Raw genomic sequence first — 227,484 nt, 5'->3', positions numbered from 1 at the left:
CGACGTGTCGACCAAGCATCAGGCCGTGCTGAAAGCCATGGAGCTGGGACTGCTCTGACGGTGCTCGACCCCTACCAGGGTTTGTAGTTCTCTGTTTTCCAGTGCTTGGACACACTGGATGCCATCTCAACACCGCTGATGGATGGCACAAATGGCAAATTATTCTTTCTGGGAAGTTGTCGCAGAACTGCTGGGCTTCCCGATCACGGGCAACTGATTTCGATCCCTAGGAGATCCTCAGAAAAGCGACACCTCCATCGCTTTCGTTCGGCGCCCCCCGAACGTCTTCTACCCGCGACCGCCCTAGGGCCCTCGCGGGTTTTTTTGCGCTGGGCTCTCAGGGCTTGGCGCCGCCCTTGAGCAGCGCCATCGCCGTGCCGATCAGGCCGGCGACCTCCGTCATGTTGCCCGGCACGATCATCGTGTTGTTCTTCTGCGCAAGCTGGGCGTAGGCGTCGACGGCCTTCTCGGCGACCTTCAACTGCACGGCCTGTCCACCACCGGGCTGCTCGATGGCTGCGGCGATCTTGCGGATCGCGTCCGACGTCGCATCGGCAACTGCCGTGATGGCCGCCGCCTCGCCCTGCGCCTTGTTGATTTCGGCCTGCTTCTGGCCCTCGGACTTGGCGATGGCTGCCTCGCGCTCGCCGGTGGCGATGTTGATCTGCTCCTGACGCCGGCCTTCAGACGCCGCGATCAGTGCGCGCTTCTCGCGCTCTGCCGTGATCTGGGCCTGCATGGAGTGCAGGATGGCCGGCGGCGGGGTCAGGTCCTTGATCTCGTAGCGCAGCACCTTGACGCCCCAATTCAGCGCGGCCTCGTCCAGCGCCTGAACGACCGAGCTGTTGATGACGTCGCGTTCCTCGAAGGTCCGGTCCAGCTCCATGCGGCCGATGACGGAGCGCAGCGTGGTCTGCGCCAGCTGCGTGATCGCCACCACATAGTTGCTCGCGCCATAGCTGGCCCGCATCGGGTCGGTCACCTGGAAGTAGAGGATGCCGTCGACGGTCAGCTGCGTGTTGTCCTTGGTGATGCAGACCTGGCTGGGCACGTCCAGCGGGATCTCCTTCAGCGAGTGCCGGTAGGCCAGCCGGTCGACGAAGGGCACGAGGAAGTTCAGGCCCGGCGTCAGCGTGGCGTGATAACGCCCCAGGCGCTCGACCACCCAGGCATGCTGCTGGGGAACGACCTTGATCGAGCGGACCACGAAGATGGCGGCAATGACGAGGATGACGAGTGCGATTTCCATGGGGCTTCTCAAGCTGGGTTGACGGGTATGACGGTCAGCGGTCCAGCAGCAGGCTGCTGCCTTCGATGGCGCGGATCACATGCCGGCCGCCCGCGGCCGGTGCCTGGCCGATGTAGCGGGCGGCCCAGGCCGCACCACGGTACTGCACCTGGGTAGTGCCTTCGTCCGACCAGGCCTCGACGTGCACGGTCTGGCCGATGTCCAGGTTCACGTCGGGATTGCTGGCCGCCGGCGTGGGCTCCCCCCGGCTGCGCCGGCGCAGATACCAGGCGATCGTGGCAGCCCCGCCCACGACGGCAGCGACCAGCATCTGGCCAGGAACGCCCAGCCCGAGATGGGCCGCCAGCGCGCCGGCCGCGGCGCCCAGTGCCAGCATCAGCAGGTAGAAGGTGCCCGTGGCCAGCTCCGCGGCGACCAGCACGCCCGCGGCTATCCACCAGTAGGTGCTCCAGCTCCAGTCCATCCTGTCTCCCCGGTCCTTGTTGAAAGGGCAGTGTAGGGCGGCACGGAGGCCATGAAGACATGGTCGGGACACGCTGCGGCCCTACACTTCGCCGCTTCGTTTTTTGATGCCCGCCCGCTGGAGGCCGCCGATGATCCGTTTTCACTTTCCCATCGTCATCATCGATGAGGACTATCGCTCCGAGAACACCTCGGGCCTGGGCATCCGCGCGCTGGCCGAGGCCATCCAGAAAGAGGGCATGGAAGTCCTGGGCGTGACGAGCTACGGCGACCTGTCGCAGTTCGCCCAGCAGCAAAGCCGTGCCTCGGCCTTCATCCTGTCCATCGACGACGAGGAGTTCACGAACACCGGGCCCGACCTCGACCCGGCCGTGCTGAACCTGCGCAAGTTCATCGGCGAGATCCGCTTCCGCAACCCGGACATCCCCATCTACGTGTACGGCGAGACACGTACCAGCCAGCACCTGCCCAACGATGTGCTGCGTGAGCTCCATGGCTTCATCCACATGTTCGAGGACACGCCGGAGTTCGTGGCCCGCCACATCATCCGCGAGGCCAAGAGCTACCTGGACGGCCTGGCGCCGCCCTTCTTCAAGGCGCTGATGGACTATGCGGCCGACGGCTCCTACTCCTGGCACTGCCCGGGCCACTCCGGCGGCGTGGCCTTCCTGAAGAGCCCTGTGGGCCAGATGTTCCACCAGTTCTTCGGCGAGAACATGTTGCGTGCCGACGTCTGCAACGCCGTGGAGGAGCTGGGCCAGTTGCTGGACCACACCGGCCCGGTCGCGGCCAGCGAGAAGAACGCGGCACGCATCTTCAATGCCGACCACTGCTTCTTCGTCACCAACGGCACGTCCACGTCCAACAAGATGGTGTGGCACCACACGGTGGCGCCGGGCGACGTGGTCGTCATCGACCGCAACTGCCACAAGAGCAACCTGCACGCCATCATCATGTGCGGTGCCATTCCCGTGTTCCTGACGCCCACGCGCAATCACTACGGCATCATCGGCCCCATCCCCGAGAGCGAGTTCAGCCCGGAGACCATCCGCGCCAAGATTGCTGCCAACCCGTTGTTGGCGCATGTCGATCCGGCCACGGTCAAGCCCGCCATCGTCACGCTGACGCAGAGCACCTACGACGGTGTCCTCTACAACACCGAGACCATCAAGAAGAAGCTCGACGGCTACATCCCGACGCTGCACTTTGACGAGGCCTGGCTGCCGCATGCGGCCTTCCACGACTTTTACGGCCAGTTCCACGCCATGGGCAAGAACCGTCCGCGCCCCAAGGAGGCGATGGTCTACGCAACGCAATCCACGCACAAGCTGCTGGCCGGCATCTCGCAGGCCTCGCAGGTGCTGGTGCAGGACTCGCAGAGCGTCAAGCTCGACAAGCACCTCTTCAACGAGGCCTACCTGATGCACACCAGCACCAGTCCGCAGTACTCCATCATCGCGAGCTGCGACGTGGCCGCGGCCATGATGGAGCCGCCTGGCGGCACCGCGCTGGTGGAAGAGAGCATCCGTGAGTCGCTGGATTTCCGCCGTGCAATGCGCAAGGTGGAGGGCGATTACGGCGATGACTGGTGGTTCAAGGTCTGGGGGCCGGACTTCCTGCGCGAGCAGGAGGGGGGCGAGCCGGTGTCGGCCGACTGGATGCTGCATGCCGACGAAGACTGGCATGGCTTCGGCGCACTGGCCGAAGGCTTCAACATGCTGGACCCGATCAAGTCCACCATCATCACGCCCGGGCTGGACATGGAAGGCCGTTTCGCCGCGACGGGCATCCCTGCCTCGGTTGTCACGAAGTTCCTCGTCGAGCACGGCGTTGTGGTGGAGAAGACGGGGCTGTATTCGTTCTTCATCATGTTCACCATCGGCATCACCAAGGGCCGCTGGAACACGCTGCTGACTGCGCTGCAGCAGTTCAAGGACGACTACGACAAGAACGCGCCGCTGTGGCGCATCCTGCCGGAGTTCTGTGCCCAGTTCCCGAAGTACGAGCGCATGGGCCTGCGCGACCTGTGCCAGAGCATCCACCAAGCCTATGCCGAGGGCGACATCGCGCGGCTGACGACGGACATGTATTTGTCCAACCTGCAGCCGGCCATGACACCCACCGACGCCTACGCCCACATCGCGCAGCGCAAGACCGAGCGTGTGGGCATCGACGAGCTGGAAGGGCGCATCACGACCTCACTGTTGACGCCGTACCCGCCCGGCATCCCGCTGCTGGTTCCGGGCGAGCGCTTCAACAAGAAGATCGTCGACTACTTGAAGTTCACCCGCAGCTTCAATGCCAAGTTCCCCGGCTTCGCCACCGACGTTCACGGTCTCGTCCACGAGGTGGATGAGGAGACCGGCCGCGGTCACTACTACGTGGACTGCGTGAAGCAGTGAAGCAGGGGCTGCGCGTCGAGCCGTGTCGCAACGGCTGACGCGGACTCCTGAACAAGATGTGAAGCGCCCTGGGGCAAATCCAGGGCGCTTCGTGCTTTTGCCGGGGCGGGCCGGCGGGCCATGCGCAGAGTCGGTCGGCTCGTATGGCGAGGCGGAGGCGGCGTCACCTGCTCTCGATGCCTCCTGCCCGTGCGCCCACAAGTGCAAATGCCCCGCAACTGGCGTTGCGGGGCATTCCGCGCAGGCGCCCGGCGGCGCGTGTGCTGGAGTGTCGGAGCGGACGCTCGAGGCGCCTTGTTGTCCTGTTGAGGCGAGGGGGGGGGCTGGGGCCCGCTTACTCGCTCGCCAGCGCGACGTGGCTGAAGCCGCCGTCTACGTAGAGGATCTCGGCGCTGACGCCGCCGGCCAGGTCCGACAGCAGGAAGGCCGCTGCATTGCCCACGTCCTCGATGGTCACGTTGCGGCGGATGGGTGCGGCAGCGGCGAACTGGCTCAGCAGCTTGCCGAAATCCTTGATGCCCGAGGCTGCGAGCGTCTTGATCGGGCCTGCCGAAATGCCGTTGACGCGTACGCCCTTCTCGCCCAGGGCGTGTGCGAGGTAGCGCACGCTGGCCTCCAGGCTGGCCTTGGCCAGGCCCATGGTGTTGTAGTTGGGCACGAAGCGTTCGGCGCCCAGGTAGCTCAGGGTCAGCAGCGAGGCGCCTTGACGCAGGCGCGGCGCAGCCAGCTTTGCCATGGCGGGGAAGCTGTAGGACGAGATGTCGTGCGCGATGCGGAAGTTCTCGCGCGTCATGCCATCGAGGAAGTTGCCGGCGATGGCGTCGCGTGGCGCAAAACCGATGGAGTGGACCAAGCCGTCGAATTCCGGCCAGACCTCGCCCAACTGGTCGAACAGGGCCTGCATCTGCTCATCGCTGGTGACGTCGCAGTCATAGACCAGGCTGGAGCCGAATTCGGCGGCGAATTCGCTGATGCGCTCCTTGAAGCGCTCTCCCTGGTAGCTGAAGGCCAGCTCGGCCCCTTCGCGATGGCAGGCGCGGGCAATGCCGTAGGCGATGGAGCGGTTGGACAGCACGCCCGTGATCAGCAGCCGCTTGCCGGCGAGAAAGCCCATTCTGGTCTCCTGTGAGGTCTGAAAGAGCCCGCGATTCTGGCATGTCTAGGGGACGGTGGCTTGCCGGCACGGGACTTGCACAGTACAATCCGAGCTTCACCAGAAATGAGAGATCCCGACAGGGGTTTCCCAACGGGCACCGGACGACATCCCCCGGTGCGCGATATCCGGTGAACGAGTGGGCGGATTCATCCAGCCCATTTTTTTTGCTTTTTCGATTTCTTTTCGACGCTAAGACCGCAATACCGAATGAGTTGGCAAACCGCTGTGGAAACGACCGTGACCGGCCTCGGTTACGAACTCGTGGACTGCGAACGCAGTGCCGGCGGATTGCTGCGCGTCACGATTGACAAGCTGGCGTCCGAGGCGGCCGCTGGCGAGCTGATCACGGTGGACGACTGCGAGAAAGTCACGCGCCAGTTGCAGTATGTGCTGGAAGTCGAGGCCTTCGACTATGCGCGGCTGGAAGTTTCCTCGCCGGGGTTGGACCGACCGTTGAAAAATGCCGCGCATTACGTCCGTTTTGCCGGTCAGGAAATCGACATCACGTTGAAGCTGCCCTTCCAGGGGCGCAAGAAATACCGCGGCGTCGTCGGCGCCCAGCCGGAATCGACGAGCGACCAGGCCTGGCGCCTGGTGTTCGATGACGGCACGGCCGAGCAGGCGCTGGACTTCACGCTGGACGAGGTGCGCGAGGCGCGCTTGGTGCCGGCTTTCAGTTTCAAGGGGCGCGGCGGCGAGCCGGCGCCCGATCGCAAGCCCGGCCAGCGGGGCGTCATCAAGCCGAAGAAAGTACCGGCGAAGAAACAAGCGGGCGAGCCCACCGAGGTGGCGCCCGGCCAAGACAAGGTTGACGGAGGTCTCAAGCAATGAACCGCGAAATGTTGATGCTGGTGGACGCGATCTCGCGCGAGAAGAGCGTGGAGCGCGATGTCGTGTTCGGTGCGGTTGAGGCCGCACTGGCCTCGGCCACCAAGAAGATTTACGGCGGTGAGGCCGACATCCGCGTCAGCGTGGACCGCGACTCCGGCGAATACGAGACCTTCCGCCGCTGGCATGTCGTGCCCAATGAGGCCGGCCTGCAGAACCCCGACGCCGAGATCCTGCTGTTCGAGGCCCAGGAGCAGATTGCCGACATCGAGGTTGACGACCACATCGAGGAGCCTGTCGAGTCGCTGCCCATCGGCCGCATCGGCGCGCAGGCTGCCAAGCAGGTCATCCTGCAGAAGATCCGCGACGCCGAGCGCGAACAGCTGCTGAACGACTTCATGTCGCGTGGCGAGAAGATCTTCGTCGGCACCGTCAAGCGCCTGGACAAGGGCGACATCATTGTCGAGAGCGGCCGTGTGGAAGGCCGCCTCAAGCGCAGCGAGATGATCTCCAAGGAGAACCTGCGCACCGGTGACCGTGTTCGCGCCGTCATCCTCGGCGTGGACCCGACGCAGCGTGGTCCGCAGATCATGCTGTCGCGTTCCAGCCCCGAGTTCATGAAGGAACTCTTCGCCCAGGAGGTGCCGGAAATCGAGCAAGGCCTGCTGGAGATCAAGAGCTGCGCGCGCGACAGTGGCTCGCGCGCCAAGATCGCCGTCATCAGCCATGATCGCCGCGTCGACCCCATCGGTACCTGCGTCGGCGTGCGTGGTTCGCGCGTCAACGGCGTGACGACCGAGCTGGCCGGCGAGCGTGTGGACATCGTGCTGTGGAGCGAAGACCCTGCCCAGTTCGTCATCGGCGCGCTGGCCCCGGCCAACGTGCAGTCCATCGTCGTCGATGAAGAGCGCCACGCCATGGACGTCGTCGTGGACGAGGAGAACCTCGCCATCGCCATCGGCCGTGGCGGCCAGAACGTGCGCCTCGCGTCCGAGCTGACCGGCTGGCGTATCAACATCATGTCGGCCGAGGAATCCGCCGCCAAGCATGAGCAGGAGACCGAGAGCGTCCGCAAGCTCTTCGTCGAGAAGCTCGACGTCGATGCGGAGGTCGCCGACATCCTGATCGCCGAGGGCTTCACCAGCCTGGAAGAAGTCGCCTACGTGCCGATGCAGGAAATGCTCGAGATCGAGGCCTTCGACGAGGACACCGTCACCGAACTGCGTACCCGTGCCAAGGACGCGCTGCTGACGATGGAGATCGCCAAGGAAGAGAAGGTCGAGGAAGTGTCGCAAGACCTGCGCGACCTGGAAGGCGTGACGCCCGAGCTGCTGAGCAAGCTCGCCGAGGGCGGCATTAACACCCGCGACGACCTGGCCGACCTGGCCGTGGACGAGTTGGTCGAACTGTCCGGCATGGACGAGGCGGCTGCGCGCGCTCTGATCATGAAGGCCCGTGAACACTGGTTCAACGCCTGATCAGTAACCAACGCCGCGCCGCACCGAAAGCAATTTGAAGGATCCCCACATGGCCGTGACTACCGTCGCCCAATTTGCCGCCGAGCTGAGCAAGCCGGCGGGCACGCTGCTGGAGCAGCTGCAAGCCGCGGGCGTCAAGAAGTCTTCCGTCGACGACTCGCTGAGCGAGACCGACAAGGAACGCCTGCTCGACCACCTGCGCTCCGCCCACGGCACCGCCGGCACCGAGCGCAAGAAGATCACCCTCGTCAAGAAGTCGACCACCGAGATCAAGCAGGCCGACGCCTCTGGCAAGGCCCGCACCATCCAGGTCGAAGTGCGCAAGAAGCGCACCTTCGTCAAGCGTGACGACGCCGCCGACGAGGTCGGCACCGGCTCGGACGAAGCCGAGCTGCTGCGCCGCGAGGAAGAAGCCCAGGCCCAGGCCGCTGCGCTGCGTGCCCAGGAAGAGGAGCTGGCCGCCAAGGTGAAGGCCCGCGAAGAGGCCGAGCGCGCTGCACGCGAAGCCGCCGCTGCCAAGGCCGCGGCCGAAGCCGCTGCAGCCGAAGCCGCCGCCAAGGCCGCGGCCGAAGCCGCTGCAGCCGAAGCCGCCGCCAAGGCCGCGGAAAAGGCCGATGACCAGGCCGAGGCTCGTGCCCGCAGTGCCGCCGCCGCCGCCGCCGAGGCCGCCGCCATCAACAAGGCTGCTGCTGCCAAGCGCGCCGCCAAGTCCGCACCGGCTCCGGAAGCCACCGAAGTCGTCGCCCCGCCGCCACCGGCCCCCGCGCCTGATGTCGTTGCCCCGCCGCCGCCCGCGCCCGCCGAGGCCGCCAAGCCGGCGCTGCGCGTCGTCAAGGCCGTGGATGCCGCGGCCGAGGAGAAGCAGAAGCAGGACGACCTCGCCCGCCGCCGCAAGGCCGCAGAGGAAGAGGCCGCCAAGATCCGCGCGATGATGAATGCGCCCAAGAAGGTGCTGGTCGCGAAGAAGCCCGAGGAGCCCAAGCCCGCCGAAGGCGCTGGCATCAAGGGCACCATCCACAAGAAGGCTGGCGCTCCGGCGCCGGCTGGTGCACCCGCGGGTGCAGGCACCGGCAAGCCGGGCGACAAGAAGTCGGTCAAGTCCGAGAAGCTGTCTTCCAGCTGGGCCGATGACGCCGCCAAGAAGCGTGGTCTCAAGACCATCGGTGCCGGCCCCGCCGGCGCGGGCCGTCCGGGTGGCGGTGGTAACTGGCGTGCTCCTGCACGTGGTGCCGCAGGCCGCCGCGGCGACCGTGGTGGCAACGGAATGTCCAGCTTCCAGGCGCCGGTCGAGCAGCAGATCCAGGAAGTGCACATTCCCGAGACCATCTCGGTGGCCGATCTCGCGCACAAGATGTCGGTCAAGGCCGCTGAGGTCATCAAGCAGCTGATGAAGCTGGGTCAGATGGTCACCATCAACCAGCAGCTGGACCAGGAAACGGCCATGATCTTGGTCGAGGAAATGGGCCACAAGGCCTTCGCCGCCAAGCTGGACGATCCGGACGCCTTCCTGGAAGAGGAGGGCACGTCGGCCGAGCAGCAGCACGAGTCGCTGCCGCGCGCGCCAGTCGTTACCGTCATGGGTCACGTCGACCACGGCAAGACCTCGCTGCTGGACTACATCCGTCGCTCGCGTGTTGCGGCTGGCGAAGCTGGCGGCATCACGCAGCACATCGGCGCGTACCACGTGGAAACGCCGCGCGGCATGATCACCTTCCTGGACACCCCGGGTCACGCGGCCTTCACGGCCATGCGGGCTCGCGGCGCGAAGGCGACGGACATCGTCATCCTGGTTTGCGCGGCCGACGACGGCGTCATGCCGCAGACCAAGGAAGCCATCCACCACGCCAAGGCGGCCGGCGTGCCCATCGTGGTCGCAATGACCAAGATCGACAAGCCTGATGCGAACGCAGAGCGCGTGAAGAGCGAGCTGGTGGCCGAAGAGGTCGTGCCGGAAGAATTTGGTGGCGATTCGCCGTTCATCGGCGTGTCGTCCAAGACCGGTCAAGGCATCGACGAGTTGCTGGAGCAGGTGCTGCTGCAGGCCGAAGTGCTGGAGCTGAAGGCCCCGGTCGAGTCCATGGCCAAGGGCCTGGTCATCGAAGCCAAGCTGGACAAGGGCCGCGGCCCGGTCGCGACGGTGCTGGTGCAGAGCGGCACGCTCAAGCGCGGCGACGTCGTGCTGGCTGGCTCCACCTATGGCCGCGTGCGCGCCATGCTGGACGAGGACGGCAAGGCCACCAACGAGGCTGGTCCGTCCATCCCGGTGGAGATCCAGGGCCTGACCGAGGTGCCGCAGGCCGGCGACGAGTTCATGGTGCTGTCCGACGAACGCCGCGCACGCGAAGTCGCGACCTTCCGCCAGGGCAAGTACCGCGACGTCAAGCTGGCCAAGCAGCAGGCCGCCAAGCTGGAGAACATGTTCAGCGAGATGGGCGCCGGCGACGTGCAGACCCTGCCGCTGATCATCAAGGCCGACGTGCAGGGTTCGCAGGAAGCGCTGGCCGCCTCGCTGCTCAAGCTCAGCAACGCCGAGGTCAAGGTGCAGATCGTCCACGCGGCGGTTGGCGGCATCAGCGAGAGCGACATCAACCTCGCCATCGCGTCCAAGGCCGTCATCATCGGCTTCAACGTGCGTGCCGATGCCGGTGCGCGCAAGCTGGCCGAAGGCAACGCGGTCGACCTGCGCTACTACAGCATCATCTATGACGCCGTGGACGATGTGACCAAGGCGATGTCCGGCATGCTGGCGCCCGAGCAGCGCGAAGAAGCGCTGGGTACGGCCGAGATCCGCGTCGTGTTCGTCGCCTCCAAGATTGGCACCGTGGCTGGCTCCATGGTCACCAGCGGCTTGGTCCGTCGTGGCGCGCGCTTCCGCCTGCTGCGCGAGAACACCGTGGTCTACACGGGCGAGGTCGAGTCGGTGCGCCGCGAGAAGGACGACGTGCGCGAGGTCAAGGAAGGCTTCGAGTGCGGTATCAAGCTCAAGAACTACAGCGACATCAAGGAAGGTGACCAGCTCGAGTTCTTCGAAATCAAGGAAGTGGCCCGCACGCTCTGATCTTCCAGGTCAAGGGTTAACCCCGCCCCTCGGGGCGGGGTTTGTTCTTTCAGGAAACCGCCATGAGACACAAACGCGCCATCCCCAACCGAGCCTTTCGAGTCGCCGACCAGATCCAGCGTGATCTGGCCGAGCTGATCCGCGAGCTGAAGGATCCGCGCATCGGCATGGCAACCATCAGCGCGGTCGAGGTCACGCCTGACTACGCCCATGCCAAGGTGTTCTTCTCGGTCCTCATCGGCGACGCCGCCGAGACACAGGCTGCGCTGAACGAGGCCGCCGGCTACCTGCGCAATGGGCTGTTCAAGCGCCTGCAGATCCACACGGTGCCGACGCTACATTTCCAGTTCGACCGCACCACCGAGCGGGCCGCTGAGATGACGGCGCTGATCAACAAGGCCAACGCGACACGGGCTATCGAAGGCGAGGAGCCCAATGACTGAGGCGACGGTCACGGCGCGTCCCGCCCGAGTCCGCATCCAGCGCCGTCCGCTGCACGGCGTGTTGTTGCTCGACAAGCCGCTGGGACTGTCGAGCAACGATGCGCTGCAGAAGGCCAAGTGGCTGCTGCGCGCCGAGAAGGCCGGCCACACCGGCACGCTGGACCCGCTGGCCACCGGACTGCTGCCGCTGTGCTTTGGCGCGGCAACCAAGTTCAGCCAGCTCAGCCTGGATGCCGACAAGCGCTACCTCGCCACGCTTGCCCTGGGCGTGCGCACGACCACTGGTGATGCCGAAGGCGAGGTGCTTGAGCGCCACGACGCCGACCACATCACCCGCGAGCAGATCGAGACTGTCTGCCGCGGCTTCATCGGCACCATCGACCAGATGCCGCCGATGTACTCGGCGCTGAAGCACGAGGGCAAGGCACTGTACGAATACGCCCGCGCCGGCGTCGAGATCGAACGCAAGAGCCGTAGCGTGACGATTCACGCCATCGACATCGTCTCGATGCAGGCTGGCACCGTGACTCTCGACGTCCGTTGCAGCAAAGGCACCTACATCCGCACGCTGGCCGAAGACATCGGCGCCAAGCTGGGCGTGGGTGCGTCGCTGGCTGCGCTGCGCCGCACCGGCTCCGGCGGACTGACGCTGGACGGCGCGGTCACGCTGGCAGAGATCGAGGCCCTGGCCGACGAGCAGCGGGCCGCGCTGCTGAACTCGCCCGACCGGCTGTTGTCCGATGCGCCCGAGCTGCGCCTGGACATGGCCGATGCGAGTCGCTTCCTGTCCGGCCTGCGCCGCCGTGTCGACGCACCGGATGCCGAACGCGTTCGTGTCTACGGCCCGGAAGCCAAGGCTTTCCTGGGCAGCGCCCACATCACTTCTGGCGAGCTGATCGCCGACCGTCTGTTGACCCCGCCGGAGGTCCAGGCGCTGCTCTCCGCCTGAACCGGTTTTTTTAGAAGCAAGCTGTCATGACCACCCCGATCCGCAACATCGCCATCATTGCCCACGTCGACCATGGCAAGACCACCATGGTCGACCAACTGCTGCGCCAGAGCGGCACGTTCGCCGACCACGAAAAGGTCGTCGACACCGTCATGGACAGTAACGCCATCGAGCGCGAGCGCGGCATCACCATCCTGGCCAAGAACTGCGCGGTCAGCTGGGGCGGCACGCACATCAACATCGTCGACACGCCCGGACACGCGGACTTCGGTGGTGAAGTGGAACGGGCGCTGTCCATGGTCGATGGCGTGGTGCTGCTGATCGACGCCCAGGAGGGCCCGATGCCGCAGACCCGTTTCGTCACGAAGAAGGCGCTGGCTCTGGGCCTCAAGCCCATCGTCGTCGTCAACAAGGTGGACAAGCCGGGCGCCAAGTGCGACGCCGTCATCAACGCCGCCTTCGACCTCTTCGCCAACCTCGGTGCAACCGACGAGCAACTGGACTTCCCCGTCGTCTATGCCTCTGGCATCAACGGCTGGACTTCGCTGACTGAAGGTACTCCGGGCGAGAAGTGGGGCCCTGACATGTCGGCCCTGTTCGAAACCATCCTCAAGCATGTGCCGCCCCAGTCGGGTGACGCTAGCAAGCCGCTGCAGCTGCAGATCTCGGCGTTGGACTTCTCCACCTTCGTCGGCCGCATCGGCGTGGGCCGAATCAGCCAAGGCACCATCAAGCCCGGCCAGCAGGTCACCGTCATGGAAGGCCCGGACGGCAAGGCCGTCAACGGTCGGATCAACCAGGTGCTGACCTTCCACGGCCTGGACCGCGTCCAGGTCACGGAGGCCGGTCCTGGCAACATCGTCCTGATCAACGGCATCGAGGACATCGGCATCGGCGTGACGGTGACCGACCCGGCCAATCCCCAGCCCCTGCCCATGCTGAAGGTGGATGAGCCGACGCTGACGATGAACTTCTGCGTCAACACCAGCCCGCTGGCCGGCCGCGAAGGCAAGTACGTCACCAGCCGCCAGATCTGGGATCGCCTGCAGAAGGAGCTGCAGCACAACGTCGCTCTGCGCGTTTCCGAGACCGATGAAGACGGCATCTTCGAGGTCTGCGGCCGCGGTGAACTGCACCTGACCATCCTGCTGGAGAACATGCGGCGCGAAGGCTACGAGCTGGCCGTCTCCAAGCCGCGCGTGATGTTCAAGGACATCGACGGCGTGAAGAGCGAGCCGATGGAAATGGTCACCGCCGACGTCGAGGAAACCCACCAGGGCGGCGTCATGCAGGCGCTGGGCCTTCGCAAGGGCGAGATGATCAACATGGAGCCGGACGGCAACGGCCGCGTTCGCCTTGAGTACCGCATCCCCGCGCGTGGCCTGATCGGCTTCGCCAACGAGTTCATGAACCTGACCCGTGGCTCGGGCCTGATCTCGTCCATCTTCGACGGCTACGAGGCGCACAAGGGCGAGATCGGCGGACGCAAGAACGGCGTGCTGATCTCCATGGACGACGGCGAGATCTTCACCTACGCGCTGGGCAAGCTGGACGACCGTGGCCGCATGTTCGTCAAGCCCAACGACCCGGTCTACGAAGGCATGATCGTCGGCATCCACAGCCGCGACAACGATCTGGTCGTCAACGCGACGCGTACCAAGCAGCTGACCAACTTCCGCGTGTCCGGCAAGGAAGACGCGATCAAGATCACTCCGCCCATCGACCTGACGCTGGAGTACGGCGTGGACTTCATCGATGACGACGAGCTGGTCGAGATCACGCCCAAGAGCGTGCGCCTGCGCAAGCGCCACCTTTCGGAAAACGACCGCAAGCGCGCGGCCCGGGCCTGAGGCGCAGGCCACGCGCTGGCGCGGCACCTTGTGCTTCCCCAGTCCCCTCCAGGCGGGGGGACTCCAGCTAGAGAATTGCCCGCGCCCCTTTTCAGGGGCGCTCTTCGTTGATGACGCATAGATCCGCCGTCTTGCTGATGCTGCTGGTCACGCTGATGTGGAGTTCGGCGGGCGTCGTCACGCGGCACCTGGACGCTGCGCGGGGCTTCGAGATCACCTTCTGGCGCAGCGCCTTCAACGCACTGGCCCTGGTCGCGATCCTCGGTGTGATGCAGGGCAGGGCGCTGTGGGGGGCGATGCGCGGTGCTGCGGTCTGGGCTTCGGGTGTCTGCTGGGCAGTCATGTTCACGGCCTTCATGGTGGCGCTGTCGCTGACGACGGTGGCCAACGTGCTGGTCACGATGTCGCTGTCGCCGCTGTTCACGGCGATATTCGCGCGCGTCTTCCTGAGGCAGCCAGTCCCAGCCCGCACCTGGTGGGCCATCGTCGTGGCCGGTGCAGGCATAGCCTGGATGTTCGGCGGCCAGCTCGGCGGGCCGCTGGCGGGCGTCGTCGTCGCGCTCGGCGTGCCGCTGGCCGCGGCGAGCAACTGGTGTCTGCTGCAGAAAGTGGGGCAGGGGGGGCGCGGGCACGCCGCAGCCGGCCCTTCGAGCGCTCCGGACATGCTGCCGGCCGTGCTGATCGGTGCGCTGCTGTCCATGGCTGCCATGCTGCCGCTGGCCTGGCCGCTGCAGGCCGGCGCCCATGACCTTGGCCTGCTGGGCTTTCTGGGCGTCTTCCAGCTCGCCGTGCCCTGCCTGCTGGCGGTGCGCCTGGCGCGCGAGCTGCCCAGTCACGAGATTGCGCTGCTGGGACAGGCTGAAACCCTGCTGGGCGTGCTGTGGGCCTGGGCGTTTGCGGGCGAACACCCAGGCAGCGCTGCACTGATCGGCGGTAGCCTAGTGCTCGCTGCATTGATCGCCAACGAGGCGCTGGCGCCTCCCTCCGTCAAACCCGTCCCCTTGAAGAACGCATGACCGACCTGATTCCGTCCCTGGTGTCCGATGGCCAGATCCTGGCCGAGGTCAATGGCTGTCTCGGCCTGATCACGCTGAACCGCCCGCAGGCGCTGAACGCGCTGTCGCTGGCCATGATCCGGGACATGACCACGCTGCTGCGCCACTGGGCTGCGCGTCCCGAGATCCAGGCCGTGGCTGTGCTCGGCGCGGGCCGCGAGGGCAAGGCGCCAGCCTTCTGCGCGGGTGGCGACATCCGCTTTTTCCACCAGGCCGCCCATGCGGGCGACCCGGCGCTGGAAGACTTCTTCACCGAGGAATACCGCCTCAACCACCTGGTCCACCACTACCCGAAGCCCTATGTCGCGCTGATGGACGGCATCGTCATGGGTGGCGGCATGGGCATCAGTCAGGGCGCCAAGCTGCGAGTACTGTCCGAGCGCTCCAAGCTGGCCATGCCGGAGACCGGCATCGGCCTCTTCCCTGACGTGGGGGGGGCTACTTCCTCGCCCAGTGCCCCGGCCACGTGGGCGAATGGCTGGCGCTGACGGGCCAGGCCATCGCGGCCGGTGATGCCATCGAATGGGGACTGGGCGACGTCTACGTGCCCGCCGCCCAGTGGAGCGACCTGGTCGAGGCGCTGCGCGCCAGCGCCCAGCCCAGCGCCGAACATGTCGTCGCCACCGTCATGGAGCGCGCCGACCTCGCGCCCGCCGCCGACCCCAAGGCTGCGGCGGAGCGCATCGACCGCCATTTCGGAGAGCCGACACTGGCCGGCATCCTGGATTCCCTGGCCAGGGCCGGCGACGACTGGGCCCGCCAGACCCACGAGTTGCTGCTGACGCGCTCGCCCACCATGATGGCGGTGACGCTGGAGTTGGTGCGTCGCGGCCGCAAGCTCAGCCTGGCCGACGACCTGCGCCTGGAGCGCGACCTGGTGCATCACAGCTTCCACATGCGCGGCGCCGCACGCAGCGAGACCGTCGAGGGCATACGCGCGCTGGCGGTCGACAAGGACCATGCGCCGCGCTGGTCGCCTGCCAGCGTGGACGGTATTGACGCTGCCGAGGTGGCAGCCTTCTTCGCCAGTCCATGGGCGAAGGACCAACATCCGTTGCGAGACCTCGCATGAAATCTCCCTGGCACCTGCTTGTAGCGTGCCAGAAGCTTCCTGGCATGGGATCTCTTCCGCGGCGCTCAAGCTAATTGCCGGCCGCCAGTCTCCGGAGCGTGGGCAGCAGCCTGCAAACGCCTTGGGAATCAGCGAGCCTTGAGCCGCCCTGCTGATTGCTGGAGGGCTTCGCTTGGTCGCGCGGCGTCGCGTCCCGCTGGCAGCTGTGCGACTTCCAGCTTCGCTTGGTCGAGCGTGTCCTGATTTACGGGCTGCACATCATTAGCGATTCACTCCGGAAGCCGGTCACGCACGGCTTTCTTCCACTCCCTGATCTGGCTGCGGTCGGACGGCAAGAACTCCTCGCCCCCGGTCAGGTCGGCGATCAGTTTGCGGATTTCGTAAGTCAGGTCGAGGTCTTCCGAGAACCTGTCGATGATCCGGTAGGCCTTGGAGAGCGATGCGCCGCCCTTGAACGTCAGGTCCGTACTGACTGGCGACCCGAACAGCGTTCCGAGCGTCCAGACGACCCAGATGTCCTTCTCCAGCAGATGGGCAGGGCGGCCGGTCCGTTCCCGGCCCACTTCGAGGACTTCGGCCCGGTCCGTGTCGCTTAGGGAGAAGTAGGACTCAGCCACGGATCGCTTCTTCGCCGATTGCCCTGGCCATCCATGACGGCAGGCCGGCACGACCTGCCGTCAGCGCCTGCCATTCCGTGGACGGGAGCGCTTCCCGCAAGGCGGCCAACGACTCGCGCATATGTGACGGGCCCATCCAGGCCTGCGCCCTGGCGGTCTACGTTGAGCTGAAGACGGCGAAGGCGGCCAGCTCGCCGGGCTAGGGGGGCGGCGAGCGCACCCAAGTCGTGGCGCCAAATAGGAAAGCCCCGGCACTAGGTCGGGGCTTTCGGACGCTGCGGGCGGATCTCTACTCCACCTGCGCCTCGATGGCGGCTTTGTACGCCAGTCGCTCCAAGGCATTCAAGTCTCTCTGCAGCTGCGAACGCCTGTCGGCGGCTCCGTCACGTTCAAAGGTTTCCGCGAGCGACAGGAGCTTGGGAATGTCGAGGCCAACCGCCTTGGCGATGGCGTCGGCCTCGACGAGTTCTAGGGCACGGAGGCCGTTTTCCGTGCGGCTTAAGCTGCTCGCGGTGATTCCGGCCATCTTGGCCAGATCAGCGGCAGTGAGTTTGGCTGCCTCGCGCGCGGCGAGGACGGCCAAACCCATGGACATGCGAGAAATAGGCATTGAATAAGAAGATTTACGGGTCAAACTTCTCCCACAAATCGTTGAAGAATCTGGCAATGGCTGCGACCTTAAAGGTGATATCCATGTATGCAGTCTTCGATTTTTTTCCTTTGAACTCAACGGCTTGTGCGCGAAGCTCAAGCAGATTTTTCAACAATTCAGGGTTTTGAATCCCATGGTTGATAATAATCTGATCGATTAATTCGACCAGCTCCGAATGAAATTGTGGCATATTTTTACTCCGCGGGAGAAGGGCCGGCCCGTACCGGTTTGAGAAAGAAGCTTTTGTTTCATTGAAATTTCCTCGATCAACAGGGAACGTTTAACTTTGACACCAGAACCCAGGCGACCGTTGGTTGATGCCGCCGAGGCCCCCAGCTGTTAGGTCAGCCGGTAAAGCCATGGTAACTGCATACTTGCGGTTTTGCAAGCATGCAGACAAGCCGGAATGGAGTGCGATCAGACTGCCGAGCCTGTCGGCTTGCTCTAATGTTCTGGCGGCTGGTCGTACTCGCCTTCACCCCAGGCGCGCCGTCGCTCCGCGGCGGCCTCCGCGTGCTTCGCCCGCCCCGGGGTGGGCGGGAACCTGGCTTTGGCAGCCCCTCTGCCTCGTCGCCAGGCTCGTGCAAAGGGTCGCACCACCACACCTGCGGCACGGGCCGCGGGCTCCTAGCGTTGAACCCGTGGTCTTCGTACCCAAGCATCATGATCTGCCCGTTGCGGATCTTCACGCGCGCTCGGCCGGGCTGCTTCCAGAAGCAGCCCTGGTCACCTTTGCTTTGCGGGCCGAGCAGAGTCGCGGTCAGTGCGCGGTACTCGCCCTCGGAGTAGGTGCGCATCGTGGTGACCCACAGCCGCGCCTGCACCGGGCGATCACCTGAACCAACATTTGTATGTTCATACAGTGCTTGGAGCTTGGCGACACCAAGGCGCGAGACGCGCTCACTATCCCGAAGGGCTAGATAGCGGCGTCGAGATCGTTTGCCGCAGGTCGTGGAAGTGCAGATCGTCGATCTCCAGGATCTTGCAGGCTCGCGTGAACGACGTGCTGACCGACTTGTGGTTGTGCGGCCAGATGCGCCCTTTGCCGGCGTGCTGTATGTCGATCAGCTGTAGGGCCTCGGGCGTCAGCTTGGTCTTGACGTCGTTGCCGACCTCCTCGCCGGGGTTCTTCATGTCGCGCACCACTAGCTTGAGCTGGTCTCGGTCCAGGTCGGCGCCCAGCACGGTGCAGATCTCCTCCTGTCGTCTGGTCGAGAAGACCGCAAACAGGATCAGCCGGCGCATGGACGGGCTGTCGGTTCGCTTCAGCTCGGCCACCTCGTAGTGGGCCAGTAGCTTCTCCAGCTCCACCAACGTCGGCCGGCGGGTGCACTCATTGGACCTGGCGACCAGGCTCTGCTTCTTCAGCATCACGGCGGCGTCGGCCATCGCCTGCTGGTCCAGCGCATAGCCCCAGGCCGGCCGAGCCACCGAGAAGACCGCACCGAGGTGCGACATGCAATTGCAGCGTGTCGACGGCTGCACATCCAGCCGCTGGGCGAACGCCACCAGCTCGGGGCTGCCGATCTGCGAGCAGCGCAGTTGGGCGATCTCGTCCGCCTTGATGGTGTTGAGCACCTGGGTCTTGGTCTTCCCGTGCTTCTTCTGCCGCTCGCGGTTGTGCTGGTCGATGACCTCAGTCCGCCGCGGGTCCGGGCGCCTCTGGCTGGGCCAGCTCGGCCTCGCGCTTGCCCAGCCAGATCTTGGCGGCCTGCTCGTGGTCGAAGGTTTCGACCTCGGAGTGCACGACCTTGCCGGCGCGCTTGACGCGGATGACGGCGGTATACCCAGTCGAGCCGTCTTTCCTCTTGCGCGGGATAATCGTGCCTATGGGGTCTGTGCAACAAATCAGTTTTGTTGCACTTCATGTTACCCCGGCACCCCAAAATCATCGCAAAACGCCCGGAATGAGCGAGAACAGACAGCCCGAGAAGGCGCCATTTCCTCTATGAAAGCCGTTCCTCCCAGTAGATGGAGGCTCAGCGTGGCGCCGATGATGGACTGGACGGACAGGCATTGCCGCTACCTGCACCGCCTGATCACCCGCCATACGCTGCTCTACACCGAGATGGTGACGACCGGCGCGCTGCTGCACGGTGACCAGCCGCGCCACCTCGACTTCAACACCGAGGAGCATCCCGTTGCCCTGCAACTGGGGGGCAGCGAGCCTGCGGACCTGGCTGCCTGCGCGGTGCTGGCCGAGCGCTGGGGCTATGACGAGGTCAACCTGAACTGCGGCTGCCCCAGCGAGCGTGTGCAGAAGGGGGCCTTCGGCGCCTGCCTGATGGCGGAACCCCAACTGGTGGCCGACTGCGTGAAGGCCATGCGCGACGCGACGGCGCTGCCCGTCACGGTCAAGCACCGCATCGGCATCGACAAGATCGAGAGCTACGACTTCGTGCGCGACTTCGTCGCCACCGTGGCGGAGGCCGGCTGCGAGGTCTTCATCGTGCACGCCCGCAATGCCTGGCTGCAGGGCCTGTCGCCCAAGGAGAACCGCGAGATCCCCCCGCTGCGCTACGAGCTGGTGGCGCGGCTCAAGCGCGAGTTCCCGCAGCTCACCATCGCCATCAATGGCGGCCTCAAAACGCCTGACCAGATCGCCGAGCAGCTCGAGGTGCTGGACGGCGTCATGGTCGGCCGCGAGGCCTACCACGAGCCCTGGAGCATGGCGCAGTGGGACTCGCGCTTCTTTGGCCAACCGGACCCGGCGGCCTCGCGCGAACAGGTTGAGGAGCAATGGCTGGCCTATCTGGAGCGCCTGCATGCCGCCGGCCGCTCGTGGCCACATGCCATGCGCCATGCGCTGGGCCTGTGGAATGGCACGCCAGGTGCACGCCGCTGGCGCCAGGTCTGGAGTGACCACCGCCTCAAGGCCCTGGCACCGCGCGAGGTGGCCCGCCAGGCCACGGCGGCGCGGCTGTCGGGCCTGGCCGTCGCGGCCTGAACCCATGACGACCGGCCGTCGCGCCGGCGCCCGCGAGGATCGGGGAATGCGAACCCTGCTCCTCGCCGTGGTCCTGCTGTGCGGGGCCGCGGCCCACGCCCAACAGCCGCTGGCGCCCGGCGTCGTCGTCGTGCCTGGCGGCTTCGAGGCGGACCGCCAGCCCGATGGCAACAGCCTGCTGCTCGAGGGCAGCGAAGGCTGGCTGCTCATCGACAGCGGCCGGCACCGCGCCCATGCGCAGGCTGCACTGGCCGCGGCCGGCGGGCCTGTGAGGGCGGTGCTGAACACTCACTGGCATCTGGACCACCTGGGCGGTAATGCCTGGCTGCGCTCGCAGCTGCCCGGCCTCGAAGCCTGGGGTTCGCCAGCCATCACCCGGGCGCTTGCGCCCGACGGCTGGCTGGACCGCTACCGCCGCCAGCTTGTCGAAGCCTTGCCGTCGGCGCCGGCGGCGCAGGGCGCCGTCATGCGCATCGACCTCGAGCTGCTGGACCAGGCCGACGCGTTGCGTCCCGAGCATGAGATCCGGCGTGCCTCGGCGGTGACCATCGCCGGCCGCAGCCTGCGGGTCGGCGTCGAGACGGCCGTCAGCGGCGGTGACCTCTGGGTGCTGGACACGGCCTCGGGCACGCTGGCGACAGGCGACCTCGTCACGCTGCCCGTGCCGTTCCTGGATACCGCCTGCCCGCCGGCCTGGCGGGAGGCGCTGGAACGGCTATCGGCCCAGCCCTTCAGGCGACTCGTGCCCGGCCATGGTCCTGTCATGAGCCGCGCCGACTTCGAGCGCTGGCGCGGCGGCTTCGACGCCTTGCTGGACTGCGCGGGCCAGGGCCTGCACCCGGCGGCCTGCGCCGCCGTCTGGCGTTCGCGCGTCGACCGCTGGCTGGACGATGCGGGCCGTGCCCGCGTCAATGGCATGCTTGGCTACTATTTCAAGACCCTGCTGCAGGCCCCGCCTGAGCAACGTGAGAGATTCTGTCTGCGATCCAGATGAATGACTCCCCACACTCGCTGCATGCACCGCTCCCCGAGGGCTCGGGGCGGCCGAGCGCCGCCGACATCGGTACGGCGCTGCAGTCTCACGAGCCGTTGTGGGCGCACTGCTTCGACACGGCGCTGGGCCGCTGCGGCGTCGTCTGGAGCGGTCGGGGCATCGTGGCGTCGCTGCTGCCCGATGCCAGCCCCGCCCACCTGAGGCACCGCCATCCCACGGCAGAGCTGACGGCGGAGCTGCCGCCCTCCATCGCTCAGGCCGTCGATGGCATCCGTGCCTTGCTGGCCGGCGAGATGAGGGACCTCTGCGACATCGTCCTCGACGAGCGCGGCATCCCGGAGTTCCGTCGCCAGGTCCATGCGCTGACCCGCGCCATCCCGCCCGGACAGACCCGCACCTATGGCGAGATCGCTGTGGCGCTGGGCCAGCCTGGCGCCGCGCGCGCTGTGGGGCGTGCCGAGGGTGACAACCCCTTCCCGCCAATCGTGCCCTGTCATCGCGTGATGGGCGCTGGCGGCGAGCCCACCGGCTTCTCCGCGCCCGGCGGCGTCGAGACCAAGCGGCGCATGCTGCTCATCGAGGCCCGTGCAGCCGGCCAGCTTGCTGGCGACCAGCAGCCGCTGTTCTGACCCCGCGCCGCGAGACAATCGCGGCATGTCCTTCGCTTCCCTGGGCCTGTCGCCCGCCCTGTTGCGCGCCGTGCGCGACCAGGGCTATCACGCGCCCACCGCCGTGCAGGCCGCCGCGCTGCCTCCCATCCTTGCCGGTGCCGATGTGCTGGCCCTGGCCCAGACCGGCTCGGGCAAGACCGCCGCCTTCGCACTGCCGCTGCTGCAGAGGCTGGTCGCGTCGCCGCCGCGGCTGGGGCCGCGCGCGCTGGTGCTGGCGCCCACCCGGGAGCTGGCTGCGCAGACGGCCGAGCTGCTGCGCGAGCTGGCGGCCCTGCTGCTGCATCGTCCCAGGGTCGCTCTCGCCTTTGGCGGCGTGTCCATCAATCCCCAGCTGATGGCGCTGCGCGGGGGCTGCGACGTGATGGTGGCCACGCCCGGCCGACTGCTGGATTTGCTGGACCACAACGGCTTGACGCTCGCCAGCGTCGATTGCCTGGTGCTGGACGAGGCCGACCGCCTGATGGGCCAGGGCTTCGCCGACGAACTGGAACGGGTGCTGGCCCTGCTGCCGACGCGGCGCCAGTCGCTGCTGTTCTCCGCCACGTTCCCGCCCGCCGTGCAGGCGCTGGCCGGGCAGTTGCTGCGCGACCCCGTGCATATCCACATCGAGGAGGCGCCGCCACAGATCACGCAGCGTGCCATCCAGCTTGACCGCGCCCAGCGCCTGCCGGCGCTGCGCCAGTTGCTGCGCGACGAGGGCTGGCGGCGGGTGCTGGTCTTTGTCGCCAGCCGCTACACGGCCGAACTGGTGTCAGACAAGCTGTTCGCCCACGGCTTCAAGGCCGGCGTGCTGCACGGCGAGCTGAGCCAGGGGGCGCGTCGCGACGTGCTGGCAGCGCTGAAGGCTGGCAGCTTGGAGGTACTGGTGGCCACTGACGTCGCCGCGCGCGGGCTGCACGTCGAGCAGCTGGACGCCGTCGTCAACTACGAGCTGCCGCGCTCCGCGGCCGACTACACCCACCGCATCGGCCGTACCGGCCGTGCTGGCGCGCACGGCGCGGCTGTCAGCTTCATCTGCGCGGACAGTGCGGAGAACGCCGAGAGCCATTTCCGCCTCATCGAGAAGCGCCAGGGGCAGCGCGTGCCGCGCGAACGCCTGGCCGGTTTTGATCCGCAGGCCGTGGCCACCGAGGCCCAGGCCAGCGGCGGCATCAAGAGCACGACGCGCAAGAGCAAGAAGGACAAGTTGCGCGAGGCCGCTGCCCGTGCCGGAGGCCACGATGGGCATTGAGATCGAACGCAAGTTTCTGGTGGCCGACGATGGCTGGCGCCGAGCCGCAACCCGCCAGACCCGCTTCAGCCAGGGTTACCTCAGCCGCGACCCGGCTCGTACCGTGCGCGTTCGCATCGCCGGCGCCCGGGCCTTCCTGACCATCAAGGGCGCGACGACCGGTGCGACGCGGGCCGAGTTCGAGTACGAAGTGCCGGTGGCGGACGCGCAGCAACTGCTGGCGATGTGCGACGGGCCGCTCGTAGAGAAGGTCCGCCACCTGTGCGGGCACGAAGGCATGACCTGGGAGGTGGACGAGTTCCTGGGCGCCAACACCGGCCTCGTGGTGGCCGAGATCGAGCTGCAGTCTGAAGACCAGTCCTTCGAGCGTCCGGCATGGCTGGGCAAGGAGGTCACGGGCGATGCGCGCTACGTCAACGCCAACCTCGCCGTGAGGCCGTTCTCCAGCTGGTGATCCTGCGGCCCCAGGCGGACGCTTGCCTTCCGCAGTCTGCAATGGACTGGACAGCGGGCTTCCGGCAGTCACGGGACAGGTGACCATCTGAAAGGGGACTGCTGCGGGCACGGTTCTTGTAGGCGCCATGCCGTCCGTGTCATACGCCGGCAATCCTGGCCGCCGACGATGCGGCACGGTTTTGCCCGTGCGGCGCCAGCAGGGCGCTGCGGCCAGCCCTCGACCCATGCTTCTGCCGTCCAGCCTGTCCTCGTTGCTGAACCGTTCCCGCGCCGGCCTGCTCGTGTTGCTGGTCTTCGTGCTGCCGCTGCAGAGCGTGGTGCAGCTCATGGCCGGGCTGCAGGGGCACCGCCATGTACACATTGGCGCGCAGCAGGCGCAGGCCCCCTGGCAGGAGGCGGCGCTGTCGCTGCTGGGCCAGCCGTTGCGCGCCGCACTGGAGCACCTGCACTCCGGCCATGATCCGAGGCTGGACGGGCCGATGTTCAGCCGGGCGGCAAGTCACGGGCCGTCCACTGCGATGCATGAGCATGATGGCGTCTTCCACGTCCACTCAGTCGAGACGGACGACGCGGTCGACATCGGCGACGCGGCAGACGACAGCCGGCAGGGCGGCGTCACGGCCTTCCTGGCGTGGCTGCCGGGCGCGCTCGCGGTGATGACGCGGCAGGGCAGCGAGCCTCCCGCCGCCTTTGCCTTCGACTGGCGCGACCGCGTCGTCGCGCCGCCGCTGACGCCGCCCCGCGGCTGATCACGCCCCTGGCGCAGCTGCGTGCGCCACTTCACCATCCCTTTCAGAAATCCGCCTCTCATCACATGACGGGCGGTGGCTGCGCCTGCGCGGCAGGCCGGTTCCAGAACAACTCAAATCCGATGACAAAAATCCGTTCGCCGCTGTGCCGGCAACCGTGGGGCCTCGTCCCCGCATCCCCACGATCCGACATCGCGTTCAAGCCAGCGCTGGTGGCTGCAGCCAGCCTGCTGGCGCTGACCTCCGCACAGGGGGCCCAGCCCGAGCCGTCCGCCAGTGCGGTGGCGGAACTCGAGCGCGTGGAGGTCAGCGGCCGCCACTATGACAACGCGGTCGGCAGCTCCGATGCTGCATCCCAGGGAGCGGTCCGCGCCGAGCTGCTGAAGAGCCGGCCCGCGCTGCGGCCCGGCGAGGTGCTGGAGTTCGTGCCGGGCGTCATCGTCACGCAGCACTCGGGCGACGGCAAGGCCAACCAGTACTTCCTGCGCGGCTTCAACCTCGACCATGGCACCGACTTCGCCACCACCGTCAACGGCCTGCCGGTCAACATGCCGACGCACGGTCACGGCCAGGGCTACTCGGACCTGAACTTCCTCATCCCTGAACTGGTCGACCGCATCGAGTACCGCAAGGGACCGTACTTTGCGAAGGGCGGTGACTTCTCCGCTGCCGGCTCCGCCGACATTGCCTACAGAAACACGCTCGACGGGAACTTCGCTGCCCTGACGCTGGGCCAGCGCCAGTTCCAGCGCTTCGTCGGTGCCGGCTCCACGGCACTCGGCGGCGGCGTGAACCTGCTGGGCGCCGTCGAGGTGCAGCACAACGACGGCCCTTGGAAGCTGCCCGAACACCTGCGCAAGAGCAACGGCGTGCTGACGCTGTCTGGCGGTACGCGTGCCCAGGGGTGGAGCGCCAGCCTGATGGGCTACGACGCGAAGTGGGACTCGACTGACCAGGTGCCAGAACGCCTCATCGACGCCGGCTACTACGACGGCCGGCCCTTCGGACGCTTCGATGCCATCGACACCAGCGACGGTGGCCAGACGCGACGCACCAGCCTGTCCGGGGAGTGGCACCGCGCGGCCGACGGTGAGGCCTCGCACATCGCGGCGTACGCGATGAACTACCGGCTCCAGCTCTACTCCAACTTCACCTATGCGCTGGAGCGGCCGATCGAGGGCGACCAGTTCTCGCAGCAGGACAAGCGCAGCGTCTACGGCGCCAGTGCCCGCCATGCCGTTGATCACCGCCTGGGTGGACTGTCGGCGAGGAGCGAGGTCGGCATGCAGCTGCGCCACGATCGCATCCGTGTGGGCCTCTTTGACACGGTGGCTCGCCGCATCACCGGCACCACGCGCGACGACGACGTGCGCGAGACCCAGCTTGGCGTCTACGGCCAGACCTCTGTCGAGCTGGCGCCCTGGCTGCGAGGCGTCCTCGGCCTGCGTGCGGACCAGGCGCACTTCAAGGTCGACAGCCTCGGTGATGCCGCCAACTCCGGCAGCGCCTCGGCCCACCAGTTCTCGCCCAAGCTGTCGCTGGTCGCCGGGCCGTGGGCGAAGACGGAGTTCTTCTTCAACGCCGGCCGCGGCTTCCACAGCAATGACGCGCGTGGCACCACCGCCACCGTCGACCCCAAGACCGGTGATGCCGTCGACAAAGTCCCCGGCCTCGTCGCCGCACGCGGCCTGGAGCTGGGTGTGCGCACGGAGTGGCTGCCTGGCCTGCAGAGCTCGGTCGCGTTGTGGAAGCTGGACTTCGATTCCGAGCTGGTCTACGTTGGCGATGCCGGCGCCACCGAAGCCAACCGGCCCAGCAAGCGCTTCGGACTCGAGTGGAACAACCGCTACGTGCCGGTGCCATGGCTGTTGATCGACGCCGACCTGGCCTGGACGCATGCGCGCTTCAAGGACTTCGACCCCGCTGGCGACCGTATTCCCAACGCGGTCGACAAGGTCGGCTCCATCGCCGTCACGCTGCGCGAGCTGGGCCCCTGGTCAGCCAGCCTGCAATGGCGCTACCTGGGGCCGGGGGCGCTGATCGAGGACAACAGCGTGCGCTCGCGCTCGTCGCTGACGACCAACCTGCGTGTCAGCCGCAAACTCTGGCGCCATAGCGAAGTGAGCATCGACGTGTTCAATGTCTTGGACCGCAAGGTCAACGACATCGAGTACTTCTACGAATCGCAGCTGCCCGGCGAAGCGGCGCCCGTGGCTGACCGCCATGTCCACCCCGCCGAACCGCGCACGCTGCGCGTGACGCTCAAGTTCGGGTTCTGACAAGGGCGCCATGAGGGCGCTGCTGCTGTGGCTGCTGGTGCTGGCGCTGCCGGTCTACGGTGCGTCCAGTACCAGCCTGCGCGTTCTCGGGCCGGCGCACTGGCACGCTGCGCCGGCGCCCCTGGCGCAGGCCGAGTGGCTGCAGCCTGCGCTGCAGTTGGTGCAGCGCGTGGCCGAGCACGTGCAGGCCCTGCGCGCCCAGGCCCACGTGCGCGCCCATGCGCTGGGCGCGCGCCACGAGCACCATGGCTTGCAGCGCCACTGGCATGACGCGGCGGACGGCAGTGTGCACAGCGTCGGCAGCGCTCACCCCGGCTTGGCCGACCTGGTCGCCAGCGCCGCCGTCGGCGGCGCGGCGCTGACGCTTGGGGCGCCTGTGCTGCCGCTGCCGATCCCCGTCACGGCCGCCAACGGCCGCTGGCCCGCAGGGCCGACACTGGACTGGCTGGACGTCGACCATCGCCCAACGCCGCCGCCGCCGCGGCATTGATCCCCGCCCACGCCGACCCGGCCCATGCCGGAGTGCATTCGCCTGCCGGGACGACGCCGTCGCCCGCGCGGGCTTCGGGGATTCAGATGACCGTGATGGAAACCATAGACCCGGTCGAGGCAGGGCGCCGCCTCGGCCACGATCTGCATCGGCTCAGCCGTATCGCGCTGCAGCCCGGCTGGCCGTCCGCCGTCCGCGAGGGATTCGAGGCCGCCATCCGTCAGGGTGTGCGTCCGCGACGGGACGACCGCTTCGTGCGCAAGTGGCTGCAGCTGCGCCTGGGCGCGCTGTGGCGCGGCCGCGCCGTGGCGTCCGACGTCACCGTGCAGCTGCTGCGCGAATTGGACGTCACCCATTGCCCGGTCACGCGCGAGCCACTGACCCACGCCACGCGGCTGGGCAGCGACGCCTCGGTGGACCGGCTCAACAACGACGGCGCCTATGCGGCGGCCAATCTCGCGATGCTGTCGGCCCGCGTGAACCGTGCCAAGGGCCGGCGTGGCTTCGACGAGGTCTGGGCGCTGTCCCGGCGCAGCGAGCCCACGGCCAGCCTCGCGCCCGTTGAATGGCTGCGCCTGGCCGTACTGATGCTGGGGCCGGCGCATGCGCAGCAGCCGCTGGAGGTGCCGGCCCTGCCGCTATGCGCGCCACTGCCAGCCACGTCGGCGCGCACGGCGCTGCAGCAGGTGCAGCGACTGCTGACCCTGAATGCCGGCGTTGCGGCGTCGCGCAACCGCCTGCTGCGCGGCCTGCTGCCGGCCTGCGGCAATGCGTCGGCCGAGGCGAGGCTGAGGCTGCTGAGCGATGCGGTGCATGCCGGCCTGAAGCAGCTCGGCGCCGAGGCGCAATGCTGGGACGTGTGGCTGCAGCCGGGGGTGATGGAAGCGTTGGCGTCCTGGCGCGGGGCGTTGAGCGAGCGGGCCTGGGCCCACACTTCGTGGGCGGCTGGCCAGCTGGCGGGCGGGCGGCCGGTCAGCCGGCGCGAGCTGGCGCCGTGGGCGCTGGCAACGCGGGGCTACCTGCCACCGGTCGCCGGGAGCGCAGTCACCAGGGCGGTGATTCGCTGAGGGCCTCTTCCGGCACGTTGGCGGGCAGGGCGGCCGGTGCGGGCGCAGCGCCCGTGGCGGCGAAGTCGTGCTCGCCGCCCAGGCCCGCGATAAGGGCCGGGATCAGCCGGCCCAGCTCTCCGGTGGCCAGCGCCAGGTCGGCATCGAAGGCCTCATCGCCGCTGGCCTCGGGCCGGCCCTCGAAGGCCAGGTCCAGGAAGCTGATCTTCTTGATCGCAAACCCCTCGGTCAGCGTGAAGGCGACGCGCTCGTTCCAGCTCAGCGCCAGGCGCGTAGGCATCTTGCCGCTGGTCAGGTGGGCTCGCACCTCGTCGATGTCCAGCGGATGGCGGGCGTAGCGTACGACCGGCTTTTGCTCGTCGCTGCCCTTGAGCTCGCACTCGCGCTCGATGTTGAAGCCCTCGGGGGTCACGCCGTCCAGCAGCCAGGCAGCCATGCAGGCGGCGGGGCTCTCGGCCGTCTGCACCAGTTGCAGGGAGAGGCCGGCGCTCGCCTGGATCAGCAGCGTGATGACTTCGTCGGCGCGGCTGCTGGAGCCGGCGTCGACGAACAGCAGGCGCTGTTCGGGTGCGATCCACACCTGGGTGGCCGAGGTCTTGGTGAAGGCGCGCGGCAGCAGCTCGTGCGTGGCCTGTTCTTTCAGGTCCTTCTTGGCCTTCTTGCCGGGCTTGCGGCCGGTGGTGGTTTCGATGTGCTCGGCAAGCTCCTCGATGCGCTCTTGCACGACGGAGGAGGGCAGCAGGCGCTGTTCGCGCTTTAGCTTGATGAGCCAGTGGCCATCGACGACCTCGACGAGCGGTGCATGCTCGATGCCGCGCGGCGGCGCCCAGCCCACGGCCAGGGGCTGGGTGGGGGCGCAGGCGAGGAAAGGCTCCTTGGCGAGCTGTTCGGCGAGCTGGGCAGCGTCGGTCTGCCAGCCTTCGCCGATGCGGTAGGTGATCAGGTTCTTGAACATGGGCTCTGAAGAAACAAGAAGCCCGCCAGCGGCGGGCTTCGGGGAACGGACACCGATTGTCTCAGGCCTCGGCCATGATCTGTCGCAGCGCCTGCTCGAAGACTTCCACAGGCTGGCCGCCCTGGATCAGGTGGCGTTGGTTGACGATGACGGCCGGCACGCTGCTGATGCCCTGGGCCTGCACCTGCCGCTCGGCGGCGCGCACCTCGGCAGCGTAGCGGTCACTGGCCAGCAGCTCGCGCGCTTGCGCCGCCGGCAGGCCGGCGGCCGTGGAGAGCTCCAGCAGCACGGCGGGGTCGGACACATTGCGGCCGTCGCTGAAGTAGGCCTTCAGCAGCGCCAGCTTCAGCGTACGCTGCACGTCGGCGCCGACCTCGCCGGCCCAGTGCAGCAGGCGGTGGGCGTCCAGCGTGTTGTAGATGCGGCTGCGCGCCTCCATGCTGAACGTGAAACCGAGCGCCGCACCGCGCTCGCGGATGGCCTGGCGCGAGCCGGCGAGCTGGGCCGGGCTGGCACCGTACTTCTGCGCCAGGTGTTCCTCGATGTCCTGGCCCTCTGGCCCCATGTCGGGATTGAGCTCGAAGGGATGGAAGTGCAGCTCCAGCACCAGGCCCGGGATCCGGGCCGCGGCGGCTTCGAGCGAATGCAGGCCGATGGCGCACCAGGGGCAGACGACGTCGGAGATGAAATCGATACGCATGGCGTGGATTGTCCGCGCAAGCGCCAAGGCCCCGGTGCGGCATGCCCATGCCGTCTACGGGTACAAGCTGGGGCCTGAATGGAGATGCCTGAATGACCGATGCCGCCGCCTACACCCCACCCGAGGTCTGGACCTGGAACCGAGCCAACGGCGGCCAGTTCGCCAGCATCAACCGTCCGGTTGCCGGACCGACTCACGACAAGGTGCTGCCGGTAGGTCGCCATCCGCTGCAGCTCTACTCGCTGGGCACGCCCAACGGCGTCAAGGTCACCGTGATGCTGGAGGAGTTGCTGGCCATGGGCCACGCGGGCGCCGAGTACGACGCCTGGCTGGTCCGCATCAACGAGGGCGAGCAGTTCGGCAGCGGCTTCGTCGCGGCCAATCCGAACTCCAAGATCCCGGCAATGGTGGACCACAGCGGTCCGCAGCCCGTGCGGGTTTTCGAGTCGGGCGCCATCCTGGTCTACCTGTCCGAGAAGTTCGGCGGCGCCTTTCTGCCCGATCCCGCGCTGAACGGGGGCGCGGCGCGCGCCGAGGCCTTGAGCTGGCTGTTCTGGCAGATGGGCAGCGCACCCTTCCTGGGCGGTGGCTTCGGGCATTTCTACGCCTATGCGCCAACGAAGCAGGAATACCCCATCGACCGCTACGCGATGGAGGTCAAGCGCCAGCTCGACGTGCTGAACCGCCTGCTGGCCGAGCGCCGGTTCCTGGCCGGAGAGCAGTACACGATAGCCGACATGGCCACCTGGCCCTGGTACGGCGCGTTGGCCAAGGGGCAGCTCTACGGCGCTGGCGAGTTCCTGTCGGTGCATGAGTACCCCCACGTCATCCGTTGGGCCGACGAGATTGCCCAGCGTCCGGCCGTGAAGCGCGGGCGCAAGGTCAACCGGACCTGGGGCGAGCCTGGCAGCCAACTGCACGAGCGCCACGAGGCCAGCGATTTCGACACCAGGACCCAGGACAAGCTTGCACCATGATCACGCTCTACGACTGCGCCACTGCCCCCAGCCCGCGCCGTGCCCGCATCCTGTTGGCCGAGAAGGGTGTGCCGCACGAAACGGTGCAGGTGGACCTGCGCAGCGGCGAGCAGATGGGCGAGGCGTTCCGACGTGTCAACCCGCAGTGCACGGTGCCGGCGCTGGTGACGGACGAGGGCGTCGTGCTGACCGACAACGCGGCCATCGCGGCCTACCTGGAGGCGCGCTTTCCCGAGCCGCCGCTGCTAGGCCGCACGGCGCTGGATAAGGCCGAGATCGCGAGCTGGCAGTGGCGCGTGGAGTTCGAGGGACTGCTGCCGGTGGCGGATGCCTTGCGCAACAGCAGTCCGGCCATGGTCAACCGTGCGCTGCCGGGGCCGGTGGACTTCGCGCAGATTCCCGAGCTGGCCCAGCGAGGACTGGCTCGCGTGCAGGGCTTCTTCACCCTCCTGGACGAGCGGTTGGCGGACCGCGAGTTCATCGCCGCCGGCCAGTTCAGCATCGCCGACATCACGGCCGTCGTCGTGGTGGACTTCGCGCGGGTGGTGAAGCTCAGGCCGGGGGGCGAGCATCCGAACCTGCTGCGCTGGCGGGCGGCCATGCAGGCGCGTGGGAGCATGGGCTGAGGGGCGCGGCTGCTTCAGAATCTCGCCATGCCGTTCTTCGTCTACGTCAAGGTTCCCCTCGGCCCGGGGCAGGCCGCGCGGCTGCCGGCGCTGCACGAGGACATCGAGCGCGTGCTGTCCACCGAGGCGATGGGAACACTCATCGGCTGGGGAAGCTCGCTGTCTGACGCGCCCGATGGCCGGGGCGTCGGCGCGGCCAGCCACCACCGGCTGGACATCGAGGTCGTCGACCAGACCGGCGGGCTTGCGCTGCTGGAAGACGCGCTGGCCCGCCTCGCCGCCCCGGACGGCACCGAGCTGCACTACACGCACGACGGCAAGGCCTTGCAGAAGGTCTACGCCGGTGCCCGCTGGGGCGCCACGACGCCCAGCACTGCGACCAGCCGCCACGGGCGCGGTTCGCGCCGGTGAGAGGGACTCAGCCCAGCTTGCGGTCGCTGGGGCGCGCCAGGTAGAACCACTCCGTTCCTGGCTGGGACTTCGTGCTCGGGAACACGATGCGTCCCTCGCTCGGTGCCAGCACGGCCTGGCCGCTGGCGCGCGTGCCGATGCGCTGGCCGTTCTCGATGGCGTCGAAGCTGGACCAGTCGCGCTCGAACGTGTCGCCCATGTCCTCGCGGTCGATGACGTCGTAGAGCTGCAGCAGCTCCGGCGGCTGCGCGGGGCGGTGGGGCTCGACGGCGGACTCGTGGAGCATGCCGAGGAAGACCAGCGAGCGCAGGATCGCCAGCCGGGCGACCTCGGGGCCGTTGGGGTCCAGGTGCTGGCCGCACTCCAGCGTGATGGCCCAGCCGCCGGTGGAGCGCATGTACTCCGTCGTGCCGACGCCGTAGTGCGGGTCTGAGATCAGCGTGGCGCGGCGCGAGCCGTCATGGGCACGCTGCTGCCGGCGCTCCAGGCCCAGCGCATAGGTGGACAGCCAGCCCTCGACGATGCGGCTCACGCCCAGGCGCGCGGCCAGTGCCGACTCGGTGGCTTCCTGCGAGAAGGGCTCGAGGTCGCCATGGTTGTTGCGTGGGCCGATCATCGCGAAGGCCGGGCCGTTGCCCTGGAAGCTGTGCAGGTCCAGCAGGCCATCGTGCTGGGCGAGGAGCGGACACAGCACGCGAGCGATGCGATCCTCGAAGTCGTGCACGACGGCGGGTGGACGCAGGTTGCGGTTGAGGTTGCGGTCGCCTTCGCGGCGGTTCAGCTGGTGCGCCAGCGGGTTGACGATGGGCACGAAGGTCAGCGTGCCGCACAGCAGCGTCAGCTCGCCGGCATCGAGCTGGCGGATGATCTCGGCCATCGCCTTGGTGCCGTGCACCTCGTTGCCGTGCACGGCACCCGTCACGAGGAAGCGCGGACCGGGCTGCAGGCCGGCGAACTGGTGGACGCGGATGTGGGTCGGTTGGGTCATGGCTTGAGCAGGGCGGAAGTCAGGGGCCTGTCGGCGGGATGGACACGGCACGGCAGGTCGGCCGCCAGCAGGCCGGCGCGGCATTCGACGAGGCGGTAGAGGGTGGCAAAGGCGAAGTCGGGCGGAGCCTCACCGGCGCCCAGCACCAGCTCGCCACCACGGCGCACGCTGTCGGCGAGAAAGGCCGGCAGGCGCAGGTGGTACGGGTTGCGGGCGATCTCGCCGGTATGGCGCTCCAGCGCGGCGATCAGGCGGGCGGTGTCGGCGATGCCAGTCTGCACGAGGGCGTTGGGCGCGGCCTGCGTGGACCAGAACTCTGTCAGCGCCAGCACGGTGTCGCTGTGCGCGGCGGCCAGCGCGTCGACGACGAGGCGGTACACCCCACGGTGGCTGGGGTTGTCGTCCAGCGCGTGCGGGGCGAGAACCAGGGCAGGACGGTGCTTGGTCAGCAGCGCGGCGATGGCGGCGACGTGGCTCGCCCAAAGTGCCGGGGCGCGCTCTGCGGTGTCGGGACGCACGTCGGACAGGCCTTCGGCGCCGACGGTGATGCAGTCGAAGCCCAGCACGCCGCAGGCGTCGAGCAACTCAGCACGGCGCGCCTCGCGGCGCTCCGTGCTGCTGCCCAGCGTGACGGCGACGTTGCTGACGCGCCAGCCGGCCTCCTGCTGCAGCCGCAGCGGCAGTGCTCCGACGATGCATTCATCGTCGGGATGGGGCGCGAAGATCAGGCAGTGGCCAGCGCCTGGGTCGGCGACGGGCGTGGCTTGGCGGTCGGGCGGATTGCCCAGCAGGGCGGCGATACGGTGGAGGTGCTCGCGCCAGCGCGCGAGATCTGCTTGCAGGGACGACATGGCGTCATCCTACCGAGACGGTGATTTCGCGGGCCATGTCGCGAGCAGCACACCCAATAAGGCCAGGCCATAGGCCAGCGCCTGGGCAGCCGACATCGATTCCCCCAGCAGCAGCCCGATCAGTGCGGTGCTGATGGGCAGGAAGACCATGAAGACACCAGCCTTGGCCGCCGGCAGGCCCTGCAGGCCGGCCATCCAGAGCCACACCGTGATGACGCTGGCCGTGGCAGCGTAGTAGGCCAGCAGGCCCCAGTCCAGCGGGCGCGGCGTACCGAAGTCAAAGCTCGCGGCCTGCCAGAGCGCCAGCGGCGCGACCAGCACCAGGCCCCAGAGGTTGATCAGCGCGCTGATGCGCTTGGGCCCGAGCCCGGCAGTCAGTTTCTTGCCGATGACGACATAGCAGGCCTCGCAGAACACCGCAGCCAGCAGCAGCAGTGCACCCAGCGGCGTGGTTTCGGCGCCGCCGTGCCTGCCCGTGGCGACCAGCGCGATGCCGCCTACGGCGCAGCCGATGCCGGCAAGCACGCGGTGGCTGAGCTGCTCGCGCAGGAAGGCCCAGCTCAGCAGTGCCACGGCCGCCGGGATGCCGGCCATGATGACGCCGGCCACGACGGCCGAACTCTGCCGCAGGCCGAACAGCATGCAGATGGAGAACAGGAAGTTGCCGAGGAAGGATTCGAGGAACAGCAGCCAGCGAGAGCGGGCATCCAGCGGCGCCTCGTGCACCGGCTTCTTCAGCCAGGGCAGCATCAGCATGGCGGCCAGCCCGAAGCGCATGCCCGCGAGCAGGAAGACGGGGAAGGCCGCCACCAGCAGCTTGGACAGGCCCACATAGCTGCCGACCAGGCTGGTGCTGGCCGCAAGCAGCGCGTAGGCGCGCCAGGGAACGGGGTACATCGCGACCGTCAGGGCAGCGTGCCGTCGATGCTCAGCGCGATGAACTGCGTGAACTGGGCCGGATTGAAGTTGTTGTCCGACGCCAGGATCAGCGTACGCTTGCCTTCGAACATGGGGCCGAAAGTGATGCCCTCGATGTTGTCCACCGCGAGCACGCTGCCGTCGTCGTTCTTCAGCGAGGACAGGTCCAGCAGCATGGTGCGCTTCACCGGCACCACGTCGCGGCCCTTGATGCTGGTCCAGCCGGACACGTCCGTCGCGCCGCGGGTGTCGATGAGGTAGAGCTTGATGGTGTTGCTGGTCGGCTGCTTGGTCAGCGCGGCGATGCCTGGCGTGATGGCGCCGACCGCATAGGCGCGCTCGATGACGATGAACTCATGCGAGGACAGCGCCAGCATGTCGGGGACACCGTTGGTGGCGAAGTCGCCCGGCCGCGCCGGGGGAAAGGGCACGGGGCCGACCTCGTAGACGTACTCGGCAGCGGCCTTGCCGCTGTCGAGGTCGAAGGACAGCATGCGCGCGCGGCTGCCGCGGCCCACGGCCGTAGGCAGGCTGTCCTGGGCCAGGCCGTTTTCGCTCATGGTCCACAGCGTCTTGCCGTCGGGCGTGATGGCGATGCTCTCGAAGGCCAGGTTGTTGTAGACGCCCATGTCTCCAGCGGCGAGGCCGCCGGCGCTGCCGCTGGGCATGTAGTAGCCGGGCACCGGGAACTCGCCGGCCGGCTTGCCGTCCAGCGTCATGCGGCGCACGGTGGGGTTCTGGAAGCCTGCGGAGCTGCGCTGGCCCTCGTTGCTCCAGTAGATCAGGTTGCGCCGGCTGTCCAGACGCAGGCTCTCGGGGTCAACCTTGTTGCGCCCGAAGGGCTGGCCGTCGAGGTCCAGCATGGTGGTCATGTTGACCCAGCTGACGCCTGCGTCGCCTGGACTGGCGCTGCGGCGGAACTTGGCCAAGTCCAGGGCCAGCTCGTAGAAGCGCGCCGGGCCGCGGTCGCTGCGGTCATCGCTGATGGCCAGGTAGCGGCCGGTCGCGGGCACGTAGTCGATGCTGGACAGGCCACCCACAGGCAGGCCGCGGAAGCTCGCGCTGGTCGGCACGATCTGCTGGCCGATGTAGTTCAGGGTCTGTGCGTGCGCGGACCCTGCAAGCAGCAGGGCGAGAAGCCATTTCATGTCGGGGGAACTCCAGGGGCGGCCACGGCGGAAGACTGCGGCCGCCGCCAGCGGCGCGGATTATGCGGCGCGACGCAGGGCGCCTCTGAGCGTGTCGATGATGCGCTCGATGTGGCTGCTCTCGATGATGAGCGGCGGCGAGAGGGCGATGGTGTCGCCCGTCGTGCGGATGAGCAGGCCCTTGTCCCAGCAGTCCAGGAAGACGTTGAAGGCGCGCTTGGCCGGCTCGCCGGGCAGGGGTTTGAGCTCGATGCCGCCCACCAGGCCGATGTTTCGCACATCGATGACGTTGGGTTCGTCGCGCAGGGAGTGCAGTGCCTGGGCGAATTCGGTCTCCAGCCGGCCGGCGCGGGTCAGCAGGTCGTCGTCGGCATAGGTGTCCAGCGTCGCGATGCCGGCCGCGCAGGCCAGCGGATGAGCCGAATAGGTGTAGCCGTGGAAGAACTCGATCAGGTGCTCGGGCCCGGTCATGAAGGCATCGTGGATCTTCTGCTGGGCGAAGACGGCGCCCATGGGCACGCAGCCGTTGGTGATGCCCTTGGCCACAGTCATCAGGTCCGGTGTGACGCCGAAGGTCTGCGCGGCGAAGGGCTGGCCGGTGCGGCCGAAGCCGGTGATGACCTCGTCGAAGATCAGCAGGATGCCGTGCTTGTCGCAGATCTCGCGAAGCCGTTGCAGATAGCCCTGGGGCGGCAGCAGCACGCCGGTGGATCCGGCCACGGGCTCGACGATGACGGCGGCTATGGTGCTGGCATCGTGCAGCGCGACCAGGCGCTCCAGGTCATCCGCGAACTCGGCGCCATGTTGGGGTACGCCGACGGAGAACGCATTGCGCGCGGGGTCGTGGGTGTGGCGGATGTGGTCTACGCCGGCCAGCAGGCTGCCGAACATCTTGCGGTTGGCCACCATGCCGCCCACCGAGATGCCGCCAAAGTTGACGCCGTGGTAGCCGCGCTCGCGGCCGATCAGGCGGGTGCGCGCGCCTTCGCCGCGCACGCGGTGGTAGGCGATGGCCATCTTCAGCGCCGTCTCGACGGATTCGGAGCCGGAGTTGGTGAAGAAGATGCGGTTCAGCCCCTGCGGCGTGATCTGCGCCAGGCGTTCGGCCAGCTCGAAGGCCTTGGGGTGGCCCATCTGGAAGGGCGGCGCGAAGTCCAGCTCTGCGGCCTGGTCCTGAATGGCCTGGACGATCCTGGGGCGGTTGTGGCCCGCGTTCACGCACCACAGGCCGGCGATGCCGTCCAGCACCTCGCGACCCTTGTCGTCGCGGAAGTACATGCCGTCGGCCCCCGTCAGCAGGCGCGGGGCCTGCTTGAACTGCCGGTTGGCGGTGAAGGGCATCCAGTAGGCGTCTAGCCTGGAAACGTCTGCGCTCATGGCGGGCTCCGATGAAGGACATCGGAGTCTAGAGGTGATTTTGACGGGGTTGTCAGAATTTGGCGTTTTCTCAGGGTTCCTCTCAGGGTGCCCGCGAGCGGCATCAGCTGCACGAGCAGGATGCAGGCCAGCATCAGGCTGCAGCCGAGCAGGCCTGCGGTGTCTAGGCGCTCACCCAGCAGCAGGTAGCCGAAGGCGGCGGCGAACAGCGTCTCGGAGGAAAGGATGATGGCCGCGTCAGCCGCGTGGGCGTAGCGCTGCGCGACGACCTGGGCCGTGAAGGCGACGCCTACCGACAGCACGCCGGTGTAGACGATGGGCCAAGCCGCAGCCTGGATGCCGGCCCAGCGCACCGGCTCCATGACGAAGGCCGCGGCGAGCGACAGCAGGCCGCAGACGATGAACTGGCCGCAGGCGACGAGGAAGGGCGCCCCCATGCGGTCGGCCCAGCGGCCCACCATCAGCACGTGCAAGGCCCATGGAATGGCCGAGCCCAGCACCCAGAGGTCGCCCAGACCGATGTTCAGCTCGTGCGCGCCGGACAGCAAGAAGGCGCCGACCAGGCAGCCCGCCGCTGCCGGCCAGACCGACCAGTGCGCGACATGTCGCAGCAGCAGCCAGGCCAGCACGGGCACCAGCGGCACGTAGACGGCGGTCAGGAAACCGGCGTTCGTCACGCTGGTGAACTGGATGCCGATCTGCTGCATGACCGCGCCCAGCGTCATCAGCCCGCCCAGGGCGGCGATGTGCGAGCCGTCCGGGCGCGTCAGCGGCCGGCCCTCGCGGGCGAGGCGGCGCCACTCCAGCACGGCCAGCGGCAGCACGACGGCCGCGCCGATCAGGAAGCGCACGCCGGTGAAGATCAACGGCCCGACGTCGGCCATGCCCTTGTTCTGCGCGACGAAGGCGGAGCCCCAGATCAGCGCGACGAAGGTGAGGAGGAGATTGGCCTGAAGGCGGGTCATGGGTGGGCAAGGGCGGCCAGTTCGGCCTCGTCGAAGCCGGCGGCGCGGCGAGCCTCGAGGTTGAAGGGCGCGCGCAGCTTGGGGGCTTGGTGACGCGCGGCCAGCTCGGCATAGGTCGCGATGGGATCCAGTCCGCGCTGCTCGCACAGGAAGCGGTACCAGCGATTGCCAGCGGCCACATGGCCGATCTCGTCGCTCAGGATGATGTCGAGGATCTCGCCGGCCCGGTGGTCACCGGCGCCGACGAGCTTGCGCTTGACGCCGGGCGAAGCGTCCAGGCCGCGCGCCTCCAGCGTGCGCGGCACCAGCGCGATGCGGGCCAGCAGGTCGTGCCGGGTTCGCTCGGCCATGTCCCACAGCGCGTTGTGGGCGTCGAAGTCGCCGTAGTCGAAGCCAAGCGTCAGCAGGTGTTCGCGCAGCAGCGAGAAGTGCTTGGCCTCCTCCTGGGCGATGCGCAGCCAGTCGCGGTAGAAGGCCTCGGGCATGCCGGCAAAGCGCCAGCAGATGTCCAGTGCCAGGTCGATGGCATTGAGCTCGATGTGGGCAATGGCATGCACCAGGGCCGCGATGCCCGCCGGCGTGCGCATGGACGGTGGCTTGAGCGTGATGTGCTCAACCAGACGAGGGCGCGCGGGGCGGCCCGGGATGCCGGCGGGCTCGGCAAGGATGGCGGCGGTGTCCACCGGCAGCCCGGCGTCCAGCGCCAGCGTGGCGGCAGCCTTGGCGGGCGCGTCGGCGATCAGCAGGGGGGCCAACGTGGCCAGGCGGAGTTCGGACATCCGCGCAATTTTAGAATCGGGGGTTTTGACGGGAGGGCCGCGATGGCGATCTACCAGCTCGACGAGCACATCCCCGACGTGGCCGAGACGGCCTGGGTGGCCGACAGCGCCGAGGTCATCGGCCGCGTGACGCTGGCGGATGACGTCAGCGTCTGGTTCAACGCCGTGCTGCGCGGTGATAGCGACACGCTGACCGTCGGCGCCGGCAGCAACATCCAGGACGGTTCGGTGCTGCACGCCGATCATGGATTCCCTCTCGTCATCGGCCAGAACGTGACCGTGGGGCACAAGGTCATGCTGCACGGCTGCACGGTCGGTGACGAAAGCCTCATCGGCATCGGGGCCGTGGTCTTGAATGGTGCCCGTATCGGCCGCAACTGCGTCGTCGGCGCCAGCGCGCTGGTGACCGAGGGCAAGGAATTCCCCGACGGCACGCTGATCGTCGGCGCGCCTGCCAAGGTCGCGCGCGAGCTGACCGAGGCCCAGATCGCCGGGCTGAAGGCCAGCGCGGCCCACTACGTCAACAACGGCCGCCGTTACGCGGCCGGCCTGAAGAAGATTCGATGAGCGAACTCCACAAATTCCTGTTCGATGGCCTGCCCGTGCGCGGCATGCTGGTGCGGCTGACCGACGCCTGGCGCGAGGTGCTGGCGCGGCGCGAGCCCGGCCAGGAGTACCCGCCGGAGCTGCGTGACCTGCTGGGACAGATGAGTGCTGCGGCGGTGCTGATGCAGGCCAATATCAAGTTCAACGGCGCGCTGGTGCTACAGGTTTTCGGCGACGGACCGGTCAAGCTTGCGGTGGCGGAAGTGCAGCCGGACCTGTCCTTCCGTGCCACGGCCAAGTGCGTCGGCCCCGTCGAGCCGGGGGCGACGCTGGAGGCCATGGTCAACCTGCGCGGCCAGGGCCGCTGCGCCATCACGCTGGATCCCAAGGACAAGCTTCCTGGCCAGCAGCCCTACCAGGGCGTCGTGCCGCTGCATGGCGATCAGCGCGAGCCGCTGCAGAAGGTCAGCGAGGTACTGGAGCACTACATGCTGCAGTCCGAACAGCTGGACACCCGGCTCGTGCTGGCGGCCAACGGTGACATGGCCGCCGGGCTGCTGATCCAGCGCCTGCCTGTGGAGGGTGAGGGCAACCTCGAGGGGCGGCGCAACGAGGATGACATCGGACTGTCCGACGCCTTCAACCGCATTGCCATCCTCGCCGGCACGCTGACCGCCGAGGAGCTGCTGACGCTGGATGCCGACACCGTGCTGCGCCGCCTGTTCTGGGAGGAGACGGTGACCCGCTTCGAGCCGCAGAAGCCGCGCTTCGCCTGCACGTGTTCGCGCGAGCGCGTCGGTCACATGCTGCGCGGCCTGGGCCGGGACGAGGTCGACAGCGTGCTGGCCGAGCGTGGCGAGGTCGAGATCGGCTGCGACTTCTGCGGCCGGCACTATCGTTTCGATGCCGTGGACGTGGGCGCGCTGTTCACGCCGCCGGGCCATCAGCCCGAGGGGGGCGGTGCGACGACGCTGCAGTAGCTGCGGCGCAACGTCGCCTCATGCCTTCTGAGGATGCGGCCGTCCCTAGTGATTGACGCCGTCGCGTCCAGCTGAGACGTTCGTCACTCGGCCTGGTTGGCAAGGGCCGGGAGGCGGCTGTGGCGGACTCCAAGGGCGGATTCGGCAGTTTCCCGTGGGCGAGCGCGGCGGTACTGGTGGCTTTCGTGGCCAGCACCCAGCTCGTGCCGCACGCCTTCGAGCCACTGCGGCCGGCCGAGAAGGCGCGGGCCCAGGCGCCGCTCGATCCCGATCTCGACGTCAATGCCCGTCTCTGGGAAGACCCGTTCACGGCGCTGCGCCGCTACGAGATCGAGCGCGCCGAGCGCTGTGAGCGTGTGCGCAAGCAGACCTCGCAGACGCTGGACATCGATTGCCGCGACCGTGTCGCCGAGGTGCGCGACCCACAGCGCATGCTGGCCAAGCTGGACCGAGACCATGACCAGCGCCTGGACGACACCCTCGTCGTCATGGGCCTGCTGCCTGGTGCGGACTTCGTCGGCGCCGAGGAGGCCCGGCGGCGGCTGCGCTACGCGACCCTGGCCGGCCTGTTGGCGCAGGACTACGTGCCCGACAACGCCGAACGGCTGAGCCTGTTGGAGTTCGGCTTGCTGGAGGCCATGCCCGCCGCCGACGCGGCGTCCGCCGCGAACAAGGCAGCGGACCCCGACAAGCAGGCCCGCGCGGGCCGCGCCAAGGACAGCTATGTGGTCCCCTACGAGTTGCTGTCGGCCCGCGCCGAGCATCGCCGCAAGCCGGACGGCGATGGCGACGGCAAGGCCGACAAGCCGCGCCGCTACAGCCAGATCGCGCTGCTGTGGGTGGACGAGAACTCGCTGCCCAACCGCAAGCTGGACGCACTGGCGCGATTGACCCAGCAGCTGATGGGCCGTGCGGCGCGTGCTGCAGCGGCGCCCGGGGGGAGCGATGGCCAGCGCCTGCCCAACCTGGCCATCATCGGGCCGTCGTCGACGGACACGCTGCGCGCTGCGCTGATGGACCTGCGTTGCGCGGCCGACCGCAAGCACGCTGGCGTGGTGGCACTGAGCCCGGCGGCGAGCGCGGCCGCGGCGCGCTGCAGTTCGGGCGTGGCCGGCCCGGCCGGCGGGCTGCCGCCCGATCTGCAGGAGGGCTATGAGCTGCTAGCGCGCGCCGAGTTCTACAACTCGGCCTCCACGGCGCCCAACAGCATGATCAGCGAGCTCAGCGACCAGAAGCTGGAGTCCTTCGTCACCGACCAGTTCAACCGGATCACCGGCGTGAACCCCGTGCGTCCGGTGCAGATGGTGCGCACCATAGGCACGGACGCCGAGCTCATCAAGCGTCTCGTGGGCGAGCTTGGCTTGCGCTTGCCGCACGAGGGGCGGCGCATCATCATCGTCGCCGAGCGCGACTCGCTGTATGCGCAATCGCTGGTCAGCGAGCTGCGCTACCGCCTGCCCGAAGGGCAGGGGCAGAGCCAGCCGTTCAGGATCGAGGTCATCTACTTCTTCCGCGGCATCGATGGCGTGACGACGCGGGAGACCACCGGGGCCGCGGCGGCCAGCCCGCAGCCCAAGAGCGCACCCCTGGAGTGGCCCGAGAGCCGCGACCAGCTCGACTACCTGCGTCGCCTTGGTGCCGAGCTCAAGCGCAGCGAGGTCGACGCCAGCCGCCTGCCCATAGGCGCCATCGGCATCTTCGCCAACGACGTGCACGACAAGCTTCTCGTATTGCAGGCCCTGCACGAGGACTTCTCAGACCGCATGTTCTTCACAACGGACATGGATGCGCGCTACTTGCACCCGCGCACCCAGGCCTTCACGCGCAACCTGGTCGTTGCCAGCAGCCTGCCGCTGGCCTTCTATCCGCCGGCGGCGGGCGCTTCGGGCGTGGACCTGCAGGCCGGCACGCCGCCCTTGCGCGACATCTACCAGACCAGCACCTATGCGGCCGCCCGGAGGGCCGGCTGCCGCAGCGACGCCTGCAAGCGCGACGAGCGGCAGGCGCTGGAGCCGGCCCTGCAGAAACCGTCGGTCTACGAGGTGGGCCGCTCCAGCGCCGTGCCGCTGTCGGGCTACGCGCTGGAGGCCCGCCCCATGCCGCCAGCCAGCGGACGCAACGGCTTGGCGCTGCTGATGGTCGTCGTCATGGGCGGCGTTCTGCTGGCGTGGCCGTCGACGCCTGCGATACGCCAGGCGCGCCGCGTCTTCCTGCGCGAGCCGACGCTGGACAACCAGCCGCAGATGGACATGACGGCCATCGTCCTGGTGGCCCTGCATGCCGGCCTGTTCGCCTACGTGCTGGCCAGCCTGATCGAGTTCTTGCTGCCCAGCCAGCTCGGCTTCGTGCATGCGCTGCTGCTTGCCAGCCTGGCGTCTTTCGGGGCTCTGCTGGCCGTGCTGCCGGCCCTGCTGCAGGCGCGGCGCGAGCAGCCACCGCCTCCTGACCAGCCTGCCGGCGTCGACCGCCTGCACCTCGTCATCGTGCTGCTGGTGGTGGCCGCGTGGATCTGGCTGGCCTGGCCCACCGGTGGCTGGGGGCGCAGTGTCGTCTGCGACAGCTGCGAGCCAGTGGCCTGGCTGGAGGGCGTCAGTGCCTGGCCCTCGCACCTCATCCACCTGCTGGCGCTGTTCGCCATCCTGTGGACGCTGGACTGGGCCTGGGCCGACACGCTGAGCCAGCAGCGGCATGACTCGGACTGGCTGCGCCTGCCGCTGCCTGTGGCCAGACCTGTCGTTCGCAGCGATCTGCGCCAGTTGGTGAAGGGATGGTTCGAGCATGTCAGCGTGCTGTTCTGGAAACCCGGCGTGGGCTATAGCTGCGATTTCGACCAGCTCTGGCAGGAGTACGGCGAACGCGGTGGAGCTCGCCCGCGCGCGGCGCGCACGCTGGTCTGGTACGTGCTCACGATCTGCTGCGTGGGCTTGCTGTTTCTGTGCCTGTCCGAGGGGCAGATCCCCGAAGTGCCGGTGCGCGGCGACGAGCACCGCCAGATGGTGACGGCCACGCTCTACGCCATCTTGCTGCTGCTGCCCCTGCTCGTCGTCGCGGTGGCGGACTCGACGGTGCTGCTGGTGCGCTTCGTGCGGCACCTGAACGCCGGTCGCAGCTTCTATCCCGAGGCCACCATCGAGATGTTCGCCAAGGCCTTGGGCGAAGAGCAGAAGGCACTTTGGGCGCAGCGCTTCAGCGCGCTGCCCGAGGATCGCAGCAAGGACGGCGGCGGCTTCGCCGTGCATACGCTGCTGGACGACTGGATCGACGTGCAGGTGGTCGCCCGCCGCAGCGCCCCGGTGGCACGACTGGTCATCGGCCCCTTCGTCGTGCTGGCGCTGCTGGTCGTCGCGCGCAGCCGGCTGTTCGACAACTGGTCGCTGACGCCGGCCATCGCCGTCGGTGTGTGCTTCTACGTCGCCGTGCTGATCGGCCTGACCCTGCTGCTCAAGCGCTCCGCCGAAACCACGCGCCGCCGCGCCATTGCGTCCATGCAGGCCGACCTGCGCTGGCTGGCCGGCAGCGGCAAGCCTCTGTCCGACCTGGTCGAGCCCTTCAAGCGGCTGATCGCCTCGGTGGAAGGTGAGCAGCGCGGTGCTTTCGCGTCGTTCTTCGATCAGCCGCTGCTGAAGGCCATGCTCGTCCCGCTGGGTGGGGCGGGCGGCACCCAACTGTTCGACTACCTGCTGCTGGGACGCTGAAGCGCCGCGATGGCCACCGCCAGGCGCGTGTCGTTGTCGCCGGCGATGTCAACCCAGCCCAGGCCATGGCTCTCCAGGGTCTTGCGCAGACGCGCGTCGAAGGCCGACCGCACCGCTGGACCGTCGCGCAGGAAGCCGTCCGCCTCCCACGGCAGGTCGGGCGCGCACAGCAGGGTCAGCTCGCAGCGCTGCTGAAAGGCCAGTGCTCCGGTCGTCAGCGAGTAGTCCCCAAAGTAGTGCTCGCTGCACAGGGCCGTGATCAGCGGCGTCGTGTCACAGATCACCAGTTCGTGCGCGCGTGCGGCAGCCTCGATGCGGGCCTCCTGCTCAGCCGCGATCGCGGCCTGCTCATGCTGCTGCGGCGTGCGGCCATGCGAGGCGCACCACTCGCGCAGGTACTCAGTCACAAGGCCGGCGTTGAAGTGCACGGCCAGAGCCTCGGCCAGCGTGGACTTGCCCGTGCACTCGGCTCCGAGCAACGCAACGAAACGTGCGCTCATGCCTGCCGCCAGGCGCGCCAGCCCAGGATGCTCATGGGAATGAAGCCGGCGTAGAGGAGCACCGTCAGCCAGTAGCCCTTGAGGCCGAACAGCATGACGCTGACTGCGTTGACGACGATCCAGGTCGGCCAGTTCTCCTCGTACTTGCGCGCCAGCAGCCATTGACCCAGCAGGCTGGCGACGGTGGGGAAGGCGTCCCAGTAGGGCAGGGGACTGTCGGTGGCCTTGGCGAGGAACAGTCCCAGCAGCGGCCAGGCTGCCAGCGTCAGAAGCACGGGGCGTGCGAGGCCGGAGAAGCCCAGACGCCGGACCTTCAGCACCTCGCCCTCACGGGTGCGGCCGAACCGCCATTGCCACCAGCCCCAGACAGCCAGTGCTGCGAACACGAGCTGCAGCGCGGCCTCGCCGTAGAGCCTGCCATCCCAGAAGAGGGCGAAGTACATCAGCGAGCTGACCAGGGCCAGCGGCCAGGCCAGCAGGTTCACCCGCATGTTGCAGATGACCATCCAGACGGCCAGCACGAAGGCGACGAGTTCCAGCCAGGAGATGGGACTGCCGAAGGCGGTGAAGGCCGGCGCCAGAAGCGCCGCCCAGGCGGAGGCCAGCATCAGCGCGAGCCGGCTGAGGATGCCGGCTGGGCGACGGGGACGAAGACCTCGTCGGACTTGATCATGCCCAGCTCGAAGCGGGCTTTCTCTTCCACCATCTCCAGGCCTTCACGCAGGTCACGAAGCTCAGCCTGGAGCTGCGCATTTCGGGCGCGGGCTTCGTCGTTGTCGGCTTGCGCCGCGGCCACCTCCTCCCGGAGGTGAGCCACATAGGGGATGCTGCCCCGGCCCACCCAGAGCTGGGCTTGGATGGCGATCAGGAAGACCGCCAGGACCAGGGCAAGCACCTTCAATGCTTAGCGCAGGTTGTAGAACGCAGCACGGCCGGGATAGACGGCGACGTCGCCCAGGTCTTCCTCGATGCGCAGAAGCTGGTTGTACTTGGCCATGCGATCCGAGCGCGACAGCGAACCCGTCTTGATCTGGCCAGCGTTCAGGCCCACCGCGATGTCAGAGATGGTGCTGTCCTCGGTCTCGCCCGAGCGGTGCGACACCACGGCCGTGTAGCCGGCGCGCTTGGCCATCTCGATGGCGGCGAAGGTCTCGGTCAGCGTGCCGATCTGGTTGATCTTGATCAGGATGGAGTTGGCAATGCCGCGCTCGATGCCCTGCTGCAGGATCTTGGTGTTGGTGACGAAGAGGTCGTCGCCGACGATCTGCACGTTCTTGCCCAGTCGATCGGTCAGCAGCTTCCAGCCGTCCCAGTCACCCTCGGCCATGCCGTCCTCGATGGAGATGATGGGGTACTTGTCGACCCAGGTAGCCAGCATGTCGGTCCACTCGGCCGCGGTCAGCTGGATGCCGCCTTCGCCTTCGAGCACGTACTTGCCGTCCTTGTAGAACTCGCTGGCGGCGCAATCCAGGCCGATGGCGATCTGCTCGCCGGCGGTGTAGCCGGCCTTGTCGATGGCTTGCAGGATCAGTTGGATGGCAGCCTCATGGCTCTCGACGCTGGGGGCGAAGCCGCCCTCGTCACCGACGGCCGTGGAGATGCCCTTGTCGTGCAGGATCTTCTTCAGCGCGTGAAAGACCTCGGCACCCCAGCGCAGGGCCTCGCGGAACGACGGTGCGCCCACGGGGATGATCATCAGCTCCTGCAGGTCCAGCGAGTTGTTGGCATGGGCACCGCCGTTGATGACGTTCATCATCGGCACGGGCAACTGGCAGCCGTTCATGCCACCGAAGTAGCGGTACAGCGGCAGGCCGGACTCCTCGGCGGCGGCGCGGGCCACGGCCATGGAGACGGCCAGCATCGCGTTGGCGCCCAGGCGGCTCTTGTTCTCGGTGCCGTCCAGGTCGATCAGCGTCTTGTCCAGGAAGGCCTGCTCGGAGGCGTCCAGGCCGAGTACGGCCTCGCTGATCTCGGTGTTGATGTGTTCGACGGCCTTCAGCACGCCCTTGCCCAGGTAGCGACCCTTGTCGCCGTCGCGCAGTTCGATGGCTTCGCGCGAACCAGTGGAGGCGCCCGAGGGCACGGCCGCACGGCCCATGACGCCGGACTCCAGCAGCACGTCGCATTCGACGGTGGGGTTGCCGCGGCTGTCGAGGATCTCTCGGCCGACGATGTCAACGATGGCGCTCATTCAATGTCTCCAGGAAGTGAAAAATTCGGGCGGGCGCAAGTGTGCCAAGCGGGCGTTACCGCGTCACAACATCTACAGGCGCTACACGCCTTCAATCAAAACCATGCGCATCACGGCCGCGCCCTCGCGTGCCTGGCGGGCACGGGTGTACTCGGCCGAGTCGTAGAAGGCCTGAGCGGCCTCGCGCGATGGGAACTTCAGCAGCACGACGCGCTCGGGTGTCCAGTCGCCCTCCAGTACGCTGATCGCGCCGCCACGCACGCAGACCTCGGCGTTGTGCACCTGCATCGCGATGGAGGAGAACTTGCGGTAGTCCTCGTACTGGGTCGGGTTGGTGACGGTGACGTTGGCGAGGATGTAGGCGCTGGACATGGTCTGGATCAGCAGCTGAAGTCGTTCTCGAGAAGAGGCTGCTGTTTGACGACGCGATCCAGCGCCACCAGTTGTTCCAGCAGGGTCTTCATGTGCTTGAGCGGCACGGCGTTGGGGCCGTCGCTGAAGGCTTCGGCCGGATTGGGGTGGGTCTCCATGAAGAGGCCCGCCACGCCAACGCCCACGCCGGCGCGTGCCAGCACGGGCACCATCTCGCGGGCGCCGCCGCTGGAGCCGCCCAGGCCCCCGGGCTTTTGCACCGAGTGGGTGACGTCGAACACCACCGGCGCGCCGGTGTTGCGCATCTCGGCAAGGCTGGTCATGTCGGCGACCAAGTTGTTGTAGCCGAAGCTGACGCCGCGCTCACAAGCGAGGAAGCGGTCTTGCGACAGGCCCACCTCGGCGGCTGCGGCTCGGGCCTTGTCGATGACGTTCTTCATGTCCCAGGGGGCGAGGAACTGGCCCTTCTTGATGTTGACGGGCTTGCCCGACTGCGCCACGGCACGGATGAAGTCCGTCTGGCGGCACAGGAAGGCCGGCGTCTGCAGCACGTCCACGACGCTGGCGACCTCGGCCACCTGCGAGGCGTCGTGCACGTCGGTCAGGACGGCCAGGCCGGTCTGGCGGCGCACTTCGTCAAGGATCTTCAGGCCTGCCTCCATGCCGACGCCGCGCTTGGACGTACCGGAGGAGCGATTGGCCTTGTCGAACGAGCCCTTGTAGATCAGCGGGATGCCGAGCGCCGTGCAGGCTTCCTTCAGCAGGCCGGCCACGTCGAGGGACATTTGCAGTCCCTCGATCGAGCAGGTACCCGCGATCAGGAAGAACGGGCGGTCGATGCCGGCCTGGAAGCCGCAGAGTTCCATGTCAGTGACCTTCGTGCTTGTGGTTCAGGGCGGCCTTGATGAAGGCCGTGAACAGCGGGTGCCCGCCCCAGGGCGTGGACTTGAACTCGGGGTGGAACTGCACGCCGACGAACCAGGGGTGAACATCCTGCGGCAGCTCGACCATTTCGGTCAGCTTCTCGCGCTGGGTGATGGCGGAGATGACGAGGCCGGCCTTTTGCAGGCGGTCCAGGTAGTGCTCGTTGGCCTCGTAGCGGTGGCGATGGCGTTCGTTGACGACCGGACCGTAGATGTCCGCGGCCAGCGTGCCTGGCTTGACGTCGGAGCTCTGCGCACCCAGTCGCATGGTGCCGCCGAGGTCGGAGTTGGCATCGCGCTTTTGGATACTGCCGTCGGCGTCCTGCCACTCGTCGATAAGCGCGATGACGGGGTGGGGCGTCCCGGGGTCGAATTCGGTGGAGTTGGCGTTCTCCAGGCCCGCCATGTGGCGGGCGTACTCGATGGTGGCAACCTGCATGCCCAGGCAGATGCCCAGATAGGGCAGCTTGTGCTCGCGGGCGTACTGGGCGGCCAGGATCTTGCCTTCCACGCCGCGCTTGCCGAAACCGCCGGGCACGAGGATGGCGTCGAACTTGCCGAGCTCGCCGACCGTCTCGGGCGTCAGCGTCTCGCTGTCGACGTACTCGATCTTCACGCCGGCATGGTTATGGATGCCGGCGTGGCGCAGCGCTTCGTTGAGCGACTTGTACGAGTCCGACAAGTCGGTGTACTTGCCGCACATGGCGATGGTGACCTGCTCCTTGGGGTTCTCGACCTCGAACACGAGGTTGTCCCAGCGCTTCAGGTCGGCGCTCTTGGTGTTGAGCTGCAGCTTGGTGCAGATGAGCTGGTCCAGGCCCTGCTCGTGCAGCACGCGCGGCACCTTGTAGATGGTGTTCACGTCCCACATCGAGATCACGCCGTACTCGGGCACGTTCGTGAAGAGGGAGATCTTCTCGCGCTCATCGTCGGGGATGCGGCGGTCGGCGCGGCACAGCAGCGCGTCGGGCTGGATGCCGATCTCGCGCAGCTTCTGCACCGTGTGCTGGGTGGGCTTGGTCTTCAGCTCGCCGGCGGCGGCGATCCACGGCACGTAGGTCAGGTGCACGAAGGCGACGTTGTTCGGGCCGGCCTTCAGGCTCATCTGGCGCGCAGCTTCGAGGAAGGGCAGGGACTCGATGTCGCCCACCGTGCCACCGATCTCAACAATGGCCACGTCTACGGCTTCGGGCGTGCCCTGACCGGCACCGCGGCGGATGAACTCCTGCATCTCGTTGGTGATGTGCGGGATCACCTGCACAGTCTTGCCGAGGTAGTCGCCACGGCGCTCCTTCTCCAGCACCGACATGTAGATCTGGCCGGTGGTGAAGTTGTTGGCCTTCTTCATCCGCGTCGTGATGAAGCGCTCGTAGTGGCCCAGGTCCAGGTCGGTCTCGGCGCCATCGTCGGTGACGAAGACTTCGCCATGCTGGAACGGCGACATCGTGCCAGGGTCGACGTTGATGTACGGGTCCAGCTTGATGAGGGTGACTTTGAGACCGCGCGATTCGAGGATGGCAGCCAGGGAGGCCGACGCGATGCCCTTGCCCAAGGAGGACACCACACCGCCAGTGACGAAGACGTATTTGGTCATGTCTTGCAGCACGCCAGAACAGCATGCTGTGGTGGGAAATTGCGATTGTACGAGACCGTCAGGCCGCCTCCAGCAGCGCCAGCACCAAGTCCGCCGTCTCGTCAGGCTTCTCGAAGGGGAAGAGGTGGCTGCCTTCCATCCAGCGCCAGTGCTCGCCAGCCAGTTTCATGGACGCAGCCGAGCCGGCTTGGCGCAGCTCGGACGACCGCGTGCCGCCGACGAAGGCGACCGGGCACTGCGGCGGTCGCAGGCGCAGCAGCAATGGCAGGTGGTGGGGTAGCGTTCGGTAGATGTGGGCCTCGACCTCGCGCCGGAAGCGCAGGCGCACCTGGCCGTCGTCCGCGGTCTCGAAGCCGGCCGAGATGTAGTCGGCCAGCACGCGCGGATCCCAGCGGGCGAACATCTTCTTGGCCGAGAAATGCTGGCGGACGGCTTCGCGGTCCGGCCAGGCGTGGCGGCGCTCGCGGGCAATCCTCGACGGGCCGTATCGATGGATGAGACCGGTCGTCTTGGCCATCGCGACGGCGGCGGCCTTCCAGCCGGTGACGACGGGCGAGTCCAGCATGACCAGCTTTGAAACCAGTTCCGGGCGGCGGCAGGTCGCCAGCAGGCTGACCATGCCGCCCAGCGAGTGACCGACCAGGGCGACCTGGCCCTCGGGCTTCACTTCGGTATCGATGAAATGCAGCAGCTGGTCGCGCAGCTTGCGCCAGTCGCCCGTGACGGGGAAGCGCGGGTCGTGGCCGAAGCGGTCCAGCGCCTCGACGCGCCAGCCGGCCGCGCGCCAGCGCTCGAACAGCACGTTGTAGCAGCCGGCGGGGTAGCTGTTGGCGTGGGAAAAGACGAGGGTACGTTGGTGTTTGACGGGCATGTCGGCATCTTCGCAGCCCGCGCTTCGTCCCCAACCCTGGGGGTGCAGGTCGCGTCTGTACGGCCTAGCCTTTGCTGCAGGAATGGCCTCTGGAGCCTCATCAATGGCATGGAGTGACTGCCCCACTGGCGCCCTCGAGGTGACACCCGAGCTGGCCGCCGGGATCTGGTTCGTGTTCCTGGCCGTGCTGGTGGTGGTCGCCATCGGGTTTCAGCGGGTGAACGAGCACTTCGACACCAAGCTGCGCAGGCAGAGCGGCGGCCTGGAGTCCCTGCCTCAAGCCGTGCTTCCCATGTTCGTGGCGGCCGGCTTTGTCGGCATCGCGGTTGTCGTGATGGTGTTGCTGGTGCTCACGCTGGCCTGTTCAGACGCTTTGAAGACGTTCGATGCCTTCTGGAAGCTGGGTACGCCGATCCTGGCGCTTGGCTACTTCCTGTATCGGCTGGTGGCCGGCGCCATGTTCGCGACGACCTCCGTGGGCCTGTCCGCCGAACGGGATCCTGCCGATCCCGCCCGTCTGCTGGTCAGGCTGACCGTTGAGCGCGGCCCGCACTGGATGGCGGACATCGCCAGCGACGTCGTCATCTTGCATGAAGTCGAAGATCTCTGGCGGGCGCCGCTGGCGCGCTGGGAGCGCGCCCGGCTGCCGCGCCGCGAGGATGGCTCGCTGCGCCTTGCAGCGGGTGAGAAGACGGCGACCGAGTTCAGCCTGGACGGCGTCTCGCTGCGCGCCTTCCATCTGACTGCGCGCGTTGTTTCCTACGCGTCCTATTGGCCCGTGCCGAGCGAAAGCTATGCGCGGGTGCGCATCGACCGCTCCAGGAAATAGCTACTTGCGGCTTGCCGCGGCCAGCTGCTTGAGCCTGTACAGCGCCTCCAGCGCCTCGCGTGGTGACAGCGCATCGGGGTCCACCTGCTCCAGCGCCTGCACCAGCTCGCTGGGCTCCGGAAGCGGCGGTGGCGCGGGCGGGGCGGCAAAGAGGTCGAACTGGTCGTCGGCCGCGTTGGAGCGCGCTTCCAGCGCCTCCAGCGTCGCCCGCGCCTGGCGCACCAGGCTGGCGGGCATGCCGGCCAGCCGGGCGACCTGCACGCCGTAGCTGCGACTGGCCGGGCCGGCCTGCAGCTCGTGCAGGAAGACGATGTCTTCGCCGCTCTCCACGGCCGAGACGTGCCAGTTCTGCGCCATTGGATGCTTGGCGGGGAACTCGGTCAGCTCGAAGTAGTGCGTCGCGAACAGCGTGAAGGCGCGGGTCCTGTCGTGCAGGTGGCTGGCGATGGCGCTCGCCAGGGCCAGTCCGTCGAAGGTGGAGGTGCCCCGGCCGATCTCGTCCATCAGCACCAGGGACTGGTCGGTGGCCGAATGCAGGATGGCCGCGCCTTCGGTCATCTCCAACATGAAGGTGGACTGCGCGTTGGCCAGGTCGTCGGCCGCGCCGATGCGGGTGTGGATGGCGTCCATCGGCCCGAGCCGGCAACTGGTGGCGGGCACGTAGGAGCCGATGGCTGCCAGCAGCGCGATCAGCGCCACCTGGCGCATGAAGGTGCTCTTGCCGCCCATGTTGGGGCCGGTGATGACCAGCATGCGCGTGCGCGCGTCCAGCCGGCAGTCGTTGGGCATGAACTCGGCACCGCCGGTCTCGGCAAGGCGGGCCTGCACGACGGGGTGGCGGCCCGCCTCGATCTCCAAGCAGGGCTGGCCGATGAACTCCGGACGGCACCAGTTCAGCGTGATGGCGCGCTCGGCGAGGGCCGCCAGCGTATCCAGGCCGGCGAGCGTGCGGCCCAGCGCCGTCAGCGGCTCCAGGCGGCTGATCAGCGCATCGATGACCTGCTCGTACAGCAGCTTCTCGCGCGCCAGCGCGCGCTCCTGGGCCGACAGCGCCTTGTCTTCGAAGGCCTTGAGCTCCGGCGTGATGTAGCGCTCGGCGTTCTTCAGCGTCTGCCGGCGCTGGTAGTCCATCGGCACCTTGTCGACCTGGCCCTGCGTGACCTCGATGTAGAAGCCGTGCACCCGGTTGAACTGCACGCGCAGGTTGGCGATGCCGGTGCGAGCGCGCTCGCGGGTCTCCAGATCGAGCAGGAACCCGTCGCAGTTCTGCTGGATGCCGCGCAGCTCGTCCAGGTCGGCGTCGAAGCCGTCGGCGATGACGCCGCCATCGCGTGGCAGCAGGGCTGGCTCGGCAGCGATGGCGCGCTCCAGCAGCTCCAGGATGTCGGCCGGCGGAGTCATGGCTGCGTCGCGCAATGCGGCCGGGGTGGTCGTGCGCAGTGCGGGCAGGGCCTGCAGCGTGGCGCGCAGACCGGTCAGCTCGCGCGGGCGCACCTGGCGCAACGCAATGCGGGCGGCAATGCGCTCGACGTCGCTGACCGACTTCAGCGCCTCGCGCAGCGGCTCGAAGCCTTCTGCATGCAGGGCCGCGATGGCTTCATGGCGTGCAACGGCCTCGCCACGGTCGCGCTTGGGGTGCAGCAGCCACTGGCGCAGCATGCGGCTGCCCATGCCGCTCTTGCACGTGTCCAGCAGCGAGAACAGCGTCGGCGACGACTCGCCACGCAGCGTCTGCACCAGCTCCAGATTGCGCTGCGTGGCCGGCGGCAGGTCCATCAGCTCGCTGGCGCGCTGCACGCGCAAGGAGCGCACGTGGGCCAGAGCGCGGCCCTGGGTGTGCTCCGCAAATGCCAGCAAGGCGCTGGCGGCGGCGTGGGCCAGTGGCAGCTCATGTGCGTTAAAGCCTTGCAGGTTGGCCACGCCCAACTGCTCGCACAGCTTGCGCTGACCCAGGGCGGCGTCGAACTGCCATCCCGGGCGGTTCGTGACCGGGAAGCGCGCGCGCATGACACTCGCCGGCTGCTGTTCCCGGTTGACCAGGATCTCGGCCGGCACCAGCCGAGCCAGCCAGGCCGGCAGCTCGACGTCGCTGCATTCGGCCAGGCCGATCTCGCCCTGCGTGAGCGACACCCAGGCCAGCCCGTGCCGGCGGCCTTGACTGCTGACGCTGAGCAGCACGGCGTCCTGCTTGTCGGCCAGGAGCTCGGTGTCGGTGATGGTGCCGGGCGTGACGACGCGCACGACCTTGCGCTCCACCGGCCCCTTGCCGGCGCCGACCTCGCCCACCTGCTCTGCAATGGCCACCGCCTCGCCCAGCTTGATGAGCTTGGCGAGATAGCTCTCCAGCGCATGCACCGGCACGCCGGCCATGACGACCGGCTGGCCGGCGCTCTGGCCACGCTGCGTCAGCGTGATGTCCAAGAGCGCATTGCATTTGCGCGCATCGTCATAGAAGACCTCATAGAAGTCGCCCATCCGGTACAGCAGCAGCGTGTCCGGGAAATCGGCCTTGAGGCCCAGGTACTGGGCCATCATCGGCGTGTGCGCGCTGAAGTCGGCGGGCTGGCTCATCGAGATCTTTTTTAGGAATAGCAAAGCCCTCGGCGGAGGGCTTTAATCGGCGGGGCAGTTTAAGCGGGCGGCACGGGGTCGCCTGCATGGAGGACACGGACATGACACGTTCCCTGGTGCCGCGCGCTGCGCGGCTGGCCTGCGCGATGGTCGCGCTAGCCTGCATGGCGGCGCAGGCCGGGCCGTCGGTCTGTGCCGATGTGGCCGCCCAGGCGCGCAAGCTGCCGGACTCGGCGTGGCATGGGCCTGAGCCTCTGGCGCCCTGGTTGCGGCGCCAGGAGCCGCGTCACCCGCGGGCCGCCTTGTCAGCGGTCGAGGAGGAGTTGCTGGAGAACCCGCGCTGGCGCCAGGTCCTGGGTGCCGGCCCGGAGCAGTCGCTGTCCATTGAACGCCTGCAGGGCACCTCGGTCCATCGTGTGGACCAGGTGGCGGGCACCGCCAACTGCCAGAGCTACGTGCTGGTGGAAGCCCGGCCCGGCTTGCCCGCGCGGGTGCTGGAGACGCCAATCAGGGGTGAGCAGGCCATGGGTTTGTGCGTCACGCAGTCGGCATTCTTCGCCACGGTGCAGGGGCAGCCGGCGCTGGTTGTGGGCGGGCCGGATTCGATGCTCGGCCTGGATCAGCACTACCGCGTCTCGACCTGGGACGGCAAGGGCTGGACCCAGGCCTGTTCGCTGGCGCTGAAGTTGCGGGAACGGTTGCGCCAGACCGAGCGGCGCTGCCAGGGCGAGACAGACTGGTGCGATGCCGCTGCGGCGCTGGCGCGCGACCTGGCCCAGGCGTACGACGACGACCGTCGGGGTGGTGCCAGCCTGGAGCCGCAGGCCTTCGCCGATGGGCGCGATCCAGACCGTTTCATGCGCGCATCGCTGCGCCTGCCCGATGCCGGCCCCGGCGCTGCGGGTGATCCGGCGCTGCAGTTGCCGGTACTGGGCGGCGAGAGCCGTGACTCCCACCTCTTTTTGTCGAGCTATTCGAACGTGGACTTGCGCCGCCTGGCCGTGTGGCTGGACGGCCGCTGGTGGATGGCCGTGGTCGGCCGGGCAGGCGTGGGCTGGCGCGAGTCCACCAGCACGCTGGTGACGCTTTATGCACCGCTGGGCCGGGCCGTCGACGTGCGGGCGGGATTCCGCTTCACGCTGGAGGCTGCAGGGCTTGCTGCGGCGACGGCGTCAGACTAGGGCAGTGTGCCCAATGACAAATGTCCAATGACAAAGAACAAGGCCCGCTGTCGCGGGCCTTGGTTGTCTTTCACGTCAAGCGGCCCGCAGGCCGCTTGACGTTCGCGAGGTGCCTGACAAGCCGCGGGGCCGGTCTTCGGCACCTGCTCAGTCTTCCGACTTGAAGACCAGCTTGACTTCGTGCGTCTGAGCAGCGCCCGTGCCCTCGAACTTCCACTGGCTCAGCGCGTCGATGGCGGCGCGGTCGAAGACGCGCTTGGGTTCGGCTTCGACGATGTCGACGCCCGAGACCTTGCCGTCGCCAGCGATGGTCATCTTGGCGCGCACGCTGCCGGCGTTGATGTTCTTCTTGATGGCCTCGCCGGGGTACTCAGGGGCCACCTTCTTCAGAATCTTGGCATCTGCGTGAGCCATGGAGGCGGCGGCGGCGAGGGCGAGGGCGACAGCGGTACGGGCAAACATCAGAGGGCTTCTTTCGGCGATTTGGATTGATGGAATAGACGGCTTTTGGCCGTGTTGCAAAACGTATTCTGGCGAGGCCTCCCCCCACGGGTAAGGGGGGTGGCCGTGCATAAGTCACGCCGCGATGCTCGGGTTTGCCCGTAGTTGCCGCCCCCGCCAACTTCGTCACGGCGCGGGCGCAAAATCTATGGTCACCCCCGTTTTTGCAAGGGCTGAATGCAGGTTGAGGTGAAGATGGTTTGCGTAAATCTATCCGGCGTCTGGATAGGGATCGTTGATCCCTGCGCCACGATGAGAGTCGCACCTGGCAGTCCTTAAAAAAGCCTCGGCGTTGGTCGCCGTTTTTACGATCTGGATGCCTGCCAGGCCGAATGGGCCGTTCACGTCATCACTGCTACAGCGGTCGCAAAACCTGTTGGGTGCCCCGGTTGGGGTTGAAGAGCAGAAGGGAGCTGGAGTTCAGGCGGCTGCCGGTTCTGGTCGCAACTTGCCCGGCTCATAGACCGAGTGCCCGCGCGCCAGCGCCCAGGCCATGCGCGCGAGCTTGTTAGCCAGCGCGCAGGCAACGACGTTGGAGTGACGGCGCGTGAGCAGCGCGTGCACCCAGTCGGCCAGCGGGCTCGGGTGTTTATGCATGCACAGCATGAAGACCCGGGCGCACTGCACGAGCAGCCGTCGCATGTTCTTGTCGCCGCGTTTGCTGATGCCCAGCAGCGTGGCCTTGCCGCCGGTGCTGTACTGGCGCGGCACCAGCCCGAGCGAGGCCGCGAAGTCGCGACTGCTGGCGAACTGATGCCCGTCGCCCATCTTGGCGGCCAGCACGCTGGCGGTGATGGGCCCCACGCCCGGCAGCGTCATGAGCCGCTGGCCCAGGTCGTCCTCGTGAACTTGCTGGCTCAGTTGCTTCTCGACTTCGGCGATCCGCCCGTCGAGGTACTTGAAGTGCTCGTGAAGACGCTCCAACACTGACACGAACTGTGGCGGGAGATCCTCATGCTCGGCCAACAGCGCCGGCAGCCGCTTGATAACGGCGAAGCCGACAGGCAGACCAATGCCGAACTCCAGCAGGAAGCCGTGCATCTGGTTGGCGGTCTTGGTGCGATCGTGAACCAGTGACTCACGCACACGGTGCAGCATGGACAGCGTCTGCTGTGCCTCGGTCTTGGGGACGACAAAGCGCATGGTGGGCCGCGAGGCGGCCTCGCAGATCGCCTCGGCGTCGATGAAGTCGTTCTTGTTGCCCTTCACGAACGGACGCACGTACTGGGGCGAGATCAGCTTGACCTCGTGACCCATCGCGATGAACTTGCGCGCCAGGTAGTGCGCGCCGGCGCAGGCCTCCATCACGGCCGTGCAGGGATGGAACTTGGCGAAGAACTCGACCAACTGCTTGCGGTTGAGCTTCCTGCGGAACACGGCCAGGCCCTTGCGGTCCTGGCCGTGCAGGTGAAACGAATGCTTGCCCAGGTCGATGCCGACCAGCGTCACAGAGTCCATGATGACCTCCGCCACATAGAAGAACACCCCGGCAACTTATGTCACCGGGGTGTTCGGGGCAAACACGGAGATGGGGGTGACCATCTCATTAAAGCCCTCGCGAGGAGGGCTGGTGTTAGGGGGCGTGCCGGGCTCAGACCGGAGCGTCGCCGCCGACTTCGTCCTTCTTGATTCGCACGGGGCCGCGCTTGCGTGGGGCGGCCGGCGCGGGCGCCGGCGCAGCCGCAGCCTCCGCGGCAGACGGTGCCGGAGCGGCGGCGTCTTCTTCCTTGATGACGCGGGTGTAGGGGGCCAGCATCGTCACGAGCTGCGCGTAGATCTTGGGGTTGCCGGCCACGACCTCACGCTGATGCAGGAAGTCGGCCTCGCCGGTGAAGTTGCCGATCAGGCCGCCGGCCTCGCTGACGATCAGCGAGCCCGCCGCCAGGTCCCAGGGCTGCAGGCCGGTCTCGAAGAAGGCGTCGTAGTAGCCGGCGGCGACGTAGCAGAGGTCCAGTGCGGCGGCCCCCGGGCGGCGCAGGCCGGCGCAATGCTGCATGACCTCCTCGAACATCTTCACGTAGCGCTTGAAGTTGTCACCGCGTCGGAAGGGGAAGCCGGTGCCGATCAGCGCGTCGCTCATGCGGGTGCGCTTGGACACGCGCAGGCGTCGGTCGTTCAGGAAGGCACCGCGGCCCTTGGTGGCGTAGAAAAGGTCGTTGCGGGTCGGGTCGTAGACCACGGCCTGCTGCACGACGCCGCGGTGCGCCAGCGCGATGGATACGCAGTACACCGGCAAGCCGTGGATGAAATTGGTGGTGCCGTCCAGCGGATCGATGATCCAGACGAACTCGGAATGCTTGGCGCCGTGGGTGCGGCCGGACTCTTCGGCCAGGATGCCGTGGTCGGGGTACGCGCCCAGCAGTGTCTCGATGATCACCCCTTCACAGGCATGGTCGACCTCGGTGACGAAGTCGTTCGGGCTCTTGGTGTTGATGCGCAGAGCTTCGAGGTCCAGCGAGGCTCGGTTGATGATGGCGCCGGCCGCGCGCGCCGCCTTGATGGCGACATTGAGCATGGGATGGAGAGACGTCTGCTGCATGCGGTGCACTCGCTGGGAAGAAGGGGCTGACAGGAGGAAAGAGCGGCGGGGCCAAGCCCCGGATAATTGCGCGATTCTAGCCGCTAGCCCCGTACAAACCCGTGGAATCCACACGCTTCGTTCTCATCAACACCAGCCATGCAGGCAACGTCGGTGCGACGGCGCGGGCGATGAAGGTGATGGGTTTTCGTGACCTGGTGCTGGTGGCGCCGCGCTTTGCCGACGTGCTGTGCCACGAGGAAGCGGTGGCCATGGCCAGCGGGGCGGCCGACATCTTGGCCCGTGCCCGCGTGGTGCCCACGCTGGCCGAGGCGCTGGACGGCGTGGACTTTGCCTGCGCCACGGCCATGACACCTCGAGACTTTGGCCCGCCCACCCGCGAGCCGCGAGCCTTGTTCGCCGAACTGGCTGCGCGCGAGGCGGCGCCGCGACTGGCCCTCGTGTTCGGCTCGGAGCGCTACGGCATGAGCAACGAGGACGTCTACCGCTGCCACGCGGTGCTCAGCATCCCGACGCATCCCGACTACGGCTCGTTGAATCTTGCCCAGGCCGTGCAGCTGCTGGCCTACGACTTGCGCCAGGCCGTAGGCGGTTTCGGCGTGCAGCCACGCACGCCCGATCCCGAGCTGGCCGATGCCCGCGCCGTGCAGGGCCTGCTGGAGCACCTGCAGGCGGCGCTGACCGACATCGGCTACCTCGACCCCGCCGCGCCCAAGAAGCTGATGCCTCGACTCAACCAGCTTTTCAACCGGGCCGGCCTCACGAACGAGGAGGTTCACATCCTGCGCGGCATCGCCCGACAGATGCAGAAGACCGCAGCGCCAGCAGGCCCAAGGTAGGCGCGCCTACACTGGCTGGCCTCTCCCCACCGGCAGCACCATGTTCCAGCGCCTGCGCGAAGACATCGCCCTCATCCTCGAACGCGATCCGGCCGCTCGGTCGGCGTGGGAGGTGCTGACCTGCTATCCGGGTCTGCATGCGCTGATGCTGCACCGCCGCGCCCACTGGTTCTGGCAGCGCGGCTTCAAGTGGCTGGGCCGCTGGATCTCGCACTGGAGCCGCTGGCTGACCGGCATCGAGATCCATCCCGGCGCCCGCATCGGCCGCAAGGTCTTCATCGATCACGGCATGGGCATCGTCATCGGTGAGATGGCCGAGATCGGCGAGGGCTGCACTATCTACCAGGGCGTCACGCTGGGCGGCACCTCGCTGGTCAAGGGCGCCAAGCGGCATCCGACGCTGGGCCCCGGCGTCATCGTCGGCGCAAATGCCAGCGTCCTGGGCGGCTTCACCGTGGGCGCGGGCGCCCGCATCGGCTCTGGAGCCGTCGTGACCAAGCCCGTGCCCGCGGGCGCGACGGCGGTGGGCAACCCGGCCCGCATCATCGAGGCCGCCAGCGAGCAGGCCCGTGAGGAGGCCGCCGCCAGGATGGGCTTCTCCGCCTATGGCGTGACCCAGGGCGACGATCCGGTCGCGCTGGCCATGCGAGGCCTCATCGACAGCGCCTCCGGCCACGAGCACCAGATCGCGCTGTTGTGGAACGCGGTGTGCAAGCTCTCGACCCAGGCCGGCCGGCCCGTCGGCGACTGCGTACCCGATGACGCTCAGCGCGACGAGGCTTTTGACGCAGCGGAGATGAATCGTCTCGTCAAGTGAGGCGCCTCGTTCGCGGCGGGCGCGAGCTGGATGAGAATCGCGGGTCCGGGCCTTGACGGCCAGCCCCTCCCTGCGACGACCTGTTGTGCTTCTGAGCGAGTTACGACTGCGGCTTTCCTCTGGCTGGCGATGGCTGCTCGGTCTGGCGATGGCCACAGCCGTCGCCACGGCCGGCGCGGCGCCGGGAGGCAAGCGCTGGTCGAGCCTGGCGGATATCACTTTCCAGCATCTCACCCAGGAGCAGGGCCTGCCCAACGCCATCGCCACTGCGGTGGCGGAGGACGGTCAGGGTTTCCTGTGGGTGGGCACGCTGGGCGGCTTGGCGCGCTGGGACGGCTACCGCTTCAAGGTCTACAAGGGTGGCCTCCAGCAGCCCGGCGCGCTGCCGGACAATTACGTGCAGTCCCTTCATGGCGACGCGGCCGGCCGGCTCTGGGTTGGCACCAGCGCGGCAGGACTGCTCCGGCATGACCCTGCGACAGACCGTTTCGTGGCCGTCCCGGTGGGCGGGCCGCAGGGCCTGAGCCATGTCAGCGTGCGCCAGATCGCCGACGACGGCGCCGGCGGGCTGTGGGTCGTCACCGACGGTGGGCTGGATCATCTGGACCCGGCCAGCGGCCGCGTCGAGCATGCCAGCGCGCCGGGCGCTTGGGCCGAAGCGGCGGGGGCGCGCGTCTGGACCGTGCTGCTCGACCACCGTGGTCAACTCTGGATCGGCAGTGCGGCAGGGCTGTTCCGTCGCCCCACCGCGGGCGCACCCCTGGAGGCCGTTGCGCTGGCGCCCGGCCGCGTCGTGCAGCCCCAGGCGCTGGCCCAGGACGGCACCGGGCAGATCTGGGTTGGCAGCCTGCATGAGGGTGTCTTCTTGCTTGGCCGCGAGGGTGACGCACCGGCCATAGAGGTGCGTGAGACCGGGATGGGCGGGAAGGGCGACCTCTTCACCAACAACCAGATCACCCGCCTGCTGGAAGTGCAGCCGGGCGAGATGTGGGTGGCGACGCTGGGCCAGGGCGCCGTGGCCGTGGACATCCAGAGCCACGAGACCCGCCGCATCCGCCACGTGCCGGCCTGGCCTGTCAGCCTGGCGGACAACGCGCTGCGTACCCTCTACCGCGACCGCTCCGGGCTTGTCTGGGTGGCCTCCAATCGCGGCCTGAGCCGTTACGACCCGCGCCAGGACGGCGTACTCACCAGGCTGGGTGCGAGCGCCGATGTCGGGGACGCGCTGGACTCGCGCTTCATCAGCACCGAGATCAGCTGGATCCTGCCCATGCCGGACGGCAGGTTGTGGCTGGCCACGCACAAGAGCGGCGTCGACATCCTCGACGCCGACGGCGCTCGAGTGTCGGGGCTGCTGCCGGACGCCAGCCGCCCCGAGAGCGCGCTGCCTTCGGACATCGTGCTGGGCATGGTTCGAGCGGCTGACGGCAGCGTCTTCATCGCTACCAAGCGAGGCCTCTACCGGGCCGACGCCGACGGCCGGCGCGTGAAGCGCATACGCCTGGCGGGGCGCGACCCGGCGGCGTCGACCTGGGCCTTGCTGGCCGACGGCAACACTTTGTGGATAGGCGGCCAGTTCGACGGTCTTTGGCGGCTGGACCTGACCAGCGGCCGAAGCGCGGCGGTGGTGCCGGCGGCGCCGGGCCTGACCGACCAGCGGATCATGGTGCTGGCCCGCGGGGCTGCGGGTGAACTCTGGGTTGGCACGCGCAATGGTCTGAACCGCGTTGACCCCATCGGCAACGGCGTCGTGCGCTACCCGGCTGGGCCGACGCAGCCACGCGGCCTGTCGGCCGGCTTCGTGACCGCGCTGATGCTGGATGCCGAGGGGCGGCTGTGGGTGGGCAGCTATGGCGGTGGCATCGACGTGCTGCCGGCGCATGGCCATGCAGACGCGACGCGGCGCCTGGGTCTGGCCCAAGGCCTGCCCGACGGTACGGTCAATGCGCTGCTGCAGGACTTGCAGGGCCGCGTCTGGGCCAGCACCGATGACGGCCTGGCGCGCATCGACACCGGGACGATGACGGTGCATGCGCTGCGCCGTGCGGAGGGTGTCGTCTTCCCGACCTACTGGACCGGCGCCGCGGCGCGCACCGAACGCGGTGAGTTGTTGTTCGGCGGTGCCGGCGGCATGACGGTGGTGCTGCCCGAGAAGCTGCAGGCCTGGGATTACCGGCCCCAGGTGCTCGTGGCGGACGTGCAGGTCGGCGGCCATTCGGTGGCGCTGGCGCCGAGCGACTCTGCGATGCTGGCGGTGCCAGCCGACGGCAACAGCCTGGCGGTGGAGTTCTCGTCCAGCGACTTCTCGGCGCCGGAGCGCAACCGCTATGCCTACCGGCTCGAAGGCTTCGACGCCGGCTGGATGGCCGCCGATTCCTCGCGGCGGCTGGCGGCTTATACCAATCTGCCCCCCGGCGACTACATGCTGCGCCTGCGTGCCTCCAACCGCGATGGACAGTGGGGTGAGCGCGAGTTGGCCCTGCCGGTGCGGGTGGGTGCGGCCTGGCACCAGACCTGGTGGTTCCGCGCGGTCCTTGCCCTGGGGCTGGTGCTGCTGCTGATGGCGGCGGTGGCTGCGCGCACGCGGCTGCTCCGCCACCGCCAGCTGGAGCTGGAGCACAAGGTGCGAGAGCGCACCGCCGAGCTGCGTGCTTTGCACCAGGCGTTGGAGGAGAAGTCGGCGCAGCTGGAGCTGAGCAGCGTGACCGACCCGCTGACCGGGCTGCACAACCGTCGATTCCTGAGCGATCACATCGACCAGGATCTGGCCGCCAGCCTGCGCCGTTCGCAGGAAACGCTGGCGGCGGGCGGACAGCCGCTGGATACCGACAACGTATTCCTGCTGCTGGACATCGACGCCTTCAAGCGCATCAACGACCGCCATGGCCATGCGGCAGGCGACGCCGTGCTCGTGCAGTTCGGCGCGCGGCTGCGTTCTGTGCTGCGCGAGTCCGACTACCTGGTGCGCTGGGGTGGCGAGGAATTCCTGGCCGTGGCGCGTGACACCGACCGCGCACGTGCCGAGGAGCTCGCCGAGCGCATGCGGGCCGTGGTCGCCGCCACGCCCTTCCGGTTGGACGACGGCAGCGAGATCCTCGTCAGTTGCTCTGTCGGCTTCGCCTGCATGCCCTTCGAACCGGAGCGCCCGCAGGCGCGCAGCTGGCAGCAGGTCGTCAACCTGGCGGACCTTGGCCTGTACGCCGCCAAGCATTCCGGCCGAAACGCCTGGGTTGGCGTGCACACGGCTGTCGGGCGTGGTGCCAACGGCCGGCGTGTCGTTGGGGATTTCGGCATCAGTAGCAGCCGGGCACTGGAGGAAGTGGCTGTCGCGATACGTTCGTCCTCCACGCCCGATGCCCTCGTCGATTGAGCGCGGCCTTCAGGGCAGCGCCATTGCGGCCACGTCAGGGCGCTGCGAGCGGACGTTCTTCATCTTCGCTGGAAGGTTGGCCTGACCAGGCACTTCCTCTCCTGGTTGCACGTGATCCGCGCGACCAGCGTCATGGAAGGTGTGAATGCATGGCAGCGCAAGGTCACAAGACGCGCGAGCACTTCCCCAGCGATGAATCAGCCACCAAGCGCATCCGGCTGGCCCTGCGCAACATCACCGACGACCAGGGCCGCGCCGCGCACAACTGGAAGGCCGCGATGAACCAGTTCGCCATCCTCTGCGAGGACCGGTTCATCAGACCCATCACGTAGGATCCCAAATCGCCATCGCGACGTCCGTGAAGGTTCAACGAGCCTCACATACAACAATCGGACAGGCCCGGGAGGGGCGGCTTGCCTGCATCTTTCTCCGCTGACCAGCGACGAGGCCATGGTGGCGGGAGGCGAAGCCTCCCATCCTGGGAACTCCCCTAACTAGACACGCTCGGCAAGGCTTGATGCAATGCAACATCATTTCTCGCCTTGTGCATGAAACTCATTGGCTTTTGGTTGCTGGTTTTGCTCGCCGTGCTGGTGCCGGCGACAGCGTCCATTGCCACGTCGATGATCTGCCCGACGGTGTCGGTCGCCAAGGCGCACGCCCGCGGGCAGTACGTTCAGGCCGAGAGCGGCGTCAAGCATGCCGCAGCATCGGGATCCCATGCGAGAGTGGCGCTGCCAAAGGCCAAGTCGTCCAAAGCAGCTGACACGGCGGATCAGCAGGGTGGTCACTGCTGTGACGCGACGCCTTGCAGCCAGTGCGCTGGCTGCGGCACCTGTGCCTCCTTGGTGGCAGCAGATTTCGGCGCACAGGTTCCGCCGCTCGCCATTGCGCCGCTGCTTGAGAGTCGCGGACCGCGCGCGGAGTTCCTGCTCTCCGGTCAGGAGCGCCCGCCTCGAAGCAGCTGACTCAGCGTGACCGCCGGCTGGCGGCAGGCACGGATGTGCTTGCCGGCCGCGCTGGCCAGGATTGGCTGAGTTGCATGCGTCGATCGACGGGCCCGGTCTTCTGACTCCCCAGCCTTCAGAGAAGGCCGTTCTTCCTCGTCCATCGCATGTGCTCGCCATCGAACAATTGGTTCGAAGGTGCTCTGAGTTCGTGTTCGGCCTCCATGAGGTCGACAGCGTGCGGCACCCAAATGGATGTACATGATGTCTACGAAACTTTCGCAAACTGCGGTCGCCGCGGCCGTTCTCCTCTTCTTCAACAGCGCCGACGCGCAGCAGGCTCCTGAAGTCGGGGCGGGGCAGACCGCCTCGCTCGACAAGGTCCAGATCACCGGCAGCCGCATCAATTTCAAGCAGGCCCAGATCTCGGGCGTTGGCCCGGTCACCGTGATCGATGCCGAGACCATCCAGCGTACCGGCGCGATTTCCGCCGAGACGCTGCTGCAGCGGCTGCCCGCCTCGGCGGGTGGCGCGGGCAATCAAACCAACGCCTACTGGACCGGCAATGGCTATGGCACCACCCAGGTCAATCTGCGCGGCCTGGGCATCAACCGCACCCTGGTCCTGCTGAACGGCCGGCGTGTCGTCAACGGCGGCACCGGCGCCAACAGCGCGGTCGACCTCAACATGATCCCGGTCGCCATGATCGAACGGGTCGAGGTGCTCAAGGACGGGGCCTCCGCCATCTACGGTGCGGACGCCGTGGCCGGTGTGGTCAACATCATCACCAAGACCGGCCTCAAGGGGGGCGAGGCCTCGGTGCGCTATGGCCAGACGTCGCGCGGTGACGGCGACGAGACTGCCGTCGACCTGGCCTGGGGCCTGCAGTCCTCGAGCGGTTCCTTGGTTGCCGGGATCAACTACTCCGAGAGCGGCGCCATCAACATGGCCACACGCGCGCCCTGCGGCCTCGGCGAGGTCAGTGGCAAGCTCGAATGCGTGGGCAGCTCGGCCACCATCGGCGGCCGTGCCCGCCTGGCGGATGGCCAGCGCATCAACTTCAACCAGACGCCGGGCGGCAACGCAAGCGCCTACGAGACCTACTCGGCCACCAAGCACAACTACAACAGCAACCCGGCGCTGAACGCGGTCAACCCGATCAAGCGCCTGGGCATGAGCGCCTTCGGCACGCTGAACCTGAGCGAGAACGCCCAGCTCTTCACCGAGATGCTGTTCTCGCACCGCGAGTCGAATCAGCTGGCCACGGCCGGCTCGCTGGGCGTCTATCGGACGATCAACATCGCCGCCAACCACCCGACCAATCCCACCGGGCAGAGCCTGGTGCTGGAGCGTCGCCGCCTGGAGGAGGGCGGTACGCGTACCTTCTCGCAGGAGTCCAACATCTTCCGCGTCGTGGCCGGCGTGAAGGGCAGCCTCGGTGACAGCTGGGACTGGTCCGCCGCCGCGAACTGGGGGCGCAACACCGGCTCGGACGGCACGACCAATGTCGCCAACCTGGATCGCGTGGACCTCACGCTGGATCGCAGCAAGTGCAGTACCACCCCTGGCGCAGCGATTCCCTGCGGCAACTACCTCGGCTACGGCAACCTGACGCCCGAGGTGCTGCGCTACATCATGGCGACGACCCGTGACACCGGCGGCAACGACCAGAAGGGCATCAGCGCCAACATCAGCGGCGAACTGTTCTCGCTGCCCGCCGGCCCGGTCGGATTCGCGGCGGGGGCGGAGGCGCGCAAGGAGAGCGGCTGGCGCAACCCCGACAACCTGACTGTGCTGGGCATCGCCAACACCAACCGGCAGGACCCCATCGCGGGCTCCTACAACGCCCGCGAGGTCTATGCCGAGCTGGCCGTGCCGCTGCTGCGCAAGCTGCCCTTCGTCGAGTCATTGCAGTTCAACACAGCCGCGCGCTACTCCGACTACAGCCTGTTCGGCTCAAAGAGTACCTACAAGGCCGGCCTGGACTGGCAGGTGGTGCCCAGCCTCAAGCTGCGCGGCAACGTGTCTTCAGCCTTCCGCGTGCCCAACATCCCGGAGCTGTACGGCGGCGTGTCTGAAGGCAACCTGACGACCACCGATCCCTGCAGCAACTGGAGCGCGCTGCCCACCTCGTCGGTGGTGTCGCAGAACTGCAAGGCCGCCGGTGTGCCGGCCGGTTTCAAGCAGTTGGGCAACACCATCCTGACCACCGTGGGCGGCAACCCCAAGCTGGAGCCCGAGGACGCCAAGACCATCACGGCCGGCGCGGTCTGGTCGCCGGTGAAGACGCTGACCCTGACGCTGGATTACTACAGCATCAAGATCAGCAATGCCATCCAGAGCGTGGCCGGCTCGACCAAGCTGGCCACCTGCTACAACACGCCGGGCCTGGCCCACATCTTCTGCAGCCCGGCCAGCTTCACCCGCAACAAGACCACCGGCGAGATCGACTTTTTGTCCTCTCAGCCCGTCAATGCGGCGGACGAGAAGATCTCGGGCATCGACGTCGGGGCCTTGTACGAGTTCAACCTGGCGGGCATCACCACCACGCTCAACGCCGAGCTGTCGCACCTGAGGAACTACCAGGTCCGTCCGTTCCCGGGCGCTGCGGCCATCGATTACACGGGCAAGATCACCGGCGGCCGCGGCAGCTACACGCAATGGCGCTCGCTGGGCTCGCTGACGATGGCCAAGGGGGCATGGTCGGGGGCATACACGCTCCAGTACATCGGCGCGGCAGATGACATCAACGCTGCTCCGGCGGACCTCGGCGCCAGGGCGCCTGCGGTGACCTACCACTCGGCCCAGTTGAAGTACGCGTTCAGCAAGCAACTGGACTTCGCCGTCGGCATCGACAACCTGTTCGACAAGAAGGCGCCGTTCATCAAGTCCTACACGGATGCGAACACCGACACGATGACCTACGACCTGCAAGGCCGTCGCTGGCACGTTCGCGCCGGCTATCGCTGGTAAGCCCCGGCGGTACCGCGGGCTTCGGCCCGCGGTACCGCATGCTCAACCGCTGTGAGACAAAGCTAATGAATCTACCCTTCTGGGTGCGCCGAGCCCATAAATGGATCGGCCTCGTCATCGGCGTCCAGGCCTTGCTCTGGATGCTCAGTGGCGTCTATATGACCGCCATCTCCCTGGACGTCATTCATGGAGACCATCTCGCCCATGTTTTCAACGAGCCGCTGGATGCCCGTCACGACCGGCTGGACGTGGAACAACTGGCCCGGCTGCAGCCCGGGTTCGAATCCCTCAAGCTGAAGAAGTTCCTGGGCCGAGAGGTCTACGAACTCCGTGCCGCGGGCAAGGCCAGCCTCGTGGACGCACGCTCCGGGGAACTGCTGAGCCCCCTGCAGCGCGAGCAGATCGTCAGCCGTGCGCGGGACATCTACCAGGGCGAGGCCGAGATCCGGGAAGTGACCTGGATCACCCAGGCACCGCAGGAGGTGGCCAGGCGGCCGGTGCCGATGTGGGCCGTCCGCTTCGACGACCGGGCCAACTCGACGCTGTACTTCTCGCCGGATACCGGCGACCTGCTGGCGCGACGCCACGACCTCTGGCGCTGGTTCGACTTCCTGTGGATGTTCCACATCATGGACTACGACACCCGCAGCGACGTCAACAACGGCCTGCTGCGGGTGGCGGCTGGCGTGGGCCTGCTGTTCGCGCTGAGCGGCGCCTGGCTGGTGTTCTACAGCTTCCGTCGGAGGGCCCTGGCATGACGCCCTGGATGCGCAAGATTCACAAGTGGATAGGCCTGGCTGTCGGACTGCAGCTGGTGCTGTGGATGTGCAGTGGCTTCGTCATGAGCCTGCTGGATGCCGACAAGGTGCGCGGGCGCGAATTCCGGGCGCCGTCGGCGGCCCGGCAAGCCTGGCCTGCCGACGCTCAGCCCGTGAACCGGTTGCTGGCCGCCGCGCGCGAGCCGGTACAGCTCGTCTCGACAGGCTGGCTGGTCGACCAACCCGTCTACCGGCTGGTCCGCGACAAGGCCACGCAGCTCATCGACGCCCGCAGCGGCCAGCCCGTCGTGCTCGACGCTGCTCTGGCGCAACACATCGCCGAAGCCTCCTACCGCGGGCCTGGCAAGGCGCTGAAGGCCGAACTGGTCGAGCGCTCGCTGGAGACGCGGGCCCATGAGGGGCAGGTCTGGCGGGTGGGCTTTGACGACGCCGAGGACACGACGGTCTACCTGTCGCAGCAGGGCGACGTGCTGGAGCATCGCAACAAGACCTGGCGCCTGTTCGACGTGTTCTGGATGCTGCACATCATGGACTACAGCGGCCGCCAGGACTTCAACAACCCGCTGGTCGTCAGCGCGGCGGTGGGTGGCTTCTGGCTGGCGCTCAGCGGTATCTGGCTGCTGTTCACCAGCTTCAGCCTTGCCGAGTTCATCCCCAAGCGCTGGCGCGGCACTCGCGCGCTGATGGTCCACGCAGAGGACGGCAGCAAGCTGCGCAGCCTGCGCGGCCACGCAGGCGACACCGTCTTCGTGGCGCTGGCGCAGCAAGGCCTGCAGTTGCCGTCCAATTGCGGCGGTGGTCAGAGCTGCGGCCTGTGCGAGGTGCGTGTGCGCGGCGCGGCGCCCCAAGCCACCAGCGCCGACCGTGCACTGCTTTCTGCGGAGCGCATCGAGGCAGGTTGCCGCTTGGCTTGCAACCTGCCTCTGGACCGCAATCTCGACATCGAGGTGCGCGGCGGCGCCGAGCTCGGTATGGTCCACGATGCCGAGGTCGAGAGCGTCCGAGCGCTGTCGCCCTTCTTGCGAGAGGTCGTGCTGAGACCCGGGGCCGTGCCCGGCCCCGAACACCGCCCGGGGGCGTTCATCCAGGTCCATGTGCCGGCCTACAAGATGGACAGGCACCAGCTTGATGCCCCCGACGAGCATCGCGCGGCCTGGGCCGGCCTGCATCTGCCCGCGCAATGGCGCAGCGGTGTGCCGCTGCGTCGCTCGTACTCGCTGTCCGCGCCGGTGCAGCAGACCGACGGACGCCTGACGCTGCTGGTGCGCTTCTGCCATGGCAAGCATGGCGGCAAGAACCATCCGCCGGGCAAGGGGTCGGCTTACGTCTTCGGCCTCAAGGCGGGCGACAGGCTGAAGTACAGCGGCCCCTTCGGAGACTTCGCGATCCGGCCTGGGGGGCGCGAGAAGGTTTTCATCGGTGGCGGCGCCGGCATGGCGCCGCTGCGCGCGATGGTCCGCGAACTGCTGGCATCGGGAGCTGCCGAGCCCGTCCACTTCTGGTACGGCGCCAGAACAGCCCTGGATGCGCCCTATGTCGAGGAGATGGAGGCGCTTGCCGCGCGCTACCGCAACTTCAGCTGGCAACTGGTGCTGTCCGAGCAGCGCGAGGCGGGCGCGCCTGCGGGGCTGGTCCACGAGGCCGTGCGCGAGGGGTTGCTCAAGCGCCACCCCGACCTGCTGGCCTGCGACTTCTACCTCTGCGGGCCGCCACCCATGCTGGCTGCAACCCGCGCGATGCTGAAGCTGCTGGGCGTGCCGGACGACAGGGTGGCCTTCGACGACTTCAAGATCTGAGCCAGACGGGGAGGGCTTTCAAGAAAGCGCTTGACCCTCCCACGATGGCAAGGATGACAGTGGAGTCCCGATCAGGACAACCAACGGAGACGTCAGATGATCAGCTTCGAAGTGAACGACATGACCTGCGGCCATTGCGTCAGCACCCTCACCAAGGCCTTGAAGGCCGTGGATGCAGGCGCCCGCGTGCACATCGACCTCGCGTCGCATCGCATCCAGATCGAACCGGCGCAGGCCGATGCCGACGAGCTGGCAGACGCCATCCGGGAGGCCGGCTATACGCCTGCGCCGGTGGCCGGCGTCATGGCAGCCATGCCTGCTTCGTCCACCGGCACGTGCTGCTGCCGCTGAACCGGCGGCGGACTTTGGAACGGACCTGCCAGCCCCTTACACTTTGAGCATGAGCAAGTTCTGGCGGATCGCACTGGCATGGCTGCTGGCCGTGGCGTTGCCCATTCAAGGGTACGCCGCCCAGACCATGATGCTCTGCGGCCCGGCCAGCCACCAAAGCGTGATCGAGGATCATGCGGCGCACGATCATGACCATGCCGGCATGGTCGATCATGAAGCCCATGCCATGGCTGACGCGGGCGTGGCTGCGCAGGATGCCGACGACGCGCAACCCGCGCAGGCCCAGCATGCGGGCAAGTGCAGCGTGTGCTCGTCCTGCTGCAATGTCGTCGGCCTCACTGCCGCCGTCGTGAGCCTGGCCGTGGCGCCGCCCGACCTGCCCGAAGTCCCGACCCTCCAGGCCGCCCACGACCGCGTGATGGTCGGTGGGCTGGACCGACCTCCCCGAAGCGCTCTCGCCTGACGGACCGGGGCCGCGCCTAGCCGCGCCCGCCCCGACTCCAGCCTGCACCGTGCGTGTCGTGACGACACGTGCTGGCGGCAGCCTTTCAGTTCACCTGCGAGAGACGCATGAAATCCATTGCATCCGGCGTGGCGCTGGCCATGGTCGCCACGACCCTTGGGCTGGCGCCTGGCGCGTTGGCGCAGTCGGCACGGCCCGACCCCCTGAATTCCAAGGCCCAGGTTCCGGCCGCGGCCTACCGATCCGCCTTCCAGGGCTACCGCCCGAATGCCGAGACGGGCGTGGGCTCCTGGGCCGACGCCAACAAGACCGTGCACGAGGCCGGTGGCTGGCGGGCCTACGCCAAGGAGGCCCGCCAGGCCGACTCGGCCACGCTGCCTGCCGCGGCAGCGTCGGCGCCAAGGCCCAAGGGCCATGAGCATCACTGAGGTACCGACATGAAGACTTCCTCCCAACTGCCGCTGCGCCTGGCGCTACTTGCGGCGCCTGTGCTGCTGGCCGGCTGCGCCAGCCTCAGCGGCAACGGTGGCATCGCACCCGTCCAGGACGCCGCCAGGACGCACCTTGGCGCGACGCTGCTGCCCGCCGCATCCGAGCAGGATCTGGACCGCATCGACCAGCGCGTGGCCGAATTGCTCGGCCAGCCGCTGAGCGCCGATTCAGCGGTGCAGATCGCGCTGCTGAACAACCGCGGCCTGCAGGCCAGCCTCCAGGAGCTTGGCATTGCCGAGGCGGAGATGGTGCAGGCCAGCCGTCTGCCCAACCCGGGCTTCAGCATTGCCAAGATGCGCCGCGCAGACGAGCGTGAGATCGAGCGCGGTTTCTCCTTCGACCTCGCCCATCTGGTGGCGTTGCCGCTGGCGCGCCAGGTCGAGGGCCGCCGCTTCGCTGCCGTGCAGCGCAGCGTGGCCATGGAAATGCTGGCGCTCGCCGACCAGACCCGCAAGGCCTTCTACGCTGCCGTGGCGGCCGAGCAGACCGCGGGCTACATGCGCGACGTGCGGGCCACGGCCGATGCCGGCGCCGAGCTGGCGAAGCGGCTTGCGCAGGCCGGCAACTGGACCAAGCTGCAACAGGCCCGTGAGCACGGCTTCTTTTCCGAGGCGGTCCTGAACCTGGCGCGCGCCGAGGCCGGCCGTGTCGCCGCACGCGAGCGCCTCACCCGGCTGCTGGGCTTGTGGGGCGCGCAGACCGCGTTCGCGTTGCCGGCGCGGCTGCCGGAACTGCCGGCCGAGCCACAGGATCAGCCGGGTATCGAGCAGGCGGCGATGGCCTCGCGCCTTGACGTGCAGGCCGCCAAGGTCCTGGTGGAGGCGACCGCCAAGAACCTGGGGCTGAGCAAGGCGACCCGCTTCATCAACGTGCTGGAGCTGGGCTATCAGCGCAACGGCTCCAACGAAGCGCCGCGCCAGACCGGCTATGAAATCGGCGTCGAGATCCCGCTGTTCGACTGGGGCGATGCGCGCATCGCGCGGGCCGAAGGGGTCTACATGCAGAGCGTGCACCGGGCAGCCAAGACGGCCGTGGACGCGCGCTCTGAGGTGCGCGAGGCCTATCAGGGCTACCGCTCGGCCTACGACATTGCCCGGCACTATCGCGACGACGTCGTGCCCACGGCCAAGCGCATCTCCGACGAGAACGTGCTTCGCTACAACGGCATGTTCATCAGCGTGTTCGAGTTGCTGGCTGACGCGCGCGCCCAGGTCGCGGCCGTCAACGCCTCCATCGAGGCGCTGCGGGACTTCTGGGTCGCCCGCGCAGATCTCGACATGGCCCTCGTCGGCAAGCCGGCCCTGGGCGGTGGTGGCACGGCGGCGTCCGTGGCCGGTACCGCAGCCGCTGCCCATTGATTCAGGAGTTCACTATGTTTTCCCGACGCAATTTCTTCCGCGGCGCCGGAGCGCTGACCGCGGCCGTGTCCGCCGGTGCCGTCAGCCGCGTAGCCATGGCGGCTCTTCCCGAGCCGGTGCTGCAGACCCGGCCCGACACCATGCCACCACTGCTTCCCGACACCGGCCGGCCCTACAACCCCGTCGTGACACTGAACGGCTGGACGCTGCCTTGGCGAATGAACCAGGGCGTCAAGGAGTTCCACCTGGTTGCCGAGCCCGTCGTGCGCGAGCTGGCGCCGGGCATGAAGGCGCATCTGTGGGGCTACAACGGCCAGTCGCCGGGGCCCACGATCGAGGTGGTGGAGGGCGACCGCGTGCGCATCTTCGTCACCAACAGGCTGCCCGAGCACACCAGCATCCACTGGCACGGTCAGCGCCTGCCCAACGGGATGGACGGGGTGACCGGGCTGACGCAAAAGGCCATACAGCCCGGCCAGACCTACGTCTACGAGTTCGTCGCGCGCCGGCCCGGTACGTTCATGTACCACCCGCATGCCGACGAGATGACGCAGATGGCCATGGGCATGATGGGTTTCTGGGTCACGCATCCGAAGGTCAAGAACCCGCTGATCGATGCAGTGGACCGCGACTTCTGCTTCCTGCTGAATGCCTTCGACATCGATCCGGGCGCCGCGACGCCCAAGATCATGACGATGACGGACTTCAACCTCTGGTGCTGGAACAGCCGCGTCTTCCCGGGCATCGACACGCTGAATGTGCGCAAGAACGACAAGGTGCGCATCCGCGTTGGCAACCTGACGATGACCAACCATCCCATCCACGTGCACGGCCATGAGTTCACGGTCACGGGCACCGATGGCGGCCCCACGCCCAAGGCAGGCCGCTGGCCAGAGGTCACGACAGACGTCGCCGTGGGCCAGATGCGCCAGATCGAGTTCATCGCCGACGAAGAGGGCGACTGGGCTTTCCACTGCCACAAGAGCCATCACACGATGAATGCGATGGGGCACGACGTGCCGACCATGATTGGCGTGGATCACCGCGGCCTGGCCGGCAAGATCGGCAAGCTGGTGCCCGACTACATGGTGATGGGTGAGCGCGGCATGGCCGACATGGGGGAGATGGAGATGCCCCTGCCTGACAACACCTTGCCCATGATGACGGGGCAGGGGCCTTTCGGCGGTGTCGAGATGGGCGGCATGTTCTCCGTGCTCAAGGTCCGCAAGGACCAGAAGCGCGGCGACTACAGCGATCCCGGCTGGTACCAACACCCCAAGGGCGAGGTCGCTTTCGAGTGGACCGGCGCGCTGCCCGAGCCCGCGCGCTTTGCCGCAGAGGGAGGCCAGTCTATGCCGCGCAAGAAACCGGCACCGGCTGCCGAGGTCAACGTCCGCAAGCCCACAGGCCATTCCGGCCACTGAACAACCACTCAAGGAACAAGCCATGACATCGAAGACCTTCCACACCCTGGCCGCACTGGTGCTGGCCGTCGCCGCCGGCACGAGCTTTGCCAGCGGCCAGCATGCCGGTGGCCATGGCGGCGACGCCATCGGCAAGCCCGGCGTCGCCGCCAAGGCCACGCGCACTGTGCGTATCGACATGACTGATGCGATGCGCTTCACGCCGGCCAGCATCGCCGTCAAGCAGGGCGAGACCGTGCGATTCATCGTCAAGAACTCGGGCCAGCTCAAGCACGAGATGGTGCTGGGCACCGTGCAGGAGCTCAAGGAGCACTACGAGGTGATGAAGAAGCACCCCGAGATGGAGCATGCCGACGAGAACATGGTCAGCGTTGCGCCGGGCCAGACCGGCGAGATCGTGTGGCAGTTCACGCGCGCCGGCAAGGTCGACTTCGCCTGCCTGCAGCCTGGTCACTACGACGCAGGCATGAAGGGCGCCGTCCAGGTCGCAGCCAAGGACAGCCATGCCGGCCACAAGCACTGAACGCCGGCCCGAGCTCGTGCGGCGCGGCCTGCTGGCCGGTGCCGCCGCCTGGGCGCTGTCTGCGGCGGCCCCGGCTGCGCCCGCCGTGGGAATCCAGGTCTGGAAGGACCCGAGCTGTGGCTGCTGCAAGGACTGGATCCAGCACCTGGAGGCTCACGGCTTCCGGGTGTCGGTCAGCGACAGCGGCAACATCGGCGCGCGCCGGCGCCTGGGCATCGCCGAGAAGTACGGCTCCTGCCACACCGCGCGCGTGGGCGGCTATGCCATCGAGGGCCACGTGCCCGCGCGCGAGATCCTGCGCCTGCTGAAGGAGCGACCGCAGGCACTTGGGCTGGCCGTGCCGGGCATGCCGGTCGGATCGCCGGGCATGGATGGCCCCGTCTACGGCGATCGCAAGGACCCCTACGACGTACTGCTGCTGAGCAAGGACGGCAGTGCCAGCGTCTATCAAACCTACCGTTGAAGAAACACCTCATGAATACCATCAAGACCCTGACCCTGGCCGCCGTCGCGGCCATCACCACCACCTTCGCCGGCACGGCGCTTGCCCAGGCCATGGACCACGGCAAGATGCACGGCGCAGGCACGTCTGCGTCCGCAGCTGCCGAGATGACCGACGGCGAGATCCGCAAGGTCGACAAGGACAACAAGAAGCTCACCATCAAGCACGGTGACATCAGGAGCCTGGACATGCCTGGCATGACCATGGTGTTTCAGGTCAAGGACCCGGCGATGGTCGAGCGGGTCAAGGTCGGCGACAAGATCCGCTTCAAGGTCGAGAAAGGCGCCAGCGGTTTTGTCGTGACGGAACTGCAGCCGGCCGCGCAGTGATGCCGCCCGTCGGCCCGGTGTTGCCGGGCCGACGGGACTTGACCTTGCCACCGTGGCAAGGCCGAGACTGAGTCCGCCTTGCCAGCGGTGGCGGCTGGGATCTATCGGGGACACTCTATGAAGCACGAACACGAGGCGCAGCCAGCGCAGGCCGGGCATGCGCAGCACGCGCACCATCACCCCACCGGCGCAGCGCCGGAGCCGGCTACGGGCGCGGCGGTGATCTACACCTGCCCCATGCATCCGGAGATCCGCCAGGATCACCCGGGCAACTGCCCCAGGTGCGGCATGACGCTGGAACCGCTGCTGCCCGAGCTGCAGGTGCAGGACGACCCGGAGCTGGTCGACTTCCAGCGCCGCTTCTGGTGGACGTTGCCGCTGACGGTGGGCGTCGCCGTGCTGGCGATGGCCGGCCACCGGCTGCGGTGGTTCGAGATGGCCACGCAGAGCTGGATCGAGCTGGTGCTGACGCTGCCGGTGGTGCTGTGGGCCGGCTGGCCCTTCTTCCGCCGCGGCCTGGAGTCTCTGGTGAACCGCAGCCCCAACATGTGGACGCTGATCTCGCTGGGCACCGGTGCCGCCTTCGTTTACAGCGTCGTCGCGACGCTCGCGCCCCAGGCCTTTCCGGCCTCCTTCCAGGCCATGGGCCGGGTGGCGGTGTATTTCGAGGCCGCGGCAGTCATCGTCTCCCTGACGCTGCTGGGCCAGCTGCTCGAGCTGAAGGCGCGCTCGCAGACCTCGGCTGCCATCAAGTCGCTGCTGGGCCTGGCGCCCAAGACCGCGCGGCGCATCGACGTGCTGGGCGTGGAGAGCGACGTTCCGCTGGCTCAGGTGCATGTGGGTGACCTGCTGCGCGTGCGGCCCGGCGAGAAGGTCCCGGTGGACGGCGTCGTCGTTGAAGGCCGCAGCGCGGTGGACGAGGCCATGCTGACCGGCGAGCCCGTTCCCGTCGTCAAGTCGCCGGGCGACGCGCTGATCGGTGCGACGCTGAACACCAGCGGCGCGCTGGTCATGCGCTCCGAGCGCGTGGGCGCGGCGACCATGCTGGCCCAGATCATCCAGATGGTGGCCCAGGCCCAGCGCTCGCGCGCCCCCCTGCAGCGCATGGCCGACCGCGTGGCTGGCTGGTTCGTCATCGCCGTCGTCGGCGTTGCCGTGCTGACGTTGCTAGCCTGGGGCTGGCTAGGCCCCGAACCCAGCTGGGTCTATGGCATGGTCAACGCCGTCGCCGTGCTCATCATTGCCTGCCCCTGCGCACTGGGGCTGGCCACGCCCATGTCGATCATGGTGGCCACTGGCCTTGGCGCGACCCGAGGCGTGTTGTTCCGCGACGCGGCGGCCATCGAGAACCTGCGCAAGGTGGACACGCTGATCATCGACAAGACGGGTACCCTGACCGAGGGCCGGCCGGTGTTTGACCGGCTGGTCCCGGCGTCCGGTGTCGACGAATCCGAACTGTTGCGCCTGGCCGCCAGCCTGGACCAGGGGAGCGAGCATCCGCTGGCGGAAGCGATCGTCAAGGCGGCGCGCGAGCGCGGCCTGGTGCTGGACAGGCCGGAGGGCTTCGAGTCCGGCAGCGGCATCGGCGTGCGGGGCAGCGTCGGCGGCCGCAGCCTGGCGCTGGGAAACACCGCGCTGATGGAGCAGTTGGGCGTCGCGGTCGAGGCGCTGCTGCCGCAGGCCGAGGCGCTGCGGACCGAGGGGGCCAGCGTGATGCACCTGGCCGCCGACGGCCGTCTGCTGGGCCTGCTTGCCGTGTCCGACCCGGTCAAGGCAAGCACGCCAGAGGCGCTGGCGGCACTGCGTGCTGCCGGCGTGCGCATCGTCATGGCTACTGGCGATGGCCTGACCACCGCCCGCGCGGTGGGCGCGCGGCTCGGCATCGACGACGTGCATGGTGAGGTGAAGCCGGCCGACAAGCTGGCGCTGGTGGAGAGGTTGCAGGCCGAGGGGCGCGTTGTCGCGATGGCCGGCGACGGCATCAACGACGCGCCGGCGTTGGCAAAGGCCGATGTCGGCATCGCGATGGGTACCGGCACCGACGTGGCTATGAACAGCGCCCAGCTCACGCTGGTCAAGGGCGACCTGCGCGGCATATCGGTGGCGCGCACGCTGTCCGAGGCCACGGTCGGCAACATGAGGCAGAACCTGGTGTTCGCCTTCGTCTACAACGCGCTGGGCATCCCGGTGGCGGCTGGCCTGCTGTACCCCTTCACCGGCTGGCTGCTGTCTCCCATGATCGCTGCGCTGGCGATGAGCCTCAGCTCGGCCTCGGTCATCGCCAACGCGTTGCGCCTGCGGCGTACGGACTGATGAGCCTGCGCTTGCCCCCACCCGCCGCCGCGCCGCATGATGATGGCTGTCGCCCGGTGCCTGCCGGGCCTTGATGGAGTGAAGATGATGGAAAAACCGTTTCATGGCTTCTCCGAGCTGTTCAAGCAGCTGGGACTGCCCGCAGGCGATGCCGAGATCGCCCAGTTCCTGCGCCGGCATGCGCCGCTGCCAGCCGACGTCGCGCTGGCCGATGCGCCGTTCTGGAGCACTGCCCAGGCCAGCTTGCTGAGGGAGGAGCTGGCCGAGGATGCCGACTGGGCAGAGGTCGTCGACCAACTCGACGCGGCGCTGCGCGAGCCTGGGGCCGGGTCTTCGACGCGGGCTTGACCTGACGCAACACCACCAGCCGTCCCCCCCGCCTATCCTTGCCGTCATGCTGCTGACCCGACGCTTGCGCCGCTGGATTGCCTGCGGCCTGATGCTGGCCCTGCTGTCCATGCAGCTGGCCGTGGCGGCCTATGCCTGTCCGCAGCTGGCGCGGGAGTTGCAGCCGGTCGCGATGGCCGTGGCGATGCCGGGCTGTGACGGTATGCCCGGGTCCATGGACCTGGAGCAGCCGCAGCTCTGCCAGGCTCATTGCGTCAAGGACGCCCAGGGCACCGCGGCGCCGCCAGCGCCCGACCTGCAGCCCAACCCCGCCGCGCTGACGCTGCTTTTGGGCGTCGTCGAGCCGCTGCTGCCGGCCCTGCCTGCGGCGTTCGCGGCAGGGCACGCGCGCACGCTGGCGCGTCCGCCGGGCGCGCCGCCCCTCTACCTCTCGCTGCTGATCCTCAGGAATTGAGCCGGACGTTGGTCGGTCGCGCATCCGGCGCGGCTGATCGTCGTTCGAGTCTTGATACCGAGGATCACCATGAGCACTCCTTTTTGCGGCCGCGCAGTGCCTGCGCTGCTGTTTACCCTCGCGGCATGTGCCGCTACACCAACGCTTGCGTTGAGCTACGCCGAAGCCCTGGCGCTCGCCGAACAGCAGGCTCCTGGCCTGCGGGCTCAGCGCGCCAGCGTCGATGGCGCACAGGCCGCCCAGGCAGGTGCCGGCGCGCTGCCCGACCCGCGGCTGTCGCTTGGGGTCGAGAACCTGCCCACCAGCGGTATGGACCGCTGGAGCCTGACGCGCGATTTCATGACCATGCAGCGCGTCGCGCTGATGCAGGAGGTGCCTAACGCTGCCAAGCGCGCCGCCCAGGCCGAGACGGCCCAAGCACGCGCAGCGCGCGAGCGCGCGCTGCTGACCGTGCAGCGCCTGCAGCTGCGCCAGGCGCTTGGGACGGCCTGGACAGGCGTGCGCAGCGTCGAGCAGCGACGTGCGGTGCTGCACCAACTGCTGGTGGAGAACGGGCGCCTGCAGCAGACGCTGCCTGCCCGCATCGCCGGCGGTGCTCCGGCGGCTGAGCTGCTGATGGCGCGCCAGGAGGCGCTCGCTTTGGCCGACCGCATGGACGAGCTGCAGCGCGACGCCGACAAGTCGCGCGCCGCGCTGCGTCGCCTGATCGGGGTGTCGGCCGATGCAGCGCTCGATGATGATGTGCCACTGCCGCTCCTGCAGGCAGACGAGCTGCGCGCCCGGGTGCATGGCCACGCCGAGCTGGCAGCCTATCCCGCCCAGCAAGCCATGGCGCGTGCCGAGCTGCGCGAAGCCCAAGCCGAGTCACGTGGCGACTGGAGCTGGGAGGTGGCCTACAGCCGGCGCGGCCGGCAATGGGGCGACATGGTGTCGTTGCAGATCAGCTTCGAGCTGCCGTGGCAGAAGGAGCGGCGCCAGCAGCCCGCGCAAGCCGCCAGGCTGCGTGAGGCCGAGCGCGTCGATGCCGAACGCGAAGATGCCGAGCGGCGGCACCGCCAGGAGCTCGACGACGACCTCGCGGAGCTGCAGTCCCTGGCAGGGCAGATAGGCCGCGCGCAAGCCGACGGCCTGGCCCTGGCCCAGGAGCGGCTGGCCCTGGCGATGGTGAGCTACGAGGCCGGCAGGGGCGAGCTGGGCGCCGTGCTGGCGGCGCGCGGCCAGTTGCTGGAGCTGCGCCTGCGCCTGATCGAGCTGAGGGCGCAGCAGACGCTGCTGTGCGTACGCCTGAATTCGCTGTCGCAGGAGTAGGCCATGAAGACCACGACTTTCGTGCAGGCACTGGGCCTGCTGGCCCTCGGGGCGGGACTTGGCGTCGCGCTGTCGCGCTGGCTGCCGACGGCGGCGGTTCAACCCCTGGCGGTGGCCGAGCGCAAGGTGCTGTACTGGTACGACCCCATGGTGCCGGGACAGAAGTTCGACAAGCCGGGCAAATCGCCCTACATGGACATGCAGCTGCAACCCATGTATGCCGACGAGGCGCCTGCCGAAGCCCCATCGGTGCGCGTTGCGCCAGGCATGGTTCAGGCGCTGGGCCAGCGCACGGCCACCGTGGAGCGGCGCGAGCTCGCCGTCCATGTGCAGGCACCGGGCTCCGTGCAGCTCAACGAGCGAGACGTGAGCATCGTCCAGTCGCGCAGTGCCGGCTTCGTCGAGAAGGTCTTTGCCCGTGCTCCCGGCGACGTGATCGCCGCCGGTGCACCGTTGGTGGAGCTGCTGCTGCCGGACTGGGTGGCGGCGCAGCGCGAGCACCTGGCGGTACGCGCGCTAGGCGATGCGACGCTCAGCGCGGCCTCGCGTCAACGCCTGTTGCTGCTGGGCATGCCGGAGGCGCTGGTGGCGGCGGTTGAGCGTAGCGGCCAGGTTCAGGCCCGCCATACCGTCGTTGCGCCTCAGGGCGGGCTGATTGCGGAACTGATGGTGCGCCAGGGCATGGCGGTGTCGGCCGGCATGAGCCTGGTGCGTATCAACGGGCTGGCCTCGGTCTGGTTCGAGGTGGCCGTGCCGGAGGCCCTGGCCGGCGCCGTCGTCCTTGGCCAGGCCGTCGAGCTGCGCCTGGCGGCTTTTGGCGGCGAGGTCTTCAAGGCGCGCGTGGCGGCCGTGCTCCCCGAGGCCAGCGGTGAGACACGCACGCTGAAGGTGAGGCTGGAGCTACCCAACCCCGGGCTGCGTCTGAAGGCCGGCATGTCCGGCCAGGCCAGCCTGCAAGGCCCGGCACGCGTCGAACTGCTGTTGCCCAGCGAGGCGGTGATACGCACGGGCCGTCGCGCGCTGGTCTATGTGGTGGATGCTCCGGGCCGCTTCCGGCCTGTGGCTGTGCAGGCGGGCCGCGAGGTGGACGACTGGCTGGTCATAGATGCCGGCCTGCAGGCGGGGCAGCAGGTCGTCGCGTCGGCGCAGTTCCTGATCGACTCCGAGGCCAGTCTGCGCGGTGTGCTGCCGCAGGCGTCGGCGTCGGCGGTGCAGCCCGAGGTCTACAGCACCCAAGGCCGCATCGACGCGTTGGGCCGCAGCGAGCTGACGCTGTCGCACGAGGCGGTCCCGGCGCTGCGTTGGCCGGCCATGACCATGGACTTCAAACTGGCCGACGCCGGGCTTGCGGCGGGCCTGAAGCCGGGGCAGGCGGTGAGCTTCAGTTTCAGCAAGCAGGGCGAGGACTATGTGGTGGTGGACATCCGGCCGCAGACGGCGTCCAAGGCAGGCCGGCCATGATCGCGCGGCTGATCCGCTGGTCGGTCGGCAACCGACTGCTGGTGCTGCTGGCGACGCTGCTGCTGCTGGCCTGGGGCATCTGGGCCGTGCGAAGCACGCCCATCGATGCCTTGCCCGACCTGTCAGACGTGCAGGTCATCATCCGCACCGGCTATGCAGGCCAGGCGCCGCAGATCGTCGAGAACCAGGTGACCTACCCGTTGGCGACGACGCTGCTGTCGGTGCCGGGCGCACGATCGGTGCGCGGCTTCTCGTTTTTCGGCGACTCCTTCGTCTACGTGCTGTTCGAGGACGGGACCGACCTGTACTGGGCACGCTCGCGAGTGCTTGAGTCCCTGAACCAGGTGCAGGGGCGCTTGCCGGCCAGCGCCAAGCCGGCATTGGGGCCGGATGCCACCGGCGTGGGCTGGATCTTTCAGTATGCGTTGGTGGATCGCAGCGGCAGGACCGATCTTGCCCAGCTGCGCTCCTTGCAGGACTGGTTCCTGAAGTTCGAGCTGAAGAGTCTGCCCAACGTGGCCGAGGTGGCCAGCGTGGGCGGCATGGTCAGGCAGTATCAGGTGGTGTTGGACCCGACCCGGCTTGCGTCGCTGGGCGTGACCCAGGCCCAGGTGCGAGACGCACTGCAGGCCGCCAACCAGGAAGCCGGAGGCTCGGTGCTGGAGCTGGCGGGCGCCGAGTACATGGTGCGTGCCAGTGGCTACCTGAAGACACTGGCCGACTTCCGCGCCATCCCGCTGGCGGCGCGTGCTGGCGTGCCGGTGCTGCTGGGTGACGTGGCGAGGGTGCAGCTCGGGCCGGAGATGCGGCGCGGTATCGCCGAGCTGGACGGGGAGGGCGAGGTGGCCGGCGGCGTGGTCATCCTGCGTTCGGGCAAGAACGCTCAACAGACCATTGCCGCCGTGAAGAACAAGCTGGCGGAACTGCAGGCCGGCCTTCCAGCAGGCGTGGAGATCGTCACCACCTACGACCGCAGCGCGCTGATCGAGCGCGCCGTGGACAACCTGACCTACAAGCTGGCCGAAGAGTTCCTGGTCGTCGCGCTGGTCTGCGTGGTATTCCTGTGGCATCTGCGCTCGGCGCTGGTCGCCATCATCTCGCTGCCCCTGGGCGTGCTTGCGGCCTTCGTCGTCATGCGCTACCAGGGTATCAACGCCAACATGATGTCGCTGGGCGGCATTGCCATCGCGGTCGGTGCCATGGTCGATGCGGCGGTCGTCATGATCGAGAACGCGCACAAGAAGCTGGAGGCCTGGCAGCATGCTCATCCAGGGCTGGAGTTGGTCGGTGCGCAACGCTGGCGGGTCATCACCGAGGCGGCCGAGGAGGTCGGGCCTGCACTGTTCTTCTCGCTGCTGATCATCACGCTGTCCTTCATCCCCGTGTTCACGCTGGAGGCGCAGGAAGGGCGACTATTCGGTCCGCTGGCCTTCACCAAGACCTATGCGATGGCGGCAGCGGCGGGGCTGTCTGTCACGCTGATCCCGGTGCTGATGGGCTACTGGATCCGCGGCCGCATACCCGAGGAGCAGAAGAACCCGATCACGCGCGCGCTGATCGCCGCCTACCGACCTGCGCTGGAATGGGTGCTGCACAGGCCAAGGGCCACGCTGGTCATCGCAGTGGCGGTGCTGGCGACGACGGCCTGGCCGCTGGCGCGGCTTGGCGGTGAGTTCCTGCCCAGCATCGACGAGGGGGACCTGCTGTACATGCCCTCGGCGCTCCCAGGGCTCTCGGCCCAGCGCGCCGCCGAGCTGCTGCAGCTGAGCAACCGCATGATCAGGAGCGTTCCAGAGGTCGAGCGCGTGTTCGGCAAGGCGGGCCGTGCCGAGACGGCCACCGACCCGGCGCCGCTGGAGATGTTCGAGACCACGGTCAAGTTGAAACCCCGCGAGCAGTGGCGTCCCGGCATGACGCCGGACAAGCTGATCGAGGAGCTGGACCGCGCTGTGCGCATCCCGGGCCTGGCCAACATCTGGATCCCGCCCATACGCAACCGGGTGGACATGCTGGCGACCGGCATCAAGAGCCCCATAGGCGTGAAGGTCAGTGGCACGGACCTGGCGGCGATCGACCGCATCGCCGCCGCCATCGAGCAAGTGGCCAGGACCGTGCCGGGCGTGTCGTCCGCGCTGGCCGAGCGGCTGACCGGCGGGCGCTATGTCGACGTGCGTATCGATCGCGGGGCCGCCGGGCGATACGGCCTCAGCGTGGCTGACGTGCAGGCCATCGTCGCCGGTGCCATCGGCGGCGAGAACGTGGGCGAGACGGTGGAGGGGCTGGCGCGCTATCCGATCAACCTGCGCTACCCCCGAGAGTGGCGGGACTCGCCGCAGCGGCTGGTCCAGCTGCCGCTGCTGACGCCAACCGGCCAGCAGATCACGCTGGGCACCGTCGCCGAGGTGGTCCTGACGGACGGTCCGCCCATGCTGAAGAGCGAGAACGCCCGGCCCTCGGGCTGGGTCTACGTCGATGTGCGCGGCCGCGACCTGGCTGCCGTGGCGAACGACCTGCGCGAGGCGGTCGCCCGGTCCGTCCGGCTGGAGCCGGGTGCCAGCATTGCCTACTCGGGCCAGTTCGAGTATCTCGAGCGTGCCAACGCCCGGCTGAAGGTGGTGGTGCCGGCCACGTTGCTCATCATCTTCGTGCTGCTCTATCTGACTTTCAGGCGCGTGGACGAAGCCGTGCTCATCATGGCCACCTTGCCTTTCGCACTGATTGGTGGCATCTGGTTCCTGTACCTGATGGGCATGAACCTGTCGATCGCAACCGGCGTGGGCTTCATCGCACTGGCCGGTGTCTCGGCCGAGTTCGGTGTCGTGATGCTGGTCTATCTGCGCCAGGCACTAGAGGCCCGACTCGGCGCGGGGCAGCCCATGTCGCGCGAACTGCTGCTGGACGCCATCCGAGAGGGTGCGGTGCTGCGCATCCGCCCCAAGGCCATGACGGTGGCTGTGATCCTGGCCGGCCTGGTCCCCATCGTCTGGGGCAGCGGCACGGGCATCGAGGTGATGAGCCGGATCGCCGCGCCCATGCTGGGGGGCATGCTCACCGCACCGATGCTGTCGTTGTTCCTGATCCCGGCGGCGTTCCTGTTGAGGCGAGGGGCGCCGGGCTGAGCAGCATGGGCTGTTTCAGGAAAATCCGAACCGGTCCGCCGCGGCCAGCGAGGCCAGCGGCAGCCGGGTGCTCGGCTGCTCGCGCGCTTGCAGCGCCTCTGGCAGCAAAGACCTGTCCCCGCGGCGTCCCAGGGCCACGACCACCTGAACGACGAAATCCTCGGGGACGGCCAAGTTCCTGCCGAGCGCCTCTCGGTCGAAGCCGCCAACGGTGTGCGCATGCCAGCCGGACAGCGATGCCTGGAGCTTCATGTAGGCGCTGGCGGCGCCGGTATCGAAGGCATGCATGCCATTCAGCTTGGGCGTGTCTTGACCCGGCGGCGTCCAGCGCTGCTGGGAGATCACCGTCACCAGCGCCGCGGCGCGCTGGGCCCAGCTCTGGTTGGTGGGGCTGAGCGTTGCCAGGATGTTGGCGAAGCCCGGCGTTCCCCGCAGGGCATAGACGAAGCGCCACGGCTGGGCGTTGAATCCCGACGGCGCCCAGCGCGCAGCTTCCAGAAAGGTCAGCAGCGTGGCTTCGTCCAGTCGTTCGTCGGTGAAGGCGCGCGGCGACCAGCGCTGCAGGAACTGGGGATCGATGGGATGGTGGGATTCGCGTTCGGACATGGGGCGTGTTCGGTGAAGGGAGGGAGGGTCAGAGGGCCTGCGCCAGCAGCTCGCTGCTGAGCCGGCGGGCCTCCCGCAGCGGCGTTGGGGCTATCCACTGCTGGACGTCGAAATCATGCTGGATGAAGCCCCATTTCAGCAGGAAGGCCTTCTGGACCTCCAGGGCGTGGATGGCAGTGTCGGTCAGCTCCGTGCCCTGTCTGCGATGCACGTCGCTGCCATAGGCCAGCCGCACCCAGGGCACCTCCCCGCCGGTCTCGCGGCTGATGTAGGCCAGCGTCTCGTCGGGGTGATGGGCGGCCCAGTCCTCCACGGCGACGATGCGTGCCAGGAAGCGTGCAGCGAGGTGCGGGTGCTCATCCAGCAGAGACTGGTGCACGGTGATGGGCCGCGGCGCGCCGTTGTGGATGCGCACCAGCGGGTCGGGGTGGCGACTGATGTCGAACAGCAGGCGCGCGCCGGTGAGGTGGGCGAGTTGCAGCCCGCGATCGCCCTTGAGGTAGATGGCGTCCACGTCGCCGCGCTGCAGCGCGCGCATCAGCAGCTCGTACTCGGCCTGGGCGTGCTGGTAGGTGTGTGCGTTGCCGGGCAGGGCGGTGGCTGGCTCCACGGCCAGGTCGACGAATTCCACCTGTGACGGTGCCAGACCCGCCACGTCCAGCGCAACCAGGAAACCGTGCAGGGCCTCGGAACGCCGGCTTTCGATGCGGCTGCTGTACAGCGGCAGCCCGATGCGCCGGCCGCGCAGGTCGTTCACGCTGCGCAGACCGCTGCCGGGGCGGCAGACGATGCCCTGGTACTCGTCCAGCCAGTTCATGCCCACGACGCGGCTGGCGGCACCCTGCGAGCGCGCCCAGATTGCCGGGACGTTGCCGCCCTGGCGAAAGGAGTTGGGCAGGTGGTGGTCCAGGCGGGAGGTCCGCAGCGCAGGATCCGGGGTTTCCTCAAGCGTGAAGATCTTGATGCCTTCACTGCGGAACTCGTCGTGGAACCAACCCAGCTGCGAGGCCAGCCCCAGCGGCGTGGGATTGGGCGTGCGGGTGTACCAGAGGATGTCGGGCACAGGGCTCATGGGTTGCGTCTTGTCGGTGTTGAAGGGCTCGCGGGACAGCAAGCCCATGGGCCGTGTCGCCGCGTGTCAGGCCTCCGCTGCCTGATCCAGCTGGGTTGCGTCCGTGTCCGTGTCGTCACTGCCCGGTCCGTCGCCGATCAGGCCGTGCCGCTTCAGCAGCGTGCGCATCACGTTGCGCGACACGCCGAGAACTGCGCCCGCCCGCACCTGGTTGCGGCCACTGTGACGGTAGCTTTCCTCGACGAGCAGCCGCTCGATGTTGTTGAGCAGGCCCTCGGGCGGCGCTTCGAGGAAGCCGTGCACCGCACGGCGCAGCAGTTGCTGCGGGTCTTCGTGGGAGGGCGGGGGCGGCGCGCTTGCGAAGGGCGCGGGTGGCAGGGCGGTGGGCAACTGCCGGCGGACTGGCTGGCCGGCCAGCTTGAGGTGCTCGGGTCGGATTTCCTGCCCGGACGCGACCAGCAGCGCGAAGTGGATGACGTTCTCCAGCTCGCGGATGTTGCCCGGCCAGTCGTAGGCAAGCAGTGCTTCCAGCGCGGCCTCGCCCAGCCGCGGCTCCGGCAGGCCAAGGCGCTTGCTGTATAGCGCCAGGAAGTGCTTGGCCAGCGGCTCGATGTCGGCCAGGCGCTCGCGCAGTGGCGGCAACCGCAGTTGCACGATGTTGAGCCGGTAGAACAAGTCCAGCCGGAAGTGGCCGGCCGAGACCGCCTCGCCGAGGTCCACGTTGGTGGCGGTGACCAGGCGTACGTCCACCGGCACCGCCTTGCGCGATCCCAGTCGCACGACTTCGCGCTCCTGCAGCACCCGCAGCAGCTTGACCTGCAGCGACAGCGGCAGGTCGCCGATCTCGTCGAGGAACAGCGTGCCGTGGTTGGCCGCCTCGAACCAGCCCTCGCGCCGGCCCTGGGCTCCCGTGAAGGCGCCTGCCTCGTGGCCGAACAGCTCGCTCTCCGCCAGGTGTTCCGTGATCGCGCCGCAGTTGATCGCCAGGAATGGTCCTGTGCGCCGGCTGAGAGTGTGGATGTGGCGTGCGATCAGCTCCTTGCCGGTGCCGGAGTCGCCGCCGATCATCACCGGCGCAGTGCTCGGCGCGACGCGCTCGATCAGTTGCAGCACGGCTTGCGAGGCTGGGTCGACGAAGGCTAGCGAGCGGGCGCGGATCGACAGCGGGCCGGCCGATGCGCCATCCAGGGTCAGCAGTGCGGTATGGGGTGCCCCTTGGTCTTGCATGGTCCGACTTCCTCCTGTCATGCTGATCCGCCGTCGCCCGGGAAACGGCAAAGCGACATGCTATGGAGGCGGTCTGCAGGCGCGAACGAAGCTTAGGCAGCATGCTTATGCGATGTTTTCCCTAAGGCACCGCAGCCGGGTCAGAGATCGGTGGCTGGCAGCAGGTGCAGTTCGCGGGCGCGCTCGTAGAGCTGTCCCATCTTCCATTGCTGGGCCAGTACGCCCGGGCCCAGGTCGCGCGAGCCGCCGATGGACTCGGCCAGCAGCTGGATGCGCGCGCCTTCTTCCAGCAGCAGGATGAACTCGGCCGTGTTGCGCAGGCCACCGGTGCCCCACACGGTGGAGCCGCCGTTGGCTTCCAGAATGGCGGAGGTGTGGCGGTTCTCGCGCAAGCGGTCGAGGATGAACTCCACCTCGGGCTGGCGGCGGTCGATGTAGACCGGCAGTTCGCGGAACAGCTTGTAGCGCTGCACCGGCACGTAGCGGATCGGTAGCGTGCGGTGCGTCTGTGCCCAGGCGCCCAGATAGGGCGAGTGCACGTGCGAGACCGTGGTGATCTCCGGGTGCTCGACAAACAACTTGGTGTAACGCGCCTGGCCGCGGCCTGCATAGACGGTTCCGTCCAGGCCGGTGACGCTTGCCGTCAGCGGCTTGTGCTTGTCAAACGGACCGGGGTAGTTCACGGAGACGAGCTTGTCCTCGCCGGGAATGCGCTCGATGAAACCGACGGTGCCGTTGGCGGTGATGGTGCCGGTCTCGCGGTACGCGTCGAAGATGACGGCGGCCTGCTGCGTGACCTGCTGGACGAACTCCTGGGCGGAAGGGCTGAGCGTGGGGGCGGACATGATGATCCTTTGAGAGGCGGATTGGGGGGCGGGGTGGGTTGCTCAGGCTGCCAGCGCGATCGGCGCCTCAGCCGCGGGCTGCGTCGGCCAGCCCAGTAGGGTGCGGGCCTGTGCGGCGGCCAAGGCGATGCGCTCGTGGCTGGCCGTGCGGTCGGCGCCGAGCTGGTAGTTCTCGAACTCGCTATCGCGCACGAACACGCCTGCCGGCACGGTGTGCAGCTCCAGGAAGCTAGCCAGCGGCCGCCACTGATGCTCGAGTACCAATGCATGCCTGTCGCTGCCGCCGGTGGCGGCCAGCACGGCCACCTTGCCGCGCAGCCATGCCGGGTCCAGCAGGTCGATGAAGTGCTTGAAAAGGCCGCTGTACGAGCCCTTGTAGACGGGCGAGCCGAGCACGATGACGTCGGCGCGAGCGAGCAGCTCCTGCGCGTCGCGGACGACGTCAGGGATGTTGTCGAAGCCGGTGACGGCGGCCAGCGCGGGGGCGATCTCGGCGATGTCGATAAGGTCCACCTGCGCGTTGCGCGGCGCGTGGCCCTGGGCGAGGGCGTCTGCGATGGCATGGACAAGGGCGCGGGTTCGGGACGGGCGGCTCAGGGAGCCGCTGAGGGCGACGATGCGGTGCATGGCGGGTTCTTTCTCGGGTGAGCTTGGAATCGGGTGTGGCGCGGGCTCAGGCCAGCCAGAGCTTGTCGAAGCGCCACGTCGGAAAATGGGTGTGCTCCGGCTCGAGGCCGCCCACGCGGCTGGAGGCTGCATCCAGCGTGTTGGCGAAACCCCAGATCAGCAGGCTGCCGCGCTCCCACTGGATGCGCTGGGCCTCGTGCACCAGCGGCGCACGCTTGGCAGCGTCGGGCTGCTGCATCGCCGCCGTCACCAGCTCGACGAAGCGTGGGTCGCGGAAGCGCGTCTTGTTGACGACGGCATGCGGCCCGTCGGCGTGCAGCGCCGAGGTCAGCCAGCCGTGTCCTAGCGAGCCGCCCGTGCTGATGGGCCAGCTGCCGCGCAGCGGTCCCGCGAACGTGGCGGCGTCGACCTGCTTGACGTTGATACGCACACCGGCCTGCTTGGCCTGTTCCGCGAACACCAGCGCGGGGCGCGCGCCGGCAGCGGTGGTCACCAGTTCCACCTGCAGGTTCTCGTGGCCGGCAGCCTTCAGCAGCGCGCGTGCCTGGACCAGGTCTTGTTGCCGCTGCGGGATGCCGTGGTCGAAGGTAGGGTCCTGAGGCGCGTAGAGATCGTTGGCGATGCGCCCCTGGCCGTTGAGCGCCCGGTCCACCAGCTCCTGGCGGTTGGCGATCAGCCGGAAGGCCTGGCGCACGCGCACATCGTCAAAAGGAGCGAGCTCGACGTTCATGTCGAAGGACTGCCAGTAGTTGGTCTCGGAGACCACCACGCGCAGCCCGGTGGCCTGTTGCAACAGCGGAAGCTGCTCGGGCGAGATGGCATTCACCACGTCCACCTGGCCGTTCTGCAGAGCCTGCAGCCGCGAGGTCTGGTCCTTGAAGTCGATGATCTCCAGCTCGTCAGGGTAGGGGCGGCCGGGCTTGAAGTAGTTCTCAAAGCGAGTGAACAGCGAGCGCTGGCCGGGCACGAACTCCTTGAGCTTGAACGGGCCGGCACCCACGGGGTTCGTGATCGGGTCGTAGTCGGTGGGCACGATGCCGCCGAAGTTGACCCAGGTGTCCGCCAGTGGCACGTAGCCGCGCCCGTCGCGGAAGGTGACGCGCACCGTGCGTTCGTCGAGCTTCTTCAGCCCGTCACGGTCGACGACGGCCACCAGACCGGCGTAGGGGGAGGCAAGCTGCGGGTCGGTCAGGCGACGGATCGAGAAGATCACGTCGTCAGCGCTGATGGTCTTGCCGTGGTGGAACTCAAGGCCGGGACGCAGGCGGATCGTCCAGCTCGTCGCGTCGGGGCTGACTTCTGCGGACTCGGCCAGTGCCAGGTCCGGGGCCATGTCTGAGCTCCATTCCCACAGCTTGCTGTAGAGGGCGAAGCCGCGCAGCGTGGAGGCGCCAGCAGCCGGCTTGTGCGCATCGAGGTTGCCGGCCTGGCTGCCGTCGACCACGCCCAGGCGCAGCCGGCCGCCGCGCCGCGGCGACTGCGCCAGTGGCGCGCTGGCGGCGGTGGAGCTACCGGAAGCCGTTTCGTGCGGGCTGCAGCCGGCCAGCCCCAGCGCACCGATGCCGGACCAGCCGCCCATCGCGATGGTCTGTGCCAGCCAGCGGCGTCGCGAGAGGTCGTGTTCGTTCATGGCGGGCGTCATCAGAAGTGGTAGGCGAAGCCGAGCTGCGCGCTGCGCGCCGGGCTGGGCACGAGGAACTCGTTGGTCGTGCCGGTGAGGCCCGCGCTGTAGTTGCGCTCGTTGGTCAGGTTGCGCACCGTCAGCGACAGCTCCCAGCCGGGCTGGCGGTAGTACAGGGTCCAGTCGAAGGCGTGTTCGGCGGGGACCCTGGCCGTCTGGGTGATGCTGGTGAACCAGCTGCTGGTCCACCAGCCGGCCAGCTGTGTTCCCCAGCCGCCGTCGAACTGGTAGTCCACGAAACCGCTGGCTGAATACTTGGGAATGCCGGGGGCCGTGACTGCGCCGGGCGCGGGGCGCTTGTTCAGCACGTTGCCGTCGCCGAAGACCGTGGCGTTGTCGGCTACGAAGCCCCAGGGCGAGAAGAATCCGCCGGAGCCGAAGGAGACATAGTCGTAGCGGGCGCGAATCACGCTCGCGTTGGCGCCGGCCGACCACTGGTTGGACAACTGCGCACGCAGCGAAGCTTCGCTCCCCTGCACGCGCAGTCGCGCAATGGAGCCGTCTGGCGCCGGCGAGAGGTCGCGCTCGGCCTTGTACCAGGCCAGTGAAGCGAACAGCCTGCCCGGAATCAGCTCGGACTTGGCGCCCACTTCGCGCAGGTTGGACAGGCTGCGGAACGCCAGCGGGTTGAGCTTGTTGTTGCTGCCCCAGGTCAGCACGTCGGCGAAGCCGCCGGTGTTGAGTGCGTAGGAGCGATCCACGGTGGCGTAGACGGTGCTCTGCTCAGTGGGTTTCCACAGCAGGTTGACCTGCGCGGCAGGCAGCCAGGCGGCGTAGTCGTCGCTGGCGACCTGCGCGGTCGTGACGGCCAACGGGTTCTCGATGTGGGCGTTGACGCGCGTGGCGCTCAGACCCAGGTTGATGCCGTATCGACCGTCCAGCAGCGTGTTGATCTGGGTGAAGACGGTGCGGCTGGTCCAGTCGCCGCGGGAGGTGTAGGTGGCGCCGCCGACGGTGGCAGAGCCACCAGGTTCAGCGTACAGGCCGCCGTCCACCGCATACATCTTGGGCAGGTTCAGGTAGCCGAACGCGGTCAGCTGCGGGACGCCTGCCGTGCCAATCCAGGAGCCCGAGCCGGCCGGCGTGGCCAGTCCGTAGATGGTGGCCGGCGTCTTCAGCGCGCCGCTCACGGTGAGGTCGTACGGCGAGGTGAAGAAGCTGTTGTTGGCTGCCAGCGTCTGGTAGCTCTCGCGGCGGTAGGTGCCGCCGGTGTTGCTCTGCACGTCCACGCCCACGCCGCCGAGGTTGAAACGGTGATGTCCGCGCAGCTCCAGCCGGTTGTCGGCGAGGTGGTCGCTGAACTGCGAGAAGAAGCTGCCCACGGAGTCGCCGGTGTCCTTCGAGTACTGGAACAGCGTGCTGTTGGCAAGGCTCCACTCGGGCGCCAGCTCGACGACGGCGCGCAACTGCGAGGTGATGCGTCGGGCGGTGTTCTTGTCGTCAGGCCGTGAGAAATCGGAGCGCGACAGCGAAACCAGGCCGTTCCCCGGCGTGCTTGGGTCGTAGACCCAGCCGCGCACAGTGCCGGGGCTGGTGTTGCCGCTCAGGAAGGAGGGCAACTCAGCGCCGCTCAGCAGCGGCCCGGCGATGTACTGGTTGCTTGCGTTGGGCGTGCGCTTCACCCAGCCGGTGATGGCGCTGTTGTAGGCGCCGGAGGCATAGACGGGCGAGTAGTAGCTGGTGGTGCTGCCCACCGTCTGCGCAATGATGGGCGTGGCGCGGCCGCCCCAGTACTGACCCGAGTCGACGAGCTGCTGCGTCGCGCGGTTCCAGCCGTGGATGACGTTGAAGTCGTAGTAGTCGTCCAGCGCCGCGTTCCAGTCGATGCGCACCCGCTCGCTGGGCTTCCAGGCCAGTGCGCCGTAGGCGGCGTTGTAGTTGTTGCGCACGCCGTCGTAGTAGTCGTCGGCGCGCTGCGGAGTGAGGCTCACGCGATAGGCCAGGGTGTCACCCAGCGGGCCGGTGCTGTCCAGCGTCAGGCGTCTCGAGTCCCAGCTGCCCACGCTGCCACTGATCGTCGTGCGCTGCTGCGCGAAGTCCGGTTTCTTGGCCAGGTAGTTGGCGTAGCCGCCGCTGCGACTGCTTGCACCGAACACCTGCGACGGCGGACCGGCCACGATGTCCACGCCTTCGAAAGCATTGGTGTTGAACGGGTGACGGACGTTGTAGGTGCGCTGGCCGTCCTGGAACAGCTCCGAGGCCTGGCCGCGGATCAGCGGTGCGATGGAGACGTTCTGTCCGCCGTTGCGCGTGATGCCGGGCGCATAGCGCACCAGATCGTCCGCGTTGCGGATGGGCTCGCGCTGCAACTGCTCCTCGCTGATCTGCGACACCGCGCGCGGCGTGTCGACGACGGCGGCGGCGAGGCCATCCACCGAACCGCTCGGGCGGCCTGGCAGCGTGGAGCTCTTGCGCCGGCCGCTGACGCTGACGGCCTCGATGCGCTGTACGCCACCGCCGACGGCCGCGTCCGCAGCAGCGTCGTCGGTCTGGGTGGTGGCGGTCGCCGTGTCCGCCGACTGGGCCAGGGCCGCGCCCGCGCACAGCATCCCGCAGGCGATGCCCACGGCGGCCAGGCGAGGGGAGGTGGAGCGGATGCGGCGATGTGCGGACTGCATGGGGGCGGTGGAAGTGAATGGGGTGGCCCCTGTCTTTGCAGCATTCATGCCAGCAGTTGCGGCCGCACAAACGGCCTCTGCGGGCCACTTCGATGACTGTCGTGCTGGCTTCTGCGCACCCCGCTGCTGGCCTGTGGCCAGCGCTGCGCAGGCTTGCGCGCCGCTGTGGCGAAGTCGCTCGGTAACCCCGATGAATAAAGGGTCTTGGCCCCGGCATGTGTCTTGCACCGGTGCTGGGGTTGTTACTCCTATCGAGAAGGAACCCCATGGGAATCAAGATTCTTTGGTACATCAGCAGCCCCGACGGCCCCGTGCCGTGGGAGGCGCAGCACGCCTGGCTGAACGACCTCGGCCAGTTGCAGGCTCAGGCCCGCAACATCGACCGCCTGGGCTTCTGGGGCGCACTGCTGGCTACCGATCAGCACGAGTCGCTGACGCTGACCGCGACGCTTGCGCCCATCACCGAGCGCATGCGATTCCTGACGGCCCAGCATCCGGGCCTGATCACACCTGCCAAGCTCGCGCAGATGGCACTCACCGTGGACCGCTTCAGCAACGGGCGACTGGTCTTCAACGTCGTCAATGGCAACGACGCGGGGCTCAAGAGCATGGGCATGCCCATCCCGCACGATGAGCGCTACGACTACAGCTATGAGTTCTGGGACGCCTTCCAGCAGCTGTACGCCGGCTCCAACGACGGCTACCAGGGCAAGTACATCCAGATCGCGCCACGTGCGGTGGTGCCGCTGCGCGGCCCGTTGCCACCCACGCAGACGCCCACCATGCCACTGTGGGGCGCTGGCACCTCGGCGCCGGGCGTCGAGCATTCCGCCAAGCTGCTGGACTGGTACCTGAGCTTTGCCGATGCACCGCCACGGCTGGGCGAGAAGTTCCGCAAGGTCGGCGAGCGCGCCGCCGCGCACGGCCGCAAGCTGCGTTTCGGCACCCGGTTGCAGATCATCGTGCGCGACACCGAGGAGGAGGCCTGGGCGCATGCGCAATGGATCCTCGACCAGACATCGCACGCCACCGCCGTGCGCCTGGCCTCACGCCAGCTCGGCCCCAAGGGGCTTGACGAGGAGGTGCACAGCGACGACCCACTGGTGCACAAGCGCCTTGCAGCGCTGCGTGCTGGAAAGCTGCCCGACTTGCGCGACCTGGAGGTCTACCCCAACGTGTGGGTGGGCCCCAGCCCGTTCGGCTTCGACATCCTGCATCCCTGGGCCGGTACATGGATCGTCGGCAGCACCGAGCAGGTGGCCGAGCGCATCCGGGAGTTCCACGACCAGGGCACGGAGGCTTTCATCCTGTCGGGCTGGCCGCTGGTGCCGGAGGCCCAGCGCATCGCGCGGACGTTGCTGCCGCTGCTGAAGGACGACCTGGAGCACGGCTTCGAGCTGCCGGCCTTCGACGAGGCCGATCCGGTGCACGCCGAGCTGGCTGCCACGTTGCCGGGCTACGCCGCACCCTGACCCCGCAAGGCAGCAGCCCCGGCACTGCGCAAGTGCCGGGGCTCATCGTTGCTGGCGTGTCAGAACGTGGTGCTTGCCGATACGCCGTACGTGCGCGGGTTGCCGTAGGTGACGACGTAGTTGCCAACGCCCGTGCCGTTGGGACGCCCATGCACCTGGTAGAGCTTGTCGGTGGCGTTGTTCACATAGCCTGTGACGCGTACGCGCTGGCTGGGCGCAACGTAGACCAGTCGCAGGTTGACCAGCGTGAAGGCCTCGTTGGCCAGCGGCTTGTCCGCGTCAGTCTGGCGGTCGACGGTGAAGTACTCCTTGCCGCGGTAGTTCACGTCTGCGCCGGCGATGAGCCGGCCACCGCCACCCAGCCGGAATGTATGGTCGAGGCCCAGCGCCGTCGTGACCCGGGGCGAGCGCACCAGGCGGTTGCCGGTCGAGTCGCTGGACACCACCTGAGTCAGCGGGTTGCGGTTGACGAAGTCGGTGTAGCGGCCGTTCAGCAGCGCCAGCGAGTAGTGCAGCCGCCAGTCGGGCGCAGGCCGTGCATCCAGCTCCAGCTCGGCCCCGTCCACCTTGGCCTTGGGGCCGTTGGCTAGCGCGCTGACCACGCCCCCACCAGCCACCGGTGTCAGCAGGTTGGTCTGGATGTCGGTGTAGTTGTAGTGGAAGACGTTGGCGTTGACGACCAGGCGCCCACCCAGCCATTCGGACTTCAGGCCGGCCTCGACGCTGTCCACGTACTCGGGCTTCACGGAGGTCGCCGTGTCCAGGTTGCTGCCGATGCCTACGTTGAAGGCGCCTGAGCGGAAGCCACGGGCCAGCCGCAGGTAGCTGCGCAGCGTGCTGCTGAACTGGTACTCGGGCGTGAGGTCCCAGGTCCAGTTCTTCCACGTCGAGGCGAGCTGGCGCGAGCCCGAGTTCGTGGCCGGCGTACCCGGGTTCACCAGCGAGGTGAGTTCCCAGAAGTTGCCGGTATTGAAGTTCGCCAGGTTGTACTGCAGCAGCCGGATGTCCAGGTCCTTCTTCTCCTGTGTCCAGCGCAGGCCGCCGGTGATGCTGAGGTCGTCGCTGACGTCGTAGCTGACGCTGCCGAACACGGCGTGGCTGGTGTTGTTGTGGACGTAGTTGGTGCTGCGGTAGGCCGGGTTCGCCGCCGACTGCGCGGCCGGTGCACCGGTCGGCAGGTTGACCAACGCTGCCTGGTAGCGCGCCGCTACGGCATCGCTGCCGAGGTGCTCGCGGAAATAGTGATAGCCGGCGATCCAGCGCAGGCGCTCATCCTTGGGCGATGTCAGGCGGAACTCCTGCGTTGTCTGCCGCCAGGCGTTGTCGGTCTTGGAGCGGATCTCGGTCTCGTAGGGTGCCGTGCCCCCGCCGCCCAGAGCGTTGCTGTCCGTGACGTCATGGGCCGTGATGGACGTCAGGACATGCTGTCCGATTTTCTGGTTCAGCGTCAGCGAGGCGCCCTCGGTCTTGATGACTTGTGTGTTGGCGATGCGGCCCTCGGTGATGCGGCCGTCGGGTCGTGTGTACTGCGCGGGCGTGCCTGGGTAGTAGGTCCCGAGAACCAGCGAGCCGTTGCTACCGATGTCGCCCAGCTTGCGCGTATGCAGCTTCAGCAGTGCATCGAAGCTGTCAGACGGGCGGGCCAGCAGTTGCACGCGATAGCCGGTGTTGTCGACGCCGCCTTCCTGCTTGCCTGTCCAGGTGTTGGTGTTGAAGCCATCGCGCTGGTCGGAGTTGAAGGCCACGCGCGCAGCCAGCCAGTCGCCGGCGACGACACCGCCCCAGGCGCCCTGGAAAGTGCGCTGCCCGTTGCTGCCGAAGCCCACGGTGGCCTCTGCGCTGGCGGGCTTGAACTCCGGCTTGCGTGAGATGAAGTTGATGGCGCCGGCAGTGGTGTTCTTGCCGTACAGCGTGCCCTGCGGGCCGCGGAGCACCTCGACGCGCTCAAGGTCGAATAGCCCGCCGCCGTAGGCGGTGGGCGAGTTCAGGTAGACGCCGTCGGCATAGACGCCCACTGGCAGCACGGTGGACGCGCTGACGTCGCCGGTGCCGATGCCGCGGATGTAGATGCGTGGGCGGGCTTCGTTGTCGGGGTTCTGGGCCGCGGCGTTGGGCACGAACTTGAACAGGTCGTGCAGGCGCAGGCCCTGGTCGGCGGCCGACTTGGTGTCGATGGCCGTGACGGCGATTGGCACCAGCTGGATGTCTTGTACGCGGAACTGCGAGGTGACCGTCACGCGCTCCAGCGCGTTCGGGGCGGTCGGCTCGGCCCGCTCGGCCAGCGCGCCGCCCTCCTGGGCGAAGGCATGGGGGGTGCCCAGCAGGCCGCCGGATGCGATGGCCAGTGCGGCAGCACGGGCGATGGGAGTGTCTTTGAACATGAGGGGTCGCTTTCTGTTCAGGCGGCCTGGCGCTGCTGCTCGCGGCGGCGAACCTCTTCGCGCACGGCGGGGATGATTTGGTAGCCGTAGTCGATGGCGTCGTAGAGCGGGTCGTAGCCGCGGCTCAGGAAAGTCGTCACGCCGATGTCGTGGTAGGCCAGCAGCGCTTCGACGATGGTGTCGGGGGTGCCCACCAGCGAGGTACTGTCGGTTCCCCCGCCTATGGCCGTGGAGGTACCCAGAAACAGTGCCTTGTCGTGCACCTCGCCCTTGGCGGCCAGCGCCAACTGACGCTCGGCACCGCCGCTGAGTCCCTGCTGCTCGATGCGGCCTCGCGTGGCCGTTCCGGCCTTCAGCGCGGCCTCGATATCGCGGGCCTTCTTCCACGCCAGTTCCTCGGTGGCGCCGATGATGAGGCGCACAGACAGGCTCACGCGCGGCGCGGGCTTGCCCGCAGCTGCGGCCACCTCGTGCAGCTTGCGGATGCGCGCTGACGTGTCCTCCAGGCTCTCGGCCCACAGCGCATAAAGGTCGGTGTGCTGCACGGCCACCTGGTAGGCGCCGTCGGATGATCCGCCCAGCGAGATCGGTACGTGCGGCTGCTGCAGCGGCTTGACCGGCGAGAACCCGCCTTCGATGCGGTAGAAGCGCCCCTCGTAGTCGAAGGGCTGGTCCGAGGTCCAGGTGCGCCTGACGATTTCCAGGTACTCGCCGGCCCGGGCGTAGCGTTCGGCTTTGTCGAGCAGGAACTCTCCGTGGCCAGGCTCCGGGGCGTGGCCGGTGATGGTGTGCAGCCGGATGCGGCCGCCGGTGGTCTGGTCCAGTGTGGCGAATGCCCGGGCCGCCACGGTGGGAGGTACCAGGCCGGGCCGGTGCGCGATCATGAAGCCCAGCCGCTCGGTATGCGCGGCGGCGTGGGCAGCCAGGAACAGCGGGTCGCCACCGCCGTTAGCGATCAGCACGCGGTCGAAGCCTGCATGTTCGTGGGCGCGGGCGAGGTCGCGCAGGTAGTCCAGGTCCAGCCGCGGCGACGCATTGGCAGCACGCTGGGCGAGCTGGTTGCGCGGAAACAGTCCGCCGACGAATTCGATAGGCATGTGAATCTCCTTGCGTTGAGGGGGCGTCAGGCGGCGGTGCGTGCGCGGCGCTGCGCTTCGGCGCGCACGGCGGGGATGACCCATCGGCCGTAGTCCACGGTGTCGTAGAGCGGGTCGTAGCCACGGTTGAGGAAAGTGCTCACGCCCAGGTCCACGTAGTCCAGCAGTGCCTGGGCCACGGTGTCGGGTGTGCCCACCAGCGCCGTGGTGTCGCCGTAGGCGCCTACGGCCGTGGCGGTTGGCATCCACAGCGCACGGTCATGGCGGTCGCCGCGGGCCGCGGCGGCCAGCAGCCGTTCGGAGGCCACGGCCTTTTGCCGGCCGTGGCGAGGACCGCCGGGCTGGAACTGCGGGTTCTGCTGGATCTTGGCGAGGATGCCGTGCGCGCGTTCCCAGGCTTGCTCCTCGGTGGCGCCCAGGATCAGCCGCACCGACAGGCTGATGCGGGGGGCAGCCACGCCGGCCTCGGCGGCCGAGGCGCGGATGCGCGCGATCTGCTGCCTGGCGTCTGCCAGTGGTTCGCCCCAGATCGCGTACAGGTCGGCGTGGCGTACGCCCACGCCATAGGCCGCGTCCGACGCGCCGCCGAATGAGATCTCGATGGAGCCGGGGCGCACCGGCTTGATCGGCGAAACAGAGTCCTTCACGCTGAAGTAGCGGCCCTCGAAGCTGAAGGGTTCGGTGGCCGTCCAGGTCTGGCGCACGATCTGCAGGTACTCGGCGGTGCGGGCGTAGCGCTCGGACTTGTCGACCAGCGTGTCGCCCTCCTGCGGCTCGGCCGTGATGCCGGTAATGGCATGCAGCCGCAGCCGGCCACCGCCGCTGAGATGGTCCAGCGTTGCGAAGCTGCGTGCCGCCAGCGTGGGGGCTACCAATCCGGGACGGTGCGCCACCATGAAACCCAGCCGCTCGGTGTGCTGGGCCAGGTAGGCGGCGATGTGCAGGCTGTCAGGGCTGCCCGGCCCGCTGGCGATCAGCACGCGGTCAAAGCCGGCCTGCTCGTGGGCGCGGGCGTGGAAGCGCAGGAAGTCGAGGTCGAAACCGGGTCGGCGCTCGCCGCCCTGTGTCTCGGACCAGGCACGCGGGAACACCATCCCGACGAATTCGATGGACATGGGAGGTCTCCTTTACTGCAGGCTGGGTGCGCACACGGGCGCCACGGGTTGGTCGTTGATGACCTTCTTGGCGAAGGGCACCGAGTCGCGCAGCGAGGCGTTCACCGTCGCGCTGTGGCCCAGGCCCGCGTAGAGGTGCCCCTCCACGGTGGTGCCGGCCGCGCAGGCGTCGCGCATCAACGCGAGCTGGCTGATGGCCGAAGGCGTCACGTCGTTGGCGCCGGTGCCGATGAAGACCGGGTGGGGAATTGCCAGCGTCGGGTACTGGCTGTAGCGCGCACTGCGCTCGGCCGCTCCGGCCTGGTAGCGCTTGTAGCCGGGTCCGGGCTCAGCCAGGCGGCTGTTGGCGATGGTGAGGCCGTTGCCCACCACATCGGAGGCCAGTGTCGACAGGCAGGCCACGCGAGCCTGGTTCAGCAGCGCGAGGCCCTGCTCGGTGAACACCTCCTCGGGTTTGAGCGACGGATCGTGCTGCTGGTCGACGAGGAAGCCGTAGAAGCCGTAGGCCAGCGATTCGTCCACCCTGTTCGGGTCGGATTGCAGCGGGATGGGCGTGGCCTTGGGATCGCGGTAGATGACACCGGTGGCGACCGTGCCTTTCACACCCAGATCAGGGGCGTAGCGGGTTTGGTAGGCCGCCGCGGCGAACACGCCGATGCCGCCTTGGGACTGGCCCACCAGCAGCACCTTGTTGGCCAGGCCAGGCACGCTGCGGATCGCGGCGCGCGCACTGTCCAGGATGCCGAAGGCCAGCATGGGTACGTTGATGAGCGGGTGCGGTCCGGCCACGCCCAGGCCCTCGTAATCGCTGGCGACGATGGCGAAGCCTTCCTTCAGCCAGCGGTTCAGGTAGCGCACGTCGCGCAGAGATCGGCCGGCCCATGATGGGGCGCAGATGTCGGCCAGGCCCACCGTGCCGTGGCCCCAGGCCAGGACCGGCCAGCCCCCGGCCGGTGGGGTGCCCTTGGGGATGAACACGGCGCCGGAGACGATGATGGGCGTCTTGCTGTCAAAGCCGCTGGTGGAGCTGTAGAGGATGCGCGTCTGCCGTGCGGCCTCGGACAGGCCCAACTGTGCGGGCAGCGGCTCGCTGCGTAGCAGTTGGCCAGGTGTGGCGGGCACGGCTTCGGCCCAGCGGTAGAAGTCCGACAGGCGGCCGTCGCCCTGGGCCGGGTCAGGTTGGGGGGCTCTTGTCTGGGCGGTGACTGCCAGCGCGGCGCTGGCCAGGGCGGCGCTCAGCAGCGCGTGCAGGAATGAGGAGAGTCGCATGGGAGGTCCGGTCAGAAGCTGTAGGAGACACGGGCATAGACCTGGGTGCCCAGGCCGCCCTCGGGGGCGTTGAAGCTGTACTTGGTGATCGCACCGCTGCCGGTGGCAGCCTTGCCCGTGCTGGCGACGATCGTTGGGTTCTCGTCGGGGTAGCTGTCGAGCAGATTGATGGCGCCGGCGGCGACCGTCAGGCCGCGCAGCGCGCCGCCGAAGGCATAGGCCAGCTCGGCATCCAGCACCCATTGCGGGCTGTATGTCTTGTCATCCAGCGCGCTGGTGGCGCGGTTGGTCCAGCTGCCGTAGCGGCGCGCTCCGCCGTTGACCGTCCAGCCGCCGGCCTGCCAGGTGGCGCCCAGCACCAGCTTGCTCTTGGGCGTGATCTCCTCGATGAGGCCGCGCGTGTTGCGGCCGATGATCTGGATCGCGGGGATCACCGTGCCGGTGGATGTGGCCACGTCGCGGGCGTGGGTGATGCGCGTCTGGTTCCAGGCGTAGCCGAGGTTCAGGTCCAGCTGCGAGCCGGCGAGCGCGAGACGCACCTTGCTGGTCAGCTCGGCGCCGCGGGTGCGGGTGTCCAGAACGTTGGTGAAGAAGGCGGCGCTGTTGATGCCGAAGGGCGCAAGGATCGGCGCCAGCGCCGGCAGCGTGGTGGTGGTGAGGTTCTCCGACAGCGCGATGCGGTCGCTGATGTCGATCTGGTACACGTCAAGCGTGGCGCTGGCCTGCGTGCCAAGGCGCCACACCAGGCCTAGCGACGCGTTCTTGGACTTCTCCGGCCGCAGCGCAGTGCCGCCGATCAGGCTGGCCACCGGGCTGCCGGGTAGCAGTGTGCGCTGCTGCACGTCGACGGGCTGGCCATTGATGGTGGCCGTCTGCACGCTGTAGGCCGAGTAGCCCAGCTGCACGATAGAGGGCGCGCGATAGCCGTTGCTGACCGTGGAGCGCAATGCGATGCCGGGCGTGAACTCGTAGCGCAGCGAGGCCTTGCCGTTGGTGGTGCTGCCGAAGTCGGAGTAGTGCTCGCTGCGCAGGGCCAGGCCTACGTTGAGCTGCTCGGTGAGCTTGGCCTCGGCGCTGACGTAGGCGCCGGCCACCTTGCGCGAGATGCTGCGCGCGTCCTGGTCGGTGATGCCGGAGTACAGCCCCGGCACGCCCACGCCGGGAACCTGGCTCGGGTTGTAGAAGGGGCCGCGTGTGTAGGCGATGGGGTCGCCGGCCGCAAGGACATAGCGCTCCCAGCGGGCCGTGACGCCGGCCGCGATGGTCAGCGGGGAGGCCAGTGCGGCGACGTCCAGGTCGCGGCTGTAGTCCAGCGCGGCGTTGGCCTGGGTGTTCTCGCGACTGCCGGTGTAGAAGGTGGACGGCGAGTCCGGCCCGTAGCTGGGGTTGATGCCGTTGCGGTCGGTGGACTTGACGGTGTTGCGGCCCAGGTTGGCTGACAGGTCCCACTGGCCCGTGCGGGCGTTGCCATGGCGGACGCCGGCGTTGAAGGCGGCGTCGCTGAGGTCATACACGTTGACGGGGATGCGGCCCTTGGGGTAGCGCTGCTGGAAGTAGACCGACTGCGCCAGCACCGACGACGCGGTGTTGGACTCGTAGAAGTTTTCTCCGAGGGTCTGGCGCTGCGCCCAGGTGCCGAAGGCATAGAGCGTGGTGTCCGCGGTCAGCTGCAGCTCGGCGTTGGCGACGAGGTTGACCTGATCCTTGACTTGTGGCGAACCGAAGGCCCAGTTGCGGAAAGGATGGTCCTCGGGCAGCGACGGGTCGGGGCGGGTGTTGTTGGCCTTGGCGCGCTGGCCGGCGTCAAAGGCCAGGGTCAGGAAGCCGTCGCTGCCCAGCGGCAGGCCTTTCCAGCCGTTGATGGTGTGCTGTTCGCCGCCGCGCCCTTCATGCGTGAGGCCGCCCCAGCGGTAGCTGGCGCCACCACCGTCCTCGCGTGACTTCAGCACGATGTTGATGACGCCGGCTATGGCGTCGGAGCCGTACTGGGCCGCTGCGCCGTCGCGCAGGATCTCCACGCGCTCGATGGCGCTGACGGGGATCAGGCTCAGGTCCACCGCTGCCGCGCCGCGGCCACCTGCCAGCGTTTGGCGCGTGAAGTTGGCGCCGACGTGACGGCGCTTGCCGTTGATGAGTACCAGCACTTCGTCGGCCGACAAACCGCGCAGCGCCGCGCCGGCCGGGATGGATGAAGCGAAGCCGCCGTTGGGCGTGGACGGCGCGCTGAACGAGGGCGACAGGCTGATGAGGGCGCGTGACAGGTCGGCTGCACCGGTGCTTTGCAGCGTCTCGGCGCTGAGCACGTCCACCGGGGCGGGGGCGTCCAGGCTGGTGGTCCCGAGCCGCCGCGTGCCGGTCACGACGACGGCGTCCAGGCTGTTGGCTGTTGTCGCTGTCGCTGTCGCTGCTGCGGTGGCAACGGGTGTCTGGGCGAAGGCGGGAGTGCAGGCGGCGGCCAGCAGCGCGAGCAGGGTGTGGCGGGGCAGGGGGGTGGGAGAGCGTTGTGGCATGGCTGGAGTGAGCAGGCGTGACGGGGCGCAACGCAGCGGCGCTGCGCCGTGAGGCAGACGGAGAAGGGGGGAAGGGGGGAAGGAGCGCTGCGGGCGTCAACAACGCCGGCGGCCTGGCGCCTTGGGCGCGGCGCTCATGGCGCGCCGGCGGCGTTGATGCCGGCGTTCTGGCGACGCTCGCGCAGCGCGGCGCCGTACTCGGCCGGATCCACGCCGTTGAGGTAGTAGTTGCCGACGTGGTGGACGCGCCAGCGGATCGGGTCGTGCGTGGTGTGCACGCGGGCATTGCGCCAGAAGCGGTCCAGGTTCCACTTCGTCAGCGACGAGTTGGCGCCCAGAAGCGAGAACATGTCGCTGGAGATGCGCAGCGACGCTTCGTCCGAGGCGGAGCGCGCCGTGGCCACGGCCAGGATGAGTTCGTCCTGCAGCGCCTTGTCGTCGGGGGCCGCCTTGTGCTCATCGAACAGCTCGGCCGCATAGCGCAGCAACGCCTCGGCGCTGCGCACCAGCACCGCGTAGTCGCCGACGGCCTTGATGATGTGGGGTTCCTGCACAGCGTGCTCCACCTCGGCGTCCACCCAGGGGCGGGTGTTGACGCGCAGGTGTTGCACGGCGGCGTCCAGCGCGCCGCGGGCGATGCCCGTGTCGATGGCGGCGTGCAGGATCTGCGGCCAGGTCAGCCCGGTGCGTGGCATGCCGCCGGCAGCAGCCGGGCGCCGCGGCACGAAGCGTTCGTCGACGACGATGTTGTTGAATCGCACGGTGCCGCTGACCGAGTGCTGCTGGCCGAAGGCGTGCCAGTCGTCCAGCAGCTCCAGTCCTGGGGTGTCGCGGTGCAGCAGTACGTTGATCGGCCCTTCGGTGGATCCGGCGCTCAGCGAGATCCACTCGGCCAGCAAGCAGCCGGTCGAATAGAACTTGCTGCCGTTCAGAACGAGGCGGCCGTCGGGCTGACGTTCGGCGAAGGTCTTGTGGTCGAACTTGTTCTTGCCGCCCACCTCGGCCAGCGCATTGCCGAATCGCTTGCCGGCAAGGATGTCGGCCACCAGTTGGTCGCGCACTTCGGGTTCGAAGCCGCTGGCGACGCCGCGGATCATCACGTTGTGGATCTGCAGCAACTGGCCCACGCCGCCGTCGGCAGCCGAGATCAGGCGCACGGTCTCGACGACGGTGGGCACGGACGCACCCAGGCCGCCCAGCTCGCGGGGCAGCGAGATCGCGGTGACGCCGGACTGCGACAGGATCTCGGCCTGGCGCACGGGCACGCGATCGTTCTGGTCAGGATCGGCGGAGATTTCGCCGATGGCGGCTGCAGCCTGGCGCGCGGCGTCCAGGGCTTCGGCCTCGGAGGCCAGGCGACGGGCAGGCACGAAGGCGGCCGCAGGGGGAGTGAGGAGAGAGGCGAGAGTCATCGTGTGCAGGCGGTTCGGAAAAGGTCAGGTCGCGAAGCGGTAGCGCAGTGGTGGCGCGAGGCGGCGTGTGTCGGCGTTGAGCGTGGGTGCCTCGATGACGAGGCGGCGGGTATAGGGCTGCGTGGGCGCGTCCAGCACCTCGTCCACCGTGCCCTGCTCGACCAGCACGCCCTGGCGCAGTACTGCCACACGCTGGGCCACCGCGCGCACGACACCCAGGTCGTGCGTGACGAACAGCAGTGCCAGGCCACCGCGTTGCAGTCGGGCAAGTAGGTCGAGGATGGTCGACTGAACCGACACGTCCAATGCTGATGTGATCTCGTCGCAGATCAGCAGCCGTGGCTCGCAGATCAGCGCGCGAGCGATGGCCACGCGCTGGCGCTCGCCACCCGACAGCTCGCGTGGGTAGGCTGCAGCCGCCGAGGCTGGCAGTGCCACCTGTGCCAGTGCCTGTTCGACGCGCCGGGCGGCCTCGTCGGCACGGATGCCGAAGAAATGGCGTGCGGCGGTGGCCAGCGTCTCTCCGACGGTGAGGCGCGGGTTCAGCGATCGGTAGGGGTTCTGGAAGATGTACTGGATCTGGCGGCGCTGGTCAGCCGGCCGCTCGCGGGAGCGCAGCGCAAGCGTGGCACCGGCGTAGCGCAGTGAGCCGCGCGCCTGCTCCCCCAGGCCCGCCAGAGCCCGGGCCAACGTGGTCTTGCCTGAGCCGGACTCGCCCACCAGCGCCAGGCACTCGCCCGGCGCCAACGCCAGCGAGGCCTCGAACAGCACCTGCCGGTCGCCGTACCAGGCGTTGACGCGTTCGGCCTGGAGCAGCGGCCGGCCGTTGGCGGCGACGGTGGCCTCGGGTTGCGCCGCGCCGCGGCTGAACGCAGGGCCGGCATCGGCCCGATGGCAGGCCAGCAGCCGCCCGGGTGAGGACTGCAGCAGCGCCGGGGCGGTGGCGCGGCAGGCGTCGCCTGCCAGTGTGCAGCGTGCGGCGAAGGCACAGCCGCCCGGACGGTGGCCAGGAGCCGGCGCGTGACCTGGGATGGGCTGGGGCGGGCGCCGCTCGGCCACGTCCGGTATGGCCGCGAGCAGTCCTTGCGTGTAGGGGTGGCGTGGCGACTCGAACAACGGGTGAAGCGCGGCCTGCTCAACGATGCGACCGGCGTACAGCACCACGACTTGGTCGGCGAGGTTGCGCACCACGGTGAGGTCGTGCGAGACGTAGACCGCTGCCACGCCGTGGCGCCGGCACAGGCTGCGAACGGTCGCCAGCACCTTGGCTTGGGTGGTCACGTCCAGCGCGGTGGTGGGCTCGTCGAGCACGATGAGCTGGGGTCGCGTGACGAAGGCCAGCGCCAGCAGCACGCGCTGCTGCTGTCCACCCGAGAGTTGATGTGGAAAGCGGCGCAGGAACTCGGCTTCGGCCGGTAGATCCACATCGGCGAGCACCTGCAGTACGCGCTGGTGGCGCGCATCGGCGGCCAGGTCGGGCTCGTGGATCTCCAGCACCTCGGCGAGCTGTGTGCCGATGCGGCGCAGCGGGTTCAGCGCGGCGGCCGGGTCTTGCGCGACGTGGGCGACGAGCTTGCCGCGCAGGCGGCGCAGCGCGTCGGGCGCCAGGCCCAGCAGCTCATGCCCGCCCACGCGCACGCGGCCGGCGGTGATACGGGCGCCGTCACGGGCGTGGCCCAGCAGCGCCAGCGCGATGGTGCTCTTGCCGGAGCCGGATTCGCCCACCAGCCCGAGCACCTGGCCGGGTGCGATGCACAGCGCGATGTCGGCCACGATATCGGCGCCGGAGGGCAGCTCGACGCGCAGGCCTTCCACTTCGAGCAGCGGTGCGGCCTCGACAGGGAGCGGCACAGCGATGTGTTCGGGGAACTCGGCGAGTGCCAGCATGTTCATCGTTCCTCGATGCGGGCCGCCGCGCGGCCCGCGCCCTCGGCCAGCAGGTTGGTGCCCAGCGCGAACAGTGCCACCAACAGCACCGGTGCTGCCACGGCCAGCGGCTGCACCAGCAGGCCGGCACGGTTCTCGTTGATCATCAGTCCCCAATCGGCTGCCGGCGGCGCTACGCCGTAACCCAGGAAGGCCAGGCCCGACAGCATGCCCACGGCCCAGGTCAGCATCACGCCCAGGTGCACCAGCAGCGGGGTGGCGATGTTGGGCAGGATTTCGCGCAGCACGATGCGGTGGCGCGGGTAGCCCAGCAGCTCGGCCGCCTCGACGAACTCCTGGCGCACCACGTTCAGCGCGACGCCGCGCGCCAGCCGGATCACGCCGGGCACGAAGGCCAGTGCGACGGTCAGCACGACGATGCCGTGGCTGCGCCCCAGCATGGAGACGATGAGCAGAACGAGGATGAGGTCAGGGAAGGCAAGGAAGACGTCGGCGCACCAGACAATGGCCTGGTCGACACGGCCTCGCGCATAGGCGGCCAGTACGCCCAGCACACTGCCGGCGGCCAGTGCCAGTGCCGACGTGGCGAGCGACATCCACACCACCGAGGCGCCGCCGGCCAGCAGGCGCGACCACACGTCGTGCCCCAGGAAGTCGTGCCCGAGCGGCGCACCCGCCGCCGCGCGGCCATAGGTGGGACCGACCAGTGCAGTGGGCTCGTGCGGTGCCAGCCAGGGCCCCAGCAATGCGAACGCGACGACAAGCAGCGTGGCCACCAGGCCCAGGCGCACCTGGCCCTGAGCCAGCGTCAGGCGCCAGAAGGACTTGCGGGGCGCGCTCATCGGGCGTACCTCGGTCGGATCTGGCCGCGGCCCAGCCGCAGCGCATGGCGCAGCCCCGGGGCACGCGCCTTGATGCGGCCGGCTGTGCGCAGCCGTGGCGTCAGCAGCACCGTGGCCAGGTCGGCAGCAAGGTTGATGGCGACGATGCCGACGGTGATGACCAGCACGATGGCCTGGATCATGGGCATGTCGCGCATTTCGATGGCGGCGTTCAGCGTGTTGCCGATGCCTGGGTAGCTGAACACCACCTCGGCAATCAGCGCGCCGCCGAACAGCACGCGCAGCGTCATTGCCACGCCCTGGATGGCGGGGATCAGCGCGTTGGGCAACGCGTGGCGCCAGACGATGCGGCGCTCGGGGATGCCGCGCAGCCTGGCGGCTGCAACGTAGTCGCTCTCCAGCACCTCGATCATGGAGGCGCGCACCAGCCGCAGCAGATAGGGGGCGATGGAGAGCGCGAGCGTCACGGTGGGCAGCACGAGGTAGCGCCATTGCGACAGCAGGCCGCGGTCGGGGTCCAGCAGCGAGGCTGCGGGCAGGACCTTGAACACCGAGGTGGAGAACAGCATCACCAGCAGGATGGCGATGGCGAATCCCGGCACGGCCTTGAGCAGCACCAGCGCGCCAAGCGCGAGGCGGTCGGTGGTGGTGTCGCGCCGCAGCGCCAGCCACACGCCCAGCGCCAGTGCCAGCGGCAGTGCGGTCAGTGCGACGCAGGCGGTCAGCAGCAACGAATTGGCGAAGCGCGAGCGCAGCAGCTCCCCCACCGGCACGTTGGAGTCGATGGAGCGGCCCAGATCACCGGACAGCATCTGTCCGGCCCAGCTCAGGTACTGCACGACGATGGGCTTGTTCAGCCCCAGCTGCTCGCGCAGCACGGCGATGGTGGCCTCGCTGGCCTCGGGGCCGAGGATGATGCGCGCGGGATCGGACGGCAGTGCCTGCGTGGACGCGAAAACGACGATGGAGATAGCGACCACCACGCCCAGGCCGGTCAACAGGCGGCCGGCGAACCAGGGTGCCCAGGTCGGCAGCTTGGGGAACTTGAGCCTGGCCATCAGGCGGGCTCCCGGCGCCAGATGCGGTCGGTGCGCCAGGCGGCGAAGCCGGTGCGGTCGGGGGTGACGCCGCCGATGTCGGCCGCGACAGCGTCCAGCGTGTCGGCGAAGCCCCAGATCAGCAGCCCGCCGTGTTCGTGCTGGATGCGCTGCGCCTCGTGCACGAGCTGCTTGCGCTTGTCGAGGTCGGGTTGGGCCAGTGCAGCGGTGATGAGCTCGCCGAAGCGCGGGTCGCGGAAGTGCGTTTTGTTGCTGGCGGCGCGCGGGCCGTCGTGCTGCTGCACGGTGAGCAAAAAGGGGCGCGACACACCAGCGCCGGTGCTGAAAGCCCAGGAGGTGCGGTTCGGCCCGGTGAAGGTGGGGCTGTCGACCTGCTTGACGTTGACAGTCACGCCGGCCTCCTTGGCCTGCTGCGCAAAGACGAGGGCGGCCTTGGAGCCGGGTGTCACCAGCTCCACCTCCAGCCCGTCCTTGAAGCCCGCCTCGGCCAGCAGGCGGCGCGCTTCGGCCAGGTCGCGCTGGCGCTGCGGGATGGCATGGTCGTAGACCGGGTCACCTGGCGAGTAGAGATCGTTGGCGACGCGGCCGCGCCCCTGCAGCACACGTTCCACCAGCTCCTTGCGGTCGGCGATGAGGCGGAATGCGCGACGCACCTGCGGCCTGTCGAACGGCGGCTTGTCGAGGTTCATGTCCAGCGACTGCCAGGCGTCAGTCTGCGAGGAGACGATGCGAAAGCGCGTGTCGCCGTCGAGGAACTTGAGTTGTTCTGGCGCGATGTTGGGCGCGATGTCGATCTGGCCAGCCTGCAGGGCCTGCAGCCGCGCTGTCTGGTCCGAGAAGTCGTGGATGTGGACCTCGTCGAACCAGGGCTGACCGGCCTTGAAGTAGTTCTCGAAGCGCGTGAACACCGAGCGTTGGCCGGGCGTGAAGCTCTTCAGCCGGTAGGGGCCAGCTCCCACCACGTTGTTGACCGGGTGGTAGTCCACGGGGACGATGCCGCCCCAGCTCATCCAGCACTCGGCCAGCGCCACCAGGCCCTGTCCCTCCTCGAAGGGGATGCGCACAGTGCGCGCGTCGAGCTTGCGCACATCGTCGCGGCGCAGCGAATACAGGTAGGCCGCGTAAGGCGAGGCCAGTGCCGGGTCGGTCAGACGGCGAAGCGAGAAGATGACGTCGTCGGCGTCGATGGTCTTGCCATGATGGAACTCCAGGTCCGGCTTGAGGCGGATGGTCCACTCCGTGCCATCGGCGTTGACCTCGGCGGATTCGGCCAGCGCCAGCGTGGGCTGGCCGTCCAGCCCCCACTCCCACAGCTTGGCGTACAGCGCCCATCCGCGGAATGCGCCGCTGCCGATGGGCTTGTGCGCGTCGAGGTTGCCGGCCTGGCCGCCTTCGATGACGCCAAAGCGCACTGCGCCGGCGCTGCGTCGGGGCGTGTCGGCGGCGGTGCCGGGCCCGGGTTGTGCGGTCGACTTGTCGGCGTGCTCGCCGCAACCGCCCAGCAGCCCCGTGCCGGCCAGCAGGCCGGCGCTTGCGGCCAGCCAGCCGCGGCGCAGCAGTGAGCGGCGCAGCGCGTCGTCGGGCATGTCATGGGGTGGGTTGGAGCGGCTCATCGGCAGAAGGGAAATGAACGTGGAGGTGAGAAGGGTTCACCGATGGATAGCAGGGTCCGTGCCACCGTGAAACGGCTCGAAACAGGCCCGTGCAGCCCTGAAATCAGCGTCCCTGGATGAAGCGCTGCGTGGATCTGCGCAGGGGCTGCTTCGAGTTGTCCATCAGCGCCCGGCGCGCAGCGCGGGAACGTCGAAGCCGTGGTCCAGGTCCAGCAGTGGCAGCAGCAGGTCGGCCACGCGCTGAGCCTCGCTGATGAGCGGGAAGCCGGACAGGATGAAGGCGTTGGTGCCCTGGGCCTCGTATTCGCGGATGCGTGCGGCGACGTTCTCGGCGCTACCCACCAGCGTCGTGCCGGAGGCCGGGCCGAGGATGTCGAAGCCGAACCACGCGGGGCCGACCCAGACGTTGGGATAGATCTCCAGCTCGCGGGCCGTGGGCAGGCGCCCGGCGAGCAGGCTCTGGGCGTTGCGCTGGATGATGGGGTTGTCGCTGCGGAAGGTCTCCAGTGTCTCGCCGGGCTTGAGCTGGCGCTGCGCGGAACGCTTTGCGTGCTCCAGCGACGACTTGGAAAGCAGCCACTCGGCATGAGCCCAGGCCTCCTCCTCCGTCTCGCGCACGATGACCTGCAGCCGCGTGCCGTACTGCAGCTTGCGGCCGATCTTCTCGGCCTCGGCGCCGACGCGGCGGAACTTGTCGCCCAGCAGCGGCGGCGTGTTGGCGAAGGAGAGGTAGACGTCCAGCAGCTTGACCGAGTGCGCGACGCCCGGCGCCGAGGTGCCGGCACCCCATAGCGGCACGCCGCCCGGCTGGGTCGGGCCGTTCCAGGTGCCCATCGGACTGGGGCCGGAGTGGCGCGGAGCCAGCTTCACGTAGCGACCCTCGTAGCCGCTGGTGTCGCCGTCATAGACGCGTCGGAACGCGTCCCAGTACTCCCAGCTGAAGTCGTATCGTTCGTCGTGCGGGTAGTGCACGCCCAGAGCAGCGAGGCCGGCGTCGTTGCCGTTGACGACGTTGAACAGCAGTCGACCACCCGAGAAGGCGTCGAAGGTCTGCGCATACTTGGCCAGCACGGCGGGCGACAGCTCGCCTGGGTGCTGCGCGACGAGGAAGCGCATCCGGTGCGTCTGCGCGATCAGCGCGGCGGCGACGGCCAGGCTCTCGTTGGCACTGCTGCCGAGCAGGGCGCCGTAGTACCCCAGCCGGTCGATGGTGACGGCAAGCTGTTCGAGGTGGCGGAAGTCGGTCTTCCAACGGCCCTGCGGCTCCCAGGGGTAGGGGCCATCAGGCGCGGTCAGGTACCAGAGGATCTTGACGGCCATCTTGGTTCCTCAGGCGGCGGCGCGCAGCTGCTGGGCGAGGCGCTCGTGCGCGGCGGCCAGGGGGCGCGGGTCGATCCACGCGTCGAAGTCGAAATCCCGGTCCAGGAATCCGTGCGTGAGCTGGAAGTTCTTCTGCTGGCGGAACAGCTCCACGCGCTCCTCGCTGAGGTCGGGCGCCAGCGTGAGGTGGAAGCCGTTGCGGTATGCGCCGCTGACGCCCTCGCTGCCAGCGCGCGTCTCGCCCTGCAGGATCTCCAGCGTCTCCTTCAGGTGGGTCTTGGCCCATTCGGCGGCGCGCAGCGTCTGTGTCAGGAAGCGCACCAGCAGCTCGAAGTGGTCGTCGATGAGCGACTGGTGTACGGTGATGGGCCGCGGCGTGCCGTTGTTGACGCGAAAGCGCTTCTCCGGCAGTTGGTCCAGGTCGATGCCGACCTTGGCGCCCAGGCGCTGGGCGGCCTCCAGTGCGGCAGCGCCTTTGACGTAGACGGCATCCACCTCGCCGCGCAGCAGCGGCAGGATGCCTTCCCACAGGCCGGTTCCCAGGCTCTCGGCGCTGCGTGCGCCGCCGCCCGCGGGTCCACCGGCAAGATGGCCGGCGTCGCCTTCGCGCGGCGGCGCTGCGGGCAGCTCGACGAGGCGGGCATCGTCCAGCGACAGGCCCACGGAGTTCAGCGCGCCCTTGTAGCCCGCCAGGCTCATGCCGCGCGCGATGCTGCGGCCGCGACGGTTCTGGGCCAGGTCAGCGGCGCGGAATGCCGGCAGCGCCAGACGCTGGCCGCGCAGGTGCTCGGGGCGGCTGATTGGGGAGTCGGGGCGCACGAGGATGGCCTGGAACTCGTCGATCCAGGTCAGGCCCACCAGCCGCGTCGGCGCGCCCTGGGCGCGTGCGGGGATGGCCAGCAGGTTGCCGCCTTCGCGGACCAGCGTGGTCAGCTCGTGGTCATAGTGATGGCGGGCGAGGTCGCCGCCAACTTCCTGCAGTGTCTTCAGTTCAATGCCGTCGCGGGCGAAGTCCTCTCCCAGCCAGCCCAGGCGGTAGGCCAGGCCGGTGGCGGTGGGCACGGGGCAGCGGGTGAACCAGACAGTGTCGACGGAGGTCTTGGGGGTGCTCATGGGATGTCCTGGAGGTGAAGGGGCAACCCTTCAATCGCCAGATCCGTGCCAGCGTTTTTCCGGCAAGAACACCCCGTTTCTGCATCGCTGCGCGTCGAACGCAGCAACCGCTGCTGGCTTCAGGCCAGTGCCGGGCTGGTTTCTACGCTGGCGCCGAACGATGCCTGTTCGTAGGCGCGGTACAGCCGCGAGTAGGCGCCGCCGGCGTCGATCAACTCTGCGTGGGGGCCGATTTCGACGATGCGGCCCTGCTCGATGACGGCGATGCGGTCGGCGTCGCGTATGGTGGCCAGTCGGTGGGCGATGATGATGGCCGTGCGGCCCTCGCAAAGCCGCCGCAACGCGGCCTGGATGCGGCGCTCTGTCTGCACGTCCACGGCTGAGGTGGCCTCGTCCATGACGAGCACGGCAGGGTCGGCCAGGTAGGCGCGTACCAGGCAAACCAGTTGGCGCTGGCCCTGGCTGAGCTGGCTGCCCATGGGGCCGACGGGTGTGTCGTAGCCCAGCGCAAGCCGCTCCAGTACCGCATCGGCACCGAGATCGCGGGCGGCGGCTATGAGTCGCGCGTCACTGGCCGTTGGTGCAGCCAGCCGCAGGTTGTCGAGGATGCTGCCGGAGAACAGCATGTTCTCCTGCAGCACCACGCCCACATGTCGGCGCAACGCGTGCTGAGCGAGGTCCCGGATGTCGATGCCGTCCAGCCGCACGGCGCCCTCGCCGATGTCATAGAAGCGCGTGAGCAGCTGAACGAGCGTGCTCTTGCCATGGCCGGTGGGGCCGACGATGGCCAGCACCTCGCCGGGCGCGATGTGCAAGTCCAGTCCTCGGATGACAGGGCGCTGGTGTTCGTAGGCGAAGCCGACGCGGTCGAAGTGGATGTCACCGCGAACGGTTGCAAGCGGCCTGGGGTCGGCGGGGTCGGCCACCTCAGGCTCGGTGTCCAGCAGCAGGAAGACGCGCTGCGCCGACGCTGCACCGCTGGTGTAGCGTTCCAGCAGGTCGGACAGCTCCTGCAGCGGGCCGAGGAAGAGCTGCACGTAGAACAGGCACTGCACGACCTGGCCGAAGCTCAGCTCGCCGCGCGCCACGGCACCGGCACCGCCCGCGAGCAGCAGCGCCATGCCCGCGCTGGTCAGCAGCGCGGCATAGGGCAGGAACCAGCCGGACTTGCGGTTGCCGCGGATCAACGTGTGGTTGAAGTCATCCAGCAGCGTGCGGTAGTGGTGGCGGTTGGCATCTTCCTGCACGGTCTGCTGAATGATGCGCACGCCAGCCACGGTCTCGACGAGGTGTGCGGTGAAGCGCGCGCGGGCCTCGGCCACCAGGCCCCAGTTCTTCTGTGAGATGCGCTTGAAACCCCAGATACCCAGCACGAGCAGCGGCACGACGGCGGCCAGCGCGAGGAAGAGCGTGGGCGAGATGGCATGGATCAGCAACGCCGCCACACCGCAGCGCAACGCCGCCGACAACAGTTCCGGCGGGCCCTGGATCAGCAGTGGCTCCAGAGCGTCCACGTCGCGATCCACGCGCGAGATGATGCGACCGGCCTTGGTCTTGTCGAAGAAGCGCACGCTGAGCGACTGCACATGCCGGTACACACGTATTCGCAGCGTGTTCAGCACCCGCAGCGCCGCGGCACCTGCAAGGTACTGCGACAGGCCCGACAGGGCAAACCTCAGCACCCAGGTTAGAGCCATGCCCACACCGAGAAGCGTCGCCAGTTGCGTGTCGATCTTCCAGCCGCCGTCGGCAGGAACGAGCGCGTGGTCAAGCGCCTGTCCCACGAACCAGGGCCGCAGAAACACGGCGCCCACCAGGAGCGCCTCCAGCACGATGACGGCCAGCAGTTCGCGCCGCACGCTGCCCAGCAGCGGGAGCAGCCGCCAGAACATGCCGCGGTCCAGCGCCTTGCGGGCGAGCGCCTGCTCGAGTTCGATGTCGGACAGTGGACGCTGTCCTCGCATGTCGCGGGCTGCCATCAGTCCAGCCCCAGCAGTTCGCGGTAGGTCCGGTGGCGCGTCAGCTCGGCGTGCCGGCCCTGGGCGGCGATGCGTCCATCGACCAGCAGCAGTACACGGTCGGCCTGCAGCACGGTGGAGAGCTTGCTGGCCACCATCAGCACCGTGGTGCCACCGCCATCCTCCTGACGCAGGGCGCGCAGCCGGCTGAACACGCGCTGCTCGGTGAGCGCGTCCAGCGCGCTGGTCGCGTCGTCCAGGGCCAGCAGACGCGGCCGAGCCAGCAACGCGCGGGCCAGCGCCAGGCGCTGGCGCTGGCCGCCAGACAGCGTGACGCCGCGATCGCCCACCCGTGTCTGCAGCCCGTCGTGCAGCCGCTCTACGACCTCGTCCGCGCAGGCAACGTGCAGGGCGCGCTGCAGCGCTGCGTCGTCGGCCAGCGGAGCGGCCAGCCGCAGGTTGGCCGCCAGCGTGTCGGAGAACAGGAAGGCTTCCTGCGGCACCACCTGTACCGCCTGGCGCAGCACGTCAAGGCGCAGCGTGCGCAGGTCGGTCCAGCCACCGTCGTCACTGCCCAGAAGCAGCCGTCCGACGTCTGCATCCAGCAGGCGCGGAAGCAGGCTGACGAGGGTGCTCTTGCCGGCACCGGTCGCGCCCACGAGGGCCACGACCTCACCGGGCGCGATGCCAAGGCTGCAGTCGTCCAGGATCGCCGTGCTGCCGCCCGGCGCGCGCACGGCCACGTGCTCCAGCCGCAAGCCGAGTGGCGAGTGACGCTCGGGAAGGCGGGCGTTGCCGCCCTGAATGGCCGGCTCGGCATCCAGCAGCTCCCAGATGCGAGCCGCCGAGGAGCGCGCGTCGGCGAAGATCTGCATGACGCGGCCCACGCCTTCGGCGCGGAATATCAGCACGTTGGCCATCAGCAGTGCTGCCACCAGCTCGCCGCGGTGCAGCTGGCCTGCCTCCACGAGGTGCAGCCCGTACACCAGGATCCACACCTGGCCAAGCGCCACCACCGCCTGGGGCAGCGGCACGCGGGCGCAGGCGTAGGCGAGGGCGGCAGTGGCCTGCCGCATGAAGACGCCCACCTGGGCTTCGAAGCGCTCGGCGCGCTGCCCTTCCAGCACGAAGGACTTGATGACGCGCACGCCGTTCACGCCTTCGGACAGCTCCTGGTTGACCTCGTCGTAGGCGGCGCCCACGGCGCGGTCCAGCGTGACGAGATGGTTGGTCTGGCGCAGGAAGAGCGTGATGGCGGCGGCGATCAGCACCAGCGGCACCAGGGCCAGCAGCGGGTGGTACCAGGCCAGGACCGCCAGCGTGGCGGTGACCACCAGGCTCAGCTCGAACACCTGCCTCCAGAAGTTGATCAGTGCATCGCGCAGCTTGTCGGCATCACGCGTCGTGCGCGTGACCAGTTCGCCAACGCCATGGCGCCAGTGGTAGCCCAGGTCCAGTCGCTGGACCTGCATGAGGATGCGCTCGCGCAACAGCGTCAGCAACTGCTGGCCGCTGATCAGCGAGGCCAGCCCGGCGGCGTACTGCAGCCCGCCGCGCAGCAGCGCCACGCCCAGCAGCCAGGCACACCAGAACAGCACGCCGTCAAGCGCCGCGCGCGCGCCCAGGGAAGCGCCTTCCTCCAGCGCGTGGGCGGCGCGCCCCACCAGCCACTGCTGGCCGGCGAAGGCGATGTTGCCAAGCAGGAAGAGCAGCGCGGTGACGAGGAAGTGCCAGGGGATGTCGCGGTACAGGAGCAGGCTTCGCCACAGTGGCGATCGGGCAGAGGGCATCGGGAGAGGGGCAGAGGAAACGGAAACCCGGCCAGGGCGGCCGGGTGGTGATCGTTGACTTCGAGCAACTTCCACGCCAGCGCGCCCGCCCCGTGGCAAGCTGCGTTGCCACGGGATGGCGCTGCTGGGAAATCAGCAGTGCTGCGCGCTTTCCAGCAGGGATGGTGGTGAAACTGTCGCGCCCGGGAGTGGGATCGCTGCCCGCGACGGTCCCCATGCCGCTCAGGATCGCTTCTCGCGCGCGCGCTGGCTGCCTGCCTTGCCGATTGCCTTCCACTTGCTGCGCTGCTCGATGCGTTCGAGCGCGCTCATCTCGCCGCGCTGGGCATCGCGCATCAACTTCTTGTAGTTGTCCAGCCGGTCGGCATCGACATGGACGCGTACCGCGCACCCGGGCTCGGATTCGTGACGGCAGTCGCGGAACCGGCATTGCTGGGAGAGCGACTGAACGTCCTCGAAGGTCGCAGCGAGCGTCTCGGCCTCGGCATCAGGCCGGAACGTTCGCATGCCTGGCGTGTCGATGATGCAGCCGCCTTGCGGGCACAGATGCATCGAGCGAGCCGTCGTCGTGTGGCGGCCGCGGCCGTCGCCCCTGCGGACGGCGCCCGTCGACTGGCTGGCGTCGGTCAAGGTGTTGATGAGCGTCGACTTGCCGGCACCGGAGGAGCCGAGCAACACGAGCGTCTGGCCGGCGTGCAGCCATGGGCCGATCTCCGTGCACGCCTGGCGCGACAGCGCATTGACCGGCAGCACCGGGACAGTCGCCGGCAGGCGGCCGTACATCTCGGCGATGCGCACCTGAGCGAGCGGCGCGATGTCGAGCTTGGTGAGCACGACGACCGGCGCCACATCACAGGCGCGCACCATCGCGATGTAGCGCTCCATGCGGCGGGCGTTGAAGTCCGCATCCAGCCCCATCACCAGCAGCGCCGCATCGACGTTGCTGGCGAGCGGTTGGCGGCGCCCGTCGTTGGCGCGGCGCGCGATCTGCGTGACGGGGGCGACCCGGTCGACGATCCAGGCTTGGCCGTGCGTGTCGACGTGCATGCCGACCCAGTCGCCGATCGTCAACAGCTGGCCGGTGGCCTGCAGCTGCTGCACCAGCCGGGGCAGCGCGCGGGCCTGCAGTTCGGCGCGGCCGTCGTGCAGCGTGAAGCAGTCACGTTGCGATTCGGTCACGCGCGCCAGGCGTGTTCCTGCGTCGGGTGGGGCGAGTTGTGCGGCGCGGCCGGCGATGGTGTGTGTGAGCCCGAGTGCCTGCAGTGTCTCGAAGTCGAGTTCGATCATGGGAATCCATTGAGTGTTGGCCTCGTCCGCGCGTGCGCGGACCCATCCGCACGCGACGGCGTGCGGAGCAAGAGGATGGGAAGCCGGCCGCGACTGGCGCGGCAATCAATGGACCCGCAGCTGGCGCAGGGTCAGGAGCGCTTGGTGCTCAGGCGGCCGACACGAGGAGGGCGACACGATCTGCTTGTTGTTCCATGGTCTTCTCCTTTTCGGCAGGGTTGATGAAGCCCGCAAGTCTGCCAGTGGGGCGTGGTCCGCGTCAATTGCGAGAGGCCTCAGGGAGCGGGAGTCCATCCTCGCGCCGCGCACAAGCAGCCTCGGATTCGGCGCTTGGCGGCACACTGCAGCCCACCTAGGCTCACGGGCTTTCTGTTCCTTCCGGAGCCCGCCTTGCTGTTCAAGTTTCTCGTGCTGCCTTTGCTGACCTTGTTGCTCCTGCTCGCCGTCGCGGCGCTCGTGACTTTCCTGTGGCTGCGCGCGCCCGATCTGCCCGCCGCCGAGCTGGAGGCCCGTTGGGCCACCCCGGCGGACCGCTATCTCGACCTCGGCGACGGCCTGCGCTTGCATTACCGCGACGAGGGGCCTGCCGAAGCACCCGTGCTGGTGCTGTTGCACGGCTATGGCGACTCCTACGCGACCTGGGAAGGTTGGGCCGACGGGCTGAGGGCGAGCCATCGCGTGATCAGCCTCGACCTGCCCGGCCATGGCCTGACCGCTGCGCCAGCAGGCACGCAGATCGACCGGGAGGCGCAGGCGAGGTTGGTCATGCGTGTGGCTGAGCAGCTCCAGCTGCCGCCATATGTGCTGGCCGGAAACTCCATGGGGGGCGGTGTGGCCTGGCAGGTGGCACTGCTTGCGCCGCAGACGCTGCGTGGCCTCGTGCTCGTGGACGCCGCCGGCTGGCCCATGCCGTCCAGCACCCCGTCACTGGCCTTCCGTATCCTGGGGCACCCCTGGGGCCGCGCGGTGCTGGAGCGCATCGACAACCGCCCACTGATCCGCCAGGGGCTGACGGCGCAGGTGGGCGACAAGTCGCTGATCAGCGACCAGTTGGTCGATCGCTGGGCGCTGTACCAGCGCTATCCTGGCCACCGTCCTATCCTGATGTCCGTCGCCCCGGGCGCGCAAGCCCCGGCCACCGCCGAACGCCTGGCTGGCCTGCACCTGCCCACGTTGGTGCTGCATGGGGAGATCGACCCCATCCTGCCGCTAGAGCATTCGCGCCGCTTCGCCGCGGCGATCGCGGGGGCCGAGCTGATCGTCTACCCCGGCATCGGCCACCTGCCGCAGCGCGAGATCCCGCAGCGGTCGGCGGCCGATGTCGCAGCCTTCGTGGCGCGGCTGCCTGTTGTCCGATGACCTTTTGTGCAATCAAGCCCGGCCCCCTGAACCTGATTACGGACGTGTCCGGCCTGACGGTTGGCCATGTCACCGACGAAGCCGTTCGCTCCGGAGCCACGGTGCTGCGCACAGACGGCTTCTGGGTCGCGGCGGTGGACGTGCGCGGCGGCGGCCCCGGCACGCGCGAGACCGAGGCGCTGGCGCCGGAGAATCTGGTCGGCAAGGCTCATGCAATCGCGTTGGCGGGTGGTTCGGTGTTTGGCCTGGCCGTGGCGGACGGCGTGGTCACCGCGCTGTCGGCTGACGGGCAGGGACTGCAGCTCAAGCCTGGCTCGCCAGCCATTCCCGTCGTGCCTGCGGCTGTGCTGCACGACCTTGGCAATGGCGGCGACAAGGGCTGGGGGTTGGAGCCGCCCTACCGCCATTGGGGCATGGCAGCCGTCGCTGCCGCTCGGCGCGATTTCGCGCTGGGCTCCGTAGGGGCAGGGCGGGGCGCCATGGCAGGGTATCTGCCGGGCGGCATCGGCTCGGCATCGCTGGAGCTGGGGGACGGGCTGGTCGTCGGTGCGCTGGTGGCCGCCAATCCCATTGGCTCGGTCTACATGCCTGACGGGCAGACCTTCTGGGCCTGGCCGTTCGAGATCGCTGGAGAGTTCGGCGGCGTTCGTCCGGCGGGCCTGGGGCCTGTGGTCGACCCGATGCCCGACGCCTCGCGGCTGGCCAGCCTGGGTCGCATGCAGTCCGGCGCGAACACGACATTGGCGGTGGTGGCCTGCAATGCCGACCTGACGACGGCCGAGTGCAAGCGGCTGGCCATGATGGCGCAGGACGGCATTGCGAGGGCAGTGCGGCCGGCACACACACCATTCGATGGCGACACGGTGTTCGCGTTGGCTTCCGGCGCCCATCCCTTGGGAGAATCACGGCCGGTGCAGCTGGGGCGGCTGGGCTCGGCGGCAGCCGACTGCCTGGCGCGGGCCATCGCGCGTGCGGTCTACGCGGCCTCGCAGGGCCGATGATCCGCACGCCCTTCAGGCTCGCTTCAGGGCTTGCGCCAGATCCGGCGTCGCCGCCAGCAACTCCTGCGTGTAGGCCTGCGCCGGCCGCTCGAAAACGTCCGGCGTTGCGCCGCTCTCGACGATGCGCCCGGCCTGCATCACGTACAGCCTGTCCGTCGCTGCCCGCACGACACCGAGATCGTGCGTGACAAACAGCAGCGCTGTGCCGCGCTCGCGGCACAGCGCATCGATCAGCGCCAGGATCTGCCCACGCACACTGACGTCCAGCGCCGACACGGCCTCGTCCAGCACCAGCAGCGCAGGCTCCAGGACCAGCGCGCGAGCAATTGCCAGCCGCTGCCGCTGACCGCCCGAGAACTGGTGCGGATGGCGCTCAGCGGCATCCGCACCCAGTCCCACGCGTTCCAGCCATTCGCAGGCGCGCTGGCGCTGTGCCGAGCGATCCGGCGGCGAATCGAGCAAAGCCAGCGGCTCGGCGACCAGTTCCCATGCGCGCCAGCGTGGGTCCAGGCTGCCGGCCGGGTCCTGGAAGACGATCTGTACCTGACGGCGCAGTTCCCGCTCGGCGCCAGTGAAGCGCTGGCCCTGCAGGCGCACTTCGCCGCCTTGCAGCGGCTCCAGCGCGAGCAGTGCGCGCAGCAGCGTGCTCTTGCCGCACCCCGACTCGCCCACCAGCCCGACGCGCTCGCCCGGCGCGATGCGTAGCGATACGCCATCCAGCAGCCGTTTCACGACAGGGCGTGAGAACAGACCGTCGCGATGTCGTACCTCGCGGACCAACCCTTCGGCCGCCAGCAGCGGCGCATCCAGCGGCGGCGCCTGCACTGCCGGGCGTTCCGCCAGCGCTGATGCCGCAATGAGTTCAGCCGTTTCCGGCCGTTGCGGCGCGCGCAGCAGTGGCCGCGCCGGCCCCTGCTCGACGAGCCGGCCCTGGCGCATCACGGCGATGCGGTCGGCGATGCCGGCCACCAGCGGCAGGTCGTGGCTGATCAGCAGCAGGCTGCCGCCCTGTTCTCGCACCATCTCGCGCAGCAATGTCAGCACCTGGGCCTGCGTGCGCACGTCCAGCGCGGTGGTGGGCTCGTCGGCAATCAGCAACCGAGGCCGCAAGGCCATTGCGATGGCGATGACGCCGCGCTGGCGCTGGCCGCCTGAGAGCTCGTGCGGATGACGTCTACCCAGGCCTTCCAGCCCGACGCGGGCCAGCGCCGCTTCCGCCTGCGCGAGAGCTTCTCGTCGCGACAGCGGGCCGCGCTGCCCAGAGTGCAGGGAGAAGGCCTCGGCGACCTGCTCGGACAGCGTCATCAGTGGATTGAGCGCATTCATCGGCTCCTGGAACACCAGGCCCAGCACCGCGCCGCGGCGCTCGTCCATACGAGCTTCCGGCAGCGTCAGCAGATCCTCGCCGTCCAGCAGCACCTGGCCCTGCGCATGGGCACCCGCCGGCAGCAGCCCGGCGACGGCCAGCGCAGTGAGCGACTTGCCGGAGCCGGATTCACCGACCAGCCCCAGCACCTCCCCGGTGCCAATTTCGAGATTCAGCCCATGCAGGCGGATCTGGCCACCCAGTGTGACGCCCAGATCGCGCAGTTGCAGCAGCGCGGTCATTTCTCCTCCCGGTGCGGGTTGAGCCTCTCGCGCAGCCCGGCTGCGAGCAGATGGAAGGCCAGCACCGCCAGCGCGACGGCCAAGCCCGGGAACAGTGCAAGCGTGGGCGACAGCGCCGTCAGCGTCTGCGCGTCGGCCAGCATGCGGCCCCAGCTGGGCTGAGGCGGTTGCGTGCCCAGGCCGATGTAGGACAGCCCAGTCTCGGCGAGCAACGCCAACGACAGCTGCAAGCTGAGCTGCACGAGCAGGCCACCGGCAAGATTGGGCAGCACATGCTCGCGCGAGATGCGACCGTCGCCCTTGCCGGCCGACCGGGCAGCCAGCACGAACTCGCGCTGCCACAGCGGCAGCGCGAGCCCGCGTGCGACGCGGGCGAACACGGGGATGTTGAACACGCCGATGGCCAGGATGGCGCTGGAGGCGCCGGGCCCAAGTGCCGTCGTCAGCAGCACAGCCAGCAGCAGTGGCGGGAACGCGAAGACGATGTCGTTGCCCCGCATCAGCAGCTCATCCGGCCAGCCGGCACGCGCGGCCGCCCACAGGCCCAGCGGCACGCCCACCAAAGCGCCCAGACTGACAGCCAGCGCAGCAACGCCCAGCGACGTTGCTGCGCCACGCATCAACAGCGACAGGACGTCGCGGCCCAGATGGTCGGTGCCGAGCCAGTGTGTCGGGCCGGGCGGCTGCAGTCGCTCGGCGATGGCGAGATGTTCCAGCGGATGGGGCGTCCAGGCCAGCGACAACAGCGCCAGCGCGACAAAGGAGCCGGCCAGCAGTGTGCCGAATGCGAGCCGGCGGTTCATGCGCCACCCCCGCGCCGCGTCAGCCGGGGGTCGGCCGCGCGCGCGGCCAGCTCGACCAGGGCCGACACCGAGACGCCGAGAGCCACCAGCACCAGCACCAGGCTCTGCACCAGCACCAGGTCGTGCGCGGTGACGCCCTGGAACAGCAGCCGGCCGACGCCAGGCAGGAAGAACACGTTCTCGACGATGACAGAGCCGGCCAGCAGATAGGCCGTTTGCAGGCCCAGCAGCGTCAGTACCGGTGACGCGGTGTTGGGCAGCGCATGGCGCCACAGCACGCGCCAGCGGCTCGCGCCCTTGGCACGAGCCGTGCGCAGGAACTCTGCGTGCGCCAGCTCGGCAAGCGCCGCGCGCAGCACGCGCGTCAGGATGGCTGCCTGCGGCAGTGCCAGTGCCAGCGCCGGCAGCGCCAGTGCGCGCAGTCCTTCGGCGAGGCCGGCTTCCCAGCCGGGGAAGCCGCCGGCCGGCACCCAGCGGAGCACGACGGCAAACAGCCACGCCCCCATGACGCCCAGCCAGAAGTCCGGCACGGAGACGCCCAGCTGGCTGAACGCGCCGACCGCGCGGTCCGCCCAGCCGTCGGGCCGGCGCGCAGCCAACAGGGCAGCCGGCACGGCCAGCGCGATGGCCAGGCCCAGCGCCAGTGCGGCCAGCGGCACCGTCAGCGGCAGCCGCTCAGCGAGAAGCTGGCTGACAGGCAGCCGATACGTCAGGCTCTCGCCGAGGTCGCCCTGCAGCAGCGCGGCGATCCAGCGGCCATATCGAGTCAGCGCCGGTGCATTGAGGCCCAGTTGCTCGCGCAGCGCCGCGACGGCCTGCTCGTCGGCCTGGATGCCCAGCACGTAGCGCGCCGGGTCGCCGGGGGCGATCTGCACCAGCGCGAAGATCAACACGCTGGCCACCGCCAGCGTCAGCACCAGTGCCGCGCACCGCGCCAGCAGCCAGCGTGGCTGCGAGCGCCATGCGAGGCGGGCGACTCCCAGTACGAGCAGGGTCAATGCGGCGATGGCGACGGTGCGCGGCAGGCCCGCGTGATCCTGGGGCTGCGCGGCGCCGGCATCGGGGAGCGTCGCGCCGGCCAGCTCCAGGCTGCCGACCGCGTTGACGTGAACGCCGGCAAGCCCGGCGCGCTGCACCAGCAACCGCGGGTACTGGAACAGGAAGCCGTTGACGGCGTCGTCGCTGAGCTGGCGCTGCAGCGCCTGCAGTGTCGCGCGGCGCTCGGGCTCGGCGGTCTGGTCATCGAGCCGGCGCAGCAGCGCCTTCACGCGTTCGCTGCGGTAGCCGAAATAGTAGTCGTCGCGGCCGTAGATGCCGTAGTCCAGCGGCTCGGCATGGACGATGATCGTCAGGTCGAAGTCGTGACGCACGAACACTTGGTCCAGCCACTGCGCCCATTCCAGGTTCTCGATGCGAGTGCGTATGCCCACGGCGGCCAGCTGTGCCGCGAGGATCTCGCCGCCGCGTCGTGCGTAGGCAGTGGGAGGCAGCTTCAGGCTCAGCACGCGGTCCGCCGGCCAATGTGCCTCTGCCAGCAGCGCGCGGGCGCGTGTCGGGTCGTGCGGGCTCTGACCGGTCAGGTCGACATAGGCGGCATGGCGCGGCGAGAAATGGCTGCCTATGGGCTGACCGTAGCCGAACATCGCGCCGTCGATCAGCGCTTGGCGATCGATCGCGGCGGCGATCGCGCGGCGCACGGCCAGTTGCTGCAGTGGCGCGCGGCGATGGTTGATGGACAGCAGCGTCTCGCCCTCGCTCAAGCCCACTCTCAGCTCGAAACGGCGGTCAGCACGGATCTGTGCCAGGTGCTCGGGTGCTGGAAAGTTGGCAAACAGGTCGACGTCGCCGGCCATCACGGCGGCGTAGGCGGCAGACGGGTCGGCGATGAAGCGGTAGCGCAGCGCATCGAGCCGGGCCTTTGCGCCCCAGTAGCCGTCGAAGCGCGCCAGCTCGATCGCGTTGCCCCGCTGCCAGCGCACGAAGCGCCAGGGGCCGGTGCCATTGGGCGCAGTCGGGTTGCTTGTCACGCTGGCCGGCGCGACCATGACGAAGGCCGCGCTGCCCAGGCTCTGCAACAAGCCGCCATCGCGGCGCTTGAGTCGCAGCAGCAGTGTTCGCGCATCGGGCGCCTCGACGTGGGCTATCGCGGCCAGAAGGCTGCGCTGCGGGTTGGCCGAGCCGTCAGCGCGTGCGCGGTCCAGCGCGAACTTCGCGACGGCGGCATCGAATGGCGTGCCGTCGTGAAAGCGTACGCCGCCACGCAGCCGGAAGCTGATGCTGAGGCCGTCGGGCGCAATGTCCCAGTGCTCGGCCAGCCGCGGCTGCGCGCTGCCGTCCTCGGCCAGCACGACCAGACCCTCGAACACATTGCCGTAGACGACTTCGCCGATGGGCGCTGCGGCGCCCACGGTCGGGTCCAGCAGCGGCGGCTCCAGTTGTAGCGCGACTCGCAGCGTGCCGGCCCCGGCGGTCAGGCACAGCGTGAACAGCAGCAGGGCGGCAAGCAGGCGCCTCATGCGGCCGCTGCCGTGCGGGCGTCGGCTGCCAGGCCAGGCAGGCCCAGGCGCTCATACAGGGTGGCGAGCCGTGCGTTGACGGGCACGTCGAGCGGGTCCACCAGACGGCGCTGCTCGAGCGCCTGCTGCGCGTCGCGGTCGTTGCCGGCACGCATGGCGGCGTCGATCTGCAGCTGCGCGAACAGGTCGCGCTGCGCATGGCTGCCGCCGATGCGAACCAGTCGAGGCAGGCCCTGCGACAGCCCCGCATCGGCGGCGGCCGCATCGCCGCGGGCCAGCGCAACCAGGCCTTGCGCGACTGGCAGCGCGGCGTCGCGCCAGGCGATGCGGGCCTCGCCGCGGGCGGCGTCGGCACGCGTCATGATGGCCGCAAGCAGCCGGTCCGCCTCGGGCCTACCGGCGCGAGCCAGGCCCAGCAGGTAGAGCAGGCTCAGGAAGGGTTCGGTGGTGTCGTCGGCGCGTACCGTCAGGTGCTCGGCCAGCTGCGTCCAGCGCGGGCCGACGTCAACGCCCACCCATTCCAGGCGCGCCAGCAGCTGCACGGCGCCGATCTGGTCCTGCGAGTAGCCTGGTGACACGCCCCAGACCTGGCTGTCGTACAGCGACAACGCGTCAGAAAAGCGGCCGCGCGCCAGGTAGAACAGTGCCAGATGCCACCACAGATGGGTCAGCATGAACGAGTTCAGTCCGGTCCAGGTGCTGCTCACGGCTTCGAGGAAGTGAAGGCCCTCATCCACGCGTCCGCGCGTCAGCAGCACATGGGCCAGAGCGTGCTGGGCCCAGGGTTCGCGGCGTTGCAGGGTCAGCGCCAGCCGCGCGGCGGCCTCGGCCTCGTCCAGCCGATGGCATTGCTCGTAGGCGAACGCCACCATGCCCTGGACGTGCGCGTTGTGCGCGTGGTCCGGCAGCACGGCCAGGATGCTGCGCAGCATGGCCGGCGCGTCGCCGCGGTTGAAGGCCAGGTACTGCGCCAGCTTGACGACGGCCAGATCCTGCGGCCAGCGCTGGGCAATCAGCGCGGCGCGCCGCTCGACGGCGGCCGTGTCGCCGGCTACCCATTCGGCAAGTAGCTCGACCTGCTCACGTTCACGCGCATGTGCCGGCCCGTCGCCGGGCTTCAGCGCCGCGCGCGCCGCATCGAGGTAGGGCCGCGCCTTCGCCGGCGCCTCGGGCGCCTCCAGGAACATCCACAGCCAACCCGCGTAGACCTGGGCCATCACCGCGCCCGGATGTGCGGCTGCCGTGCCCAGGATGGTCTCGGCGCGTGTCTCGTAGGCGAGGAAGCCGCCGACGAAGTCGTCCAGCCCCGCGATCAGCACGGGGTCGCGGTCGGTCAACGGGTTGCCAAGGAAGTCTGCTGCCATGGCGCCAGCATAGCCAGACCTGAGCACCTCAATAGGCGTAGCTGAGCGTGGCCGTCCAGGTGCGCGGCTGACCTGAGGCAGCGACGTTGAGGTCGTCTGCCGTGCTGGGGCGATTGCCGAAGAAGTTGCGCGTCAGGTCGTAGCGGCGGTCGAACAGGTTGCGCACGCCGACCGTGGCCTGCCACGGTGAGCCGGACGGCGCGATCTCGACGCGTGCGTTCGCCAGCCAGTAGGCCGGGATGTCGTACAGCGTGCCGCCGTCGACGTTCAGGCGGTTCAGCCATGACGGCGAGTTGCTGCGGTAGCTGTAGTCGCCGGCGACCTTCAGGTCCAGCCCGCCGGCTGTCCATGCATAGGCGATCGAGCCGCCGTAGCTGAGCTTGGGGAAGAACTGGCTGTGACCTGACAGGTCACCCAGCAGCGGTGAGTTGAAGTCCTTGAACGTGCCTCGCTTGTAGCCCACGGATTGGGCGATGGTCAGGCCTGCCAGCGGTCGCCACTGCAGTTCGAACTCGCCGCCATCGATGCGGGAGCGCGGGATGTTGATGATCTTGCCGATCAGTGCGCCGGTGGGCGAGGTGGTCACGTCCTGGAACTGCTGGTCGCGGTAGTCGTAGTGGAAGATCGCTGCGTTGACGCGCAACTGGTGCGTCAGGTCGGTCTTCGCGCCCAGTTCCAGCGCAACCAGCTTCTCGGGCTGGAATGGCGTCAGCGCCAGCGTGTTGAAGGTGTTGTGCGCGGTGATGCCGCCGGACTTCAGCCCTCGGCTAAGCGACGCATACAGCAGCGTTCCGGCCTCTGGCTTGAACTGCAGCGCGAGCTTGCCGGAGGTCTGGTTGCTGGTCAGTGACGCGGCCGCGCCGCTGACGCCCAGGCCGGCGATGACCGGCGTAGTGCCTGTGCTGAAGTCGTGGACGGCGCGAGTCTCGCGTTCCTGGCGTACGCCGGCCACCAGCGTCCATTGCGCGGCAAGCGGTACGTCGGCCTGCCCGAACACGGCGGTCGTGCGGCCGTCCTGGCCGTAGCGGGTGCGCGTGATCAGGCCGTAGTCGTGGCGGAAGTCGGTCAGCCAGTCTTCGTCCAGGCGCTCCTTCGAGTAGTAGGCGCCGACGACCCAGGGCAGCACTGCATTGGCCTGGGAGGACAGCCGCAGTTCCTGCGTCGTTACGCGGGCACGGTCCTGCCAGTAGACGTCTGAATGGTTGACGGCTGTGCCGTCCCAGTCGCCCAACTCATGGCGGGTGAAGCGCTGGTGGGCCGTGATGCTGGTCAGTCGCGTGGAGCCGAGGTTCCAGTCCAGGTGCAGCGACAGGTTGGTGGCGCTGTTGTCGCGCGACGGCTTTGCATTGGCGGCCACGCCGGCCAGTTGCGCGAAGTCGCTTTGCAGTCCCCAACCGGTGGCGGTGGGATCGGCGTCCGCGGCCTGGTTGGTGTGGCTGCGCGGCGTCGGCACGTACAGGCCTTGCACGTCGGAGCGGTCCTGGTTGTGGCTGAGGCTGATGCGCGCCTGCAGGTCCGGCGTGACGTCCACTTCGAGTTGCCCTCGGACGGCGGCGATGCGCTGGTCGCCAAGCTTCTCGCCGGTGACGCGGTTGCGCTGCCAGGCGCCGCCGTGCTCGCTGGCGACCGAGATGCGGCCGCGCACCTGCTCACCAAGCGGGCCTGACAGGTAGCCCTGCGCCTGCACTGCCGAATGCGAGCCGACACCGATGCTGAACCCGGCCTCTGCCTGCTTCGTGGGCCGGCGTGACAGGAGGTTGACGGCGCCGGCAGTCGTGTTCTTGCCATAGAGCGTGCCCTGCGGGCCGCGCAGCACCTCGACGCGCTCCAGGTCGAACAGCAGACCCTGCGTCTGCACCGGGAAGGCATAGCCGACCTCGTCCACGTACACGCCGACCGGCGAGGCGTTGTTGGCGCCGTAGTCCTGGAAGCCGATGCCGCGGATGCGGAACTGCGCCTGGCCGCTGCCGAACGCCGGCTCGATCTCCAGGCTGGGCAGCTCGCCCTGCAACTGGTTGATCTGGTTGACGCCGCGTGCCTTCAGCTCGTCGCCGGACAGCACGCTGATCGCGATGCCGACGTCCTGCGCCGATTCGGCGCGGCGCTGTGCAGTGACCTCCACGCGGTCCAGCGTGGCGGGGGTGTCGGCTGCGAGGGCGGGACCTGCGAAGACCGCGGTGAGTGCGGCGGCAAGGGACGTCAGGGAGAGGGGCGGACGGTACGGCATGTCCCGGGGTGTGCGAGTTGGAATGCGCCGCACTCTAGGCAGCGGAGCAGCCTCTCGCCACGAAGGAATCGGTGCATCGATATGCGGAAAGTCCACCAGGGAGGGCCAGTTCGATCCGCCGGGCTGCCCGGTTCTTGAGCAATCCGGTGCGCACCGTTGCGGGACAAGGGCTTAGCTGGCCGTCACACCACTTATCAACAGGGTTGCTCACGGTTGCGTCGAACAACTTCCGATGCACCGATGGCAGCCGGCTCAAGCCGGTCGGGACACGATTCGGAGGCTGCCATCAAGTCGCATATGGATAATGTCGCCAAAGGCCCAGCCGGCAGTCGCTGCCATCGCCACGCCGTCTCTTTGAAGCAGCCCGTGGTCGAGCGCTATTACCAGGAACTCCTGAACTTTCTGTCCCGCCAGGTTCGCGATCGCGAGGCTGCGGCGGATCTGGTGCAGGAAACATATGCGCGGGCCGCCGCCGTGCAGTACGGAGGCCAGGCCATTTCGGAGCCGCGAGCCTTCCTCTATCGCACCGCGCGCAATCTGATCGTCGATCGGCACCGCCGCCGCGAGGTGCGCGATGAGAACCAGCCCGAAGAGCAGGGCATGCTGGCGCCGGCTGACGCGATGCCGGCGCCTCAGGCCTTCGAGCCCGAGGCTGCGCTCTGTGCGGCGCGCAATGCCCAGGCCATGCTCGACACGATCTCTGCCCTGCCGCTGCGCTGCCGGGAGGCGTTCATCCTGCACAAGTTCGATGGCCTGCCGCAGGCCGAGGTTGCAGTGCGGATGGGCATCTCGGTCAAGATGGTCGAGCGCCACATCAAGCTGGCTCTGAAGGCATGTCAGGCCTGCCGGCGCCAATGGAGCGACGACTCAGGGAGTGGCGCATGAGCGCACCCGTACGCGCACGTTGCAGCGCATCGGTCAAGGCCAGGAGGCTCGTCGTCGACGCGTCGGGCTCGGTAACAGACTTGCCCGGCCCCGCTGCATGAGCGTCAAGCCCCTGCCGCAACAAACCTCGAGTCCTGACTTGTCCGAGCAGGCGCTGGACTGGTTTGTCCGTGAGCGAGCTGGGCTGGCGGCTGCGGAGCAGGCGGAGCTTCGAGCGTGGCTCGCGGCATCGCCCGAGCATGCGCGTGCGCTGGCACGGTGCGCACAGCAGTGGGATGAGCTGGACGCGTTGCCGGCGGCGGGCGTTGGCCGGCTGCGCCACCAACTCGCGGCGGACCTGGAGCGCGAGATGCAATCGCCGTGGCGCAGCCCGCTCCGTTGGTCGGTTCGGTCATCATGGGCTTACGGAGGAGCCGCGGCGCTGGCGCTGGCCGTTGCCTGCGCAACTTTCCTTGCTTGGTACCCGCGCCAGCAGCAGCCGCTGTATAGCCAGAGCTTTTCCACGGCGCGCGGCCAGCAACTGGCGCTGGCTTTGCCGGACGGCAGCCAGGTCCGGCTGGACACCGCCTCGCGCGGCGAGGTCGCGCTGTACCGCGAACGCCGCGAGGTGCGCCTGACCGAGGGGCAGGCCATGTTTCAGGTGGCCCGGGACGAGGCTCGCCCCTTCGATGTCTGGGCGGGGCCGCTGCGCGTCACCGTGCTCGGCACCCGCTTCGCCGTGCGCTACACGACCGGCGACGAGGGGAGGGTGCGCGTGGCAGTCGAGGAAGGTCACGTCCGGGTGGCCTCCGCTCGGCCGACGGGGGGTGCGGCCATCGAGCTGAGTGCCGGCCAGCAGGTGGACGGCGATGCAGGGGGGCGGCTTGGCACCGTGACGGCGGTTGCGGCCGATGGTGTCGCCGGCTGGCGCGAAGGGCGCCTGAGTTTCGAGAATGCCACGCTGGCGCAGGTGCTGGACGAGTTCGAGCGCTACGGTGCGACAGGCCTCGTGTTGAAGGACTCCCGCACCGCGGCGCTACGGCTGACCGGCACCTTCAACCCGCACCAACTGGAGAACTTCAGGCGCGTGCTGCCGCAGGTACTGCCGGTGCGCCTGCAGCCGCACGCCGACCAGATCGAGATCCAGGCCGTGCCCTGAGGTGAGATGCCTGGCGGCGTCAGGCGTTCCGGTCCACAAAAAGACTCTCAAATTTCTTGGCCGCCAGGTAGGGGTGTGAGCAAGTGCTGCGTCTACATGGGAAAGATTCTCATTATCATTCTCATTAAAGCACTCTTTCCATGCGGCCTCGTTCCCTTCCCGGCTTCCTTTCTCCCCGGCAACTGTTTCCCTTCACCCTGGCATGCGCACTCGCCATTCCCGGCATCGCGTCGGCGCAGGCCGGCGTGGCGCACGCCATCAGCCTGCCGGCCCAGCCCCTGGCGCAGGCGCTGAACGCGCTGGCGCGGCAGACCCGGCTCGAGCTGGCCGTGCCCCAGGCGCTGGTCGCGGGAAGGGCAGCCCCCGCCGTGTCCGGCCAGATGCATCCGGAGCAGGCGCTCAAGCTGTTGCTGGCCGGGAGTGGTCTGGTGGCGCACATCGAAGGTTCCGTTGTCACGATCAAGCGCGTGCCGGCCCAGCCTGTGGCCGTAGCGCCCGTGGCGGCTTCGGTCGCCGCCGACGGCTCGAGCGCACTTCCAGCCGTCGTGGTGCGCGGCGCCAAGACAAAGACGCTCGCGGCGGCGCCGAGCAAGTTTGACCAGTCGCCGAGGGAGATGCCCCAGTCGGTGACGGTGATCTCCCAGGAACGCATCGAGCAGCAGGCGTTGACGACGCTGGACGACCTGATGCTGCAGGCCACCGGCGTGACGCGTGAGCAACTCTGGCTCAACAACAACTACTACTCCAGGGGCCTGCAGATCAAGAACATCCGCTACGACGACGGCGCCACGGCGACCATCGCCGACCGGGACAACAGCGCCGACGTGGCCTTGTTCGAGCAGGTGTCCATCCTGCGCGGCGCCGACGGCCTGTTCGGCGCGGGCGACGCCGGCGGCGTGATCAACCTGCGCTCCAAGCGCCCTAAGGAGCAGTTCGGCGTGAACGCGACGCTCAGCGTCGGCAGCTGGAACAACCATCGCGCCGAGCTTGACGTGACAGGTCCGCTGACCGGAGACCGCCGCCTGAAGGGGCGTGCTGTGGCCGTGCTGCAGGACCAGGACCACTTCTTCAAGCCCAGTCATAGCCGGCGCAAGGTCATCTACGGTGCGTTGCAGTTCGATCCGTCAACGGACACCTCGTTGGTTGCCGGTGCCAGCCTGCAAAAGGACCGGCAGAGCGCCTTCAATGCCAGCCTGATGCGCTATGTCGACGGCACCGATGCGGGGTTCCCGCGCAGCACGACGATGGGCGCGCCCTGGGGCTGGCTGGAGCGGCAGAACGTGACCGTCTACGCCAGCCTGCGCCAGCAACTCGCCCCCGCCTGGAAGCTCAACGCCAACGTGCGCCACATGAGCGGGGATGACGCGATCAATGGTGCCGAGATGGAGGGCTCAATCAGCTACACGACGAAGCAGTCCGACTGGTGGCGGTATCAGGACAAGACCCAGGGCAGCTCGACGCTGGCCGACGCCAACGTGCAGGGCAGCTTCGACGCCTTCGGCCAGTCGCACGACGTGATCGTCGGCGTGGACCGCAACAGCTCGATCAAGCACTACAACCAGAACTGGACCTACTACGGGCCCGGCAATGTCTTCGACCGCACCGCCCCGCCGGCGCTGGACTACCCGCCCGGCGGCTGGGACTCGTCCAGCCGCAATGCCGGTGCCGCGAATGCCGTCTACGCGTCGCTGCGGATGCGCCCGATCAAGGGGCTGGCGCTGACGGCGGGCGGCCGCAAGGTGTTCCACGAGACGCAGAGCATCCTCAACAAGAAGACAGGAACGAGCAACGACTTCAGCCAGAAGAACGACTTCGTGCCCTATGTCGGCGCGGTCTACGACCTCGGTTCCCAGTGGTCGGTCTATGCCAGCCGCACGGAGATCTACCAGTCGCAGCTGAACTACTACGCGTCGGTCAACGGCCCCTCGCTGGAGCCGGCGACCGGCAAGAACAGCGAGATCGGTATCAAGGGCGAGCTGCTCAACGGGCGGCTGATGGCCAGTCTGGCGGTGTTCGACATCGAGAAGAAGAAGGAAGCCGTTTACCAGAGCTGGAATCCCACCGGCAACAACGCCTGGTGCTGCTACGTCGCTGCCGGCGACAAGCGCAGCCGTGGCGTCGACATGGAGTTGACCGGGCGCGTGCTGCCGACCTGGGATCTGTCCTTCGGCTACACCTACAACGACAACAAGAACGTCCGCGCGGACGATGGCCGCTTCAACACCCTGACGCCCAAGCATCTGCTGAAGGCATGGTCCAACCATGAGCTGTCCGCCTTGTGGCCCGGCTTCAGCCTGGGCTGGGGCGTCACGGCCCAGAGCAGGAGTTACCAGGCCGGATCGGTGCAGGCCTACAACCCGGCGACCGGCGAATTCGACGGTGACTGGCAGGACTTCGCCTTCGCGCAGAAGGCCTATGCCATCTGGTCCCTGCGTGCCGCCTACGACCTCGACGCCCGGTGGAGCCTGGCATTGAACCTGAACAATGCCTTCGACAAGACCTACTTCAGCACCGTCGGGAACAGCGGCTACGGCAATTTCTACGGCGAGCCCCGCAACCTCATGCTGACCCTGCGAGGGAGCTTCTGATGGCCAACACCCCCAAGAACGCCAAGCTGCAGGTCTTCGGCCGTGTTGCGGCCGGTGTGGTCGGCGGCTGGCTCTTTGCCTGGGGCTTTGTTGCTCTCGGCATCACGCTGCTGTCGGCCGCCGGCATGGGATACGGCGACGCGCAGACGCTGGCCTTCTTGCTGGCTTTTCTGCTCTACCTGACGGTGTTCCTGTGGAGCTTTGCAGCGTCGAGTCTCACCCGGGTCGGTCTGGTCCTGGTCGGTGGCGGTGTGCTGATGACGGCGCTGGCTTGGCTGATGAGCCGCCAGGCCTGACAGGAGCAATACCTATGTTCAAGACATTCCGACTTTCGATGACCTGGGTCCACACCTGGTTCGGCCTGGTGCTGGGCTTCGTGCTGATGGCCTGCTTCTTCTTCGGCTCGCTGTCGGTGTACGACCGCGAGATCGATCGCTGGGCGATTCCTGCCTCGCGCTTCGCGCCGCAGCCCTTGCCCTCCTTCGACAAGATGCTGGAGCCGGCCTTCCGCACGATCAAGCTCGACGCCGCTGCGCGCGAGCATGCGCAGGAGCGCAGCAAGAGCCCGTTGCCGCAGGAGCTGCCTCTGCATGAGTGGGGTGCCTACACGACGCACCGGGACCCGGTGCTGCAGATGTGGTCAGGCTTCGAGATCCCCGACCCGAAGGATCCGGACAACGACCATGCCTACGGCTCGCTGACCCTGGATCCCCGTACGGGTACGCCCCTGCCGGAGACCGCGCTGAAGATCGGCAGCCACTTCTTCTATCCCATGCACTACAGCTTGCATCTGCACTGGATGGACCTGGGCTACTGGATCGTCGGGCTGGCCGCGATGGCCATGCTGGCCGCTCTGGTGACCGGGGTGGTGATGCACCGCAAGATCTTTCGTGAGCTGTTCACCTTCCGGCCGAAGAAGCACATCCAGCGCAGCGCGCTGGACCTGCACAACCTGACTGGCGTTGTCGCGCTGCCCTTCCACTTCATGTTTGCGCTGTCTGGGCTGATCATCTTCGCGGGCATCTACTTCCCGGTCTCGAGCACGTTGCTCAAGCCCCAGGCCCAGGCCTTCCAGAAACTCGAGACGGCGCGCAGCGGCCTGCCGGAGCATGCGGCCGGCATCGCCGCGCCGATGGCCTCGGTGGACGCGATGGTGGCAGAGGCGCAGAGCCGCTGGGCGGCGCGGGGCATGGCCGGCGAGGTGGGCTTCCTCGGCATCCACCATGTGGGCGACGTGAATGCGACGGTCAGCATCTACCGTGCCGGCACCGACCGCGTCACGCTCACCGGCGAGGGCATCCACTTCAATGGAACCACAGGCGCAGTGATCCGCGAGGACGAGCCGGTCAGCGCGGTACGTGGCATCAACGACTTCATCACCGGACTGCACCTTCAGCATTTCCGGCATTGGATGCTTCGTGCGCTCTACTTCGCGGGCGGCCTGGCCGGCTGCGTATGCATCGCGACCGGCTTCATCTTCTTCGTCGAGAAGCGCAAACGCCAGCACGTCAAGCAGGGCAAGAGCGGCGCGCGCTGGGTCGACGCGCTCGCGGTCACGACCGTCACCGGCATGTTGTGCGCGACCGTGGCGATGCTGGTCGGCAATCGCCTGCTGCCTCTCGACCTACCCATGCGAGGCGACTGGGAGGAGCGTGTCTTCTGGGGGGCCTGGCTGATGGCGCTGGTGCATGCGATATGGCGCACATCACCCGTGCGCGCTGCCCGGATCGCCCCTGCATGGCGGGAGCAGTGCTGCGCGCTCGCGGCCCTGTGCGTCACCGCCGTGCTGCTGAACTGGGTGACGACCGGCGATCACTTGATCAAGACGCTGGCGGCGCAGTACTGGCCCGTTGCCGGTGTCGACCTGGTGCTGCTGGGAAGTGCGGGCCTCGCCCTCGTCGCCGCGCGACGCCTGGCCGGGCGCGAACGCAATACACCGGCCCAGCCGGCTCTGACGGAGGTGGTGGCCCATGGCTGACGCAATCTGGCTTGCCGGCGCACTGCTGCTGGCCGTACTTGGCATGGCATGCCTGGCGCTTTCGCTGGAGGCGCATTGGGCGCAGGTGCGCGGCCGCGGGGATCCACCGCGGCGCGTGCTGCGTGTTCTGGGATGGGCGGGCCTGGCCGCATCGCTGGCGGCCTGCCTGGTTGCCGATCACGGAACGATGGCCGCGCTGGTCTGGCCGATGACACTCGCTGCCGCCGCCGTGATGGTGGCCTTCACGTTCAGTTGGCTGGCTGAGCGCTGACCCTAGCGGTCGATGCACGTGGCGGCGGCCCTGGCCGGCAGCTGAACGATGTCCAGTCAGTCCGCTGCCTTGACGAGGGCCAGGGCGTCGCGGAACTTCGGGTGCCGGCAGTCGTGCAGCCATTCGAAGATCACCATCTCATGCGTGACGACGGTGGCGCCGGCTGCGGCCAACCGTCGCATGGCCGCCGCGTGATCGGCGGGCCGCCGCGAGCCGCTGGCGTTCTCGACGACCCAGACCCGCTTGCCGGCGCGCAGCAGTCCAAGGGCCGTCTGCATCATGCAGACATGGGCCTCGCAGCCCGCGACCACGACGTCGCCCCGTTCGGGCGCCAGTTCGTGCAGGGCTTCGACAAGTCCGTCGGCACAGGCATCGAAATGGGTCTTTGCCATCACGCGTTCGCATTCTGAGCTCACCGACTCGACGTTGGCGCCCAGGCCGGCCGGGTTCTGCTGCGTGCCGATGACGGGAACGCCAAGAAGACGGGCGGCCTTGGCCAGCAGCACCGCGCGCGCCGCGACTGTTGCGGCCTGGTGGATGGCTGGCATCAGCTTCGCCTGGTAGTCCACGAGAACCAGTACGCTGCTTCCCGCCGTCATCACATCCATGGTCTGTCTTTCTGCATCTTGTTCCTGCAGGCAGGGCCTCACGGAGAAGCCGGCCTGCAGGTCCACTGTCGCAGAAACAGGAGCGGCGCTGCGAAGCCCCCAGCCGCGGGAACTCCTGCTCAGCCGGAGGAAGCCTCGCGGGCCGGCGGCAACCTCATTGCCGGAACTTGCGGACCAGATCGTCGACGCGAGGCCCACCGGGTTGGCTCCCGCTCGAGACCTTGATGATGCTCAGCGTCCGCTCGGCACCGGCGTCCAGTGTGGCCTGGTGGACGGCCTGCAGCAACGGCCAGATCTTCTCGGGTGGACCTTCGACGACGGTGCCGAGGCCGTGCACCTCGTAGCGCAGGCCGGATGACTGGATGACGGCGATGGCAGCGTCGACGTGCTTGTAGCGATCATCCGCCGTACCGGCCGGCCTAGGAATGACCTGGATCTCGGCAATCACATGCCCGCCATTGGCTGGTGGGAAAGGCGCGGATGCGGCCTGCTGCTGCGCCTTTTGCGCCCAGACCGTGCTGCTGGCCAGCAGCGACAGGGCCAGGACAGCGAGCCGGAAGCTGCGCAAATGTGGGAACGATGGATTTGCCATGTGCAACTCATGAAGAGTGCAGGGCGGCTGTCATCCAGAGGCACCGTCCCGGCGTGAGAAGAGAAGAGCCGGCATGCCTCTGAATGTGCTTCCCTGCGCGAGGATTACCTCAATCAGGTTCAAAGGGACTCTCTCAGTCGCACGCTGCAGTGGCAGGTGCAACACCCCTAGCGAAGCCTCAAGGCACGGGCCTCGAAGCGGCTGTCATTCTAGCGACCAAGCGATATGAGCCGGTCGGCTACAGGCTGGAGAGGGTCGCTTGGCGCCGATCAGCCAGTGACCGCTTTTGAGAGCCGATGGCCTCAGGCAGTGCAATGAGCAAGTCAGCCTACACGCAGAGCCGATTGCGCCCGCCCCGCTTGGCGCGGTAGAGCGCGGAATCGGCAACATCGAGCAGCGGCGCCAGTTCGTAGGGAGCAGCGGTGGCCAGCCCGATACTGACGGTGACCTGCCAATCCGGCCCGCCCAACTGACCCCAAGGATGGGTCGCGACGCGTTCGCGTAGACGTTCGCAGACGTCGGCTGCAGCCGACAGGTCGGTGTCGGGCAGCACGATGACGAACTCTTCGCCCCCCTGTCGCACCACCACGTCGCTGGTACGCATGCTGTCCTGCAGCAGCTGGGCCAGCAGCGTCAGCACGCGGTCCCCGGTGGCGTGGCCATAGCGGTCGTTGATGGACTTGAAGTGGTCGATGTCGAGCTGCGCCAAAGACAGTGGGCGCTGCTCGCGTTGAGCTGCGGGCAACAGCTCTGCGCAGCGGCGCTCCAGATGGCGGCGGTTGCCCAACCCGGTGAGGGGGTCGCGTTCGGCGCTGGCGGCCGCCTCGGCAGCGCGCTGGCGCTGCTGCTGGGCCTCCTGCCGCGCGTCGTCGGCCTGCCACTGCATTTGCTGGGCCTCGGCGCGCGATACAAAGAGTTCTGACTGGGCGCGCATCTTCCTCGTCAGGTCACGTCGCTCCTCGCGCTCGGCCACTTCCAGATGTTGCAGGGCCTGCTCCAAACGGCCAAGTGCGCGGCAAGCTCGGTAGGCCGAGCGGCGGGCACGGATCGCTGTCTGTTGCTGCCCATGGGCTCCCATCTCTTGGATCACACCCAGCGCCAGCGCAAGTGCCGCCTCGGGCTCCGCCTGTGCCAGGTGCCAGTCGGCGAGCGAGGTGCACATGCGCCAAGCATGGGCCTGCAGGCCGTGTTGCTGTGCCAGGTCGAGTACTTGATGGAGCAGCACACCAGAGCCGGCAAGGTCACCCTGGTGCAGCATCACCTCGGCCAGGTTACCCAGGACGGGCGCCCGGTGCGCGGGGCTGGGAGATTGCTCCAGCAGTTCTCGCGCGCGTTCGGCAGCGGCTCGCGTGTGCAATAGCAGGGACTGCAGCTCGGCGTCGTCGGCCTGGCTGTCCAGCAGTCGGTGGAGCATGCCTATGCCGATGACACAGAGGCAATTGTTGGCCGCCAGATTGAGGTGCGTGTTGGCATTGGGTCCATGGACGCGCAACGCATTGGACAACACACGCTCGGCCTGCCAGGGGTCTCCCATGCGCTCGAAGCAGGCCGCCAATGCCATGGCTGCGTCGAGCGCAGTGCTGGCGTCACGATCACGCGCCAGGCGAACCAGTTCGTTCGCGGCGCCGAGCGCGGTCTCGAACGCATGAGCCTCGCTCGCGGCGATGGCCTGGGTGCGCAATACCGCGCAGCGTTCGCCCTGTTGGTCCGACCCCTGCAGCAGCGGCAGCGCCTCATGTGCAGCCGCCACGGCTTCGGTGAAACGGCCCAGTCGCCCCAGATGCAGGCAGCGCAGCTCCGCAGCGCGGCCATGCTCAATCGGGCGCTGCAACTGCGCGGCCAAGTTCATGGCGACAACGCATGCGGCCAATGCGGCCTCGGGTGCTGCGGTGCTGGCGCGTCCGCCCAGGGCCAAGGCCGCTTCCAGTTGCTGGTCCAGATCGACCTGCGGCAGATCAGGCGGCACGCCGGGCAGCGGTGATGCGGATCCGGATTCTGAGACAGTGCCTTCCATCTAGGGATTTCAGCAGTTTGCGACGTTTGCTTGAGGTGATTTCGCGCGCGTCCTGGAAGACAAGCAAGCAGTTTTGGCGTCCAAAGAAGCGCGGCGAGAACTGCCCTTGGCGTCATCGGGCGGCTTGCGCTTTGTATGAGGTGCCATCACCTGCGACAGGTCGCAAGCCGCTTCGAACGGCATCCGCACGCCAACTGCGTGCCCGGTGGGGCGATGCGGTCTCTCTACTTTACCTGCCAGCGGACTTCCAGGCTGGCTGCAAACGCATGGTCCTCAGCATCTGCCTCTCGCCGATCAAGACCTCACCGTCGCTCCGATCGACAGTGCGCCCAGAGGCTGGTTCGGAAGCTCTCGTCACGCAGCCTTCGGTTTCGAGGCCAAGGCTCTGGTCTGAATTGGGCTTCGTTGGCTTGCCCCGCCGAAGGCTGACTTTCAACATGGCATAGGCCCCCGGGGCTGGCAAAGGCGCCAGGACGGCACCCGTCCTGGATGCCTAAGCGACGTGCGCCTGAGGCTCAGCCCTGCTCGTGATCCTGCAACAGGCTCTTCACCTTGGTGGTAATGATGTCCACCGCCGGACCATTGGCACCGTGCGGCAGGATCACGTCAGCGTTGCGCTTGGTCGGCTCAATGAACTGCTTGTGCATGGGGCGCACGGTTTCCAGATACTGGTTCACCACAGACTCGGTGCTACGGCCACGCTCCGAAATGTCGCGCTGCAGCCGACGGATGAACCGCACGTCCGAGGCCGTGTCTACATAGATTTTCAGCGACATCATGTTGCGCAGCCTGGCGTCGTACAGAGCGAAGAGGCCTTCGACCACGATCACCGGTGCGGGTCTCACGGTAATGGTCTTACTAGAGCGGTTGTCGGCCGAGAAGTCATACACCGGCATCTCGATCGCCTCGCCCTTGCGCAGCGCGGCCAAGTGCTGCGCCATCAGCGGCCAGTCGAAGGCATCGGGATGATCGTAGTTCTGCTTGCGCCGGTCCTCTGGCGGCATGTGGGACTGGTCCCGGTAGTAGTCGTCCTGCATCACCACCGCCACCTTCTCTGGCCCGATGGCGGCCAGCACCTGACGCGTCACCGTCGACTTGCCGCTGCCGCTGCCCCCCGCGACACCGATGACAAAGGGTTTATGAGAGATTTTGGGCATGAAGTTGTGGAGCACGTTCGGGTGATGTCCGCGAATTTACAAGCTGGCGAGGAGATCTTTAGCGGCACCGGAGGCGCGCCAGGCTGCTGTGGGCGGTCGTTGGCGACTGTCGTCAGCGCGACTCAGCATCATCCGAAGCCCAGGCGGCGGCGACCTGCCGGGCTGCAAAAAATGCTGTTCGTCCAGCTCGCAGGCTAGACCGCAGCGGCATGTCGGGACGCGCTTGCTGACGCCAAGTCAGGAGCGATTGCTGTCGTCCGTGCGGTCGGCGCGGAGTCGGTCCAGCACCCACTGCGGCCGGTCGGCGCAAGCCACATCCTCTGGGCGGTTCTTGAGAGTGTCGATCGCCAGGAGCAAGCGCGCCTTGTTCTGCACCAGCCGCTGTTGCAGTAGCTCGATTTCGGCCACCTTGCGCTGCAGGCTCTCCAGCAGTGCATCGTGCTGCCACATGGCGTGTGAGTCGGGCAGCAGGCTGCGAATCTCGTCCAGCGAGAAGCCCGCACTCTGGGCGCCCGCGATGATCTCCAGCATCCAAAGCGCTTGCGGCCCGTATTGGCGGTAGCCGTTCTCCCTGCGTTCGACGGTGCTCAACAACCCACTCTTCTCATAAAAGCGGATGCGCGACGCCGTGAGACCGGTGCGTTGTGCCAGCTCGCCGATCCTCATTCGTGCTCCAAAGCATTGCTTGACATTAAAGTTAACTTTAACCTTAGAGTTTTGACATCGTCAACGTCCCTAAGTGAAGTCCATGAATGTCAGAGCGATGGCCGCCATGGCCGGCACCGCACCCAGCTTGTGCGCTGGCGCGGAGTGGGCGCAGTCCCAGACCACGACCATCGACATTGCCGGCCAGCCGGTGCCGGTCGTCAAGGGCGGGCTGTATGACCGCTACCGCTCCAACCCGCCGTTGAGCGTCATCGCGGCCGAAGCGCCAGACATCGACCTGAGCTGGTTCAAGCAGCTCAAGAAGGAGCGCGTGGACATCGGCTTCGAGTCCTACTCGCCCAACTTCTACTACAAGACCAGCCGCGTGACGGTCATCTATACAGCGGACCTGGACCAGCTCAAGGCGCTGATGCCGGCCAAGGTGCTGGAACAAGTTCAGCCGCTGCAGGTCTGGCCGGGCCGCGGCCTCATCGCGCTGACGGCGTACACCTACCGCTACTGCGACAACGACAGCTACAACGAGATTGGCCTGTCCATCGTGACCAACAAGCCGGGTTCATCCAGCTTCGGCCCGTTCACGCTGCTCAGTCAATCCATGAACGGCGACTTCTGGGGCTACGTTCTCAAGCTGCCGGTGAACACGGAGCTGGCGCGCGTGCGCGGCGTGGTGGGCTACAACCTGCCGAAGTGGCTGACCGACATCAGCTACAACGAGACGGACAAGTCCGTCGTGGTCGAAATCTACGACGCCAAGACCAAGCAGCTCGACGTGACGATGGAGACGCGCAAGCTTGACGACTTGTCCAGCAAGGAAGTCATGGTCAAGAACAGCTTCACCAATGTCGATCAAAAAGGCCAGCTGACGACCGGGTATGTCGTCGCTCGCCAGCTCAGCCACGCGAGCAGCAACAGCGCGGATGACGTGAAGCTCACGCTGACTGAAGGCAGCCTGTCGGCCTACATCAGGGCACTGAAGCTGGGCAAGCTGCTGAAGTATGAGTACGTGCCCGATTTCCAGAGCGCGCTGTACTCGCCCAAGCCTTTGTGACGCATCGTTGACCAGCAGACTGAGGACCCACCATGCAGACCATCCTGGGTGCCACCGGCCAGATCGCCATAGAACTTGCGCGGGAGCTGAGGCGCACGACCGAGGATGAGCTGCGCCTCGTCAGCCGCAGCCCGCGCAAGGTCAACGAGAGCGACGTGCTGGCACCGGCCGACCTGCTTGACGCCAGACAGACCGTTGATGCGGTGAAGGGCAGCGACATCGTCTATTTCACCGCCGGCCTGCCGCCAGACACCGAACTTTGGGAGAAGCAGTTTCCGGTGATGCTGAAGAACGCGCTAGACGCCACACGCGCGGCGGGCGCGAAGTTCGTCTACTTCGACAACACCTACATGTACCCGCAGGACGACCGAGTACTGTGCGAGGACACGCCCTTCGAGCCCGTTGGCCGCAAGGGCCGCGTGCGCGCGGCGATGGCAAGCATGGTGCTTCATGAGATGGCGCAGGGATCCATCCCAGTCGTCATCGGTCGGGCGCCCGAGTTCTACGGCCCGGGCAAGACGCAGAGCATCACGAACACGCTGCTCTTCGACAAACTCAAGAACGGTGGGACACCGCGGGTGCCCGTGCGCGATGACACGCGTCGGACATTGATCTGGACGCCGGATGCCAGCCGTGCGCTGGCGGCGCTGGGCAACGCGCCGGACGCATTCGGCCAGACCTGGCACCTGCCCTGTGACGACAATCGCCTGACCTATCGGCAGTTTGTTGAACTGGCGGTCGAGGTGTTTGGCGCGCCACCCTCGTACAAGGTGCTTCGCAAATGGCTGTTGACGGCAGCTGGGCTGGTCTCAAGCCAGGTGCGCGAGTTGGGCGAGCTGCTGCCTCGATACGAGCAAGACAACCTGTTCGACTCGACGAAGTTCAAACGCCGCTTTCCGGCGTTTAGGGTGACGACCTACCGAGAAGGTGTGCAGATGATCCGCGACGAGCCGCGCAACGCGGCCTCCCAATCGCACTACTCGACATGACTAGCATGTGTCACCCCCGTTGCCCATCGAACTGCCTGCCGACGATTCGCGCTGTTGAGGTGATGTTGTTCGGAAGATGTCTGCTTGCGCTGGACTCTGCTGAAAAACTCTGATTTCGAACGCGCGCACGCTGCTGATGGGAAATCGATCGCTCAGATCAATCCAGGATCGACGATCGCACTGTCGGCAAGGGTGGAAGGACCCCTGAGAAAGTGCGTCACGCCGGGCGCGTAGCGCTTTTCAACAGAATCGCTGCAATGCTGCCGGTCAAGGACCGACGGCGGCTTCTGGCTGATCTGAGCCGTTCGAGGTTGGGGGCCGAGCGGCGCCTTCCGCCAGAACCGGCCACTCGGGTCAACAGCGAATGACGGGCCGCTACGCTCTCCGGACCAGCCGCTCGATATTGGCGATGCCCTGTTCCCGCTTGAATGGCCGCTCTTCGGGAACGCCACTGGCTCGAATCGACCCAATGTCGTCTACCGTGCGAGCGAATTGGCCGCCCAATCGCGGTCAGCAGGTGACCGAGAAGCTTGCAGCTGGGTTGCGACGAAGCGCCGAGAGGCAAACATCAGTTGGCAGTAGGGGGGGGCTCCGCCCGTCCTTACACCCGCGCCGCGTGTTGTGCGCAGCTCGCAGTTATGGGCTTGCTGCCCTTTGAGTGCCGTTGAAAATGTTGTTAGATTCCTTTTCCTTCTTCCAAACGGCGTATTCCTGCGGCATGCACAAGGCACACGGCCGGTAGCCTGCGGCAATGGCTGTAGCTTCGTCGACGAAGAAGACGCGGTGCGTTACATAGCCGCCACGGGCAATTGCCCGCAGCGCGGCGCGGCAGTCCAGGCGGCCATAGAGCTTGCCGCCTCGATGGCCGCCGAATGTGCCCGGCGAGGTGCTGAAGTAGGGCTTTCCGTCCGGCCCGAGCAGCGTGAAGGTTTTCGTCACGGCGCGTCGTGGAACGACAGTTCCAGTCCGATGCGTTGGCCCCGGCGTACGCGGCTGACGGCGTGCTTGAGGTTGACACGGTAGTGACCCCGGCTGCCCTTGAAGGGGCGATGCGCCGTCGCAATGACGGCCAGATCGCCGAGCCGCAGCGGCAGGACCGCCGGCCGCGATTGCATGCGCGGGCGTTGTTCGGTCATCACGAACTCGCCGCCGTCGAAGTCGTCACCAGGCTCGGACAGCAGCGCGACGAGCTGCAGCGGGAACACCTGCTCGCCGTCGCTGCGCTGGTGCAGCGCCAGGTGGTCTTCGACGCCGAGCCGGGTCAGGTGCGACTGAGGACGCGTCTGGCCCGCGGCGCGGTTGAGTTGCAGGAACTCGTCCAGCGAAGTCGGATAGCGATGAGCAACATCCAAGGTCTCGTTCCAGCGGTTCGCGATGACCGCCAGGCGGCGGTAGAGCGCGCTACGCAATGCTGTCAGTGGAATTGGAAAGTTCGTGTCGAAGTACCGCAGCTCGCCGCACCCGAGGTCGGAAAACTCCAACCGCTCCCAGCCAGTGCCGGAAGCTCTGGCCTGTTGGGCCAGGTCGCGCACAGCGTCGGGGCCCAACAGGCCGGGCAGCACGGCCCAGCCTTCGACGTCGAGCTGCCCCCCGATATCGACCCAGTCCAGGTGGTCGACGGCGGTGTCGATGGAAGTCATGACGCGCCTCTCCATCAAGCCTGGGCCTCGCGACGCAGCAGCTCACGCTTGCGATCCACGCCCCAGCGATAGCCGGAGATGTCGCCATCGCGCCGCACGACCCGGTGACAGGGAATGGCGATGGCGATGTGGTTCGTCGCGCAGGCCTGGGCCACGGCGCGCACCGCCTTGGGTGCGCCGATGCGGGTGGCAATCTCCCCGTAGCTCACGGTCGTACCCGGCGGAATCTCCCGCAGCGCGCGCCAGACGCGCTCCTGGAATGCCGTGCCCTGCACGTCCAGCGGTAAGTGCAGGCCCATCGCAGGCGCTTCGATGAAGCCAACCACCTGGGCAATCAACTGCTCGAACTCACCGTCGCAGCCAATCAGCTCGGCCTTGGGGAACTGGTCCTGCAGGTCGCGTACAAGCCGGTCCGGGTCATCGCCCAGCAGGATGGCACAGATGCCGCGCTGGCTCTGGGCCACCAGGATGGAACCCAACGAGCACAGGCCCACTGCGAAGCGGATAACCGCACCGGCGCCACCCGCGCGGTAGTCCCGTGCGCGCATGCCCAGCAAGTCGTCGGCCGCCTCGTAGAACCGACTGTTGGAGTTGAAGCCCGCGCCATAGATGGCGCCGGTGATGGAGGCGTCTGGGCTGCTCAGCTCCTCGCGCAGCTTGCGGGCGCGCCAGGCCACGCCATAAGCCTTGGGCGTCAGGCCAGTTTCGGCCTTGAAGAGCCGATGAAGGTGGAAAGGGCTCATGCCCGCTTCCACCGCTAGGTCATCGAGCGGCGGCGGCGTTTCCGAAGCCTCGATCAAACGGCAAACGCGCGCTACCAGGGCCGCGCGCTCGGTGGCTGCCGTGGTCTGGTCGCCGTGGGCGCGGCGGCTGGCGCGGTAGCCCGCGGCCTCGGCGGCCCGGGCCGTGTCGAAGAACTCCACGTTCTCGCGCTTGGGCAAGCGTGCCGACGAGCTTGGCTGGCAGTACACGCCTGTAGTGCGCACAGCGTAGACGAACTGGCCGTCGGCAGCAGAGTCGCGCGTTTGCACGGCCGCCCAGCGGGCGGCTTCGGTGTCGTAGGCAGTGGTCGTATTCATCGCTGAAGTCCTATCATGATCACTTGCAGGGGCAGCGTACGCAGGACTTCCATCGCAAGCACTCCGATTCTTGCGGTCAATGTTCATCGAACAGGTAGGCGCCATAGATACCAGGCCGCCACCGTTCGGAACGGACTCCATGCAACACCGATCTCGCGCATTTGGCGTGGCGTGGGCGCTTTCACCAGGCCTTTCAGGCGTGCGTAGCCCTCCCGCACGCCGAAGTCGTCCACCGGCAGAATGTCGGAGCGCTCCAGCGAATAGATCAGGAGCATTTCGACCGTCCAGCGCCCGACGCCTCGCAAGGGAACCAAGCGCTCGATCAGCATGGCGTCGGGCAGGTGTTGCGCTTCTTCCAGGCCGGGCACGATCCCGTCCAACGTCGCCTGGGCGATGCCGCGGATCGTCGCCAGCTTGGCCGCCGAGAAGCCGCAAGCTCGCTGCCGCTCGGGGGCGGTGGCCAGCATCTGCTCGGGCGAAGGAAACGATGCGTCCGGATAGAGCGCCAGCAGGCGGCCCAGGATCGCGTCGCCTGCCTTGGCGTGCAGTTGCTGGTAGGCGATGGCGCGCACCAGGGCCTCGTAAGGCTCGCGCGCGGGCTTGGCTTCGAGGCGGCAGGGGCCGATGGTGGCGATGTGGCGAGCCCAGTCCTCGTCCAGCCCGGACAGGAACTCGGCGGCCCGCTGGTAGGCGTGCGGCGACAGGTCGGCGGCAATGGTCTTTGCGGTCGTCTCGCTCAAAGTCAGAACCCCGGCAGCAGGGCGGTTTCCGGCTCGGGCCGCTTGGCCGTGATCGCCTTCTCGTGCTCCAGAAGCCAGCGCTTACGGTGCAGGCCCCAGGCATAGCCCTTCAGCTCGCCGTTGCTCGCGATGACACGGTGGCAGGGCACGATGACAGCAATCGGGTTGGCCCCGTTGGCCGCGCCGATGTCGATGGCCGCGCGTGGATCGTCGAAGCCCAGTGCCTTGGCCAGCTTGCCGTAGGTCGTGGTGGTTCCCACAGGGATGCAGCGCAGCGCGGCCCAGACCCGGCGCTGCAGTTCCATGCCCGCCGTAGCCGTGCGCAGCGTGTCCAGCGCCCCCAGCTCCCCGCCGAAGTAGCACGCCAGAGCAGCGGCAACTTCGTTGGGCACCTGCGCTTCAGCCAGTTCCACCTCGCCATAGTGCTCGCGCAGTCCTCGATACAGCCGCGCCCGGTGGTCCGCGAAGTCCAGCGCGCGCACGGCCTGCTGCTCATCGGTGACGAGCAGCATCGCGCCTAGTGGCGATTCCAGATGGCTCAGTATCAATTTCATTGATGCACTCCTTGTTGAATCAGTGGGGCGACCCGCGCTCTCACCTCAGCCGGGTCACTCCCAGCTCGTCGAACAGATAAGCCTCGCCGCTGTCCATGTGCAGCTCGGTGTCACCGTCGTCGTTGGTCCACCACCGCGCCATGCCGGTATCCACCAGCGACTGACAATGGGCCTCGACGTGGTCGCGCACTTCGGACACTGTGTCTGCGAAAGTCGTGTTCATCGGAAACCTCGGCTGCTTCACTCACTCTAGTGAGGGCACTCCGACAAGAAACTCCGTCGCTTGTGCTTGAAATCCAGGCGTCATCCCGCCTTGCGGAAGGTGAAGTTGATGCGCTGGCTGCCCAGCAGCGCATGGGGCTCGTCCTTGAGCGGCATCACGCCGTGATAGCGCAGGCGGTCGACTCCGCCCCAAACCACGACGTCGCCGTGGTGCAGCGGCACCTTGACCGTGGGGTCGGTGCGCGCATGGCCTCCAAACAGGAAGACGGCCGGCATGCCGAGCGACACCGAGACGATGGGGGCGCCGTAGTCCCGCTCGTTCTTGTCCTGGTGCAGCGACAGCCGTGCACCCGGCGCGTAGCGGTTGACGAGGCAGGCGTCGGGCTCAAAGTCGACGAAGCCAGCGGCCTCGGCAGCCTTGCTTGCCAGCCGTGCGAACACCTCCGGCATGGCTGGCCAGGGCTCGCCCGAGCTGGGATCAAGGGGGGTGTAGCGGTAGCCTTGGCGGTCAGTCGTCCAGCCCAGCGCACCGCAGTTCGTCAGCGCTACCGACATCGTGAAGCCACCAGGCGTCTCCATATGCCGGAACGGGGCGGCCGCAGCGATGGCCTCGATGGCGGGCATGGCCTCCTGCATGTAAGGCAGTGCAAACTTCCGCAGCACCATGGCTGCGGGGCCCAGGCGCTGACGCGAGGGCAAAACCGGGGCTTCGAACAGTTCCAGCGACTGCATGCTCACCTCGCATCGTGAAAGATCAGACCCACGGTGTACCGATGGCCACTGCGGATGCGGCTGACGCCGTGGCGCATGGCGACTTTTCGGATGCCGCGCTTGCCCATCGCGGGCCGCTGATTGACGGTGAACACCAGCGCATCGCCTTTGCGCAGCGCGATCACGTCCGCACGCTGGCCCTTGCTGGACTGCTCTGTCATGACGAACTCGCCGCCGACGAAGTCCTCGGCGGGCTCCGACAGCAGGATGGCAACCTGTAGCGGGAAGACGTTCTCGCCGTAGAGGTCTTGATGCAGACAGTTGTAGTCACCCTCGCCATATTGAAGGATCAACGGTGTCGGTCTCGTCTGGCCTGCCTGGTGGCAACGCTGCAGGAAGGGGGACAGCTCATCGGGGTACTGCACGGCGTTGCCCAACTGCCGACTCCAGCGGTTGGCGATGGGCACCAGCCGGGGGTACAGCGCATGGCGCAAATCGTCGAGCAGCGGCGGCAACGGGTAGGCGAAGTATTTGTACTCGCCGCGCCCGAAGCCGTGGCGTGCCATGACGACGCGCGAGCGGAAGCCGGTTTCCCGCGGATAGAGGGCGGCCAGCTCCTCGCACTGCGCCGCCGTCAGCAGACCGGGCAGCACGGCGTTGCCGTGCGCATCGAGCGATTGCGCGACGCCTACCCAGTCGTAGGTGTCGGGCTTCATGCCGCCAGCTCCACGGCTTCAGCCGCCTCGCCGTCCAGCAGCGCGCGTTTGCGCTCGATACCCCAGCGGTAGCCGGAAATCGAGCCGTCGCCGCGCACGACACGATGGCACGGAATGGCGATGGCCAGCACATTGGCCGCGCAGGCGCCCGCGACGGCGCGCACTGCTTCGGGCACGCCGAGGTCGTGCGCCACGTCGGCATAGCTGCGGGTCTTGCCTACCGGGATGCCGCACAGCGCATGCCAGACCTTCTGCTGAAACAAAGTACCGCCAATGTCGAGGTCGATGACGCCCTCGGCGTTGTCCTTGTCGATGAAGGCGACGACCTGGCCGAGCTCGCGGGCCAGCGCAGCCTGGTCGGTCTGCAACTCGACGCCAGGAAAGGCCGCCGCGAGCTGTTCCTGCAAGGCCCGTGCGTCGTCGCCCAGGAAGATGGCGCAGATGCCGCGCGAGCTGCGGCCGACGATGAGCTGGCCCAGCACCGTCCGCCCGATGGCGGAACGGATCGGGCCTTCCACTTGGCTACCCGGGGCGCGGAAGTTGTACTTGAAGTTGGGGAGGGAGCGGGTCTTCATGGCACTGGCTCTCGGTGATTGGAGGATGAAGTCAGTCTAGGAATCGACGCCTCTCTTGAAACTCCGCTCCTTGCGGTTGAACTCTTCTCACCAGCCGGGGTATCTGGCATCGAGCTGCAGCCAAACGGTGAAACAGCCAGCAACGTGGATGTAGCTCAAGGCCTCAGACGCCTTCCAAGTGCACGGGACACGGCGAAGCCAAATGGAATCCGGGCCTGCGCGGTACAGCCAAACGATGGTGGCGGTCACCATCTACGCCGATCCGTTCACTGGCTTCGCAAATTGGGACTTGACTCCCGAGGAGGGGCAGACTGGACAGCTTCCAGGCTGTCAGGAGTCGATCAGACCGCGAGCTCTGGCGCCAGTCTTCCCGCGATGGGACGCTGCTCAAGGAAGCTAGCGAGTGGAAGTTTGGCAGCGACTGAGTTTGGTCGCATTCGCTTCATCGGGCCCGCTCGCGCCGAGCCGGCCGGAAGGCTCGCACTTTGGCTGCGCTGAACGGCCCCGATGCAGTCACTGGTGGGCTTCCGCTTCTGGCAGGTCACGCGTGTTTGCCTCGGCCATGGAATCAGATTGGGATCTGAACCGGATCACGAGCCGAACGGCGGCTCGCCGGTGCGGCGGCGTAATGGCGTTGCCGGCCATATGCAGCCCGTCGCGAATGACTGTTCAGCGGCAACCTACTATGAAGCTGGGTGCATCTACAAAGCCTGGGCTCTGGCCGAGGCCTTGAAGTTGTATTCCAATTGCTATACATTGGCCTCATGAGCCGCACCGCTACTCTGCCTCCCATCCGTATCGCGCCCGAAACGAAGGCCAGCCTTGAGGCTGTGCTGCGCGAAGGCGAATCGCTGACGCAGTTCATCGAGAAGGCGGTCTGCCGGGAGGCGGAGTACCGCGCTGAGCAAAGCGCGGCGGTCGCGCGCGCCAAGAAGGCACTGCGCTCGGTTGACAAGGGGACCGGCCTGATGACAGCCGAAGACTTCCTGGCGGGCATGGAGCAGCGCGCAAAGGCTGCACAGAGTCGCATCCGTGCAGCAGCGGCGGCCAAGAAGAAACAGGTCACCGGGTGAATTCCCGGTATCAGGTCCTTCCTACCGTCACGTTCCAGGAGGACATCGAGCGCCTTGAGGAATACATCATCCAGCGCGAGCTGACCAGCGACACGCCAGATGACACCTGCATCTTTCGATTCCAAGAAGCGGTGGAGCGCGCGATGGAGATCCTCTCATTTGCGCCGCACACCTGTCGCCGATCAGAGGAACACCGGGAATTTCGGGAGTTGCTCATCCCATTCGGCCATGGCGGCAGCGTTGTGCTATTTGCCATCCGAGACCTTCATGTCGTCTTGCTCGCGGCTAGAGATCAGCATGAGCACGACTACCGCTGACGGTAGCTCGACTTGCGTCAGATTCCGCCACCCGTCCATCGCGGGTCGACTGCGTGTCAGCGCTCGAGCAACGGAAGCTTCCAAGCGTGACGGTGTACTTGCACTGCCGACCAGGAACTGCTGGTGGTGGCTGTCGGCTGTCAGGTAGGCTAAGAGCAGATATGCCCTCGACCCGATAGCAGCTTTCCGCCAGCTCCAGATCGGGGGGCATTGGAAAACTGATCGTTCCACCTGCCCTTGATGTCCGCAATCCCTGTGCCGCGGCGACACTCCTTTATCCTCGGCCTCGCCGCATTGCGGCCTGTCACCCAACGACGACGGCTTCAGGCTGATTCTGTTGAAAAACCCGATGGCAATCTGAGCCTGCTGACCTAAGTTCTTGCATCGCGGCGGCGGAGGGCAAGCAGATGATGGGTCAGAGCGGCGGCACGCAGGACAGACTCTTCTACAGCTTCAACCTCGACGACCATATACCGCACGACCATCTGCTCAGGGGTATAGACCGCTACTTCGACCTCGGCGACCTTCGCCAACAGCTCGCCCCGTTCTACAGCCACACCGGCCGCCCCTCGATTGATCCGGAGCTGATGATCAGGATGCTGCTCATTGGCTACTGCTTCGGCATTCGATCCGAGCGCAAGCTGTGCGAGGAAGTGCACTTGAACCTGGCCTATCGCTGGTTCTGCCGGCTTGACCTTGAAGACCCGATTCCCGATCACTCGACCTTCTCGAAGAACCGTCACGGGCGCTTCCGTCAGAGCGACGCCTTCCGCTTGGTATTCGAGAGCGTTTTGCGCCGCTGCATGTATGAGGGCCTGGTGCGCGGCGAGGGGTTTGCCGTGGACGCCAGCGTGATCAAGGCCGATGCCAGTCGTGCCCGTGGCGTGCCTGGCGCCGAGGCAATGAAGTGGCGCGATGACGGCACCAGCACACGCGCCGTGCGCGAGTACATCGAGGCGCTGCAGGCCGCGAATCCTGCCACCGACGATGAGCCATCGCCGCCACCTCCACCCAAGAAGGTCTCATTGACGGATCCCGCCGCGCAATGGACGGCCGCGCCTGCTGGCCCAGCGTTCTTCGCGTACTCGACCAACTACCTCATCGATCTGGCGGCGGGCGTCATCGTGGACGTCGAGGCCACGCCTGCGCTTCGACCTCATGAGCTGAAGGCAACGAAGGCCATGGTCGACCGCGTCGAGCGCCGCTTCGGCCTCAAGCCAAGGCGATTGGTGGGAGACATGGCCTATGGCATCGCACCGATGCTCAGCTGGATGGTCAAGGACAAGGGCATCGAGCCGCATGTGCCTGTGTGGGACAAGACCGGTCGCAAGGATGGAACGCTCTCCAGTTCGGAGTTCCAGTGGATCGCCCAGCGCAACGAGTACCTCTGCCCAGAGGGTCATGAGCTTCGCTGCGACCGGCGCACTTTCACGGTGGAGCGCGACCGAGTGACCAAGGCGGACACCGTGATCTACAGGGCAAGCCAACATGACTGCGCACAGTGCCCTCGCAAGCAGCAGTGCTGTCCAAACACGCCGATGCGCAAGATTGCGCGCAGCGTCCATGAAGATGCACGCGATGTCGCCCGTCAATTGACGGACACGCCGAAGTACCGTCAGTCCCGCAGAGAGCGCAAGAAGGTCGAGATGCTGTTCGCCCACCTCAAGCGGATCCTCAAGCTCGACCGACTACGGCTGCGAGGGCTTACAGGGGCACGCGATGAGTTCTTGCTGGCCGCCACGGTTCAGAACCTGCGGCGAATGGTCAAGCGACTGGGAAGTCAGGATTCGGTACCGGCCTGAAGGGCCGGGCGGGGCCGCCTCGGTCTCAACATCACCACGCTCCAGCGTCTCGGGCGTCCTCGGCATGGTCTCGGCGCCGCGGATCAAACGAGTTTTTCAACAGAATCGCTGTAAAGCCGCCGTTCGCGTCTGGACTGAACGCTGACAGCTTTGACCCTAACCGGTCATCGCGCCTCGCTCGAATGCGGTCAACGATGGATGCAGCGTTCGCCTTAGGCCGCCGCTGCCCGCGGCGGTAGAAGGTCAGGCCATCGATGACGAAGCTACGGCACGCGGTGACCCACTCCAAGCGCGTGAGCCGGCGGCGCCACGCGCCCGATTTAAAGCGGCACGTGCAGGCATCGTGCCCGCAACCTGCAGCGCCTGCCGCGCAGGTGGCGTTAGCCCATGGCCTCAACGCCAACCTCGTTCACAAGTGGCGCCGCATAGCTTGCGACAGGATGGCACAGCGCGTCGCCGTCAAAGGCCCAGCTCGGTCAGACCCGGGTGGTCGTCCGGACGACGGCCGAGCGGCCAGTGGAACTTGCGTTCCTCGGCCTTGATGGGCTTGTCGTTGATGCTGGCATGGCGGTCGGTCATCAGGCCGTTCTCGTCGAACTCCCAGTTCTCGTTGCCGTGGCTGCGGAACCAGTTGCCGGCGTCGTCGTGCCATTCATAAACAAAGCGCACGGCGATGCGGTTGCCGGTATAGGCCCAGAGCTCCTTGATCAGGCGGTAGTCAAGCTCTCGTGCCCACTTGCGCTCCAGCAGCGCCTGGGCCTCTGCACGGCCCTGCGGGAACTCGGCCCGGTTGCGCCAGTTCGTGTCAGGGCTGTAGGCCAGCACGATCTTGGCCGGATCACGGCTGTTCCAGCCGTCTTCTGCTAGGCGAACCTTCTGGATCGCAGTTTCGAGGGTGAACGGGGGCAGGGGGGGACGGGTTTCCATGGCAATTCCTTTACCAATCAAGGGTCTGTCGTGAGCCACAGACCAGCGGCAGGTAGACAGATCTGTCTACGCAGACGCATTCTGGCGCAAGTAGACAAGTCTGTCTATAGTCGAGCCATGAATAAAGTTGTCAGCATCAGCAACAGTGACCTACCGGCTAGAGAACGCATCCTGCGCACAGCGCACGACCTCTTCTATGCCGAAGGCCTTCGAGCCACTGGGATCGACCGCGTCATCGCCGAGGCGGGCGTGACCAAGGTGACCTTCTACAGGCACTTTCCAAGCAAGAACGACCTCATCCTGACGTACCTGAACCTTCGCCACGAACGGTGGATGAAGTGGTTCACTGAGGCATTGGAGCGCCACGGCGGCGCGTCAAAAGGCGCTCAGGCGCTCCCGCCAGTGATGAAGGAATGGTTCCGTGGCAAGGCGCTCGGCGATTTCCGAGGCTGTGCCTTCCTCAACGGCGTCAGCGAGATGGGACCCACGATGCCTGCTGTCGTCGAAGCCACCCGCCAGCACAAGCAGCAGATGACCGACGCCATCGAAGCGTTGCTGCCGCAGTCGGGTCAGCGAAAGCGGACGGCCGAGGCCTTGGCCACTGCCGTGGATGGGGCCATCGTGCAAGCCCAGTACGGCGGTGATCCCGCACCTGCTCTGCGGGCGCTCCAATTCATTGCCGACCAGGTGACCAACAAAGCCTGAGTGCGACTGAGGGAAGGTCCGCAAAACATCGCGTCAATCCGACTGGCGAGAGACGCAAGCGCAGAGGACAACGCCGGGCATGGACCCATATCACGCTTGGCCTTGACCCGCTGCCCAAGAAGACCCGCAAGGAGTGGGAGCAAGATCAATTTTGCTCACCCGCAAGAAGTTCTGCACAGCTGTGCAAACGCCAAGGCGGCTGAGGACTGGTACGCATCCCTTCGACGCAACAGGGCGGCTGTGCGCGGATTGGGTGCCGGGAAGATTGCGATGTTGCAAAGATCCGGATGCTGCTCGCCAATGGCTTCGGGAAGAACGGTGATCACATGGCTACGCCTGACGACCTCAAGCAGGGCGCTGATAGTGTTGGCCTCTATGGCGATGGAGGGCGATATGGCCTGGGACCTCAAATACTCATCCACGTGGGCGCGCGTTGCGAAATCAGGACTCAGCACCCCAAGCCGTTCAACCGACAACATCTGAGGCGTGACGGCCTCCCCGAGAGCGGCGAAGCGGTGGCCGCGGCCAACGACGACGCTTAGTCGCTCCACCAGAACGGTCTCGCACTCAATGTTGTCGGCAGGTGGCGAGACATGGAACGCGATGCCCAGGTCCACCTCGTCGGCCGCAACCGCTGCGGCAATGGTGTCGAGAGACATCTCCTTCAGCCGGATAACGATCCCGGGATACTTGGTATGAAAGGCCGTCACCAAGGGGCCGACCAGGTAGGCAGTGAAGGTCGGCGTCGTCGCCAGACGCAGTTCGCCGCGCTGGAGACCCTGCACGTCATGGATGGCACGTCGCGCAGCAGCCAATTCACGCAGCGCTCGGCGCGCATGTTCAATGTAGACGCTGCCCGCGTCCGTCACCCTCACGGTCCTGCCGCTGCGGTCCAGGAGCGTCACACCCAGCGTCTCCTCCAGCTGAATGATCTGCTGCGACAGGGTTGGCTGGGAGACATGAAGGGCCTCCGCAGCGCGCGTGAAGTTGCCGTGTTCAGCGACGGCAAGTAAGTAGCGAATATGACGAAGCTGCATGCCCATGCCTTTCCCGTGGTGAGAGTGCTATTGGTGGTTCCTATCGGCTCCATCCGAAACCGATCTTGGACCGGCCGGAGGAAACGATTGAAGATGAACTCCTCGCAACAACACGGTGATTAACATGAAACCGTTCATCAAAGGCGCGATGAAGTTTCAGGCCGATGTCTTCCCCAAGATGTCGAGCCTGTTCAAGACACTGGCGACAAGCCAGAACCCCAGTGCCCTCTTCATCACCTGCTCGGATAGCCGCGTCATTCCGGAGTTGCTGACCCAGCAACAGCCCGGCGGCGTCTTTGTGATCCGCAACGCGGGCAACATTGTCCCGTCTTACAGCTCAGAACCTGGCGGCGTCACCGCCAGCGTCGAGTATGCGGTCGGTGTGCTGGGTGTGACCGACATTGTGGTCTGTGGTCATAGCGACTGCGGCGCCATGACGGCCATCGCCAAGCATACCTGTCTGGATCACCTTCCCGCGGTAGCAAGCTGGTTGCGCCATGCCGACGCCGCCAAGGTGGTGAACGAGGCGCATACCCATGACACGCCGATAGCAAAGGTCAGCTCCATGGTGTACGCCAATGTGGTGGCCCAGCTGGCCAACATACGAACCCATCCGGCCGTTGCGCTGGCGCTCGAACAGGGCCGCCTCAGCCTGCATGGCTGGGTCTACGACATTGAATCCGGTGAGGTCAAAGCCCTCGATAGCAAGCACGGCACTTTTGTCAGCCTTGCCAAGCATCCCGACACCGTCGCTTCCGAGCCCCCTCCGCAGCTGAAAGCTGCCTGACTCCTCCTCTCTGAAAGGAAAACTGCAATGCTTCATTCCAATGTGACCCAAGAGTCACGCGTTGAATTGACCTCCCGCGTGCTTGCCGCAAAGGCAAGCAAAGACATCAGCTTCGGTGAATTGGCAGAAGGCACCGGACTCCGGGTGGCCTATGTCACGGCTGCACTGCTGGGGCAGCACGCCTTGCCGCAGCACGCCGCGGAGCTGGTCTGCAGCCGACTCGGCCTGGACGCTGCCGATGCGAAAGAGCTGCAGGCGATTCCCCTGCGGGGCAGCATCCCCGGTGGCGTGCCGACCGACCCGACCATCTACCGCTTCTACGAGATGGTCCAGATCTACGGCACCACGCTCAAGGCTCTCGTTCACGAGCAGTTCGGTGACGGCATCATCAGCGCCATCAACTTCAAGCTCGACATCAACAAGGTGGAGGATCCCGAAGGCGGCTCACGAGCGGTGATCACACTGGATGGGAAGTTCCTGCCCAACAAACCTTTCTGAGTCTCCATCGGTCTTTTCCACATGAATGAAGGGGCGCCGCGATGAATATGAACGACAACGAGCTCATGCTTGCGTGGAGCGAGCCACTGGTGACGGCGCGGCGCCTTACCCTCCAGCAGACCCCCGAGGGATGGCTGGCGAGTCTGGACGGTTTCCCGATGTCGTACGGGGAAACGCAGCGCGTCGCGGTGACATGGACCTTCATCATGAGTCACAAATCGGCCTATGAGTGATCGCGATCCGTCGGTCTGATCTTGTGTTTCGTGATCGGCTGGGTGAACGGACCGGCGGACGGCCAATGCCGACCGACGAGCCATGCTCCGACCTGAACAGCGTCAGCGCTTGGAGCCAGCCAATGGACGAACACTGCAATCAGCAATGCAGCCACTGCGCCCATGCAGGACCAGGGTGAAGCGTGGACATCAAGCATTTTTCGAGTCCACGGTGAGTGTCCGGTTCTGGGCCGACAGTCGTCGTCCACGCCATGTTGGCTGAGCGACAGCAACCGCTGCAGAGGCGACATCACGAGGCGATGGTCACCGGACTGCCTGGCGCCGATCTTCGTATGGCAAGGGTTACCTCAATCAGTATCAAAGGAACCCTCTCAGTCGGCGGCGCCTTGCGGCCATGCCAACACCCCAGTGGTTGACCGCGTCACAAGTCCAGCAGCGTTGCTGGCGCGGCCTGCGCGATTGTTGAGGCGCGCATGCCGGCGCCGCGGAGTCGAGCTGTCATCGGGCGGGTCAGCGAACCGCACCTTCCTGCCTCAGGCGGGCGATGGCTGCGCTGTCAACGCCCAGTTCGTTGAGGAGGTCGTCGGTGTGCTGGCCCAGGGTGGGGGCGCCAAACGGGGCAGGGCCGGGCGTTCGGTCGAACAGGATGCTTCGACTGAGTCCGCGGTAGTGACCGACGACCGGGTGCGGCATCCGCGCAATCATGTCCTCGGCCGTCACCTGCGGGTGCTCGAACATCTCCTCGACCCGGCGGGCTGCCGCGCAGGGGACCTCGTCGCCGAAGAGGGTTTCCCATTCCAGCGCGGTCTTGTGGCCCAGCGCGTCATGCAGGCGTGGGATCAGCTCGGCCGCGTGTGTCGCACGTTTCTTCACGGTGTCGTAGCGAGGGTGTGCGGCGAGGTCGGTGAGGCCGGTCTTCTCGCACAGCGCACTCCAGAACCGCGCCGTGTTGGCGGATATGTAGAGGTGGCCGTCGCGCGTGGGATGGATGCCTGTGACTCCGCCGGAACGCATGTCACGCCCCACGTCCAGCGGCTCGCCGTCTGCCCAGATCAGGCGAGCCGACTGCATGGCCAGTGCGCTGCGCAGCAGCGAGATGGACACCTGCTGACCCAGGCCGCTCTTCTCGCGCTCGTACAGCGCTGACGAAACGCCACCAGCCAGCAGTGCCGCCGCGTAGTAGTCCACCACCGAGCCGTACAGGATCTCTGGAGGGCCGCCGGGCTTGCCCTGCAGGGCGCACATGCCGGTCATGGTCTGCAACACCTGGTCGTAGCCGGCCTTCTCCCTCATCGGGCCGGTCTCGCCATAGCCCGTCACGGCGCAGTAGATCAGGCGGGGGTTGAGCGCCTGCAGCGTGTCGAAGTCGATGCCCAGCCGCCTGGGCACGCTGGGGCGGAAGTTGTGCACGAGCACGTCGGCGTCCCGAACCAGGCGCAGCAGCAAGGCGAGGCCTTGCGGCTTCTTGAGGTCCAGCACCAGGCCGCGCTTGCTGCGGTTGACGCCCAGGAAGGCCCGGCTCTCGTCGCTCAGCGTGGACGGATAGTTGCGCAGGTTGTCGCCGTCGGGTGGCTCGATCTTCAGGATCTCGGCGCCCTGGTCAGCCAGCAGCGTGCAGCCGTAGGGGCCGGCGATGTAGGCGCTGAGGTCCAGTACGCGCACGCCGGCCAGCGGCCCTGCGGAAGTTCCAGTAGGTTTGCCGTTCATGTTGCGTCCGGGGCCAGCGAGAGCCAGGTCAGTCGCCAGGCCCCGTCGCTGCGGCCGCCGGCCCGGTAGTAGGGATGAAAGAGCAGGTCCGGGCGGTAGCCCAGCGTCATGGCGATGCCAGGTGCCCCGTCCTCGCCCTCGGCCGACGCGGGAAGCTCCTGCAGCGCCTTCGGCAGGCGCACGGTCTCCTCGGTCTTGAAGCCGTCGATGAGCGTCGTCGCGTACACCAGCGGCCCGCGCGTCACGGCCAGGTAGGCATGGTGCAGCACCTGTTGTGCGACAGGGCTGCCATCTGGTGCCCGCGACTCCTGGATGTTCTCGTTGACGCGCTGCTGCAGCCGCGGCGTCATGGGGAGGTCCAGCGTCAGTACCTGCTCGCCGCGCCAGTGGCGTGCTTCTATCTCGGCGTACCGGCCGGGCTGCGGCGCCGGCAGGGCCTGACCATCCAGGCTCAGTGTGGCACCTTCGGCCCAGCTCGGGATGCGCAGCCGGAGTGCGAACCGCGCGCCGGTGTCGGGTGCGCTGATGCGCAGTTGCACCAGTCCGTGGGCGGGGTAGCCGGTCTGCTGGCTCAGGCGCAGCTTGCCGACGGCCAGAGTGCTGGGGCCGTAGAGGTTGACCGTGATCTCATCACCCGCGTCGTTGACGCCGTAGGCGACATCCTGCAGTTCTTCCAAGGCCATCGCGCCACTGGACTTGCAGCAACGCCAGTAGGTGGTGTGTACGCGTCGGCCGTTGGGGAAGGAGTAGTAGCACCAGTCCTCACCGTTCGGGGCCATGGCGCCCAGCAGGTCGTTGTAGGCAGTACGTTCGATCTCCTCCGCATGCACGGCGTTGCCCGTGATCTTCAGCATCTCGCGGTTCAGCTGCAGCCAGGCCAGCGTCGAGCAGGTCTCCACGTAGCCTTGCGGGCTGAACGCAAAGGGGGCGTTGAACACCTCGCGGGAGCGGTTGGCGACACCGCCCCAGGGCCCGCCGCCCAGCGTCAGATGCTTGTCGCGGATGCTGTGCCACAGGCGCTGGACCGCATAGAGATGGGCGGGATCACCGGTGGCACGGTGCAGCTTGGCCAGGCCAACGAGGTTCCATATCAGCTGGTAGGCCTTGCCGGTGGCGATGTCAGCTGCGTCCACGCCAGCGCGGGCCCGCGTCTGCAAGGCCAGCGCGGGGTTGGCGTCCGCCTGGGCGAGGATGCGCCGGGCCAGGTCGAGGTAGCGTGTCTCGCCGGTGGCCAGGTGCAACTCCACGGCGGGGTCCAGCAGCACGGTGGCCGACATGCCGTGATGGTTGCCCAGCTCGTTGATGTCGATGCCCCCCTCGGCCAGCGTGTGCAGGCAGAGGTCGCCGATGCGGCGGGCCGCCGCCAGCCAGCGCTCGTTGGGAAAGTGGCGGTGGGCCTCCAGCAGCCCCAGCACGAGATAGCTGTGGGTCCAGATGTCCCACGTCCGCAGGCTGGGCTCGCCGTTCCAGCTCAGTGGCTTGGGCGGCTGGCGCACCATGAAGCGGCGCGGCGCGGCATAGGTGCCCAGGTAGCCATCGGGCAGCTGGACCTCCACGAGGTAGTCCGCCACGCGGCGAAGCTGGCGCAACAGCTCGGCGTCGCCGCTGCGTGCGGCCGCCTTGGCGGTGGCGTACAGCCACTTGCCCGCGTGCTCGCCGTACCAGTCGCCTTCGTGGTTCTGATCCCGGTGCGCGGGCGAGAAGACTGCGACGGCTGGGCTGTGCTCGTCCTGGATGAAATGGAACAGCCGTCCGCGCCGGCTGGCCTCCATGGCTTGGCCGAGAAGCCCGCCCAGTTGGGTGTGCGGCTGGCTCATGGCTGGTAGCCTGCCGCCGAGTCAGGCGTGTCAACCACACATCGGAAGCCGATGGCGCCCGAGCGGTCCTTGCTCGGTGCCATGAGCAGGTACTTGCCATGCTGGTCCAGGCGGTAGGCCTGCGGGAAGTACCAGTGCGAGGTCTGTGGCAGGTAGCTGCTGCCGCCGCGCACGATGGCCGCGCGGGTGTGCTCGTCCTCGAACTCGTCGGTCCATTGCCAGACGTTGCCGACGAGGTCCAGCACGCCGAAGGGACTGGCGCCGCGCGGATGGGCGTCGACGTCTGCAGGCGCGGGCAGCGTGCGACCGCGCTGGGGCGCCGGCACGGCGTCGGCATCCCAGGCCTGGCCCCAGGGATAGGGGCGGCCGTCCGTGCCCTGGGCGGCGTACTGCCATTCCCATTCGCGCGGCAGGCGCTTGCCGGCCCAGGCCGCGTAGGCCCGCGCGTCCTCCAGACCGACCCAGGTCACGGGCTTGTTCTCCCAGCCCGGCTGCGGGCGGCCATCCACCCAGTCGCGCAGAAAGTTGTGCCGATCCGCCGGCGCATAGCCGGTGGCGTCCATGAAGCGCTGGAACGCGGCGTTCGTGACCGGGTGGCGGTCGATGTGGAATGCCGGCATCTGCAGCCGCCGCCGGTGGGCGCGGCGCGGGCAGCTCTCCCAGGGGTACTGCACGTCCACGCCGGCCCAGGTCTGGCCTTCGATCTCGATGCCGCCGACGACGAAGTCGTACTCGCCTGCCGGGATGGCCACCATGCCCTCGGGAGGCGTGGCCCGCGGCGTGGTTGGCGCCACCGCGCACAGGCGCTGCGGCAACGCGGTCCAGCGACCCGACAGCGACTGCAGCGGGGTACGGGCCAGCTCGGTCGCACGGGCCAGGTAGGCCGGATCGACGCCATCGCCATCCTCCGTGGCAAGCACGGCGCCGTAGCCCTGGGGCTCCAGCGCAAGCTCGATCAGTGCCTGGCCGTCGAGAATGCGCGGCCGCAGCTCGCGGCCGTTCCACAGGTCGAAGTAGCGCCTGCCGGCCGCGTGGGGGAGGGCCATCTGCTCGCCCGCGATCTCGTACTCCATCCGGTTGACCAGGGTCCACAGCGTGCGCCCTGCGCCGGGGAAACGGCTGGCGAAGACGCCGGTCTGCAGCGTGGGTGCGTAGGGCCGCCAGTCCATGCTCACCAGCAGCGGCGCGAAGGCGCGCTGCAGCGTGGCGATGCGGCGCAGCGTCTCGGCATCCCGGGGCGTGAGCTGGTTCCAGATGCCCCAGATGTTTTCCCAGGCGTTGTAGCCCACTCCGTTGAAGTGGATGTACTGCAGGTCGTTGGTGCGGTTGCGGCCCCAGCGGTTCTCCAGGTTGATCATGTGGCGTGGCTCCAGCCACTTCCACTTGGCGACCGACGGGATGACGTCGGCTGGCACCTTCTTGCCCCAGCTCTGCACGTTCCAGATCAGCTGCTCTTCCGACGAGATCGTCGACTCAGGCTGCAGCACGACCGGGCGGCCCACGGCATCGCAGGCGTCGAAGAAGGCGCGGGGCACGCCGTTGTAGGTGTCGCCGTTGATGCCGTCGGCGCCGACGGCCCGGATGATCTCGGCGATGGCATGCCAGTCGCGCTGGCCCTGGGGCCGCGTGCCGTTGTCCCAGGGCTTGGTGGGCAGGAAGACCCGCACGCCGCGGCGATGGAAGGCGTCCACCGCCTGCTTCAGGCCGGCGAGGCCGCCGGGCAGATCGTGGGCGAGGTCGGTCTGGTTGCGATCGTCCACACCGATGTTGGGATAGATGTACCAGATCAGCACGGAGTCGACGCCGCCGAAGCGCGCCTCCAGATCATCCAGGTAGCGGTCCACGGTGTACTCGCCCTTGACGGGGTCGTAGAAGTAGCGGTCCTCCACCATCATCTGCACGTGGACGAAGTTGCGCTGCGCCCACTGCAGTTCGGGACGGCGGTAGTTGGCGTCGTCGTAGCCGATGCGGATCAGGTGCTCGCGTCGCCAGTCGATCAGTTCGCGCACCCAGTCGTCGGCGCAGCCCTTGGTATCAATCTTCCAGTGGCCGATCTCGGCGAAAGGCCAGCCCGGCGCCTTGCCCGGCACCGGCAGATAGCGACCCGTCGTGACGTGGGAGAAGCGGAATTCGGTGCCCAGTTCGCCGCGGTCGTCGTCGCCGGGCGGAAGGATGTGGTCGGTCATGCGGGAATCGTCGCGGAAACTTGGGCGAGCAGGGTGTCGATTTCGTGGGTCTGCGGGATGCTGGCCTGGGCGCCGGCCCGGGTGCAGGCCAGCGCGGCGGCCGCGCTCGCGCGGCGCAGCGCCGGACGCAGGCCATCGCCGCGGCTCAGCGCGGCGACCAGCACGCCGCAGAAGGTGTCGCCCGCGGCGGTGGTGTCGACCGCGTCGACCCGGAAGGCCTCCAGGCGGAGCAGTTCGCCCTCGTGCCGTGCGAGGCAGCCTCGGCTGCCCAGCGTCACGATGACGGTCGGCACGGCAACCCTCGCCAGCGCCGCCTCCACGCCGTCGTCCGTGCCGGCGATGGCCGCCAGCTCGCTTTCGTTGACGACCAGCAGGTCGACGGCGTCGAGCAGCTCGGCGGGTAGCGGCCGTGCCGGCGCGGCGTTGAGCACCACGCCGACGCCAGCGGCGCGTGCGCGGCGTGCGTAGGCGGTGACGGTGTCGAGGGGTGTCTCGAGCTGCAGCAGCAGATGACTGACCCCGTCCAGCGACGGCAGGTGTTCGCCGCGCAGCGCGTTGTTGGCGCCGGGAGCCACGGTGATGGCGTTCTCGGCGCTGTCGCTGACGCAGATGAAGGCGCAGCCCGTGGGCTGCACGCTGTCGCGGACGACGTGCAACTGGACCCCGGCTTCTCGCAGCGAGGCCTCCAGCGTCGCCGCTGGGGCATCCTGCCCCAGCGCCAGCAGCATCTGCACCGGCGCGCCACCGGCACGTGCGGCGGCGACCGCCTGGTTGGCGCCCTTGCCGCCGGGGAAACAGGCGAAGCCGCGGCCGAGCACGGTTTCTCCGGGGGCCGGCACGTGGCTGGCGCGGACGACGAAGTCCAGGTTGGCCGAGCCGGCCACCAGAACGCTGCGGGACATGGAAGCTCCGGTCAGAAGGTCACGGTCTGCGTCAGCGAGAACACGCGGCCGCGGCCCGAGAAGTAGTTCTTGAAGCCGGGCAGCTGCGACCAGCTCAGCACGTAGAACTTGTTGGTCAGGTTCTCGATGCCCAGCGTGGTCTTGCCGTAGCGGCCCCAGTCGTAGTTGGCGCCGAGGTCGAGCAACGTGTAGCCGCGGGTGCGTTCCTCGCCCGACAGGCCGATGTTGAGGTCGCGGCTGAGCAGCCGGGTGAAGCCCAGGTTCACGTCGCCACCCTGCATGAACTTCCATGCGACGGAGCCACCCACCTTGTCGGGGCTGGTGTCGTTCACGCCCATGCGCTTGGTCAACGGTCCGCCGGTGACAAACGTGGTCTTGCCGAGGATGCGCGAGTACAGGGCGTTGACCTTGACTTCGGGCGTCAGCTGGACGTCGCCGGTCATCTCGAAGCCGCTGATCTCCACGGGGGCGCGGTTCATGACGAAGTCATTGGTGACGGGGTCGACCGACAGCGACACGCCCAGGCTGGAATACGACTGGTAAACCGATGCACCGAAGCTGGCCTTCTTGCCGCGCCAGTTCACGCCCACCTCCTTGTTGCGCACGATGATGGCCTGCAGGTCCAGGATGCCGGCCACGTTGGTGTTCTTGGAGTTCTTGTTGATGTTGCGCAGAGGGATGCCGACGTTGGGCAGCGTGAAGCCCTTGCCCAGCGATGCAAACACCGACCAGTTCTCCGGCAGCCGCAGCACAGCGCCGATGTTGGGCAGGGTGGCGGCGTAGTCGAGCTTGCCACCGGTGACGTTGATGCGATCGCGGTAGTAGGTGGTGGTGTAGTTGTCGACGCGCAGCGTGCCGTCCTCGCGGCGCACGCCGCCCGACAGGGTCAGCGGGCCGGCATCCCAGGACAGCTGGGTGTAGGGCGCGACGCTGCGATAGATCATCGGCGGCACCCAGAGCCGGTCGGTCAGGGCCAGGCGTTGCTGCGCGTTGTCCTCGGTCAGGTCCACGCCGCCGCGGAACTCGAGGCCCTTGATGCCGAAGGCGTCTGCGCGCGTCCAGGAGCTGCGCAGGCCTTTCTTCTTGGCCAAGATCTCCGACTGGTCCCACAGCGTGCCCACGGGCGCGATCAGCGGGTCCTGGCGGTCGGCGCCATCCTCCGCCGGGTAGCGCATGGCCTGGCGGGCGAAGTAGGCGTCGAGCTGCAGTGCGCCGCCCCACAGGTCGGCGTGGCTGTACGAGACGGTGAACTGCTTGAAGTCGTTGAACTCGGCCTTGGAGCCGGGGATGGTGCCCAGCTCCGAGGTGTTGGTCATGCCGGTGTCGCGGTTGCCCTCGACGAGGTGATAGCGGTTGTTGCCCTCGACCTTGAAGGCGCTGGCGGAGAACTGCAGGCGCTGGGACTTGTCGGTGCCGAAATCGAAGCCCAGCTTGCCGAAGAAGTTGTTGGACTTGCTGTCCATCAGCGAGCCGCTGGTGTTCAGGCCCACGCGGTTGCCGTTGCCGTCATAGGCGATGCCGCGGTCGATATGCGAAGCGGACAGCACCATGTCGTAGTTGTCGGTCTTGCGCAGCCAGTTCAGGCCAACCTTGTAGCCCGTGCTGTCGTCCTTGCCTTCGGTCGTGATCCGGGTGGTGAGCTGGAACTCATCGCCCATCTTGGTCGGCACGCGGGAGATGTAGTTGATGATGCCGCCCGCCGCGCCAATGCCTTCTGAGGCCGACGGCCCGTTGATGACCTCGATGCGGCCCACCAGGCCCATGTCGGTGAAGGTGGCGTTGCGCGTGCCTTCGCGCAGCGGCGAGCCCTGGGGCACGCCGTCGAACAGGCGCAGCGCGATGCGGCCGCGCAGGTTCTCGCCCGTGTTGCTCATGGCCTGCGAGGATTCGGAGTAGCCCGGCACGACACGCGACAGAACCGCGGTGGCGTCCTCGGTCAGCGCCAGCGTCTGCGACAGCTCTGTCTTGCCGATGACGTTGATGGCGCCGGGGATCTTGTCGATGGCCTTGGCCGTGCGCGTACCGGTGACGATGGTGCGTTCGAGCTGGTTGGTGTTGTCGTCGGCGGCGCTGGCGGCAGCGGCCGGTGGAGTGGCTGCTTCCTGGGCGTAGGCGGCCGAGACGGCGGCGGCCAGCGTGAGCGTGGCGACGGGAACGACGTGCTTCATGATCTTGTCTCTGCTGTGGTTATGGATTCACCGGCCAGCCCCTTGCGGCCCGTGGTGGGGTCAGTCTCGGCCAGCTGGGAATAAACAGGAATGGCCTGGATCTATGTTCAGACGACAGGTTTTGTTGCTTCTGTCGCCTCACCAGGCCAGGCGGCGGGCACACCAGCGCAGGCCCTCGCGGAAGGCGGGCTGCCAGACGGGCCAGTCGTGCCCGCCATCCATGATGCGCAGTGCGGCCGCGCTGCCCGGCTCCCGCCTGAGGCGGCTGAACAGCCGGTGTGCCTCCAGATCGATATCGTGCGAGGCATCTGCAGGGTCAGGGTGCGGGTACTCCTGGTCACCCGCGGCGATGAACATGCGCAGGGCAGGGTGCGATGCCTGCCGGGCGGCCAGCAGGGCCGGATAGTTGCTGGCCTCGTACAGCTCGTCGAAGAACAGCGTGCTGTCGCGGCCGAAGGCGCCGAACTCGCGTGCGCTGGAACCCTTGGGCGGGAGCGGCGTGTAGATCGCCGGGCTCAGCACGATGGCCGCACCGAAGGCATGGGGGCGGGCCAGGGAAAACCGCACGGCTCCGTAGCCGCCCATGGAATAGCCGCCGACGATGCGGAACTCCCGGCCCCGCCGGACCGGCCACTGCGCTTCGATGTGTGGCAGCAGTTCGTCGAGCAGCAGGGTTTCGACCGGCGCGCCCTCGACGTGGGCCGAGTCGACGTAGTAGCCGCCGCGACGGCTCCACGGCGCGTCCGGCATGACCGCGATCAGCGGCGGTATCTCCGCGGCGGCGATCATGTCGTCGAGGACATCCTTGACGCGGGTCCAGGCGGACATGTTGTCACCGCGCCCATGCAGCAACAGCAGCAGGGGATACCGTTGCGCCGCAGGTGCATCGCCGTGCGGCAGGTAGAGCTGGAAGTCGATGGGGCCGCGCTTGCTCTGCAGGCGCGAGGTGACCAGCCGTGAGCCTGCCGCGGGCGCGCTCGCCGCTTGAGCGCGTGCGATCAGGGGCGACGCGCCCAGGGCGAGCAGCTGGCGTCGGTCAGGCATCGGGCTGTGACATGGCCGCGCGGCTTTCCTGGAGGAAGGCCTGCACCAGCCGGATGCGGATGGTCGAGCGGGACCAGACGATCCCGATCCGGCGCGGTTCGCAGGGCAGGGGCAGCGGCAGGCGGACCAGGTTCAGGCCTTCCGGCCAGGGGCGTGCCCAGTCGGGCACGAGCGACACGCCCAGACCGCGATCGACCATGACGGCGATGGCGTTGAGGGCGTTGAGCTCGAAGCGCTCGCGGGGCGTGATACCCACCGAACGCAGGTACTGGTCCGCCTGGCGGCCGCCCCACTGGCTGCGGTCGTAGCGGATCAGCGGCTCGGTGGCGAGCAGCTCATGGGGGTCCCGGTCCGCCATGCGCGCGGGCGCAAGCACGACCAGGGGCTCCTCGCGCAGCAGTTCCCAGTCGCAGGTCTTTGGCAGTGCAAAGGGAGCCTGCAGCACGATGGCTGCGTCCAGATCGCCGCTGTCCACTGCCCGGTGCAGTTCCGGGGAGTAGCCCGGCTTGATGAATACCTGGATGCCTGGGAAGCGCGCAACCATGCGCGCCAGGATGTCCGGCAGCATGCCCGTGAGCGCATTGGTGCCGGCGCCCAACCTGAGCTCCCCGGCACTCGGGTCGTCATTTGCCACGGTGCGCAGGTCCGCGACATCGCGCAGCAGTGCACGGGCCCGGGGCAGGGCGCGTGCGCCGGCCTCCGTGATGTTGACCGTGCGTCCCACGCGCGCGATCAGCACCGTGCCCATGCCCCGCTCAAGCGTATGGATCTGCTGGGCCACGGCGGCTGGCGTGATGTTCAGCAAGCGGGCCGCGGCGGCCATGGAGCCTTCGTCAACGACGGCGACGAAGGTGCGAAGGAACTCCGTGTCCATGGGGTGTCAGTCGTCTCGGTAGATGGTGAGGCCCTTCAGGGACTGGCGGGGCGGGGGGAACAGCAGGCTGGCCAGGTAGCCGATGACGATGCACAGCAAGATGGAGATGGCCAGGTAGAAGTAGGGATGAACCAGCTTCATCCACCAGGCCAGGGTGGTCAGCAGTATGGCCGAGCCCACCCCGATGGCCACGCCGGGGGCGTTGGCCCGGCGCGTGAACATGCCCAGCGTGTAGGCGCCAGCGAAGCCGCCGCCCAGCAGACCCGCAAGTTCGATGGACACGTCGAACAGCGAGTGGATGTCGTAGCGTGACAGCAGCAGCGCGAAGCCGACGCCGATGAGGCCGGCCGCCACCGTCATCAGCTCGGCGAACAGCACGCTCTTCTTGGGGTCCGGGTTCTTGACCAGCTTCTCGTAGAAGTCCACCGAGGCCAGCGTCGCGACGCTGTTGATGATGCTGGACAGCGTCGCCATCGCCGCGGCGAAGATGCCGGCGATGATGAGGCCCGTCACACCCATGGGCAGCTCCGCGGCGATGAACATCGGGAAGGTGGCGTCGATGCTCAGCAGCGGGTTCATGCGCTCGGGGTTGGCCTTGTAGTAGACGTACAGCGCCGTGCCGATGGCGTAGAAGACGAAGCCGCCCGGGATCATGATGGCCGCGAAGGCCCAGATCGAACGGCCGGCATCACGGTCGTTCTTGGTGGACAGCGTGCGCTGCATCAGCACCTGGTCCTTGGGGAAGGTCAGCACGACGTCGAAGAGCACCAGGAAGATGAAGCCCCAGACCGTGGCCTTGGTGAGGTCGAAGCTGAAGTCGAACATCTTGGTCTTCTGCGCCGCAGCCGCCTCGTGCATCATCTGGGAGAGGCCGCCGTCCAGGTGCCAGATGACGAAGCCGATGGCGAACACCGCGCCCCCCATCTTCACGACCAGCTGCACGATGTCGGTCCAGACGACGGCCTTCATGCCGCCCAGCGCCGTGTAGGCGATGGTGAAGCCGCCCATCAGCAGGATGCTCCACACCATGTCGATGCCCGTGATGGTCGCGATGGCCAGCGACGGCAGGAACAGGATGACGCTCATGCGGCTGCCCAGTTGCACAAGGATGCACAGCGCGCTGGAGAGCATGCGGATGGCCGGGTGGAAGCGGGTCTCAAGGTAGGAGAACACGCTCATCAGGTCCAGGCGGCGCAGCAGCGGCACGATCCAGACTGCGACGAACATCAGCCCCAGCACGGCGATCAGGTTGTTGGTCAGGTACTGCCAGTTGGTCTCGAAGGCCTTGGCCGGGATGGCGATGTAGCTGATGGAGCTGGTGTTCGCCGCGTACAGGCTGACGCCCGCAGCCCAGAAGGGAATCGAGCGGCCGCCAACGAAGAAGTCCGAGGTTGAGTTGCGTTTCTCGCGCAGATAGAAGTACAGGCCCATGCCCAGCATGGCGATCAGGTAGACCACGATCACCAGCCAGTCCAGCCAGCGCAGCATCAGCTTGCCGGCTTCGACCTCGGCGCCGGCCACGGACTGTGCGCCGCGCTCGCCAGCGCCCTGCAGCCAGGCCAGGCCGTTCTTCCAGGCCGCGGGTTGCCGGGCGTCACTGGGCAGGTCGCTGCGCATCACGGCCCAGGATCCCGTGATGGTGTGGAAGCTCAGCATTTGCCTGGGCTGGCCGGGCTGACCCGCGAGGTAGAGCACATGGGCCTGGCCCACTGGGCGACCCGAGCCCGGCATGACCGGAGCGTCGGGTGCGGGCAGGCTGCTCCAGCCCTGGTCGGCGGCCCAGCGCAGTTGCCTGCCAGCCAGCGTGAGGAAGAGCGCGCGCGTCTGCCCCACGAGGGCCAGTGGCTCTCCGCCTTCGGGCCAGGCCTGCAGCACTTGCCAGGCGGGCCGGGCCTCACCCGACGGCAGCTTGTAAAGCCGTGGCTGCTCTTGCGGATCCAGTCCGGCGACGTACAGGGCGTCGGGCAGCGTTGCAGCCTGGGCCTTGTGCAGTCGCAGCGGCAGTGGCGGCAGGGCCTGGTAGCTGACGTTGTCGCCCGCCACCTGGAGGCGGGCGAGTGTTTCGACGGGCTCCGGCAGCGGGCCGCCCAGCAGGGCCAGTCCGGCTGGCCGGGGTTGCGGTGCACCCCAGCTGCTGCCATCGGCCGAAAGCAGCCAGGTCTTGCTCGAACCCACGGCAAGCAGTCGGCCGTCGGCGGTCACCAGGTCCTGGACCGGTTCGTCGGCCTGCAGCGTCGGCAGGGTCTGGGTACGGACGGTGGCGACCTGATCTGCCGCCGCCCAGCCTGCCGTGACGGTCGACAGCAGGGCGAGCACGGTCAGCAGGCGTGCAACAAGACTCATGGGCTACTTTCTTGGGGAAGCGAGCAGGAGCCGGCGGGCCCTCTGCAGAAATGGGGGGTCGATCATCTGGCCGTCGACCACGAAGGCCGCGCGTCCCAGCGCGGCGGCGTCGTCGGCCGCAGCGACGATGCGCCGCGCCTGCTCGATGAGCGCGGGGTCCGGCTGGAAGATCTCGTTGGCGGCCGCGATCTGGCTGGGATGGATGCAGCTCTTGCCGATGAAGCCCAGCGCACGCGCCATCGCGGCCTCGGCCCGGAAACCGTCGGCGTCCTTGATATCGGGAAACGCCCCGTCGCAGCAGAAGACGCCGGCCTCGGCAGCCGCCATGCTGAGCAGGAACATGGCCGCATGCACGTTGGCCGGCGTGCGCCTGTCGATGCACGCGGGCTCGAAGAGGTCGCCCAGCCCCAGCTGCAGACCGGCAACACGGGAGTGCGCGGCCGCGATCTCTGCCGCCCGCCGCAGCGCGCCTGGGGTTTCGATGTTGGCCAGCAATGCGGTGTCGCCCGCGAGGCCGGCGGCATCCATGGCTTGGACGGCTGCCAGCACATCGCCGGCGCCCTGCGGCTTGGGCAGGTTCACCAACCTCACGGAGGTGCCTTTGAGTGTGTCCAGATCTGCCGTGAAGTGCGCTGACCCGATGGGATTGACCCGCACGATGAGCAGCTTGTCGCTGCTTCGGGCCTCAGCACTGCGCAGGAAGCGGCCGACCTCCGACCTTGCCTCGTCCTTGCGGTTCTCGGGCACTGCGTCCTCGAGGTCGATCGAGAGGGCGTCCGCGGCGCTTGCCAGCGCCTTGGCGAACAGTTCAGGGCGAATGCCGGGGACGAAGAGCTTGCTGCGCATAGGGGACACCGTGGGTGCGCGGCAGTATCTTTTCAGAAAAACTTTCTTGCTGAGATTTCAGACGATAGATTTTCTGTTGTTTTGATCGAAGGCCGGATGGATGTATCCACCGGCCTTGCGGGAGCAGCGCCCTCAGGGCAGCCAGGGCCTGGCCGCGCCGGGACCAGACCGGAAACCGTCAGGCCTTGGGGTTGAGCCGATAGCCCACGCCCGCTTCCGTGATCAGCCAGCGTGGCCGATTCGGGTCCGCTTCGATCTTCTTGCGCAAGTTGGCCATGTGGACCCGCACGTAGTGGAGGTCTTCCATGTGGTCCGGCCCCCAGACCGCCTTCAGCAGGTGCTGGTACGTCATCACGCGTCCGGGCGCGCCACAGAACTCCTGCAGCAATCGGTACTCGATGGGTGTGAGGTGCAGCCGCTGCCCGTCCCGGCTCACCTGCCGGAGCGTGCGGTCCACCACGATGTCCCCGAAGCTCAGCACCGGATCGCTGTCGTGGCCGCCGCCGCTGCGACGGCGCAGCTGCACCCGAACGCGTGCCAGCAACTCGGCGACGCCAAAGGGCTTCACAAGATAGTCGTCAGCTCCGGCATCGAGGGCCTGGACCTTGCGTTCCTCGCCCTCGCGGGCCGACAGCACGAGGATGGGAGCAGCCGACCACCCGCGGAACTCGCGGATGAAGTCCAGGCCGTCCCCGTCGGGCAGGCCAAGGTCCAGCACGACCAGCTCCGGGCGTCGGGTGGCGGAGTCGATCAGGCCGCGCTGCAGGGTCCCTGCCTCAAAGACCTCCAGCCCTTCGCTTTCCAGCGCCATGCGGACGAAACGCCGGATCTCCGGCTCGTCCTCGATCATCAGTACACGTGCAGCACCCATCGTCTGCTTCCTTCGATTACACCGGCGGCTTGCCCAGAGGCAGCTCGACCCTCACGCAGGCTCCGCCATGCGCGACATTGTGGGCGGTGATCTGCCCGCCGTGCGCCTGCACGATGGCCTTGCAGATGGCCAGTCCCAGTCCCACGCCCGGTGTCGCGCTTTCCCGGTCGCCGCGCTCGAACTTGTCGAAGAGCTGGGCCTCGCGGCCCGCAGGGAACCCAGGGCCGGAGTCCGTCACATCGATCTCCAGATGGCGCCCGGCCACGCGGGCGTCGATGCGGATGGGGCTGCCTGGTGGCGTGTACTTGGCTGCGTTCTCGAGCAGGTTGACCAGGACGCGCTCAATCAGCACGGCGTCCAGCTCAACGAGGGGCAGATCCCCCGGCAGTTCCACGGCGACGTCGCGTCCGGCCAGCACTTCGTCCATGCTTGCCAAGGTGGTGCCGACGACCTCCTGCAGCGGCAGCCACTGGCGATTCAAACGCACGGTGCCCGACTGCAGCCTCGCCATGTCGAGCAGATTGCTGACCAGCGCGCTCATGCGCAAGGATGAGCGGCGCATGGCCTCCGCGACCTCTGCCTGCTGCGTGCTCAGGCGGGGTGGCGCGAGCTTGAGGGCGTCTGCCAGGCCGACAAGGGCGGCCAGCGGCGTGCGAAGGTCATGGGAGATCGCGGTCAGCAGCGAGTTGCGTAGTCGCTCGGACTCGATCTGCAATGTGCTGTGCTGGGCGACCTCGATGTAGTGGATGCGCTCCAGCGAGATGGCAAGCAGCGCCGCGCAGGTATCCAGCAACTCGCGCTCGTCCGGCAGCCAGCGACGACCGCTGCTTTCGACGGCGAGCACGCCGCGCACCCGCATGGGCGCGGTGAGGGGCAGCATCAGGCAAGCGCTGGCCGGCAAGGTGTCCGTGCATTGACCCGCCGGTTGACCGTGGTCGAAGGCCCACTGGGCGACGCCCAGGTCCGGTTGAACGGCGGCGCCTGGCAGCACGCCGAGGACTTCCCGACCTGGCGAAGCACCCAGAGGTGGTGCCAGCACGGCCGAGGCGGCGCCGAACTCCGCGCGCAGGAAGCGTCCGGCGATCTCCGCCACCTGTTCAGGGACCAGCGCCGCCCCCAGGTCCCGAGACATGGCGTAGAGGCCGCGCACGCGGCGCTCCCGCTCCTGCGCCGCCTTGGCCTGAGCCTGCAGTCCCGCGGCGAGCTGGCCGATGACCAGGCCGACCAGCAGCAGCACTGCAAAGGTGACCAGATACTGCGCGTCAGCCACCACGAAGGACCAGCGCGGCTCGACGAAGAAGAAGTCAAAGGCGGCGACGCCAAGCAAGGCCGCCAGCGCCGCCGGAGCACGGCCGTATCTCAGCGCAACGCCGACGACGTTGAGCAGATAGAGCATGGCGATGTTCGTGGTGGCGATCCACGCCAGCAGTGCCTGCGCGACGAACGTGGTCGCCCCGACGCCGACCAGGGAGGCCGCATAGCCCCGCAATGCGCGAGGCGCCAGCAGTCCTCGAACCTGCGGCGCCGGCGTTTCGCTTTCGCGTGCCGCGGTGGGCAGCGCCACCTGAAGCACGTCCATTTCCTCCGCCTGCCGGTTCAGCGCATCGGCCAACGACGGGCGGCCCGGCCAACGCCATGCGTTCTCGCGGCGACCCACGACGAGTCGCGACAGGTTGTGCTCACGCGCATAGCCCGCGAGCGCCGTGGCCACCTCAGGTGCCGAAAGCACTGCGGTCCGGGCGCCGAGGGATTTGGCCAGTTCCAGCGTTCGCTGCACCCTCAGCCGCGCCGGGTCGCTCAATGCCTGCGCCGTCTCAACGTGCACGGCGTGCCAGTCCAGCCCGAGTTGCTGGGCCAGCCTCGCGGCGCTGCGAACCACCTTGTCGCTCGCGGCGCCCGGTCCGACGCAGGCCAGCAAGGACTCGCGGTTGGGCCAGACCGACGCGGCGCTGTGCTCGCGCCGGTAGGCCTGCATCTGGTCGTCCACGCGATCGGCCGTGCGGCGCAGCGCCAGCTCGCGCAGCGCCAGCAGATTGCCCTTGCGGAAGAAGTTGCGCGCCGCCCGTTCGGCCTGTGCCGGCAGGTAGACCTTGCCTTCCTTCAGCCGCTGCAGCAGCTCGTCGGGGGGAAGGTCGACGACAACGACCTCGTCAGCCTCGTCAAACACCTTGTCGGGCAGCGTTTCCTGCACGCGGATGCCGATGATGCCGCCCACCACGTCATTCAAGCTCTCCAGGTGCTGCACGTTCAGCGTGGTCCAGACCTCGACACCGGCCGCACGCAGCTCCTGGGCATCCTGCCAGCGCTTGGCATGGCGCGAGCCGCGCACGTTGCTGTGGGCCAGCTCGTCCAGCAGCAGTACACCGCCAGGCTGCTCCTTCCCCCAGGCCAGCGCGGCGTCGAGGTCGAACTCGCGAAGCGTCTGGCCGCGGTAGGCAACGTCCTTCAGGGCCAGCCGAGGCAGATCGCGGGTGATGGCTTCGGTGTCGATGCGGCCGTGCGTTTCGACGACGCCTATGCACACCGGTCGCCCCTGCAGCTTCACCGCGTGCGCAGCAGCCAGCATCGCGAAGGTCTTGCCGACGCCGGCATTCGCCCCGAAGAAGATCTTCAACCGGCCGCGCCTTGCGGCGGCCTCCTCATGCTGCACTCGGGCCAGCAAGGCATCGGGATCGGGACGCGTATCAGTCACGGTGGGAGCAAGACCACATCATCGTCTATCGTTTCTCGGGTGCTGCGGGTCCATCTGAGAGCGGCTGGGAGGGCGATAGTGTGCGCTGGCGCTGCGGGTATGGCGCCGCGATTGCCACTCCATCAGCCCCCAGACTGCGACCAGCGGCAAGGCGACAGCGCCCAACGCCAGCAATGCGTACAGATAGTCCATCCCGCGCTCAGTGTGCGGCTGTTGGCACGAGTGCGTCCAGCGCGAGGTTGAGCTTGAGCACGTGCACGCGCGGTTCACCGATGAAGCCGAGCACACGTCCTTCGGTGTGCTGGTCCACCAGTGCCTGTACGCGCGCCAGCGGCAGTCCCCGGGTCCGGGCCACGCGGGCGGCCTGGTAGTCGGCGGCGGCCCGGCTGATGTGGGGGTCAAGGCCACTGGCCGAGGTGGTCACAAGGTCCACAGGTACGGGCGCGGTATTGCCCGGGTCGGCCGCGCGCAATGCGTCGACCCGCGCCCTGACGGCGTCGGCGAGGGCCGGTGCGGTGGGTGCGAGATTGCTGCCCGCGGAGTTGGCCGCGTTGTAGGGCATGGGCGCGGTGGCCGATGGGCGGCTCCAGAAGTGGCCCGGGTCCGCAAAGGCCTGACCGATCAGCGCCGAGCCGATCGGCTTGCCGTCGCGCACGATGAGCCTGCCGTTGGCCTGCTCAGGAAACACCGACTGTGCGACGCCGGTGACGACCAGCGGATAGGCCAGGCCGGTTACAAGGCTCAGCACGACGAACAGCGTCAGGGCCGGACGCCACAGCGGCACCTCGGGACTGGCCGGGCAAGCAGCGGGTGTGGAAGGCATCGTTGTCATGACGGTACTCCTGCTCAGAAGACTTTCTTCAGGCCGACCACCAGCGCGGTCTTGCCAAGGAACTTGCCGTCGGCCGGGCTGGCATAAAAGCGCCGGTCCGCGTCGGTGCCGACGATGGCGGCGCTCAGCACGAGGCCGGAGAAATCCCTTGCCAACGTCAGCGAGTAGTCGGTGTAAGAGGCCGCTGCAAGGCGTTTGACCGTCTGATGTCCGACGTGGGGTGCCAACGTGAGGCCGTCGCCGAGGTCCAGGGTCGCCGTCACTTCCAGATAGCCGGAATTCTTGGTGTCGGTGTTGCCGAAGAGGTTGGTTGTGCTGTGTGAGTACTTGGCGGTGAGGAAGCCGTAGGTCATTGCGCCATAGACCTCGAAGGTATTGGCATTCGCAAAGCCCGCCACCTGCTTCAGCCCGTTGCCCGGGTAGAGGTAGTACAGCACGCCAACGTCAAGCATCAGGTCCTTCGCGACCTCGGTCCTGTAGCCACCATAGAGGTCGGTTTCGACGTTGGCACCGCCGCCGGGGATGTCTTTGATCCACCGGATGGTCGAGCCCCAGGCGCCGACGTAGAGGCCGTTCGGCGCGGCGTAGTCGATGCCGCCTTGCAGTGCTGGCTTCAGGCGGGACTGGGAGATGCCGCGGTAGCGGTACTCGCCAACGGCAGCCACGTTGAACGAAAGCGGATCGGCTGGGGCTGCGGTCTCGTCCGCGAAGGCGGGGGCAGCGGCAGCGGCGAGGGCCAGCAAGGTAGTGAGAGTCTTCATGGGTGAATGAACGAGATTGGGGATGCTCAGGCGAGGCCGAGCGCGGCGAGGGTGAGGTCGATGGCCTTGATGCCGATGAAGGGGGCGATGACGCCGCCCAGGCCGTAGACCAGCAGGTTGCGGCGCAGGAGGGCCGCGGCACCGATGGCGCGGTAGCGCACTCCCTTGAGCGCCAGCGGGATCAGCACGACGATGATCAGCGCATTGAAGATGACGGCGGACAGGATGGCCGAGTTGGGGCTCTCCAGGTGCATCAGGTTCAGCGCCGACAGTTGCGGATAGGTCGAGACGAACGCCGCTGGCAGCACGGCGAAGTACTTGGCCAGGTCATTGGCGATGCTGAACGTGGTCAGCGATCCGCGCGTCATCAGCATCTGCTTGCCGGTCTCGACGACCTCGATCAGCTTGGTCGGGTTGCTGTCGAGGTCGACCATGTTGCCCGCCTCCTTGGCGGCCTGGGTGCCCGTGTTCATCGCCACCGCCACGTCGGCCTGGGCCAGCGCGGGTGCGTCGTTGGTGCCGTCGCCCGTCATCGCCACGAGGCGCCCCTGGGCCTGGTGCTCGCGGATCAGCGCCAGCTTGGCCTCGGGTGTGGCTTCGGCCAGGAAGTCGTCCACACCGGCTTCGGCGGCAATGGCAGCTGCGGTCAGCCGGTTGTCGCCTGTGACCATGACCGTCTTGATGCCCATGCGGCGCAACTGCGCAAAACGCTCCCTGATGCCGGGCTTGACGATGTCCTTCAGTTCAACGACGCCGAGCACGTGCACTCCGTCGGCCACCACGAGTGGCGTGCTGCCCCGCCGAGCGGCCTCGTCGACCGCAGCCTGGACACTGGCGGTCCAGTGGCCGCCCAGGGCTTCGACATGGGCGCGCACGGCGCTGCCTGCGCCCTTGCGGATCTGGCGACCTTCCAGGTCAACGCCGCTCATGCGGGTCTGGGCAGTGAAGGGGACGACAAGACCTGGCACGGGCGCTGCCGCCTGGGCCCCCAACCTGCGGTCGGCGAGCGCCACGATGCTGCGGCCTTCGGGCGTTTCGTCGGCCAGCGAGGCCAGGCGTGCCGCCTCGGCAAGCTGGGTCTCGCTGGCACGGTCCACCGGCCAGAAGGCGTCGGCATGACGATTGCCCAGGGTGATGGTTCCGGTCTTGTCCAGCAGCAGCACATCCACGTCGCCGGCGGCTTCCACGGCACGCCCCGAGGTCGCGATGACGTTGGCCTGCAGCATGCGGCTCATGCCGGCCACGCCCACGGCCGACAGCAGTCCGGCGATGGTGGTGGGGATCAGGCACACCAGCAGCGCCACGAGGACGACGATGCCGACGGGCTGACCCGATCCCGTGGCGACCACGCTGAACTGCGAGAACGGCAGCAGCGTGACGCAGACGCCCAGGAAGACGAGGGTCAGCGCGACGAGCAGGATGGTCAGCGCGATCTCGTTGGGTGTGCGCTTGCGCTGGGCGCCTTCCACCATTGCGATCATGCGATCCACGAAGGTCTCGCCCGGATTGACGGCAATGCGGGCGACAACCCAGTCCGACAGCACTCGGGTGCCGCCAGTCAACGCCGAGAAGTCGCCGCCGCTTTCACGGATGACGGGTGCCGATTCGCCCGTGATGGCGCTCTCGTCGACCGAGGCGACGCCCTCGACGACTTCCGCGTCCGCGGGGACCATGTCGTTGGTCTCGATGAGGACGATCTCGCCCTTGCGCAACGTGTCGGCCTCGCGTGGATGCCACTTGAGGGCATCGCGCCCCGTGTGGGGCTTCCAGGCATCGATGACCTTGGCCCAGGTCTGCTTCTTCAGGCCCCGCAAGGACGCAGCCTGCGCCTTGCTGCGGCCTTCGGCCAGCGCTTCTGCGAAGTTGGCAAACAGCACCGTGAACCACAGCCAGACCGTGACAGCGATGACGAAACCGTTGGGCTGGGCGATCGACAGTCCCGTCGTCAGCAGGCTGCCGAGGTAGACGACGAACATCACCGGGTTGCGCAACTGCGTGCGTGGGTCCAGCTTGCGAAAGGATGCGGCCAGTGCCGAGCGGGTCAGCGCTGGATCGAACAGGGAGAAGCCGGTGCGATTCATGATGCGCTCCAGAGGATCAGGTGCTCGACGACAGGGCCCAGGGCCAGCGCCGGTACGTAGTTCAGAAGGCCGACCAGCAGCACCGAGCCGATCAGCAGCACGACGAAGAGCGGGCCGTGCGTTGGCAGCGTTCCCTCGCCAGGCGTGAGCCGCTTCTTGCCCGCCAGTGAACCCGCCATGGCCAGCACCGGCACGATGACGCCGAAGCGGCCAATCCACATCACCAGGCCGATCAGCAGGTTGTAGAAGGGCGTGTTGGCGGACAGCCCGGCGAATGCGCTGCCGTTGTTGTTGCCGGCAGAGGACAGGGCATACAGCACCTCGCTGAAGCCATGGGCGCCGGGCGCCGCGATGCCAGCCCTGCCAGGCTCCAGGATGACGGCGATGGCGGTACCCGTCAGCACGGCCAGGGGCGTGATCAGGATGGCCAGCGACACCATCTTCATCTCATGCGCCTCGATCTTCTTGCCCATGTACTCTGGCGTGCGGCCGATCATCAGGCCCGCGACGAAGACGGACAGGATGGCGAACACGAGCATCCCGTAGAGACCCGCTCCGACACCACCGAAGACGACCTCGCCCAGTTGCATCATCACCATGGGAACCGCGCCGCCCAGGGGGGTGAAGCTGTCGTGCATCGCGTTGACGGCGCCACAGCTCGCGGCCGTCGTGATGACGGCGAACAGGGATGAGGCCTCGATGCCGAAGCGGACTTCCTTGCCCTCCATGTTGCCGCCGGACTGCAGGGCGGTTGCGGCCTGGCCGACGCCAAGGCTGGCAAGGCGTGGGTTGCCGGCCTGCTCGGCCGCGGTGGCGACCACCACGGCGACCACGAACATCGCCGTCATCGCACCAAGCAGGGCCCAGCCCTGACGCATGTCCCCGACCTGGCGGCCCATGACGAAGCAAAGTGCCGCCGGGATCAGGAAGATTGAGAGCATCTGCAGCGCGTTGGACGCTGCGGTCGGATTCTCGAAGGGGTGGGCCGAGTTCGCGTTGAAGAAGCCGCCGCCGTTGGTGCCCAGCATCTTGATGGCCAGCTGCGAAGCAACCGGGCCGAGGGCAATGCTCTGCGCCTGGCCGCTCATGTCTTGCATGGCGGGCAGGCCGTCGGGGCCCTTCATCGCTTGGCCGTCGCCGCCGAGCCTGGGCACTTGCCAGGTCTGCGCCTCGACGGTCGTCACGTCCTGGTAGGGCTTGAACGTCTGCACGACGCCCATGCCCGCGAGCGCGGTGGCGCACACGAGCGACAGGGGCAGCAGTACCCAGAGCGTCGCGCGGGTCAGGTCCGTCCACACGTTGCCGATGCTCCTGCCCGAATGGCGTACGAAGCCGCGGATCAACGCGAAGACAACGGCGATGCCGGTGGCCGCGGAGAGGAAGTTCTGCACCGTCAGCGCGAGCATCTGGGTCAGATAGCTCATCGTGGATTCACCGCCATAGCCTTGCCAGTTCGTGTTGGTGACGAAGCTGATTGCGGTGTTGAAGGCCGAGTCCGGTGCGACCGGCCCCATGCCCTGCGGGTTCAGCGGCAGCCACTGCTGCAGCCGTTGGAGCCCGTAGACGGCCATGACGCCAAGCGCGTTGAAGATCAGCAGGCCCAGGGCATAGCGCAGCCAGCCTTGTTCGGCTTCGGCGTCGACGCCGGCGAGCCTGAGCAGGTGCCCCTCGACACGGCGCAGCCATTCCACACGGCCTTCCATGGCGGCATGGATCCAGCGCGCCAGTGGCCACGCCAGGGCCAGCAGGACCGCCAGGAAGACGAGCAGTTGAGTCCAGGCAGAGGTGCTCACGTCAGGTCCTCCGGAAACAGCAAGGCCCAGAACAGGTAGATCACGAGAAAGACCACCAGCCCGGCCGCCACCCATTCAGGAACGGTCATGAGCGGCCTCCGTTGCGCTGGTCGCGCAGCCGCTCGCAGCCCCAGGCCGCCAGTGCCGTCACGAGGGCGAGGGCAACGCCCAGCCCGAGAAAAACGATGTCCATGACACCTCCTTTGATGGGAGGAATTCTGGAAAACACGGCATCAAGACGCTGACAAGAAGAGGGGGGCGGATATCAAGATCGCATCAAGAAGCGATGGGTTTCGTGCCGGGCACCCGCCGCACCGTTTTCCCGCGGCGGCTTGAAACGCAGAGGCCTGGCTGCCGACGACGCACGGGCAAGCCGAGCAGCAGTCCGCCGTCGGCGTGAATGCGCAGGCTCCCAGGGCTACCGCTGAGTTCACAGGGCGTGGTTCGCGGTAGCCTGTGGTTCGGCCAGGCGTTGCTGGATCAGGCCCTGGCGGCCCGGCGCTGTTTTGGCAGGCACCGGCTGCTGGCGCGGACGCTGCATCGTTCTGCCATCGACACGCTGCAGAATCCGGCCGCCCAGGCCCCAGAACACTTCGAAAGGTTCCACGATGCCCCGCTCGATCCAGCCTCCTTCCCGCCCCGCACATGGCCCCCGCGCCGCCGGTCTGGGGGCGCTGCTGCTGGCTGCCGTGGCCTCGGCCGCTGCCGCGGCGGTCAATGTCACTGCCGACACGCCGCTGCTGGACATCTATGTTCCGGGGCAGGACAGCTACAACACCCCTGAGAAGAAGAACTACGCGCTGCTCAATCCCAAGGCGCCGCCCCCTGCCTTCAAGGAAGACAACGCCGTTGCCCGCCAGTGCGGCAGCCTGGCCTACGCCACCTCGCTTGTGGACCGTGCCGCCGTCGAGCGCGCGCAGCAGTCCGGGCGCAGCATCGCGCAGGCTCGCCAGGTGTGGGAGTTCGAGCAGACGCGGCTGCAGGCCCAGGCCAGGATCGTGGACGGCAGCCTGGCCCGACGTACCGTCGAGCCTGTCGGCCCGCGCCCCACGGGTGGTGACGCCGCCCCCCGCGGCCGGAGCGATGCCGTGGTCCAGCCCCGCAACGGTGGTGGGCCCGAGGCCGCGCCACGCTCTGCCGGCCTGCCACGCATCACCGCCGGCGGCTTGCTTGGCATGCTCGGCATCAAGCAGCCCGCCGCGCCCAGCCCATCGGCCCAGCCGGCGCCCGCGGGCCGCGCCCTCGGCACGCAGCCCTCCGACATCCGCGCCTTCATGCCGGACTTCGACAAGATGAAGCAGCAGGTCGACCATAACCAGGCCGTACTCGCTGCGCAGGACGAACGGCTCAAGGGCCAGGAGCAGCAGTACGCCCGTGCGCTCACCGATGCCCTCGCGCAGGGCCTGGATCGACTGTCTGCCGCCGGCCAGCCCCTGTCGCTGGCGCAGCTCAACGACTTCGAGATGTTCCGCGCCTACCAGGTGGAGCAGTGCATCGCCGCGCGCAGCGTTCCCGACGCCGCCACCCGCGCCCGGCTCGACGCGCTGTTCGACCGCTATCAGCCGATGGCTGCGGCCTCCATTGCCGCCGCGCGGCCCCAGGTGCTGCACGACATCCAGGCCGCCCGCAACCCCGCAGCCTTCCGCGAGGTCTGGGCCGGGCATTTCAGCACCCCCTGGCTGAGCAACGCGGCAGAGAAGGACCCCGAGCTCGCCCAGCCCGTCACCCAGCGCATGAGCATGCTGCTTGCGCAGGAAAAGCGCGAGCGCGAGGACGCCGAACGCCGTGCCGCCGAGGAGGTGGTCCGCCAGGCCGCCCTCGTCAAGAAGCGCTATCTCGACAACGCCGCGCGCAACGTTGCTCCCACCGAGGACGAGGTCGCCAAGCTTGCCACCACCTACCTGATCGAGAACACCAACGCCGAAGGCCAGCTCGGCCGGCTGCGCCGCATCAACGACCGCTCCTTCGACCAGGAGATCGACCATTTCCTCTGGGGGCGCCGCCGCATCACCAACACCGTCCAGCTCGTCAACGACCTGCGCTGCCAGCCCAAGGGCAAGGTGCAGTCCTGCACCGCCAAGGTCAACACCATCCACTACCGCTTGCAGGAGGGCCAGCAGGACCGGCAGGAGTTCAACGTCACCGAAACCATCGAAGCCGACTATCAGTGGACCGCCGACGGCCTGGAGTCTGCCGGGCTGAAGAAGGGCGTCAGCGCCCTCATCAGCGTGAGGGTCAGCGGCGGTGGTGGTGGTGGCGGCAGCTCCTCGGGCTCAGACCGCGCCCGCGATCGGGAGCGCGATGACTTCTATCGCGAGTCCGCCCGCCGCAGCGCTGCGATGAATGGCGACTCGTACAACGGCCAGTCCAATGGTTCGCTGAGGCGCGAGTTCGGTTTCAGCCCCAGGTAGTTCCGTCTTTCAAAGGTGCTTGCGGGGTAACCACCGAGTCACGCGCCGTCACCCGAGCGTCTAATCTTTTGAAACAAGATGAGACGTGAGGAGGCGCGAATGGGGCAGCGCTATCTGTTGGCCGTTGCACTGACTGCAGGGCTCGCCATGGCTGCAGGTGGGCCGGTCCACGCCGCTGCGGCTGGTTGCGGCCCGTATCGAGTGGGGCTCAAGGAGTATCCGCAGGTCTACGAACGCCCCGCCAAGGCGGCAGATCCGGCAGCGGAGCCGGCGGGACTGGATCGCGAGTTCTTTGCGCTGCTGTCTGCCCGTAGCGGTTGCAGCTTTGTGTATGAGCTCGAATCCCAGCCGCGCGTGTGGTCGCGCCTGCGTGACGGCTCGCTGGACATCACGAGCTGGGTGGTCCCGACGGATGAGCGGCTGCAGTCAGTCGTTCTCATCCCCATCCTGACCGTACGCCCGCTGGCCTACGTCTGGACATCGGCAAGAGCCAGTACCCGGGAGGCATTCCTGGCCAGGCCGGATTTGCGCGCCGTCTCGGTCAAGGGCGCGTCCTACGGCCCGGGCTACGACGCCTGCCTAGAAGCACTGACCGCCAGGCGGGTCAGCTCGGTCTCCGACGTCGACACGGCCGTGCGCGTGTTCCTGGCCCGTCGCGTGGACCTCATCATCACCTATCCATGGGTGATGGCGCGTCACCTTCCGGCGCTGGCGGGAAAGATCGAAGTCGCGGACTGGTACGCCGATGGCCGTACCCTCAGCTCTGGCCTGGCGCTGTCCAAGAGGACCATCTCGCCTGAGGATCAGGCGCGGCTCCTTGAGGCCGTGAAGGGGATGTCGGCGGACGGCACGTTCAGGCGCCTGGTTGAGCGCTATCTGCCCGGAGGAGGGGTGGGGTTCATCGATCCGATCCGTACGCTGGCAACGTCGGCGGCTGCGCCGGAGCCGGCCAGATGATGGCGCGACGCATGGAGGGCGGTCCGGCGAGTGCCTGGCGGGAACTGAACCGATGCTGATGACGGGCCGCCGATGGTGGGTCGCAGCGCTCTTGTCCGCCCTGGGTTGGCCCGCCCACGCACAGCAGGCACCTCATTGGCGCGTCTGCATTCCGGAGCTGGTTGCGCCGCCCTACCTGTACAACGATGACTCGCGGCCTGGCATCGCGGAGCGGATCGTCATCGACGCCGCAAAGGAGGCCGGTCTCGTCGTCTCGCTGGTGAGGCTTCCTCCCCGGCGGTGCCGGGCCGCGATCGAGGGCAATGAAGCGGATGCAGTGCTCGTGTCGCCCGCTGCCGAGGTGCGCCAGCGCTACCTGTTTCCCGCTCGTGCAGACGCCATCGATGCCTCGCTGCGAGTTGCAAGCTTCAGCTTTGTCTGGATCAAGCGAAAGGACAGCCCATACTCCTGGGATGGCCGGCGGCTCGCCGGAGGCACGGCCTCGCCGATCACCGTCGGAACGCGGGTGAGTGCGAGAGTCGCGCTGGAGTCCCTGCGCTCCATGGGCGTTGAAGTCGATGACTCGGCCCTGTCCACCCGACAGTTGCTGCTGAAGGTCGCGGCAAAGCGGGTCGACCTCGGCGTTGCCGTTCAGGAAGAGGTGCAGTACCTCATGGACGACCCGGCCATGGACTCGCTGGTGGTTCTTCCCCGGCCGCTCGTCCGAACCGAGCTCTATCTGGCGATACCCGTGACGACGCCGCCGAGCCGCAGGCGTGAGGTGCAGGCGTGGTGGTCGGCGATCGGCCGTGTGCGGGGCAAGGCCGAGTACAACGTCCGCTGACGACTCTCATCCTGGCGCTTTGGTCTTTCAGCGCCGCGGTGCCGGCGAGCCCGACACCGATGCGGAGGCCCAGCATTTGCCGCAGATCCAGGATCCCGCGTTGCTCACCCAGGCCATTCGCATTGATCCAGCCTTCAACAGGGCGCGGGACCCGTCCATCCGAGCAGCGAGCGGCTGTCGCCCTGGCTGTCGCTCTTCCTAGTTCCGCCAATCTCCCTCAGCTGGCTTTGTCCGCGCAAAGGGCTTGGTGCTGCCCAGCCCGGCGTGTCGGCGAGTGGCCTGCCCCAGCGATGGGCCGAGCGATGGGGGCATGGCAGTCTGCAACGCGGAGTTCACCGAGGTCCACGAGCGGCCGCAGCGTGGCTCGCAGGTACGACACGCCATGCGACTGCTGGAGTTCGGTCGGCGTGCGAGCATCGTCGACGCATTCCGCAGAGCGAGTTTGTCGGGGCACCGCTGCCTCGCCAGAGGTGTGCGAGCGGCATGGCGATCGGCCAGCGCCCGCAGCTTCATTGCGACGGGCCGTAGCGCTTCAGCGTGCCTGATGTTTGCGGGTATCGGGCAGGAAGGCAGTCGCAACCCCGAGCAACGGGAGGAACGACGTGACGCCGTAGACCCACACGATGCCGTACCTGTCGGCCAAGTCGCCCAGGCCTGCGGCGGCAATCCCGCCGATGCCGAACATGAGGCCGAACATCAGTCCCGACACCATGCCGACACGACCCGGCACGGCTTCCTGGGCGTACACCACAAGCGCCGCAAAGGCTGACGACATGATCAGGCCGACGACGATGGCCAGCACCGCCGTCCAGAACAGATTGGCGTAGGGCAGCGCCAGCGCGAAGGGGGCGACACCAAGGAAGGAAATCCAGATCACCGCCTTGCGGCCGATGCGGTCACCAACCGGCCCGCCAGCGAAGGTGCCCGCGGCGACAGCCGCAAGGAACATGAACAGGAACAACTGACTCTCCTGCACGCTCAGGCTGAACCGCTCGATCAGGTAGAAGGTGAAGTAGTTGGTGAAGGACGCGATGTAGACGAACTTCGCAAACATCAGGACGCAGATGACGGCCACGGCCTGTGCCACCTTGCCGCGGCTCAGGCCTTCATTGCGGCCCCGGGCCAGGCTCTTGGCCTTGGCCTGCCCATGGTTCAGTACCCACAGGGTCAGGCGGTACAGCACGAAGATGGCGAGCAGCGCGAACACCACGAACCATGCGATGGCACCTTGGCCATGCGGGATGACGATGGCCGCAGTCAGCAGCGGCCCGATGGCACTGCCGGTGTTGCCGCCGACCTGGAACGTCGACTGGGCCGTGCCGAACTTGCCTCCCGACCCGAGGCGCGCGATCCGCGATGCCTCGGGATGGAATGTGGCAGAACCGACGCCGACGATGGCTGCCGCGACCAGCAGCATGGCGTAGCTGTCGGCGCTGGCCAGCAGCGCGATGCCGATGAGCGTCATCACCATTCCCGAGGGCAGCAAATAGGGCTTGGGGTGCTTGTCCGTGTAGAGCCCGATCCAGGGCTGCAGCAGCGACGCTGTGACCTGGTAGACCAGGCCAATCAGGCCGATCTGACCGAAGCTGAGCGAGAAGTTCGATTTCAGCAACGGGAAAACCGCAGGCAGCATGGCCTGGATGAGGTCGTTGAGCAGGTGAGCGAACGCCGCGCCGCCCACGATGGGGAGCAAGAAGCCGTGGGTCTGGGAGTCGGTGGCGGTGCTCGGCGCCGATGCATCCGGCTGTCCAAGCGTGGCGGTTCTGGAGGTCATTGATCGCGGCCCTGTGCGGCTGGCCGAGCCAGTGGGGCATGAGAAAGATGGGAGCCTGGAGACTACGACGCCCTTGCGCGTCCGTATCGCGCTATTCCGCCATTTTCTGTAGAGTTTCCGCCAAATGGTCTCCAGCATGCGCCGATAAGCCTGAGTGCCCGACCGTTGAATCAGCTTCCGGGCGGCGGCTGCCTGAACTTCTTTGGCGCGGCTTTCCGACGGGCGTCGTCGTGAATCTCGATCGACCGACTCGGTTGCTGACAAGATGGGTACTGTGCTACCCATATTGCATTGATATGGGTGTCATGAGGCCCAAATGAGCGCCGACGCGTCAATGATGAACCGGCACCTGCTGCCCCAGATGGGTGACCGTTTGCGTGATCTGAGAAAGGCTCGAGGACTGACCGCAGAGCAGTTGGCCTTGGCTGCTGGCATCACCCGCAAGACGCTGCACTCGGTGGAGTCGGGCGATCCTTCGTCAGCCATCGGTACCTACCTTCGTGTGATGGCGGCCCTCGGCATCAACGGCGAACTGGCCCTGCTGGCTGACGACACGCTCCCCCAGCGCCGCCGGGCTCGGCTGCCGCGCGATCCAAGCGACTGCCACCTGCAGTGAACGTGGAGATCGGACCCTCTTCAGCCAAGCACCGGACGCAGGACCTCCTTGGCATGGCGCTTCATGAGGAGGCGGTACGCCTTATCAAGCGGAACCCACAACTGGCCGACAAGGCGAAGCGCGTGCAGGTCGAGTGGATGCCCGGCGTCAACTATCCTGAGCTGCCAGCGTCAACTATCTTGAGCGGTGCGGATGGGTGTTGATCACGGTGTTGGAGGTGCGCTGCGTTGCCGGCGCGCCGGCAACGCAGCGCGGCGTCGGTAGCTGTCCACGTTCATCTCCAGGATGGTCGAGTGATGCACCAGGCGGTCGACCGCAGCCACCGTCATGGCTTTGTCCGGGAAGACCTCATCCCACGCCGAGAACGGTGCGTTGGCCGTGATGGCCAGGCTCTTGCGCTCGTACCGCTCGGCGATCAGCTCGAACAGCACCGAGGTCTCGGCCTGGTCGCGCCGTGCATAGCTGAGGTCGTCCAAGATGATCAAGTCGAACCGGTCGAGCTTGGACAACTCCGCCGGCAGGCGCAGGTCGCGCCGGGCTGCCTGCAGGCGCTGCACCAGCTCGCTGGTGCGCACGAACAGCACCTTCAGCCCACGGTCGATCAGCGCGTGGCCGATGGCCGCCACGAGATGCGTCTTGCCGGTGCCCGGCGGGCCGAAGGCCAGCAAGTTGTGGCCCTGCGCAATCCAGCTGTCGGCCTCGGCCAGCGCCATCACATGGGCCTTGGAGACGGCCGGCACCGCAGCGAAGTCGAAGTCGGCCAGGCTCTTGCCCGGCGGCAGCTGGCTGTCGACCCGTGCACGGGCCAGGCGCCGCGTCTCGCGCTCGGCCATCTCATGGCCCAGCAGCGTGTGCAGCAGCCGCTCGGCCGGCCAGCCCTCGCGGTTGGACTGCGCGGCCACATCGGCCCACAAGCGCTTGATGGTCGGCAGGCGCAGCTCGGTGAGCATCAGTGGCACCGCTGCCCCCGATGCATTGGTGTCGGCACTCATGCGGCCTCCAGCAGTTCGTCGTAGACCGCCGCTGACGGCAGCACCACGACCACCTGAGGCATCGCAGCCGGTCGTGGCGCGAACCTGTCCCTGAGCACATCGATGTCGGGGAGCTCGGCGCCATCCAGCAAGCGAGCGAGTTCGATGGCCAGCTCTGCCACCACGTTGGCTCGGTCGGCCAGGTCCAGCAGGTCCACCATCAAGCGGCAGGCCGCCCGCTCGGGCAACGCCTGGCTAATGTGCTCCCAGGCCAGGGCGTACTCGCTGCGCGGGAACATCGCATCGCGCAACACCCAACGCGCGAAGGCGCCGGGCTTGCGCTTCAAGTTGGGCAGCATGTGACGCCAGTCAATGCGCTTGGGGTGGCGATCGGCCGTGCTGGCATGCAGCCGCTCGCACTCGAAGACCTTCACTCCGCCCAGCCAGGCGTCCAGATAGGTGCTGTGCAGCCTCACCTTCAACCGTTGACCGGCCAGACGCGAAGGCACGCTGTAGAGCACGCCCTTGGCGCTGAACACGCCGAACTTGCTAACGCGCGCATCCATCTCCTCGAAGTCGGACGTGCGCCGAGTCGGCAGCGGTTGAAGGCTGGTGCGCTCGACTTCCCATGCGCGCGCGCAGCGCGCGTTGAGCCGGCGCACGGTCTCCGCCACGAACTGCTCATAGGCCGGCAGGTCATCGAACTCGCGGCTGCCACGCAGCAGCAGAGCCTGGTCCAGTCCGCGCTTGAGGCTGCCTTGGCGCGCTTCAATGGAGCCGTTCTCGTGGCTCACGCCGGTGTTATTGCGCGTGGGCCGCATGCCATAGTGCTTGCACAGGGCCTGGTAACGCCGCGTCAGCTCTTCGCGCTCGGCCAGGTTGTTGAAGGCCGCCGACAGGCTGTCGGTGCGGTGTTCCTGCGGGACGCCACCGGCCATCCATAGCGCGTCTTGTAGCCCTGCAGCCAGGCTCTGGAAGCTCTCACCGCCCAGGACCACCCTCGCATGGCGCCAGCCGCTGTGGGCCAGCGCGAACTGGTACAGCCGGTGTGGGAAGGCCAGCCCCCCCAGACTGACGTCCAGATCGTCGGCCACAGTGAAGTCCGACAGCCCCAGCCGGCCCGGCGGATGCTCCTGCGCGAAGAACAACTCGCGCTCGCCGCCGTGCTCGGCGCGCCACTGGCTCACGCGCCGCTGCAGCGTGCGCAGCACTCCATCGGCGAACCGCTCGGGGTGGCGGCGCTGCAACTCCTCCAGCACGGTGACGGCCATCAACGACGGTGCGCCTTCCAGCATGGGCACCACCTCACTGGCCCACACCTCGGCCAGCGGGTCGGCGCGGGTGCGCCAGTGTCGCGGTGGGCGTTGTGATGGCAATGTCGTCGCCGATTCCAGCCGCCGCGCGCTGGCCACGCTGATGCCCGTCTTGGCTGCAGCAGCCTCCTGGCTGTGCTTGCCCCTCAGTTCCTTGTACTTGCTCACTTGCAGGTCCGTTATGCGTTTGCCGGGCACCGTGGCTGCCTCCCTCTGGAAGCCAACCACTGTAGGAACCCACCCGCAAAACGCTCCCCGGCGGCCTGCGTCAACCGCTCACGATAGTTGTCGCTGAGCGCTCAAGATAATTGTCCGCCGCCAAGTGGATGACGGACCAGCCTACATCACGTTCCATGAGCCTGTGGCGCGAATGGATGGCCATCTTGTCCAACTACACATGGCAGACGGTGATGGCGCGTCTGCACGGCGAGTCCATGGATTTCTGTCCACCGACCCGCCCTACCTCGTCAACTACCGGGACCGCCCGGCCGCTCGCTGGCCGGCGACAAGGTGGGCGACTGGCTGCGACCTGGCTTTGCGGAGGTGTCCCGACGGCTGAAGCCGCAGACGATCTGTGTGAGCTTCTATGGCTGGACCCGGGTGGACGAGTTCGTCGCGGCCTAGCGCACGACGCTGGCGGTCTGGTCTGCAGACGCTCTGGCTGGCTGTTTTGCCATCCAGGATCTATCATTCACTGAACTATTCATTTGACTATTCAGTGGGTGCAAATGGTGGCAGGCCATTCTGTTGACATCCCTTATGAAATCGAGCGGGCCCTTCGAGGTGGAAGACTGTCTGCTGCCAATCTCGTTGAGGCGCTGGGAATCAGCCAACCGACGTTCTCCCGAGCTATTCGTCAACTAGGACAACGAGCGACCTCGTTCCGCGTTTCAGGTGAGCGGACGCCGCAGTACGCCCTGCTTCGGCAGTTGCCCCTTGGGATTGATCCACGACAGCGTGTGTACCGCTATTTGAGCAACGGCAAGGTCGAGCCATTCGCGGAGGTCGAATTTCTCGCCGGTGGGGCCACCCTCGAACGCATTGGCGGCGCCAAGGCCACAACCCGCGTCTACGAAGGTCTGCCTCCATACATGGCGTTTGCAGCACCGTCCGGCTTCCTCGGGCGTCAGCTCGCACACGAAGCCGCGCGCAGCCTGCAGTTCCCCGAGAGCCTCAAAGACTGGGGTGACGATCACATGGTCGCCTACCTTTTCACCCGTGGTCTGAATCTGCCGGGCAATCTGGTGTTCGGTGACACGTCCTTGCAGGCGGAGATTGAATTCCGCGCTGCGGCACCGACGCCTGCAGCGGAGAAGCTCGACCAGTACGTGGCTATGGCCAGCGCGTCTAAGAGCGCATCCTATGGGTCCAGCGCCGGTGGCGAACAGCCGAAGTTCCTCGGACTCACAGGGGACTCGGGCCACGTCATTGTGAAGTTTGCCAAGCAGGGCAGTCGCATGGCAGAACTGCTTCCGCTGGAGCATCTGGCGCTGCGCACCTTGGCTGAGCTGGGCGTGCCAGCCTCGCGCACCCAATTGCTGGCCGGCGGCGAGTACGTTTTTCTCGAGGTCCAGCGCTTCGACCGCAATGGCCTCACGGGGCGGGTCGGCATGTTGTCAGCTGGCGCGGTCGACGACGAGTTCTTTGGGCAAAGAGGCTCGTGGCCTGAGTTTGCCGCTCGTTGCGTGCAAGCCGGCTATCTGACGGTTCAGGACGCATTCTGGGTCGACACCATGGCGGCCTTCAGTGAACTCATCGGCAATGGGGATCGCCACTTCGAGAACATCTCTATGCTGATCGGCGAGGACGGGGAGTACCTCGGTGTTGCGCCTGCCTACGACATCCTGCCGATGCGGTATGCCTCCATCGGCGGCGGCGTGGATCCTGATCTCACGGACATCGTGCCAAAGATAGGCACCATCGGCGCGAAGCCCGACGTTTGGGGCCTGGCAGCAAGACTGGCGCGGCGGTTCTGGACTGCAGCTCAGGAGGAGGAATTTGCGGCCCCCCTGTCGCCCGCGATTCGGGAAATGGCTGCGAGGAATTTGGCTGTCGCCATGGCGTTTGTCGAGCCGTTGGTTCCCAGCGCCCAATAGGAACATGGGGCACGTTGCCCAGCGACATGCGGCACGCCCACTGTGAGGCGAACAGGTGACCGCGAGTGGCTGTTGCGGATGGTGGCGCACAGGATTGCCGATCCACGCATCTTGAAACTGATCAGGATGTGGCTGGAGGCTGGTGTCCTCGAGAGCAACGAGATGCATGAAACAGAACGGGGCACACCTCAAGGATCGGGCAAGCGCCCCACCGGGCATCAAGCCAAGCGCCGCCTCGATGGCCGTGCGGAACGTTGTGCGTACCTCCGCGGTAGCTCGAATGATGTACGCGCGAGCGTGCTTGAGAGCGTCTGGGTCCAATCCGCGGGGTAGGCAAGCACGATCTCGGCGTCGACGGGGGGCGTTCCCCTTTGGGACGCTTGACTATGCGCGTTGGGTGGCGCGTTCATTTGTCAAACGCAGCCATCGGCGGTTCACCGTCAGCGGCCACTGTGCGAGTGGAGTTCTTGATGTTAACTGTACAATGCGTCCTAAGGACGCATTGTACAGTTTCCATGGAGGACTATCGGTCCGTGGGCATGGACAGGTCTTTGCGACTGCAAGCCGGCACTAGACTGCGTCCTGAGGACGCAGTCTAGTGCCAGTGGTGGATCCGTCAAGAAAGAGACGCGGTATGAACTCGTATGACCGCTCCGGGCGGAGCGGGGCAATGCAATGACGACTTGACAGGTGGTTGGAATTCGATATAACCTTCGTCCTAAGGACGAAGGTTATATCGACGAGAGAGTGTCCCGCGAATTCGCTTGCAGAGTAGCCGTTCATGAGCACAGAAGAGCCCAAGCGCATCACGATCCCCGCCGCCCTGGGTCAAGTCCTGGGCGAACGCGGCCGGCCCACCGTGTCGTTCTACGAGCTGGCTCTCGCCGCCTGGGATCTGTGTAAGCGCACCGAACTTCACGGAGTGCCGCTACGCGCGCATAAGGCTAGGCTGGACTGGGCTTCATTCCGTCGCATCCATCAACTGATGCTGAGAAATGGCGTGCTGCGTCCCATCCAAGGCATCTCGGGCTCGCCCGTCTATACGCTGATCGGCGCAAGCGTCGGTGACGCGAAAGTGCTGGCCTGTGCGGCCGATCCCTTTTGCTACATCTCCCATCTGAGTGCGATGGAGTTTCACGGGCTGACGGACCGCATGCCGGAGCAGTTGTACATCTCCTCTCCAGCTCACGGTCCCTGGAAGCAGTTCGCCGCTGAACAGATGCAAAAGGATCTAGGCGACGACCATGCGGACTACCTCGCGGCCGGGCTGCCGCAGCTTCAGCGCTCCAGGCCGGAAAAGCTGCTCGGCAAGCCCGTGCACCAGTTCAACAGCCTCCACCTGGGCGCCTATCGCAACTTCAAGGAGCAGCACATCAGGGTGGCCACGCGCGGGCGCATCTTCCTGGACATGCTGCGGGACCCCGAGCTTTGTGGCGGCATCAGCCATGTGCTGCAGGTCTACCAGGAACATGCGAAGCAGTCGCTGCGCCTCATCCTGGACGAAGTCGACCAGCACGGCAAACCCATCGACAAGGTCCGGGCAGGATGGATCCTCGAAACCCTCTGCCAACTTCGAGATCCCAGGATCGATGCCTGGACAGTCTTCAGTCAACGAGGCGGCTCCCGAAAGCTGGATGCATCGGCCGAGTACAGCCCCGAGTTTTCGGAGCGTTGGGCGCTGTCCATCAACGTGCCCGTTCTCGTCGAATGAGCAGACTTGACCTGCCAGCTTGGATCGAGGCAGAAACGGAGCCCGGCCGCCGCGAGTTTCGACAGGCCGTTCACCTGATCCTCAGGGCCATCGCCCAGTCTGAGGCGCTTGCCCCGGTCATGGTCATGAAGGGCGGCATCCTCTTGGCCATCCGGTATCAGAGCTCGCGCTTCACCAAGGACGTTGACTTCTCCACGCAGCAAAAGCTGCAGGACGTGAGTCTTCCGGGCTTCATCGAGCAGATGCAGGAGGCCCTCGAACAGGTCGGCGTCGAGAACGACTACGGCCTGGCGATGGCGCTGCAGTCGTATGCCCTGAATCCCAAGAAGCGGGACAGCCTCTTCGCAACTCTGCAGATGAAGATCGGCTACGCGAACCGTGCAGTGGCCAACGAGCTCAGGAAGCTCAACGCCGGCCAGTCCGCCAAGACCGTCCAGATCGACTACAGCTTCAATGAATGGGCGTCGGACGTCGAGGAAGGCGACATCGACGGCGGCGTGCTGGCGATGTACGCCCGCCACGACCTCATCGCCGAGAAGCTGCGGTCCGTGCTGCAGCAGCCGATCCGCAATCGCTCGCGGTTTCAGGACATCTACGACCTGCGTCTACTCCTTGATTGCATGGACTTCAACGATGAGGACCGGGCCCTCGTGCTGCACAAGTTGATGGCCGCCTCCGAGGACCGGAAGGTACCGATGGACCCGATGGCCATGCGCAGCGATCAGCTGCGCGAGCTTTCGCAGCGCGACTATGCACAGGTGCTGGCACTCATTGCGACGCAGCCCCCATCGTTCGAAGAGGCCTACGGTCGCGTCCAGGAGTTCTATGAAGGCCTCCCTTGGCCTCCCAGCGCTGCCTGATGCCACCGAATCGGTCCCAGCATGTCTTCTGGGGCAGCGTGACGATCTTCGGCGCCACGGACGAAAGCTGAATCAGCCTGGCCGCGAGCTCGCCGAATCTGCTTAGCGTGATAGCGAGGTAGTCGAGCGCATCCGGTTCAGACGCCGAATCAGGCTACCGCGGCGTGGGCAAGCGCAAAGAGGCCCAGGGGCCCCAGTGGCATGTGGCCATGCAACCGGGCAAAAGCCGCAAGCTGGACCTCACGCGCCGTTGGGCGCAGTTGCTCGAGCAGGCCGAGCAGCTCAAGGCCAGCGTGCGGGCGAAGGTCGAGCATCCCTTCCATGTCGTGAAGAACCTGTTTCGCCACAGGAAGGCCCGCTACAAGGGCCTGGCCAAGAACGAGGCGCAGCTATTCAGCCTGTTCGGCCTGGCCAACCTCGTCATCGCCAACCGAGAGTTGTTGGCGATCCAGACCGGCTTCAGCCAACCGTTCGGTGTAGCGAATGCTGACGTATTGCGAGCCCCTGTCGGAGTGACAAACCAGACCGCCGTCCCGCTCGGGCTGCCGGGCGTACAACGCCTGCTCTAGCGCATCGAGCACGAAGTCTGTGCGCATCGAACTGCTCACGCGCCAACCCACGATGCGGCGGGCGAACACGTCGATGACGAAGGCCACGTACAGCCAGCCCTGCCAGGTCGACACGTACGTGAAGTCGCTGACCCACAGCTGGTTGGGCCGCTCGGCGCGGAACTGCCGATTGACTCTGTCCAGCGGGCACGGTGCCTTGGCATCGCTGATGGTCGTGCGCACGACCTTGCCGCGCATGACGCCGCGCAGCCCCATCCCGCGCATCAAGCGCGCGACGGTGCAGCGAGCCACGGCCACGCCTTCGCGTTCCAGTTGCCGCCAGACTTTCTTGGCCCCGTAGACCTGCATATTGGCCTGCCAGACCCGGTCGATCTGCGGCATCAGCGCCTCGTCACGACGCGCCCTCGCGCAGCGCCTGTGAGGCTTTCGACGCAGCGCGGCGTATCGCCGGTAGGCCGACGGGGCAACCTGCAATACCTTGCAGATTGGCTCGACCCCGAAGGCATCGCGATGCTGGTCGATGAAGTCCCTTACGACTTCAGTCGGCGGTCGAGCTCCGCCTGGGCGAAAAACGCGCTGGCCAGCTTCAAAATCTCGTTGGCACGGCGCAGCTCCCGGTTCTCGCGCTCCAGGTCCTTCACACGCTGGGCCTCGCTGGTCGTCACGCCCTCACGCACGCCGGCATCGACCTCGGCGCGCTTGACCCATTCGTTCAGCGTCTGCGGCACGCAGCCAATCTTGGGTGCGATGGACTCGATGGCCGCCCACAGCGACGGGTACTCCCCTCGGTGCTCCTGCACCATCCTCACCGCGCGCTCACGCACCTCGGGTGAGAACTTGTTCGACTTGCTCATGGCTCAATCCTCTCAGAGTGTTGAGCCTCCTCAAAACCCGGATTGATTCACTGTGTGTACGACAAGGCCGCAAAGGCCGAGTTCGTCGAGCTGTGCTTGCAGCCTGGCGTCTCAGTGGCGCGTCTGGCACGCGAGTTCGGCATCAATGCCAACCAGGTCGCACGATGGATACGTGATCACGGTCCGTTGCGCAAGCGTGCGTCTGTCGTGGCCTCGACGCCAGCGGCCTCGCCCTTCGTGGCGGTGCCGGTGCTCACAGCGCAAGTACCGTCGGTCGTGGACGAGCTCGACGACGGTCGCGATGTGGGCTTGCAAGCCACGCTGCCCAACGGAGTCACGGTCGAGCTTCGCCGCGTGCGGCTGTGCCAGCTTGCAGATGTTCTGCAGACCTTGGGGAGGCTGACGTGTTCCGTCTCGACGAGCGTCTGAAGGTCTACCTGCACCGTGCACCGGTGGACTTCCGCGTCAATATCAACGGCTTGGCCACCCTGGTTCAGCAAGCCCTCGGCCTGGATCCGTTCGCCGCCTGCGTGTACGTGTTCAGCAACCGTCGACGCAACCGCGTGAAGATCCTCGGCTGGGACCGCAACGGCTTCTGGCTGCTGCTCAAGCGGCTGGAGGAAGACCGCTTCATCTGGCCTTCTGAGACGGCTGCGCCGACACTGACCGTCGAGCAGCTGCACTGGTTGCTCGAGGGCATCGACATCGGCGTCGTGCAGCGGCACCCTCAGCGCGTGTACCAGCACGTCGGCTGAGAACGCCAGCGCGGACGCGCGCCATTGCGGCAGATCCGAATGGCGCGGCGCACAGGGGGCGCAGACACTGCCCCTCGATGGTCAGCACGCCCACGCCCGACGAAGTCATCGCATTGCAGCAGGCGCTGGCCGAAGCGCTCAAGCGCAATGAGTCGTTGGCCGGCGAACTGCGCGTGACACGCGCCGAGCGCGACCTCCTCAAGGAGAAGCTCAGCAAGTTCACGCGGCAGCTCTTCGCCGCCAGCAGCGAGGCCGCGGTCCTGCAAAAGGACATGTTCTTCAACGAGGCCGAGGATCTCGGCGCTCGGGCCGAGCCCGCCACTGAAGAGAGCAGCGACGACGACGACAGCGACAAGATCGACGTGCCCGGCCACAAGCGGGCCAAGCGCGGCCGCAAGCCCCTGGACCCGGCGCTGCCGCGCGAGGTGATCCGTCACGAGCTGCCCGAAGGCGAGCGCGTGTGCCCGCACGACGGTGCGCGCTTGAGCGAGATCGGCGTGGAAGCCAGCGAACAGCTGGACATCATCCCGCAGCAGGTGCGCGTCATCCGGCACGAGCGCGTCAAATACGCCTGCCCGTGCTGTGACGGCGGCATGCGGCTGGCGCCGCGCCCCGCACAGATCATCCCCAGAGGCCTCTTCACCGAGGGCGCCCTGGCCTGGATCGCCACCTCCAAGTACCTGGACGGTCTGCCGCTGTACCGCCAAGCGGTGCTGCTGGGCCGCTTCGGCGGTACCGACATCGCCCGCAACACCGTGGCCGGCAGCATCGTGCGCGCGGGCCATCAGGTACAGCCGGTGGTCAACCTGCTGCGCGACCAACTGTTGGACTCACCCCTGGTGTTCGGCGACGAGACCGAGCTGCAGGTGCTCAAGGAGCCCGGGCGCAGCGCCCAGGCCAAGAGCTTCATCTGGGCGCAGATGACCGACGGTAGCGGCCGGGACGGCACGGGGCCGCCGATCCGGCTGTTCGCCTACTCACCGAGTCGCTCGACCAAGACGGCGATGGAGCTGTATGCCGGCATCCGTCCCGGGGCCGTGCTGATGACCAACGGCTACGAGGTCTACGACGCCGTGGCCGAGACGCACCAGCTCGTGCACTTGGCCTGCTGGACCCATTGCCGCAGATATTTCATCGAGGCGCTGCAGCCCTTGCCCAAGGACCAGCGTGGGCCCAACCAGCTCGCGGCGCGCTTCATCGCGCACATCGGTCAGCTGTACCACGTCGAGGCGCAGGCCCGGCGCGACGGCGTCGACACAGATGAACTCAAACGCCGGCGCCAGCAGGACAGCGTCCCCGTGTTGGCGGCCATCGAGGCGCTGCTCTTGGCGAATCTGCACGCGGTGCTGCCAAAGAGCCTGCTGGGGCAGGCGCTGCACTACCTCTCCTCGCAGTGGAGCAAGCTCAAGCGCTACGTCGAGGACGGCCGTTACAGCATTGACAACAACGTGCAGGAGAACGCCATCAGGCCGTTCTGTGTCGGGCGCCGCAACTGGCTCTTCGCCGACACGGTGCACGGCGCCAACGCCAGCGCCAACCTGTACTCGCTGCTGCAGACCTGCAGTGTCAATGGCATCGACGGCTACCGCTACTTGCGCGCGCTGTTCACTGCGCTGCCCAATGCCAAGACAGCCGACGACTACGCCGCGCTTCTGCCCTGGAACATCGATCTCAGCAACGGCTGAACATCACCTGCTCGTTTGCCTCGGGAGAGGCAAGGACGCGGTTAATTGACCGCATACGATCTAGCGATCAGCGCAGCGCCGAGGGTCGACAAGGACGGGCTCAGTTTTGTCGCGCACTGGTTTCTGGCCTTGCCTTCCAGTCGCGTGCAAAGCACGGCGTGGTTGAGGGCTTCATGCGCCGAATCGTTTCTCGCGCCATGAGATAAGACCGAAGCTCTTGCTCCCTCAACGTAGGCCCTGCGCCACGGTTCGTAGATAGGCGCTGCTCACCCGATGTCGCTAGAGTCCGCATGATCCTTGCTCCTGTTGTTCATTCAGATTCGCATCGACGCAGGTGCGTCGATGCGAACAATCCGCCATGTGCGAATGGGGTTAGTCGAGAACTAACTTGAAGCCCATTGGCGCCCAGTTGGCGTCACCGGCGATACGTGCCTTGACTGCACGCCAGTGCAAAGCAGGCTCGTCGATCAGTTGACCGCGATCGACGGCGTGTCCTACCAAGCGCTGCGCTTCAGCGGGCCTTAGCGCGACGTTGCCGATCAGCCAACCACGCAGAGTTTCAAGCTCATCGGCCCGGAGCGGGGCAGGCTGAAGCAAGGCTCGGCGGCGTTCCTTGCGGGTTCGCCCGGCCTTGTCTTCAGCGCTGCCCCGCCCGCCCGCCACCGTCACGAACTTTTCAGGACGCGGGGTTGAGGGCCGACTCATATCAGAACTCGGCCTCTGCCGGCAGGTGCGACTTGGCTTCCTTCGCTTGTTCAGCCACCGTGGCATCGGTGGTGAGGATCAGCCCGGCCACCGAAGCCGCGTTTTGCAGCGCGGTACGAGTGACCTTGGTCGGGTCGATCACACCCATCGCCAGGAGGTCGCCATATTCACCGGTAGCGGCGTTGTAGCCATGGCTGCCCTTGCCGTGCAGGACACGGTCGACGACGACGGAGGGCTCATCGCCCGCGTTCGCGCTGATCGCCCGCAACGGAGCTTCCAGGGCGCGCCTCACGATGCCGATACCAGCATCTTGATCGGCGTTGGCGCCGCGCAGGGAATCCAGCGACGCGCGTGCACGCAGCAGGGCCACGCCACCGCCCGGGACGATGCCTTCCTCGACGGCTGCGCGCGTGGCGTGCAGCGCGTCGTCGACACGATCCTTCTTCTCCTTCATCTCGACTTCGGTGGCAGCACCGACGCGGATCACTGCGACGCCGCCGGACAGCTTGGCCAGCCGCTCCTGCAGCTTCTCGCGGTCGTAGTCCGACGTGGCGTTCTCGATCTCGGCCGTGATGGTCTTGCGGCGTGCTTCGATCTGTTCGGCCTTGCCGGCGCCGTCGATGATCGTCGTGGCGTCCTTGTGAATGTCGACGCGGCGGGCGCGACCCAGATCGGCCAGCGTGGCCTTGTCGAGCTGCTTGCCGACCTCTTCGGCGATCACCGTCGCACCGGTGAGAGCGGCGATGTCCTGGAGCATGGCCTTGCGGCGATCACCGAAGCCTGGTGCCTTGACCGCAGCGACTTTCAGCACACCGCGCATGCTGTTGACCACCAGCGTGGCCAGAGCCTCGCCTTCGATGTCTTCCGCCACGATCAGCAGCGGCCGGCCAGCCTTTGCGACCTCCTCGAGCACCGGCAGAAGTTCGCGGATGTTCGAGATCTTCTTGTCGCAAAGCAGGATGGCGGGATCATCGAGCACCGCCGTCTGCTTTTCGGGGTTGTTGATGAAGTAGGGCGACAGATAGCCGCGGTCGAATTGCATGCCCTCCACGACGTCGAGTTCGCTATCGAGCGACTTGCCATCTTCGACCGTGATGACGCCGTGCTGCCCGACCTTCTCCATGGCCTGGGCGATCAGGTCACCAATGGCCTGATCGGAGTTGGCCGAAAGCGAGCCGACCTGGGCGATTTCCTTGCTCGTCGAGCAGGGCTTGGACAGCGTCTTGAGCTCCGCGACGACGGTTTCGCATGCCTTGTCGATGCCGCGCTTGAGGTCCATGGGGTTCATGCCAGTGGCCACGAGCTTCATGCCTTCGATCACGATGGCTTGGGCCAGCACGGTGGCCGTCGTGGTGCCATCGCCGGCGACGTCGCCGGTTTTGGATGCAACCTGCTTCAGCATCTGCGCGCCCATGTTCTCGAGCTTGTCGCGCAGCTCGATTTCCTTGGCAACAGACACACCGTCCTTGGTGATGACGGGTGCACCGAAGCTGCGTTCCAGCACCACGTTGCGCCCCTTGGGGCCCAGGGTGACCTTGACGGCCTCTGCGAGGATGTTGACGCCCTTCACGATGCGGGCACGGGCTTCGTCACGGAAAAGAACTTCCTTGGCAGCCATGGCTTACTCCTTGAATCTCCTTGAAGTTTGGGATGGGGTTGAACCTGGACGACGTGTCAGGCGACCTTCAGCGAAGGTGTAGCGGTGCGGGTCTCGATCACGCCGAGGACGTCTTCCTCGCGCAGCACCAGCAGTTCTTGGTCGTCGAGCTTGACCGTCTGGCCAGCGTACTTGCCGAACAGCACGCGCTCGCCAGGCTGCAGTTGCAGTGGGCGCACAGACCCGTCCTGAAGCAGGCGACCGGTACCGACGGCAATGACCTCGCCTTGCTCTGGCTTCTCGGCCGCGGTGTCGGGAATCACGATGCCGGAAGCGGTCTGACGCAGCGGGTCGATGCGTTTGACAATGATCCGGTCGTAGAGGGGACGGATTTGCATCTTGGGTCTCCTTTCAGATGGCAGACGATTGACAAAGGTGATGCCGGAAGGGAAGGCACTGGCGCTATAGGCCGACATTCCCACCCCGACCGATCGGCGATTTAGAGCCTGCCGCAGGCTTTTCAAGAGCACCCGCAAGGTGCTCTCAATCTCAAACACGGTCAGATCAGCACGATGCGATCGATACGGCCGAGCTGGTAGCTGCTGCGCGAGATTCGCGTGCCGACGGAAGCAACCGGTGCGACGGGGCACGGCGGCAAGCGCCCGCCTCCTGCCAGCAGGCTGTCATCTTGACCTGCACCCCGCCACAGGCCATCAGCAACAGGTCTGAAGAGCCAACGCACATAGCCCAGCTTGGCGGCCATAGCCTTCATGGCATCGCGGTCTGGCGCTTCGGCGGTCAGGTGCGCCTCATCTTCAGGCTTCAGCGGGTTGTCGCCGAATGCTTGTCGACAGGCGACGGTCTCTCGGACCGAAGCGCCGACCACGTTGCAACCGCGGTGTTCTTCCCGAACGAGGTCCCAGGCGCCTAGCTGCCAAGCCGCGTCAAGCATTTGCTGGTCAAGTTGCTCCAGTTGGGTCCACGTCTGGTTGAGCTGCAACGCAGAACTGGGTAGCGACTCGCGACTGTGCGAATTCGAAAAATCCTGTCCCGGCGGAAGCATTCGCTCATTGACTGCGAAGCCGTGCCAGTGAAGCAAAAGCAGCATTGGCGAAGATCTGCGGGGAAGCGTGCTGAGCACGACGGCGGCCAACGGCCTGCGCAAGATCTCTACCTGCTGCCGAATGATGTCGAAGATCATGGTCGGCAAAGCGGAGCTCGTACAGACGAGAAAATTTTTACCGATTCCCAGGCCGGAAATCAAGAGGTACGGGGTGCGATCCACGCTCACGCTAGCGCGTCGCCGCGGGTGTTTCCAGCTGGGCGCTATCTGCGGCCGCGCCTGACTTGATCGCCAAGAAGCGTCAGCCAGCGACGGCCGTCCTCCCGGATCGGCGTCAACAGACCCTTTTCCTGCAGGCTGCGCTGAATGGCTTCGCTGACCACACGCCCCCCGACCGTTTGCGGAATGAAATACAGCGCCTCGCGCTCCTCTGGCGTGAGATCAAACTCTTTGGCTTTCATGCCCCGATCAGAGAGGTCAGAGGAAAAGCTGCCTCGCACTCAAGAGAGCGCTGCTACTGATGCCGTTAGAACTCGTATACGAAGTCGGCTCCCCACGGTTGTCCGTTGAGCGGATCATCCGTGGGGAGCCGAGGATGGCCGAGGGTTAGGCCACTCGCACTTCGATACGGCGGTGCGGCACCAACTCGCGCCGCGGCAGCTCGATGCGCAGCACACCCGCGTCGTAGGTGGCTTTTGCACGCTCGACGTCGACCGGTGCCGGCAACTGGATGTCGCGCCGGAAGGTGCCGTACGCGCACTGCACAAGCGCGTAGCGGCTGCTCTGCCGCTCCCGGTCGTATCGCTTGCGCCCCAGCACGCTGAGCATTTCAGGCGAGCTCATCTCGATCTGAAAGTCCTCTCGGGCCATGCCAGGCGCCTCGATGCGCACGATCAGCTTGTCGGCCGAACCGTAGACGTCAACGGCCATGAAGGCCCAGCGCGCGGGGGGCAGCAAGCGGTCAGCGTTGCCGGCCTGAGACGGCTTGTCGCCGCTGGCATTGGCCGGCTGTGCCTCGTCCGCATCGTTCCAGAAGCGAGTCAGCGCGCCGCTAGCTCGCGATCCCAGTTCTCGCCAGCCTTCCGTCAGCGACTCCCAGGCTTGGCCGGCGCCATGCTTCAACTGCTCTGCAAGGTTGGTCATGGTTTCGGCCCTCCGGTCAAGCTGCGCTGACGGCGATTCGCCGGGGCTGCGCATGTGCCTGCTTGGGGATGCGCAGCATCAGCACGCCGTCCTTGAGGTTGGCATCGATCTTGGACGTGTCCAGTTCCCGGCTGAGGGTGAAGCTGCGACGGAAACGAGGGACACGCAGTTCCGCGTAGATGGCCTCCATGCCGTTCGGCGTCAGGGGTTGCACACTCCCCTCGATGAGGAGGGAATCGCCTTCGACATGCAGTTCCAGTTGGTCGCGGGGAACGCCAGGCATGTCGGCCAGAAGCGTGATGCCTGTTTCGTCCTCGAACACGTCCACTGCTGGCGTGACGGCGCGATCGATAGAGCCGGCGCTAGGACCAGCGTTAGCTTCAGCAGCGACCTCGGATTTGTCGCGTTGAGTGATCTCCTTGCTCATGATGTTGACTCCTTGGATGCAACGATTACTGGATAGCGATGCGCTTGGGTTGCTCGGCCTCCCGGCGGGCGATGCTGACGAGCAGTACGCCGTCGCGGTAGCTGGCCTTGACTTGGTCGGGATCGATGTCGTCAGGCAGCGAAACCGTGCGGTCAAAGCGGCCCGTGGCACGCTCGCGCGCATAGAAGCGTTGGCGCTCGTTGGAGGAGGCCGCCTGCACGCGCTCTCCGGCAAGACGCAGCACGCCGCGGTCCAGAGTGACCTCGATCTTGCTGGCGTCCAGACCAGGCGCGAAGGCATAGACCTCCACGCTTTGCGGGGTGCGGCCGACGTTGATCTGCGGCTGGGTGCCCGACGCGACCGAGCGGATGCTGCTGGGCAGACCAGACGACAGGAACTCGTCGAGCTCGCGCTGCAAGCGGTCGAATTGTCCGAACAGGCTGTTCGGATGGGTCAGCAATGTGTACATGGCTTGATCTCCGTTCAGTGGGTGTTCACCGGCCGGGGCATCCGGCCGGTCGACAGCGAATTAAGAGCAGGCGAAAGGTTTTCAAGGGGGATCACGACAGCGGACCCACGCGCAGCGGCGATCTGTCCAAGGCAATTGCCGACTTGGATGCGATCGTCAATGCGCTGCTGACCTCCGTGCCGCAGTCGAAGCCGTGGCAGCGGCAGTTGCGTATCCATCTGACCCAGCTCGACCGCGAGGTTCAGATCCTGCGCATGACGGTCTCGATGGCACGTGCCGTGGACGAAGTCACGCAGGCTGCGGCGGCGGCCTGCCGCACCTTGCGCGCGGCCAACATCTATGTCGGCGCCGGCCGGGCCGACATGGGAACCAAGGCAGCCGTGCGGTTGGCGTTCGAGCTCGGCGAAAAGATCGACCGATTGGTCGGCTCGCAGGAGTGATCCCGCCGCAGCCCTTCCGGCCTTTCTTCGAGCCGAAGGCTGTGCACTCGGGGACGTCTGTGTTGACGGCCTGATCCTAAACCATCGTTTTCACCTGCGGGGCCGCAGACTCGCCGTGGAGGTGCAGGCGCTAGGAACTGCGGTTCCCGCCAGAAACGAGTATCCGACCCTGCGCTTCAAGCCCGGCATATGGGGGCTGGTCAGCACGGCGGCGGCTGAATGTTGTGCTCGGAGGATGCCAGGGCGGCTGCGCATATGTAGACTACTTCGGGGGCTAATAAATCAGAAATCATCGGGGGCGGCTTGCCGCACGGGCGTTCGCTCCGTTCTGCAGGTGAGCCGATCAACTATGCCGCTAAGCGATCCGCAAGCGTTTGTTGACGGTGCGGCCAAGAGGCGCCGACAGGTGACAGCCTGGATCGTCGGAGTGAACTCTGCCGTCGCGCTTTTGCTCGTTGCGCTGGTCTGGCACGTGCTGGAGCGCTCCCACAGGGACTTCCAGGAACAGGCGAAAAGCGTTGCCGACGGTCTGGCTGCCGTCGCACAGCTCAACATCCAGAGCGAAGTGGATCGCGTCGATGGCGTGATACGCGCTACCGCTTCCGAGCTGGAGCGGCTTCTGTCCGGTCCGGGTGGCGCCACGGATGCGACTCTCAACGACGTCTTGCGGGACCGCTATGGGCTTCTCAGCGACGCGGAGGCGTTTCGGCTGACGGATGCGGCCGGCCTCGTCCGCTGGGGTACCAGCCTCCCAGAAGGCGCCCCGAAGAACGTCTCCGATCGCGAATACTTCGGTGAGGCCAGCCAGCTTGCTGTACCCAAGACCTTCATCGGCGGACCGCTGACCTCTCGCGTCTCAGGCAACTGGGTCGTCGCATTCATGCATCCGGTGCGCGTCAGAGGCCAATTCGCGGGTGTGCTCTACGTCACCGTCAATGCTGATCACTTCCGCCGGATGTTTGAGCAGTACGACCTCGATCCGTTGGACGCGGTCACGCTGCGGCGCGATGACCGCCGCCTGGTGGCGCGCTTTTCGCCGGGCAGTTCGGCCCAGGGGCAGCCCGGCGATACCACCGTGTCGCCGGAGCTGCTCAAGGCGTTCTCTGCCCATCCGCGGACGGGCACTTTCGTGTCGCAGGTGCTGGTTGACGGCGAGGTGCGCACCACGGCGTATCGAGCCTTGAAGTCTTGGCCGTTCGTCGTCTTCGCCGGCATCAACAACAAGCGTTTCTTCGCGCCGTGGCGGCAGCAGGTGTGGATCGTCGCAAGCCTGTCCGCGTTGACGTGGTTCCTGGTGGCCTTGGCGAGCCTGCTGCTGCTGCGCGCAAATCGCCGGGAAGAGGCGGCAATGCAGGCGTTGGCGAACCAGGGTCTGCGAGTCCAGGCACTGTTGAGGACTGCTGGCGACGGCATCCACATCGTCGACGGGTCGGGCCGCCTCGTCGAGATGAGCGATTCCTTTGCGGAGATGCTCAAGTCCACCCGGGAGAGGCTCACCGGGCGGCACGTCGCCAGCTGGGACGTCAACCAGGACAAAGTGGCCATCGATGCCTGGCTTGCCAAGATCAAGCCGGGCGACAGCCAGCGTGTCGACGTTCAGCATCGCCGTGACGACGGGCAGGTCATCGATGTCGAGATGCAGTTGAGGGTGGCGGACATTGGCGGCCAGATCCTTGTCTTCTCGTCGGCACGGGACGTTACTGCGCAGCGCAAGCTGATGCGAGAGCAGGCGGCGATGCTCGACACGGACCTGGTCGGGATGGCGAAGGTCGAGAACCGAACGATTACCTGGCGCAACCGCGCGGCCGAGCGCATCCTGGGCTACGGGCCCGGCGAGCTGGAGGGACAGCCCGTGCGAGTGGTCTATTGGGAGGAAGCGGACTACCAGCGGGTGGGCGGTGAAGGTTACGAGGCGATGAGGCGGGAGGGGCACTACCGCGCCCACATTCGCATGCGCACCAAATGCGGCGACGCTCTATGGATCGACTTTGGCGCGGTGCCGCTGTCCGAGTCGGAGATCTTCGTGATGCTCGTAGACATCACGAAGATCAAGGACGCTCACGAAACCCTCGTCCACGCCGCAAGCCACGACTCATTGACGCAGCTGCCCAACCGGATGCTGCTGCATGACCGTATCGCCCAGGCGCTTGCCGTCGCCAGGCGACAGCAGAAGTTGGTCGCGATTTGCTACCTCGACTTGGACGGGTTCAAGGCCGTCAACGATGAACACGGCCACGACGCCGGCGACCAACTGCTGAGAGCGGTGGCGAGCCGCCTGCAAGCCGCCATCCGCCCTTCAGACACGGCCGCCAGGCTGGGGGGCGATGAATTCGTGCTCGTCCTGGAGGGCGTGTCGGGCGATGAATGGCGAGCAGTGGCTGAGCGAGTGGCTCAGTCCATACGGGAGCCCATCCTCCTCGATTCGGGAATCACGGTGTCCGTCGGTGTGACGATCGGCGTGGCGATAGCAGACCCTGCAGACGGCGCCAGCAGCCAGAGCCTGATCGATCGTGCAGACCACGCCATGCTGCGTGTGAAGAGAAGCGGGAAAGGTACTGTGGCGGTGTGAACAGGTGGTGCAATGCCCGTCGGTCGCCGTCGCGACCGAGTGCGTGTCGCGACGGCTTGACCTGCACTGAGCCGATACGCCTGGACCTACTTGGTTTTGCTGGCTCGAAGGCTGTCCAGATAGTCCGCCCATGCCTGCATCATCTCCCGTCGTTTCGGAAGGTGCTCGGCATGGTTGTAGGCTGCCTTCACCGCGTTGCGCTCGGCATGCGAAAGCTGCCGCTCGATGACGTCGGTGGGCCAGCCCTGCTCATGAAGCATCGTTGAAGCCATTCCACGGAAGCCGTGGGCGGTGAGCATCGTGCGGTCATAGCCCAGGGTGCGCAGTGCAGCGTTGACCGTGTTCTCGCTCATGGGTTGGCCGTTGGTGCGTTTTCCCGGAAACACCCATTTGTTGCCACCGGTCAGCGGCTGGAGTTCCTGAAGGATCGCCACCGCTTGGCGGGGGAGGGGGACGATGTGCATCACGCCGCTCTTCATCTTTGCCGCCGGGATGCGCCATTCGGCAGCGTCCAGGTTGAACTCAGACCACTCGCCGCGCCGCAGCTCACCCCGGGCGCACGAACACCAGCGGCGTCAGCTTCAATGCGCAGCGCACGACCAGACCGCCCTTGTAGCCGTGGATGTCGCGAAGCAGCTGGCCGACGTCCCGGGGATCCGTGATCGTCGGGTAGTGCACAGGACGCCATGCCGGCAGTGCTCCGCGAAGATCACGGCTGGGGTCACTGGTTGCCCGGCCCGTGGCAACGGCGTAGCGGAATACCTGTCCACAGTTCTGCTGGATGCGGTGCGTCGTCTCAAGTGCGCCGCGCTCCTGAACCCGTTTCAGCAGCTCCAGAATGTCGGCCGGCTTGATCGCGTTGATGGCCTGCTTGCCGATCCACGGGAAGACATCCCGTTCAAGGCGCCGGATGATCTTCTCGGAATGCGAATCTGCCCAGGTCGACTTGTTCTTCAGAAACCACTCGCGGGCAACCGCCTCGAAGCTTCCGGGGGGTGCGATGCCGGCCTCGGCCAGTTCAGCGAGCAAGCGTTGGGTGGCTTCTTCGACGCGCTTCTCCTGCCGGTCGGCACTTGGATCGATACCCTCGCGGACCTTTCTGCGGGCCTCCGCTGCATCCTTGCGCGCGAGGGCTAGACCGGTCGTGGGGTAGGTGCCCAGACTCAGCGTCTTGCGCTTACCCTTAAACGTGTAATCGAAGCGCCAGCCATGAGACCCGCCTTTGACGAACAGCAGGAGGTAGAGCCCTGCGCCATCGCCAAGGCGCTGCCTGGAATCACCCGGCTTGATCGCCTGGATGGTGGCGTTGGAGGGGATGAGATGCTGGGGCATTGCAGTAACTTTTCGGAGGGGTGCCGAAATTGTCTGGTTACTGCGTTAGTTACTGCAATGTGATCTCGGATCGTGCGGGATGGCTTGAGACCGTAAGGAAAAGAAAAAAGCCCTAGAGCGTTGATTCTCAAGGGCTTTTTGGATTTCCTGGGACGGTGTGCGCTTGGATCCATAACTTTGCTCGAACAGCGGAGGCATAACTATTCCCCCTGAGAAGCGCAACGGGCCGCCCAGGGCCGTGTAGCGCCGTAGACCAATATGCCTGCTGAGAGGAAAGGGCCTCAGGCTATAGGAAGCCCACCGTTGGCAAAGTTATGCCGGTGCTGCTACGTCGGCAGCAAAGTATTCTGTCCAACGACGGGCTTGCGAATCAGCAGAGCGTCGTACGAAGCTGGGTGACGCGATGTGAGCGCTGGTCGCGAGCGACCGCCCAGCCAGTGGGGATCGGCGGGTTGGCCATCCTGCATCTTTCAGCTTCACCTGAGCATGAGGGTCGGTGCCACTTGATCAACCGCTTCGGCAACGTCTGCAAGCGCAGCGTCGGTTGCTGTACGCTGGATTCGCACGAACGCCAGGTAGAAAGGCGCCCTGGGCCACCTTCCGCCACACCTAGGCGCATGGCTGGACTGGGTTGTCTCGGGGCTGCGAGGTGCGAGACAGAACCAAGCCTAGCGAGGCTCTCGGCGCGTACTTGACGGGCCATCAGAAATGTCAGGCTGCCCCAGGGTTGTCGCACGCCATGCGGTCGATGTTCGCCTGCCACTCCTTGTCGAGAACGTCGTAGATGGCCGTTGAGAATGGTCGCTGTGGCCCGAGGTTTTTCGTCGCAGCCACATATTTTCCGACAGAGCCCCATTGAGTCTTGAAATCCAACGTCTGAACCTCGTATGTCGTGACTGCTTGCTGCAGTGCGGCGGTGCAAGCGGTTGGGGCCAGATCTTTCAACGCGGCCTCAATCGCAACATTCTTTTCTATCAAGCTGTTGATCAGCCCCCCCATGCGGACCAGCTCCGGATCATTGGGACTCTCGATAGCGCGATAGACGTAGCTCTGCAAAATGCCGAGCTTGCTACTGGACTCCTTGGGGAGGTCGGGATTTGCAACTTTGTAGGTTGAAAGCTGCTCGTGGATTTGCTGGGTCACCGCCAGCATGCTTCGCAGCGCGCCTACCTTCTGAAGGCGGGCTCGGTAGCGGTCGTTCCTCTTACTCACGTAGTCATGAACCCAGGCATAGCCACCGCCGCACGCGGCAGAAGCAGGAATCAAGAGGCCAGCGAGCACTACCCAGCGACGCTTCGAGAACTCAGCCTCTTCTTTTGGTCGCGTCTCAGCATCTTCGGGGTCAGCGCTAGATTTCGCCATTTAGAACTCCGTGAGCATCGCTGATCTACAAGGGGCGGGGTACACAACTCGGACTGCGAGTAGGGGTCAGCGATGATCTGACGCGGGCGTGCCTTGGCAGCTTTCCCAGCCATCAGGAAGCGCCGATGGCATGGCGCCGGGGACGATCAGTTCCGATGTGGACCGTTCTGCCGGGCACTGGGCGATACCCTCGCGTTCCGCCCGGCAGGCCACGACGCGGACGAAGACAGGGATCTGGCAACGCGCGAGCCATGGCGATGGCGTTGACGCAGCGCCGGGGCTGGCCCGGCCCGTCGCTGCTTTTTCAGGCGGCGAAACATCCAGTACCCACATTTCGCCTGGAGCCAGAGTGAAGGCCGGGTTAGCACGCCAAGTGCGTGCGTCGTCTTTGCCTGCCGATTTCTCAGCCGAAGGGTTGAGCAGCACGCTTTGCAGCATCACCGTTTGCCTGTCGTGGTTAAGGATGGAGGTCAGAGCGTCGAGCTGCGCCGCCTCGCCAGCGGCGGATTCTTGGCGAAGTACTTGGCGATGCCCGACGCCAGAGCGTCGACGAGCTTGCCTTGGTGGTCAGGATCGCGCAGCTTCTTCTCCTCCTCCGGGTTGGAGATGAAGGCCATCTCGACCAAGATGCTGGGGATGTCGGGCGCCTTCAGCACGGCAAAGCCGGCCTGCTCGACGCGAGGCTTGTGCAAGCGGGCGATCTTGCCGATCTGGCCCAGTACCTCATTGCCGAGCTTGAGGCTGTCCTTGATCTGGGCCGTCGTGCTCATGTCCAGCAGCGCTCGCAGCACATTTTTGTCCTTGCTAGCCGTACCGGTATTGATGCCGCCGACCATGTCGGCCGCGTTCTCGCGGTCGGCCATCCAGCGTGCAGCAGCGCTGGTCGCTGCTCCGTCGCTCAGTGCGAAGACCGAGGCACCGCGCGCCTGCGGCGTGAAGAAGGCGTCGGCGTGGATGGAGACGAACAAGTCGGCCTGCACGCGCCGGGCCTTGCGCACGCGTTCCTCGCGCGGCACGAAGAAGTCGGCGTCGCGCGTCATCAGCACGCGGATGTTGGGGTTGGCCTGCAGCCGCTCACGCAGGTTGTGGGCGACGGACAGCACCACGTCCTTCTCGCGCAGGCCGGAGGGCCCGACGGCGCCGGGGTCCTCGCCGCCATGGCCGGGGTCCAGCGCGATGATGATGAGTCGGTCGATCTTGGGCTCGGCAGCGGGCGCGGGAGCCAGTGCCGGCTTGGACGCCGCCGCGACCGGCGGCGGCACCGGTGCCGAGGCGGGGCGCGCGGGCGTTGTCGACGGAGCAGGCGGGCGCTCGATCTTCTGGATCAGCTCGCCCAGGGCGTCGTTGACGGCACTGGCCGCGGCCTCGGCGCGCTGGGCCGGGGAGGGCGGCGGCGCGGCGGGCGCCTTCTCGCGCTCGCTGGCCAGGGCCACCAGCGGGTCGGCGGCGAACTTGGGATACAGGTCGAAGACGAGGCGGTGCTTGTAGGCCGCCACGGGCGCCAGCGTGAAGATCTGCGGCGCCACGGGCTGCCTGAGGTCCAGCACGATGCGCACGACGGTGGGCGTGTTCTGGCCCACGCGCACGCCGGAGATGTAGGGGTCGTCGGGCTTGACCTTGCCGATGAGTTCCTTCAGGTCGGGACTCAACTCCAGGCCTTCGACGTCGATGACGAGGCGGTGCGGCGAGTCGACGAGGAAATGTCTGGCGGCCAGCGGCTTGTCGGACTCGAGAGTGACGCGGGTGTACTCCTGCGCCGGCCAGACGCGCACGGCCACGATGCTGGCCTGGCTGCCTGCCGCCAGCGTGTCGGGCGCCTTGAGCAGCAGGGCGAGAAAGCCGCCCAGGGAGGCGCGGCGCTTCATGCGAGGGCCTCCACCAGTTGGGGCGCACCGACTGCGCGCACGCGGCGATGGTCGTCGGGCATCAGTTCGATGAAGAGCAACGGGTGTCGGTTGACCACAAAGGGTGGGAAGCCCTATGGGGCCATCTCGGCGCCTTTCGAGGGGCGAGGCATGTTAGCAGCGGATTGGGTCGAAGAACGGTTGCGCCGTTGATTCAACACTCGTTCCCTGACCCTTGGGGCGGCCCTCGTGTGCGGTGCCGAGCCATCAACCAGGTGGGCAGCGTGCATTGCCGTGCATGCCCGTACAGTACCGTTATGGCCTCTATCCTTCCGAGCGTTCTTCTGTCCGTTTCGTTGCTGGCTGCCGGCCCCGCATTCGCCGCTGACTCAAAGCGCATTGCCATCACCGTCGATGATCTGCCGGCGGCGTCGGTCACATCGATAGCACCCGCAGAAGCGCTCAGGTTGAACCAGCAGTTGCTTGCGGCATTGCGACGTCAAGGAGTCAAAGCTGTCGGTTTCGTCAATGAGGACCGCCTGCTTGTTCCCGGCCAGATTGACAGTGGTGTGGCCGTCCTCGAAGCGTGGCTGGATGCCGGTATGGAACTTGGCAACCACAACTTCGGGCATCTCGGGCTTTGGAACTCACCCAAAGAGGATGTCGAGGCGGCAGTTCTCAAGGGTGAGGTTTTCACTCGCTGGGTCACGAGTCGGCGACAGGCGCCACTGCGCTACTACCGCCACCCATACAGCCAGACCGGCAAGACCGAAACGGAGCGGGAGTCATTCGAGGCTTTCCTTGCGGAGCGCGGCTATGCCGTCGCACCGATCACCGTGGACCACGACGACTACCTGTTCGCCTGCGTCTACGACCGCCTGGATGCTCAGCGTCAGGCCGAGCAACGCAAGACGGTCGGGGACGAGTACGACGACCATCTGCGCGTCTCGATCAAGGTGTTCGAGACCATGTCTCAGGAACTATTCGGCCGTCAGATTCCGCAGATCCTCGTGCTCCACGCCAACCGGCTCAACGCTGACACACTCGACCGGACACTGACTACGCTGACCCAGGTTGGCTATGCCTTTGTTCCTCTGGACGACGCGCTGCGCGACGAGGCCTATCGTTCGCCTGCCAAGGCCAGTGGAAGGTTTGGGCCGTCTTGGCTGGCCCGCTGGGCGCGCGCCAAGGGAGTAAAGCTCAGCGTCTATGGTCAACCCGATCCGCGAGGGGTGACGGTGAAGTGGCATGCGCAACTTTGCAGGGAGTGAAGCCAGCGATGGCCGCGGCGCATGGCGGGCACAAGCGGCGCGTACGTGAGCGCACCTGTGAACCCGTCGAGGTCAAGGTGGCATGGCAGCAGTGCCATCTGGACCAGCTCCCGTTACTGCCAATTCTTTCAACAGCAGGCGGGGCGCCCTTGAACACCATGTTCAGTCCGGTCCGAATCTCCGCGGAGACTTGCGCTCGGAGGCATCCCGGAGGCGGAAGTCTCGTGGCGACGTGCCTGTCGTGCGTTTGAATACCTTGGAAAAGCCGAAGGCGTCCTGGTAGCCGACGGCCGTCGCCACGGCTTCGAGTGGTTGGCGCGCATCGGCCAACAGCTGCATTGCCTGCTGCATGCGCAGCGCGCGCAGGTGATTGAGTGGGGTGTCGCCCGTTGCTGCCCGAAAGCGCTGCGCGAGCGCGGTGCGTGAGATGCCCGCGCGCCGGGCCAGTTCGTCGAGGGTCCAGGGATGGGAGAGTTCTCTCTGCATCAGGACCATTACCCTGCCGATCTGAGGATCGCTTGCACCCTGACACCAACCGGGCTGATCCATGGCCCGACGAGCGACGACCTCCCGCATTGCATAGCCAAACGCCGCGTCCAGATGACCATGGGTGACCATGGTGCGCCCGGCTTGCCATTGCTCAATTCCTCGGCCAGCAGTCCGCCGACCATCGCTAGTGCGCCCAGGCGGGGCATATCGTCCGAACGCAGCACGCACCAGTCTGGCATTTCCTGGAACAGGGGGTGCACCGGCGTATGCCAGAACTGGTATCCGTCGTGGCCTACGACGGCCCGCGACGCGGCAAGGGCCGTGACAAGCACAAGCTCTTCTCGCACGGCGTGATCGCGGGCGGCCGGCGCCTGCGGGCGCTGCTGCTGTTGGTCAAGCGCGGGCGCATCACGCTGGACTACGAAGTGCTTTGCGCCGTCGTGCCGGCCGAGCGCGCCATTGCGGTCAGCATGGCGGAGAACCAGGGTCAAAGGCCGATGTGCGTGGCCGATACCGTCCAGGCGTTCGCCGACATGGTGTCGGCCGGCGCGGGCGTCGAGGACATTGCGATTCCCTTCGGCCTGACGCCGTTGACCGTCAAGCGGCGCCTGACGCTCGCCACGGTGTCGCCCAGGCTGTTCGCGCTGTACCGCGCGGGAGACATGAACATGGACCAGCTCATGGCGCTGTCGCTGGCCGAGACGCACGAGAAGCAGGAGGCCGCGTGGGAATGCCTGCCGGTCTACAACCGTCACGCGACCACGCTGCGGCAGGTCATCCTCGGCGAGGGTGTACGCGACTCGCTGGTGCGTTTCGTGGGCCTGGAGGCCTACGAGCAGGCAGGCGGGCACGTGATCCGCGACCTGTTCAGCAGCGACGAGGCGGAGGCTCAGCACATCGGCGATCCGACGTTGATGCACCGTCTCGCCCAGGAGAAGCTGGCCGCGCAGGCCGAAGAGCTTCGGGCTGGCGAGGGTTTGGCGTGGGTTGAGGCATCCTTCGACCATGAGTTCGAGCTGCGGCAACGCTACTGCCCGGCACCGACGCAGCGGCGCGAACCTTCGGCCGAGCAGGCGCACGCCCTGGGCGAGTTGCAGCGCGCGCGGGACGAGGCCAACAGCCAGCTCGAAGCGATCTACGACGAGGACGAAGAAGCAGACAACACCGCCGACCGCATCGAGGCGCTTGAAGGGCTCGTCCAGGCCAAGCAGATGCAGATCGACGCCATTGAGGCGCAGCTCGCTTACTGTGCCCCAGACGTGGCAGAGCTGGCCGGGGCCGTGCTGAGCCTTGCGCAGGACGGCACGGTCAACGTGCGCCGTAACGTCATGCGGCAGGCCGACTACAAGACGTGGCTGGCTGCCGCCACAGCGGCGAAGGTCCACGGGCACGGCGGTGAAGGTGGCGAGGAGGCCGGCCAGGACGCGGTCCCCACGAAGGGGCTTTCGTCGGCGCTATGCCAGGAGCTGACGGCCTTCAAGACCGAGGCCTTGCAGGTCGCGCTGGTGCGCAAGCCGCAGGTCGCCTTGGCGGCGCTGGCGGATGCCATGGCGACCGTGCTTCTGTACGGAGCCGTGCACGCCCGCTATCAGGCGCCTACGGCGCTCGGCGTGTCCGTGCAGAGCTGCAATTGGCAACTGCTGCAGATCGCACCGGCCATGGTCGAGAGCCCTGCGCACAAGGTGATGGCCGAAGCCGTCGAGGGCTGGCGCGAGCGCCTGGCCTCGTCGATGACGTTGAGCGTGCGGAACCGGCGCCCGTCGTAGAGCACGTCGTGCATGAAGTCCAGCGCCCAGCCCTGGTTGACCAGCGTGCCGGCCTGCAGTGGCACTGGCTCGCGCTCCGGCACGCGTTTCTTCGTGCGCTTGGGGATGTTCAATCCGAGCTGGCAATACACGCGCCAGACGCGCTTGTGGTTCCAACGCCGCCCGTCCAGGCGAAGCCGGTCATAGCACTTCCAGAACCCCCAGCGCGGGCTGAGTTCGACGATGGTATTCAACGCGTCGATCACCTCAGCGTCGCGTCGCACGGCGGGCTCGCCAACCTTGTAGAACGCCGCGCGGGACAAGCCGGCTACGGCACATGCCTTGCTCACCGCCAAGCCTCGCTCCCGAATCAAATCCTGCGCCGCCAACCGCCTGGCTGACGGCGTCAGTACTTTTTTGCGATCAGTTCCTTCATGGCCGCGTTCTCCAGTGCCAGGTCGGCATACATCCGCTTGAGCCGCGCGTTCTCGACCTCGAGCTCGCGCATGCGGGTCAGGTCCGACACGCTGGCGCCGGCGTACTTGCTCTTCCAGCCGTACCAGGTCGCCGTGCTGATGCCGTGTTTGCGGCATACCTCCGCGACCGGCAACCCGGCCTCGCCTTCCTTCAGGATCGCCACGATCTGGCTCTCGCTGAACTTGCTCTTCCTCATTTGGGCCTCTTCCTTCTCGGCGGGCCGCATTCTCCAGTTATGGCCTGTCTACTTCTGGGGGGAGCTTACGTTACGAGCTGGTCCCTATGCGAGAACCCACTTCTCACCGGTATTCACGCCGTAGTTGGGGGGATAAAGCAGTTGCCATGAGGGAATCACGTAGGCGTTTATGCCATCTCCCCCGATGTACATGCCGATCAGCCGGCTGCCCGACTGCGTAACCACTGCAGGCGAACCGCTGTCGCCAGGCCCGAGCGAGTCCTGCGCTCGGCCGCGGAGCACCATGGTGTGCGTAACCTCGCGTACGACGCCATTGCCCAGCGTGTACTCCATCGTGAAGCCGGGCACGACGCTCTCGTAATCGACCCAGACGAACCGTCGGCCTCCATCGGCAGCGCGCCGGCCCGTTGCGATCCAGAAGCCCCTCATGTCGGCCACGTCTCCCGGGCCGAGCAACGACGGAGGATCACGATGGAAGCTCAGACCGTGTAGGGCGAGCATGGCCTCGCCCGGGGCGTCCAGCCTCGCAAGCTGTGCGTCAAAGTCGCCTGACTGGCCGGACAGGCTGCCGCGGATGCAGGTCGGCTGGCCGGCCCGCCTCAGCTGGGCGCCGACAGTACTCACGGTGACGTCGCCAAAGGTGGAGGCCTCATTGATGAGGCTCATGCTCAAGACGTGTCGGCAGCTCAGCAAGTAGGAACCACCGGGGTCGACGGAGCGTCGCACCGCGCAGGTGGCCACGCCAGCAGCCACTTGGAATGCATAAAGCTGCCAGGGCGGCAGCTTTATGGGTCGAGGCGCACGGTGTGAGACCGTCTGGAATGATCGATTGGTGGAGAGGAGGAGGATCGAACTCCCGACCTCCGCATTGCGAACGCGGCGCTCTCCCAGCTGAGCTACCCCCCCACGGCGCTCAAAGTATAGCCGGCCGCCGTCGGTGGTTGGCCCGGCCTGAGTACGCTGGTATAGCGGCCTGCTATGGCCTGCATTGAAGCTATCGATTGGCTGGGTGCATCGGCAGGGGAGTAGTGTCGTGACTCCCCACCCCAACGGAGACTGCGATGAGCTTGAAAGGATCCAAGACCGAGCAGAACCTGAAGGACGCCTTTGCGGGCGAGTCCCAGGCCAATCGCCGCTACCTGTATTTCGCGAACAAGGCGGACATTGAAGGGCAGAACGACGTGGCGGCGCTGTTCCGCTCCACGGCCGAGGGCGAAACAGGCCATGCCCATGGCCACCTCGAGTTCCTGGAGGCCGTCGGCGATCCGGCCACCGGCCTGCCCATCGGTGCGACGCGCGACAACCTGAAGGCCGCAGTGGCCGGCGAGACCCACGAGTACACCGACATGTACCCGGGCATGGCCAAGACGGCCCGCGACGAAGGCTTCGACGAGATTGCTGACTGGTTCGAGACGCTCGCCAAGGCCGAGCGCTCCCACGCCAACCGCTATCAGAAGGCGCTGGACGCCCTGGTGGATTGATGGGGCCATCGGGCCGAGTGCCGGGCAGCCCCAGGCTGGCCCGCTCGGTGAAGTGCGAGCAGGTCATGTTGCGCGGGCATCGCCATCGCCTCGGCGGATTGGCCAACGTACTCGTTGGACGTGGGGCAGACCTATGAGAGAAGGCAATCTCGAAGCCCCGACGCGGCATGCGCTCGACTGGAAGAGCGCAGAGTTCAACGACGAGGCAGCCTGCCTCCGAGAGATGGAGCGCATCTTCGACATCTGCCATGGTTGTCGACGCTGCGTCAGCCTGTGCCAGAGCTTTCCGACGCTGTTCGATCTCGTCGACGAGGGCAAGAGTGGCGAGCTGGACGGCGTGGACCCGCAGGATTTCTGGAAGGTCGTCGACCAGTGCTATCTCTGCGACCTCTGCTACATGACCAAGTGTCCCTATGTGCCGCCGCATGCGTGGAACCTGGACTTCCCGCACACCATGCTGCGCGCCAAGGCGATCAAGTTCAGCAAGGGCGGCGTGGGTGCCGGCGAGAAGTTCCTGGCCTCCACCGACGTGCATGGCCAGTTCGCCGGCATTCCCGTCGTCGTGCAAGCTGTCAACGCGGTGAACCGAACCCGGGTTGCGCGCAAGCTGCTGGACAGGCAATTGGGCGTCCATCCCGAAGCCTGGCTGCCTGAGCTGGCATCCAAGCGCTTTCGCTGGAGTGCGCCCGCGACGCCGATCCAGGTGGTCACCAACGGCGAGCGTACGCCGGGCAAGGTCGCGATCTTCTCGACCTGCTACGTCAACTACAACGAACCCGGCATCGGCTTCGATCTGCTCAAGCTGCTGGACCACAACGCCATCCCCTACGTCATCGTGGAGAAGGAGGCCTGCTGCGGCATGCCCAAGCTTGAGCTGGGCGACCTGGCGACGGTGGAGAAGCACAAGACCGCCAACATCGCCGTGCTGGCGCGCTATGCCATGGAGGGTTTCGCCATCCTCTCGGCCATCCCGAGCTGCACGTTGATGTTCAAGCAGGAACTGCCGCTGATGTTCCCGGACGAGGAGGCCGTGAAGCAGGTTCAGGATGCGATGTGGGACCCGTTCGAGTACTTCGTCGCCCGGCACAAGGACGGCCTGCTGAAGACGGACTTCAAGCAGGCGCTGGGCAAGGTCAGCTATCACATCCCCTGCCATGGCCGCGTCCAGAAGATAGGTCGCAAGACGGAGGAGATGTTCAAGCTCATCGGCCAGAGCGTGGAGCTCAAGCTCAATACCGTCGAGCGCTGCTCGGGCCATGCCGGCACCTACGGCGTGAAGACGCCCACCCACTCGGTAGCGATGAAGATCGGCAAACCCGTCTTCAAGGCCATGGCCAAGGACGAGCCCGACGTCATCGCCAGCGACTGCGCGCTGGCCGGCCACCACATTGCACAGGGCATGGCGCAGGCCGGCACGCCGGCCAAGGCCCTGGCTCATCCGTTGACCCTGATGCGCACCGCCTACGGACTCAAATGAATGCCTCCACGCTCGCCTCGCCCACTGCCCCCCGACGTGGTGCGGCTGCGGACGCCCGGGCGCCACAACCATGATCACCATCGACAGCCTCATGACGCTGGAGGCCTATGCAAAGTTCCGCAAGGCCGAGAAGCCGGCCATCGTCGCCCACCGCCGCCTGCGCAGCGTGAGGCTGGGGGAGCACCTGAACCTGCAATTCGAGGACGAGCGCAGCATCCGCTACCAGATCCAGGAAATGCTGCGCATCGAGAAGATCTTCGAGGAGGAGGGCATCCAGGCAGAGATCGACGCCTATGCGTCCCTGGTGCCCGACGGCGGCAATTGGAAGGCGACGCTGCTCATCGAGTATCCCGACCCCAACGAGCGGCGGCGCGAGCTCGCAAGGCTCATCGGCGTGGAGGACCGGCTGTTCGTCGAGGTGGAGGGCCAGCCGCGTGTCTACGCCGTCGCGGACGAGGACCTCGACCGCGAGAACGGCGAGAAGACCTCGGCCGTGCACTTCGTGCGCTTCGAGCTGACGCCTGCCATGCGCGAGGCGGTCAAGGCGGGCGCCGGTGTCAAGCTCGGCTGCGACCACACCCACTATCCGGCGCATGCGCAGATCACGCCGGAGACGCTGGCCAGCCTGGCGTCGGATCTGGCCTAGCCTAGGTTGCCACGTAACGTCCGGGCCGGTGGTTGATGGCCAGCGCCGCGTTGATGGCGGCCATGCCCAGCAGTGACAGGCCGATGCGGTCCAGCGGCACCAGGGGCAGGGCGGCGAGCAGGATGGCCGTGTCCATGCCGGCCTGCAGGTAGCCGGCGCGCCAGCCGCGCGTCTCCTGCAGCCACAGCACCAGCACGTTGAGCCCGCCAAGGGAGGCCCGGTGGCGGAACAGGATGATCAGGCCCGCGCCCACCAGCAGGCCGCCGACGATGGCGCCGAACCAGGGATTGAGCTGGCTGATGCTCAACCAGCCCGGCAGGGCCTCGGCCAGCCCTGCCAGCAGGGCGACGGCCAGCAGGCTCTTGAGCGTGAAGGCCGGCCCCATGCGGCGCCACGCCAGGGCGTAGAACGGCAGGTTGATGGCGAAGAACAGCAGGCCGAACGGCCAGCCCAGGGCGTAGTGCAGCACGAAGGCCAGGCCGACCGTGCCGCCGCTGAGCATGCCGACCTGCTTGAACAGCGCCACCCCGAGCGCGGCGAACAGCGTGCCTGTGAGCAGGGCCTGGGCGTCCTCGAAGTGGCTGTGCCGCAGCGTCCGGCTCAGCGGCGTCGCGGCGGGTTTCATCCGACGGAGCCTGACAGGAAGAACTTGATGACGCCCTTGGCCGCGAAACCCACCAGGCCGAAGCCCAGGCCCAGCAGCAGCACGAAGGTGCCGAACCGGCCCGCCTTGGACTCGCGCGCCAGCTGCAGGATGATGAACACCATGTACAGCATGAAGGCCGTGACCCCGAAGGTCAGGCCGAACTGCGCGATCTCGGCTTCGGTGTAGCCCCACATGGTCAGTGCCGCCTGGTCGCCCGAAGGCGCTGACGTGCCCCGCCAGGAGGCAGCGAACGAAGTGAGCTTGGGAACCGGCGGCTCATGTCAATCGGGCCTGCGGGTCACGAGGTCACGGTAGGCGTGCCAACTCGCATGACCCAGCCAGGGCGCGATGAGGACCAGGCCGACCAGGGCCGTCGCCATGCCGATCAGCGTCAATGCCAGGATCAGTGCGGCCCACAACGCGATGGGCGCAGGATGCTCCAGCACCACCCGCCAGCTCGTGAACACCGCGCCGAGCACGCCCAGCTTGCCCGGCGGCAGGTCCACCAGCGCCGGGATGGCCACGACAGTGGAGGCGAATACTGGCGAGGCCAGCACGGCGCCCAGCATCAGCCACGTCTCGAAGAGATGGGAGTCGTCATTGAGCACGACCTTGACCAGGAAGTCGCGCGGGTTCTGGATGGGGTCGGCGGCGAAGCTGGTGACAAAGGCCGCGGAGCACAGCACCCAGCCCGTGCCGGCGAAGGCCAGCAACACGCCGAAGACGATGAGCCTGCCATCGCGCGGCCGCCAGGCCTCGCGTACCGTGCGCCAGCCGGGCCGGCCGCCTCGGTCCAGCTCGCGGCTGATCGCGTACAAGCCGGTGGCCAGGATGGGGGCGACGATCAGGAAGCCGCTGAATGCCCCGGCGAGCAGCCAGAAACGGTCATGCGCCAGCGCGAACAGCAGCGCGCCAAACAGGGCCATCGCCAGACCGTGGCCCAGCGAGGCCAGCGGCGCCTGCCACAGGTCCTGCCAGCCGCGCGCAAGCCAGCCCAGCGGGCGCAGCACGGGGATGGGACGGACGCCGAAGGCCCGGGATTCCCTCAGGGCCTGTTCGCTGTAGCGGTTGGGCATGACGGCGTGTAGTGTGGCCTGTCCGGACCCAGCCTGCCTTGATACGCCTCAAGCCGTGGCGAGCAAATGCCGGGCAGCGTCGCGCAACGTGGCGGGCCGGGCGTCGGCCAGGGCGAGGGCAGGCGCATCGGCGACGGCAGGGAAATGCCGGCGCAGCGACGTGGCGTAGCCTGGGTCGTAGTGCTCGCGCATCAGGGCCGCGAAGACCCCCGCCCAGTCGCCGGCGCGGGCTTGCGCCTGCCAGGCGGCGACGCGGGCGCGGCCGCGCAGCTCGATGAGGTCGTCCAGCGCGGCGCAGAAGGCTTCCGGGGCGGCCGTGAAATGGGCGTAGTCCTGAAGCAGCAGCTCGACGCGGGCTGTCTCGGGCAGGTCGATCCACAGTGGCCGGCCCTGGCTGTGCAGCGCGGCCAGCAGGGCGACGGGCAGGGCGATGCGGCCAATCTTGCGGCTCTCGCTCTCGACGAAGACCGGGCGCGCCGGATCCAGCCGGCGCAGGGTGTCCCACAGCGCCGTGTCGAAGCCCTTTTGCGTCGGCTGGGCTCTGTCTGGCAACTGGCCGAGCACTGAGCCGCGATGGACGGCCAGGCCCTCAAGATCCAGCACCTGGGCACCTTCGGCCGCCAGCGCCTGCAGCAGCCGGGTCTTGCCGCAGCCGGTGAGGCCGCACAGCACGCGATAGCGAAAGTCCGCCGGCCGGCGCTCGAGGTCGTCACGCACCTGGGTGCGGTAGGCCTTGTAGCCGCCCACGAGCTGGCGCGAGCGAAAGCCGATCTGGCCAAGGAACCAGTGCAGCGACAGCGAGCGTTGCCCGCCGCGCCAGCAGTAGACCAGGGGGCGCCAGGTCTTGGGCAGGCCGGCCGTGCGCTCCTCCAGCAGTCGGGCGACATTGCGTGCCACCAGCGTGGCGCCCAGGCGTCGGGCGGCATGCGGGTCCTGCTTGTAGAGCGTGCCGACGATGCGACGCTCCTCGTCGTCCAGCACCGGCCAGTTCTGGGCGCCGGGCAGGTGGTCCTCGGCGAACTCGCCCGGCGATCGCACGTCCACGAGGGCGTCGAAGCGGTCGAGCTCGGCGACGGCATCGCCGACCGAGATGGTGTAGCTCATGCCGGCAGGGACACGGCGTCCAGCAGCTCGCTCTCGATCTGCAGCTGTGCCTTGTTTTGCTGCAGCGCCGGGCCGTCGAGCAAGAAGGTGTCCTCCACGCGTTCGCCCAGCGTGGAGATCTTGGCCAGCTGCAAGTTGATGCCATGGCGTGCCAGCACTCGGGCGATGGCGTAGAGCAGGCCGGCGCGGTCGCTCGTCGAGATGGTCAGCAGCCACGCGGTGGCGCGCTCGTCGGGGCGCAGCGAGATGCGCGGGGAATAGGGGAAGCTCTTGACGCGGCGCGACAGCCGCCCGCGACGCGGCTCGGGCAGCGGGCCGCCGGCTTGCAGCGCGACGGCCAGCTTCTGCTCGACCAGGGGTACGAGGTCGCGGTGGTGCACGTCGGCCTCGGGGCGTATGACCTGGAAGGTGTCCAGCGCATAGCCGTTGCGCGTCGTGTGCACCTTGGCGTCGAGGATGCTGAAGCCGGCCCCGTCGAAATAGCCGCAGATGCGGGCGAACAGGTCAGGCTGGTCGGGTGCGTAGACCAGCACCTGCAGCCCCTCGCCGATGGGTGAGGGGCGGGCACGCACGACGGGCAGCAGCGTGTCCACGTGGCGCCACAGCGAGCGCGCATGCCAGGCCAGCTCGGCGCCGTCGTGGCGGGCGAAGTAGCTGACGGCCAGGCGATTCCACAGTGGCTCCTCGGTGCCGGGGAGCTGGGAGTGCAGGGCCAGGTCCTGTCGGGCCTCCTGCTTGCGGGCCTCGATCTCCGCGTCCAGGTTGATGCGGGCGCCGCCGAGGGCGCGCAGCGCGATGCGGTACAGGTCCTCCAGCAGCTTGCCCTTCCAGGCATTCCAGACCTTGGGGCTGGTGCCGCGGATGTCGGCCACCGTCAGCAGGTACAGCGCCGTGAGCCGTCGAGCATCGCCGACCTTGGCCGCGAACGCAGCGATGACCTCGGGGTCGGACAGGTCCTCCTTCTGCGCCACGCGCGACATCGTCAGGTGGTGCTCGACGAGGAAGACGCACATGGCCGTGTCGGCCGCGTTCAGGCCGTGCTGGCGGCAAAAGCGCTTCACCTCGACGGCGCCGAGCTCGGAGTGGTCGCCGCCGCGGCCCTTCGCCACATCGTGGAAGAGCGCGGCGATGTAGAGGACCTCGGGCGTGTCGAACTGCGCGGCGAGCTGCGAGCAGAACGGGTACTCGTGGACGTGCTCGGGGATGAAGAAGCGCCTGACGTTGCGCAGCACCATGAGGATGTGCTGGTCCACGGTGTAGACGTGGAAGAGGTCGTGCTGCATCTGCCCGACGATGGCGCGGAACACCCACAGGTAGCGTCCCAGCACCGAGGTCTGGTTCATGAGCCGGAATGCATGCGTCTGGCCCTCGGGCTGGCGCAGCATGCTCATGAAGGTGGCGCGGTTGACCGGGTCGCGGCGCCAGGCGGCATCCATCAGGCCGCGGGCGTTGTAGAGCGCGCGCAGCGTTCGCGCCGAGAAGCCCTTGATGCCGGGCGTCTGCTGGTAGACGAGGAAGGTGCGCAGGATGGCGTGCGGGTCGCGCTGGTAGATGTCGTCGCTGGCGACCTCCAGCATGCGGCCGCGATCCAGGAACTCCGGGTGGCCCTCGATGGGGCGCAACTGGTCCTGCTGGGAGCCGTTGATCTGCTCCTCCAGGTTCAGCAGCAGGATCTGGTGCAACTGCGTGACGGCCTTGGCTGCCCAGTAGTAGCGGCGCATCAGCACCTCGGAGGCACGCTGGGCGCCGGTACCCTCGAAGCCGAAGCTCTGGGCCACGGCGGTCTGCAGGTCGAAGACCAGGCGGTCCTCGCGGCGCCCGGCGACCGCGTGCAGGCGGGCGCGGATGAGCTTCAGCTGGCCTTCGTTGCGCTGCAGCTGGCGGCTCTCGAACGGCGTGATGAGGCCGCGCTGGGCCAGCGCCTTCCAGGTCTTGCCCAGGCCCGCGGCGCGCGCGATCCAGATCAGCATCTGCAGGTCGCGCAGGCCGCCGGGGCTTTCCTTGCAGTTGGGCTCCAGCGCGTACGGGGTGTCGTCGAACTTGGTGTGGCGCTGCACGCTCTCCAGCGTCTTGGCGCGGAAGAAGGCCTTCGCGTCCATGGCCTGCATGAAGCGCCTGGACATCAGGCGGAACAGCTTCGCGTCGCCGGCCAGTGGCCGGGCCTCAAGCAATGCCGTCTGGATGGTCACGTCGGCCTGCGACTCGCTCAGGCATTCGCCCAGCGTGCGCACCGAGGAGCCGATCTCCAGGCCGACGTCCCAGCAGGAGGTGATGAAACCCTCGATGGCGGTCTTGGCCGGGCCGGGCTGGTAGGCCTCGACGCCGTCGGGCAGCAGCACCAGGACATCGACGTCGGAGTGCGGGAACAGCTCGCCGCGGCCGTAGCCGCCGACGGCGGCCAGGCAGGCGCCCTCGGGCATGCCGGCCGCGTTCCAGAGCGTGCGCAGCGTGTCGTCCACGTGGCGCGCCAGCCGGCGCAGCAGGCTTTGGGCGCCAGCCTGCGTGGGCCGTGCGGCCAGGAAGTCGTCGATCAGGGTCTGCTTGCCCGCCTTGAACTGCTGGCGGAGTTCGGCGAGCGTCGCCACGGCCTCAGGCGGTCGCCGCCGCGGCCTGGGTGATGAAGGCGGGCGGCGGCGGGCTGCCGGCCGACAGCGTCATGATCTCGTAGCCGGTGTCGGTGACAAGCAGGGTGTGCTCCCATTGCGCGGAGAGTGAGCGGTCCTTGGTGACGATGGTCCAGCCGTCGCCCATCTCCTTGATCTCGCGGCGGCCCGCGTTGATCATGGGCTCGATGGTGAACATCATGCCGGGCACCAGTTCGTCCAGCGTGCCGGGGCGGCCGTAGTGCAGCACCTGCGGTTCCTCGTGGAAGACCTGGCCGATGCCGTGGCCGCAGAACTCGCGCACGATGGAGAAGCCGGCGTTCTCGGCGAAGGTCTGGATGGCGTGTCCGATGTCTCCGAGACGGGCCCCGGGCTTGACCTTGGCGATGCCCTTCCACATGGCTTCATACGTGAAGGCGCACAGCCGCTTGGCTGCGATGGAGCCGTCGCCGACGACGAACATGCGGCTGGTGTCGCCGTGCCAGCCGTCCTTGATGACGGTCACGTCGATGTTGACGATGTCGCCGTTCTTCAGCGGCTTGTCGTTGGGGATGCCGTGGCAGACCTGGGCATTGACCGATGTGCAGATCGACTTGGGGTAGGGGATATAGCCCGGCGGGCAGTAGTTCAGCGGCGCGGGAATGCCCTGCTGCACGTGGACGATGTGGTCGTGGGCGAGCTTGTCGAGTTCGTTGGTCGTGACGCCCGGCTTGACGTGGGGCGTGAGCAGGTCCAGGACTTCGGACGCCAGGCGTCCGGCGATGCGCATGCCCGCAACGTCGGCGGCGGTCTTGATCGTGATGGCCATGGGCCGAATTATCTCAGTCCGCCCAGATGACCGTACCCGTGACCCAGGTTGCCAGCACGATGATGCCGAAGGCGATGCGGTACCAGGCGAACGGCACGAAGGTGTGGCTGGACACGTAGCGCAGCAGCCAGCGCACGCAGGCCCAGGCAGCCAGGAAGCTGACGATGAAGCCGACCGCGAACATCGGCAGGTCGGCCAGCGACAGCGCATGGCGTTCCTTCCACATGCTGTAGACGCCGGCTGAGATCAGCGTCGGGATGGCGAGGAAGAAGGAGAAGTCGGTGGCTGCCTTGCGAGACAGGCCCAGCAGCATGCCGCCGATGATGGTGGCCCCCGAGCGGCTGGTGCCGGGGATCATGCCCAGGCACTGCACCAGGCCGACTTTGAGTGCATCCAGCGGCGTCATGTCATCCACGCTCTGCACGCGGGCCACGGGCTGGGCGCGCTTCTCGGCCCACAGGATGATCAGGGCGCCGATGATGAAGGCGCTGGCCACCACCGGTGCGTTGAAGAGGTGTGCCTTGATCAGCTTGTAGACGGTCAGGCCCACGATGCCGGCCGGCACGAAGCCGATGATCACGTTGCCGACGAAGCGACGCTGCTTGGCGCTGCTGGCCAGGCCGCCCAGGGCTTCGCGGATGCGCGCCCAGTAGACGATGAGCACGGCCATGATGGCGCCGCTCTGGATGGCGATGTCAAAGACCTTGGACTTGGCGTCCGTCATGCCCAGCAGGCTGCCCGTCAGGATCAGGTGGCCTGTGGACGACACCGGCAGGAACTCGGTCAGCCCCTCGACGATGCCCATGATGGCGGCTTTGATCAGCAGGATGACATCCACGTAACAGCTCCGGGGCGACAAAGCCGCGCAGTGTAGCCAGGGGTTCTTGCGGGGGGCTGGCGTCGCCGGATACATTACTGACCCTTCGGTCATTAACTTCGCCCTCTTGGCCACTGCACCGCTTCGTCAACGCCGCAAGGACGCCCGTCCGCAGGAGCTGCTCGACGCCGCCCTGGCGCTTTTCGTCGAGAAGGGGTTTGCCGCCACGCGCAGCGAGGAGGTGGCCGCCCGGGCCGGCGTGGCCAAGGGCACGCTCTACCGCTACTACCCGAGCAAGGACGAGCTGTTCAAGGCCGTGGTGCGCGACAACCTGTCGGTGCACATTGCCGAGTCGGCGGCCCAGGCCGCGCAGTACGAGGGCCCCATCGCCGAGCTGATGCGCCAGATGATGCAGGCCTGGTGGGCCAAGGTGGGTCATGGCAATGCCGGCGTCGTCTGCAAGATCATGATGGTCGAGGCGCGCAACTTCCCCGAGTTGGCGCGCTTCTACGTGGATGAGGTGATCCGGCCGTCGCAGAGCCTGGTCGGCGGCCTCATCGAGCGCGGCATCCGCAGCGGCGAATTCCGCGCCGTACCGGTCGAGGCGACGGTGCACATGCTGATCGCGCCCATGTTGCACCTGCTGCTGCATGAGCACTCCTTTGGCGAGCACGACTGCTGCCACGAGGGCATGAGCGCCGAGGCGCTGCTGGACGCCCAGATCGCGCTGTTGCTGCACGGTCTGCTGGCACAGCCGCCGGGCACCTAGAATTTTGGTTTTCAGTCCCCCGCCGTACCGCGCTTCGGAGAACAAGATGAATCTCGAACAAGTCCGCTTCAACATGATCGAGCAGCAGATCCGCCCCTGGGACGTGCTCGACCCCAGCGTGCTGGAGCTGCTGCGCGTCGTGCACCGCGAGGATTTCGTGCCCGCGGCCCATCAGGCCCAGGCCTTCGTTGATACCGAGCTGCCGTTGACCGCCACGCGCCGCATGCTGGCGCCCAAGGTCGAGGCCCGCCTGCTGCAGGAGCTCAAGGTGCAGCGCCACGAGAAGGTGCTGGAGATCGGCTCCGCCACGGGTCATCTGGCCGCGCTGCTGGGCCACAAGGCCCAGCGCGTCCTTGCGCTGGAGGCCGATGCCGGCCTGGCCGCCCAGGCCCAGGCCAACCTGAAGCGCGCCGGCGTGCTGAATGCGACGGTGCTCAACCAGGACGGCGCTGCCGGGCTCGCCGCCGAGGAGCCCTTCGACGCCATCTTGCTGTCGGGCTCGGTCGCGGCCGTGCCGCAGGTGCTGCTGAACCAGCTCAAGGTGGGTGGCCGCCTCGCGGCCATCGTTGGCGCGGAGCCGGTCATGCGCGCGGTGCTGGTCACGCGCACCGGCGCGAGCGATTTCCGCACCGTTGAGCTGTTCGACACGGTCGCTGGCCGGCTGCCCGGCTTCGCCGAGGCGTCCGCCTTCAGCTTCTGATCGGATGCAGTCCGTCGCCATAAAACGCCGCTTGCCCCCCTTTGGGTGCAAGTCGTCACATGGCTTCAGTCATCGGCAGGCTTTGCCTCTATAACCCCGGCCGCTGCTTATTTCATTGCTCCAGCCAAGGAATCTCATGCCTCTCGTCCAAGCACCCCGCCTGATCCTGCAACCGCTGGCCATCGCGGCCGGCCTCCTGCTCGCGGGCGTGGCCCAGGCGCAGAGCCTGCAAGAGCTCTACGACGCGGCACGGGGTTATGACGCGACCTTCCTGGCCACGCGCGCCAGTGCCGATGCGGCCGCAGCGCGCGCCGCGCAGGCCGAGGCGCTGCTGCGCCCGACGCTGGGCCTTCAGGCCACCGGCACCCAGTCGCGCACCGATCCGCCCAACAGTGGCGGCATCAACGCCACGACCCTGACGGCCGGCCTTTCGGGCAAGTATTCGGTCTACAACGCGGCCAACGTGCCTACCATCGACAAGGCACGCCGCGGCTATGCCGTCGCCCAGGCCGACTTCGAGGCCGCCGAGCAGGACCTCATCGTGCGCCTGGCGACGGCCTATTTCGACGTGCTGGCCGCCAAGGATGCGCTGACGACCTCGCGCGCCAACAAGACCGCCATCGCCGAGCAGCTGGCGTCGGCCAAGCGCAACTTCGAAGTCGGCACCGCCACCATCACCGATACGCGCGAGGCCCAGGCCCGCTACGACCTCGCCGTCGCCCAGGAACTGGCCGCAGACAACGACCTGCGCGTCAAGCGCGTGACGCTGGACCAGTTCGTCGGGCGCGTCGGCGTCGAACCCAAGGGACTGGCGCAACCGGTGGCGCTGCCCGCCCTGCCCAGCGACAACGTCGACACCTGGGTCGCCACTGGCGACGACCAGCACCCGGCCGTGCGCAAGGCCCGCCTGGGCCTGGAAGTGGCTCAGCTGGATACCCAGATCGCCCGCGCCGGCGACAAGCCAACGCTGGACGCCAGTGCCAGCATCGGTGGCCAGAACCTGCACAACAGTCTGAACGGCGCCCAGGCGGCCGCGGCCGGCGTCGGCACCACCAAGACGGCCAGCGTCGGTCTGACCTTCACCTATCCCCTCTACACCGGCGGCCTGACGCAGAACCGCATCAAGGAAACCCTGGTGCTGGAGGAAAAGGCCCGCAACGACCTCGACTTCGCGCGTCGCAGCGTCGCCGAGGGCACGCGCCGCGCGTTCTTTGGCGTGCAGTCGCTCAAGGCTCAGGTCAGCGCCTACGAGGCCGCGGAGGCGTCCACCAAGCTGGCGCTGGAGGCCACGCAACTGGGCTACAAGGTCGGCGTGCGCGTCAACCTGGACGTGCTGAACGCCCAGACCCAGCTCTACTCGACCCAGCGCGACCTGGCCAAGGCGCGCTACGACGTGGTCGTCAACAGCCTCAAGCTGCGCCAGGCCTCGGGTCAGCTGCGTGCCGAGGACCTCAGCGCGGTCAACACGCTGCTGCTCAAGTAAGCACGCCGCTCGGCGCGGCGGCGGTCACGCCTCGTTGCCGAGCTTCTTCCTGGCCAGCGGTGTCATCGGCTCGGGTGCCGCTGTCGGCAGAGGCTTCAGCGGTGCATGCTCGCGCAGCGCGCGCAGGATGATGGCCGTGGCCGTTGGCGCCTGATGGCAGAAGCGCGACAGCACCGCCTTCAGGTGGGCCACGTCGCGCACCGCGATCTCCAGGATCCAGCTGTCCTCGCCGGTCACGTCGTAGGCCGTCAGCACCTCGGGGCTGGAGTCCAGCGCGCGCAGCATCTGCGACTCGTCCATGGCCTCGATGCGGATGACGGCGCGGATGGCGTAGCCCAGCTTGCCGCCATCCACGATGGCGCGGTAGCCGACGATGACGCCGCCATCCTCCAGCTTGCGTACGCGCTCCGTCACGGCCGGCTGGCTCAGGTGCACACGCCGGCCCAACTCGGCCATCGTCAGACGCGCATCGGCCTGCAGTTCGGCCAGGATGCGATGGTCATGCAGATCTAGCTCAATGGCCATGAAACTCTCGTCAACGGGATGGAAGATTCTTGAATGTCAAGGCAACGGCTCGCTTCAACCTTCAAATAGCCCTGTTTCGTTCGCGGCGAAGTTTCTACGATGCCGGCCATGAATACAACGAGCTGGATGGTGAAAACTTCCCCGGGGCTGAGCCCGAAACTGCTGCTCTGCCTCGCTGCCACCTGGCTGGTCTGGGGCTCGACCTACCTGGCTATCAAGGTGGCACTGGTGAGCCTGCCCCCGTTCTTCCAGATGGGCAGCCGCTTCCTTGTCGCCGGCGCGCTGCTGGCCGGCTGGATGCGCTGGCGCGGCGTGCCCTGGCCTGGTCGCAGGCAGTGGCGCAACGCGCTCGTCATCGGCGGGCTGATGCTGGGTGGCGGCATGGGCGGCACGGCCACGGCCGAGCAGACGGTAGGTTCGGGTCTGGTGGTTGCGTTCATCGCCGTGATGCCGCTGATGATTGCCGGCCTCAACCTGCTGTGGGGCGAAAGGCCCACGCGGCTTGAGTCCCTGGGCATCGCCTTCGGCCTGGTGGGCGTGCTGCTGCTGACGCAAGGGCAGGGCTTCGGGG

General features: G+C 67.3%; 199 protein-coding genes, 1 tRNA gene, 5 pseudogenes, 1 riboswitch and 1 other annotated feature (2 of these 207 only partly in view). Of the genes and pseudogenes, 89 read left to right on the top strand and 116 right to left on the bottom strand.

Annotated elements, in window-relative coordinates; genetic code table 11:
- Nucleotides 1-58: the final stretch of an autoinducer binding domain-containing protein gene (locus QM732_RS12760; RefSeq protein WP_415656508.1), read on the top strand. It extends 659 nt beyond the left edge of the window; the window shows 58 of its 717 coding nt (coding positions 660-717); its start codon lies off the left edge, out of view; the stop codon is at nt 56-58.
- Nucleotides 59-337: 279 nt separating this feature from the next.
- Here QM732_RS12760 and QM732_RS12755 read toward each other — a convergent pair whose 3' ends face one another.
- Both QM732_RS12755 and QM732_RS12750 read right to left on the bottom strand, forming a co-directional pair.
- A complete protein-coding gene (locus QM732_RS12755) occupies nt 338-1,249 on the bottom strand; it encodes an SPFH domain-containing protein (RefSeq protein WP_415656507.1) in 912 nt (303 codons plus the stop codon).
- Nucleotides 1,250-1,283: 34 nt separating this feature from the next.
- A complete protein-coding gene (locus QM732_RS12750; protein ID WP_415656506.1) occupies nt 1,284-1,712 on the bottom strand; it encodes an NfeD family protein in 429 nt (142 codons plus the stop codon).
- A gap of 130 nt (nt 1,713-1,842) precedes the next feature.
- Here QM732_RS12750 and QM732_RS12745 point away from each other — a divergent pair, with 130 nt between their 5' ends.
- Nucleotides 1,843-4,113, top strand: coding sequence for an Orn/Lys/Arg decarboxylase N-terminal domain-containing protein (locus QM732_RS12745; protein WP_415656505.1), 2,271 nt, complete (start codon nt 1,843-1,845; stop codon nt 4,111-4,113).
- Nucleotides 4,114-4,447: 334 nt separating this feature from the next.
- Here QM732_RS12745 and fabI read toward each other — a convergent pair whose 3' ends face one another.
- A complete protein-coding gene (gene fabI, locus QM732_RS12740) occupies nt 4,448-5,227 on the bottom strand; it encodes an enoyl-ACP reductase FabI (protein ID WP_415656504.1) in 780 nt (259 codons plus the stop codon).
- Between the two features lie 249 nt (nt 5,228-5,476).
- Here fabI and rimP point away from each other — a divergent pair, with 249 nt between their 5' ends.
- From rimP to QM732_RS12700, 8 genes and pseudogenes are all read left to right on the top strand, one after another.
- The gene (gene rimP, locus QM732_RS12735) at nt 5,477-6,100 is read left to right on the top strand and encodes a ribosome maturation factor RimP (protein WP_415656503.1); all 624 of its coding nucleotides are present in this window, start codon (nt 5,477-5,479) and stop codon (nt 6,098-6,100) included.
- Nucleotides 6,097-7,575 (top strand): transcription termination factor NusA, encoded by a 1,479-nt coding sequence (gene nusA / locus QM732_RS12730; protein ID WP_415656502.1) that lies wholly within the window; start codon nt 6,097-6,099, stop codon nt 7,573-7,575. The genes rimP and nusA overlap by 4 nt, the downstream gene beginning before the upstream one ends.
- Before the next feature lie 49 nt (nt 7,576-7,624).
- Nucleotides 7,625-10,633, top strand: coding sequence for a translation initiation factor IF-2 (gene infB, locus QM732_RS12725; protein ID WP_415656501.1), 3,009 nt, complete (start codon nt 7,625-7,627; stop codon nt 10,631-10,633).
- Nucleotides 10,634-10,695: 62 nt separating this feature from the next.
- Nucleotides 10,696-11,076 (top strand): 30S ribosome-binding factor RbfA, encoded by a 381-nt coding sequence (gene rbfA, locus QM732_RS12720; protein WP_415656500.1) that lies wholly within the window; start codon nt 10,696-10,698, stop codon nt 11,074-11,076.
- Nucleotides 11,069-12,025, top strand: coding sequence for a tRNA pseudouridine(55) synthase TruB (truB, locus tag QM732_RS12715; protein ID WP_415656499.1), 957 nt, complete (start codon nt 11,069-11,071; stop codon nt 12,023-12,025). The genes rbfA and truB overlap by 8 nt, the downstream gene beginning before the upstream one ends.
- A gap of 26 nt (nt 12,026-12,051) precedes the next feature.
- Entirely contained in the window at nt 12,052-13,875 is a 1,824-nt protein-coding gene (gene typA, locus QM732_RS12710) for a translational GTPase TypA (protein ID WP_415656498.1), read from the top strand.
- A gap of 110 nt (nt 13,876-13,985) precedes the next feature.
- Nucleotides 13,986-14,891 (top strand): DMT family transporter, encoded by a 906-nt coding sequence (locus QM732_RS12705; protein ID WP_415656497.1) that lies wholly within the window; start codon nt 13,986-13,988, stop codon nt 14,889-14,891.
- Nucleotides 14,892-15,004: 113 nt separating this feature from the next.
- Nucleotides 15,005-16,002 (top strand): annotated as a pseudogene (locus QM732_RS12700) (3-hydroxyisobutyryl-CoA hydrolase).
- Between the two features lie 269 nt (nt 16,003-16,271).
- Here QM732_RS12700 and QM732_RS12695 read toward each other — a convergent pair.
- The 4 genes from QM732_RS12695 to QM732_RS12680 form a co-directional block, all read right to left on the bottom strand.
- Nucleotides 16,272-16,619, bottom strand: a complete 348-nt coding sequence (locus tag QM732_RS12695; RefSeq protein ID WP_415656496.1) for a nucleotidyl transferase AbiEii/AbiGii toxin family protein — start codon at nt 16,617-16,619, stop codon at nt 16,272-16,274.
- 289 nt (nt 16,620-16,908) lie between these two features.
- Entirely contained in the window at nt 16,909-17,214 is a 306-nt protein-coding gene (locus tag QM732_RS12690; RefSeq protein WP_415656495.1) for a helix-turn-helix transcriptional regulator, read from the bottom strand.
- A 28-nt stretch (nt 17,215-17,242) separates the two neighbouring features.
- Entirely contained in the window at nt 17,243-17,461 is a 219-nt protein-coding gene (locus tag QM732_RS12685) for a hypothetical protein (protein ID WP_415656494.1), read from the bottom strand.
- A gap of 713 nt (nt 17,462-18,174) precedes the next feature.
- The gene (locus tag QM732_RS12680; RefSeq protein ID WP_415656493.1) at nt 18,175-18,849 is read right to left on the bottom strand and encodes a hypothetical protein; all 675 of its coding nucleotides are present in this window, start codon (nt 18,847-18,849) and stop codon (nt 18,175-18,177) included.
- Between the two features lie 415 nt (nt 18,850-19,264).
- Here QM732_RS12680 and dusA point away from each other — a divergent pair, with 415 nt between their 5' ends.
- The 9 genes from dusA to QM732_RS12635 all read left to right on the top strand — a co-directional run bounded on the left by dusA (nt 19,265) and on the right by QM732_RS12635 (nt 28,155).
- Nucleotides 19,265-20,218 (top strand): tRNA dihydrouridine(20/20a) synthase DusA, encoded by a 954-nt coding sequence (dusA, locus tag QM732_RS12675; protein ID WP_415659377.1) that lies wholly within the window; start codon nt 19,265-19,267, stop codon nt 20,216-20,218.
- 46 nt (nt 20,219-20,264) lie between these two features.
- On the top strand, nt 20,265-21,212 hold the full coding sequence (locus tag QM732_RS12670; RefSeq protein WP_415656492.1) for an MBL fold metallo-hydrolase: 948 nt from the start codon (nt 20,265-20,267) through the stop codon (nt 21,210-21,212).
- Nucleotides 21,209-21,841 (top strand): methylated-DNA--[protein]-cysteine S-methyltransferase, encoded by a 633-nt coding sequence (locus tag QM732_RS12665; RefSeq protein WP_415656491.1) that lies wholly within the window; start codon nt 21,209-21,211, stop codon nt 21,839-21,841. The genes QM732_RS12670 and QM732_RS12665 overlap by 4 nt, the downstream gene beginning before the upstream one ends.
- 25 nt (nt 21,842-21,866) lie before the next feature.
- The gene (locus QM732_RS12660; protein ID WP_415656490.1) at nt 21,867-23,114 is read left to right on the top strand and encodes a DEAD/DEAH box helicase; all 1,248 of its coding nucleotides are present in this window, start codon (nt 21,867-21,869) and stop codon (nt 23,112-23,114) included.
- A complete protein-coding gene (locus tag QM732_RS12655) occupies nt 23,104-23,568 on the top strand; it encodes a CYTH domain-containing protein (protein ID WP_415656489.1) in 465 nt (154 codons plus the stop codon). Before QM732_RS12660 ends, QM732_RS12655 begins: the two co-directional genes overlap by 11 nt.
- Before the next feature lie 226 nt (nt 23,569-23,794).
- The gene (locus QM732_RS12650) at nt 23,795-24,319 is read left to right on the top strand and encodes a hypothetical protein (protein ID WP_415656488.1); all 525 of its coding nucleotides are present in this window, start codon (nt 23,795-23,797) and stop codon (nt 24,317-24,319) included.
- A gap of 122 nt (nt 24,320-24,441) precedes the next feature.
- Nucleotides 24,442-26,598 carry a TonB-dependent receptor gene (locus QM732_RS12645; RefSeq protein ID WP_415656487.1) on the top strand — a complete coding sequence of 719 codons (2,157 nt, stop codon included), beginning with the start codon at nt 24,442-24,444 and terminating at the stop codon, nt 26,596-26,598.
- Between the two features lie 10 nt (nt 26,599-26,608).
- Nucleotides 26,609-27,088, top strand: coding sequence for a hypothetical protein (locus QM732_RS12640; protein WP_415656486.1), 480 nt, complete (start codon nt 26,609-26,611; stop codon nt 27,086-27,088).
- 86 nt (nt 27,089-27,174) lie between these two features.
- The gene (locus tag QM732_RS12635; RefSeq protein ID WP_415656485.1) at nt 27,175-28,155 is read left to right on the top strand and encodes a hypothetical protein; all 981 of its coding nucleotides are present in this window, start codon (nt 27,175-27,177) and stop codon (nt 28,153-28,155) included.
- On the opposite strand, the gene QM732_RS12630 is transcribed toward QM732_RS12635, so the two are convergent.
- A complete protein-coding gene (locus QM732_RS12630; RefSeq protein WP_415656484.1) occupies nt 28,133-29,110 on the bottom strand; it encodes a recombination-associated protein RdgC in 978 nt (325 codons plus the stop codon). The two genes, QM732_RS12635 and QM732_RS12630, sit on opposite strands and share 23 nt — an antisense overlap.
- A 61-nt stretch (nt 29,111-29,171) precedes the next feature.
- On the bottom strand, nt 29,172-29,810 hold the full coding sequence (locus QM732_RS12625) for a DsbA family oxidoreductase (RefSeq protein WP_415656483.1): 639 nt from the start codon (nt 29,808-29,810) through the stop codon (nt 29,172-29,174).
- A 92-nt stretch (nt 29,811-29,902) separates the two neighbouring features.
- Here QM732_RS12625 and yghU point away from each other — a divergent pair, with 92 nt between their 5' ends.
- The 3 genes from yghU to QM732_RS12610 are packed head-to-tail and all read left to right on the top strand — an operon-like array spanning nt 29,903 to nt 31,824.
- Entirely contained in the window at nt 29,903-30,787 is an 885-nt protein-coding gene (gene yghU / locus QM732_RS12620; protein WP_415656482.1) for a glutathione-dependent disulfide-bond oxidoreductase, read from the top strand.
- Nucleotides 30,784-31,413 (top strand): glutathione S-transferase family protein, encoded by a 630-nt coding sequence (locus QM732_RS12615; protein ID WP_415656481.1) that lies wholly within the window; start codon nt 30,784-30,786, stop codon nt 31,411-31,413. The genes yghU and QM732_RS12615 overlap by 4 nt, the downstream gene beginning before the upstream one ends.
- Before the next feature lie 27 nt (nt 31,414-31,440).
- A complete protein-coding gene (locus QM732_RS12610) occupies nt 31,441-31,824 on the top strand; it encodes a hypothetical protein (protein ID WP_415656480.1) in 384 nt (127 codons plus the stop codon).
- Nucleotides 31,825-31,831: 7 nt separating this feature from the next.
- On the opposite strand, the gene QM732_RS12605 is transcribed toward QM732_RS12610, so the two are convergent.
- Genes QM732_RS12605 through QM732_RS12575 form a run of 7 tightly spaced genes read right to left on the bottom strand, consistent with a single transcriptional unit; the run spans nt 31,832 to nt 38,850 of the window.
- Nucleotides 31,832-32,812: a succinylglutamate desuccinylase/aspartoacylase family protein gene (locus tag QM732_RS12605; RefSeq protein ID WP_415656479.1), complete on the bottom strand. Its 981-nt coding sequence runs from the start codon at nt 32,810-32,812 to the stop codon at nt 31,832-31,834.
- The gene (locus tag QM732_RS12600; protein ID WP_415656478.1) at nt 32,809-33,663 is read right to left on the bottom strand and encodes a PIG-L deacetylase family protein; all 855 of its coding nucleotides are present in this window, start codon (nt 33,661-33,663) and stop codon (nt 32,809-32,811) included. Before QM732_RS12600 ends, QM732_RS12605 begins: the two co-directional genes overlap by 4 nt.
- Nucleotides 33,664-33,672: 9 nt before the next feature.
- Nucleotides 33,673-34,560, bottom strand: coding sequence for a DMT family transporter (locus tag QM732_RS12595; protein WP_415656477.1), 888 nt, complete (start codon nt 34,558-34,560; stop codon nt 33,673-33,675).
- 8 nt (nt 34,561-34,568) lie between these two features.
- On the bottom strand, nt 34,569-35,729 hold the full coding sequence (locus tag QM732_RS12590) for an esterase-like activity of phytase family protein (protein ID WP_415656476.1): 1,161 nt from the start codon (nt 35,727-35,729) through the stop codon (nt 34,569-34,571).
- 60 nt (nt 35,730-35,789) lie between these two features.
- Nucleotides 35,790-37,106 carry an aspartate aminotransferase family protein gene (locus QM732_RS12585; protein ID WP_415656475.1) on the bottom strand — a complete coding sequence of 439 codons (1,317 nt, stop codon included), beginning with the start codon at nt 37,104-37,106 and terminating at the stop codon, nt 35,790-35,792.
- Complete coding sequence (locus QM732_RS12580) at nt 37,103-38,071, bottom strand: DMT family transporter (RefSeq protein WP_415656474.1); 969 nt, start codon at nt 38,069-38,071, stop codon at nt 37,103-37,105. Before QM732_RS12580 ends, QM732_RS12585 begins: the two co-directional genes overlap by 4 nt.
- A complete protein-coding gene (locus tag QM732_RS12575) occupies nt 38,068-38,850 on the bottom strand; it encodes a ferritin-like domain-containing protein (RefSeq protein WP_415656473.1) in 783 nt (260 codons plus the stop codon). The genes QM732_RS12580 and QM732_RS12575 overlap by 4 nt, the downstream gene beginning before the upstream one ends.
- A 42-nt stretch (nt 38,851-38,892) precedes the next feature.
- Between QM732_RS12575 and QM732_RS12570 the strand changes: the two genes are divergently transcribed.
- From QM732_RS12570 to QM732_RS12560, 3 genes are all read left to right on the top strand, one after another.
- Complete coding sequence (locus QM732_RS12570) at nt 38,893-39,417, top strand: gamma carbonic anhydrase family protein (RefSeq protein WP_415656472.1); 525 nt, start codon at nt 38,893-38,895, stop codon at nt 39,415-39,417.
- On the top strand, nt 39,414-40,376 hold the full coding sequence (locus tag QM732_RS12565) for an Hsp33 family molecular chaperone HslO (RefSeq protein ID WP_415656471.1): 963 nt from the start codon (nt 39,414-39,416) through the stop codon (nt 40,374-40,376). Before QM732_RS12570 ends, QM732_RS12565 begins: the two co-directional genes overlap by 4 nt.
- Nucleotides 40,377-40,495: 119 nt before the next feature.
- Nucleotides 40,496-44,071, top strand: coding sequence for a hypothetical protein (locus tag QM732_RS12560; protein ID WP_415656470.1), 3,576 nt, complete (start codon nt 40,496-40,498; stop codon nt 44,069-44,071).
- On the opposite strand, the gene QM732_RS12555 is transcribed toward QM732_RS12560, so the two are convergent.
- The 8 genes from QM732_RS12555 to QM732_RS12520 all read right to left on the bottom strand — a co-directional run bounded on the left by QM732_RS12555 (nt 44,050) and on the right by QM732_RS12520 (nt 50,522).
- On the bottom strand, nt 44,050-44,571 hold the full coding sequence (locus QM732_RS12555; protein ID WP_415656469.1) for an AAA family ATPase: 522 nt from the start codon (nt 44,569-44,571) through the stop codon (nt 44,050-44,052). The two genes, QM732_RS12560 and QM732_RS12555, sit on opposite strands and share 22 nt — an antisense overlap.
- Nucleotides 44,568-45,179, bottom strand: coding sequence for a nicotinamide riboside transporter PnuC (pnuC, locus tag QM732_RS12550; protein ID WP_415656468.1), 612 nt, complete (start codon nt 45,177-45,179; stop codon nt 44,568-44,570). The genes QM732_RS12555 and pnuC overlap by 4 nt, the downstream gene beginning before the upstream one ends.
- A complete protein-coding gene (ftsB, locus tag QM732_RS12545; RefSeq protein WP_415656467.1) occupies nt 45,179-45,472 on the bottom strand; it encodes a cell division protein FtsB in 294 nt (97 codons plus the stop codon). Before ftsB ends, pnuC begins: the two co-directional genes overlap by 1 nt.
- A gap of 3 nt (nt 45,473-45,475) precedes the next feature.
- Nucleotides 45,476-46,762: a phosphopyruvate hydratase gene (eno, locus tag QM732_RS12540; RefSeq protein WP_415656466.1), complete on the bottom strand. Its 1,287-nt coding sequence runs from the start codon at nt 46,760-46,762 to the stop codon at nt 45,476-45,478.
- Nucleotides 46,763-46,843: 81 nt separating this feature from the next.
- Nucleotides 46,844-47,134: a DUF1330 domain-containing protein gene (locus QM732_RS12535; protein WP_415656465.1), complete on the bottom strand. Its 291-nt coding sequence runs from the start codon at nt 47,132-47,134 to the stop codon at nt 46,844-46,846.
- 8 nt (nt 47,135-47,142) lie between these two features.
- The gene (kdsA, locus tag QM732_RS12530) at nt 47,143-48,000 is read right to left on the bottom strand and encodes a 3-deoxy-8-phosphooctulonate synthase (RefSeq protein ID WP_415656464.1); all 858 of its coding nucleotides are present in this window, start codon (nt 47,998-48,000) and stop codon (nt 47,143-47,145) included.
- A gap of 1 nt (nt 48,001) precedes the next feature.
- Nucleotides 48,002-49,651, bottom strand: coding sequence for a CTP synthase (locus tag QM732_RS12525; protein ID WP_415656463.1), 1,650 nt, complete (start codon nt 49,649-49,651; stop codon nt 48,002-48,004).
- A 58-nt stretch (nt 49,652-49,709) separates the two neighbouring features.
- Nucleotides 49,710-50,522: an alpha/beta fold hydrolase gene (locus QM732_RS12520; RefSeq protein ID WP_415656462.1), complete on the bottom strand. Its 813-nt coding sequence runs from the start codon at nt 50,520-50,522 to the stop codon at nt 49,710-49,712.
- A gap of 103 nt (nt 50,523-50,625) precedes the next feature.
- On the opposite strand from QM732_RS12520, the gene QM732_RS12515 reads away from it, so the two are divergent.
- On the top strand, nt 50,626-51,351 hold the full coding sequence (locus QM732_RS12515) for a hypothetical protein (RefSeq protein WP_415656461.1): 726 nt from the start codon (nt 50,626-50,628) through the stop codon (nt 51,349-51,351).
- On the opposite strand, the gene mutS is transcribed toward QM732_RS12515, so the two are convergent.
- On the bottom strand, nt 51,352-53,922 hold the full coding sequence (gene mutS / locus QM732_RS12510; protein ID WP_415656460.1) for a DNA mismatch repair protein MutS: 2,571 nt from the start codon (nt 53,920-53,922) through the stop codon (nt 51,352-51,354).
- 101 nt (nt 53,923-54,023) lie between these two features.
- On the opposite strand from mutS, the gene QM732_RS12505 reads away from it, so the two are divergent.
- Nucleotides 54,024-55,103, top strand: a complete 1,080-nt coding sequence (locus tag QM732_RS12505; protein WP_415656459.1) for a hypothetical protein — start codon at nt 54,024-54,026, stop codon at nt 55,101-55,103.
- Between the two features lie 147 nt (nt 55,104-55,250).
- Here QM732_RS12505 and QM732_RS12500 read toward each other — a convergent pair whose 3' ends face one another.
- From QM732_RS12500 to QM732_RS12490, 3 genes are all read right to left on the bottom strand, one after another.
- Nucleotides 55,251-55,565, bottom strand: a complete 315-nt coding sequence (locus QM732_RS12500) for an energy transducer TonB (protein ID WP_415656458.1) — start codon at nt 55,563-55,565, stop codon at nt 55,251-55,253.
- Nucleotides 55,566-56,024: 459 nt separating this feature from the next.
- Nucleotides 56,025-57,062, bottom strand: a complete 1,038-nt coding sequence (locus QM732_RS12495; protein ID WP_415654893.1) for an IS110 family transposase — start codon at nt 57,060-57,062, stop codon at nt 56,025-56,027.
- A gap of 133 nt (nt 57,063-57,195) precedes the next feature.
- Nucleotides 57,196-58,143, bottom strand: a complete 948-nt coding sequence (locus QM732_RS12490; protein WP_415656457.1) for an inositol monophosphatase family protein — start codon at nt 58,141-58,143, stop codon at nt 57,196-57,198.
- Nucleotides 58,144-58,244: 101 nt separating this feature from the next.
- Here QM732_RS12490 and QM732_RS12485 point away from each other — a divergent pair, with 101 nt between their 5' ends.
- The 22 genes and pseudogenes from QM732_RS12485 to QM732_RS12380 all read left to right on the top strand — a co-directional run bounded on the left by QM732_RS12485 (nt 58,245) and on the right by QM732_RS12380 (nt 84,109).
- Nucleotides 58,245-58,982 carry an RNA methyltransferase gene (locus QM732_RS12485; RefSeq protein ID WP_415656456.1) on the top strand — a complete coding sequence of 246 codons (738 nt, stop codon included), beginning with the start codon at nt 58,245-58,247 and terminating at the stop codon, nt 58,980-58,982.
- 40 nt (nt 58,983-59,022) lie between these two features.
- Nucleotides 59,023-59,799 carry a serine O-acetyltransferase gene (gene cysE / locus QM732_RS12480; RefSeq protein WP_415656455.1) on the top strand — a complete coding sequence of 259 codons (777 nt, stop codon included), beginning with the start codon at nt 59,023-59,025 and terminating at the stop codon, nt 59,797-59,799.
- Between the two features lie 148 nt (nt 59,800-59,947).
- Entirely contained in the window at nt 59,948-63,169 is a 3,222-nt protein-coding gene (locus QM732_RS12475; RefSeq protein ID WP_415656454.1) for a two-component regulator propeller domain-containing protein, read from the top strand.
- Nucleotides 63,170-63,304: 135 nt separating this feature from the next.
- Nucleotides 63,305-63,501, top strand: a pseudogene (locus QM732_RS12470) (IS256 family transposase); the annotation flags it as partial.
- A 216-nt stretch (nt 63,502-63,717) separates the two neighbouring features.
- A complete protein-coding gene (locus QM732_RS12465; protein WP_415656453.1) occupies nt 63,718-64,137 on the top strand; it encodes a hypothetical protein in 420 nt (139 codons plus the stop codon).
- 243 nt (nt 64,138-64,380) lie between these two features.
- Complete coding sequence (locus QM732_RS12460; protein ID WP_415656452.1) at nt 64,381-67,089, top strand: TonB-dependent receptor; 2,709 nt, start codon at nt 64,381-64,383, stop codon at nt 67,087-67,089.
- 65 nt (nt 67,090-67,154) lie between these two features.
- Nucleotides 67,155-67,847 carry a PepSY domain-containing protein gene (locus tag QM732_RS12455; protein WP_415656451.1) on the top strand — a complete coding sequence of 231 codons (693 nt, stop codon included), beginning with the start codon at nt 67,155-67,157 and terminating at the stop codon, nt 67,845-67,847.
- The gene (locus QM732_RS12450; RefSeq protein WP_415656450.1) at nt 67,844-69,664 is read left to right on the top strand and encodes a 2Fe-2S iron-sulfur cluster-binding protein; all 1,821 of its coding nucleotides are present in this window, start codon (nt 67,844-67,846) and stop codon (nt 69,662-69,664) included. Before QM732_RS12455 ends, QM732_RS12450 begins: the two co-directional genes overlap by 4 nt.
- Before the next feature lie 96 nt (nt 69,665-69,760).
- Complete coding sequence (locus tag QM732_RS12445) at nt 69,761-70,015, top strand: heavy-metal-associated domain-containing protein (RefSeq protein ID WP_415656449.1); 255 nt, start codon at nt 69,761-69,763, stop codon at nt 70,013-70,015.
- A 49-nt stretch (nt 70,016-70,064) separates the two neighbouring features.
- The gene (locus QM732_RS12440) at nt 70,065-70,478 is read left to right on the top strand and encodes a hypothetical protein (RefSeq protein WP_415656448.1); all 414 of its coding nucleotides are present in this window, start codon (nt 70,065-70,067) and stop codon (nt 70,476-70,478) included.
- Nucleotides 70,479-70,585: 107 nt separating this feature from the next.
- Entirely contained in the window at nt 70,586-70,906 is a 321-nt protein-coding gene (locus QM732_RS12435; RefSeq protein WP_415656447.1) for a hypothetical protein, read from the top strand.
- A gap of 9 nt (nt 70,907-70,915) precedes the next feature.
- On the top strand, nt 70,916-72,328 hold the full coding sequence (locus tag QM732_RS12430) for a TolC family protein (protein ID WP_415656446.1): 1,413 nt from the start codon (nt 70,916-70,918) through the stop codon (nt 72,326-72,328).
- A gap of 14 nt (nt 72,329-72,342) precedes the next feature.
- Nucleotides 72,343-73,752: a multicopper oxidase domain-containing protein gene (locus QM732_RS12425; RefSeq protein ID WP_415656445.1), complete on the top strand. Its 1,410-nt coding sequence runs from the start codon at nt 72,343-72,345 to the stop codon at nt 73,750-73,752.
- A gap of 22 nt (nt 73,753-73,774) precedes the next feature.
- The gene (locus QM732_RS12420; RefSeq protein ID WP_415656444.1) at nt 73,775-74,275 is read left to right on the top strand and encodes a plastocyanin/azurin family copper-binding protein; all 501 of its coding nucleotides are present in this window, start codon (nt 73,775-73,777) and stop codon (nt 74,273-74,275) included.
- Nucleotides 74,256-74,738, top strand: coding sequence for a DUF411 domain-containing protein (locus QM732_RS12415; RefSeq protein ID WP_415656443.1), 483 nt, complete (start codon nt 74,256-74,258; stop codon nt 74,736-74,738). Before QM732_RS12420 ends, QM732_RS12415 begins: the two co-directional genes overlap by 20 nt.
- An 11-nt stretch (nt 74,739-74,749) precedes the next feature.
- A complete protein-coding gene (locus tag QM732_RS12410; RefSeq protein WP_415656442.1) occupies nt 74,750-75,106 on the top strand; it encodes a copper-binding protein in 357 nt (118 codons plus the stop codon).
- Between the two features lie 117 nt (nt 75,107-75,223).
- Nucleotides 75,224-77,419, top strand: coding sequence for a copper-transporting P-type ATPase (locus QM732_RS12405; protein WP_415656441.1), 2,196 nt, complete (start codon nt 75,224-75,226; stop codon nt 77,417-77,419).
- 87 nt (nt 77,420-77,506) lie between these two features.
- Nucleotides 77,507-77,767, top strand: a complete 261-nt coding sequence (locus QM732_RS12400) for a DUF2789 domain-containing protein (RefSeq protein WP_415656440.1) — start codon at nt 77,507-77,509, stop codon at nt 77,765-77,767.
- A 46-nt stretch (nt 77,768-77,813) separates the two neighbouring features.
- The gene (locus QM732_RS12395; RefSeq protein WP_415656439.1) at nt 77,814-78,221 is read left to right on the top strand and encodes a hypothetical protein; all 408 of its coding nucleotides are present in this window, start codon (nt 77,814-77,816) and stop codon (nt 78,219-78,221) included.
- 69 nt (nt 78,222-78,290) lie between these two features.
- Complete coding sequence (locus QM732_RS12390) at nt 78,291-79,529, top strand: TolC family protein (RefSeq protein WP_415656438.1); 1,239 nt, start codon at nt 78,291-78,293, stop codon at nt 79,527-79,529.
- A gap of 3 nt (nt 79,530-79,532) precedes the next feature.
- Complete coding sequence (locus QM732_RS12385) at nt 79,533-80,990, top strand: efflux RND transporter periplasmic adaptor subunit (RefSeq protein WP_415656437.1); 1,458 nt, start codon at nt 79,533-79,535, stop codon at nt 80,988-80,990.
- Entirely contained in the window at nt 80,987-84,109 is a 3,123-nt protein-coding gene (locus QM732_RS12380; protein WP_415656436.1) for an efflux RND transporter permease subunit, read from the top strand. Before QM732_RS12385 ends, QM732_RS12380 begins: the two co-directional genes overlap by 4 nt.
- A 15-nt stretch (nt 84,110-84,124) precedes the next feature.
- Here the strand turns inward: QM732_RS12380 and QM732_RS12375 are convergent, their stop codons facing one another.
- The 7 genes from QM732_RS12375 to QM732_RS12345 all read right to left on the bottom strand — a co-directional run bounded on the left by QM732_RS12375 (nt 84,125) and on the right by QM732_RS12345 (nt 92,785).
- Nucleotides 84,125-84,715, bottom strand: a complete 591-nt coding sequence (locus QM732_RS12375) for a nitroreductase family protein (protein ID WP_415656435.1) — start codon at nt 84,713-84,715, stop codon at nt 84,125-84,127.
- 28 nt (nt 84,716-84,743) lie between these two features.
- Complete coding sequence (locus QM732_RS12370; RefSeq protein WP_415656434.1) at nt 84,744-85,835, bottom strand: ABC transporter substrate-binding protein; 1,092 nt, start codon at nt 85,833-85,835, stop codon at nt 84,744-84,746.
- An 18-nt stretch (nt 85,836-85,853) separates the two neighbouring features.
- Nucleotides 85,854-87,014 (bottom strand): sigma-54 interaction domain-containing protein, encoded by a 1,161-nt coding sequence (locus QM732_RS12365; protein WP_415656433.1) that lies wholly within the window; start codon nt 87,012-87,014, stop codon nt 85,854-85,856.
- A gap of 140 nt (nt 87,015-87,154) precedes the next feature.
- Nucleotides 87,155-87,859, bottom strand: coding sequence for a class II aldolase/adducin family protein (locus QM732_RS12360; RefSeq protein ID WP_415656432.1), 705 nt, complete (start codon nt 87,857-87,859; stop codon nt 87,155-87,157).
- Nucleotides 87,860-87,901: 42 nt separating this feature from the next.
- Nucleotides 87,902-88,486, bottom strand: coding sequence for an NAD(P)H-dependent oxidoreductase (locus QM732_RS12355; RefSeq protein WP_415656431.1), 585 nt, complete (start codon nt 88,484-88,486; stop codon nt 87,902-87,904).
- A 46-nt stretch (nt 88,487-88,532) separates the two neighbouring features.
- Entirely contained in the window at nt 88,533-90,116 is a 1,584-nt protein-coding gene (locus QM732_RS12350; protein WP_415656430.1) for an ABC transporter substrate-binding protein, read from the bottom strand.
- Nucleotides 90,117-90,127: 11 nt separating this feature from the next.
- Nucleotides 90,128-92,785 carry a TonB-dependent receptor gene (locus QM732_RS12345; RefSeq protein WP_415656429.1) on the bottom strand — a complete coding sequence of 886 codons (2,658 nt, stop codon included), beginning with the start codon at nt 92,783-92,785 and terminating at the stop codon, nt 90,128-90,130.
- 266 nt (nt 92,786-93,051) lie between these two features.
- Between QM732_RS12345 and QM732_RS12340 the strand changes: the two genes are divergently transcribed.
- Nucleotides 93,052-94,257 carry an LLM class flavin-dependent oxidoreductase gene (locus QM732_RS12340; protein ID WP_415656428.1) on the top strand — a complete coding sequence of 402 codons (1,206 nt, stop codon included), beginning with the start codon at nt 93,052-93,054 and terminating at the stop codon, nt 94,255-94,257.
- A 59-nt stretch (nt 94,258-94,316) separates the two neighbouring features.
- Here QM732_RS12340 and QM732_RS12335 read toward each other — a convergent pair whose 3' ends face one another.
- The 15 genes from QM732_RS12335 to rsgA form a co-directional block, all read right to left on the bottom strand.
- Complete coding sequence (locus QM732_RS12335; protein ID WP_415656427.1) at nt 94,317-96,638, bottom strand: TonB-dependent receptor; 2,322 nt, start codon at nt 96,636-96,638, stop codon at nt 94,317-94,319.
- A gap of 17 nt (nt 96,639-96,655) precedes the next feature.
- On the bottom strand, nt 96,656-97,735 hold the full coding sequence (locus QM732_RS12330; protein WP_415656426.1) for an LLM class flavin-dependent oxidoreductase: 1,080 nt from the start codon (nt 97,733-97,735) through the stop codon (nt 96,656-96,658).
- A gap of 26 nt (nt 97,736-97,761) precedes the next feature.
- The gene (locus QM732_RS12325) at nt 97,762-98,850 is read right to left on the bottom strand and encodes an LLM class flavin-dependent oxidoreductase (protein WP_415656425.1); all 1,089 of its coding nucleotides are present in this window, start codon (nt 98,848-98,850) and stop codon (nt 97,762-97,764) included.
- A gap of 12 nt (nt 98,851-98,862) precedes the next feature.
- Nucleotides 98,863-100,119 carry a lipase family protein gene (locus QM732_RS12320; protein WP_415656424.1) on the bottom strand — a complete coding sequence of 419 codons (1,257 nt, stop codon included), beginning with the start codon at nt 100,117-100,119 and terminating at the stop codon, nt 98,863-98,865.
- A gap of 11 nt (nt 100,120-100,130) precedes the next feature.
- A complete protein-coding gene (locus tag QM732_RS12315; RefSeq protein ID WP_415656423.1) occupies nt 100,131-102,629 on the bottom strand; it encodes a TonB-dependent receptor plug domain-containing protein in 2,499 nt (832 codons plus the stop codon).
- A gap of 134 nt (nt 102,630-102,763) precedes the next feature.
- Nucleotides 102,764-104,041, bottom strand: a complete 1,278-nt coding sequence (locus QM732_RS12310) for an acyl-CoA dehydrogenase family protein (RefSeq protein WP_415656422.1) — start codon at nt 104,039-104,041, stop codon at nt 102,764-102,766.
- A gap of 24 nt (nt 104,042-104,065) precedes the next feature.
- The gene (locus QM732_RS12305) at nt 104,066-105,928 is read right to left on the bottom strand and encodes a dipeptide ABC transporter ATP-binding protein (protein WP_415656421.1); all 1,863 of its coding nucleotides are present in this window, start codon (nt 105,926-105,928) and stop codon (nt 104,066-104,068) included.
- A gap of 2 nt (nt 105,929-105,930) precedes the next feature.
- Nucleotides 105,931-106,770, bottom strand: a complete 840-nt coding sequence (locus QM732_RS12300; RefSeq protein ID WP_415656420.1) for an ABC transporter permease — start codon at nt 106,768-106,770, stop codon at nt 105,931-105,933.
- Complete coding sequence (locus QM732_RS12295) at nt 106,767-107,828, bottom strand: ABC transporter permease (RefSeq protein ID WP_415656419.1); 1,062 nt, start codon at nt 107,826-107,828, stop codon at nt 106,767-106,769. Before QM732_RS12295 ends, QM732_RS12300 begins: the two co-directional genes overlap by 4 nt.
- Nucleotides 107,828-109,441: an ABC transporter substrate-binding protein gene (locus QM732_RS12290; RefSeq protein ID WP_415656418.1), complete on the bottom strand. Its 1,614-nt coding sequence runs from the start codon at nt 109,439-109,441 to the stop codon at nt 107,828-107,830. Before QM732_RS12290 ends, QM732_RS12295 begins: the two co-directional genes overlap by 1 nt.
- Before the next feature lie 162 nt (nt 109,442-109,603).
- On the bottom strand, nt 109,604-110,761 hold the full coding sequence (locus QM732_RS12285; protein ID WP_415656417.1) for an LLM class flavin-dependent oxidoreductase: 1,158 nt from the start codon (nt 110,759-110,761) through the stop codon (nt 109,604-109,606).
- Nucleotides 110,762-110,770: 9 nt separating this feature from the next.
- Nucleotides 110,771-111,874: an ABC transporter substrate-binding protein gene (locus tag QM732_RS12280; RefSeq protein ID WP_415656416.1), complete on the bottom strand. Its 1,104-nt coding sequence runs from the start codon at nt 111,872-111,874 to the stop codon at nt 110,771-110,773.
- Nucleotides 111,875-111,993: 119 nt separating this feature from the next.
- The gene (locus QM732_RS12275) at nt 111,994-113,853 is read right to left on the bottom strand and encodes an ABC transporter ATP-binding protein (protein ID WP_415656415.1); all 1,860 of its coding nucleotides are present in this window, start codon (nt 113,851-113,853) and stop codon (nt 111,994-111,996) included.
- Nucleotides 113,853-115,622, bottom strand: coding sequence for an ABC transporter ATP-binding protein (locus tag QM732_RS12270; protein ID WP_415656414.1), 1,770 nt, complete (start codon nt 115,620-115,622; stop codon nt 113,853-113,855). Before QM732_RS12270 ends, QM732_RS12275 begins: the two co-directional genes overlap by 1 nt.
- 222 nt (nt 115,623-115,844) lie before the next feature.
- Nucleotides 115,845-116,909: a ribosome small subunit-dependent GTPase A gene (gene rsgA, locus QM732_RS12265; protein ID WP_415656413.1), complete on the bottom strand. Its 1,065-nt coding sequence runs from the start codon at nt 116,907-116,909 to the stop codon at nt 115,845-115,847.
- A 390-nt stretch (nt 116,910-117,299) separates the two neighbouring features.
- On the opposite strand from rsgA, the gene QM732_RS12260 reads away from it, so the two are divergent.
- On the top strand, nt 117,300-118,268 hold the full coding sequence (locus QM732_RS12260) for an alpha/beta fold hydrolase (RefSeq protein ID WP_415656412.1): 969 nt from the start codon (nt 117,300-117,302) through the stop codon (nt 118,266-118,268).
- Nucleotides 118,265-119,269 (top strand): P1 family peptidase, encoded by a 1,005-nt coding sequence (locus tag QM732_RS12255; RefSeq protein WP_415656411.1) that lies wholly within the window; start codon nt 118,265-118,267, stop codon nt 119,267-119,269. Before QM732_RS12260 ends, QM732_RS12255 begins: the two co-directional genes overlap by 4 nt.
- Before the next feature lie 12 nt (nt 119,270-119,281).
- Here QM732_RS12255 and QM732_RS12250 read toward each other — a convergent pair whose 3' ends face one another.
- The 5 genes from QM732_RS12250 to QM732_RS12230 are packed head-to-tail and all read right to left on the bottom strand — an operon-like array spanning nt 119,282 to nt 127,787.
- On the bottom strand, nt 119,282-120,877 hold the full coding sequence (locus QM732_RS12250; protein WP_415656410.1) for a dipeptide ABC transporter ATP-binding protein: 1,596 nt from the start codon (nt 120,875-120,877) through the stop codon (nt 119,282-119,284).
- Nucleotides 120,874-121,680 (bottom strand): ABC transporter permease, encoded by an 807-nt coding sequence (locus QM732_RS12245; RefSeq protein ID WP_415656409.1) that lies wholly within the window; start codon nt 121,678-121,680, stop codon nt 120,874-120,876. The genes QM732_RS12250 and QM732_RS12245 overlap by 4 nt, the downstream gene beginning before the upstream one ends.
- Nucleotides 121,677-124,196 carry an ABC transporter substrate-binding protein gene (locus QM732_RS12240; protein WP_415656408.1) on the bottom strand — a complete coding sequence of 840 codons (2,520 nt, stop codon included), beginning with the start codon at nt 124,194-124,196 and terminating at the stop codon, nt 121,677-121,679. The genes QM732_RS12245 and QM732_RS12240 overlap by 4 nt, the downstream gene beginning before the upstream one ends.
- Nucleotides 124,193-125,560 carry a tetratricopeptide repeat protein gene (locus QM732_RS12235; protein WP_415656407.1) on the bottom strand — a complete coding sequence of 456 codons (1,368 nt, stop codon included), beginning with the start codon at nt 125,558-125,560 and terminating at the stop codon, nt 124,193-124,195. Before QM732_RS12235 ends, QM732_RS12240 begins: the two co-directional genes overlap by 4 nt.
- A gap of 28 nt (nt 125,561-125,588) precedes the next feature.
- Nucleotides 125,589-127,787 carry a TonB-dependent receptor gene (locus QM732_RS12230; RefSeq protein WP_415656406.1) on the bottom strand — a complete coding sequence of 733 codons (2,199 nt, stop codon included), beginning with the start codon at nt 127,785-127,787 and terminating at the stop codon, nt 125,589-125,591.
- A 156-nt stretch (nt 127,788-127,943) separates the two neighbouring features.
- Between QM732_RS12230 and QM732_RS12225 the strand changes: the two genes are divergently transcribed.
- From QM732_RS12225 to QM732_RS12200, 6 genes are all read left to right on the top strand, one after another.
- Entirely contained in the window at nt 127,944-128,672 is a 729-nt protein-coding gene (locus QM732_RS12225; protein ID WP_415656405.1) for an RNA polymerase sigma factor, read from the top strand.
- A gap of 97 nt (nt 128,673-128,769) precedes the next feature.
- Entirely contained in the window at nt 128,770-129,810 is a 1,041-nt protein-coding gene (locus QM732_RS12220; RefSeq protein ID WP_415656404.1) for a FecR family protein, read from the top strand.
- Between the two features lie 140 nt (nt 129,811-129,950).
- A complete protein-coding gene (locus QM732_RS12215; protein ID WP_415656403.1) occupies nt 129,951-132,398 on the top strand; it encodes a TonB-dependent siderophore receptor in 2,448 nt (815 codons plus the stop codon).
- Nucleotides 132,398-132,694: an iron uptake protein gene (locus QM732_RS12210; protein WP_415656402.1), complete on the top strand. Its 297-nt coding sequence runs from the start codon at nt 132,398-132,400 to the stop codon at nt 132,692-132,694. Before QM732_RS12215 ends, QM732_RS12210 begins: the two co-directional genes overlap by 1 nt.
- Nucleotides 132,695-132,708: 14 nt before the next feature.
- Complete coding sequence (locus QM732_RS12205) at nt 132,709-134,376, top strand: PepSY-associated TM helix domain-containing protein (RefSeq protein WP_415656401.1); 1,668 nt, start codon at nt 132,709-132,711, stop codon at nt 134,374-134,376.
- Nucleotides 134,369-134,647 carry a DUF3325 domain-containing protein gene (locus QM732_RS12200; RefSeq protein ID WP_415656400.1) on the top strand — a complete coding sequence of 93 codons (279 nt, stop codon included), beginning with the start codon at nt 134,369-134,371 and terminating at the stop codon, nt 134,645-134,647. The genes QM732_RS12205 and QM732_RS12200 overlap by 8 nt, the downstream gene beginning before the upstream one ends.
- Nucleotides 134,648-134,703: 56 nt before the next feature.
- Here the strand turns inward: QM732_RS12200 and QM732_RS12195 are convergent, their stop codons facing one another.
- From QM732_RS12195 to QM732_RS12175, 5 genes are all read right to left on the bottom strand, one after another.
- Entirely contained in the window at nt 134,704-135,255 is a 552-nt protein-coding gene (locus QM732_RS12195; protein WP_415656399.1) for an isochorismatase family protein, read from the bottom strand.
- A gap of 154 nt (nt 135,256-135,409) precedes the next feature.
- Nucleotides 135,410-135,847 carry a thiamine-binding protein gene (locus QM732_RS12190; RefSeq protein WP_415656398.1) on the bottom strand — a complete coding sequence of 146 codons (438 nt, stop codon included), beginning with the start codon at nt 135,845-135,847 and terminating at the stop codon, nt 135,410-135,412.
- Nucleotides 135,848-135,920: 73 nt separating this feature from the next.
- A riboswitch (TPP riboswitch) is annotated at nt 135,921-136,026 on the bottom strand.
- A gap of 149 nt (nt 136,027-136,175) precedes the next feature.
- Nucleotides 136,176-137,813: a diguanylate cyclase gene (locus tag QM732_RS12185; RefSeq protein ID WP_415656397.1), complete on the bottom strand. Its 1,638-nt coding sequence runs from the start codon at nt 137,811-137,813 to the stop codon at nt 136,176-136,178.
- Between the two features lie 563 nt (nt 137,814-138,376).
- Nucleotides 138,377-139,018, bottom strand: coding sequence for a uridine kinase (gene udk / locus QM732_RS12180; RefSeq protein ID WP_415659376.1), 642 nt, complete (start codon nt 139,016-139,018; stop codon nt 138,377-138,379).
- Between the two features lie 237 nt (nt 139,019-139,255).
- Nucleotides 139,256-139,684: a MerR family transcriptional regulator gene (locus QM732_RS12175; protein WP_415656396.1), complete on the bottom strand. Its 429-nt coding sequence runs from the start codon at nt 139,682-139,684 to the stop codon at nt 139,256-139,258.
- 82 nt (nt 139,685-139,766) lie between these two features.
- On the opposite strand from QM732_RS12175, the gene QM732_RS12170 reads away from it, so the two are divergent.
- Nucleotides 139,767-140,732 (top strand): acetoacetate decarboxylase (ADC), encoded by a 966-nt coding sequence (locus QM732_RS12170; RefSeq protein WP_415656395.1) that lies wholly within the window; start codon nt 139,767-139,769, stop codon nt 140,730-140,732.
- 32 nt (nt 140,733-140,764) lie between these two features.
- The gene (locus QM732_RS12165) at nt 140,765-141,721 is read left to right on the top strand and encodes an NAD-dependent epimerase/dehydratase family protein (protein WP_415656394.1); all 957 of its coding nucleotides are present in this window, start codon (nt 140,765-140,767) and stop codon (nt 141,719-141,721) included.
- A 636-nt stretch (nt 141,722-142,357) separates the two neighbouring features.
- Here QM732_RS12165 and QM732_RS12160 read toward each other — a convergent pair.
- The 9 genes from QM732_RS12160 to QM732_RS12120 all read right to left on the bottom strand — a co-directional run bounded on the left by QM732_RS12160 (nt 142,358) and on the right by QM732_RS12120 (nt 147,958).
- The gene (locus QM732_RS12160; protein WP_415656393.1) at nt 142,358-142,660 is read right to left on the bottom strand and encodes an Ada metal-binding domain-containing protein; all 303 of its coding nucleotides are present in this window, start codon (nt 142,658-142,660) and stop codon (nt 142,358-142,360) included.
- The gene (locus tag QM732_RS12155) at nt 142,657-143,361 is read right to left on the bottom strand and encodes a 2OG-Fe(II) oxygenase (RefSeq protein ID WP_415656392.1); all 705 of its coding nucleotides are present in this window, start codon (nt 143,359-143,361) and stop codon (nt 142,657-142,659) included. Before QM732_RS12155 ends, QM732_RS12160 begins: the two co-directional genes overlap by 4 nt.
- A gap of 14 nt (nt 143,362-143,375) precedes the next feature.
- Nucleotides 143,376-144,440: a bifunctional DNA-binding transcriptional regulator/O6-methylguanine-DNA methyltransferase Ada gene (gene ada / locus QM732_RS12150; protein WP_415656391.1), complete on the bottom strand. Its 1,065-nt coding sequence runs from the start codon at nt 144,438-144,440 to the stop codon at nt 143,376-143,378.
- Nucleotides 144,441-144,523: 83 nt separating this feature from the next.
- The gene (locus QM732_RS12145; protein ID WP_415656390.1) at nt 144,524-145,180 is read right to left on the bottom strand and encodes a DNA-3-methyladenine glycosylase family protein; all 657 of its coding nucleotides are present in this window, start codon (nt 145,178-145,180) and stop codon (nt 144,524-144,526) included.
- Between the two features lie 2 nt (nt 145,181-145,182).
- Nucleotides 145,183-145,734 carry a methylated-DNA--[protein]-cysteine S-methyltransferase gene (locus tag QM732_RS12140; RefSeq protein WP_415656389.1) on the bottom strand — a complete coding sequence of 184 codons (552 nt, stop codon included), beginning with the start codon at nt 145,732-145,734 and terminating at the stop codon, nt 145,183-145,185.
- A 40-nt stretch (nt 145,735-145,774) separates the two neighbouring features.
- Complete coding sequence (locus QM732_RS12135; protein ID WP_415656388.1) at nt 145,775-145,957, bottom strand: hypothetical protein; 183 nt, start codon at nt 145,955-145,957, stop codon at nt 145,775-145,777.
- 80 nt (nt 145,958-146,037) lie between these two features.
- Nucleotides 146,038-146,688: a DNA oxidative demethylase AlkB gene (gene alkB, locus QM732_RS12130; RefSeq protein ID WP_415656387.1), complete on the bottom strand. Its 651-nt coding sequence runs from the start codon at nt 146,686-146,688 to the stop codon at nt 146,038-146,040.
- A 2-nt stretch (nt 146,689-146,690) separates the two neighbouring features.
- Nucleotides 146,691-147,383: a 2OG-Fe(II) oxygenase gene (locus QM732_RS12125; RefSeq protein ID WP_415656386.1), complete on the bottom strand. Its 693-nt coding sequence runs from the start codon at nt 147,381-147,383 to the stop codon at nt 146,691-146,693.
- Nucleotides 147,380-147,958: a methylated-DNA--[protein]-cysteine S-methyltransferase gene (locus tag QM732_RS12120; RefSeq protein WP_415656385.1), complete on the bottom strand. Its 579-nt coding sequence runs from the start codon at nt 147,956-147,958 to the stop codon at nt 147,380-147,382. Before QM732_RS12120 ends, QM732_RS12125 begins: the two co-directional genes overlap by 4 nt.
- Nucleotides 147,959-148,722: 764 nt before the next feature.
- Here QM732_RS12120 and QM732_RS12115 point away from each other — a divergent pair.
- The 3 genes from QM732_RS12115 (at nt 148,723) to QM732_RS12105 (ending at nt 151,150) form a co-directional block, all read left to right on the top strand.
- Entirely contained in the window at nt 148,723-149,031 is a 309-nt protein-coding gene (locus tag QM732_RS12115) for a YlcI/YnfO family protein (protein WP_415656384.1), read from the top strand.
- Nucleotides 149,028-149,348, top strand: coding sequence for a hypothetical protein (locus tag QM732_RS12110; protein WP_415656383.1), 321 nt, complete (start codon nt 149,028-149,030; stop codon nt 149,346-149,348). The genes QM732_RS12115 and QM732_RS12110 overlap by 4 nt, the downstream gene beginning before the upstream one ends.
- A 407-nt stretch (nt 149,349-149,755) precedes the next feature.
- A complete protein-coding gene (locus QM732_RS12105) occupies nt 149,756-151,150 on the top strand; it encodes an IS1182 family transposase (protein ID WP_415656382.1) in 1,395 nt (464 codons plus the stop codon).
- A 459-nt stretch (nt 151,151-151,609) separates the two neighbouring features.
- On the opposite strand, the gene QM732_RS12100 is transcribed toward QM732_RS12105, so the two are convergent.
- Complete coding sequence (locus QM732_RS12100) at nt 151,610-152,077, bottom strand: DUF1348 family protein (protein ID WP_415656381.1); 468 nt, start codon at nt 152,075-152,077, stop codon at nt 151,610-151,612.
- A 117-nt stretch (nt 152,078-152,194) separates the two neighbouring features.
- On the opposite strand from QM732_RS12100, the gene QM732_RS12095 reads away from it, so the two are divergent.
- Complete coding sequence (locus QM732_RS12095) at nt 152,195-152,782, top strand: TetR/AcrR family transcriptional regulator (RefSeq protein WP_415656380.1); 588 nt, start codon at nt 152,195-152,197, stop codon at nt 152,780-152,782.
- 155 nt (nt 152,783-152,937) lie between these two features.
- On the opposite strand, the gene cynR is transcribed toward QM732_RS12095, so the two are convergent.
- The gene (cynR, locus tag QM732_RS12090; RefSeq protein WP_415656379.1) at nt 152,938-153,825 is read right to left on the bottom strand and encodes a transcriptional regulator CynR; all 888 of its coding nucleotides are present in this window, start codon (nt 153,823-153,825) and stop codon (nt 152,938-152,940) included.
- Nucleotides 153,826-153,943: 118 nt separating this feature from the next.
- On the opposite strand from cynR, the gene QM732_RS12085 reads away from it, so the two are divergent.
- From QM732_RS12085 to QM732_RS12075, 3 genes are read left to right on the top strand one after another with little or no spacing between them, the layout of a single operon-like run.
- Nucleotides 153,944-154,606, top strand: coding sequence for a carbonic anhydrase (locus QM732_RS12085; protein ID WP_415656378.1), 663 nt, complete (start codon nt 153,944-153,946; stop codon nt 154,604-154,606).
- Between the two features lie 27 nt (nt 154,607-154,633).
- Nucleotides 154,634-155,104, top strand: a complete 471-nt coding sequence (gene cynS, locus QM732_RS12080; RefSeq protein WP_415656377.1) for a cyanase — start codon at nt 154,634-154,636, stop codon at nt 155,102-155,104.
- 41 nt (nt 155,105-155,145) lie between these two features.
- A complete protein-coding gene (locus tag QM732_RS12075) occupies nt 155,146-155,337 on the top strand; it encodes a hypothetical protein (protein WP_415656376.1) in 192 nt (63 codons plus the stop codon).
- 510 nt (nt 155,338-155,847) lie between these two features.
- Here QM732_RS12075 and QM732_RS12070 read toward each other — a convergent pair.
- The 17 genes from QM732_RS12070 to QM732_RS11990 all read right to left on the bottom strand — a co-directional run bounded on the left by QM732_RS12070 (nt 155,848) and on the right by QM732_RS11990 (nt 178,861).
- The gene (locus tag QM732_RS12070) at nt 155,848-157,044 is read right to left on the bottom strand and encodes a CaiB/BaiF CoA transferase family protein (protein WP_415656375.1); all 1,197 of its coding nucleotides are present in this window, start codon (nt 157,042-157,044) and stop codon (nt 155,848-155,850) included.
- A complete protein-coding gene (locus QM732_RS12065) occupies nt 157,041-158,861 on the bottom strand; it encodes a glycoside hydrolase family 127 protein (protein WP_415656374.1) in 1,821 nt (606 codons plus the stop codon). The genes QM732_RS12070 and QM732_RS12065 overlap by 4 nt, the downstream gene beginning before the upstream one ends.
- Nucleotides 158,858-161,047, bottom strand: coding sequence for a formylglycine-generating enzyme family protein (locus QM732_RS12060; protein ID WP_415656373.1), 2,190 nt, complete (start codon nt 161,045-161,047; stop codon nt 158,858-158,860). The genes QM732_RS12065 and QM732_RS12060 overlap by 4 nt, the downstream gene beginning before the upstream one ends.
- Nucleotides 161,044-161,949: a ribokinase gene (locus tag QM732_RS12055; protein ID WP_415656372.1), complete on the bottom strand. Its 906-nt coding sequence runs from the start codon at nt 161,947-161,949 to the stop codon at nt 161,044-161,046. Before QM732_RS12055 ends, QM732_RS12060 begins: the two co-directional genes overlap by 4 nt.
- 11 nt (nt 161,950-161,960) lie before the next feature.
- Nucleotides 161,961-164,117: a TonB-dependent receptor gene (locus QM732_RS12050; protein WP_415656371.1), complete on the bottom strand. Its 2,157-nt coding sequence runs from the start codon at nt 164,115-164,117 to the stop codon at nt 161,961-161,963.
- A 138-nt stretch (nt 164,118-164,255) separates the two neighbouring features.
- Entirely contained in the window at nt 164,256-165,161 is a 906-nt protein-coding gene (locus QM732_RS12045) for an alpha/beta hydrolase (protein ID WP_415656370.1), read from the bottom strand.
- Entirely contained in the window at nt 165,154-166,035 is an 882-nt protein-coding gene (locus QM732_RS12040; RefSeq protein ID WP_415656369.1) for a LysR family transcriptional regulator, read from the bottom strand. Before QM732_RS12040 ends, QM732_RS12045 begins: the two co-directional genes overlap by 8 nt.
- A gap of 6 nt (nt 166,036-166,041) precedes the next feature.
- Nucleotides 166,042-168,378, bottom strand: a complete 2,337-nt coding sequence (locus QM732_RS12035) for a sodium:solute symporter family transporter (RefSeq protein WP_415656368.1) — start codon at nt 168,376-168,378, stop codon at nt 166,042-166,044.
- 3 nt (nt 168,379-168,381) lie between these two features.
- A complete protein-coding gene (locus tag QM732_RS12030) occupies nt 168,382-169,224 on the bottom strand; it encodes an HpcH/HpaI aldolase/citrate lyase family protein (RefSeq protein ID WP_415656367.1) in 843 nt (280 codons plus the stop codon).
- A 178-nt stretch (nt 169,225-169,402) separates the two neighbouring features.
- Nucleotides 169,403-170,095, bottom strand: a complete 693-nt coding sequence (locus tag QM732_RS12025) for a response regulator (RefSeq protein WP_415656366.1) — start codon at nt 170,093-170,095, stop codon at nt 169,403-169,405.
- 16 nt (nt 170,096-170,111) lie between these two features.
- Nucleotides 170,112-172,787, bottom strand: coding sequence for a DUF4118 domain-containing protein (locus QM732_RS12020; protein WP_415656365.1), 2,676 nt, complete (start codon nt 172,785-172,787; stop codon nt 170,112-170,114).
- A gap of 199 nt (nt 172,788-172,986) precedes the next feature.
- Complete coding sequence (gene kdpC, locus QM732_RS12015) at nt 172,987-173,619, bottom strand: potassium-transporting ATPase subunit KdpC (protein WP_415656364.1); 633 nt, start codon at nt 173,617-173,619, stop codon at nt 172,987-172,989.
- Nucleotides 173,620-173,633: 14 nt separating this feature from the next.
- The gene (locus QM732_RS12010; protein WP_415656363.1) at nt 173,634-174,380 is read right to left on the bottom strand and encodes a TorF family putative porin; all 747 of its coding nucleotides are present in this window, start codon (nt 174,378-174,380) and stop codon (nt 173,634-173,636) included.
- Nucleotides 174,381-174,406: 26 nt separating this feature from the next.
- The gene (gene kdpB / locus QM732_RS12005) at nt 174,407-176,461 is read right to left on the bottom strand and encodes a potassium-transporting ATPase subunit KdpB (RefSeq protein ID WP_415656362.1); all 2,055 of its coding nucleotides are present in this window, start codon (nt 176,459-176,461) and stop codon (nt 174,407-174,409) included.
- A complete protein-coding gene (kdpA, locus tag QM732_RS12000; protein WP_415656361.1) occupies nt 176,458-178,254 on the bottom strand; it encodes a potassium-transporting ATPase subunit KdpA in 1,797 nt (598 codons plus the stop codon). Before kdpA ends, kdpB begins: the two co-directional genes overlap by 4 nt.
- Nucleotides 178,251-178,343, bottom strand: a complete 93-nt coding sequence (kdpF, locus tag QM732_RS11995) for a K(+)-transporting ATPase subunit F (protein WP_415656360.1) — start codon at nt 178,341-178,343, stop codon at nt 178,251-178,253. Before kdpF ends, kdpA begins: the two co-directional genes overlap by 4 nt.
- Before the next feature lie 341 nt (nt 178,344-178,684).
- A complete protein-coding gene (locus QM732_RS11990) occupies nt 178,685-178,861 on the bottom strand; it encodes a hypothetical protein (RefSeq protein ID WP_415656359.1) in 177 nt (58 codons plus the stop codon).
- 1 nt (nt 178,862) lies between these two features.
- On the opposite strand from QM732_RS11990, the gene QM732_RS11985 reads away from it, so the two are divergent.
- The 3 genes from QM732_RS11985 to QM732_RS11975 all read left to right on the top strand — a co-directional run bounded on the left by QM732_RS11985 (nt 178,863) and on the right by QM732_RS11975 (nt 182,445).
- Entirely contained in the window at nt 178,863-180,665 is a 1,803-nt protein-coding gene (locus QM732_RS11985) for a hypothetical protein (RefSeq protein ID WP_415656358.1), read from the top strand.
- A gap of 99 nt (nt 180,666-180,764) precedes the next feature.
- Nucleotides 180,765-181,622, top strand: a complete 858-nt coding sequence (locus QM732_RS11980) for a transporter substrate-binding domain-containing protein (RefSeq protein ID WP_415656357.1) — start codon at nt 180,765-180,767, stop codon at nt 181,620-181,622.
- Nucleotides 181,623-181,674: 52 nt separating this feature from the next.
- Nucleotides 181,675-182,445: a hypothetical protein gene (locus tag QM732_RS11975; RefSeq protein ID WP_415656356.1), complete on the top strand. Its 771-nt coding sequence runs from the start codon at nt 181,675-181,677 to the stop codon at nt 182,443-182,445.
- Between the two features lie 532 nt (nt 182,446-182,977).
- On the opposite strand, the gene QM732_RS11970 is transcribed toward QM732_RS11975, so the two are convergent.
- Entirely contained in the window at nt 182,978-184,219 is a 1,242-nt protein-coding gene (locus tag QM732_RS11970; RefSeq protein WP_415656355.1) for an MFS transporter, read from the bottom strand.
- Between the two features lie 316 nt (nt 184,220-184,535).
- On the opposite strand from QM732_RS11970, the gene QM732_RS11965 reads away from it, so the two are divergent.
- Nucleotides 184,536-184,835: a helix-turn-helix transcriptional regulator gene (locus QM732_RS11965; RefSeq protein WP_415656354.1), complete on the top strand. Its 300-nt coding sequence runs from the start codon at nt 184,536-184,538 to the stop codon at nt 184,833-184,835.
- A gap of 203 nt (nt 184,836-185,038) precedes the next feature.
- On the opposite strand, the gene istB is transcribed toward QM732_RS11965, so the two are convergent.
- Both istB and istA read right to left on the bottom strand, forming a co-directional pair.
- Nucleotides 185,039-185,827 carry an IS21-like element helper ATPase IstB gene (istB, locus tag QM732_RS11960; protein WP_415654705.1) on the bottom strand — a complete coding sequence of 263 codons (789 nt, stop codon included), beginning with the start codon at nt 185,825-185,827 and terminating at the stop codon, nt 185,039-185,041.
- Nucleotides 185,824-187,317 (bottom strand): IS21 family transposase, encoded by a 1,494-nt coding sequence (gene istA, locus QM732_RS11955; protein WP_415654706.1) that lies wholly within the window; start codon nt 187,315-187,317, stop codon nt 185,824-185,826. Before istA ends, istB begins: the two co-directional genes overlap by 4 nt.
- Nucleotides 187,318-187,847: 530 nt before the next feature.
- Between istA and QM732_RS11950 the strand changes: the two genes are divergently transcribed.
- The 4 genes and pseudogenes from QM732_RS11950 to QM732_RS11935 form a co-directional block, all read left to right on the top strand.
- On the top strand, nt 187,848-189,215 hold the full coding sequence (locus QM732_RS11950; protein WP_415656353.1) for a HipA domain-containing protein: 1,368 nt from the start codon (nt 187,848-187,850) through the stop codon (nt 189,213-189,215).
- Between the two features lie 781 nt (nt 189,216-189,996).
- Nucleotides 189,997-190,926, top strand: a complete 930-nt coding sequence (locus QM732_RS11945) for a type IV toxin-antitoxin system AbiEi family antitoxin domain-containing protein (RefSeq protein WP_415656352.1) — start codon at nt 189,997-189,999, stop codon at nt 190,924-190,926.
- Nucleotides 190,923-191,786, top strand: coding sequence for a nucleotidyl transferase AbiEii/AbiGii toxin family protein (locus QM732_RS11940; protein ID WP_415656351.1), 864 nt, complete (start codon nt 190,923-190,925; stop codon nt 191,784-191,786). Before QM732_RS11945 ends, QM732_RS11940 begins: the two co-directional genes overlap by 4 nt.
- A 146-nt stretch (nt 191,787-191,932) precedes the next feature.
- A pseudogene (locus tag QM732_RS11935) lies at nt 191,933-192,232 on the top strand (transposase); the annotation flags it as partial.
- Here QM732_RS11935 and QM732_RS11930 read toward each other — a convergent pair.
- Nucleotides 192,209-193,209 (bottom strand): annotated as a pseudogene (locus tag QM732_RS11930) (IS3 family transposase); the annotation flags it as partial. The pseudogenes QM732_RS11935 and QM732_RS11930 sit on opposite strands and share 24 nt — an antisense overlap.
- Nucleotides 192,815-192,931 (bottom strand) — a sequence feature (AL1L pseudoknot). Its footprint overlaps the pseudogene before it by 117 nt.
- Nucleotides 193,210-193,263: 54 nt before the next feature.
- Here QM732_RS11930 and tnpA point away from each other — a divergent pair.
- From tnpA to tnpC, 3 genes are all read left to right on the top strand, one after another.
- On the top strand, nt 193,264-193,638 hold the full coding sequence (gene tnpA, locus QM732_RS11925; protein WP_415656350.1) for an IS66-like element accessory protein TnpA: 375 nt from the start codon (nt 193,264-193,266) through the stop codon (nt 193,636-193,638).
- Nucleotides 193,614-193,964 carry an IS66 family insertion sequence element accessory protein TnpB gene (gene tnpB / locus QM732_RS11920; protein ID WP_415656349.1) on the top strand — a complete coding sequence of 117 codons (351 nt, stop codon included), beginning with the start codon at nt 193,614-193,616 and terminating at the stop codon, nt 193,962-193,964. The genes tnpA and tnpB overlap by 25 nt, the downstream gene beginning before the upstream one ends.
- A gap of 77 nt (nt 193,965-194,041) precedes the next feature.
- Nucleotides 194,042-195,649 (top strand): IS66 family transposase, encoded by a 1,608-nt coding sequence (gene tnpC / locus QM732_RS11915; protein ID WP_415656348.1) that lies wholly within the window; start codon nt 194,042-194,044, stop codon nt 195,647-195,649.
- Between the two features lie 372 nt (nt 195,650-196,021).
- Here the strand turns inward: tnpC and QM732_RS11910 are convergent, their stop codons facing one another.
- The 8 genes from QM732_RS11910 to QM732_RS11875 all read right to left on the bottom strand — a co-directional run bounded on the left by QM732_RS11910 (nt 196,022) and on the right by QM732_RS11875 (nt 201,053).
- Nucleotides 196,022-196,354 (bottom strand): hypothetical protein, encoded by a 333-nt coding sequence (locus tag QM732_RS11910; protein WP_415656347.1) that lies wholly within the window; start codon nt 196,352-196,354, stop codon nt 196,022-196,024.
- 1 nt (nt 196,355) lies between these two features.
- Nucleotides 196,356-197,972 (bottom strand): chaperonin GroEL, encoded by a 1,617-nt coding sequence (gene groL / locus QM732_RS11905; RefSeq protein ID WP_415656346.1) that lies wholly within the window; start codon nt 197,970-197,972, stop codon nt 196,356-196,358.
- A 56-nt stretch (nt 197,973-198,028) separates the two neighbouring features.
- Complete coding sequence (locus tag QM732_RS11900; RefSeq protein WP_415659375.1) at nt 198,029-198,349, bottom strand: co-chaperone GroES; 321 nt, start codon at nt 198,347-198,349, stop codon at nt 198,029-198,031.
- Nucleotides 198,350-198,510: 161 nt separating this feature from the next.
- Nucleotides 198,511-199,152, bottom strand: coding sequence for a diguanylate cyclase (locus tag QM732_RS11895; RefSeq protein WP_415656345.1), 642 nt, complete (start codon nt 199,150-199,152; stop codon nt 198,511-198,513).
- Between the two features lie 125 nt (nt 199,153-199,277).
- The gene (locus QM732_RS11890; protein WP_415656344.1) at nt 199,278-199,475 is read right to left on the bottom strand and encodes a hypothetical protein; all 198 of its coding nucleotides are present in this window, start codon (nt 199,473-199,475) and stop codon (nt 199,278-199,280) included.
- Nucleotides 199,476-199,620: 145 nt separating this feature from the next.
- Complete coding sequence (locus QM732_RS11885) at nt 199,621-200,157, bottom strand: Hsp20/alpha crystallin family protein (RefSeq protein WP_415656343.1); 537 nt, start codon at nt 200,155-200,157, stop codon at nt 199,621-199,623.
- Between the two features lie 16 nt (nt 200,158-200,173).
- Entirely contained in the window at nt 200,174-200,584 is a 411-nt protein-coding gene (locus QM732_RS11880; RefSeq protein WP_415656342.1) for an Hsp20/alpha crystallin family protein, read from the bottom strand.
- Nucleotides 200,585-200,609: 25 nt separating this feature from the next.
- The gene (locus tag QM732_RS11875; protein WP_415656341.1) at nt 200,610-201,053 is read right to left on the bottom strand and encodes an Hsp20/alpha crystallin family protein; all 444 of its coding nucleotides are present in this window, start codon (nt 201,051-201,053) and stop codon (nt 200,610-200,612) included.
- A gap of 143 nt (nt 201,054-201,196) precedes the next feature.
- Here QM732_RS11875 and QM732_RS11870 point away from each other — a divergent pair, with 143 nt between their 5' ends.
- Both QM732_RS11870 and QM732_RS11865 read left to right on the top strand, forming a co-directional pair.
- Nucleotides 201,197-201,493 carry a hypothetical protein gene (locus tag QM732_RS11870; protein ID WP_415656340.1) on the top strand — a complete coding sequence of 99 codons (297 nt, stop codon included), beginning with the start codon at nt 201,197-201,199 and terminating at the stop codon, nt 201,491-201,493.
- 427 nt (nt 201,494-201,920) lie between these two features.
- Nucleotides 201,921-204,062 (top strand): diguanylate cyclase domain-containing protein, encoded by a 2,142-nt coding sequence (locus QM732_RS11865; RefSeq protein WP_415656339.1) that lies wholly within the window; start codon nt 201,921-201,923, stop codon nt 204,060-204,062.
- An 86-nt stretch (nt 204,063-204,148) separates the two neighbouring features.
- Here QM732_RS11865 and QM732_RS11860 read toward each other — a convergent pair whose 3' ends face one another.
- From QM732_RS11860 to QM732_RS11845, 4 genes are all read right to left on the bottom strand, one after another.
- Nucleotides 204,149-204,556 carry a tyrosine-type recombinase/integrase gene (locus QM732_RS11860; RefSeq protein WP_415659374.1) on the bottom strand — a complete coding sequence of 136 codons (408 nt, stop codon included), beginning with the start codon at nt 204,554-204,556 and terminating at the stop codon, nt 204,149-204,151.
- Between the two features lie 52 nt (nt 204,557-204,608).
- Nucleotides 204,609-205,394 (bottom strand): tyrosine-type recombinase/integrase, encoded by a 786-nt coding sequence (locus QM732_RS11855; RefSeq protein WP_415656338.1) that lies wholly within the window; start codon nt 205,392-205,394, stop codon nt 204,609-204,611.
- A gap of 711 nt (nt 205,395-206,105) precedes the next feature.
- On the bottom strand, nt 206,106-206,756 hold the full coding sequence (locus tag QM732_RS11850) for a hypothetical protein (RefSeq protein WP_415656337.1): 651 nt from the start codon (nt 206,754-206,756) through the stop codon (nt 206,106-206,108).
- A 470-nt stretch (nt 206,757-207,226) separates the two neighbouring features.
- Nucleotides 207,227-208,621: an N-acetylmuramoyl-L-alanine amidase gene (locus QM732_RS11845; protein ID WP_415656336.1), complete on the bottom strand. Its 1,395-nt coding sequence runs from the start codon at nt 208,619-208,621 to the stop codon at nt 207,227-207,229.
- Nucleotides 208,622-208,917: 296 nt separating this feature from the next.
- Between QM732_RS11845 and QM732_RS11840 the strand changes: the two genes are divergently transcribed.
- Nucleotides 208,918-209,871 carry a polysaccharide deacetylase family protein gene (locus QM732_RS11840; protein ID WP_415656335.1) on the top strand — a complete coding sequence of 318 codons (954 nt, stop codon included), beginning with the start codon at nt 208,918-208,920 and terminating at the stop codon, nt 209,869-209,871.
- Between the two features lie 162 nt (nt 209,872-210,033).
- Here the strand turns inward: QM732_RS11840 and QM732_RS11835 are convergent, their stop codons facing one another.
- The gene (locus QM732_RS11835) at nt 210,034-210,489 is read right to left on the bottom strand and encodes a helix-turn-helix domain-containing protein (protein WP_415656334.1); all 456 of its coding nucleotides are present in this window, start codon (nt 210,487-210,489) and stop codon (nt 210,034-210,036) included.
- 137 nt (nt 210,490-210,626) lie between these two features.
- Here QM732_RS11835 and QM732_RS11830 point away from each other — a divergent pair, with 137 nt between their 5' ends.
- Nucleotides 210,627-212,126 (top strand): ParB/RepB/Spo0J family partition protein, encoded by a 1,500-nt coding sequence (locus tag QM732_RS11830; protein ID WP_415656333.1) that lies wholly within the window; start codon nt 210,627-210,629, stop codon nt 212,124-212,126.
- Here QM732_RS11830 and QM732_RS11825 read toward each other — a convergent pair.
- The 3 genes and pseudogenes from QM732_RS11825 to QM732_RS11815 all read right to left on the bottom strand — a co-directional run.
- Nucleotides 212,075-212,778, bottom strand: a pseudogene (locus QM732_RS11825) (transposase); the annotation flags it as partial. The gene QM732_RS11830 and the pseudogene QM732_RS11825 sit on opposite strands and share 52 nt — an antisense overlap.
- Before the next feature lie 84 nt (nt 212,779-212,862).
- A complete protein-coding gene (locus QM732_RS11820; protein ID WP_415656332.1) occupies nt 212,863-213,444 on the bottom strand; it encodes a hypothetical protein in 582 nt (193 codons plus the stop codon).
- 164 nt (nt 213,445-213,608) lie between these two features.
- A tRNA-Ala gene (locus QM732_RS11815) sits at nt 213,609-213,684 on the bottom strand.
- Nucleotides 213,685-213,839: 155 nt separating this feature from the next.
- Between QM732_RS11815 and QM732_RS11810 the strand changes: the two genes are divergently transcribed.
- The 3 genes from QM732_RS11810 (at nt 213,840) to QM732_RS11800 (ending at nt 216,382) form a co-directional block, all read left to right on the top strand.
- The gene (locus tag QM732_RS11810) at nt 213,840-214,259 is read left to right on the top strand and encodes a rubrerythrin family protein (RefSeq protein ID WP_331176299.1); all 420 of its coding nucleotides are present in this window, start codon (nt 213,840-213,842) and stop codon (nt 214,257-214,259) included.
- Between the two features lie 133 nt (nt 214,260-214,392).
- The gene (locus QM732_RS11805) at nt 214,393-215,736 is read left to right on the top strand and encodes a (Fe-S)-binding protein (protein WP_415656331.1); all 1,344 of its coding nucleotides are present in this window, start codon (nt 214,393-214,395) and stop codon (nt 215,734-215,736) included.
- 70 nt (nt 215,737-215,806) lie between these two features.
- The gene (locus QM732_RS11800; RefSeq protein ID WP_415656330.1) at nt 215,807-216,382 is read left to right on the top strand and encodes a DUF3501 family protein; all 576 of its coding nucleotides are present in this window, start codon (nt 215,807-215,809) and stop codon (nt 216,380-216,382) included.
- 1 nt (nt 216,383) lies between these two features.
- Here QM732_RS11800 and QM732_RS11795 read toward each other — a convergent pair whose 3' ends face one another.
- The 7 genes from QM732_RS11795 to QM732_RS11765 form a co-directional block, all read right to left on the bottom strand.
- Nucleotides 216,384-217,007: a YitT family protein gene (locus tag QM732_RS11795; protein ID WP_415656329.1), complete on the bottom strand. Its 624-nt coding sequence runs from the start codon at nt 217,005-217,007 to the stop codon at nt 216,384-216,386.
- Entirely contained in the window at nt 217,004-217,222 is a 219-nt protein-coding gene (locus tag QM732_RS11790; protein ID WP_415656328.1) for a DUF2788 domain-containing protein, read from the bottom strand. The genes QM732_RS11795 and QM732_RS11790 overlap by 4 nt, the downstream gene beginning before the upstream one ends.
- Nucleotides 217,223-217,309: 87 nt before the next feature.
- Complete coding sequence (locus QM732_RS11785) at nt 217,310-218,104, bottom strand: DUF2189 domain-containing protein (RefSeq protein ID WP_415656327.1); 795 nt, start codon at nt 218,102-218,104, stop codon at nt 217,310-217,312.
- A 48-nt stretch (nt 218,105-218,152) separates the two neighbouring features.
- Entirely contained in the window at nt 218,153-219,208 is a 1,056-nt protein-coding gene (gene mnmH, locus QM732_RS11780; RefSeq protein WP_415656326.1) for a tRNA 2-selenouridine(34) synthase MnmH, read from the bottom strand.
- Complete coding sequence (locus QM732_RS11775) at nt 219,205-221,793, bottom strand: [protein-PII] uridylyltransferase (protein WP_415656325.1); 2,589 nt, start codon at nt 221,791-221,793, stop codon at nt 219,205-219,207. Before QM732_RS11775 ends, mnmH begins: the two co-directional genes overlap by 4 nt.
- A 4-nt stretch (nt 221,794-221,797) precedes the next feature.
- The gene (map, locus tag QM732_RS11770; protein ID WP_415656324.1) at nt 221,798-222,619 is read right to left on the bottom strand and encodes a type I methionyl aminopeptidase; all 822 of its coding nucleotides are present in this window, start codon (nt 222,617-222,619) and stop codon (nt 221,798-221,800) included.
- Nucleotides 222,620-222,632: 13 nt separating this feature from the next.
- On the bottom strand, nt 222,633-223,457 hold the full coding sequence (locus QM732_RS11765; protein WP_415656323.1) for an undecaprenyl-diphosphate phosphatase: 825 nt from the start codon (nt 223,455-223,457) through the stop codon (nt 222,633-222,635).
- 106 nt (nt 223,458-223,563) lie between these two features.
- On the opposite strand from QM732_RS11765, the gene QM732_RS11760 reads away from it, so the two are divergent.
- From QM732_RS11760 to QM732_RS11750, 3 genes are all read left to right on the top strand, one after another.
- The gene (locus tag QM732_RS11760; RefSeq protein ID WP_415656322.1) at nt 223,564-224,205 is read left to right on the top strand and encodes a TetR/AcrR family transcriptional regulator; all 642 of its coding nucleotides are present in this window, start codon (nt 223,564-223,566) and stop codon (nt 224,203-224,205) included.
- Between the two features lie 46 nt (nt 224,206-224,251).
- Nucleotides 224,252-224,905 carry a protein-L-isoaspartate O-methyltransferase family protein gene (locus tag QM732_RS11755; RefSeq protein ID WP_415656321.1) on the top strand — a complete coding sequence of 218 codons (654 nt, stop codon included), beginning with the start codon at nt 224,252-224,254 and terminating at the stop codon, nt 224,903-224,905.
- Between the two features lie 136 nt (nt 224,906-225,041).
- Entirely contained in the window at nt 225,042-226,388 is a 1,347-nt protein-coding gene (locus QM732_RS11750; RefSeq protein ID WP_415656320.1) for a TolC family outer membrane protein, read from the top strand.
- 24 nt (nt 226,389-226,412) lie between these two features.
- Here QM732_RS11750 and QM732_RS11745 read toward each other — a convergent pair whose 3' ends face one another.
- Nucleotides 226,413-226,913, bottom strand: coding sequence for an Lrp/AsnC family transcriptional regulator (locus tag QM732_RS11745; RefSeq protein WP_415656319.1), 501 nt, complete (start codon nt 226,911-226,913; stop codon nt 226,413-226,415).
- A gap of 108 nt (nt 226,914-227,021) precedes the next feature.
- On the opposite strand from QM732_RS11745, the gene yedA reads away from it, so the two are divergent.
- Nucleotides 227,022-227,484, top strand: the 5' portion of a protein-coding gene (yedA, locus tag QM732_RS11740) for a drug/metabolite exporter YedA (RefSeq protein ID WP_415656318.1). It continues 446 nt past the right edge of the window; 463 of the gene's 909 nt are visible here — the first part of the coding sequence; its start codon is at nt 227,022-227,024; its stop codon lies beyond the right edge, outside the window.

It is taken from the genome of Roseateles sp. (assembly GCF_047654805.1).
Taxonomy (GTDB): Bacteria; Pseudomonadota; Gammaproteobacteria; order Burkholderiales; family Burkholderiaceae_C; genus Pelomonas.
Note: the sequence above shows the minus strand (reverse complement) of the source record. Positions and strands in the feature narration are given on the sequence as shown.

Excerpts from the sequence above, each read along its gene's own strand:
- QM732_RS12295 (WP_415656419.1), bottom strand. The coding sequence starts at position 107,828 with ATGGCCAGGCTCAAGTTCCCCAAGCTGCCGACCTGGGCACCCTGGTTC.
- QM732_RS12580 (WP_415656474.1), bottom strand. The coding sequence starts at position 38,071 with ATGACCCGCCTTCAGGCCAATCTCCTCCTCACCTTCGTCGCGCTGATC.
- pnuC (WP_415656468.1), bottom strand. The coding sequence starts at position 45,179 with ATGCTGGCCTCCGCCTGGGCGGCGCTTCTGGCGCCGGCCTTCACCGCC.
- QM732_RS12615 (WP_415656481.1), top strand. The coding sequence starts at position 30,784 with ATGATCACGCTCTACGACTGCGCCACTGCCCCCAGCCCGCGCCGTGCC.
- QM732_RS11975 (WP_415656356.1), top strand. The coding sequence starts at position 181,675 with ATGCTGATGACGGGCCGCCGATGGTGGGTCGCAGCGCTCTTGTCCGCC.
- QM732_RS12520 (WP_415656462.1), bottom strand. The coding sequence starts at position 50,522 with ATGCCCGTCAAACACCAACGTACCCTCGTCTTTTCCCACGCCAACAGC.
- QM732_RS12255 (WP_415656411.1), top strand. The coding sequence starts at position 118,265 with ATGACCTTTTGTGCAATCAAGCCCGGCCCCCTGAACCTGATTACGGAC.
- QM732_RS11830 (WP_415656333.1), top strand. The coding sequence starts at position 210,627 with ATGCCAGAACTGGTATCCGTCGTGGCCTACGACGGCCCGCGACGCGGC.
- QM732_RS12685 (WP_415656494.1), bottom strand. The coding sequence starts at position 17,461 with ATGCCACAATTTCATTCGGAGCTGGTCGAATTAATCGATCAGATTATT.
- QM732_RS12140 (WP_415656389.1), bottom strand. The coding sequence starts at position 145,734 with ATGAAATTGATACTGAGCCATCTGGAATCGCCACTAGGCGCGATGCTG.
- QM732_RS11755 (WP_415656321.1), top strand. The coding sequence starts at position 224,252 with ATGAATCTCGAACAAGTCCGCTTCAACATGATCGAGCAGCAGATCCGC.
- QM732_RS12360 (WP_415656432.1), bottom strand. The coding sequence starts at position 87,859 with ATGTCCGCCCCCACGCTCAGCCCTTCCGCCCAGGAGTTCGTCCAGCAG.
- QM732_RS11900 (WP_415659375.1), bottom strand. The coding sequence starts at position 198,349 with ATGCAAATCCGTCCCCTCTACGACCGGATCATTGTCAAACGCATCGAC.
- QM732_RS11810 (WP_331176299.1), top strand. The coding sequence starts at position 213,840 with ATGAGCTTGAAAGGATCCAAGACCGAGCAGAACCTGAAGGACGCCTTT.
- QM732_RS11890 (WP_415656344.1), bottom strand. The coding sequence starts at position 199,475 with ATGAAAGCCAAAGAGTTTGATCTCACGCCAGAGGAGCGCGAGGCGCTG.
- QM732_RS11895 (WP_415656345.1), bottom strand. The coding sequence starts at position 199,152 with ATGATCTTCGACATCATTCGGCAGCAGGTAGAGATCTTGCGCAGGCCG.
- QM732_RS12460 (WP_415656452.1), top strand. The coding sequence starts at position 64,381 with ATGTCTACGAAACTTTCGCAAACTGCGGTCGCCGCGGCCGTTCTCCTC.
- QM732_RS12450 (WP_415656450.1), top strand. The coding sequence starts at position 67,844 with ATGACGCCCTGGATGCGCAAGATTCACAAGTGGATAGGCCTGGCTGTC.
- QM732_RS12075 (WP_415656376.1), top strand. The coding sequence starts at position 155,146 with ATGAATATGAACGACAACGAGCTCATGCTTGCGTGGAGCGAGCCACTG.
- QM732_RS12605 (WP_415656479.1), bottom strand. The coding sequence starts at position 32,812 with ATGACCCAACCGACCCACATCCGCGTCCACCAGTTCGCCGGCCTGCAG.
- tnpC (WP_415656348.1), top strand. The coding sequence starts at position 194,042 with ATGGTCAGCACGCCCACGCCCGACGAAGTCATCGCATTGCAGCAGGCG.
- fabI (WP_415656504.1), bottom strand. The coding sequence starts at position 5,227 with ATGGGCTTTCTCGCCGGCAAGCGGCTGCTGATCACGGGCGTGCTGTCC.
- QM732_RS12190 (WP_415656398.1), bottom strand. The coding sequence starts at position 135,847 with ATGGCAAATCCATCGTTCCCACATTTGCGCAGCTTCCGGCTCGCTGTC.
- QM732_RS12315 (WP_415656423.1), bottom strand. The coding sequence starts at position 102,629 with ATGCCACAACGCTCTCCCACCCCCCTGCCCCGCCACACCCTGCTCGCG.
- QM732_RS12375 (WP_415656435.1), bottom strand. The coding sequence starts at position 84,715 with ATGTCCGAACGCGAATCCCACCATCCCATCGATCCCCAGTTCCTGCAG.
- QM732_RS12120 (WP_415656385.1), bottom strand. The coding sequence starts at position 147,958 with ATGAAGACCCGCTCCCTCCCCAACTTCAAGTACAACTTCCGCGCCCCG.
- QM732_RS12590 (WP_415656476.1), bottom strand. The coding sequence starts at position 35,729 with ATGAAATGGCTTCTCGCCCTGCTGCTTGCAGGGTCCGCGCACGCACAG.
- QM732_RS12305 (WP_415656421.1), bottom strand. The coding sequence starts at position 105,928 with ATGCTGGCACTCGCCGAGTTCCCCGAACACATCGCTGTGCCGCTCCCT.
- QM732_RS11950 (WP_415656353.1), top strand. The coding sequence starts at position 187,848 with ATGGTGGCAGGCCATTCTGTTGACATCCCTTATGAAATCGAGCGGGCC.
- QM732_RS12435 (WP_415656447.1), top strand. The coding sequence starts at position 70,586 with ATGAAATCCATTGCATCCGGCGTGGCGCTGGCCATGGTCGCCACGACC.
- QM732_RS12515 (WP_415656461.1), top strand. The coding sequence starts at position 50,626 with ATGGCATGGAGTGACTGCCCCACTGGCGCCCTCGAGGTGACACCCGAG.
- QM732_RS12625 (WP_415656483.1), bottom strand. The coding sequence starts at position 29,810 with ATGCGTATCGATTTCATCTCCGACGTCGTCTGCCCCTGGTGCGCCATC.
- QM732_RS11880 (WP_415656342.1), bottom strand. The coding sequence starts at position 200,584 with ATGAGCAAGGAGATCACTCAACGCGACAAATCCGAGGTCGCTGCTGAA.
- QM732_RS11820 (WP_415656332.1), bottom strand. The coding sequence starts at position 213,444 with ATGAGCCTCATCAATGAGGCCTCCACCTTTGGCGACGTCACCGTGAGT.
- QM732_RS12570 (WP_415656472.1), top strand. The coding sequence starts at position 38,893 with ATGGCGATCTACCAGCTCGACGAGCACATCCCCGACGTGGCCGAGACG.
- QM732_RS12405 (WP_415656441.1), top strand. The coding sequence starts at position 75,224 with ATGAAGCACGAACACGAGGCGCAGCCAGCGCAGGCCGGGCATGCGCAG.
- QM732_RS11965 (WP_415656354.1), top strand. The coding sequence starts at position 184,536 with ATGAGCGCCGACGCGTCAATGATGAACCGGCACCTGCTGCCCCAGATG.
- QM732_RS12245 (WP_415656409.1), bottom strand. The coding sequence starts at position 121,680 with ATGAACCGCCGGCTCGCATTCGGCACACTGCTGGCCGGCTCCTTTGTC.
- QM732_RS12705 (WP_415656497.1), top strand. The coding sequence starts at position 13,986 with ATGACGCATAGATCCGCCGTCTTGCTGATGCTGCTGGTCACGCTGATG.
- QM732_RS12205 (WP_415656401.1), top strand. The coding sequence starts at position 132,709 with ATGTTCAAGACATTCCGACTTTCGATGACCTGGGTCCACACCTGGTTC.
- QM732_RS12200 (WP_415656400.1), top strand. The coding sequence starts at position 134,369 with ATGGCTGACGCAATCTGGCTTGCCGGCGCACTGCTGCTGGCCGTACTT.
- QM732_RS12035 (WP_415656368.1), bottom strand. The coding sequence starts at position 168,378 with ATGAGTCTTGTTGCACGCCTGCTGACCGTGCTCGCCCTGCTGTCGACC.
- QM732_RS12055 (WP_415656372.1), bottom strand. The coding sequence starts at position 161,949 with ATGTCCCGCAGCGTTCTGGTGGCCGGCTCGGCCAACCTGGACTTCGTC.
- QM732_RS12165 (WP_415656394.1), top strand. The coding sequence starts at position 140,765 with ATGCAGACCATCCTGGGTGCCACCGGCCAGATCGCCATAGAACTTGCG.
- QM732_RS12525 (WP_415656463.1), bottom strand. The coding sequence starts at position 49,651 with ATGACCAAATACGTCTTCGTCACTGGCGGTGTGGTGTCCTCCTTGGGC.
- QM732_RS12095 (WP_415656380.1), top strand. The coding sequence starts at position 152,195 with ATGAATAAAGTTGTCAGCATCAGCAACAGTGACCTACCGGCTAGAGAA.
- QM732_RS12595 (WP_415656477.1), bottom strand. The coding sequence starts at position 34,560 with ATGTACCCCGTTCCCTGGCGCGCCTACGCGCTGCTTGCGGCCAGCACC.
- QM732_RS12600 (WP_415656478.1), bottom strand. The coding sequence starts at position 33,663 with ATGTCGTCCCTGCAAGCAGATCTCGCGCGCTGGCGCGAGCACCTCCAC.
- QM732_RS12585 (WP_415656475.1), bottom strand. The coding sequence starts at position 37,106 with ATGAGCGCAGACGTTTCCAGGCTAGACGCCTACTGGATGCCCTTCACC.
- QM732_RS12300 (WP_415656420.1), bottom strand. The coding sequence starts at position 106,770 with ATGAGCGCGCCCCGCAAGTCCTTCTGGCGCCTGACGCTGGCTCAGGGC.
- QM732_RS12275 (WP_415656415.1), bottom strand. The coding sequence starts at position 113,853 with ATGGCAGCCCGCGACATGCGAGGACAGCGTCCACTGTCCGACATCGAA.
- QM732_RS12385 (WP_415656437.1), top strand. The coding sequence starts at position 79,533 with ATGAAGACCACGACTTTCGTGCAGGCACTGGGCCTGCTGGCCCTCGGG.
- ada (WP_415656391.1), bottom strand. The coding sequence starts at position 144,440 with ATGAATACGACCACTGCCTACGACACCGAAGCCGCCCGCTGGGCGGCC.
- QM732_RS11785 (WP_415656327.1), bottom strand. The coding sequence starts at position 218,104 with ATGCCCAACCGCTACAGCGAACAGGCCCTGAGGGAATCCCGGGCCTTC.
- QM732_RS12070 (WP_415656375.1), bottom strand. The coding sequence starts at position 157,044 with ATGAACGGCAAACCTACTGGAACTTCCGCAGGGCCGCTGGCCGGCGTG.
- QM732_RS12535 (WP_415656465.1), bottom strand. The coding sequence starts at position 47,134 with ATGTCCAGCGCCTACATCCTCGCCAACGTCACCGTCACCAACCCGACC.
- QM732_RS12325 (WP_415656425.1), bottom strand. The coding sequence starts at position 98,850 with ATGTCCATCGAATTCGTCGGGATGGTGTTCCCGCGTGCCTGGTCCGAG.
- QM732_RS12115 (WP_415656384.1), top strand. The coding sequence starts at position 148,723 with ATGAGCCGCACCGCTACTCTGCCTCCCATCCGTATCGCGCCCGAAACG.
- QM732_RS12125 (WP_415656386.1), bottom strand. The coding sequence starts at position 147,383 with ATGAAGCCCGACACCTACGACTGGGTAGGCGTCGCGCAATCGCTCGAT.
- QM732_RS11855 (WP_415656338.1), bottom strand. The coding sequence starts at position 205,394 with ATGCCCCAGCATCTCATCCCCTCCAACGCCACCATCCAGGCGATCAAG.
- QM732_RS12505 (WP_415656459.1), top strand. The coding sequence starts at position 54,024 with ATGACACGTTCCCTGGTGCCGCGCGCTGCGCGGCTGGCCTGCGCGATG.
- QM732_RS11850 (WP_415656337.1), bottom strand. The coding sequence starts at position 206,756 with ATGGCGAAATCTAGCGCTGACCCCGAAGATGCTGAGACGCGACCAAAA.
- QM732_RS12500 (WP_415656458.1), bottom strand. The coding sequence starts at position 55,565 with ATGTTTGCCCGTACCGCTGTCGCCCTCGCCCTCGCCGCCGCCGCCTCC.
- QM732_RS12425 (WP_415656445.1), top strand. The coding sequence starts at position 72,343 with ATGTTTTCCCGACGCAATTTCTTCCGCGGCGCCGGAGCGCTGACCGCG.
- cysE (WP_415656455.1), top strand. The coding sequence starts at position 59,023 with ATGTTCCAGCGCCTGCGCGAAGACATCGCCCTCATCCTCGAACGCGAT.
- typA (WP_415656498.1), top strand. The coding sequence starts at position 12,052 with ATGACCACCCCGATCCGCAACATCGCCATCATTGCCCACGTCGACCAT.
- QM732_RS12390 (WP_415656438.1), top strand. The coding sequence starts at position 78,291 with ATGAGCACTCCTTTTTGCGGCCGCGCAGTGCCTGCGCTGCTGTTTACC.
- QM732_RS12365 (WP_415656433.1), bottom strand. The coding sequence starts at position 87,014 with ATGCAAGACCAAGGGGCACCCCATACCGCACTGCTGACCCTGGATGGC.
- QM732_RS12235 (WP_415656407.1), bottom strand. The coding sequence starts at position 125,560 with ATGGCAGCAGACTTCCTTGGCAACCCGTTGACCGACCGCGACCCCGTG.
- QM732_RS12495 (WP_415654893.1), bottom strand. The coding sequence starts at position 57,062 with ATGGACTCTGTGACGCTGGTCGGCATCGACCTGGGCAAGCATTCGTTT.
- QM732_RS12105 (WP_415656382.1), top strand. The coding sequence starts at position 149,756 with ATGATGGGTCAGAGCGGCGGCACGCAGGACAGACTCTTCTACAGCTTC.
- kdpB (WP_415656362.1), bottom strand. The coding sequence starts at position 176,461 with ATGAATCGCACCGGCTTCTCCCTGTTCGATCCAGCGCTGACCCGCTCG.
- QM732_RS11980 (WP_415656357.1), top strand. The coding sequence starts at position 180,765 with ATGGGGCAGCGCTATCTGTTGGCCGTTGCACTGACTGCAGGGCTCGCC.
- QM732_RS12475 (WP_415656454.1), top strand. The coding sequence starts at position 59,948 with ATGGCCACAGCCGTCGCCACGGCCGGCGCGGCGCCGGGAGGCAAGCGC.
- kdpF (WP_415656360.1), bottom strand. The coding sequence starts at position 178,343 with ATGACCGTTCCTGAATGGGTGGCGGCCGGGCTGGTGGTCTTTCTCGTG.
- kdsA (WP_415656464.1), bottom strand. The coding sequence starts at position 48,000 with ATGGAACTCTGCGGCTTCCAGGCCGGCATCGACCGCCCGTTCTTCCTG.
- rimP (WP_415656503.1), top strand. The coding sequence starts at position 5,477 with ATGAGTTGGCAAACCGCTGTGGAAACGACCGTGACCGGCCTCGGTTAC.
- rbfA (WP_415656500.1), top strand. The coding sequence starts at position 10,696 with ATGAGACACAAACGCGCCATCCCCAACCGAGCCTTTCGAGTCGCCGAC.
- QM732_RS12040 (WP_415656369.1), bottom strand. The coding sequence starts at position 166,035 with ATGGACACGGAGTTCCTTCGCACCTTCGTCGCCGTCGTTGACGAAGGC.
- QM732_RS11875 (WP_415656341.1), bottom strand. The coding sequence starts at position 201,053 with ATGTACACATTGCTGACCCATCCGAACAGCCTGTTCGGACAATTCGAC.
- QM732_RS12320 (WP_415656424.1), bottom strand. The coding sequence starts at position 100,119 with ATGCGACTCTCCTCATTCCTGCACGCGCTGCTGAGCGCCGCCCTGGCC.
- QM732_RS12270 (WP_415656414.1), bottom strand. The coding sequence starts at position 115,622 with ATGCCCTCTGCCCGATCGCCACTGTGGCGAAGCCTGCTCCTGTACCGC.
- eno (WP_415656466.1), bottom strand. The coding sequence starts at position 46,762 with ATGAGCGCCATCGTTGACATCGTCGGCCGAGAGATCCTCGACAGCCGC.
- QM732_RS12490 (WP_415656457.1), bottom strand. The coding sequence starts at position 58,143 with ATGCAGCAGACGTCTCTCCATCCCATGCTCAATGTCGCCATCAAGGCG.
- QM732_RS11845 (WP_415656336.1), bottom strand. The coding sequence starts at position 208,621 with ATGAAGCGCCGCGCCTCCCTGGGCGGCTTTCTCGCCCTGCTGCTCAAG.
- cynS (WP_415656377.1), top strand. The coding sequence starts at position 154,634 with ATGCTTCATTCCAATGTGACCCAAGAGTCACGCGTTGAATTGACCTCC.
- QM732_RS12030 (WP_415656367.1), bottom strand. The coding sequence starts at position 169,224 with ATGCGCAGCAAGCTCTTCGTCCCCGGCATTCGCCCTGAACTGTTCGCC.
- QM732_RS12635 (WP_415656485.1), top strand. The coding sequence starts at position 27,175 with ATGACCGTGATGGAAACCATAGACCCGGTCGAGGCAGGGCGCCGCCTC.
- QM732_RS12240 (WP_415656408.1), bottom strand. The coding sequence starts at position 124,196 with ATGAGGCGCCTGCTTGCCGCCCTGCTGCTGTTCACGCTGTGCCTGACC.
- QM732_RS12285 (WP_415656417.1), bottom strand. The coding sequence starts at position 110,761 with ATGGCCGTCAAGATCCTCTGGTACCTGACCGCGCCTGATGGCCCCTAC.
- QM732_RS12050 (WP_415656371.1), bottom strand. The coding sequence starts at position 164,117 with ATGAAGCACGTCGTTCCCGTCGCCACGCTCACGCTGGCCGCCGCCGTC.
- QM732_RS12395 (WP_415656439.1), top strand. The coding sequence starts at position 77,814 with ATGCTGCTGACCCGACGCTTGCGCCGCTGGATTGCCTGCGGCCTGATG.
- QM732_RS12690 (WP_415656495.1), bottom strand. The coding sequence starts at position 17,214 with ATGTCCATGGGTTTGGCCGTCCTCGCCGCGCGCGAGGCAGCCAAACTC.
- QM732_RS11985 (WP_415656358.1), top strand. The coding sequence starts at position 178,863 with ATGCCCCGCTCGATCCAGCCTCCTTCCCGCCCCGCACATGGCCCCCGC.
- QM732_RS12745 (WP_415656505.1), top strand. The coding sequence starts at position 1,843 with ATGATCCGTTTTCACTTTCCCATCGTCATCATCGATGAGGACTATCGC.
- QM732_RS12335 (WP_415656427.1), bottom strand. The coding sequence starts at position 96,638 with ATGTTCAAAGACACTCCCATCGCCCGTGCTGCCGCACTGGCCATCGCA.
- QM732_RS12100 (WP_415656381.1), bottom strand. The coding sequence starts at position 152,077 with ATGGAAACCCGTCCCCCCCTGCCCCCGTTCACCCTCGAAACTGCGATC.
- mutS (WP_415656460.1), bottom strand. The coding sequence starts at position 53,922 with ATGAGCCAGCCCGCCGACTTCAGCGCGCACACGCCGATGATGGCCCAG.
- dusA (WP_415659377.1), top strand. The coding sequence starts at position 19,265 with ATGATGGACTGGACGGACAGGCATTGCCGCTACCTGCACCGCCTGATC.
- istB (WP_415654705.1), bottom strand. The coding sequence starts at position 185,827 with ATGAGTGCCGACACCAATGCATCGGGGGCAGCGGTGCCACTGATGCTC.
- QM732_RS12665 (WP_415656491.1), top strand. The coding sequence starts at position 21,209 with ATGAATGACTCCCCACACTCGCTGCATGCACCGCTCCCCGAGGGCTCG.
- QM732_RS12355 (WP_415656431.1), bottom strand. The coding sequence starts at position 88,486 with ATGCACCGCATCGTCGCCCTCAGCGGCTCCCTGAGCCGCCCGTCCCGA.
- kdpC (WP_415656364.1), bottom strand. The coding sequence starts at position 173,619 with ATGACAACGATGCCTTCCACACCCGCTGCTTGCCCGGCCAGTCCCGAG.
- alkB (WP_415656387.1), bottom strand. The coding sequence starts at position 146,688 with ATGCAGTCGCTGGAACTGTTCGAAGCCCCGGTTTTGCCCTCGCGTCAG.
- QM732_RS12085 (WP_415656378.1), top strand. The coding sequence starts at position 153,944 with ATGAAACCGTTCATCAAAGGCGCGATGAAGTTTCAGGCCGATGTCTTC.
- QM732_RS12135 (WP_415656388.1), bottom strand. The coding sequence starts at position 145,957 with ATGAACACGACTTTCGCAGACACAGTGTCCGAAGTGCGCGACCACGTC.
- QM732_RS12655 (WP_415656489.1), top strand. The coding sequence starts at position 23,104 with ATGGGCATTGAGATCGAACGCAAGTTTCTGGTGGCCGACGATGGCTGG.
- QM732_RS11885 (WP_415656343.1), bottom strand. The coding sequence starts at position 200,157 with ATGACCAACCTTGCAGAGCAGTTGAAGCATGGCGCCGGCCAAGCCTGG.
- udk (WP_415659376.1), bottom strand. The coding sequence starts at position 139,018 with ATGCCCAAAATCTCTCATAAACCCTTTGTCATCGGTGTCGCGGGGGGC.
- QM732_RS12660 (WP_415656490.1), top strand. The coding sequence starts at position 21,867 with ATGTCCTTCGCTTCCCTGGGCCTGTCGCCCGCCCTGTTGCGCGCCGTG.
- QM732_RS11790 (WP_415656328.1), bottom strand. The coding sequence starts at position 217,222 with ATGTGGGGCTACACCGAAGCCGAGATCGCGCAGTTCGGCCTGACCTTC.
- QM732_RS12610 (WP_415656480.1), top strand. The coding sequence starts at position 31,441 with ATGCCGTTCTTCGTCTACGTCAAGGTTCCCCTCGGCCCGGGGCAGGCC.
- QM732_RS12420 (WP_415656444.1), top strand. The coding sequence starts at position 73,775 with ATGACATCGAAGACCTTCCACACCCTGGCCGCACTGGTGCTGGCCGTC.
- truB (WP_415656499.1), top strand. The coding sequence starts at position 11,069 with ATGACTGAGGCGACGGTCACGGCGCGTCCCGCCCGAGTCCGCATCCAG.
- QM732_RS12215 (WP_415656403.1), top strand. The coding sequence starts at position 129,951 with ATGCGGCCTCGTTCCCTTCCCGGCTTCCTTTCTCCCCGGCAACTGTTT.
- QM732_RS12670 (WP_415656492.1), top strand. The coding sequence starts at position 20,265 with ATGCGAACCCTGCTCCTCGCCGTGGTCCTGCTGTGCGGGGCCGCGGCC.
- QM732_RS12370 (WP_415656434.1), bottom strand. The coding sequence starts at position 85,835 with ATGGGCTTGCTGTCCCGCGAGCCCTTCAACACCGACAAGACGCAACCC.
- QM732_RS12645 (WP_415656487.1), top strand. The coding sequence starts at position 24,442 with ATGACAAAAATCCGTTCGCCGCTGTGCCGGCAACCGTGGGGCCTCGTC.
- QM732_RS12220 (WP_415656404.1), top strand. The coding sequence starts at position 128,770 with ATGAGCGTCAAGCCCCTGCCGCAACAAACCTCGAGTCCTGACTTGTCC.
- QM732_RS12350 (WP_415656430.1), bottom strand. The coding sequence starts at position 90,116 with ATGAACGAACACGACCTCTCGCGACGCCGCTGGCTGGCACAGACCATC.
- QM732_RS11840 (WP_415656335.1), top strand. The coding sequence starts at position 208,918 with ATGGCCTCTATCCTTCCGAGCGTTCTTCTGTCCGTTTCGTTGCTGGCT.
- QM732_RS12045 (WP_415656370.1), bottom strand. The coding sequence starts at position 165,161 with ATGCCTGACCGACGCCAGCTGCTCGCCCTGGGCGCGTCGCCCCTGATC.
- QM732_RS12250 (WP_415656410.1), bottom strand. The coding sequence starts at position 120,877 with ATGACCGCGCTGCTGCAACTGCGCGATCTGGGCGTCACACTGGGTGGC.
- yghU (WP_415656482.1), top strand. The coding sequence starts at position 29,903 with ATGACCGATGCCGCCGCCTACACCCCACCCGAGGTCTGGACCTGGAAC.
- QM732_RS12170 (WP_415656395.1), top strand. The coding sequence starts at position 139,767 with ATGAATGTCAGAGCGATGGCCGCCATGGCCGGCACCGCACCCAGCTTG.
- QM732_RS12195 (WP_415656399.1), bottom strand. The coding sequence starts at position 135,255 with ATGGATGTGATGACGGCGGGAAGCAGCGTACTGGTTCTCGTGGACTAC.
- QM732_RS12310 (WP_415656422.1), bottom strand. The coding sequence starts at position 104,041 with ATGACTCTCGCCTCTCTCCTCACTCCCCCTGCGGCCGCCTTCGTGCCT.
- QM732_RS12565 (WP_415656471.1), top strand. The coding sequence starts at position 39,414 with ATGAGCGAACTCCACAAATTCCTGTTCGATGGCCTGCCCGTGCGCGGC.
- QM732_RS11750 (WP_415656320.1), top strand. The coding sequence starts at position 225,042 with ATGCCTCTCGTCCAAGCACCCCGCCTGATCCTGCAACCGCTGGCCATC.
- QM732_RS12555 (WP_415656469.1), bottom strand. The coding sequence starts at position 44,571 with ATGAGCGCACGTTTCGTTGCGTTGCTCGGAGCCGAGTGCACGGGCAAG.
- QM732_RS12330 (WP_415656426.1), bottom strand. The coding sequence starts at position 97,735 with ATGCCTATCGAATTCGTCGGCGGACTGTTTCCGCGCAACCAGCTCGCC.
- nusA (WP_415656502.1), top strand. The coding sequence starts at position 6,097 with ATGAACCGCGAAATGTTGATGCTGGTGGACGCGATCTCGCGCGAGAAG.
- map (WP_415656324.1), bottom strand. The coding sequence starts at position 222,619 with ATGGCCATCACGATCAAGACCGCCGCCGACGTTGCGGGCATGCGCATC.
- infB (WP_415656501.1), top strand. The coding sequence starts at position 7,625 with ATGGCCGTGACTACCGTCGCCCAATTTGCCGCCGAGCTGAGCAAGCCG.
- QM732_RS11945 (WP_415656352.1), top strand. The coding sequence starts at position 189,997 with ATGAGCACAGAAGAGCCCAAGCGCATCACGATCCCCGCCGCCCTGGGT.
- QM732_RS11795 (WP_415656329.1), bottom strand. The coding sequence starts at position 217,007 with ATGAAACCCGCCGCGACGCCGCTGAGCCGGACGCTGCGGCACAGCCAC.
- groL (WP_415656346.1), bottom strand. The coding sequence starts at position 197,972 with ATGGCTGCCAAGGAAGTTCTTTTCCGTGACGAAGCCCGTGCCCGCATC.
- QM732_RS12210 (WP_415656402.1), top strand. The coding sequence starts at position 132,398 with ATGGCCAACACCCCCAAGAACGCCAAGCTGCAGGTCTTCGGCCGTGTT.
- QM732_RS12400 (WP_415656440.1), top strand. The coding sequence starts at position 77,507 with ATGGAAAAACCGTTTCATGGCTTCTCCGAGCTGTTCAAGCAGCTGGGA.
- QM732_RS12455 (WP_415656451.1), top strand. The coding sequence starts at position 67,155 with ATGAATCTACCCTTCTGGGTGCGCCGAGCCCATAAATGGATCGGCCTC.
- QM732_RS12340 (WP_415656428.1), top strand. The coding sequence starts at position 93,052 with ATGGGAATCAAGATTCTTTGGTACATCAGCAGCCCCGACGGCCCCGTG.
- QM732_RS11745 (WP_415656319.1), bottom strand. The coding sequence starts at position 226,913 with ATGGCCATTGAGCTAGATCTGCATGACCATCGCATCCTGGCCGAACTG.
- QM732_RS12060 (WP_415656373.1), bottom strand. The coding sequence starts at position 161,047 with ATGACCGACCACATCCTTCCGCCCGGCGACGACGACCGCGGCGAACTG.
- QM732_RS12415 (WP_415656443.1), top strand. The coding sequence starts at position 74,256 with ATGCCGGCCACAAGCACTGAACGCCGGCCCGAGCTCGTGCGGCGCGGC.
- QM732_RS12290 (WP_415656418.1), bottom strand. The coding sequence starts at position 109,441 with ATGAGCCGCTCCAACCCACCCCATGACATGCCCGACGACGCGCTGCGC.
- QM732_RS12410 (WP_415656442.1), top strand. The coding sequence starts at position 74,750 with ATGAATACCATCAAGACCCTGACCCTGGCCGCCGTCGCGGCCATCACC.
- QM732_RS12430 (WP_415656446.1), top strand. The coding sequence starts at position 70,916 with ATGAAGACTTCCTCCCAACTGCCGCTGCGCCTGGCGCTACTTGCGGCG.
- cynR (WP_415656379.1), bottom strand. The coding sequence starts at position 153,825 with ATGGGCATGCAGCTTCGTCATATTCGCTACTTACTTGCCGTCGCTGAA.
- QM732_RS12640 (WP_415656486.1), top strand. The coding sequence starts at position 26,609 with ATGAGGGCGCTGCTGCTGTGGCTGCTGGTGCTGGCGCTGCCGGTCTAC.
- QM732_RS12025 (WP_415656366.1), bottom strand. The coding sequence starts at position 170,095 with ATGGGTGCTGCACGTGTACTGATGATCGAGGACGAGCCGGAGATCCGG.
- QM732_RS12575 (WP_415656473.1), bottom strand. The coding sequence starts at position 38,850 with ATGTCCGAACTCCGCCTGGCCACGTTGGCCCCCCTGCTGATCGCCGAC.
- QM732_RS12175 (WP_415656396.1), bottom strand. The coding sequence starts at position 139,684 with ATGAGGATCGGCGAGCTGGCACAACGCACCGGTCTCACGGCGTCGCGC.
- mnmH (WP_415656326.1), bottom strand. The coding sequence starts at position 219,208 with ATGAGCTACACCATCTCGGTCGGCGATGCCGTCGCCGAGCTCGACCGC.
- QM732_RS11970 (WP_415656355.1), bottom strand. The coding sequence starts at position 184,219 with ATGACCTCCAGAACCGCCACGCTTGGACAGCCGGATGCATCGGCGCCG.
- QM732_RS12065 (WP_415656374.1), bottom strand. The coding sequence starts at position 158,861 with ATGAGCCAGCCGCACACCCAACTGGGCGGGCTTCTCGGCCAAGCCATG.
- QM732_RS12750 (WP_415656506.1), bottom strand. The coding sequence starts at position 1,712 with ATGGACTGGAGCTGGAGCACCTACTGGTGGATAGCCGCGGGCGTGCTG.
- QM732_RS12280 (WP_415656416.1), bottom strand. The coding sequence starts at position 111,874 with ATGAGCACCCCCAAGACCTCCGTCGACACTGTCTGGTTCACCCGCTGC.
- QM732_RS12465 (WP_415656453.1), top strand. The coding sequence starts at position 63,718 with ATGAAACTCATTGGCTTTTGGTTGCTGGTTTTGCTCGCCGTGCTGGTG.
- QM732_RS12380 (WP_415656436.1), top strand. The coding sequence starts at position 80,987 with ATGATCGCGCGGCTGATCCGCTGGTCGGTCGGCAACCGACTGCTGGTG.
- QM732_RS11910 (WP_415656347.1), bottom strand. The coding sequence starts at position 196,354 with ATGAGTCGGCCCTCAACCCCGCGTCCTGAAAAGTTCGTGACGGTGGCG.
- QM732_RS12630 (WP_415656484.1), bottom strand. The coding sequence starts at position 29,110 with ATGTTCAAGAACCTGATCACCTACCGCATCGGCGAAGGCTGGCAGACC.
- QM732_RS12755 (WP_415656507.1), bottom strand. The coding sequence starts at position 1,249 with ATGGAAATCGCACTCGTCATCCTCGTCATTGCCGCCATCTTCGTGGTC.
- QM732_RS12155 (WP_415656392.1), bottom strand. The coding sequence starts at position 143,361 with ATGACTTCCATCGACACCGCCGTCGACCACCTGGACTGGGTCGATATC.
- QM732_RS12010 (WP_415656363.1), bottom strand. The coding sequence starts at position 174,380 with ATGAAGACTCTCACTACCTTGCTGGCCCTCGCCGCTGCCGCTGCCCCC.
- QM732_RS12650 (WP_415656488.1), top strand. The coding sequence starts at position 23,795 with ATGCTTCTGCCGTCCAGCCTGTCCTCGTTGCTGAACCGTTCCCGCGCC.
- QM732_RS12345 (WP_415656429.1), bottom strand. The coding sequence starts at position 92,785 with ATGCAGTCCGCACATCGCCGCATCCGCTCCACCTCCCCTCGCCTGGCC.
- QM732_RS12445 (WP_415656449.1), top strand. The coding sequence starts at position 69,761 with ATGATCAGCTTCGAAGTGAACGACATGACCTGCGGCCATTGCGTCAGC.
- rsgA (WP_415656413.1), bottom strand. The coding sequence starts at position 116,909 with ATGATCGAACTCGACTTCGAGACACTGCAGGCACTCGGGCTCACACAC.
- QM732_RS11940 (WP_415656351.1), top strand. The coding sequence starts at position 190,923 with ATGAGCAGACTTGACCTGCCAGCTTGGATCGAGGCAGAAACGGAGCCC.
- QM732_RS11835 (WP_415656334.1), bottom strand. The coding sequence starts at position 210,489 with ATGGTCACCCATGGTCATCTGGACGCGGCGTTTGGCTATGCAATGCGG.
- QM732_RS12230 (WP_415656406.1), bottom strand. The coding sequence starts at position 127,787 with ATGCCGTACCGTCCGCCCCTCTCCCTGACGTCCCTTGCCGCCGCACTC.
- QM732_RS12440 (WP_415656448.1), top strand. The coding sequence starts at position 70,065 with ATGAGCAAGTTCTGGCGGATCGCACTGGCATGGCTGCTGGCCGTGGCG.
- QM732_RS11805 (WP_415656331.1), top strand. The coding sequence starts at position 214,393 with ATGAGAGAAGGCAATCTCGAAGCCCCGACGCGGCATGCGCTCGACTGG.
- QM732_RS11800 (WP_415656330.1), top strand. The coding sequence starts at position 215,807 with ATGATCACCATCGACAGCCTCATGACGCTGGAGGCCTATGCAAAGTTC.